The sequence below is a fragment of the Pseudoalteromonas sp. Ld20 genome, assembly GCF_045064175.1.
In the GTDB taxonomy this organism is placed as follows: domain Bacteria; phylum Pseudomonadota; class Gammaproteobacteria; order Enterobacterales; family Alteromonadaceae; genus Pseudoalteromonas; species Pseudoalteromonas neustonica.
In genome coordinates this window covers 57,672-288,357 of sequence record NZ_JBISHB010000034.1, presented here as the reverse complement: position 1 = coordinate 288,357, position 230,686 = coordinate 57,672, and the positions used below count along the sequence as shown (strand labels likewise).

General features: G+C 39.7%; 197 protein-coding genes, 18 tRNA genes, 1 rRNA gene, 2 pseudogenes and 1 riboswitch (2 of these 219 only partly in view). Of the genes and pseudogenes, 74 read left to right on the top strand and 144 right to left on the bottom strand.

The window, feature by feature from the left end; all coding sequences use genetic code 11:
• The 7 genes from ACJJVX_RS11140 to ACJJVX_RS11110 form a co-directional block, all read left to right on the top strand.
• A protein-coding gene (locus ACJJVX_RS11140; protein ID WP_405631474.1) for a poly-gamma-glutamate synthase PgsB crosses the window boundary here: on the top strand, positions 1 to 3,257 show its 3' portion. The gene continues 856 nt to the left of window position 1, outside the view; the window shows 3,257 of its 4,113 coding nt (coding positions 857–4,113); its start codon lies beyond the left edge, outside the window; it ends in the stop codon at positions 3,255 to 3,257.
• 318 nt (positions 3,258 to 3,575) lie between these two features.
• Positions 3,576 to 4,790 (top strand): hemolysin-type calcium-binding protein, encoded by a 1,215-nt coding sequence (locus ACJJVX_RS11135; RefSeq protein WP_405631471.1) that lies wholly within the window; start codon positions 3,576 to 3,578, stop codon positions 4,788 to 4,790.
• A 331-nt stretch (positions 4,791 to 5,121) separates the two neighbouring features.
• Positions 5,122 to 6,552, top strand: coding sequence for a peptide MFS transporter (locus ACJJVX_RS11130; RefSeq protein WP_054453295.1), 1,431 nt, complete (start codon positions 5,122 to 5,124; stop codon positions 6,550 to 6,552).
• Between the two features lie 439 nt (positions 6,553 to 6,991).
• Complete coding sequence (gene hppD, locus ACJJVX_RS11125) at positions 6,992 to 8,038, top strand: 4-hydroxyphenylpyruvate dioxygenase (protein WP_054205112.1); 1,047 nt, start codon at positions 6,992 to 6,994, stop codon at positions 8,036 to 8,038.
• 152 nt (positions 8,039 to 8,190) lie between these two features.
• Positions 8,191 to 9,504 (top strand): fumarylacetoacetase, encoded by a 1,314-nt coding sequence (fahA, locus tag ACJJVX_RS11120; protein WP_169328009.1) that lies wholly within the window; start codon positions 8,191 to 8,193, stop codon positions 9,502 to 9,504.
• Between the two features lie 153 nt (positions 9,505 to 9,657).
• On the top strand, positions 9,658 to 10,815 hold the full coding sequence (locus ACJJVX_RS11115) for a M23 family metallopeptidase (RefSeq protein WP_405631467.1): 1,158 nt from the start codon (positions 9,658 to 9,660) through the stop codon (positions 10,813 to 10,815).
• Positions 10,805 to 11,296 (top strand): polymer-forming cytoskeletal protein, encoded by a 492-nt coding sequence (locus tag ACJJVX_RS11110; RefSeq protein WP_054205109.1) that lies wholly within the window; start codon positions 10,805 to 10,807, stop codon positions 11,294 to 11,296. The genes ACJJVX_RS11115 and ACJJVX_RS11110 overlap by 11 nt, the downstream gene beginning before the upstream one ends.
• Positions 11,297 to 11,313: 17 nt before the next feature.
• On the opposite strand, the gene ACJJVX_RS11105 is transcribed toward ACJJVX_RS11110, so the two are convergent.
• Positions 11,314 to 11,784 (bottom strand): hotdog fold domain-containing protein, encoded by a 471-nt coding sequence (locus ACJJVX_RS11105; RefSeq protein WP_054205108.1) that lies wholly within the window; start codon positions 11,782 to 11,784, stop codon positions 11,314 to 11,316.
• A 183-nt stretch (positions 11,785 to 11,967) separates the two neighbouring features.
• On the opposite strand from ACJJVX_RS11105, the gene ACJJVX_RS11100 reads away from it, so the two are divergent.
• The 3 genes from ACJJVX_RS11100 to ACJJVX_RS11090 are packed head-to-tail and all read left to right on the top strand — an operon-like array spanning position 11,968 to position 14,287.
• Positions 11,968 to 13,170: a multidrug effflux MFS transporter gene (locus ACJJVX_RS11100; RefSeq protein ID WP_054205107.1), complete on the top strand. Its 1,203-nt coding sequence runs from the start codon at positions 11,968 to 11,970 to the stop codon at positions 13,168 to 13,170.
• Between the two features lie 2 nt (positions 13,171 to 13,172).
• Complete coding sequence (locus tag ACJJVX_RS11095) at positions 13,173 to 13,805, top strand: LysE family translocator (protein ID WP_054205201.1); 633 nt, start codon at positions 13,173 to 13,175, stop codon at positions 13,803 to 13,805.
• A gap of 17 nt (positions 13,806 to 13,822) precedes the next feature.
• Positions 13,823 to 14,287 carry a methylglyoxal synthase gene (locus ACJJVX_RS11090; RefSeq protein ID WP_054205106.1) on the top strand — a complete coding sequence of 155 codons (465 nt, stop codon included), beginning with the start codon at positions 13,823 to 13,825 and terminating at the stop codon, positions 14,285 to 14,287.
• Between the two features lie 286 nt (positions 14,288 to 14,573).
• Here the strand turns inward: ACJJVX_RS11090 and yegD are convergent, their stop codons facing one another.
• The 7 genes from yegD to ACJJVX_RS11055 all read right to left on the bottom strand — a co-directional run bounded on the left by yegD (position 14,574) and on the right by ACJJVX_RS11055 (position 23,896).
• Positions 14,574 to 15,941 (bottom strand): molecular chaperone, encoded by a 1,368-nt coding sequence (yegD, locus tag ACJJVX_RS11085; RefSeq protein ID WP_054205105.1) that lies wholly within the window; start codon positions 15,939 to 15,941, stop codon positions 14,574 to 14,576.
• 64 nt (positions 15,942 to 16,005) lie between these two features.
• Complete coding sequence (locus ACJJVX_RS11080; protein ID WP_082355607.1) at positions 16,006 to 16,893, bottom strand: DNA ligase; 888 nt, start codon at positions 16,891 to 16,893, stop codon at positions 16,006 to 16,008.
• A 30-nt stretch (positions 16,894 to 16,923) separates the two neighbouring features.
• Positions 16,924 to 17,580, bottom strand: coding sequence for an HAD family phosphatase (locus tag ACJJVX_RS11075; protein ID WP_054205104.1), 657 nt, complete (start codon positions 17,578 to 17,580; stop codon positions 16,924 to 16,926).
• Between the two features lie 60 nt (positions 17,581 to 17,640).
• Positions 17,641 to 17,940 (bottom strand): hypothetical protein, encoded by a 300-nt coding sequence (locus ACJJVX_RS11070; protein ID WP_054205103.1) that lies wholly within the window; start codon positions 17,938 to 17,940, stop codon positions 17,641 to 17,643.
• A gap of 112 nt (positions 17,941 to 18,052) precedes the next feature.
• Entirely contained in the window at positions 18,053 to 20,344 is a 2,292-nt protein-coding gene (locus tag ACJJVX_RS11065) for a TonB-dependent receptor (RefSeq protein WP_405631461.1), read from the bottom strand.
• Between the two features lie 816 nt (positions 20,345 to 21,160).
• Entirely contained in the window at positions 21,161 to 22,795 is a 1,635-nt protein-coding gene (locus tag ACJJVX_RS11060; protein WP_342883355.1) for a methyl-accepting chemotaxis protein, read from the bottom strand.
• Positions 22,796 to 23,026: 231 nt separating this feature from the next.
• Entirely contained in the window at positions 23,027 to 23,896 is an 870-nt protein-coding gene (locus tag ACJJVX_RS11055) for a mechanosensitive ion channel family protein (protein ID WP_054205100.1), read from the bottom strand.
• Between the two features lie 921 nt (positions 23,897 to 24,817).
• Between ACJJVX_RS11055 and ACJJVX_RS11050 the strand changes: the two genes are divergently transcribed.
• The 4 genes from ACJJVX_RS11050 to ACJJVX_RS11035 all read left to right on the top strand — a co-directional run bounded on the left by ACJJVX_RS11050 (position 24,818) and on the right by ACJJVX_RS11035 (position 30,219).
• The gene (locus tag ACJJVX_RS11050; protein ID WP_054453287.1) at positions 24,818 to 26,950 is read left to right on the top strand and encodes a M3 family metallopeptidase; all 2,133 of its coding nucleotides are present in this window, start codon (positions 24,818 to 24,820) and stop codon (positions 26,948 to 26,950) included.
• An 85-nt stretch (positions 26,951 to 27,035) separates the two neighbouring features.
• Complete coding sequence (locus ACJJVX_RS11045) at positions 27,036 to 27,899, top strand: carboxylate/amino acid/amine transporter (RefSeq protein WP_054205097.1); 864 nt, start codon at positions 27,036 to 27,038, stop codon at positions 27,897 to 27,899.
• Positions 27,900 to 27,979: 80 nt separating this feature from the next.
• The gene (locus tag ACJJVX_RS11040; RefSeq protein ID WP_054205096.1) at positions 27,980 to 29,323 is read left to right on the top strand and encodes a glycerophosphodiester phosphodiesterase family protein; all 1,344 of its coding nucleotides are present in this window, start codon (positions 27,980 to 27,982) and stop codon (positions 29,321 to 29,323) included.
• A gap of 161 nt (positions 29,324 to 29,484) precedes the next feature.
• Positions 29,485 to 30,219: a dienelactone hydrolase family protein gene (locus ACJJVX_RS11035; protein WP_054205199.1), complete on the top strand. Its 735-nt coding sequence runs from the start codon at positions 29,485 to 29,487 to the stop codon at positions 30,217 to 30,219.
• 13 nt (positions 30,220 to 30,232) lie between these two features.
• Here ACJJVX_RS11035 and ACJJVX_RS11030 read toward each other — a convergent pair whose 3' ends face one another.
• A complete protein-coding gene (locus tag ACJJVX_RS11030) occupies positions 30,233 to 31,150 on the bottom strand; it encodes a LysR family transcriptional regulator (protein ID WP_054205095.1) in 918 nt (305 codons plus the stop codon).
• Positions 31,151 to 31,294: 144 nt separating this feature from the next.
• Between ACJJVX_RS11030 and ACJJVX_RS11025 the strand changes: the two genes are divergently transcribed.
• Positions 31,295 to 31,978: a type 1 glutamine amidotransferase domain-containing protein gene (locus ACJJVX_RS11025; protein WP_054205094.1), complete on the top strand. Its 684-nt coding sequence runs from the start codon at positions 31,295 to 31,297 to the stop codon at positions 31,976 to 31,978.
• Between the two features lie 105 nt (positions 31,979 to 32,083).
• Entirely contained in the window at positions 32,084 to 32,680 is a 597-nt protein-coding gene (locus ACJJVX_RS11020) for a rhomboid family intramembrane serine protease (RefSeq protein ID WP_054205093.1), read from the top strand.
• A 19-nt stretch (positions 32,681 to 32,699) separates the two neighbouring features.
• Here the strand turns inward: ACJJVX_RS11020 and ACJJVX_RS11015 are convergent, their stop codons facing one another.
• A complete protein-coding gene (locus ACJJVX_RS11015; RefSeq protein ID WP_054453350.1) occupies positions 32,700 to 33,737 on the bottom strand; it encodes an endonuclease/exonuclease/phosphatase family protein in 1,038 nt (345 codons plus the stop codon).
• A gap of 410 nt (positions 33,738 to 34,147) precedes the next feature.
• Between ACJJVX_RS11015 and ACJJVX_RS11010 the strand changes: the two genes are divergently transcribed.
• Positions 34,148 to 34,288: a hypothetical protein gene (locus ACJJVX_RS11010; RefSeq protein ID WP_157601493.1), complete on the top strand. Its 141-nt coding sequence runs from the start codon at positions 34,148 to 34,150 to the stop codon at positions 34,286 to 34,288.
• Between the two features lie 129 nt (positions 34,289 to 34,417).
• Here ACJJVX_RS11010 and ACJJVX_RS11005 read toward each other — a convergent pair whose 3' ends face one another.
• The 5 genes from ACJJVX_RS11005 to ACJJVX_RS10985 form a co-directional block, all read right to left on the bottom strand.
• Positions 34,418 to 34,948 (bottom strand): hypothetical protein, encoded by a 531-nt coding sequence (locus ACJJVX_RS11005; RefSeq protein WP_082355606.1) that lies wholly within the window; start codon positions 34,946 to 34,948, stop codon positions 34,418 to 34,420.
• Between the two features lie 87 nt (positions 34,949 to 35,035).
• Positions 35,036 to 35,416, bottom strand: coding sequence for a hypothetical protein (locus ACJJVX_RS11000; protein WP_405631456.1), 381 nt, complete (start codon positions 35,414 to 35,416; stop codon positions 35,036 to 35,038).
• A gap of 10 nt (positions 35,417 to 35,426) precedes the next feature.
• Complete coding sequence (locus ACJJVX_RS10995; RefSeq protein ID WP_054205090.1) at positions 35,427 to 35,894, bottom strand: hypothetical protein; 468 nt, start codon at positions 35,892 to 35,894, stop codon at positions 35,427 to 35,429.
• A gap of 457 nt (positions 35,895 to 36,351) precedes the next feature.
• Positions 36,352 to 38,022, bottom strand: coding sequence for a sensor histidine kinase (locus tag ACJJVX_RS10990; protein ID WP_405631454.1), 1,671 nt, complete (start codon positions 38,020 to 38,022; stop codon positions 36,352 to 36,354).
• Between the two features lie 109 nt (positions 38,023 to 38,131).
• Positions 38,132 to 38,833, bottom strand: coding sequence for a response regulator transcription factor (locus ACJJVX_RS10985; RefSeq protein WP_170173987.1), 702 nt, complete (start codon positions 38,831 to 38,833; stop codon positions 38,132 to 38,134).
• A gap of 172 nt (positions 38,834 to 39,005) precedes the next feature.
• Here ACJJVX_RS10985 and ACJJVX_RS10980 point away from each other — a divergent pair, with 172 nt between their 5' ends.
• Positions 39,006 to 41,150, top strand: a complete 2,145-nt coding sequence (locus tag ACJJVX_RS10980) for a TonB-dependent receptor plug domain-containing protein (protein ID WP_405631452.1) — start codon at positions 39,006 to 39,008, stop codon at positions 41,148 to 41,150.
• A gap of 578 nt (positions 41,151 to 41,728) precedes the next feature.
• Here the strand turns inward: ACJJVX_RS10980 and ACJJVX_RS10975 are convergent.
• A complete protein-coding gene (locus ACJJVX_RS10975) occupies positions 41,729 to 41,989 on the bottom strand; it encodes a hypothetical protein (RefSeq protein ID WP_152960585.1) in 261 nt (86 codons plus the stop codon).
• 277 nt (positions 41,990 to 42,266) lie between these two features.
• The gene (locus ACJJVX_RS10970; protein ID WP_054453271.1) at positions 42,267 to 42,794 is read right to left on the bottom strand and encodes a GNAT family N-acetyltransferase; all 528 of its coding nucleotides are present in this window, start codon (positions 42,792 to 42,794) and stop codon (positions 42,267 to 42,269) included.
• A gap of 653 nt (positions 42,795 to 43,447) precedes the next feature.
• On the opposite strand from ACJJVX_RS10970, the gene yghU reads away from it, so the two are divergent.
• Together yghU and ACJJVX_RS10960 are read left to right on the top strand one after the other, a co-directional pair.
• Positions 43,448 to 44,287, top strand: a complete 840-nt coding sequence (yghU, locus tag ACJJVX_RS10965) for a glutathione-dependent disulfide-bond oxidoreductase (protein ID WP_054205084.1) — start codon at positions 43,448 to 43,450, stop codon at positions 44,285 to 44,287.
• Between the two features lie 643 nt (positions 44,288 to 44,930).
• Positions 44,931 to 46,313, top strand: coding sequence for an FG-GAP repeat domain-containing protein (locus tag ACJJVX_RS10960; protein ID WP_405631448.1), 1,383 nt, complete (start codon positions 44,931 to 44,933; stop codon positions 46,311 to 46,313).
• 350 nt (positions 46,314 to 46,663) lie between these two features.
• On the opposite strand, the gene ACJJVX_RS10955 is transcribed toward ACJJVX_RS10960, so the two are convergent.
• From ACJJVX_RS10955 to ACJJVX_RS10915, 9 genes and pseudogenes are all read right to left on the bottom strand, one after another.
• Positions 46,664 to 49,297, bottom strand: coding sequence for a TonB-dependent receptor plug domain-containing protein (locus ACJJVX_RS10955; RefSeq protein ID WP_405631446.1), 2,634 nt, complete (start codon positions 49,295 to 49,297; stop codon positions 46,664 to 46,666).
• A gap of 143 nt (positions 49,298 to 49,440) precedes the next feature.
• On the bottom strand, positions 49,441 to 49,896 hold the full coding sequence (locus ACJJVX_RS10950; protein ID WP_054453265.1) for a hypothetical protein: 456 nt from the start codon (positions 49,894 to 49,896) through the stop codon (positions 49,441 to 49,443).
• A 2-nt stretch (positions 49,897 to 49,898) separates the two neighbouring features.
• Entirely contained in the window at positions 49,899 to 50,189 is a 291-nt protein-coding gene (locus tag ACJJVX_RS10945) for an EF-hand domain-containing protein (RefSeq protein ID WP_054453263.1), read from the bottom strand.
• Between the two features lie 110 nt (positions 50,190 to 50,299).
• Positions 50,300 to 50,971, bottom strand: a complete 672-nt coding sequence (locus ACJJVX_RS10940; protein ID WP_405631444.1) for a response regulator — start codon at positions 50,969 to 50,971, stop codon at positions 50,300 to 50,302.
• A 16-nt stretch (positions 50,972 to 50,987) separates the two neighbouring features.
• Positions 50,988 to 52,463: an ATP-binding protein gene (locus tag ACJJVX_RS10935; protein ID WP_405631442.1), complete on the bottom strand. Its 1,476-nt coding sequence runs from the start codon at positions 52,461 to 52,463 to the stop codon at positions 50,988 to 50,990.
• 243 nt (positions 52,464 to 52,706) lie between these two features.
• Positions 52,707 to 52,937: pseudogene (locus tag ACJJVX_RS10930) on the bottom strand (YHYH protein); the annotation flags it as partial.
• Positions 52,938 to 52,997: 60 nt separating this feature from the next.
• Positions 52,998 to 53,210 (bottom strand): annotated as a pseudogene (locus ACJJVX_RS10925) (DUF6891 domain-containing protein); the annotation flags it as partial.
• A gap of 41 nt (positions 53,211 to 53,251) precedes the next feature.
• On the bottom strand, positions 53,252 to 53,452 hold the full coding sequence (locus ACJJVX_RS10920; protein ID WP_054453255.1) for a hypothetical protein: 201 nt from the start codon (positions 53,450 to 53,452) through the stop codon (positions 53,252 to 53,254).
• A 138-nt stretch (positions 53,453 to 53,590) separates the two neighbouring features.
• Positions 53,591 to 54,202 (bottom strand): flavin reductase family protein, encoded by a 612-nt coding sequence (locus ACJJVX_RS10915; RefSeq protein WP_054205197.1) that lies wholly within the window; start codon positions 54,200 to 54,202, stop codon positions 53,591 to 53,593.
• 106 nt (positions 54,203 to 54,308) lie between these two features.
• Here ACJJVX_RS10915 and ACJJVX_RS10910 point away from each other — a divergent pair, with 106 nt between their 5' ends.
• The 3 genes from ACJJVX_RS10910 to ACJJVX_RS10900 are packed head-to-tail and all read left to right on the top strand — an operon-like array spanning position 54,309 to position 57,290.
• A complete protein-coding gene (locus ACJJVX_RS10910) occupies positions 54,309 to 55,628 on the top strand; it encodes a DASH family cryptochrome (RefSeq protein ID WP_405631439.1) in 1,320 nt (439 codons plus the stop codon).
• Between the two features lie 2 nt (positions 55,629 to 55,630).
• A complete protein-coding gene (locus ACJJVX_RS10905; RefSeq protein ID WP_170173994.1) occupies positions 55,631 to 57,157 on the top strand; it encodes a cryptochrome/deoxyribodipyrimidine photo-lyase family protein in 1,527 nt (508 codons plus the stop codon).
• Positions 57,147 to 57,290: a DUF2256 domain-containing protein gene (locus ACJJVX_RS10900; RefSeq protein ID WP_082355605.1), complete on the top strand. Its 144-nt coding sequence runs from the start codon at positions 57,147 to 57,149 to the stop codon at positions 57,288 to 57,290. The genes ACJJVX_RS10905 and ACJJVX_RS10900 overlap by 11 nt, the downstream gene beginning before the upstream one ends.
• Positions 57,291 to 57,300: 10 nt before the next feature.
• Here ACJJVX_RS10900 and ACJJVX_RS10895 read toward each other — a convergent pair whose 3' ends face one another.
• A complete protein-coding gene (locus ACJJVX_RS10895; RefSeq protein ID WP_064435694.1) occupies positions 57,301 to 57,861 on the bottom strand; it encodes a TetR/AcrR family transcriptional regulator in 561 nt (186 codons plus the stop codon).
• A 100-nt stretch (positions 57,862 to 57,961) separates the two neighbouring features.
• Here ACJJVX_RS10895 and ACJJVX_RS10890 point away from each other — a divergent pair, with 100 nt between their 5' ends.
• The 3 genes from ACJJVX_RS10890 (at position 57,962) to ACJJVX_RS10880 (ending at position 60,433) form a co-directional block, all read left to right on the top strand.
• On the top strand, positions 57,962 to 59,029 hold the full coding sequence (locus ACJJVX_RS10890) for a DUF418 domain-containing protein (protein ID WP_249365873.1): 1,068 nt from the start codon (positions 57,962 to 57,964) through the stop codon (positions 59,027 to 59,029).
• Between the two features lie 96 nt (positions 59,030 to 59,125).
• A complete protein-coding gene (locus tag ACJJVX_RS10885) occupies positions 59,126 to 60,121 on the top strand; it encodes a YHYH protein (RefSeq protein ID WP_405631435.1) in 996 nt (331 codons plus the stop codon).
• 9 nt (positions 60,122 to 60,130) lie between these two features.
• On the top strand, positions 60,131 to 60,433 hold the full coding sequence (locus ACJJVX_RS10880) for a hypothetical protein (RefSeq protein ID WP_212760690.1): 303 nt from the start codon (positions 60,131 to 60,133) through the stop codon (positions 60,431 to 60,433).
• Between the two features lie 20 nt (positions 60,434 to 60,453).
• Here ACJJVX_RS10880 and ACJJVX_RS10875 read toward each other — a convergent pair whose 3' ends face one another.
• Complete coding sequence (locus ACJJVX_RS10875) at positions 60,454 to 60,768, bottom strand: helix-turn-helix domain-containing protein (protein ID WP_405631432.1); 315 nt, start codon at positions 60,766 to 60,768, stop codon at positions 60,454 to 60,456.
• 979 nt (positions 60,769 to 61,747) lie between these two features.
• Here ACJJVX_RS10875 and ACJJVX_RS10870 point away from each other — a divergent pair.
• Together ACJJVX_RS10870 and ACJJVX_RS10865 are read left to right on the top strand one after the other, a co-directional pair.
• Entirely contained in the window at positions 61,748 to 62,440 is a 693-nt protein-coding gene (locus tag ACJJVX_RS10870) for a hypothetical protein (RefSeq protein WP_235575710.1), read from the top strand.
• A 229-nt stretch (positions 62,441 to 62,669) separates the two neighbouring features.
• Positions 62,670 to 64,949 carry a TonB-dependent siderophore receptor gene (locus ACJJVX_RS10865; RefSeq protein ID WP_405631430.1) on the top strand — a complete coding sequence of 760 codons (2,280 nt, stop codon included), beginning with the start codon at positions 62,670 to 62,672 and terminating at the stop codon, positions 64,947 to 64,949.
• A 167-nt stretch (positions 64,950 to 65,116) separates the two neighbouring features.
• Here ACJJVX_RS10865 and ACJJVX_RS10860 read toward each other — a convergent pair whose 3' ends face one another.
• The 10 genes from ACJJVX_RS10860 to ACJJVX_RS10815 all read right to left on the bottom strand — a co-directional run bounded on the left by ACJJVX_RS10860 (position 65,117) and on the right by ACJJVX_RS10815 (position 80,164).
• Positions 65,117 to 65,614 carry a lipocalin-like domain-containing protein gene (locus tag ACJJVX_RS10860; protein WP_054206759.1) on the bottom strand — a complete coding sequence of 166 codons (498 nt, stop codon included), beginning with the start codon at positions 65,612 to 65,614 and terminating at the stop codon, positions 65,117 to 65,119.
• A gap of 305 nt (positions 65,615 to 65,919) precedes the next feature.
• Positions 65,920 to 66,339, bottom strand: coding sequence for a hypothetical protein (locus ACJJVX_RS10855; protein WP_405631426.1), 420 nt, complete (start codon positions 66,337 to 66,339; stop codon positions 65,920 to 65,922).
• A gap of 428 nt (positions 66,340 to 66,767) precedes the next feature.
• Entirely contained in the window at positions 66,768 to 67,067 is a 300-nt protein-coding gene (locus tag ACJJVX_RS10850; protein WP_169327979.1) for a type II toxin-antitoxin system RelE/ParE family toxin, read from the bottom strand.
• Entirely contained in the window at positions 67,055 to 67,312 is a 258-nt protein-coding gene (locus ACJJVX_RS10845; protein ID WP_054206756.1) for a type II toxin-antitoxin system Phd/YefM family antitoxin, read from the bottom strand. Before ACJJVX_RS10845 ends, ACJJVX_RS10850 begins: the two co-directional genes overlap by 13 nt.
• Positions 67,313 to 67,923: 611 nt before the next feature.
• Positions 67,924 to 68,982: an SH3 domain-containing protein gene (locus ACJJVX_RS10840; protein WP_054206754.1), complete on the bottom strand. Its 1,059-nt coding sequence runs from the start codon at positions 68,980 to 68,982 to the stop codon at positions 67,924 to 67,926.
• Between the two features lie 942 nt (positions 68,983 to 69,924).
• Positions 69,925 to 70,308, bottom strand: a complete 384-nt coding sequence (locus ACJJVX_RS10835; RefSeq protein ID WP_054453238.1) for a hypothetical protein — start codon at positions 70,306 to 70,308, stop codon at positions 69,925 to 69,927.
• 232 nt (positions 70,309 to 70,540) lie between these two features.
• On the bottom strand, positions 70,541 to 70,894 hold the full coding sequence (locus ACJJVX_RS10830; RefSeq protein WP_054206752.1) for a biotin/lipoyl-containing protein: 354 nt from the start codon (positions 70,892 to 70,894) through the stop codon (positions 70,541 to 70,543).
• Positions 70,895 to 70,965: 71 nt separating this feature from the next.
• On the bottom strand, positions 70,966 to 77,304 hold the full coding sequence (locus tag ACJJVX_RS10825; RefSeq protein WP_405631422.1) for a DNA repair ATPase: 6,339 nt from the start codon (positions 77,302 to 77,304) through the stop codon (positions 70,966 to 70,968).
• Between the two features lie 82 nt (positions 77,305 to 77,386).
• Entirely contained in the window at positions 77,387 to 79,489 is a 2,103-nt protein-coding gene (locus ACJJVX_RS10820; protein ID WP_054453234.1) for an SPFH domain-containing protein, read from the bottom strand.
• A 60-nt stretch (positions 79,490 to 79,549) separates the two neighbouring features.
• On the bottom strand, positions 79,550 to 80,164 hold the full coding sequence (locus ACJJVX_RS10815) for an OB-fold-containig protein (protein ID WP_054206750.1): 615 nt from the start codon (positions 80,162 to 80,164) through the stop codon (positions 79,550 to 79,552).
• Between the two features lie 508 nt (positions 80,165 to 80,672).
• On the opposite strand from ACJJVX_RS10815, the gene ACJJVX_RS10810 reads away from it, so the two are divergent.
• Positions 80,673 to 81,458, top strand: a complete 786-nt coding sequence (locus ACJJVX_RS10810) for a putative porin (RefSeq protein ID WP_405631419.1) — start codon at positions 80,673 to 80,675, stop codon at positions 81,456 to 81,458.
• 61 nt (positions 81,459 to 81,519) lie between these two features.
• Here the strand turns inward: ACJJVX_RS10810 and ACJJVX_RS10805 are convergent, their stop codons facing one another.
• The gene (locus tag ACJJVX_RS10805; RefSeq protein WP_054453231.1) at positions 81,520 to 83,010 is read right to left on the bottom strand and encodes a dipeptidase; all 1,491 of its coding nucleotides are present in this window, start codon (positions 83,008 to 83,010) and stop codon (positions 81,520 to 81,522) included.
• A gap of 231 nt (positions 83,011 to 83,241) precedes the next feature.
• On the opposite strand from ACJJVX_RS10805, the gene ACJJVX_RS10800 reads away from it, so the two are divergent.
• On the top strand, positions 83,242 to 83,409 hold the full coding sequence (locus tag ACJJVX_RS10800) for a DUF2986 domain-containing protein (RefSeq protein WP_064485885.1): 168 nt from the start codon (positions 83,242 to 83,244) through the stop codon (positions 83,407 to 83,409).
• Between the two features lie 210 nt (positions 83,410 to 83,619).
• On the opposite strand, the gene ACJJVX_RS10795 is transcribed toward ACJJVX_RS10800, so the two are convergent.
• Both ACJJVX_RS10795 and ACJJVX_RS10790 read right to left on the bottom strand, forming a co-directional pair.
• A complete protein-coding gene (locus ACJJVX_RS10795; protein WP_405631417.1) occupies positions 83,620 to 84,279 on the bottom strand; it encodes a hypothetical protein in 660 nt (219 codons plus the stop codon).
• Between the two features lie 318 nt (positions 84,280 to 84,597).
• Positions 84,598 to 86,760 (bottom strand): TonB-dependent receptor, encoded by a 2,163-nt coding sequence (locus ACJJVX_RS10790; RefSeq protein WP_405631416.1) that lies wholly within the window; start codon positions 86,758 to 86,760, stop codon positions 84,598 to 84,600.
• Positions 86,761 to 87,189: 429 nt separating this feature from the next.
• Here ACJJVX_RS10790 and ACJJVX_RS10785 point away from each other — a divergent pair, with 429 nt between their 5' ends.
• A complete protein-coding gene (locus tag ACJJVX_RS10785) occupies positions 87,190 to 88,728 on the top strand; it encodes an FAD-dependent oxidoreductase (protein ID WP_405631414.1) in 1,539 nt (512 codons plus the stop codon).
• Positions 88,729 to 89,107: 379 nt separating this feature from the next.
• Here ACJJVX_RS10785 and ACJJVX_RS10780 read toward each other — a convergent pair whose 3' ends face one another.
• Entirely contained in the window at positions 89,108 to 89,824 is a 717-nt protein-coding gene (locus ACJJVX_RS10780) for a DUF1499 domain-containing protein (RefSeq protein WP_054206744.1), read from the bottom strand.
• A 118-nt stretch (positions 89,825 to 89,942) separates the two neighbouring features.
• The gene (locus tag ACJJVX_RS10775) at positions 89,943 to 90,809 is read right to left on the bottom strand and encodes an MBL fold metallo-hydrolase (RefSeq protein WP_405631412.1); all 867 of its coding nucleotides are present in this window, start codon (positions 90,807 to 90,809) and stop codon (positions 89,943 to 89,945) included.
• Positions 90,810 to 90,911: 102 nt separating this feature from the next.
• Between ACJJVX_RS10775 and ACJJVX_RS10770 the strand changes: the two genes are divergently transcribed.
• Entirely contained in the window at positions 90,912 to 91,799 is an 888-nt protein-coding gene (locus tag ACJJVX_RS10770) for a LysR family transcriptional regulator (RefSeq protein WP_405631409.1), read from the top strand.
• Between the two features lie 6 nt (positions 91,800 to 91,805).
• Here ACJJVX_RS10770 and ACJJVX_RS10765 read toward each other — a convergent pair whose 3' ends face one another.
• The 21 genes from ACJJVX_RS10765 to ACJJVX_RS10665 all read right to left on the bottom strand — a co-directional run bounded on the left by ACJJVX_RS10765 (position 91,806) and on the right by ACJJVX_RS10665 (position 103,832).
• A complete protein-coding gene (locus ACJJVX_RS10765) occupies positions 91,806 to 92,003 on the bottom strand; it encodes a helix-turn-helix transcriptional regulator (RefSeq protein ID WP_054206741.1) in 198 nt (65 codons plus the stop codon).
• The gene (locus ACJJVX_RS10760) at positions 92,000 to 92,434 is read right to left on the bottom strand and encodes a hypothetical protein (protein WP_054206740.1); all 435 of its coding nucleotides are present in this window, start codon (positions 92,432 to 92,434) and stop codon (positions 92,000 to 92,002) included. Before ACJJVX_RS10760 ends, ACJJVX_RS10765 begins: the two co-directional genes overlap by 4 nt.
• A 191-nt stretch (positions 92,435 to 92,625) precedes the next feature.
• Positions 92,626 to 93,513, bottom strand: a complete 888-nt coding sequence (locus ACJJVX_RS10755; protein WP_054206739.1) for a tetratricopeptide repeat protein — start codon at positions 93,511 to 93,513, stop codon at positions 92,626 to 92,628.
• A 324-nt stretch (positions 93,514 to 93,837) separates the two neighbouring features.
• The gene (locus ACJJVX_RS10750; RefSeq protein ID WP_167349699.1) at positions 93,838 to 93,975 is read right to left on the bottom strand and encodes a hypothetical protein; all 138 of its coding nucleotides are present in this window, start codon (positions 93,973 to 93,975) and stop codon (positions 93,838 to 93,840) included.
• A gap of 173 nt (positions 93,976 to 94,148) precedes the next feature.
• Positions 94,149 to 95,501 (bottom strand): magnesium transporter, encoded by a 1,353-nt coding sequence (locus ACJJVX_RS10745; protein WP_405631404.1) that lies wholly within the window; start codon positions 95,499 to 95,501, stop codon positions 94,149 to 94,151.
• Positions 95,502 to 95,619: 118 nt separating this feature from the next.
• On the bottom strand, positions 95,620 to 98,703 hold the full coding sequence (locus tag ACJJVX_RS10740; protein WP_054206737.1) for an efflux RND transporter permease subunit: 3,084 nt from the start codon (positions 98,701 to 98,703) through the stop codon (positions 95,620 to 95,622).
• Positions 98,700 to 100,001, bottom strand: coding sequence for an efflux RND transporter periplasmic adaptor subunit (locus ACJJVX_RS10735; protein ID WP_170174006.1), 1,302 nt, complete (start codon positions 99,999 to 100,001; stop codon positions 98,700 to 98,702). Before ACJJVX_RS10735 ends, ACJJVX_RS10740 begins: the two co-directional genes overlap by 4 nt.
• Positions 100,002 to 100,003: 2 nt before the next feature.
• On the bottom strand, positions 100,004 to 101,404 hold the full coding sequence (locus ACJJVX_RS10730) for a TolC family protein (protein ID WP_054453218.1): 1,401 nt from the start codon (positions 101,402 to 101,404) through the stop codon (positions 100,004 to 100,006).
• A 461-nt stretch (positions 101,405 to 101,865) separates the two neighbouring features.
• Positions 101,866 to 101,941, bottom strand: a tRNA-Phe gene (locus ACJJVX_RS10725).
• A gap of 130 nt (positions 101,942 to 102,071) precedes the next feature.
• Positions 102,072 to 102,147 (bottom strand) — tRNA-Thr (locus tag ACJJVX_RS10720).
• A gap of 59 nt (positions 102,148 to 102,206) precedes the next feature.
• A tRNA-Phe gene (locus ACJJVX_RS10715) sits at positions 102,207 to 102,282 on the bottom strand.
• A 130-nt stretch (positions 102,283 to 102,412) separates the two neighbouring features.
• A tRNA-Thr gene (locus ACJJVX_RS10710) sits at positions 102,413 to 102,488 on the bottom strand.
• Positions 102,489 to 102,547: 59 nt separating this feature from the next.
• Positions 102,548 to 102,623, bottom strand: a tRNA-Phe gene (locus ACJJVX_RS10705).
• Between the two features lie 47 nt (positions 102,624 to 102,670).
• A tRNA-Thr gene (locus tag ACJJVX_RS10700) sits at positions 102,671 to 102,746 on the bottom strand.
• A gap of 59 nt (positions 102,747 to 102,805) precedes the next feature.
• Positions 102,806 to 102,881: transfer RNA gene (locus tag ACJJVX_RS10695), tRNA-Phe, on the bottom strand.
• Positions 102,882 to 102,928: 47 nt separating this feature from the next.
• A tRNA-Thr gene (locus ACJJVX_RS10690) sits at positions 102,929 to 103,004 on the bottom strand.
• Positions 103,005 to 103,063: 59 nt separating this feature from the next.
• Positions 103,064 to 103,139: transfer RNA gene (locus ACJJVX_RS10685), tRNA-Phe, on the bottom strand.
• A 130-nt stretch (positions 103,140 to 103,269) separates the two neighbouring features.
• Positions 103,270 to 103,345, bottom strand: a tRNA-Thr gene (locus ACJJVX_RS10680).
• 59 nt (positions 103,346 to 103,404) lie between these two features.
• Positions 103,405 to 103,480, bottom strand: a tRNA-Phe gene (locus ACJJVX_RS10675).
• Positions 103,481 to 103,610: 130 nt separating this feature from the next.
• A tRNA-Thr gene (locus tag ACJJVX_RS10670) sits at positions 103,611 to 103,686 on the bottom strand.
• A 70-nt stretch (positions 103,687 to 103,756) separates the two neighbouring features.
• Positions 103,757 to 103,832, bottom strand: a tRNA-Phe gene (locus tag ACJJVX_RS10665).
• 357 nt (positions 103,833 to 104,189) lie between these two features.
• Between ACJJVX_RS10665 and ACJJVX_RS10660 the strand changes: the two genes are divergently transcribed.
• On the top strand, positions 104,190 to 106,967 hold the full coding sequence (locus ACJJVX_RS10660; RefSeq protein WP_054205431.1) for a hybrid sensor histidine kinase/response regulator: 2,778 nt from the start codon (positions 104,190 to 104,192) through the stop codon (positions 106,965 to 106,967).
• 55 nt (positions 106,968 to 107,022) lie between these two features.
• On the opposite strand, the gene ACJJVX_RS10655 is transcribed toward ACJJVX_RS10660, so the two are convergent.
• Both ACJJVX_RS10655 and mutY read right to left on the bottom strand, forming a co-directional pair.
• A complete protein-coding gene (locus tag ACJJVX_RS10655) occupies positions 107,023 to 107,295 on the bottom strand; it encodes an oxidative damage protection protein (RefSeq protein ID WP_054205430.1) in 273 nt (90 codons plus the stop codon).
• Positions 107,296 to 107,326: 31 nt separating this feature from the next.
• A complete protein-coding gene (mutY, locus tag ACJJVX_RS10650) occupies positions 107,327 to 108,394 on the bottom strand; it encodes an A/G-specific adenine glycosylase (protein ID WP_211842147.1) in 1,068 nt (355 codons plus the stop codon).
• A gap of 167 nt (positions 108,395 to 108,561) precedes the next feature.
• Here mutY and trmB point away from each other — a divergent pair, with 167 nt between their 5' ends.
• From trmB to arcA, 5 genes are all read left to right on the top strand, one after another.
• Entirely contained in the window at positions 108,562 to 109,287 is a 726-nt protein-coding gene (gene trmB, locus ACJJVX_RS10645; protein WP_054205428.1) for a tRNA (guanosine(46)-N7)-methyltransferase TrmB, read from the top strand.
• Positions 109,288 to 109,315: 28 nt separating this feature from the next.
• Complete coding sequence (rsmC, locus tag ACJJVX_RS10640) at positions 109,316 to 110,341, top strand: 16S rRNA (guanine(1207)-N(2))-methyltransferase RsmC (RefSeq protein WP_342883331.1); 1,026 nt, start codon at positions 109,316 to 109,318, stop codon at positions 110,339 to 110,341.
• A gap of 164 nt (positions 110,342 to 110,505) precedes the next feature.
• Positions 110,506 to 112,131, top strand: coding sequence for an ATP-binding protein (locus ACJJVX_RS10635; protein WP_054205426.1), 1,626 nt, complete (start codon positions 110,506 to 110,508; stop codon positions 112,129 to 112,131).
• Positions 112,128 to 112,652 (top strand): YfiR family protein, encoded by a 525-nt coding sequence (locus ACJJVX_RS10630; RefSeq protein WP_054205425.1) that lies wholly within the window; start codon positions 112,128 to 112,130, stop codon positions 112,650 to 112,652. Before ACJJVX_RS10635 ends, ACJJVX_RS10630 begins: the two co-directional genes overlap by 4 nt.
• 107 nt (positions 112,653 to 112,759) lie before the next feature.
• On the top strand, positions 112,760 to 113,476 hold the full coding sequence (arcA, locus tag ACJJVX_RS10625; RefSeq protein ID WP_054205424.1) for a two-component system response regulator ArcA: 717 nt from the start codon (positions 112,760 to 112,762) through the stop codon (positions 113,474 to 113,476).
• A 26-nt stretch (positions 113,477 to 113,502) separates the two neighbouring features.
• On the opposite strand, the gene arcB is transcribed toward arcA, so the two are convergent.
• Entirely contained in the window at positions 113,503 to 115,827 is a 2,325-nt protein-coding gene (arcB, locus tag ACJJVX_RS10620; protein ID WP_054453212.1) for an aerobic respiration two-component sensor histidine kinase ArcB, read from the bottom strand.
• 206 nt (positions 115,828 to 116,033) lie between these two features.
• Between arcB and folE2 the strand changes: the two genes are divergently transcribed.
• The 4 genes from folE2 (at position 116,034) to ACJJVX_RS10600 (ending at position 119,418) form a co-directional block, all read left to right on the top strand.
• Positions 116,034 to 116,954, top strand: coding sequence for a GTP cyclohydrolase FolE2 (folE2, locus tag ACJJVX_RS10615; protein ID WP_054205422.1), 921 nt, complete (start codon positions 116,034 to 116,036; stop codon positions 116,952 to 116,954).
• 103 nt (positions 116,955 to 117,057) lie between these two features.
• The gene (locus ACJJVX_RS10610) at positions 117,058 to 117,651 is read left to right on the top strand and encodes a DUF2726 domain-containing protein (RefSeq protein WP_170174230.1); all 594 of its coding nucleotides are present in this window, start codon (positions 117,058 to 117,060) and stop codon (positions 117,649 to 117,651) included.
• Positions 117,652 to 117,761: 110 nt separating this feature from the next.
• A complete protein-coding gene (gene mtnN / locus ACJJVX_RS10605) occupies positions 117,762 to 118,469 on the top strand; it encodes a 5'-methylthioadenosine/S-adenosylhomocysteine nucleosidase (protein ID WP_054453209.1) in 708 nt (235 codons plus the stop codon).
• Between the two features lies 1 nt (position 118,470).
• Positions 118,471 to 119,418: a cobalamin biosynthesis protein gene (locus tag ACJJVX_RS10600; RefSeq protein WP_405631394.1), complete on the top strand. Its 948-nt coding sequence runs from the start codon at positions 118,471 to 118,473 to the stop codon at positions 119,416 to 119,418.
• A 49-nt stretch (positions 119,419 to 119,467) separates the two neighbouring features.
• Here the strand turns inward: ACJJVX_RS10600 and tyrS are convergent, their stop codons facing one another.
• Positions 119,468 to 120,667: a tyrosine--tRNA ligase gene (gene tyrS, locus ACJJVX_RS10595; RefSeq protein ID WP_169327878.1), complete on the bottom strand. Its 1,200-nt coding sequence runs from the start codon at positions 120,665 to 120,667 to the stop codon at positions 119,468 to 119,470.
• 150 nt (positions 120,668 to 120,817) lie between these two features.
• Between tyrS and ACJJVX_RS10590 the strand changes: the two genes are divergently transcribed.
• Positions 120,818 to 122,131 (top strand): peptidoglycan DD-metalloendopeptidase family protein, encoded by a 1,314-nt coding sequence (locus ACJJVX_RS10590; RefSeq protein WP_054205417.1) that lies wholly within the window; start codon positions 120,818 to 120,820, stop codon positions 122,129 to 122,131.
• A 514-nt stretch (positions 122,132 to 122,645) separates the two neighbouring features.
• Here ACJJVX_RS10590 and ACJJVX_RS10585 read toward each other — a convergent pair.
• The 4 genes from ACJJVX_RS10585 to ACJJVX_RS10570 form a co-directional block, all read right to left on the bottom strand.
• The gene (locus ACJJVX_RS10585; RefSeq protein WP_167349700.1) at positions 122,646 to 122,822 is read right to left on the bottom strand and encodes a hypothetical protein; all 177 of its coding nucleotides are present in this window, start codon (positions 122,820 to 122,822) and stop codon (positions 122,646 to 122,648) included.
• Positions 122,823 to 123,239: 417 nt separating this feature from the next.
• Positions 123,240 to 124,370 carry a sodium ion-translocating decarboxylase subunit beta gene (locus tag ACJJVX_RS10580; RefSeq protein WP_054205416.1) on the bottom strand — a complete coding sequence of 377 codons (1,131 nt, stop codon included), beginning with the start codon at positions 124,368 to 124,370 and terminating at the stop codon, positions 123,240 to 123,242.
• Between the two features lie 12 nt (positions 124,371 to 124,382).
• Positions 124,383 to 126,158 carry a sodium-extruding oxaloacetate decarboxylase subunit alpha gene (gene oadA / locus ACJJVX_RS10575; RefSeq protein WP_054205415.1) on the bottom strand — a complete coding sequence of 592 codons (1,776 nt, stop codon included), beginning with the start codon at positions 126,156 to 126,158 and terminating at the stop codon, positions 124,383 to 124,385.
• 10 nt (positions 126,159 to 126,168) lie between these two features.
• Positions 126,169 to 126,414, bottom strand: a complete 246-nt coding sequence (locus tag ACJJVX_RS10570; RefSeq protein WP_054453205.1) for an OadG family protein — start codon at positions 126,412 to 126,414, stop codon at positions 126,169 to 126,171.
• 524 nt (positions 126,415 to 126,938) lie between these two features.
• On the opposite strand from ACJJVX_RS10570, the gene ACJJVX_RS10565 reads away from it, so the two are divergent.
• A complete protein-coding gene (locus tag ACJJVX_RS10565) occupies positions 126,939 to 127,112 on the top strand; it encodes a DUF1328 domain-containing protein (RefSeq protein ID WP_064485886.1) in 174 nt (57 codons plus the stop codon).
• A gap of 57 nt (positions 127,113 to 127,169) precedes the next feature.
• Positions 127,170 to 127,361, top strand: a complete 192-nt coding sequence (locus tag ACJJVX_RS10560) for a hypothetical protein (RefSeq protein WP_054205413.1) — start codon at positions 127,170 to 127,172, stop codon at positions 127,359 to 127,361.
• 62 nt (positions 127,362 to 127,423) lie between these two features.
• On the opposite strand, the gene pdxJ is transcribed toward ACJJVX_RS10560, so the two are convergent.
• From pdxJ to rpoE, 10 genes are all read right to left on the bottom strand, one after another.
• Positions 127,424 to 128,155: a pyridoxine 5'-phosphate synthase gene (pdxJ, locus tag ACJJVX_RS10555; protein WP_054205412.1), complete on the bottom strand. Its 732-nt coding sequence runs from the start codon at positions 128,153 to 128,155 to the stop codon at positions 127,424 to 127,426.
• Between the two features lie 37 nt (positions 128,156 to 128,192).
• On the bottom strand, positions 128,193 to 128,885 hold the full coding sequence (gene recO / locus ACJJVX_RS10550; protein WP_054205411.1) for a DNA repair protein RecO: 693 nt from the start codon (positions 128,883 to 128,885) through the stop codon (positions 128,193 to 128,195).
• Between the two features lie 17 nt (positions 128,886 to 128,902).
• Entirely contained in the window at positions 128,903 to 129,835 is a 933-nt protein-coding gene (gene era / locus ACJJVX_RS10545; protein ID WP_054205410.1) for a GTPase Era, read from the bottom strand.
• Positions 129,825 to 130,502, bottom strand: a complete 678-nt coding sequence (gene rnc, locus ACJJVX_RS10540) for a ribonuclease III (protein ID WP_054205409.1) — start codon at positions 130,500 to 130,502, stop codon at positions 129,825 to 129,827. Before rnc ends, era begins: the two co-directional genes overlap by 11 nt.
• Positions 130,503 to 130,504: 2 nt before the next feature.
• Positions 130,505 to 131,440, bottom strand: a complete 936-nt coding sequence (lepB, locus tag ACJJVX_RS10535) for a signal peptidase I (protein ID WP_054205408.1) — start codon at positions 131,438 to 131,440, stop codon at positions 130,505 to 130,507.
• A gap of 40 nt (positions 131,441 to 131,480) precedes the next feature.
• Positions 131,481 to 133,268 carry a translation elongation factor 4 gene (lepA, locus tag ACJJVX_RS10530; RefSeq protein WP_054205407.1) on the bottom strand — a complete coding sequence of 596 codons (1,788 nt, stop codon included), beginning with the start codon at positions 133,266 to 133,268 and terminating at the stop codon, positions 131,481 to 131,483.
• A 69-nt stretch (positions 133,269 to 133,337) separates the two neighbouring features.
• Positions 133,338 to 133,787 carry a SoxR reducing system RseC family protein gene (locus ACJJVX_RS10525; protein WP_054205406.1) on the bottom strand — a complete coding sequence of 150 codons (450 nt, stop codon included), beginning with the start codon at positions 133,785 to 133,787 and terminating at the stop codon, positions 133,338 to 133,340.
• 14 nt (positions 133,788 to 133,801) lie between these two features.
• A complete protein-coding gene (locus ACJJVX_RS10520) occupies positions 133,802 to 134,758 on the bottom strand; it encodes a MucB/RseB C-terminal domain-containing protein (protein ID WP_054453201.1) in 957 nt (318 codons plus the stop codon).
• A 4-nt stretch (positions 134,759 to 134,762) separates the two neighbouring features.
• Positions 134,763 to 135,374 (bottom strand): sigma-E factor negative regulatory protein, encoded by a 612-nt coding sequence (locus tag ACJJVX_RS10515; RefSeq protein WP_405631385.1) that lies wholly within the window; start codon positions 135,372 to 135,374, stop codon positions 134,763 to 134,765.
• A 1-nt stretch (position 135,375) separates the two neighbouring features.
• Positions 135,376 to 135,957, bottom strand: a complete 582-nt coding sequence (rpoE, locus tag ACJJVX_RS10510; RefSeq protein WP_054205403.1) for an RNA polymerase sigma factor RpoE — start codon at positions 135,955 to 135,957, stop codon at positions 135,376 to 135,378.
• A gap of 264 nt (positions 135,958 to 136,221) precedes the next feature.
• Between rpoE and nadB the strand changes: the two genes are divergently transcribed.
• A complete protein-coding gene (nadB, locus tag ACJJVX_RS10505) occupies positions 136,222 to 137,847 on the top strand; it encodes an L-aspartate oxidase (protein ID WP_405631384.1) in 1,626 nt (541 codons plus the stop codon).
• Between the two features lie 371 nt (positions 137,848 to 138,218).
• Here the strand turns inward: nadB and ACJJVX_RS10500 are convergent, their stop codons facing one another.
• On the bottom strand, positions 138,219 to 138,470 hold the full coding sequence (locus tag ACJJVX_RS10500; protein WP_054205400.1) for a succinate dehydrogenase assembly factor 2: 252 nt from the start codon (positions 138,468 to 138,470) through the stop codon (positions 138,219 to 138,221).
• Between the two features lie 130 nt (positions 138,471 to 138,600).
• On the opposite strand from ACJJVX_RS10500, the gene ACJJVX_RS10495 reads away from it, so the two are divergent.
• Both ACJJVX_RS10495 and ACJJVX_RS10490 read left to right on the top strand, forming a co-directional pair.
• Positions 138,601 to 139,512, top strand: a complete 912-nt coding sequence (locus ACJJVX_RS10495; protein ID WP_054205399.1) for a folate-binding protein YgfZ — start codon at positions 138,601 to 138,603, stop codon at positions 139,510 to 139,512.
• 12 nt (positions 139,513 to 139,524) lie between these two features.
• The gene (locus ACJJVX_RS10490) at positions 139,525 to 140,010 is read left to right on the top strand and encodes a peptidylprolyl isomerase (RefSeq protein ID WP_054205398.1); all 486 of its coding nucleotides are present in this window, start codon (positions 139,525 to 139,527) and stop codon (positions 140,008 to 140,010) included.
• Between the two features lie 67 nt (positions 140,011 to 140,077).
• Here ACJJVX_RS10490 and ACJJVX_RS10485 read toward each other — a convergent pair whose 3' ends face one another.
• The 5 genes from ACJJVX_RS10485 to ACJJVX_RS10465 form a co-directional block, all read right to left on the bottom strand.
• Positions 140,078 to 140,512: a hypothetical protein gene (locus ACJJVX_RS10485; protein WP_054205397.1), complete on the bottom strand. Its 435-nt coding sequence runs from the start codon at positions 140,510 to 140,512 to the stop codon at positions 140,078 to 140,080.
• An 18-nt stretch (positions 140,513 to 140,530) separates the two neighbouring features.
• Positions 140,531 to 141,304, bottom strand: a complete 774-nt coding sequence (locus tag ACJJVX_RS10480; protein ID WP_405631550.1) for a DUF481 domain-containing protein — start codon at positions 141,302 to 141,304, stop codon at positions 140,531 to 140,533.
• Positions 141,305 to 141,395: 91 nt separating this feature from the next.
• On the bottom strand, positions 141,396 to 141,716 hold the full coding sequence (locus ACJJVX_RS10475) for an HI1450 family dsDNA-mimic protein (RefSeq protein ID WP_054205395.1): 321 nt from the start codon (positions 141,714 to 141,716) through the stop codon (positions 141,396 to 141,398).
• Positions 141,717 to 141,823: 107 nt separating this feature from the next.
• Positions 141,824 to 144,940 carry an efflux RND transporter permease subunit gene (locus ACJJVX_RS10470; RefSeq protein WP_054453194.1) on the bottom strand — a complete coding sequence of 1,039 codons (3,117 nt, stop codon included), beginning with the start codon at positions 144,938 to 144,940 and terminating at the stop codon, positions 141,824 to 141,826.
• A gap of 11 nt (positions 144,941 to 144,951) precedes the next feature.
• Positions 144,952 to 146,157: an efflux RND transporter periplasmic adaptor subunit gene (locus ACJJVX_RS10465; protein WP_405631382.1), complete on the bottom strand. Its 1,206-nt coding sequence runs from the start codon at positions 146,155 to 146,157 to the stop codon at positions 144,952 to 144,954.
• A 259-nt stretch (positions 146,158 to 146,416) separates the two neighbouring features.
• Between ACJJVX_RS10465 and ACJJVX_RS10460 the strand changes: the two genes are divergently transcribed.
• From ACJJVX_RS10460 to ACJJVX_RS10440, 5 genes are all read left to right on the top strand, one after another.
• Positions 146,417 to 147,208: a crotonase/enoyl-CoA hydratase family protein gene (locus ACJJVX_RS10460; protein WP_054205392.1), complete on the top strand. Its 792-nt coding sequence runs from the start codon at positions 146,417 to 146,419 to the stop codon at positions 147,206 to 147,208.
• A gap of 69 nt (positions 147,209 to 147,277) precedes the next feature.
• Complete coding sequence (locus ACJJVX_RS10455; RefSeq protein ID WP_064435701.1) at positions 147,278 to 147,667, top strand: CidA/LrgA family protein; 390 nt, start codon at positions 147,278 to 147,280, stop codon at positions 147,665 to 147,667.
• Positions 147,660 to 148,367 (top strand): LrgB family protein, encoded by a 708-nt coding sequence (locus ACJJVX_RS10450; RefSeq protein WP_054453190.1) that lies wholly within the window; start codon positions 147,660 to 147,662, stop codon positions 148,365 to 148,367. The genes ACJJVX_RS10455 and ACJJVX_RS10450 overlap by 8 nt, the downstream gene beginning before the upstream one ends.
• A 39-nt stretch (positions 148,368 to 148,406) precedes the next feature.
• Complete coding sequence (locus tag ACJJVX_RS10445) at positions 148,407 to 149,243, top strand: mechanosensitive ion channel family protein (RefSeq protein ID WP_054453188.1); 837 nt, start codon at positions 148,407 to 148,409, stop codon at positions 149,241 to 149,243.
• Between the two features lie 28 nt (positions 149,244 to 149,271).
• Positions 149,272 to 150,405 (top strand): hypothetical protein, encoded by a 1,134-nt coding sequence (locus tag ACJJVX_RS10440; protein WP_405631377.1) that lies wholly within the window; start codon positions 149,272 to 149,274, stop codon positions 150,403 to 150,405.
• Between the two features lie 388 nt (positions 150,406 to 150,793).
• On the opposite strand, the gene ACJJVX_RS10435 is transcribed toward ACJJVX_RS10440, so the two are convergent.
• On the bottom strand, positions 150,794 to 151,378 hold the full coding sequence (locus ACJJVX_RS10435; RefSeq protein ID WP_054205387.1) for a YqaA family protein: 585 nt from the start codon (positions 151,376 to 151,378) through the stop codon (positions 150,794 to 150,796).
• Between the two features lie 300 nt (positions 151,379 to 151,678).
• Positions 151,679 to 152,539, bottom strand: coding sequence for a GGDEF domain-containing protein (locus ACJJVX_RS10430; protein WP_405631374.1), 861 nt, complete (start codon positions 152,537 to 152,539; stop codon positions 151,679 to 151,681).
• Between the two features lie 200 nt (positions 152,540 to 152,739).
• Between ACJJVX_RS10430 and ACJJVX_RS10425 the strand changes: the two genes are divergently transcribed.
• Positions 152,740 to 153,972 carry a TMEM143 family protein gene (locus ACJJVX_RS10425; RefSeq protein ID WP_405631373.1) on the top strand — a complete coding sequence of 411 codons (1,233 nt, stop codon included), beginning with the start codon at positions 152,740 to 152,742 and terminating at the stop codon, positions 153,970 to 153,972.
• Between the two features lie 15 nt (positions 153,973 to 153,987).
• Here ACJJVX_RS10425 and ACJJVX_RS10420 read toward each other — a convergent pair whose 3' ends face one another.
• Positions 153,988 to 154,320, bottom strand: a complete 333-nt coding sequence (locus tag ACJJVX_RS10420; RefSeq protein WP_405631371.1) for a PBPRA1643 family SWIM/SEC-C metal-binding motif protein — start codon at positions 154,318 to 154,320, stop codon at positions 153,988 to 153,990.
• 127 nt (positions 154,321 to 154,447) lie between these two features.
• A complete protein-coding gene (locus ACJJVX_RS10415; protein WP_054205383.1) occupies positions 154,448 to 155,311 on the bottom strand; it encodes a PA4780 family RIO1-like protein kinase in 864 nt (287 codons plus the stop codon).
• 213 nt (positions 155,312 to 155,524) lie between these two features.
• Between ACJJVX_RS10415 and ACJJVX_RS10410 the strand changes: the two genes are divergently transcribed.
• The 4 genes from ACJJVX_RS10410 to ACJJVX_RS10395 all read left to right on the top strand — a co-directional run bounded on the left by ACJJVX_RS10410 (position 155,525) and on the right by ACJJVX_RS10395 (position 157,477).
• Positions 155,525 to 155,743 (top strand): hypothetical protein, encoded by a 219-nt coding sequence (locus tag ACJJVX_RS10410; protein WP_054205435.1) that lies wholly within the window; start codon positions 155,525 to 155,527, stop codon positions 155,741 to 155,743.
• Positions 155,744 to 155,873: 130 nt separating this feature from the next.
• Positions 155,874 to 156,665 (top strand): substrate-binding periplasmic protein, encoded by a 792-nt coding sequence (locus ACJJVX_RS10405; RefSeq protein WP_405631369.1) that lies wholly within the window; start codon positions 155,874 to 155,876, stop codon positions 156,663 to 156,665.
• A gap of 72 nt (positions 156,666 to 156,737) precedes the next feature.
• A complete protein-coding gene (locus ACJJVX_RS10400; RefSeq protein WP_170174240.1) occupies positions 156,738 to 157,106 on the top strand; it encodes a hypothetical protein in 369 nt (122 codons plus the stop codon).
• A complete protein-coding gene (locus tag ACJJVX_RS10395) occupies positions 157,103 to 157,477 on the top strand; it encodes a hypothetical protein (RefSeq protein WP_054205381.1) in 375 nt (124 codons plus the stop codon). Before ACJJVX_RS10400 ends, ACJJVX_RS10395 begins: the two co-directional genes overlap by 4 nt.
• Positions 157,478 to 157,679: 202 nt before the next feature.
• Here the strand turns inward: ACJJVX_RS10395 and ACJJVX_RS10390 are convergent, their stop codons facing one another.
• Both ACJJVX_RS10390 and ACJJVX_RS10385 read right to left on the bottom strand, forming a co-directional pair.
• Complete coding sequence (locus ACJJVX_RS10390) at positions 157,680 to 161,342, bottom strand: Ig-like domain-containing protein (RefSeq protein ID WP_405631367.1); 3,663 nt, start codon at positions 161,340 to 161,342, stop codon at positions 157,680 to 157,682.
• A 2-nt stretch (positions 161,343 to 161,344) separates the two neighbouring features.
• On the bottom strand, positions 161,345 to 161,932 hold the full coding sequence (locus tag ACJJVX_RS10385; protein WP_054205379.1) for a hypothetical protein: 588 nt from the start codon (positions 161,930 to 161,932) through the stop codon (positions 161,345 to 161,347).
• A gap of 325 nt (positions 161,933 to 162,257) precedes the next feature.
• On the opposite strand from ACJJVX_RS10385, the gene ACJJVX_RS10380 reads away from it, so the two are divergent.
• From ACJJVX_RS10380 to gbpA, 4 genes are all read left to right on the top strand, one after another.
• Positions 162,258 to 163,112, top strand: a complete 855-nt coding sequence (locus ACJJVX_RS10380; RefSeq protein ID WP_405631364.1) for an alpha/beta hydrolase — start codon at positions 162,258 to 162,260, stop codon at positions 163,110 to 163,112.
• A gap of 2 nt (positions 163,113 to 163,114) precedes the next feature.
• Positions 163,115 to 163,672 (top strand): DUF2975 domain-containing protein, encoded by a 558-nt coding sequence (locus ACJJVX_RS10375; protein ID WP_405631362.1) that lies wholly within the window; start codon positions 163,115 to 163,117, stop codon positions 163,670 to 163,672.
• On the top strand, positions 163,672 to 163,893 hold the full coding sequence (locus ACJJVX_RS10370; protein WP_054205376.1) for a helix-turn-helix transcriptional regulator: 222 nt from the start codon (positions 163,672 to 163,674) through the stop codon (positions 163,891 to 163,893). Before ACJJVX_RS10375 ends, ACJJVX_RS10370 begins: the two co-directional genes overlap by 1 nt.
• Before the next feature lie 228 nt (positions 163,894 to 164,121).
• Positions 164,122 to 165,591, top strand: coding sequence for an N-acetylglucosamine-binding protein GbpA (gene gbpA, locus ACJJVX_RS10365; RefSeq protein WP_405631359.1), 1,470 nt, complete (start codon positions 164,122 to 164,124; stop codon positions 165,589 to 165,591).
• A gap of 73 nt (positions 165,592 to 165,664) precedes the next feature.
• On the opposite strand, the gene ACJJVX_RS10360 is transcribed toward gbpA, so the two are convergent.
• From ACJJVX_RS10360 to ACJJVX_RS10350, 3 genes are all read right to left on the bottom strand, one after another.
• Positions 165,665 to 165,880: a TIGR02450 family Trp-rich protein gene (locus tag ACJJVX_RS10360; protein ID WP_054453179.1), complete on the bottom strand. Its 216-nt coding sequence runs from the start codon at positions 165,878 to 165,880 to the stop codon at positions 165,665 to 165,667.
• Between the two features lie 261 nt (positions 165,881 to 166,141).
• Positions 166,142 to 166,654: a hypothetical protein gene (locus ACJJVX_RS10355; protein ID WP_405631356.1), complete on the bottom strand. Its 513-nt coding sequence runs from the start codon at positions 166,652 to 166,654 to the stop codon at positions 166,142 to 166,144.
• 99 nt (positions 166,655 to 166,753) lie between these two features.
• On the bottom strand, positions 166,754 to 167,260 hold the full coding sequence (locus tag ACJJVX_RS10350; protein WP_342884268.1) for a DUF3087 domain-containing protein: 507 nt from the start codon (positions 167,258 to 167,260) through the stop codon (positions 166,754 to 166,756).
• 166 nt (positions 167,261 to 167,426) lie between these two features.
• On the opposite strand from ACJJVX_RS10350, the gene ACJJVX_RS10345 reads away from it, so the two are divergent.
• The 5 genes from ACJJVX_RS10345 to ACJJVX_RS10325 all read left to right on the top strand — a co-directional run bounded on the left by ACJJVX_RS10345 (position 167,427) and on the right by ACJJVX_RS10325 (position 172,816).
• Positions 167,427 to 168,065 (top strand): energy transducer TonB, encoded by a 639-nt coding sequence (locus ACJJVX_RS10345; protein ID WP_054205371.1) that lies wholly within the window; start codon positions 167,427 to 167,429, stop codon positions 168,063 to 168,065.
• Positions 168,066 to 168,101: 36 nt separating this feature from the next.
• Positions 168,102 to 168,653: an RNA polymerase sigma factor gene (locus ACJJVX_RS10340; RefSeq protein ID WP_405631353.1), complete on the top strand. Its 552-nt coding sequence runs from the start codon at positions 168,102 to 168,104 to the stop codon at positions 168,651 to 168,653.
• Positions 168,640 to 169,239, top strand: coding sequence for a hypothetical protein (locus ACJJVX_RS10335; RefSeq protein ID WP_405631351.1), 600 nt, complete (start codon positions 168,640 to 168,642; stop codon positions 169,237 to 169,239). The genes ACJJVX_RS10340 and ACJJVX_RS10335 overlap by 14 nt, the downstream gene beginning before the upstream one ends.
• A 340-nt stretch (positions 169,240 to 169,579) precedes the next feature.
• Positions 169,580 to 170,338 (top strand): hypothetical protein, encoded by a 759-nt coding sequence (locus ACJJVX_RS10330; RefSeq protein ID WP_405631349.1) that lies wholly within the window; start codon positions 169,580 to 169,582, stop codon positions 170,336 to 170,338.
• A 1,344-nt stretch (positions 170,339 to 171,682) separates the two neighbouring features.
• A complete protein-coding gene (locus ACJJVX_RS10325) occupies positions 171,683 to 172,816 on the top strand; it encodes a PQQ-dependent sugar dehydrogenase (RefSeq protein ID WP_405631347.1) in 1,134 nt (377 codons plus the stop codon).
• Between the two features lie 164 nt (positions 172,817 to 172,980).
• Here the strand turns inward: ACJJVX_RS10325 and ACJJVX_RS10320 are convergent, their stop codons facing one another.
• The 12 genes from ACJJVX_RS10320 to ACJJVX_RS10265 form a co-directional block, all read right to left on the bottom strand.
• The gene (locus ACJJVX_RS10320; protein ID WP_054205364.1) at positions 172,981 to 173,814 is read right to left on the bottom strand and encodes a glycoside hydrolase family 18 protein; all 834 of its coding nucleotides are present in this window, start codon (positions 173,812 to 173,814) and stop codon (positions 172,981 to 172,983) included.
• 961 nt (positions 173,815 to 174,775) lie between these two features.
• The gene (locus ACJJVX_RS10315) at positions 174,776 to 176,152 is read right to left on the bottom strand and encodes a Na+/H+ antiporter NhaC family protein (protein WP_054205363.1); all 1,377 of its coding nucleotides are present in this window, start codon (positions 176,150 to 176,152) and stop codon (positions 174,776 to 174,778) included.
• A 136-nt stretch (positions 176,153 to 176,288) separates the two neighbouring features.
• The gene (gene pbp4b / locus ACJJVX_RS10310) at positions 176,289 to 178,745 is read right to left on the bottom strand and encodes a penicillin binding protein PBP4B (protein ID WP_054453159.1); all 2,457 of its coding nucleotides are present in this window, start codon (positions 178,743 to 178,745) and stop codon (positions 176,289 to 176,291) included.
• 12 nt (positions 178,746 to 178,757) lie between these two features.
• Positions 178,758 to 180,260: a tryptophan halogenase family protein gene (locus tag ACJJVX_RS10305; RefSeq protein ID WP_054453157.1), complete on the bottom strand. Its 1,503-nt coding sequence runs from the start codon at positions 180,258 to 180,260 to the stop codon at positions 178,758 to 178,760.
• 80 nt (positions 180,261 to 180,340) lie between these two features.
• Positions 180,341 to 183,208, bottom strand: coding sequence for a TonB-dependent receptor domain-containing protein (locus ACJJVX_RS10300; protein ID WP_054453343.1), 2,868 nt, complete (start codon positions 183,206 to 183,208; stop codon positions 180,341 to 180,343).
• Between the two features lie 651 nt (positions 183,209 to 183,859).
• Positions 183,860 to 184,273: a biopolymer transporter ExbD gene (locus tag ACJJVX_RS10295; RefSeq protein WP_054453155.1), complete on the bottom strand. Its 414-nt coding sequence runs from the start codon at positions 184,271 to 184,273 to the stop codon at positions 183,860 to 183,862.
• Between the two features lie 3 nt (positions 184,274 to 184,276).
• Positions 184,277 to 184,954, bottom strand: coding sequence for a MotA/TolQ/ExbB proton channel family protein (locus tag ACJJVX_RS10290; RefSeq protein ID WP_405631341.1), 678 nt, complete (start codon positions 184,952 to 184,954; stop codon positions 184,277 to 184,279).
• Positions 184,955 to 185,039: 85 nt separating this feature from the next.
• Positions 185,040 to 187,973 (bottom strand): TonB-dependent receptor domain-containing protein, encoded by a 2,934-nt coding sequence (locus ACJJVX_RS10285; protein ID WP_405631339.1) that lies wholly within the window; start codon positions 187,971 to 187,973, stop codon positions 185,040 to 185,042.
• 157 nt (positions 187,974 to 188,130) lie between these two features.
• Positions 188,131 to 189,072 (bottom strand): FecR domain-containing protein, encoded by a 942-nt coding sequence (locus tag ACJJVX_RS10280; RefSeq protein ID WP_082379039.1) that lies wholly within the window; start codon positions 189,070 to 189,072, stop codon positions 188,131 to 188,133.
• Positions 189,069 to 189,557, bottom strand: a complete 489-nt coding sequence (locus ACJJVX_RS10275) for a sigma-70 family RNA polymerase sigma factor (protein ID WP_054205356.1) — start codon at positions 189,555 to 189,557, stop codon at positions 189,069 to 189,071. The genes ACJJVX_RS10280 and ACJJVX_RS10275 overlap by 4 nt, the downstream gene beginning before the upstream one ends.
• A 70-nt stretch (positions 189,558 to 189,627) precedes the next feature.
• Positions 189,628 to 190,695, bottom strand: a complete 1,068-nt coding sequence (locus ACJJVX_RS10270) for a TonB family protein (RefSeq protein WP_231659047.1) — start codon at positions 190,693 to 190,695, stop codon at positions 189,628 to 189,630.
• Positions 190,696 to 190,809: 114 nt separating this feature from the next.
• Entirely contained in the window at positions 190,810 to 191,397 is a 588-nt protein-coding gene (locus tag ACJJVX_RS10265) for a biliverdin-producing heme oxygenase (RefSeq protein WP_405631336.1), read from the bottom strand.
• A 1,085-nt stretch (positions 191,398 to 192,482) separates the two neighbouring features.
• Here ACJJVX_RS10265 and ACJJVX_RS10260 point away from each other — a divergent pair.
• Positions 192,483 to 193,328 (top strand): MurR/RpiR family transcriptional regulator, encoded by an 846-nt coding sequence (locus tag ACJJVX_RS10260; protein WP_054205354.1) that lies wholly within the window; start codon positions 192,483 to 192,485, stop codon positions 193,326 to 193,328.
• Positions 193,329 to 193,421: 93 nt separating this feature from the next.
• Here the strand turns inward: ACJJVX_RS10260 and ACJJVX_RS10255 are convergent, their stop codons facing one another.
• The 18 genes from ACJJVX_RS10255 to xerD all read right to left on the bottom strand — a co-directional run bounded on the left by ACJJVX_RS10255 (position 193,422) and on the right by xerD (position 210,119).
• Positions 193,422 to 194,633: an exo-beta-N-acetylmuramidase NamZ domain-containing protein gene (locus ACJJVX_RS10255; protein ID WP_405631334.1), complete on the bottom strand. Its 1,212-nt coding sequence runs from the start codon at positions 194,631 to 194,633 to the stop codon at positions 193,422 to 193,424.
• Positions 194,634 to 195,569 carry an N-acetylmuramic acid 6-phosphate etherase gene (gene murQ, locus ACJJVX_RS10250; protein WP_169327845.1) on the bottom strand — a complete coding sequence of 312 codons (936 nt, stop codon included), beginning with the start codon at positions 195,567 to 195,569 and terminating at the stop codon, positions 194,634 to 194,636. It abuts the gene before it with no gap.
• Positions 195,566 to 196,471, bottom strand: a complete 906-nt coding sequence (locus tag ACJJVX_RS10245) for a BadF/BadG/BcrA/BcrD ATPase family protein (protein ID WP_054205351.1) — start codon at positions 196,469 to 196,471, stop codon at positions 195,566 to 195,568. Before ACJJVX_RS10245 ends, murQ begins: the two co-directional genes overlap by 4 nt.
• Positions 196,468 to 198,036: a sodium:solute symporter gene (locus ACJJVX_RS10240; RefSeq protein ID WP_405631331.1), complete on the bottom strand. Its 1,569-nt coding sequence runs from the start codon at positions 198,034 to 198,036 to the stop codon at positions 196,468 to 196,470. Before ACJJVX_RS10240 ends, ACJJVX_RS10245 begins: the two co-directional genes overlap by 4 nt.
• Positions 198,037 to 198,105: 69 nt before the next feature.
• Positions 198,106 to 198,879, bottom strand: a complete 774-nt coding sequence (locus ACJJVX_RS10235) for a L,D-transpeptidase (protein WP_405631328.1) — start codon at positions 198,877 to 198,879, stop codon at positions 198,106 to 198,108.
• Positions 198,876 to 199,988, bottom strand: coding sequence for a dipeptide epimerase (locus ACJJVX_RS10230; protein ID WP_405631325.1), 1,113 nt, complete (start codon positions 199,986 to 199,988; stop codon positions 198,876 to 198,878). Before ACJJVX_RS10230 ends, ACJJVX_RS10235 begins: the two co-directional genes overlap by 4 nt.
• Before the next feature lie 8 nt (positions 199,989 to 199,996).
• On the bottom strand, positions 199,997 to 201,388 hold the full coding sequence (locus ACJJVX_RS10225; protein WP_405631323.1) for an SH3 domain-containing protein: 1,392 nt from the start codon (positions 201,386 to 201,388) through the stop codon (positions 199,997 to 199,999).
• Positions 201,389 to 202,590: 1,202 nt separating this feature from the next.
• A tRNA-Arg gene (locus tag ACJJVX_RS10220) sits at positions 202,591 to 202,667 on the bottom strand.
• Positions 202,668 to 202,750: 83 nt separating this feature from the next.
• Positions 202,751 to 202,827 (bottom strand) — tRNA-Arg (locus tag ACJJVX_RS10215).
• A gap of 68 nt (positions 202,828 to 202,895) precedes the next feature.
• A tRNA-Arg gene (locus tag ACJJVX_RS10210) sits at positions 202,896 to 202,972 on the bottom strand.
• 46 nt (positions 202,973 to 203,018) lie between these two features.
• Positions 203,019 to 203,095: transfer RNA gene (locus tag ACJJVX_RS10205), tRNA-Arg, on the bottom strand.
• A gap of 36 nt (positions 203,096 to 203,131) precedes the next feature.
• Positions 203,132 to 203,224 (bottom strand) — tRNA-Ser (locus ACJJVX_RS10200).
• Between the two features lie 129 nt (positions 203,225 to 203,353).
• Positions 203,354 to 203,536 (bottom strand): hypothetical protein, encoded by a 183-nt coding sequence (locus ACJJVX_RS10195; RefSeq protein ID WP_054205346.1) that lies wholly within the window; start codon positions 203,534 to 203,536, stop codon positions 203,354 to 203,356.
• Between the two features lie 291 nt (positions 203,537 to 203,827).
• The gene (gene lysS / locus ACJJVX_RS10190) at positions 203,828 to 205,363 is read right to left on the bottom strand and encodes a lysine--tRNA ligase (protein ID WP_054205345.1); all 1,536 of its coding nucleotides are present in this window, start codon (positions 205,361 to 205,363) and stop codon (positions 203,828 to 203,830) included.
• 26 nt (positions 205,364 to 205,389) lie between these two features.
• A protein-coding gene (prfB, locus tag ACJJVX_RS10185) for a peptide chain release factor 2 (protein WP_099459009.1) occupies positions 205,390 to 206,488 on the bottom strand; the annotation gives its coding sequence in 2 pieces (ribosomal slippage) (positions 205,390 to 206,412 and positions 206,414 to 206,488; 1,098 coding nt in all).
• 154 nt (positions 206,489 to 206,642) lie between these two features.
• Positions 206,643 to 208,364, bottom strand: a complete 1,722-nt coding sequence (gene recJ / locus ACJJVX_RS10180; protein ID WP_054205343.1) for a single-stranded-DNA-specific exonuclease RecJ — start codon at positions 208,362 to 208,364, stop codon at positions 206,643 to 206,645.
• Positions 208,365 to 208,441: 77 nt separating this feature from the next.
• Positions 208,442 to 209,170 (bottom strand): bifunctional protein-disulfide isomerase/oxidoreductase DsbC, encoded by a 729-nt coding sequence (gene dsbC, locus ACJJVX_RS10175; protein ID WP_054453131.1) that lies wholly within the window; start codon positions 209,168 to 209,170, stop codon positions 208,442 to 208,444.
• A gap of 64 nt (positions 209,171 to 209,234) precedes the next feature.
• Positions 209,235 to 210,119, bottom strand: a complete 885-nt coding sequence (gene xerD, locus ACJJVX_RS10170) for a site-specific tyrosine recombinase XerD (RefSeq protein WP_099459010.1) — start codon at positions 210,117 to 210,119, stop codon at positions 209,235 to 209,237.
• Positions 210,120 to 210,268: 149 nt separating this feature from the next.
• Between xerD and fldB the strand changes: the two genes are divergently transcribed.
• Positions 210,269 to 210,790 carry a flavodoxin FldB gene (gene fldB / locus ACJJVX_RS10165; RefSeq protein ID WP_054205340.1) on the top strand — a complete coding sequence of 174 codons (522 nt, stop codon included), beginning with the start codon at positions 210,269 to 210,271 and terminating at the stop codon, positions 210,788 to 210,790.
• Positions 210,791 to 210,952: 162 nt separating this feature from the next.
• On the top strand, positions 210,953 to 211,606 hold the full coding sequence (locus tag ACJJVX_RS10160; RefSeq protein WP_405631318.1) for a hypothetical protein: 654 nt from the start codon (positions 210,953 to 210,955) through the stop codon (positions 211,604 to 211,606).
• A 93-nt stretch (positions 211,607 to 211,699) separates the two neighbouring features.
• Here the strand turns inward: ACJJVX_RS10160 and ACJJVX_RS10155 are convergent, their stop codons facing one another.
• Positions 211,700 to 212,398, bottom strand: a complete 699-nt coding sequence (locus ACJJVX_RS10155) for a tRNA1(Val) (adenine(37)-N6)-methyltransferase (protein ID WP_405631315.1) — start codon at positions 212,396 to 212,398, stop codon at positions 211,700 to 211,702.
• A 76-nt stretch (positions 212,399 to 212,474) separates the two neighbouring features.
• Between ACJJVX_RS10155 and srmB the strand changes: the two genes are divergently transcribed.
• Positions 212,475 to 213,707 carry an ATP-dependent RNA helicase SrmB gene (srmB, locus tag ACJJVX_RS10150; protein ID WP_405631313.1) on the top strand — a complete coding sequence of 411 codons (1,233 nt, stop codon included), beginning with the start codon at positions 212,475 to 212,477 and terminating at the stop codon, positions 213,705 to 213,707.
• A 184-nt stretch (positions 213,708 to 213,891) separates the two neighbouring features.
• On the opposite strand, the gene ACJJVX_RS10145 is transcribed toward srmB, so the two are convergent.
• Entirely contained in the window at positions 213,892 to 215,985 is a 2,094-nt protein-coding gene (locus ACJJVX_RS10145) for a S8 family serine peptidase (RefSeq protein WP_054205336.1), read from the bottom strand.
• A gap of 466 nt (positions 215,986 to 216,451) precedes the next feature.
• Here ACJJVX_RS10145 and ACJJVX_RS10140 point away from each other — a divergent pair, with 466 nt between their 5' ends.
• On the top strand, positions 216,452 to 216,781 hold the full coding sequence (locus ACJJVX_RS10140) for a hypothetical protein (RefSeq protein ID WP_054205335.1): 330 nt from the start codon (positions 216,452 to 216,454) through the stop codon (positions 216,779 to 216,781).
• A gap of 539 nt (positions 216,782 to 217,320) precedes the next feature.
• Here the strand turns inward: ACJJVX_RS10140 and ACJJVX_RS10135 are convergent.
• The 3 genes from ACJJVX_RS10135 to yaaA all read right to left on the bottom strand — a co-directional run bounded on the left by ACJJVX_RS10135 (position 217,321) and on the right by yaaA (position 219,567).
• Entirely contained in the window at positions 217,321 to 217,515 is a 195-nt protein-coding gene (locus ACJJVX_RS10135) for a DUF1289 domain-containing protein (RefSeq protein WP_082355600.1), read from the bottom strand.
• A gap of 228 nt (positions 217,516 to 217,743) precedes the next feature.
• Positions 217,744 to 218,679, bottom strand: a complete 936-nt coding sequence (locus tag ACJJVX_RS10130; RefSeq protein ID WP_054205334.1) for a mechanosensitive ion channel family protein — start codon at positions 218,677 to 218,679, stop codon at positions 217,744 to 217,746.
• Between the two features lie 108 nt (positions 218,680 to 218,787).
• Positions 218,788 to 219,567, bottom strand: a complete 780-nt coding sequence (gene yaaA, locus ACJJVX_RS10125) for a peroxide stress protein YaaA (RefSeq protein ID WP_054205333.1) — start codon at positions 219,565 to 219,567, stop codon at positions 218,788 to 218,790.
• Between the two features lie 251 nt (positions 219,568 to 219,818).
• On the opposite strand from yaaA, the gene tal reads away from it, so the two are divergent.
• A complete protein-coding gene (gene tal / locus ACJJVX_RS10120) occupies positions 219,819 to 220,769 on the top strand; it encodes a transaldolase (protein ID WP_054205332.1) in 951 nt (316 codons plus the stop codon).
• Positions 220,770 to 220,959: 190 nt separating this feature from the next.
• On the top strand, positions 220,960 to 221,148 hold the full coding sequence (locus tag ACJJVX_RS10115) for a DUF3545 family protein (protein WP_054205331.1): 189 nt from the start codon (positions 220,960 to 220,962) through the stop codon (positions 221,146 to 221,148).
• 80 nt (positions 221,149 to 221,228) lie between these two features.
• Here the strand turns inward: ACJJVX_RS10115 and ung are convergent, their stop codons facing one another.
• From ung to ACJJVX_RS10055, 12 genes are all read right to left on the bottom strand, one after another.
• Positions 221,229 to 221,891: a uracil-DNA glycosylase gene (ung, locus tag ACJJVX_RS10110; protein WP_169328479.1), complete on the bottom strand. Its 663-nt coding sequence runs from the start codon at positions 221,889 to 221,891 to the stop codon at positions 221,229 to 221,231.
• The gene (locus ACJJVX_RS10105; protein ID WP_405631307.1) at positions 221,888 to 222,739 is read right to left on the bottom strand and encodes a cobalamin-binding protein; all 852 of its coding nucleotides are present in this window, start codon (positions 222,737 to 222,739) and stop codon (positions 221,888 to 221,890) included. Before ACJJVX_RS10105 ends, ung begins: the two co-directional genes overlap by 4 nt.
• Positions 222,739 to 223,338, bottom strand: a complete 600-nt coding sequence (cobO, locus tag ACJJVX_RS10100; protein ID WP_054453123.1) for a cob(I)yrinic acid a,c-diamide adenosyltransferase — start codon at positions 223,336 to 223,338, stop codon at positions 222,739 to 222,741. Before cobO ends, ACJJVX_RS10105 begins: the two co-directional genes overlap by 1 nt.
• Positions 223,322 to 224,824 (bottom strand): cobyric acid synthase, encoded by a 1,503-nt coding sequence (locus ACJJVX_RS10095; RefSeq protein WP_405631547.1) that lies wholly within the window; start codon positions 224,822 to 224,824, stop codon positions 223,322 to 223,324. Before ACJJVX_RS10095 ends, cobO begins: the two co-directional genes overlap by 17 nt.
• Positions 224,824 to 225,351, bottom strand: coding sequence for a bifunctional adenosylcobinamide kinase/adenosylcobinamide-phosphate guanylyltransferase (gene cobU / locus ACJJVX_RS10090; RefSeq protein WP_054205327.1), 528 nt, complete (start codon positions 225,349 to 225,351; stop codon positions 224,824 to 224,826). The genes ACJJVX_RS10095 and cobU overlap by 1 nt, the downstream gene beginning before the upstream one ends.
• A complete protein-coding gene (locus ACJJVX_RS10085; RefSeq protein ID WP_405631304.1) occupies positions 225,348 to 226,148 on the bottom strand; it encodes an adenosylcobinamide-GDP ribazoletransferase in 801 nt (266 codons plus the stop codon). The genes cobU and ACJJVX_RS10085 overlap by 4 nt, the downstream gene beginning before the upstream one ends.
• On the bottom strand, positions 226,148 to 227,212 hold the full coding sequence (cobT, locus tag ACJJVX_RS10080; protein WP_405631301.1) for a nicotinate-nucleotide--dimethylbenzimidazole phosphoribosyltransferase: 1,065 nt from the start codon (positions 227,210 to 227,212) through the stop codon (positions 226,148 to 226,150). The genes ACJJVX_RS10085 and cobT overlap by 1 nt, the downstream gene beginning before the upstream one ends.
• Before the next feature lie 3 nt (positions 227,213 to 227,215).
• Positions 227,216 to 228,211, bottom strand: a complete 996-nt coding sequence (locus tag ACJJVX_RS10075) for an iron ABC transporter permease (RefSeq protein WP_169328475.1) — start codon at positions 228,209 to 228,211, stop codon at positions 227,216 to 227,218.
• Entirely contained in the window at positions 228,198 to 229,034 is an 837-nt protein-coding gene (locus ACJJVX_RS10070; protein ID WP_405631298.1) for an ABC transporter ATP-binding protein, read from the bottom strand. The genes ACJJVX_RS10075 and ACJJVX_RS10070 overlap by 14 nt, the downstream gene beginning before the upstream one ends.
• A 78-nt stretch (positions 229,035 to 229,112) precedes the next feature.
• Positions 229,113 to 229,256: riboswitch (cobalamin riboswitch) on the bottom strand.
• Between the two features lie 30 nt (positions 229,257 to 229,286).
• Positions 229,287 to 229,901, bottom strand: coding sequence for a histidine phosphatase family protein (locus ACJJVX_RS10065; RefSeq protein WP_405631297.1), 615 nt, complete (start codon positions 229,899 to 229,901; stop codon positions 229,287 to 229,289).
• A gap of 390 nt (positions 229,902 to 230,291) precedes the next feature.
• Positions 230,292 to 230,406, bottom strand: a 5S ribosomal RNA gene (gene rrf, locus ACJJVX_RS10060).
• On the bottom strand, positions 230,399 to 230,686 hold the final stretch of the coding sequence (locus ACJJVX_RS10055; protein ID WP_405631295.1) for a FimV/HubP family polar landmark protein. It continues 2,448 nt past the right edge of the window; the window shows 288 of its 2,736 coding nt (coding positions 2,449–2,736); the start codon falls outside the window, past its right edge — the gene reads right to left on this strand; the stop codon is at positions 230,399 to 230,401. Before ACJJVX_RS10055 ends, rrf begins: the two co-directional genes overlap by 8 nt.

Sequence of the window (230,686 nt, the reverse complement as noted above, 5' to 3'; positions counted from 1 at the left end):
CCTTAGCTGCATTTGCCAAAATATTAACAAGCCAAATCAAATTAACACCAACATGTGAAAGTTTGCTTTTACAACTAGCTGAACATGAGTACCCTCGTGTACGGCAAAGTGTTATTGAGCAGTCATCTAGCTACGAATTATCATTTCAAGAAGAGTTATTAACTGCTCGATTAAAAGCTGAAAGCCTTGATTCAGTTCGCTTTACATTAGTAAAACAGCTTAGCCACCCTCGCTTATGCAATGATAATTTTGCATTTAATTTATGGAAGCAGTTATTAAATGCCAAAGAAAGTATAGCGATAAAACGTCTAACACTTGAATTAACTGCACGTATTATGCTTAACCAACAACTTGAAACGGCTGAACCTGATGCGGTATTCACTGTATTCATCGAATGTTTAAACGCGCAATTAACCGCAGAACCCAATATTGCTATTCGCCGTTATATTACGCGGACCAGAGAGCAACTTGTTGCCTTTCAACATCAAAATATTATGGCTGAATTAGATCAAACGTTACCGCTATCTGCAGTCTCAACACTCAAACATGAAGATATTGATGAAGAATTATTAGGGCGTTTATTAAGTCGTAAAGCCCAACAGAATGAAGCCTTTAACGTTAGTAGCCGTGGTCACTCATGGCACATTAATAATGGTTATAAATATGCGTTTCGTTTGTGGCGTTTTATGCACGAGTGGCGCAACCCAAGCTCAGATAAGCGCCAAAGCTTTAACCACAGTAAAGCACGTAAGCCATCTGCATTTATGCACATTCCAAGCTGTACCGTTGCTGAGATCAGTGCCACCGATGTACCAGGAGAACCATTATTTGATGCTGTAGAACACTCAGCTCGCCCTCACCTGCCACTTCCTGATTTTTTACTTTCGGTATTAAGCCAAGATAATTTAAAACAAGCAGCCAAAACATATACTCCAGATGGAATTTTGTGTGTCCAGCCGCCAAAGTCTTTATTTAAACGCATTAAAACTTATTTATGGTTATCTACACACTTTGATAGCTTAGATGCTCAGCGTAAAGGTAATGACATAGAGCAAGATAATTACTTAAGAGCTTTAGAAAAGCATGGCTTTGTTTTTGAATTTAAAGCATATGGTCAGCAGTTAGGCTGTCAATTTCAGGTTGAAGAAAACATAAGTAAACTCTATAAAAAGCTCAGTATATCGCCACTGCTTGTAAACATATGGCTAAACTTTAAAGAATACCTTTACTCAATTTATCAAAACAGTATTGGCCAACTCATATTCTTTGTTATCGGTTTTATGGTTTACTTTTGGGGCCGTCATATTCATGTAAGTCAGCGTATTCGATCTGATCGTAAAGCAATCCCGGTTAGTATTGGTGGCTGGGGAACCCGTGGTAAATCAGGAACTGAGCGCTTAAAAGCAGCACTTTTTAGTAGTTTAGCACTTAAAGTAATTACCAAAACAACCGGTTGTGAGGCTACATTAATTTACGCTCGTTCAAATGGAGAGCAATTTGAGGTGCCTTTATTTCGTCCATTTGATAAAGCGAGCATTTGGGAGCAAAGTGACGTCTTACATTTCGCAAAAAATGTCAAAGCTGACGTTTTTTTATGGGAATGCATGGGCTTAACACCACGCTATGTAAAAATTTTACGTCAATGGATGCAAGATAACTTTTCAACAATAACGAATGCATACCCTGATCACGAAGACATATTAGGGCCAACAGGCATTGATGTTGCAAAAGAGATGGCCAACTTTATAGCACCAAAAAGTCAGGTTTTCACAAGTGAACAAACAATGATGCCTGTATTAGAAAAAGACGCGATAAGTAAGCAAGCCAGTCTGATCCAAGTACATTGGGGTGATGGCTACCAGATAACCCCGGATATACGTGCTTTATATCCGTATGAAGAACACCCTGATAATATTGCTTTAGTATGTAAGATGGCCGAGCACATAGGTTTAGATAAAAACTTTGTGTTTAAAGAAACTGCGCAACGTATCATTCCTGATATTGGAGTTTTACAACATTTTTGCCCAGCTCCGTTTGAAAATTTTACAATGTCTTTTATCAATAGCATGTCTGCAAATGAACGCTTGGCAACATTAGAAAACTGGCGTCGCTTAGATTTATTTAGCTTAAGCCATGATCCAAGCAAACAAACCATAGCGCTAATAAATAATCGCAATGACCGTGTAGCTCGTTCAAAAGTTTTTGCACATATTCTCGCTGAAGATCTACCATTTGATAAAATGGTCGTTATAGGCACAAATGTTGATGGTTTTTATAGTTATTACCTACAAGCATTTGAAGAACGGATAATTAGAATCATCAACAATGATGATTTACAAGAATTTGAATCGTTATGTTCACAACTTCATTGTATTAAAGATGCAGAATCATTGGCGTTAGTTTTAAGCCACGCACTTAATTTTGATTGTTCGGCTTCAATGTTTATAAATATGAAACAGTTGCAGCAATTTGATGACTGGTTAACAGTTCAAGCACTAACGCTCAGCCCACAGCAGCGGTTGAATATACACGATGTATTCAATCACTATTTAAGCTATCAAAATATTTCGCCTTTATTAACCGACTTAAAAGCGAATCAAGCTGAATTACAAAAAATACTGATTACCCTTGTCAAAACTAAGTGTGTACTTGTAGATAACCCGCAAGTTACGCCTGATGAGCTAACGTTTAAACTTTCATCTTTAGCTAGGCCATATTGTCACCAAGTTGTTATTGGCATGCAAAATATCAAAGGAGCTGGTTTAGGCTACGTATATAGCTGGCAACAGTGGCAACGCATTCACGATAGTATAACGACCTTGCTAAACCCTGATAGCACAGCAGAGCAATTTAAAAAGACGCTGACTCGTTTATCTTTAATCACAAAGTTTAGCCAGTTAGAGCATGCTTATCTACACGATTCATTGAGCCGTATAAAGCAAATGCATCATGCACAAAATGAATACAGCCAAGCTGAGCTACTTCATATTAGTGAACGTTTAGAAAACTACTCGCATCGAGAATATGAAAATACGGAGTCTGTGCAAAAAAACCGGATTACTCGCTTTGCAACTCAAGTCGCAGAGTCATTCCTTGATGCTGGAGCCGCCGTGAAGCGTAAAAAAATTGCCAATCAGGTTTATAAAGATATTGCATCAAAACGTATTACGCTTGAAAAAGCGATTGAGGTACTTGGTAAGCTCAACCGCAATCAAAAGCCTGGATGGCTGTCATTTTCTAATAGCAGTAAAAAATAACCGCTATTTCATCACCTCTACTCATGTACAAACCTTTTAGTACTAGGGTTTGTATATGCTATTAAACTTACTTACTAGCAATGTAACTTGCTAAAAATAAAGAATAAAAAAATATTATTTTTTTATTCTTTATTTTATTTTTCTAACTCACTGTTTCAAAATGATTGTTGTACTGTTGCCTGTTTTTAATCTCCATAAACGCAATAATATTCATGCTCAGCATTTGACCAATGCCATAAAATATAGCACAATAGTATCATATTAAGTTAAACATCCTGTTAACATAATCAGATGTAATGATCTGGTAGGAGAAGAATTATGAAAAACTCAGTCTTTAAGCTTGCAGCTTTACCTTTATTACTTGCATCTAGTTTCACAATGGCTAGCACTAACTTAGTTGCTAATGGTTCATTTGAAGACACTGCTGCATTTTCTGGTTCATGGAGCCTATTAAATGAATTACCAGGATGGCAACGTTCGGCTAATGCAAATTTTGAAATTCAAACGTCTGCACTAAATATCGTAACAGCTCAAGACGGCTCTAAATACATCGAGCTTGATTCAACAGCTAACTACAGTGCATTTCAAACTCTTGCTACCGAAGAAGATCATAACTATGAAGTGAGCTTTTATTACTCAGCCCGTGTAAATGGTAATGAAACAACAAATAAAGCCGAAGTATATTGGGACGGTGAGTTACTAGATACGCTTAATGCTACAACCAAAGGCTGGACAAAATTTACTTACACTGTAAAAGCGAGTTCTACAGCAACTGAGTTAAAATTTGTTGGCGCAGGTGCATCCGATTCTGTTGGTGGATTTATTGATGATGTACAAGTAACAACATCATGTGCTTCTGGTTTATATGGCATCAATAACTTTGGCTCTAACGAAGATGGGTTTGTTTATCACTTTGATACACAAAATAATACCTACTCTACTGTTGCCGGTTTATCAAATACAGCATCAAACATTGCATCTCACAATGGCGTGTTGTACTTCATGGAACAGTTAGATAAGTCGACTAAAGAGTCTCAGGTTTTATCACTCAATCTTGCTGATAATACTCAAGCTTTAGTTACTGCAACTAATTCATACCCAATCTATCGTTCTGCAATGAATGCTGATGGCTTATCATTGCGTGCAACAAGTAAGACATACATGTACGATTTCGATATAGCGACGGGTGATAAAACAGTACTAGGCAAATTATCTTTCCCTGGTGACTCGTTTGCTGATGGTGATATTGCTTACTCTGCTGATAACAACATTCTATACGTACTAACAGGTAAAGCACTTTATACTGTTGACCAAGGTTCGTTAGCGTTATCTTTAGTCGGTGAACATGGTGTTGACCAAGCGTCAGGTATCGCAATCGCCGCTGATGGTAGTATTTATGTATCTGGTCGTGTTAAAGGTGAAAATGCTAAAATCTTTATGCTGAACCAAAATACAGCTGTAGCGACATTTGTAATGGATGGCCCTTCACACGTTAATGATTTGACATTTGTTGATAGCAACTACTGCAACTAATCGCTGAATCTACTTTAAAAGCCAGTCAATGACTGGCTTTTTTGTTTCTATAAAAATACAAGTAAATACTTGTCTATACAATTTAACTTTATACGCATGTTCTTCAACGTGTAACACTTCCCCTAGTAAACCATGGTATGTATACTGATCCGCGATTGCAGCTAGGATAAGGGTGTGACTCTTACCTCTGAGTAATAACTCAGTTAGCAAACCATTACCTTAGCTGCATTACAATAATATTCACGGCCACCCGTTCAAACAGTGCCTTAAGCACGGAACGATCAAAGCAAAAATAAGGCCGTTATAACAAACATTAAGTTAGGAATTAAATATGAGTTCATTACCTAAGGCAGGTGATTTTTTAGGGCATCCTAAGGGGTTATTCCTGTTGTTCGGCACAGAAATGTGGGAACGTTTTGGTTATTATGGCATGCGTGCCATTTTGGTTCTGTATCTAGTAGCAATTGTACAAGATGGTGGCTTTGGTTGGAGTAATGCAGACGCCTTAAGCCTATACGGTACATTTACAATGGCTGTTTATATTACGCCACTGTTTGGTGGTTGGTTAGCCGATAACGTGCTTGGACAACGTAAAGCTATCGTAATTGGTGGTTTATTGATGGCTGCAGGTCATTTTACCATGGGTATTCCTCATGATATGTTGGCAGGACAAGAAGAGAATATTTTCTATCTTGGCCTTGCCTTATTATGTTTGGGTAATGGTTTATTCAAACCAAATATCTCAACTATGGTTGGTGATTTATATCAAGAAGGCGATCAACGTCGTGATGGCGCGTTCACTATCTTCTATATGGGTATTAATATTGGTGGTGCACTTGGTCCATTAGTTGCGGGTTATGCGGCAGCGTCAATGGGTTGGCAATATGGCTTCATCGTAGCTGGTATTGGTATGCTTATCTCTGTAGCAATGCAAGTTATGCTAAGCAATAAATACTTAGGCAATATCGGTGTCGAGCCGGCAGTAAAAATTGCGCAAGCACAGTCAAACTCAAACACCAAAGAGCCTCTAACTAAAGTTGAAACTGACCGTATTAAAGTTATTTTCACTATGAGTGTATTTAGTATCATTTTCTGGATGGGTTTTGAGCAAGCCGGCGGCTTAATGAACTTATTTGCAAATGATTATACTGATCGTATGCTTTTTGATTTTGAAATTCCTGCATCATGGTTCCAATCATTAAACTCTATTTTCATTATCGTTTTTGCACCTATGGTTGCCATTATTTGGTTGAAACTTGATAAGCGTGAACCTGACTCGCCAATCAAATTCGCCATTGCTTTAATTTTCTTAGCACTTGGTTTTGTGACTATGATTTTAGCTTTATTAAGCCAAGGTGAAGGTGAACCATTACAAATCAGTATGATGTGGTTAGTGTTATTCTACTTATTCCATACGTTGGGTGAGTTATGTTTATCGCCAATTGGCTTATCAATGGTAAGTAAACTGGCACCACTGCGTTTAGCATCAATGCTAATGGGTATTTGGTTCTTATGTACCGCTGTTGCCAATAAGATTGCAGGCTTTGTTGGTTCATTCTTAGGTGAAGGCGAAGAAGCTCTCGATAATGCACTAGGTATTTTCATTGGTCTTGGCGCTACAGCGGTTATTTCAGCTGTGATCATGTACTTACTAAGCGATAAGTTAGTTAAGTGGATGCACGGTGCTGAAGGTCAACATGAACCGCATACACAAGAGCATATCTTAGCTGAAGAACTTGAAGTTGTAGCTGATAAGCAGTAATCGATACGTTATAAATTTAAAAACGGCACTTACATAAGTGCCGTTTTTACTTAAGGGCAATAAAATATGAATGATGTAAATAAATAAGTACACAACCGCATCGTTATTGCCATCCCAAATAGTGTTATATCTTAAATCCACCCTGCGCGTTCATTCTCTGTGAATCATTAATAAAACCATGTAAAATAACAACTTTAATAAATAACATGGCTTTTTTATAAGCTCAAAAACAAGGATTTATTACTTTTATAGATTATTGTGCTCTATACAGAATGCGTTTTAACCTACATTAACCTCCCCCGAAAAGGAACTGTATCTTTTATTTTACAATTGCTCGCAAAGCTAAATAAATAGCGGCTCTTCCCCTAATCGCATTTATGGTTAATCATCTGCTGTATTAAATACAACAAGACGCAGTGCTTATTGCGGGAGAATTAAAATGAGTGAAGTAAATAACCCTTTAGGTTTAGTTGGTATCGAGTTTACTGAATACGCAACACCTGATGCAGATTACATGGATAAAGTATTTACCGATTTTGGTTTTTCAAAATTAAAGACCTTTAAAGGTAAAGATATTGTTTATTACAACCAAAACGATATTAACTTTTTACTAAATAATGAGCGCGATGGTTTCTCAGCTGAGTTCGCTAAAAGCCATGGTCCAGCAATTTGCTCAATGGGTTGGCGTGTTGAGAATGCACAAAAAGCATTTGAAACAGCAGTAGAGCGCGGTGCAAAACCAGCGACTGATTCAACGCATAAAGATTTACCATACCCTGCTATTTACGGCATTGGCGACAGCTTAATTTACTTCATTGAACAATTTGGCGATAAAGGCTCTATTTATGAGCAAGACTTTGAAGATCTAAGTGAACAAAACATTGTTGATGACAAAGGCTTTATCCGCATCGACCATTTAACTAATAATGTTTACAAAGGCACTATGGAAACATGGGCTAACTTCTACAAAAACGTATTTGGTTTTACAGAAGTTCGCTACTTTGACATTAAAGGTCAAAAAACAGCCTTGATCTCGTATGCACTTAAATCACCATGTGGCACCTTCTCTATCCCTATTAATGAAGGTAAAGGCAGTGATAACAACCAAATTGATGAATACCTTGGTGAATACAACGGCCCAGGCGTTCAGCATTTAGCGTTTCTAACTGATGACTTAGTAAGCTCGCTTGATAAACTTGATAAATCAACAATCGCGACTTTAGATATTATCCCTGAGTACTACGACACTATTTTTGACCGTGTACCGTGGGTTGCTGAAGATAAAGAAAAAATTCGCCAGCACCAAATCCTTGTTGATAGCCAAAGTGAAAATTGTTATTTACTACAAATTTTCTCTAAGAACTTATTTGGCCCAATCTTCATTGAAATGATCCAACGTGTTGATGACGGTGGCTTTGGTGAAGGTAACTTCCAAGCGTTGTTTGAATCAATCGAGCGTGACCAAGAGCGTCGCGGCGTTTTATAAACACCGTTTTTAAAATTTAAAAAGCAGCGTATTTCGCTGCTTTTTGTCGTTTCATCTGTTTTATAAATGACAATCTGATTTTCACTGTTTAAATCGCGCTATTTGTCACCATATCCCTGTAAAGCGTGACTGACTAAACCAAAGGAAATGTAATGAGTTTAATTAACGAAACCCATGATATAAATTTAACTAGCTGGGTAGCCTCAGCAAATGTTGCAAACTGTGACTTCCCTATTCAAAACTTACCGTTTGCAGAAGTACGCCGTAAAAATTCAAGCGAAGCATTTCGTGGTGCGGTTGCCATTGGCGACCAAGTTATCGACCTTGCAAAAGTAAACCAGCTAGCAATATTCAGCGGTGACGCGCAAATAGCCGTTGCAGCAGCAAGTAATGCAACGTTAAATGAATTTATGGGTTTAGGTCAGCAATACTGGTCAGCACTTCGTTTAGCACTGTCTAAAGCGCTACGTGAAGGCTCAGCAGAACAAGCTACATTAAGTGAAGCACTGATCGCACAAGCTGATATAGAATTCGCATTACCATGTCGCATTGGTGATTACACAGATTTTTATACTTCAATTTACCATGCAACTGCGGTTGGTAGCTTGTTCCGCCCTGATAACCCATTATTACCGAACTACAAATGGGTACCAATTGGTTACCATGGTCGTTCATCGTCAATCGATGTTTCAGGTCAAACTTTTCATCGCCCTAACGGCCAAACTAAAGCGCCTGATGCTGAAGTACCGTCGTTTGGCCCATGTAAACGTCTTGATTACGAGCTAGAGCTAGGTATTTACCTAGGTAAAGGCAATGACTTAGGTGATGCTATCGCGATTGAAAATGCAGAAAACCACGTATTTGGCTTCTGCGTATTTAATGATTGGTCAGCACGTGATTTACAAGCATGGGAATACCAGCCTCTTGGGCCGTTTCTTGCTAAAAACTTCGCATCAACGGTATCTCCATGGATTGTGACAACGGAAGCACTGGCGCCTTACAGAACATCATGGACACGCGATGAGAACGATCCACAGCCACTTGATTACTTAGAATCAACCCATAACCGTGAGCTTGGTGCTTTTGATATTAAAATGGATGTATTGATTGAAACGCAAAAAATGCGTGATGAAGGCCATACTCCTGCTCAAGTATCAAAATCAAGCTTTAAACACTCATACTGGACTGTGGCGCAAATGGTCACTCATCACACAGTAAATGGTTGTAACTTTATGCCTGGCGATATGCTTGGATCAGGTACACAGTCTGGTCCTACCCATGAAGAAGCTGGTTCACTGCTTGAGTTATCTCGTGGCGGCAAAGAAAAAATAACACTCAGTAATGGCGAGCAACGCAGCTTTTTAGAAGATGGCGACAATGTTGTTATGCGTGGTTGGTGTGAAGCTGATGGCTTTGCACGCATTGGTTTTGGCTCAGTAGAAGGGACTATCCTTCCTGCTAAGTAATTAAATAGCCAATATTTTTAATATCAGGTTAATAAAAAAAACGCTCATTTGAGCGTTTTTTTACATTTTAATTATTATAAATTACAATTTTTTTCTGGCTTTTTCAGCTCAAATTGCTATCTTAAATCGGTTAATAGCCAGTATTTATAAGCCATGTCAGTATTTATTAAGTCTTTTTATCATCGAGTTTTCCCAGCGCGACAGCTGTTGATCCGCCAAAATGGTGAGGTCAAACATGTCATATTGGCTCCTTGGTTACAAATTTGTGTCGCCCTGTCTATTTTAATTGCTTTAACTTGGCTTGCTGCATCTACACTTCAAGTTTACTCACAAACAAATAAAATTTCTGATATCGAGCAAAATCAATTATCAAAGCAACAACAATGGCAGCAGCAGCAAAGCGCTCAACAAATACAACACACCAAACAATTAGAGCAGCTGCGTATTCTTGAGCAAAAACATGCTTTGCTGCAAAGCATGATTGAGTCACTCCCAGAATCCATCAGTAAGCAAAACGATAATGTCAGTGACTCACCAATAAGAAATAGTGAACAACAAAGTGATTTCCATGCACCTCTTATTGACGAAAGTGACGAAAAAAACACGTCAGTAAATAATTTAAACTCGTTGACTGTAGATCAACGTTTTGTAGCATTGACGAACAGCTATGAACGCAGTTTTTTGCAATTAGAGGTGCAAATAGAGCAACGGCAACAGCACATTCTTACAATGCTCAAAGGTGCAGGCTTAGATACCGCATTAGCCAAGCGCTTAAGTTATGCAACGCCTAAAGCAGCTCAAGGGGGGCCGTTGGATTTATTTGATGAGTCGAAAATTCCTATGCAGTTTTTAGCCATCGCAGATAAGTTACTTTCTCTCAATGCACTTGAGAATTTTTTAAACGAATTACCCCACGCCCTTCCCGCAGCCGACTATTATATCTCTAGTAGTTATGGGTTGCGTAAAGATCCTATGAATGGCCGACGTGCTTTTCACAAGGGTGTTGATTTAGCGGGTTGGCATAAAACTGAAATTTTCGCCCCTGCTGATGGTATTGTTTTACGTGCCGGGCGAAATGGTGGCTATGGCAATTTTATTGAGTTACAGCATAAAAATGGCTTTGTTACTCGTTTTGGTCACTTGCATAAAATTAAAGTAAAAAAAGGCCAAAGCATTACTAAAAATGATGTTATTGGTTTAATGGGTAGCACCGGTAGAAGTACGAGCACTCATTTACACTATGAAGTATTACTTAATGGCAAACATGTCAATCCTGTAAAAATCACAAAGGCGCTCTCTCGTGTTCGGTAAAAAAAAATCTCCTGTGGGTAATTCATCAAGCTCACATTTAAAAAGAACTAATAATACGCCGTCGATTATCTCTGAAGATGTACGGTTAACTGGTAGCTTAGTGAGCCAAGGTGAGGTCCAACTTGATGGTCGCATTGATGGTGATGTTCGTGTTAATCATCTTGTGATCGGTACTACGGGTACGGTTGAAGGAACTGTCACCGCTGAAAGCGTTATAGTCAAAGGTAAAATCTTTGGCTCACTTAACGCAAGTAAAGTCGTTATTGAAAGCTCTGCACAAGTTCATGGTGATGTCTACCAAGATACATTGAGCATTGATGCTGGTGCTATTATTGAAGGTAATTTAAAACAACGTCATGAAGCTGAAACGGTCGCATTAATTAATAATGATACTGAGTCAAAATCAGAACTGACCTCAGTTCTTAGCGAAGGCGATAACGACTTGTCGTTTTTTAATAAACAAGCCGCAGAAAAAGAATAAAACACGCTGTCTTTAAGTTATTTTTTCTCAGTTATGTACATTGTTATATCTGCGGTGAACACCAGTTCATTGCGGGTATTATAAAGCTTTACAGGTACTACTAAATCTTCTTTATCGTGCCATTGTCTTGGCATCGGTATTTCAGCAATCGCAGTCACATCGGTATCTACTTTCGCCAAGTATTTTACCGTCATGCCCTTTGGGATCCAACGATGTGTTTTGCTTGGGACGGTAGCATCAACCATAACACCAGCACACAATTCAGCCAAGTTACACTGCGCAATAGCGTGAATAGTCCCTATATGATTAAACACCTTACGACGTTTTTTAACAACCGCACTGCAATGCCCATCGCGTAATTCAAGTATGTAAGGTTTTATAGAACCAAAATACGGCGCTTTAAAACATACCGCTTTACTAAAAAGCCAGTTTCCGTATGGTAACTTTGTTACTCTTCGCCAGATTTTTAACACAGAACCACCACTCATAGCTCAATCTCTACCACTGTAAATAAAATCAAAACTAACACATCAGACCAGTTATTCAAGGTTTAATAAACTGTCATTCATTCGTTAGCAAAAAAATTATCTTTCACTGACTACGTATGTACCTATATCTCCGCTTTCTTTTTTTCAATTAAGTTCTTAGAATAGCAGCCATAAGGAGCATTCATGCCAACAACAGATCCGCGTCGCCATCTTCGTGTTATTTTAATACTCGCTTTACTGGTTGTATTTTGCCCATTAGCGATTGATATATACCTACCAGCCTTTCCAGACATTGCGCATGCACTGAGCATTGATGAGCAAAAAGTACAGTTAACTGTCGCGATTTTTATGTTAACGGTTGGTTTAGGCCAACTTATTGCAGGCCCACTTGCAGATAAATTTGGGCGTAAACCTATCGCACTCGCTGGCATTATTTTGTATGGTTTGTCATCTTTATTGGCGTATATGTCACCGAACTTTACTGTATTAATGTGTGCTCGTGCATTGCAAGGGTTTGGCGCATGTGCCACTTTTGTTGTAGCATTTGCGATTGTGCGTGACACGTATGGCAGTGCTAAAAGCGGTCAAATGATCACTTACCTCAACGGAATTGTGTGCTTTATCCCTGCCCTTGCTCCTATTTTAGGTGCTTGGTTAACCGTGCAGTTTGGTTGGCGGATGAACTTTTTATTTTTAGCCGGCTTTGCGTGCGTAGGTCTTCTATTGACGTTGCTATTTTTCAAAGAGACTCGCCCAAGTGATAGTCATTACCAGGGGCACATATTAGACATACGCCGATTTGTGCCAATTATTACCACACCTGTATTTTTCTTTAATAGCTTACTGTGCATGGTAGCAATGTCAGCTATTTTAGCATTTGTAACACTAGCGCCTGGCTGGATCATGACCGAACTTGGTGGCACAGTCGGTGATTTCACTTTTTGGTTTACGCTCAATGCGATTGTCAGTATTGTCGCCAGCTTTATTGCGCCGCTCTATATCAAGCGTCACAGCCAAAAAGCATTAAAGTTAGGGGTTAGCTTGCTAATTCTATCAGGCGTGCTGGTATTAGTGATGAGCGAGCTCAGAACGGCCTTTACTTTTATGTTACCAATTTTAATAGCTGCATTAGGCTTTGCGCTAAGTTTAGGGTCTGCTGCGGGTATGGCATTGTCACATTTTCCTAAGCAAGCAGGCACTGCATCAGCATTAATTGGTCTAATGCAAATGAGTGGCGCTGGGTTACTAGTGATGCTTACGCAAGTACTGCCATTTAATGCCCCTGAGTTTATTGCTTTTCATCTACTGTTGTTACTGCCATTGTGGGTAGTATTGCTCAGTAAAAAAGCACATATTTACCACCCTACTCAAACGGCGCAACCATAATGCTGGTTAACTATGAATTTTTGTTATCTTTCTTGGCAGCAAGTTTTTTAATCGCAGTAGCGCCAGGGCCATCAAATGCATTTTTAATGGCACAAACATTCGCAAATGGCCGCGCTGCAGGCTTGCAAAGTGCATTTGGGTTTGCCTTAGGTGGTGTTGCTCATACTCTATTTGCTGTTGCAGGGTTAACTGCCATTTTAAAAGCCTCTGAAACCGCATATGCAACGGTACAATATGCTGGTGCCGCCTACCTTTGCTACCTTGGTATTATGATGCTTAAAAGCACCTTCAGTAATGCAACTGAAAACAGTGATGATAAGCCCAAAGTCAGTAATAAGGCGCAAAACGTTATGTTTCAAGCTATGATGACCGAAGTGCTAAACCCTAAAGTGGCGCTCTTTTTTATTGCGTTTATACCTCAGTTTGTTGATACGAGTTTATCAACGTCGACTACTTTTCAATTAGCATTTTTTGGTTTGCTTTACCCTCTTTTTGCTTTTCCAATCGACTGCACATATATTTATTTTGGCGATAAGATAGCAAACTACTTTCGCGATCATCCGCAAAGTCAAATTTGGATTGACCGCATAACAGGCGTCGTATTTATTGCACTGGCAATTAATCTATTAATGTAATAAAAATAAGAGTCAACATGGAACAAAAACAACAAACACTCCCAGCTCGTAAAAATATTGCGCTCGTTGCCCACGATGGAAAAAAAGCAGCGCTGCAAGCATGGTGCAGCAAACACAAGGATGACTTAAGTAGGCATACTTTGTATGGTACTGGCACCACTGGTCACTTAATTGAGCGTAATACAGGGCTTGAGGTTATCAAGCTATTAAGTGGCCCGATGGGGGGCGATCAACAGCTTGGCGCTAAAATAGCTGAACATGAAATTCATATGTTGATTTTCTTTTGGGATCCGTTGGCCTCTCAGCCCCATGATCCAGATGTTAAAGCCTTGCTACGTCTAGCTGCGGTATGGAATATTCCGGTGGCGTGTAATGAAGTCAGTGCTGATATGATATTAAGCTCGTCGTTAATGCACAGCGAGCTTGAGCGTACCTTGCCAGATTACGAAAAATACCTCGCAACCCGACAAGTTAATTTATAAGTTAAACTATATACCCAAGCCACCTCAAGATACGAGTTTCAGTTGGAATTAAAAGCGATTTAGGCAAGGCATTGATTGCAAATAATGGCTGTTCCCTTGTTAAAATCAATAACGCAGTATAAATCGCTTTTAAACCAACCCGCAGGGCGTTTCACAGGCACTTACTCTCATCGTTGTTACTTCTTAAAAGGGACTGCCATTGTTGCAAAGTAACGCCTTGATATTAAACCCCTGTGAAACGCTGAATTCTGCATCTTGAGGTGGCTTGGGTATAAGCTAAGTCTGCCTACTTATAAATTATATTAGCCCACTTGGTTAAACCAGCGGTGACACTACCAAAGTGATCACCGTTCACCATTTTTATATCGCCTAAGTGTTGTTGCAAGGCCGCTTTAATTAAGGGTGATTGTGCGCTACCACCAGTCAAATAAATAACATCTGGTGGTACACCCGCATCGCTAATTGCTTGCTTTGCTAAGGTCACTATTTGGCTGATTGAATCATCAACCGCCAGCGCTAGCTCATTGGTGCTTATTAATTTAATTAACTGCGGCGATAAAAAGCCCAAATCACACTCAAATGTAGCTTGCGAAGACAATGCAATTTTAGCAGCCTCCCCTTGCTGAACAAGTTGGTGACCTTGCTTGTTCTGCTGTAGCGTAATTAAACGTTTGAATAAGTCAGGTTCACTTACATCACGCAGCTGCGTTAATAACTCGCGGGTATGTGATTGCGCATAAAACTGACTTTGCAAGTTCACATCATTAATTTTACACGCTTGCCAAAATGCCTGATTCGGTAAAGGTAAGCCTGACTTAAACGTAGTACCTAAACCTAGTAATGGCATAAGTGCGTGGTAGCTCAGTGCAATGTCTAAATCATTACCACCAACACGTTTACCTGTATGCGCTAAAAAGTCACTATCACGATCATTATTATTACGAAAGCTTGGGCCCATTTGCACAAACGAGCAATCACTGGTCCCCCCGCCAATATCAATAACCAAAACTTTTTGGTCTTCGGTTAGGTCACTTTCATAATCAATCCCAGCTGCCAGTGGTTCGTATAAAAAAGCCACGTCTTGAAAGCCTGCTCGTTTAGCTGCGCGCTCTAAAATACCAATGGCTTGCTTATTTGACTCTTCCCCGCCCACTGCTTGAAAGTTCACAGGGCGACCTATAACGGTGTGTGTTAGTTGTTTTTGTAACGACGCTTCAGCACGCTGTTTTATTTTTAAAATCATCGCAGTCGCAATGTCTTCAAAAAAGTTAATTTGCCCTTGCTTTAAACCTGTAGCCCCAAAAAATGATTTAGGAGATTTAACAAAATAACCTTCTTCTGGAAATTGTACATATTCACTAATGGCTTCACGACCGATAAATAAACTTTCATCGCCAGGGACAAGATCTAAATCTGATTTAATGCGAGGCATCGTGTTAAGCAGCGCTTGGCGCTGAATTCTAAAGTCGCTTTCGTAAGCGGTGCCAGTTAAATGTTGTGCAACAAAATCAACGACTAATGCACTATGGTGCGTATATAAGGTTGAGGGTAGGTAAAACTTACCTTGCTCTAAGGGTACTAACTCAACTGTATTTTGAGCATTCATTACACCCATTGCGCAATTAGAACTACCATAATCAAAACCAACTACCATTATTTCACCGTTACTCACATCAAAAGGCCGCGCAATTTAGCACATTTAGTGATTTTTTGAAACGTTATTCAGGTGTGCGTACTCTTAAAAAACTCGCAAAACGAGGGAGCCCGTGCTTGGTAAAACCGTGATAACGGTAAGTAATTGTTACGCCTAATGCTGGTGGTATTCGTCTTTGTGCATCGCTAAATCCAGTGCCTATTGTAAACTCTAATCCATCACTATTTTTAACCCGCAAAGCGCCTAACATGCCCTGATACTTACCCTTACCTGGTAAGTGAGCAATAACCATGGCCTCATTATCAAAATACGGTTTGAGTTTTAATAACGAAGACGAACGACCATCACGGTGTTTTGCACTGGCTAAATGAAGCATAACGCCTTCAGCACCTTGCTGTACGGTGCGCTCAAAATACGCAGTAAGGGTTTCATTTGATGTAAACTGATGTTGTTTTACTGCAACAATGTGGGGCTGATTTATATTACTGACTAGTCGCTGATAATTTTGATAACGGACATTGAAAGGATTTACTTTATCTGGCATATCAAAGACACGATAACTAACCTTTCGCCAGTCATCATCATTTGGTTTTATAGTGCGTACAATGCCACTGAGTGAGGCAAAGTCTTGGTGTTTAGTCCAAAGTTCGCCATCTAACCACACGTTTGGTAATACATCCACAAACCAATGTGGCGCATTAATAGTGTTACCATTACGCGTTACAAATTGATTACCAGTCCAAATGGCTCTAACACCATCAAACTTTTCACTTACTAAATAGCGCGATACAGCAATATCATTATTTGCATCATATACATTAGCAAGCTGCACGTGAGGAGTGGTCGTTGATAACAACGTTTTAATCGCGTTTTTATCGTCATTTGCAGCTACGTTAACTTGACTGAAAACAAGTACACATAACAATAACGCGTTATAAATCCTTTTATTCATCACGGTATCCTTACAGGGTTGATACCTACACTATAGTTTAATCTGTACCCATTGCCATAGTTGCTGAAGATTTTCAAACCGTGCAGTTGCTTTGCTCAAGTCATGGTTAAGCGTATGCTTATTGGGTATAGCCATAACACGAACTTGCGCATTATATGCAGCAGTAACCCCCGTGTGAGTATCTTCAATTGCAATGGCATTTTGCGCCGTAATATTAAGTGTGTTTAAAGCAAGTAAATAAGGATCAGCAGCAGGCTTAGGGTTAACAACATCATCTTTAGTCACCACACAATCAAATAATGTATAAAAGCCGTACCCTTTAAGAATAGGTAATGCCTCAGCGCGGGCACTGCCTGTTACGAGTGCCATTTTTAAACCACTTTGCTTTACAGCCAGTAAAACTTCTTTTGCATAGGGCATTAAAGGCGGTAAATGGTTTGATACAAATTCACTAAAGTAATCATATTTAGCTTTCGCCAGCGCTTTAGGAGTTATATCCAACTGATAATGCGCCACCACTTCTTTTGCGGCCTCTAATGTTGCCTTACCAGAAAAACGTTGACAAAATTCGTCTTCTTCGTAGCAAATACCATACTTGGCTAATACATCATTCCAACAATTAAAATGCACGCTTTCTGAATCAACTAGCGTGCCATCCATGTCAAATAAAACAGCCTTTAAAGTCATCCTCATTCCTTTATTTTTAATTATAAAAAAAGGCGCACATAGCACCTTTTATAATATATATTATTGCGTTAAACCCGCTGGTGGCTCTGCAAACGCTTCTGCGCCAGTCTCAACATCAACCAGCTCATAACCTCGCTCTTTTCTGATAACTTTTAATACCGGCTTTTCAAACGCTGTTTTAAGACGCGTTGCATCATCTTGCAATGCCTCTAACGTGTTACCAAATGGCGCTGCACCCGTTTCAGACCAGTTTGTTACTTTACCGTTTAGGTTGTATTCCACTTCGTGTATTTGATATTGCGCAGCATCGTCTTTTGTTGCTTCACAAAAAATAACTCGGTAATTCCAAAATCCAGCCATCACTATTCTCTTTAATTAAAAAACCTATACACATTACTTTAGCAGCAAAGCTTTTCAATATAAACGAAAAAACCCGCTAAGAAGCGGGCTTTATAATCAGATTACTAAAAGCTTAGAAAAACTTAACTTTAAATTCAGCGCCAATGTAACGCTCTTCATTAACCATACCTGTGTTGTTATTGAAGTCGACAGCACCGATTGCTTGTTGCTCATTAAACATATTACGCACGAATCCTGAAACTTCGTATTCATAATCGCCTTCTGACCAGTTATAACCAGCGCGTAGGCCCGTTTCTAACAATGCTTTACCTTCAAACTCAACTGACTCATATAAGAAAAAGTCAATTTTGCTACGGTACGAAACGTCGGCATATGCAAAGAAGTCACCATCAGCAAGTTCTTTCGTATAACGTAACGTTATGTTAGAAATCCACTCTGGTGCATGCGGTAAGTTATTGCCATCTAAAATTGCACGGTCCTCAGGACCAAATGGGCCTGGTACTTGGAAAGTAGGATCTGTAACAGTGCATTGCCCACACACAGCAACAGCTAAATCGTTATCATCAAGTTCAGTTTTATTGTAACTTAAATTGAATGTAGCATTTAACTCATCTGTTAATACCCACTCTGTATCCAGCTCAAAACCGTAACCAGTCGTTTTATCAGCATTAATCAAGCGATTAAAGTTTGCACCACCACCAACAGCAGTTAATTGTTGATCATCCATTTGGAAATAGAAGATAGTTGCGTTAACACGACCACGGCCATCTAGCACATCAGACTTAATACCTGTTTCATAAGATGTCACAGTTTCTGATTTAGCAACAGTCACTTCATTACCAAATAAGATACGACCTTGTACGCTTGGTGCACGAAAACTGTTAGCAATACGCGTATACCAGTTAACATCATCATTCACTTTATAGCTTGTTGAAATATCCCAGCTGATATGATCATCATTTAAATCTTCAGTTAAAGATAACGCACCGCCACCAATTGGGCTTAAAGTACGATTTGCAGAGAATTGTTTATCGTCATCTGAATAACGAAGGCCAGCAGTAACTTTTAAGTCATCTGAGATAGTGTAGTCAACAGAACCAAACACAGCCCATGCTTTAGTGTCTTGTTGTTGTAATACATAGCCATTTAACTTGCCATTTGCAGACGTGTCAAAGCTGTAGTTTTCAATAGTCAGTGCTTCATCAAAATAGAACACACCTACTTGGTAATTTACATCACCTGAAAAGTTACTCGATAAGCGAAGTTCTTGAGTATATTGATCATGTTCAGGAATACCATCAGCACTTTCTGAGCTAAAAGGTATAAAACCAGGGCCCATTGGCGCGTCTTGACCATCAACTTTATAGCCACCGTAACCGCCATCGATGTCTGCACGAGAGAAAATCTCTGCACTTTCCCATGCTGAGATAGACGTAATAGTATGATTAGCAAGATCCCACTCAAGCTTTAAGCTTGCACCTTGAGATTCTACATGCTGAACAGCACGTGATACTGCATCTTGATAAATCACATCATGTTCGTAATTATCAACAAGCTCATTTGAGCCTTTTTCAATAACATTGGCGCGAAAAGCAATTGGTGAACCAATCATGTCGCGTACATGGTAGTTAAATAAACCAGTAAAGTCGTCGCCTTCATATAAAAACTGAATACGCGCTGCTTTATCAGTGTAACCGCCAAGGACATCTTTTTGTTCAAAACCAGGTGCACGATTATCGATATAATCGTCTTTATTTTGCCAAAGTACTGAAACTCGTGTTGATAAGCGATCTGTTAATGACCCACCTACTGCACCTTCAAAATCAACAGCACCTAGACTACCGTAAGAAACTGAGCCATAGCCATCAAATTCTTGACCTGGTTTTACTGTGTCGAACTTAACAAGGCCTGCCGGTGTATTACGACCAAACAAAGTACCTTGAGGACCACGTAAAACTTCTACGCGCGCCACATCAAAAACAGGAAAGCCTTTTAAAATAGCATTTTCTTGCACAACTTCATCAACAACTAACGAAACAGGTTGTGAAGCATTTAAATCAAAATCGGTATTACCTAAGCCACGAACATAAAAGCGTGGGAATGAACGACCAAATGAAGACTCAATTGATAAGCTTGGAATTTTCGCATTCATAAAACGAATGTCCATACCTGCAGAGCTGTAGGCATCTAAGCTGTCACCTTGTAACGCAGAAACAGCAACAGGGACTTCCTGTGCATTTTCTACACGCTTACGCGCGGTGATTTGAATAACTTCTAATTGGTTGTTTTTCTCAGCAGCTGGCGTTTGCTCAGCAGCAAGAGTTGAAAATGAAGTACCTGCTACAGCAGAGAACAACGTTGCATTAATTAGGGTTGCTAACGTAGATCTTTTCATTGCTTTCATGTCGGGGTTTAACCTTTTGTATGCACTCTTGTTCAACGGTTGGGGTGTTGCGCCAAATTCACTCGGCGGGCTCGGCCAATTTTTCGCGCCTTGCAGTAAGCTGCGCGGACCTCTTTGTCGAGAGTGCAAAACGAAGTAAAGAGGCTGAACGAACGCTGAAGATTATAACACTGTATGACAGTTTTGCTGCATAAATATGTACAATAAAATAAAGTTTTTACAACAAATACCGACAAGTTAAGCGAACTTAGGACACTTTATGCAATTATTTTTATTTTATGCGGACATATGTCCTATCAACTATCGAGTTAAAAATTGTAGGGAATCCCGCAGATCTATTTAATAACTATTTGCATTGTAAATTTAGGTACGCATTATTTACGCTGAATACGATTTGATTTATCCTTACTTCCTCTATACCAATAATTGAAGTGTGCATATTTTAAGTTATAGATTAATGAGGACTTTAGTTTCGATATACCCAAGCCTCATCAAGATACGAGCGTCGTTGGAATTAAAAGCGATTTAGGCAAGGAATTGATTGCAAATAATGGCTGTTCCCTTTTAAAATCAATCCCTTATAAAAGTAACGCAGTATAAATCCCTTTTAACCCAACCCGCTGGGCGTTTCACAGGCACTTACTCTCATCGTTGTTACTTCTTAAAAGGGGCTGCCATTGTTGCAAAGTAACGCCTTGATATTAAGCCCCTGTGAAACGCTGAATTATGCATCTTGAGGTGGCTTGGGTATAAAATGCGATAAAAACACTTTTCAGGTTGGCTGAATTAATGCCAACCTGAAAAGGGATATATTATTTATAATTTAAACTCGCCAACTAACCCGTTGAGTTTTTGCGACATCTCACTTAACTGCTCACTTGATTGATGTGTATGCTTTGCACCTAATTCAGTTTGCTCTGCAATCGCTGATATCTCTGTAATATTGCTACCTATGCTGGTCATTGCTTTTTGTTGATCATTCGTTGCTAATGCAATGTCTTCGCTTATTGTAAATAAAACATGCACAGCTTCGTCTATTTGCTGTAATGTTTGTGTACACTCGTGACTCACAGATAACCCATATTGAGTTGCAGAATGGGCTTGTTGCATTTGCTCAACGGTTAACCCCACTCTTGCTTGAAGTTGCTCAATCATTAGTTGAATACTCCCTGTCGACTCTTGAGTACGTTTAGCGAGCGTTCTTACTTCATCAGCAACAACCGCAAAACCACGACCTTGATCACCCGCTCTCGCGGCTTCAATTGCTGCATTTAATGCTAATAAGTTAGTTTGTTCTGCCACCTGTCTAATGACATTTAAAATATCACCAATTTGCTCTGATGCTGTTTGCAACTCTAATACAGCCAATTGTGCTTGCTCAACATTGCCTGCAACTTGTGTAATGGAGTTAAAATTATCCTCAACATGTTTCAAGCCCTGTTTGCTGAGCAACTCAACATCTTTTGTCGTTTGTAAACTCAACGCTGTTTGTTGGGTGATTGAATGAGCTTGTGTGCTTAGTGATGCTATGTTATTTGCAACCTGAACGGTTTGTTCTTTTTGTTCAGCAATACCCACTTGTATTTGACTCGTCACACATGCTAATTCTTCAGCCTGTGAGGCAAGTGTACTGGTGTTGCCATTAATCACACTTAACACATCTTTGAAGTCATTATTCATATTGTTAAAGGCGCACGCCATGATTGAGAGCTCATCTTTACCATCGCTTTTTAAACTAATTGTGAGATCTTTATTTGCAGCAATTTCACTCATTGAATAAGTTAGCTTAGCAAGCGGTTTAGTAATATTTCGGGCTATGTATAAACCTAATAAAACCAGAACCACTATAGAGCCAAATGTACTTATTAAACTTATTTTGAGCTGTTCATTAAACTCCTCTTCAATATCATCTAAGTAAATACCTGTAGCAATAGCCCATTGCCCACTACCTAAACGTTTTACAAATGAAGTTTTTTGTTCAAGTTCTACAGATCCTGGTTTTGGCCATTGATAATAGACAAAGCCCTGGTTATACAGGCGAGCCATTTTTACAAATTGCGTAAATGCAGACGCGATAAAAGGCTTTTCATGTGTAGTCATCGATAAATCATTTAATTGTGGTTTTATGGGATGCATAACCATCTTACCGCTAAGATCAAACAAGAAAAAATAACCACTTTGCCCGTAACTTGCTTGTTTAACTAAACGCTTAATTTCATCATTACGTGCTTGTTCAGTAAGCTCAAAATTACTCTCAAGAGCTTTAAATTGACTTTCTATACTATCAACTAATAATTGAGCACTATTCTTACGCTCAATGAGCATACGGTCTTTTAAATCATAGGCATTGTGTATTTGTAAAATCAAAATAATTAAGCTGGCAAAAATAATTATGAGACGAAGTTTAGCGGATACTTTTAAGTTATTTAAACAGTTGGTTAGCAGTTTCATGGGTATTCCGGATTAATGACGACACAGAGTAAAAACTCTCATTAAGCACGCAATTGTACCCTTTTATAGAACATTTAATATAGACGCATAGCCTTTTAGCAACCTTAAAATATAAACAGTGGCTTAACGTATTGATAATAATTATCTTTTACAGTGGCGTTAATTGTAAAGAAATGTAACTGCAAGAGGAACATTGCGAATTCCTCTTTTTGTTAATAAGATGAATTAGGTTTATAAAGAGCGCTTACGCATTAGTGCGATTTCCCCATCAATATGAATATCACGTTGTGGAAATGAAATGGTTACTTCATGCTCTGCAAATATTTTATAAATACTAAAACGAATATCACTTCGGACTTGACGCAGCATACTCTCAGATTCAGCACAAACCCAAAAAATAGCATTAAAAACAAGTGAACTATCAGCAAAGTCATCAAGTAAAACTGATGAACTTGGGGCAGGTAATATCGCTGAATGTTCTTTTAAAACTTGTTTTATTAGCCGTTCAACGAGTAATACATCCGAACCGTACGCAACACCAACACTGACTGAAGAGCGCGCGTTGCGATCAATTAACGTCCAATTGGTTACCGTATTTTCCAAAAGCTGGCTGTTAGGGATCAGCATATGCACACCATCGTTACGGCGAATTCGCGTAGAGCGCGTATTTATGGTTTCAACAACGCCTTTTGCATCTCCGACTTCTAAAAAATCACCTATACGAATTGGGCGTTCCCACATTAATATCCAGCCGCTAATAAAGTTATTAATAATGTTTTGTGCACCAAAACCCACACCAATGGCAATGGCACCAGAGACAAAAGCAAATGCGGTAAGCGGGATATTGAGAACCTCGAGCGAGGTAAAAATTAAAATCGCGATACTTAGCACTAAATAAATACGCGTAAATAAAAGCACCGCATCGGGGCTCATTTTTCGCGCTAACAAGGTTTTTTTAATAAGTCGTCCGATGCGTGTTACCAAAAACCACATTGCAAAAATAATCAGTGGCACTTGAATAACTTTCGCCACTGTAATATTGACCTCTCCGTAGCTAAAAAGCACAAAAGATAAGTAATGATAAATTTGTTCTAAGGTCATACGGCTTCCGCAAAAAATAATAAATGTGTTCAGTGTTCGCTAAGTTTAGCACGTCATAATGAGTTTTAAGGAGAAGTTAAATGCGCACAACGCACTTTATGAACAAATTATTAACATTCACTCACAGTCAGTGCTATATAAATAATAATAGCTTTAATGAGTATCAGGAGAGATTAATGTCACAATTAGGGCGTGTTGACCTTTGTGGATTGAAATTTGTTCAATCTAGGGGTGATTTAATCGCGGCGCGAGGTTTGTAACCTAGTGGGCTAAGTAAAAATCGAGCAACAAAAGAGTCAATCGCCCCTAGAAAGAACCCTTTGGGCAGCGCATGTTTGGCATTTATACTGCGTTATCGCCTATTTATGAGGAACAACCACACTGCATAGGCACTGCCTTGCCTAAATACCAAACATACTGCTGCAAAATCAATAACAAAAGGTCAACACGCCCTAACCTTAAATCAAAAATTAGCCACTTTGCAGCCACTCGTTGATATGAACTTATTTGAATCGAGCCTTGAGTACCGCAATAAAATTTTATGTTTATTGGCCGAACAAGAAAATACGCTAAATTTAATTAATAAAGAATTTGGCCACGAACAACCACCCAGCTTTAGTAGCGAAAAAAGTTTGTATTAGGTTACAACTAATTTTGCCACACACAGTGTCTTTTCCATCCAGTCCAACCTAATTGCCGCTTTATTGTTACATCGATAATAAAGTGGTTCTTTTATTTTGACTTTTTTATCTACAAAACGTGCTTTTTGCGCTCAATCCCCCCGTTAAATCGATAAACTTGATTGTATATACATGAAAATTTGTTAACTTATGGAAGTTAAATACCCAAGTCACCTTAAAATTCAGAATTTAGGTGATTTTGGTATACCCACGCTATCTATTTTCATTTAACGGAGTTCTCATGCGTAAGACCTTAATAGCAACAACGATTGCTAGTGCAGTACTATTATCTGCTTGTGGTTCACAAGAAACAAAACAAACCACAGAACAAGCGAGCGAAGTGCAAACCGTCGCCGTTGATAACGTATTGATGAAGCCAAGCCCATTACAATATATGGCGCCAGAATTTGATAAATTTGGCACTAAAGATTACGAACCCGTTTTTGACGCGGGTATTGCGCAACAAACAGCACAAATTGCGACAATTGCAAATAATCCAGAACCTGCAACCTTTGCTAATACACTTGTTGAGTTAGAGCTATCAGGTGAACTACTTGATCGTGTATCAACTGCTTTTTATAACTTATCAGGTTTGATCTCTGATGATGAGTACCAACGCATTGCAGCAAAAATGGCACCTGTGCTATCTGCACATTCTGATGATATTTATTTAAATAAAGCATTATTTGCACGTGTTGAAAAAATCAATAACAACAAAGCTAGTTTAAACGCAGAAGATCAACGTCTTGTTGAATTTTACTACACTAAATTTGTTAATGCTGGTGCAAAATTAGATGAAGCGCAAAAAACTAAAATGCGTGAGATCAATGCTGAGCTTGCAAAACTATCAACTGCTTTTTCACAAAACGTATTAAAATCGTTTAAAGAAGACGTTGTACTTGTTACTGATAAAAGTGAATTAGCGGGCCTTTCTGATGGTCACATCGAAAGCTTAGCGGCTGCGGCTAAAAAAGCAGGTAAAGAGGGTTACATGATCACCCTTGTAAATACCACGCAACAACCTATTTTGAGCAGCCTAGAAAACCGTAAACTACGTGAACGCGTATTTAAAGCGTCATCTACACGTGCACAAGATACAAATGGCCCTATCATCATCAAAGAAACCAACTTACGCGCACAAAAAGCGGCGCTGCTTGGTTACAAAGATTGGGCATCTTATGTAATGACTACGCGTATGGCTAAAACCACTGAGAACGTGTACGGCATTTTAGATGACTTAGCACCAAAAGCTGTAGACAAAGCAAAGGCTGAAGCAGCTGAAATTCAAAAAGTGATCAAAGCATCAGGCGAAAAATTTGAGCTACAACCGTGGGATTGGGCTTACTACTCTGAAAAAGTTCGCCAAGCGAAATACGACCTAGATCCAGCGCTTGTTAAACCTTACTTTGAAATGCAATCAGTGATCCATAACGGTATGTTCTTCGCAATGGAAAAACTATACGGTATCACTTTCAAAGAACGTAATGATTTACCGGTATATCATGAAGATGTAATGGTATTTGAAGTATTTAACGAAGATGGCAGTGCAATTGGTTTATTCTACATGGACCCATATGCACGTGAAGGTAAACGTGGCGGTGCTTGGATGAGCGCATACGTTGGTCAAAGTGGCTTAAAAGGCACTAAACCTGTTATTTATAACGCGCAAAACATACCAAAACCTGCAGAAGGTCAACCAACATTAATGACGTTCTCTGAAGTAACCACTATGTTTCATGAGTTTGGTCATGCGGCGCACGGTTTATTCTCAGACGTTAAGTACCCAAGCCTAGCGGGTACTGCAACAGCACGTGACTTTGTTGAGTTTCCTTCACAAGCACATGAAGATTGGAATATTGAACCAACAGTACTTGCTAACTACGCTAAGCATTACAAAACGGGTGAGCCAATTCCAAAAGAATTATTGGATAAAGTACTTGAGTCACAAAACTTCAACCAAGGTTTTGGTACAACTGAGTATTTAGCGGCGGCATTACTTGATATGGAATGGCATTCATTCGGTGCTGATAAAGTTGTAACTGACGTACAAAAGTTTGAGCATGATGCACTTGAAAAGCATGGTATTGCTTACTACCCGGTACCGCCACGCTATAAGTCTTGCTACTTTAGCCACACATTTGCTGGTGGTTACTCTGCAGGTTACTACGCTTACCTTTGGACTGAAGTATTTGCAGCTGATGCATTTGCACACATGACAGAGCAAGGTGGTCTAACCCGTAAAAACGGCGATAACTTCCGTAAAGAGATCCTTTCAAAAGGTAACAGCCGCGATTTAATGCAAAGTTACATTGAATTCCGTGGTCAAAAACCAACAACTGACGCGTTATTAAAGCGCCGTGGTTTAGTTGAGTAATAAAGCACACGTAAACCAAAAGCCCGCATACTGATGCGGGCTTTTTTGTTATAGTGGCTTTTTTCCACAATACCTAAAAATCATAATGATCTACCTTTTTGCAGTCACCCTACTTTGGGCCTTTTCGTTTAGTTTAATTGGTGTGTACCTTGCCGGCCAAGTTGATGCCTGGTTTAGCGTATTAATGCGTGTAGCCTTAGCAACAGTTGTATTTTTACCCTTTTTAAAGTTTAAACAAATTCCCAGCCAGTTGATCGTAAAGCTAATGCTCATTGGCGCTGTGCAGCTTGGAGTTATGTACAGCTTTTATTATCATTCATTTTTATACTTAAGCGTGCCAGAAGTATTACTATTTACAGTAATGACCCCGCTTTACATCACCTTATTAAATGACGCGATTGAGCGGCATTTTAATCCACAATTTTTTGCTGTCGCACTGCTTGCAATTGCAGGTGCTATTGCCATTCGTTATCAAGGTATCGATGAAGACTTTATACTTGGCCTATTGTTAGTCCAAGGCGCAAATCTATGCTTTGCCACCGGGCAAGTGACCTATAAACGCTTAATGCGCGATAGTAACATTGCACACCAAACCGTATTTGGCTGGTTCTTTATAGGCGCGCTTATTGTCGCTAGTATCTGCTTTGCCTTATTTGGTAACACTGAAAAACTTCCCACCACTACAACTCAATGGGGTGTATTAATTTATCTGGGTATTGTTGCTTCTGGGGTAGGTTATTTTGCATGGAATAAAGGCGCAACACTTGTCAATGTTGGGGCGCTTGCCGTAATGAATAACGTACTTATTCCCGCTGGTATTTTAGTTAATGTTGTAATTTGGAATCGCGACGCCGATATTATAAAACTCAGCCTAGGTGGTGCGATCATTTTATTGGCACTCGTGCTTAATCAGTATCTAGATAAAAAATCGGCAACACCTAAGTACTGACCTAAAACTGTCACTAAAAGTAATTACTCTAGGTAGATATCGACACCCCAATCGTTTTTAATTAATTAGTGGAATAAAAAATGAAGCATGCAGCCCCTTTTATTGGCTTGGCATTATTTAGCGCGGTATTAATTGCATTGTCAGGTTGTGATGATGATATTAAAATCGTCGACAAAGAAATCGTTGTCGAAAACACCCAGCTTAAGATTGTTGAAGTCCCTACGCCTATTATTGTCAAAGTACCTGAAGGTGCAGCGCCAGATATTCAACTGGGCACACGCCCTTATTTTCTTATTAATGATATGCAACAAAGTCCGCTAAAAGAACAACTGGCCAGTTGCAGCGAAGGGCCTTTTTACCGCACTGATTTTTCAATAGGTCACCGCGGTGCACCAATGCAATACCCTGAGCACACCAAAGAATCTTATATTGCAGCTGCTCGTATGGGAGCTGGTATTGTGGAGTGTGATGTTACATTCACCAACGATAAAGAACTGGTTTGTCGTCATTCTCAATGTGATTTACACACCACCACAAACATTTTAGCTATTCCTGAACTTGCCGCTAAGTGCAATGTGCCTTTCACACCTGCCGATCCTGTAAACGATATCGCAGCCTCTGCAAAGTGTTGTACCAGTGATATTTCATTAGCTGAGTTTTTAACCCTTGAAGGTAAAATGGATGGCGCGAATAGCAAGGCCACAACAGTTGCACAATATCTGCAAGGCACACCGAGTTGGCGCACGGATTTATACAGCGCACACGGTACATTATTAACGCATAAACAAAGTATTGAACTGTTTAAAGAGTTAGGCGTTAAAATGACACCAGAACTTAAAGCCCCTCAGGTAAGTATGCCATTTAATGGTTTTACCCAAATGCAATACGCGCAAAAAATGCTGGATGAATACACGCAACTTAATGTTGAACCTAGCCGTGTTTACCCGCAGTCATTCAACCTTGAAGATGTTAAATATTGGATTAATACAAACCCTGAATTTGCAGACAGAAGTGTTTACCTCGATGGACGAGATAGCAATGCGGGCTTTGACCCTAATAATGCAGATACTTGGCAACCTAGCATGGCTGAGCTTGTGAATCAGGGCGTTAAAATTATTGCACCGCCAATATGGATGCTACTGAGCATTAATAGTGACCAAAAAATCGTTCCCTCCAAATATGCAGTTAATGCCAAAGCAGCGGGGTTAAATATAATTACTTGGAGTTTGGAGCGCTCGGGGCCACTTGAAAATGGCGGTGGTTATTATTATCAATCCATTACGGATGTGATCAATAACGATGGCGATATGATGAATGTTGTTGACGTGCTTGCACAAGATGTAGGTGTTATTGGTATATTTTCAGATTGGCCAGCAACAGTCAGCTACTACGCAAGCTGTAAAAAAATGCCTGCGAGTATTTAACTTTAGCCCAAGTTAAGGTTATTCAAATTATCACCGAGTCCAACATTATGTTGGGCTCGCATATTTTTCAAGGCCACACACTCGTCCACTGACTCACTGTGCGTTATTATAAGCAAAATTTAAGTTTACCAATTGTATTAAATTGGCATAAAAGGCACATTATGATCATTCAACATCACAGCCATGATATCGCAACAGACACAGGTATTATGCGCACCAGCGTGTACCGTCCACAGGCCGGTGGCCAGTTTCCCGCCATTATTTTTTACTCTGAAATATTTCAACAAACCGCACCAATTGCACGCAGTGCCGCACTTTTAGCAGGTCATGGTTTTGTTGTGTTAGTGCCTGAGGTATTCCATGAGTTGAATCCGCTTGGTACTGTGCTTGCTTATGACGATGCAGGTAAAGATAAAGGGAACGCTGATAAATGGGCTAAGCCATTAGAGTCACACGACAGCGATACTCACGCGATGATAAACTTTGTACAAACTCAAAATTACTGCACCGGTGCTGTCGGCGCGATGGGTGTATGCATTGGTGGCCATTTAGCCTACAGAGCTGCGCTTAATCCTGCCATTAAAGCCGCTTTTTGCTTATACGCTACTGACATTCATAGCGACACATTACCTGCAAAAGCAGGCAATAACTCGTTTGAACGCATGAAGGATATCCAAGGTGAGATTCACTTTATTTGGGGCAAGCAAGACCCACATGTGCCAAAAGAAGGACGTGCTAAAATTTATCAACACGCTGTAACTAGCGGTATTAATTACCAGTGGCAAGAAGTAAACGCCCAGCATGCCTTTATGCGTGATGAAGGCGAGCGTTATGACCCAGCCCTTGCTATTGCCATGTATCAGCAAGCTGTTGCGTTATTTAGCCGCACTTTGTAAGGTTAAAACACTTTTAAAATTGCATACCCAATGCGGTATGCTTTTTTACAAAGTAATCTTTTAAATAATCGATAAACAATCGTAGCTTTTTAGAACCCGCGCCGCCTGGCGGAAACACACCATAAAGCTCAATGTCTTTACTTTTATATTCATCCAGTACAATTTCTAATAGCCCAGCTTGTACTTTAGGCCATGCATCATAAAGTGGGATCCGCCCAATGCCGTGGCCGGCTTCAACAAAGGCAGTACGCGCAGCGGCATTATTTGTACTTAAACCGCCTTGCATTGTGAGACTGTGTTTTTTACCGTCTTTTTTAAGGGTTAAGGTTTTACTGCCAAGCTGATACACCACCCATTGATGCTCGCTTAATTGCTCTGGCGTTTTAGGCTTACCAAAGTGGGCAAAATAATCTGGCGAACCACAAATACATGTACTCATTGTCGTGAGCTTAGTTGCCTGTAAATTTGAGTCGCTCAGCGACACACCTCTTACAGCAAAATCAAAACCATTTTTAATAATATCAATCACATCATCTGTTAGCTGTAGATCTATATTGATTTTAGGGTATTGACGTTTAAAGGCATTAATTGCTGGCACAATAAGTTGCATGCCAACATTTACTGGACAGCTTATTTTTAATAACCCTTGAGGTTCATTTTTAATGTTTTCAATTTGTAGATTTGCCGCATTGGCTTGCTCGGTGATGATTCGACAACGTTCATAATAAGCAATGCCAGCCTCGGTTAATGCCATCGTGCGTGTTGAGCGATTTAATAAGGTTACTTCAAGCTGAGTTTCTAATTTTTTTAAGTGATAACTAGCCACAGTACGGGTTAACCCTAATTGCTTTGCAGCTGCGGTTAAGCTGCCCTGCTCCACTATTTGTGCAAATACCACCATACTTTTTAACTGCTCAAACGATACCTTCATAACATCTCCTAAATTCAACCTTACAATTGTATCAATTATTAAATCAATAAAGTTAAATTTACCATCGTTGTTTAAATATATCTCAGGGCATATAGTTATCTACAAGCTAAGTTAATAATTCAATTCATCAGAAGGAATATCGTTATGGCTAAAAAAATACTTATGGTACTTACCTCACACGCAGAGCTAGGTAATACAGGCGAAAAAACAGGGTTTTGGGTAGAAGAATTTGCAGCCCCTTATTACGCATTTATTGATGCTGGCGCAAAAGTGACCTTAGCATCACCACAAGGCGGTCAGCCACCGATAGACCCAACAAGCACGTTATCTGACTTTCAAACTGATGCAACTAAACGTTACGACAACGACAGTGCAGCACAAACGTTAATGGCAAACACACATGTCCTTAGCGAAGTAAATGCCAGCGATTATGACGCCGTATTTTACCCGGGTGGCCACGGCCCATTATGGGATTTAGTGGATAACACTGATTCGATTACGTTAATTGAAGATTTTATTAAAGCACAAAAGCCTGTTGCTGCAGTATGCCACGCCAGCGCTGCATTTCTAAATATTAAAGGTGCTGATGGTAATGCATTGGTTGCGGGTAAAAAAGTGACAGGCTTTAGTAATACCGAAGAAGCAGCAGTCCAACTGACTGATATAGTGCCTTTTTTAGTCGAGGATGAGTTAATCAAAAAAGGCGGCGATTATCAAAAAACAGATGATTGGGGCGTATTAGCATTAGAAGACGGCCTTGTTATCACGGGTCAAAATCCTGCCAGCTCTGAACTTGCAGCTAAAAAGTTATTAACTAAGTTAGGTTAAACTCAATTTAGCTTACATCAAAGCCTTGCCCACTGGGTAGGGCTTTTCATTTAGGCATCAAGATGGGTATACTCTGGCAAATCCATTTTCAATTTAAGCTTATGTATGCCAACTAAAAAAAGCTCTTTGAGCATTCCTCCTTTAGCCAGTAAACGTTTTGCCATTGTAGGCATTATTTTATTATGCACGTTGCTGCAAATCGCCAATAGCGTACCCGGTATTAACTTAAATGGTTTAGGGATCTATCCTCGTAATTTAACTGGGCTAACAGGCATATTTTTTGCCCCCTTTCTACATGGTGGTTGGGTGCATCTATTAAGTAATATGGTCCCTTTTGCGGTGTTAGGTTGGCTAGTATGCCAGTACAGTGTAAAGCGCTTTTGGGCTGTATTTGTTTTTACTGCACTTACTGGTGGTTTACTGGTTTGGCTATTTGGTCGAGCAAATATACACGTAGGTTTAAGCGGGGTACTTTACGGTTTATGGGGCTTTTTAATTAGCTACGGCATTATGCACCGTTCATTTAAAGCCATTTTGATTAGTGTATGCGTTGTGTTTTTATATAGTGGTTTTATTTGGGGTGTATTGCCACAAAGACCGCATATATCGTTTGAAAGCCACCTATTTGGCGCCATTGCCGGAATATTTATTGGCTATTATTTTGCAAAACAAGATAAAAAAAGTAACAGCCGTAAGCTGTGAATAGGCAGGCTATGCTAAATCAAGCACGCAACGTTAGTGTAGCCATCACTACAGCGTGATCGGTGCTTTGGTCATCACGCTCAAAGTCAGGGTTTATCAAGTGACGGTCATAGGTGTGGTAATTACTTACTTCATAAAAACTGTCATGGAAACTCGCATCAAACTCACAAGACAGTAAAATATAATCAAGTACTGAGCTGCTGGCCCCATAGTAATGTGTTGGCACACGATGTGGCTTTTTTGGGGGGTGAGGTTCAGGTTCTATGTTGTCACTCACCTCTTTTGCAACCCCCGTATTTACAAGTGACCTTACATACAAATCCCATGCATCACTTAAACAATATTTTGCAAGGTAGGCACGACAATCAAACGCAGGGGCAAATCGTAATGAGTCAGTAAGCAAATGACTTAATACACCATCGGCTAGGTTATTGTTAAAGTCGCCCATTAATAGCATCGGGTTTTGCGTGGCCTCACGCCGCGCTATCATTTCAACCATCAGTAATGTAGCTTCTGTTCCGCGTTGTATTGTTGAGCCCCAGCCACCAGCAAGTGTTGCTTTTAAATGCTCTATAATATTTTGCTCAGGCGCTAATTGGTTTGGTTCTTCAACCTCAATCATCGAACGTTTAGATTTAAAGTGCACCACATAACAATCAGTGTTACCAATGTGCGGTAAATCAACCGTGGCTCTGAGTACTTTGCGACTAAACGAAAAGTCAGCTGCTAAACCAAGCGTTTGCGCAAGTTCATTGTCATGTCGAACAACACCGACCTCTGTAATTGGAAAGCGCGAGGCTATAGCGACCACTGGCCGTTTATAAATAAAATCATCAATTACTTCTGGCTCATCTATCACTGCAAAATATGCATAACCTTGCTTATGCATAAGCGCTTTTAACGGATCAATACTAAACACTTCTTGAAAGCCTATAACATCAGGTTGCTGCTGATTTAAATAATCACTAATCCAGCGCTGTTTTTTAGCCCACTGCTGTGCGGTATAAATGCGTTCAAATTCATAAAACGCATTAGGCGGCTCAAGGTAATTAAACAGGTTAAACGTCGCAACTTTCAACTCTGTATTATTTAGCACCACCGTATCTTTGCTAGCTAAAAGTACTGAGTTATTACTTGTTTGTAATTCACTGTTGTTGATAACGTTCACCCGCCTAAAAGTTAGAAAACAATTATATACTCAAACCACCTCAAGATGCATACTTCAGCGTTTCACAGGGGCTTAATATCGAGGCGTTACTTTGCAATAATGGCAATCCCTTTTAAGAAGTAACAACGATGAAAGTAAGCGCCTGTGAAACGCCCAACGGGTTGGTTTAAAAGCGATTTATACTGCGTTATTAATTTTAACAAGGGAGCAACCATTATTTGCAATCAATGCCTTGCCTGAATCACTTTTAATTCCAACTGAAACTGTATCTTGAGATGGCTTGGGTATAACATAAACACATGCTTGAGCTGGAAATACAAGATAATGATGAAGGTATTACCCAAGAGCAAGAAAGCAAAATTTTTGAGTTATCCTATCGTGGCGGTAACAAATTAACCCGCACCACGCAAGGCACTGGCATTGCGTTGGATTCGCGCTAGTAAGCGAGCTCATTGTTGCACAACATGGTCAAATTAAAGCAACCAGAAGAAAACCCAGTCTTGCCATGCGGCTTTCATTTCAGTCTAAATGTTGAATGATTGGAGTTTACTCAGAAAAGCTTTCTACTGTTATTTAAATCTGTCAAAAATACGAAAAAATGCATCATCAGCTTTTTTAGACATAATCTCAAATGGTGATCTTTTTTTGTATTTTATACACCTAAACATCACCAAGTATAAGACCAAAGCTATGGCAATGTTCGGCCATGCGTTAAGTTCCCACTGATACTTCCAAGATAAAGTTACAACCTCTGAAAAAGGTGATAAGTAAGAAAGTGGCCATTGATATCCATCAGGACCTTTAGATCCGATTAAGTCGCAAACTAGATGTAAATGAAATAACAAAAATGCCATACAAGCTACTTTAAACTTATTGATGCTAGCAGTTATATACGCAATGCACGTAACGAATAAGCAAAATCCTAAATTATGTAGCGAATGATGCCATTCACCCCACAAATTTGAGCTGTGCCCAGCCATCCTCAAAATTGGATCAATCAACAACCCAACACCGTCTATATCTGGAGCTATACCAGAAATCGTAATTATACGTCGCTCTCTCACCCTTCCCTTTATCAGGTTTGATGAAAGCCAACTCATTATAAAGTGACTGCTAGGGCTGATATCTATACTCCATTAATTTAGCGTACTAATAAAAAATCATTCGAATTTAATTACTTACCTAGCTCATTTATTAATATACATGGTGTAAGTAAATGTCACTTTATTATCCTTTGTATTATATGCAGATTCAGACACTTCAGCCTTAAGCAACGCTTTTTTCATACATCGAGCATGCATGCTTTTTTCTTCAAAATTCAGGAATTTAAGGCCATCTATCACTCCGTCTTTTGTAACATTAAACTCTAGTTCAGCGAATGTGTTAGTAACGCTGCATGCAGCAGGCATAGGGCAACGTAAATGTAAGAAATCGTGATTAAAAATAGCCGTTTTACTATTAACATAAATCACTTCAACTAAAGGAGCATTAAGCTTTACAATTGTGTCATCACTACATGATTTAATAACACCGTAATGAATAGGCAAAGCTAAAAAAAGACTCAACATGAAAACACCTTTATTCACCAAGCCAATTATATTTGGCATCTTTCACTATTTTATTAAATTCGGACAGGGTTATTTTCCCACTGGCTAAATCGTCCTCAGCAGGCCATACAATTTTTATGTATTTAGTTTCTATATCAGCAAGAATATAGCCTAATTTCCTTTCTGTTATTTTGTCATTATGAAAGTGCTGCATTGCTAATTTTTTATTCCACCGTTGACCTTCAGGCGGATCTGGTAATGTAAAATCGAGGGTGAGCAATCTTTTATCCGAGATTATATATCCTTTTGCAACAGCATCTTCTGCACATTCATACAAAACATAATCAATCGAATCGTGTAGGCCATAAAAATGCCAATCAAAACCTGCTGTACATCCGCCGACTATATTGCCTTTATCGTCATTTATATCGATAGTTCTTTGCGCACATCCCGAAATAAACAATAAACTAACGATGATCGTGAACAAGCTTTTGTACATATATACCCAAACCACCTCAAGATGCAGAATTCAGCGTTTCACAGGGGCTTAATATCAAGGCGTTACTTTGAAACAATGGCAATCCCTTTTAAGAAGGAACAACGATGAGAGTAAGTCCCTGTGAAACGCCCAACGGGTTGGTTTAAAAGCGATTTATACTGCGTTATTGATTTTAACAATAGAACCACTATTATTTGCAATCAATGCCTTGCCTAAATCGTTTTTAATTCCAACTGAAACTCGCATCTTGAGGTGGTTTGGGTATAAGCCTCTTACAAGAAAATATTAACAGTCAATAATTTCAATAGATTAACAGCCAATAATTTCAATAGATTAACAGCCAATAATTTGCATCTCAACTGCATTTCATATTTTGTGTTTTAAACTCAAAAAAAGCCAAAGGGGTAAGGCGCTGTTTCACTCAGGTATTTATTTTTGCTTTTATACACTTAAAAAATCACTGCCTCTTACTTTTAAACCGTATTTTTATTGATAGGCCTGGCGACATGCGTTGTGCCTCAATGGTGCCTTGCTGCGCTAGAACGAGTTCATTAACCAGTGCGAGCCCGATCCCAGTTCCTTGTGTTGAGCGTGTTAGTTCTGAACCTCCTCGATAAAATAATTCAAAAATTTTACGTTCTTGTTCAGCACTAACCCCATCACCATAATCACGAAATTCTATCACGATGAAATCTTTATTTTTAGGATCCGGTTTAAAATGAATATCTATTTTCTTACGTGTGTAATCTTGTATTTTATCGCTATCAAAGAACTTAATGGCATTATCGGTTATGTTAATAACCACTTGCGAAAATGCATCTAGATCAACTAAGAGTAATGCTCTTTCAGGTTGTTCAAACTCACTCGAAATGTTTATTTTAAAGTCGCTTTTAATTAATAAAGACGACACTTTTGATTCAATCATGTCGATTAAAATACTGAGTTTGGTGTAGTGCGCTTCAACACTATGTTGTGGTTGATTAAGCTTTGAAAGTTGCAATATATTATCGATTAAACGAGAGAGCCGTTCACTCTCGCTGTGTATAAAGTCGTAATAATCTAACTTATACTGTTCTGATGGCACCATGCCTGACTTTAGCATTTCTGAATACATGCGGATTGATGTTAAAGGTGTCTTAAGCTCATGACTCACTGAGGAAACAAAGTTTAGCTGCTGCTCTGCAAGCTTTAGTTGTTTGACCCCTAAACGGTAAAAGCCATAACAGCCAATGACAATACCAAGCATCAGCAGCATCATTAAACCCAGATTATAAGTGGCAGCTGTGGGTAAAATAAATTTTGAGGTTGAATAAGTAAGCTGATGGTCTTTAAAAGGCCACCTTAATTCATGGCTGTTTATGGCCCGTTGACTATACACAGGTGATAATTGCATTGGCTGGGTTATAGTTCCCGGAGTTATAGCTGCCTGAGTGATAGTTGCTTGGCTTTGCGCGTTTCCCTGATAAATAAAGTAGCCTTTATCTGAGCCCGTTAACGTAGACTTTAATGTAATGGCTATCGTGTTGTTAAACTGCACTGTCGTTAGCATTCTTTTAACTTGATTGTTTAAGTATGCGCTTACATCGATGACATAACCTTGTAACTTTTGAATGTTATTTACATGAACAACGCGATAAAAAACAAGGTGTCCGGGTACATCCGATAATAAAAGAAACTTCTCATTATTTACAGATAGTTTATTGTTAATGAGTGCTTTTAGTTCATTAGACTTGGCGGTTATTGTATATAATTTTGACACGAGGCTTTTACGTTTTATCGTCTCATCATCATCTTGAGCGGTTATTAAACTTTGGGTATCGCGTATAAAATCAGGCCAGACAGGGCTGTTAAAATTGCCATCTTGGTCAACTTGAAAATAACCTAAAAGTCCGTCATATCGAGTATTGTATTCTAGGCTTGAAAGAGGCGATTTTTCTTTGGTTACGTGTTTATTGTTCGGGTTATAAATATGTTGGTAGTAATCAAACGCGAGTGTGCTTAACGCGTTATCAAAAACCACTCGCTTAAATAACCGCAAGTTTAGCTGCGAGGTTATTTCTTCGGTTTTATCTTGATACTCGGTTAAAAGGTCTTTTTCAAATTGATAGTAACCTTTAATGAACACCATGCTAATTGGCGCTAATAAGAGAAACAAACAAACGAAGGTAAAACAACGCAGACGGTTAACACGCTGTTTGTAGCTTAATAATCGCTTATTTAAGAGCTGTGGCTTCATATTACGATTGTCGACTAAAAAGCTGATACCCTTCGCCTCTTAGGGTGACTAGATATTCAGGTGTTTTTGGGTCGCGTTCAATTTTTTTTCTTATTTTAGCGATGTGAATATCCACAGTACGGGTGTCTAGGCAGTCGGTTGATTTATATCCCCACACTTCTCTTAATAGTTCATCGCGTGATACGGGGGCTTTTTGCTGGTTTAAGTACGTTAAAATATTCACTTCTCGACGTGTATAGCGCACGGCTTGTTTATGAGATGTTCCCGTTAATTTTTGCATGCAAATACTCACATGCTTGCCAATATTGAGTTTGTTGTTATTGTTAGATAAGCCTGAGCGCCTGATTAAAGCCGTGACTCTTAATACTAATTCAGACGTTGAAAACGGTTTTGCCAAATAATCGTCAGCGCCTAAGGTAAGGCCATTAATAATATCTGCCTCTGTATTTTTTGCAGTCAGCATTAAAATAGGCTGAATTTGGGATTGTACTCTAATGGCATTGCATATCTCAAAGCCATTCATTGATGGCAGCATCACATCTAAAAGAATACAACTGTGTTGCTTTTCTAACGCGCGGCTTAATCCTTTTTTTCCATCCATTTCACTTTCAACATCAAAGCCATGAAATACAAATAGATCAGTTAAGCCACGTAATATACTCGGTTCATCTTCGATGATGAGCAGTGTTGGTTTAATATTCATATTATTGTTTTTTAAATCCTTCACTTATGCAATCTGGACTATATCACCCTTTTTAAACGTTATAATGCAAAGTTTTGTAAAACTTTTACTGCGTTAATTTTACCTTTTGTGCCTATTTGAAGGTGCTGAGACTGATTAAGATAACCCTGAATTAAATAACAGGGATCTAACAATGACAAACCGCGATACTCACCCAAATTTATTGTATAAGCGCTGTGCGTTATATCAGGCTATTTTATCCACCGTTTTGATTGGTGGCTCAAGTATGTTACTTGGGTTTTCAACCAGCAGTGCTGCAAGTGAACCCGTCGCCAATACGCAGCGGTATGAAGCGAGTTCCTTTATGGCGTTAGATCCTCAAACGTTATACGACATTTTAGAAAATACCCCCGGTGCAAATACCCTATTAAGTAAAATGAACAGCGCATCAGAAAGTCGCGGTTTTGGTTCGTCCGGCGATCAAATTTTGATAAACGGTAAACGTATGTCGGGTAAAGAAAATAATATTACGAAAGAGCTCAATAATATTCAGGCAAAGGATGTTGAGTACATTGAATTGATCCGCGGGACTCGCTCTGATTTAGATGTTCAAAGTAATGGATTAGTGATTAATGTGGTACTTAAACAAGATATAGATACATCTATTCTTTGGACACTGGGCACGGTTAAAACAGCTGATATAAAGCCATATACCACAGGTTCTTTGACTTACAGTGCAAGCAAAGGCAATTTAAAATATAGAGTTGGCTTAAACCACTACGTCAATACAACTGAAATAAGCTCAGAAGAAGTGTTTACTTCCCCAAAGCTAGTTGACACACAAACGAACGCCCGTGTCCGCGAGAATATATACAAAGCAAGCCAGCTATCAGCAAAACTAGAATATGTATATTCAGATAAAACCGCTATGCAACTCACAGCCATTTACGAAAAAATTAAAGTCGATGCACTCACTGCCAATGACAGTGAATTTTTAACCTCAGACACATTTGAAAGCAAAGTATTACAGTACGATTGGGGTAGAGATAAGTGGGAGGTAAGTGGCGATATTACCCATGATTATAATGACGCCCATCAGCTAAAACTGTTATTTATTAGTAATCAGGCGGATTCTGATGATAAAATTTGGCACCGTATTTTGCAAGATGGTGATGTATTTAAACCAAATTATAAGTTACCACGTATTTATACCTCAAAAGAAAATGTTCTACGTACCAATTGGCGTTTTAACCTTAATAAAAGCCATACTTTTGACTCTGGCTTTGAGGTGGCGATAAATCAGCTTAATGAAAATTTACAATTTATTCGTCAAACAGGCGCGGCTTATCACTCGACTGAATTAAATGATATTAAAGAAACACGTTATGAAGCGTTTAGTAATTATAACTTTGCCATTTCTCCTCAGTTAAACCTACAGTCGTCTTTGGTTTATGAACGCTCGACTATTAATGTAGCGACAGATTTATCCGTGATAGAGGAGACATTACAAAACGCAAAAAGTAACACAGCTCGCACATTTAACTACCTTAAACCACGCTTAAACCTGCGCTATGATTTTAATGATATTTACCAGATGCGTTTTAATTACCAACGAACAGTCAGTCAACTTGATCTTAAAGATTTTGTGCCAAGGTTTGATAGTTACGAGTCTCGCCTTGAAGAAACCAACCCTGATTTAAAACCCCAAGTGCGTGACGAGCTATCAATCGCGTTTGAAAAGCAGTGGCAATCGACCGATGGTAGTTTTATTGTGACGCCTTACTACCATAAAATAAGCGATTTAATAAATGAAGTGTTATTGGCTAAGCGCTCAGGTGACGGTAATATCGAAAACGCTAAAGAGTATGGTATTGAGTTTGATACATACTTTGGATTAGACGCGTTTGAACTAAATAACACCTTGATCAGTGCTAATTATACCTGGCGAGATAGTGAGGTGATCCATCCTTTTACCGCTGAAAAAGCCCCTATCGAGCGAGTCAGTAAAAACACTTGGCAGGTAAAGCTAAACCAAAACGAAATTTTACCTGGGCTATCGATGAGTTTAACACTCGAAGATAAAAGCCGTTATATGTTTTACTATTATAACTATCAGGGCAATGTTGATACTAAAATCACTGCAAATGCCTTTATTGATTATCAAATATCGCAAAATTTAAAGTTGCGCTTCAAAGGTGATAACTTACTCAATGATAGGTACACCGTTAATAAAGCGCGCTATACAGGATTATTTACGCAAAGTCAGTATTTAAGGCAAGAGCAACGTGCAAATGAACGCGCACCTCGATTTTCATTAACCTTAACCGGCCAGTTCTAGGTTGGGTGTTTAGCACACTAATTATTTAGTCGTTAAAATGACAAAAATAGCATTGCTGCATTTGTCATTTTTTACTGTTTAACTAGCATACTCATTGAAGTTAGTTGAATGTAACCTACCAATTACGTGCGCCAGCACTGAACTTTTTTATAAAAATACCGGCTTCTGTGCAGCGAAGCGCTTCTGAGTTTTCGGTGGTGCAATTCACTTTAACCTTGGTGTAACACCATTCGCGGCTAAAGCCTATTCCTACGACCTGACTCCTACGAAAAAACTAATGGGGTCAAAATTGGAACTCAGTTATGATTGAGCCATCCATAAAAATAAATTCACAACGAGTATTCTACAAGCTCGTTAGAAGATAACCAATAAATAGGGGGGGATTACGCGAAACTGCAACTTAACCCTATTATTTAAGGTAGAAAGTACTCTGTTCTTGGCTTCATAATTACTGAGCAACCGCTCATAACTCAAAAACGATAGTCTATTTTCATCAACGTATTTTTCTAAGAAGTATAATTAATTTGTTACATCTCTATTATTAAAATGAACATATAGATAATCAACACATAAAACGATCATTTACCTGCTTTTTTAAATTCTAATGGGCCTTTTTTCCCTCCTGATGTGTAATGCCCTGTGAGCATTGTACCGTCTTCAGAAATCGTTAACGTATGCATACCTTCGGTAGTCCAACCTGGTATTTTCTGAGTTACTTTTACTTTATATTCAATCGTATTACCTGTACGAGTGCCTATACCGTATTCAACTAAAGGCAACCCTTTAAACTCAACGTAATGCGTTACGTATATTAATTCAGCGTCTTGGGATATGATCATGTGACCATTACTAAAATTGCTGTTATTTACATCCTCCCAGAGCCCATTGACGTTTAGAGAATGCAATTTTTGAGCTTGAATTGGCAAGCTTATAGTGGTGATGAGAATACAAAATACAATAAATGACGTAAATTTTACCAACGTTAATTCCCTTTAAGTTGAACTCTAATTCATTGTTAACAATCTATCTTTTGCAGGTATTCAATGCAATTAAAAATCCCTATACAATCACATTATTGCAAGCAAAACCTAGCAATATAAGAATACTAATCGATTGTTATAAATCAGATTTACATAATCCGTAAATATAGTCATCAACATATTCCCCCTTGATTATAACGTTTTGTTTTAAACAACCTTCGCGAATAAAACCATTTTTTTCTAATAGCTTGTACGAATTAGAATTACCAACTGAACAGGTAGCCACTAATTTATTGAGGCCTAGCTCGAGTAAAGCAAAGTGTTTAATTAAGTTTAATGCCTCGCTAGCAAACCCCCTTCCCTGAGCACTTGGTTTGATCATAAAACCGACCTCTGCAATACGTGCTTCATGACTCGTAATTTTAAGGCCAATATTACCAAGCTTTTCACCCGTGGTTACTTCGGTGATACCAAGCGATAACCAGCCATCACTGTCCATAGTCCAAGGGCGTGATTTGGCAATAAATGCATCGTTAGCTTGTTCAAAAGTACATGGGTCATACACATGTTCCATCATCGCTGATGACATTGATATTTCAATAAATAAATCTAAATCAGACTCATCCAACGGTGATAGTTTTATTCTTGCCCCAGCTATGTGCATGCAGCGTCCTTCGGCTTTACTTTTATTGGTACCAAACCATAGCCGAGTTCCTATTATGGTTCAATTGTTTAGTGTAAGTCATGGGTGCCTCTGATTTCATGTTTTTATAGGTGAATGTTTTATAGGGGGATGTTTTTATAAAAGCACATAGAGTGAGTTTTGCTATCTTTTTAAAAGTAAAATACTAGGGCGTGTTGACCTTTGTGGATTGAAATTTGTTCGTTCTAGGGGCGATTTAATCGCGGCGCGAGGTTTGTAACCTAGCGGGCTAAGTAAAAACCGAGCAACAAAGAGTTAATCGCCCCTAGGAAGAACCCTTTGGGCAGCGCATGTTTGGCATTTATACTGCGTTATCGCCTATTTATGGGGAACAACCACACACCATAGGCGCTGCCTTGCCTAAATACCAAATAGACTGCTGCAAAATCAATCACGAAAGGTCAACACGCCCTAGCAACAAAATAACTTAAACTCGGAACTTTAATTGGCATCTATACCCACACTAAGCGCATAACCGTGCTTATTAAATATACTGTTATTTTTGAGTGTTGAAATTCAATCTTACTTCCTTTGTTGGTTATGATCATCTACAGTGGGTTGTTCGTAATGTTCTTTATACCCTAATTTGTACAACCCATGTTTAAGGAGTTTTTATGAGTAACAGCGAAGACTATACACCACCCACAGTATGGCAATGGGATGCTGACAATGGCGGCGAGTGGGCTAAAACCAATCGCCCTATTGCTGGAGCAACCCACCAACAAGAGTTACCCGTAGGTGAGCACCCTCTACAGCTGTATTCTCTAGCAACCCCTAATGGTCAAAAAGTTACCATTATGCTCGAAGAGTTATTAGAGCTTGGTTTAACTGATGCAGAGTACGATGCGTTTTTAATTAAAATTGGCGAAGGTGACCAGTTTGGTTCTGGGTTTGTAAGTGTGAACCCTAATTCAAAAATTCCTGCTCTTATGGATCACACCACAACTCCTAGCACACGCGTGTTTGAGTCTGGGGCTATTTTGCAGTATTTGGCTGAAAAGTTTGATGCACTCGTGCCGAGCGATCACACCAGTAAAGCTGAATGTCGTAATTGGCTATTTTGGCAAATGGGATCTGCGCCCTACTTAGGCGGTGGTTTTGGCCACTTTTACGCGTACGCACCGCATAAAATGCAATACCCTATTGACCGTTTTACTATGGAAGTTAAGCGCCAGTTAGATGTGTTAAATCGCCATTTAAGCGATCACGATTATATGGCTGGTAGCGAGTATTCTATTGCCGATATTGCGATTTGGCCTTGGTATGGCTCTTTGGTATTGGGCAATTTATATGACGCTGCTGAATTTTTAGATGTTGAGTCATACACACATGTAATGCGCTGGGCTAAACAAATTGAACGCCGCCCAGCAGTTAAACGTGGCCGCCGAGTTAACCGTGTATGGGGGCCCGATGAGGAGCAACTCGCACAGCGCCATAGTAAAGATGACTTTTAGTAGAGTGTAGCTAATACCCATACAATGCGCTTGAGCTCAATAAGCCACGCGCATTTACGCTATATACCCAAACCACCTCAAGATGCACTTTCAGTTGGAGTTAAAAGCAATTTAGGCAAGGCATTGATTGCAAATAATGGTTGTTCCCTTGTTAAAATCATTCCCTTATAAAAGTAACGCAGTATAAATCGCTTTTAAACCAACCCCTTGGGCGTTTCACAGGCGCTTACTCTCATCGTTGTTACTTTTTAAAAGGGACTGCCATTCTTACAAAGTAACGCCTTGATATTAAGCCCCTTTGAAACGCTGAAGTCTGCATATTGAGGTGGCTTGGGTATACTCTAAACAGTGTGCGCATCAATTGATGCGTTTTTTACTTGTATCATCAGTATTACCCGCCCTAAAAACACACAGCTAAATAACCCATAAAGCGCACTAATTGTAGCCATAAACGCCATGCTATTGGTGATCGGTACACCATGAGGTTAATGCACTTTGAGTTACTAACATTTATAAGCAAAGATAAATTAACATCTTCAAACAATTACTTACAAAATATTTGTTGTACCAAACCGTGCTTTTGTTAGCATTTAAGGCCAAAGCTTAAACACAATAATTACAATACGTTTACAAGGAATTGAAAATGCTTAAAACAACGGCTGCTTTAACACTACTCGCCTTTAGCCCATTATTACTTGCAAGCCAGCAGCTTGTGATTAAAACCACAGAACAATTAATAACGACTGACTCTTCAGTGCTTTTTGCCTACAACTCGGAACAGAATCAATTAGCCAAAATTGATATTGAAAACACTGAAAACTATGTGCTAACAGTACCCGATAACGCGCTTGGTTTTGACGTTGCAAAACTTGCGAATACACCGCACCCGCAAGCACTTATTTTAACTGCCGATGGCGTATATATTAGCCAAAAAGAACACAGCACATTGTTATTCAAATATACCTCAGTTTTAAATCGATTAACCAGTGATAAGCTTAATAAGGTTAGCTTTGTTGTTGATGTAAATCTTGATGGCCTGAGTGATATTTTACTGCCCGATATTGAAACCAGTACGGTTTACATTCAAGATCAGCTTGGTAAATTTACCCCTCATACCTTTAAAAAAGAGTCCTTGTTTAATGGTCAGTTTAACGACAACCATTTAACTCTTGATATTGATATAAGCACCGCCCCTACAACGATTGATATAAACCGCGATGGCTATGTTGATTTAGTGTTTAAAAACGCACAAAGTGCCCGTGTTTTATTTGCCACAGAGCAAGGCTTTGCAAGTAAGGTTACGCCACTGACATTACCAGTAAGCATTGGTAAAATGGATGACGGCAGCAAAGTAACAATCAATCATTTTGCTGATATAAATCACGACAGCTATTTAGACTTTATTATTGCCCAAATGCCTAAAACGAAAGGCATGGATGCGCTTGATGCGACAGTCACTCGTAGCCTTTATTTAGGCCAAGCGGATGGTAGCTTTAGCAACCCTATAAGCTTACCGAACACCAGCGCCATGGGTGAGTTAATATTTGAACATGATTTAGATAACGATGGTTTAATTGACTTACAGCGGTTAGACGTTGATTTTGGCTTTGGGACCATTGCCTCGATGGCGATGGGCGGCGGTGATACCGACGTAGATATTGAGTTTTCATTTTTTAAACAGTTAAATACAGGTAACTTTTCAGAGAAACCAAACGCAGACTTCGAAGTTGAAGCCCCGCTTTCTATGTCAAATTCAGGCCCTGTAGAGCCTCTTAAATTAGCCGATATAAACGGCGACGGGTACATTGATGCGGTTTATAGATACAATAAAAAAACCTTAGGCATTTATTACGGTGAGCAAAACAACTTGTTTGCTTCAAAACGTAAAAAAATCAAACACGCGTTACCAACACACCCAAGAGATATTTTATTGGTTGATTTAAATAACGACTCTAAACACGATTTTGTATTTAAATTTACTGAAGAAGATGGCACCAGTAAAATAACCACTCTGATAAGTAAGTAGCTTATATACCCAAATCACCTCAAGATACAGAATTCAGCGTTTCAAAGGGGCTTAATATCAAGGCGTTACTTTGTAAGAATGGCCGTCCCTTTTAAGAAGTAACAACGCAGAGAGTAAGTACCTGTGAAATGCCCTGCGGGTTGGTTTAAAAGCGATTTATACTGCGTTACTTTTATAAGCAGATTGATTTATAACAAGGGAATAACCATTCTCTGCAATGCCTTGCCTAAATCGCTTTTAACGCCAACTGAAACTGCATCTTGAGGTGGCTTGGGTATAGATATACAGCAAAGTGCATAAACGCACTTTGCTGTAACGTGAACTTAAATTACACGCATCACTAAATTGCTTTAAAAGTTAATATTTAACTTAATGTAGCCTCTTCTACCAAGTAAATCATACGTCATCACATCTGTATTAGCGTCGTTCCATGAGGTTAAAAAGGGAGCTTTTTTATCAAAGATGTTGTCTATCCCCATGCTGATAGATGTATCTTGAGTTATAAAGTAACGCCCTTGAACATCACTGTAGGTAACACTTTCAACCGCGCGGCCAATTGGACCACCGCCATTTACATCACGCGCACCACCAATGTAACGCATAGCATAATGTGCTGACCACGCATCCGCTTTTACAGTGATCCCTAAATTAGCGCGCCATTTTGTATAACTGCCTTGGTCCTCAGTAATGTAGCCTAACAGGCTTTGCGTTGCTTGCCCTGCAAAAGGCGTGTTTTCATGCTTGAGTAACCGCGTGGCATCTAACTCAAACTGGCTGCTTAAACCAAAAATATTGGCGGTGTAACGTGTATTAAAATCAACCCCACTAACCGTTTCAAACGCAGCATTGACTGGGCGCTGACTCAATGAATTTATTTGCCCCGTTACGGCGTGGCGTGTAAAAGTATTACAGTAAGCGCTGTAAAGCGCTGGGTTGGTGTAACACAACTTCAAGGTGTCAGAGCCATTAACCGAGGTAATAGCGTCTTTTACGTCTATATCAAAGTAATCGAGTGTAGTCGATAACCCGTCAATAAAGTGCGGCTGCCAAACTAGACCTAGTGTAAGTGTGTCTGCCGATTCAGGTTTTACATCTGGGTTTCCACCGACTGAAGTTCGTACCGTTGTGCCATCTTGTGCAAAATCAGCAGGGAGCCCGGCGGCTAAACAATTAACCGCAATTGCGCCAGTTGCGTTTTCACAGGGATCGATAGTGCGAAGGTTCTCCGCATTTGTGCCACCAAATAACTCGGTTATCACCGGCGTTCTAAATGCTGTTGATTTAACACCACGAAGCATTAAGTCATCCGCAACTTGCCATGTAAGCCCGAGCTTATAAGTCAGTTTATTGCCAAAGGTACTGTAGTCTGAGTAGCGTGTTGCTAAGTTTGCTTCAAGGCTTTCAAACAATGGGATGGCAAGCTCAATAAAAGCTTCATTTACATCATAGTCACCATTAATACTGTCTTCTCCACCATTGGCAAGAACCGTTGAATCAGGATTTCGCCAGCCGCTTTCTTCACGCCTTTCAAGCCCAGCGGCAAAGGCCAATGTACCTGCGGGTAACTCAGTGATGTCACCCGATAAGTTAAATGCCAATGATTTTAATTGGTTGCCACCATTGCCTTCACGGCGATACTTTACGTAATCAATCACTTCATTACTTAATTCACCAACACCAAACCAGTCGCCACACGGAATGGCAGCACCAGGAGTATAACTGCATACTGTATCATCTAGCGTTTGTGCGACCTTGGCTTTATCTTGATCAAACGTCCAGCCGTCAGTGCCAGTGTTACGCCCATAGTTATAAGCAACTTCCCACTGCCAATCATTTGCTAATGTGCCATCAAACCCAATAACAATACGCGCTGTGTTTGTTTCTTGAAAAAAATACGGCGCACCAAGCTCTACATTACGCCTACGAGTTAGCTCTAAGTCTTGCCCTGTTGGGTTATAAGCAAACTCTTTAGAGACCTTAATACCGCTAATACTGCGTGGTGTCACTATTTGCTCTGATTGGCGATTACTATATTGCGCTTCTGTAAAAAAGTTTATGTTACTTGTCAGTTGGTAATTGAGGTTAGTCGATAGGTTAATACGTTGGCTTGGGTTTACTGCATTTAAATAAGGGATCCACGTAAAACCGTGTTTTGCTATATCATACGCTTCAAAACTATTACCATCACCTTGCGGATCTTGATTAAATTGCACACTGCTGCCATCAGCCAATAGTGCTCGCCCACCAGCGGTTGTTGCACTGCCAAAACAATTTAATTGGCTACTGCCATCTGCATTTACTTTCTCATTTTTAGCGCAGTCTATACGGTCTGACTGCCTTACTGCCTCGGTATTTATATAGCTCGCACTAAAAACAAAATGGCCGCGATCAAACTCACCGCCTACATTAAAGCTAATTTCTTGGCTTTGCCCGTCACCTTCATCCCCAGCGCCTAACTTTGCAGTAAATTCAGCACCATCTAATTGTGTTTTAGTGATGATATTAACCACACCGGCAACAGCGTCAGCGCCATAAATGGCAGATGCGCCATCTTTTAGTACTTCTACGCGTTCAATAATTGAGGTTGGGATCATATTTAAATCAACCGCACTATTGGCTCCCGTGCCACCGTTTACAATTCGTCGCCCATTTAATAATACTAGCGTGCGTTTAATCCCCATACCGCGCAAGTTTATCTGTGCCGATCCATATCCTCCACTTGTCCAATAGGCATTGGTCGCATTACCCGCAACGCCCGCTGAAAACGACATGCGTTGCAATAAATCTTCAACATTTACAATGCCTGTTTGAGCAATTTGTGTTGCGTCAATCACGGTTACAGGACTGGCTGTTTCAAAATCAGTGCGTTTGATGTGTGAGCCGGTCACATTAATGCGCTCAATATTATCGGTCATTTCATTTGCTAAAGTATGCGATGTGGCTAATGCGGTAGCGATGGCACAAAAGGCCATAGGGTTATTCATGTGTACTGCCTATTAAAAATTTTATTATTAAAAATAGGAGCTTATGATATAGACTTTGCTGTTTTTGAAAATGCGACAAATTGTCGCACTATAGGAACAAGCAACCCGTTATTTGCCCGTAATTAACTGGTTACTAATTGGTATTATACTTTTACACTCAGCAATGAATCACTTTGGCTTAAACCGAACTTTTCTTGCACGGACGCTAAAATTGATTCTTTATCGTCATCATTAAGTTGATCTGAATAATTTGCGAGCAATTCATCTAAATAACTAACCACTTCGTCAGTGTTAACTTGTTCAAAGCCTCCTTGTGGCGCAGGCCCCGGTGGTCGCCCTCCTTCTGGGCGACCCATTTCACCAACTAGAGCCGCATCAAAACCGGCTTCGGCCATCAACGACTCCATTTCTTTGCCTGGCTGAATACCTGCATCCTTAAACGTCGCAACTATCGTCTGTGCATCTTCAGCGGTTAACTTTTCAGGATCAAATCCAGATAAAGTGTCATTCACCAATTGAGTTTGCTCACTCGAAAGTGATTGAGCCTTTGGACGTTGCATAGGCTCAAAATTAGTACTTGAAGAAATATTACTGATCATAATTAATCTCCTTTACGCTGACGCTGAGGGGGTTTATGATTTTTAAATTCTTGTTTTGAAATTTCACCATTTTTATCAGCGTCAATTTCATCAAAAATCATTTGAATATCATCCGCACCCGGAGGGCGTTTTTGAGCACTAAACTCATTAAAGTCAACACCACCACTGCCATCACTATCAATGGTTGAGAAATCAGGACGAGGTGGTGGCTTGCCCTCTTTTTTAGCGGCAACTTGCGCTGTAAAAGTGACACATAGAACAGTGAGTAATGCGATTGCACTTAACGATTTCATAATTCAACCTCTTGCATAGTAGGGTCAGTGAGTCTCTTTATAAGAACTCAAGTTAACTACATACAAGCGTATTATTAAAAAACGCAAACAATGTGCAACAAATAAGGAAGTTAGGGTTTTACAAAACGATAACCCACGCCGTAAACAGATTGAATAACACTATCATGCTTGCATACTTCATCGAGTTTTTTTCGTAACTTTTTAATATGGCTGTCAATGGTACGAAAACTCACAATACGCTGATCGGCATACATATTATTCATTAAACTTTCACGATTAAAAATACGGTTAGGTTTATCAAATAACGGTTTAAATAACTGAAACTCAACACTGGTCAGCGTTACTGTTCGCCCTTTGTATTGCACACTAAAAGTGTTTTCATCTAAAAGCATGTCGGTGATTTGCTGTGGCTTTACAAGCTCACTGCGCCTCAATAACGCTTTAACCCGCGCAACTACTTCCGCATAACTAAAGGGTTTGCATACATAATCATCCGCTCCCAGCTCTAAACCCAATAGACGGTCTATTTCTTCCACTTTGGCTGACACCATCATTATGGGCACTGACGAGCACTGTCTAATTGCTTTACATAATTCAATACCACTGATGCCTGGTAGCATCACATCAAGCAAAATAACACTGGGGTAGTTGTCTTTAAGCCAAGGAAGAACATCATTACCATGATGAATTTGATGAGTCTCAAAATGTTGACTAAGTAAAAAATCACTCATTAAATTAGCGAGCTTCACTTCGTCTTCTACAATTAATATTTTGGGGGGCATTGGGACGGTCACTAATTTATGTCTCCACGGGTAAGCTAATAATAATACCTAAACCGCCTAACGGCGAATTGATAGCTGTGATCTCACCTTGATGAGACTGCACAATGTGCTGACATAGCGATAAACCTAAACCAGAACCTCCTTGTTGACGGTTGCGAGCATCATCTACGCGGTATAAGTATTCAAATAAATGGCTAAGATGCTGATCGTCAACACCAACCCCATTGTCTGTTATTTTTATCTCAACGTAATCTTGATTTAAGCGCTGCGTCATTTGCACTGTTAGCTGAATAGCTGAGCACTGTGCGTAGTGTACTGCATTCATTAAAATATTATCAAAAAGCTGCATTAAGCGTGTTTTGTCTGCCAATAATGTTATTTTATGGCTATGAATTTTTATTACAAATTCGATATTATGTTGATTAAAAATAACAACGTACTTTTGCTCAACTGAACGAAATAGTTCATCCATTAATAATGGCTGCATATTAAAATGCATACCACCGAGCTCTGCACTATTGAGCATATGCAAATCATCTATTAATCTTTTTAGGTGCAATGCTTCATCGTTGGCTGAACTAATATTCTTTACGGTTAGCGGCCTCACTCCTAATAGCATTGCTTCAAGTTCACCCATTAAAATGGTGATTGGCGTACGTAATTCATGTGAAGTGTTTGCCAGCCAACGTTTACGGGCTTCTTCGTTGCGTGCCAAAGTAAGCGCTAACGTATTGTAATCTTCACTTAACTGGCCTAATTCATCATGGCGATCTAGCTCTAATTTATACTGATAGTCCCCCTGACTAAGGTGATGCATTCCTTGTGCAATTTGCTTTACTGGGCCTACTAAATGACGTGCTAATAAAAAGGTAATTAATAGCGTAAATAATAGTGCTGCCAATGCGATTAGCCATAGGTAAGTAGTTTGCTGCTCTAAAAAGTCGAGTTCGTAGCCATCTATCAGTCCTTTTCGCTTAGAAACAGCAATGAAACCAACCACTGTATCAGCGTCGTAGATTAAAATATTTCGATACGTTAAATCTGCTTTATATAACCCTGCAATGACCTGTTTATTATTATCCAGTAACGCATAGTGCGCTTCATGACCGGGTGGTAATCGTAGTTCACCGGCAAAAGAAGGATCCATAGGTGGGCGATGCTCCCCACGAGGTTTTGGCATAAACCCAGGCCGCTGAGAGGCTTTATTGATCTGATCTGATGTTCTTGAAGGCAAAAACTGACTTTCTTTTAATTGCTTTCTGATCAAGTGAAAAAAGCGGTGATTTTCCCCTTCAAAGTTTTTCCATGATGATGTTTTTTGGTATTCACGCGCTAGTTGACTAGCCAATGGCTGCAATGCTTTAACTTCTTTAGCGTTGACATAATCAACCATGCCTTGGCCAATACTCCACTGCATAACTAAAACTAATCCGGTAATTAAAATAAAGCTAAAACTAAATAAAATTAAAAATAACTTATTATGTATTTTCATCAATATCGCTTATTAAAAAGAAAGGTGTCCGTACCTTTTAGGAAATAAAATGCTTACTGACTTGGCGTTAATACGCTATGAATAGGAAAAATTTCAAATTTGTAAGTCACTAACTCTTTAGTTTGGTCATTAATATACAAGGTGGCCAGAATTTTTTTATCTTGCACAGCCCAATATACCCATGATTATTTAGTGTCACTGAAATAGCATTGACCCCTGCATACACCACGTAACTGGGCACTTTGAATGTACTGAGCCATCATGATTTAACATATCGGCTAAACAACTGGTATAAAAGTGATGATGGTATTCGCCATTTTCAACACGCCCGCCACATATTATCAACATCGTATTGCTCTGCGATAGGTGTAAGCGTATACCATACATTTTGGCCATAACTCATGCATCGCCACAGTTAAAAATACTGGTGCCATTGACCATTAAACCAACTGCGCCTAAACCTGTTTCGCACACGCTTTCATTGGTAGTACCATCCCACTCAAAAATAAACTCTGCTCTTTGTAACTCTTGCTGAATAGTTTGCGCTACTTTAATTTTTTCAGGTACATCGCCATCAACGTGATCATAAGCGAGCATTAAACCACCGCCAGAAACAGCTTTTTCTAGATCTTGACCATGATAGAAGCAATAGCCAAAGAATGCCCCCTTCGGGTAAGCCATCAATTCTTCCATTGAATCGTCATGTCCATCAGAGGTCGTATAGCCCGCATTATGTAAGCAGTGAATACTATTACGATTAAGTGCTTGAAAAACACTTTCTAACCGATCTACATCTGTAACTTGAGGTCATTGTTTTTCAGCTTCAAACTTTTTTTAAATTCAATACTTACGAATTCACGAAGCACCCTTTCATCAGCATCCTCTTCAAATAAATCAGAAATAATCCCTTGAATTTCATCTGGCGTATCAAAACCGCCCCAAACATGAGTCTTAATAGTATCTAATATATATTGATTCACTTCATTCATGTTATTTCCCTTTAACAAAATAAATACAGGCGTAGTTATTGATAATTTGTTAGAACGCTAATCTTTATACTTGAATTCAAGAACTAATAACGTCTTCTCAAAGCTCACTTTCAACTTTTTAAGATGATAGATTACACTTTATATACTCGGCCGATTTAATTCAAATATACTCTGCGTTGTGGCAAAATAATCTCCGCCTAATTTACCAACGGCATTCAAAGCTATGGGGTTGATATAACCGTCAGTTAATACACGCTCATCAATGTAAATTCCCACAATGTCTAATAACATCATTTGTCCGCCGCTGGGCTCTTTTGAAATAGAGATTACTTCACGTAGCGTACACTCATAACGTACTTTGGCAGCTTTTACACTTAATGGCTGCACATATTTACTAGTCTCTGAGGTAATACCAGCCGCTTCAAACTCACTCACATTTGTTGGGTAATTTGCGCAACTTTGATTCATTTTTTCAACAAGTTTATGGCTAACAATATTCACCACACATTGCTTAGTGGCTAATAGATTACTTAGGGTGTCTTTATTACTTTTATCACTGGGGTTTACTTGTGTCACACTTAACACTGGAGGGTTAACACTGGCGACGGTAAAAAATGAATATGGTGCAATATTGTCAACTCCAGTTTCACTTACCGTACTTATCCACGCAATCGGCCGTGGCGTGATCCCGCCAACCAGCTTACTGTAAACACTTTTTTGCTCTAATGGATCAGTTAAATCAAAATACACCATCACCTCTTTAAAAATTAAATTTAACGTACTAATAAACGTGTTTTTACTTTGTTACGTATTGAACTCAAAGTAAATAAAAATGACTGTATTGGCACATTATTTTATGACACATTCTTTATATTGGTTTACCCATGATTTGCGGCTCAACGACAATCAGCTATTAAAATTAGCCTGCGAGCAAAAGACACCATTGAGTTTTGTGTACTGCGTTGACCCTAAATGGTTCAAAACCACCCGCTTTTCCAGCCAAACTATGGGCAAATACAGGTGGCAATTTTTAGTGAGCGCTTTGCGTGATTTAGACGCCCAACTTAAAAGCTATGGGCAGCATTTAGTGGTTTATCATCAACCGGCTTATGAGGTTATTAGTCATTACTACCATCATCACAATGTGCGAACGCTTTATTGTAGTGAGCAAATTGGTTTTAATGAACGACAGTCACTATCTGCTATTGGTAACACATTTGATAACCTAAAAATAAACCAAGCAAATACTTTTACTTTATATGATGAACATCAACTGCCATTTTCAGGTAATGACCTCCCCGCAACATTTAGCAAATTTCGTAAAATAATAGAACATCACGAACCACAAATTCTTGCGCCAATTAATACCCCAACGTATTTGCCGCCGCCACTCATTGCCCCAATGCCATGGCCTAAGACATTACCAGAGATAAAAAAGTGGGCTGTATCTTCACAATTTATTGGCGGTGAGCAAGCTGCTATGGAGCACTTAAACCACTATTTTACTGGGGATGCTGCATCGAATTACAAGCAAACCCGTAATGCACTTGATGGGGTAGAAAATTCGACTAAATTTTCGCTATGGTTAGCTAATGGCAATCTATCTGTACGCCTAATTATTGCTGCGTTACACGATTACGAACAAAAACATGGCGCCAACGACTCCACCTATTGGATTTTCTTTGAGCTACTTTGGCGTGAATATTTTCAGCTTTACAGCGTGTGCTACGGTAAAAAACTATTTTCATTTAAAGGCATTGGCAGCAAAAAACCGTTAACTAGCTTTTATTCACAACGGTTTAAACAATGGTGTCTAGGCACCACGCCCTACCCTATTGTCAATGCGTGCATGAAACAGCTTAACCAAACGGGTTATATGTCTAACCGAGGTCGCCAGTTGGTAGCAAGTTGCCTTGTGCATGAGCTTAATCTAGATTGGCGTTTTGGGGCCGCTTACTTTGAACAGCAACTAATTGATTATGATGTAGCGGCAAATTGGGGCAACTGGCAGTACTTAGCTGGGGTTGGCGCAGACCCACGTGCTGGGCGTCATTTTAATTTAGCTAAACAAACGCAAATGTACGACCCTCACAATACCTTTATTAATCATTGGCGAGGAAATAATGTACAAAGCTTAGATTCTTCAGATGCCGCCGACTGGCCACTAAGTAGTTAACAATGCAAAATAAAATTAATATTGTGTGGTTTAAGCGTGACTTGCGTTTATCTGATCATCAGCCATTAAAAAGTGCCTTTGAAAGCTCGCTGCCTACATTATTGATCTATAACTTTGAACCATTATTACTTAATGACAGTCATTATAACGAGCGTCATTGGCGGTTTGTATATCAGTCAATTGCTGATATGAACCAGCAGCTAAAACGCTTCAATACCACTATTTACACCTTTAGCTGCGCAATGGAAAACTTACTTAACTCTTTAAATCAAGAGTTTGAAATTGTTAACCTATTTAGTCATCAAGAGATTGGCTTAAATAATACTTTTGAGCGCGATAAAGCAATAAAAGCATGGTGCAAGGATCACACTGTTCAATGGCTTGAAACCCCAACAGGCGCAGTAATTAGAGGGGCAACAAACCGCAACCAATGGAACGAGCAATGGCAGCAAACAATGCAAAGCACTATTGCAATCCCAAATTGGAAACGCGTTAACAGTGTAACCTTAAGTGGTTATGCCCCACCTTGTTTACCTAAAAACTACACTCACTCTGATGATAACTTTCAACTTGGCGGGGCGATGCAAGCACGCCAGGTTATGCAGAGCTTTTTTGAAGTCCGTGGTAAAGGCTATCAAAAAGGCATTTCAAGCCCGAGTTTAAGCCAAACTCATTGCTCGCGGCTCTCTCCTTACTTGGCATGGGGCAATATAAGCCTTAGGCAAGTATATCAAACGGCAATCGACACTTATCATTCTAAGCACCCAGACAAAAAAGGCTGGAAGCGTCCATTAGCTGCGTTTGTTTCGCGCTTACATTGGCACTGCCATTTCATGCAAAAGTTTGAAAGTGAATGCAGTATGGAGTTTGTAGCCCTTAACCCCGGTTATCATGTATTCCCTTATCGCGATGACAAACACGTAACAACCGACTTAGCGCGCTGGGCACAAGGGCAAACAGGTATTCCCATTATTGATGCTTGCATGCGCTGTTTAAAACACACAGGCTATATTAACTTTAGAATGCGAGCGATGCTGGTCAGTTTTGTTACACACCACTTAAACATTAGCTGGCAACAGGCAAGCTTGCCTTTAGCGAATTACTTTTTAGACTTTGAGCCCGGTATTCACTACCCGCAAATTCAAATGCAAGCCTCTGTGACAGGTATAAATACCATTCGCCATTACAATCCAATCAAGCAATCTGAAGATCAAGATCCAACCGGTGCGTTTATTAAAAAGTGGTGTCCAGAACTTGAAAAACTCCCCATTGAGTACTTGCATGAACCTTGGATGCAAACGCCTATGGAAGCCTTATTTAACGATTTTAAAGTAGGTAAAGATTACCCAGAGCCCATGATAGATTTAACTAAGGCGTCTAAAGAAGCCCGTCTAAGGCTCTGGCAATACCGCGAACGAATTGACGTAAAACGCGCCATTCCCGGTATTTTAAAAAAGCACGTTAGTATCGCCCCAAAGATAAAAAGCACAACCAAAAACAAAGATAAAAAAAATAGCAATGGCGCATAAAAAACTACATTTACCACAAAAAACTTGCCCTATTTGCAAACGTGATTTTACTTGGCGTAAAAAATGGCTGCGCGATTGGGATAACGTAACTTACTGCTCACAGCGATGTAAGCGCCATTTAGCTAAGTCTTAAATCTAAGCAATTAGCTACTTGCCCCTACTCCATTTAAGAACGTAGCATAAGCTAGGTTTGAAGCCGATTCAGGGCTGTGCTCACCGCTATGTATTGCTTGATAACCCACCCAAAGTAAGCCTTCAAATAAATGAAAAACCCATGACACTGAAAAATTATCACTAATTTTTTTGTGTTTAATCACTAAACTAATTAATTCACGCATTTCATCATTTTGCTGCTTAGAGCGGGCTTGAAAATCAGCATCATCTATCAACACTTGTTCCATTTTTGAAAGAAACGAAAACTCAGCAAATAAAGGCATTGTATTTTTTAGTATTAACCTAAGCGCATCAAGATGATCTTTCGCTTGGCGGTCAACATCTTTATTAACACTATCGAATCGCTCTAAACAATAAAATGCGATTGCCTTTTGGAGTATTTCTTTACTCTCAAAATGACGGTATACAGTTGCTCTACCAACGTTAGCGTGTTTAGCGATATCAACCAATGTGGCGTCAGCGTTTTGTAAAAACAACTTAAGCCCAGCTTGAATAATGAGCTGCTTTGAACGAGAAATACGCACATCCATTTTTGAGACACCATTGTATCATATATATTGTTACTGCTATGATACACAAGTGTATTAAAACTTAGCCTCAACTTCAATCAGGAGAACACTATTGAACCGCATGATCGCTATCGATATTGCTCGCGCACTTGCTATATTTGGCATGGTTATTGTGAATTTTAAAATTGCTATGAATGTACAGCCAGGCAATTCTCCCTTGTACCTTTTTGCTAGTTTATTTGAAGGTCGAGCATCTGCATTGTTTGTTATTTTAGCAGGCATAGGCATCACCTTTATGACACTCAAGGCGCGTCAATCTGGTTTATCTTCAGAAGTAACCAAATCAAAGTGGTCACTGATCAAGCGTGCTGTGTTACTCATGTTGATTGGCTTAGCCTATGTGCCCATTTGGGAAGCCGATATTCTCCATTTTTACGGTGTCTATTTTATTATTGCTGCCTGTATATTCACTCTAAGTAATAGAGTGCTATTATTGATAAGTGGCTTTTTTGTGTTAGCCTTTCCGCTGTTATTAATATGTTTTGATTACAGTTATGGCTGGGATTGGAATACGTTAACCTATCATGGTTTTTGGACTGTAGATGGTATGTTAAGGCATGTATTTTTTAATGGCTTTCATCCTGTTTTTCCATGGTGCGGTTTTTTGGTTTTTGGCATGTGGTTAGGTAGACAAGATTTACTTGATTCTCAATTTAGAAAGCAATTATTAATAGGCTCAATCGCTGTACTACTTATCACTGAGTTGCTTTTTTACGGCCTAAGGTTATTAACTAAAACACACGCTGAATTAGGAATAGATTTAGAACTGAGCAGCTTTTTATTAAGTACGTCTATCATACCGCCTTTACCTCAATATATGCTCAGCGCGACAAGCTCATCGGTTATCGTGTTAGTAGGTTGTTTTTATTTTGCTGATACATTTCAAACAAACAAATTAAGCCATTGGTTAAAACAAACCGGGCAAATATCGTTAACACTCTATGTGGCGCACGTACTTGTTGGCATGGGGGTTTTAGAATCATTGGGACTATTAAATAATCAAACAATTGGTATGGCGTTATTCTCAGCCCTATTGTTTTGCCTGTTTAGCATCATTTTTAGTGTTTGCTGGTTAAATAAATTTAAAGCCGGACCGCTTGAGTGGGTATTTAAAAAACTCATCAGGTAAGCGTAATTCTCAACTATAAAAAAACTAATTAATTTACACACTCTTTGCACATTCTCTTTATATGCTAATTTAAACCCTTAGCTTAGAGATACTACAATGAGTAAAAAATTATTTAAAACAAAGTCTGCAATTACAATACTTTTAACTTTACTCGTCACTGGTTGCGGTAGTTCAGAAGATAGTACAACCGCAACGACAGACTCCGGCTCAGACACAACAACGAATACTAATTCAGACATTGTTATAGAAGTTAATCCACTAAACTTTACAAGCGGGGCACTAGATTCAGAAGTAGCAACCCAAACATGTACCCTGACCAATAACGAAGAAGCACAGTGCTATGAAATTCAAATAGCTGGCGCGCCTGCTAGCCATGAAATTGGTATTTTTTGCCCTAGATATACGACTTCAAATGCAGATGAAGCTGGTATTTGGTTTGACGGCGATGGGCAAGTTTATGATTTAACTGGTGAGTTTATTACCAATCTAGATACTCATTACAACGACAGTAACTGGAAGTTGTATAACGAAAGCACCGGTAAAGTTAACGTCACCACGACAGAAGCCTCGTGCGCAGGAGCTGCAAGGCCTGATGTTGAAGAGCAATATCAAAATCACTGTGTGGAGTGTGCTATTGACTATGTTGATGGTGGAATTAGTCAAACCGTACTCATCCCGATTACACCTGTAAAGGCAAGCAGCCCTATTTCAATTGGCCGTGATAATATAGGTATTTCATTAAATGGAGTTGCACTTGCACCACCTGCACCTGTAGATGCCATTTTAGGCGCTTACACAATCGCTGCGTTTGATGACTGTGCAGGCCATATCAACTTAGTCGAAGGCTATCATTATCATGGTGCTGCTGGTTGCAGTGAAACACTAGAACAATCAAACGGTCATGCTGGCATGTTAGGTTATGCGTTAGACGGATATGGTATTTTTGGTATGGTTGATAGCCAAGGAAATGAAGACAATGACCTTGATTCATGTCGTGGCCACTACGATGAAACTAGGGGCTATCATTATCATTCAGCAAGCATTGCTGAAAACATGTTTATTGGTTGTTACAGCGGCGAAATAGCAAGGTAATAGGAGTTTATGATGAAAACACATTTAAAATTAGTCACGGTATTATTTTCCTCAACCATTGCTCTTTTTTATACTGCAAGCAGCCTTGCTCATGCTGCTCACGGTACGAATCAGCCATGGCATGCCTGTGAGGAAAAAAAACTTAATCAAAGTTGCCAATATGAGTTAGTAAATAAACTCTATATTGGCAGCTGCCAAGCAGCAAATAAAGTATTAATGTGTGTGCGAAACCAACCCATTATTGATATAAAAAACCAGCACAAAACTCAACAAAGCGCAGGCACTAATGAGCATGCTAAAAAGAAAGAGTAAAAGTAAAACTGAGTTAGACTCTATTTACGCCATAGATTTTTAGACCTGTAGGCTGTAGGCGTTACGCTCATGTGCGCCTTAAACACTTTATTAAAATAACAAGCACTTTTAAAGCCTGATAAACTAGATACACAATCAATACTTAATCGTGTAGTCGCTAATAAGTGCCGTGACTTCTCTAACCTTAGTAAATTAACCTGAGCACTAAAACTGCTACCCAAATATGTTTTAAATAAGCGCTTTAAAGTTGCATTACTGACGTTAGCCTGTTTTGCTGTTTTTGTTAAGTTCGGTACGTTTTCAATATTTTCAGATATATACCCAAGCCACCTCAAGATGCAGGATTCAGCGTTTCACAGGGGCTTAATATCAAGGCGTTACTTTGCAAGAATGGCCATCCCTTTTAAGAAGTAACAACGATGAGAGTAAGTGCCTGTGAAACGCCCAAGGGGTTGGTTTAAAAGCGATTTATACTGCGTTATTGATTTTAACAATAGAACCACTATTACTTGCAATCAATGCCTTGCCTAAATCGCTTTTAATTCCAACTGAAACTCGCATCTTGAGGTGGTTTGGGTATATAACTCAGCGCATGTGTCAGCCTAGGATCTAACTGATGTCCATTTTTGTAACCACTTTCTGTACTAGGTAAGTTTTGCAAACCTTTCAGTAGGGTTATTAATTTTGCTAACTTATCGAGTGGATGTTTCGCAGCTGCTAGCAAAAACAAAGCGTTGATCATTGGATGGTTTTTTTCAACAAAAAATGTATGGCTTTCATTGATAATAAAGAGAGTATATTCAGTTAGAATAACATACCCTGTTAGCGAGTTTGAAAAATCTCGCACTTAGCTTAAGTAGCAAGTAACTCTTATATTGAGCCTCGTCACAGGGGCTTTATAGTAAACTTTGCAAGTCAAATCAATACCCACATTTTACATCTGTTATTTTACTAATGTAATTGATTCACTCAGCACTCTTTATTTTAGTGATAACAAATAAGGTTAATAACATGCTCGCTGTGAAAATCAGCCCTTAAAATCAGTAAATCTTTGTTATCAATTCTAAAAATACGTTAATATTAGAAAAACTCACTCTGGCTGTTGCCAAAATTAAACCTGTTGTTTACTCATTAATGAGATCAAAACAAAACTAACTCTAAATAATCAGGTTAGAAATTTTTAAGGGATACTATGAATTGTACTAGTAGGTATACCCAAGCCACCTAAAAATCCAGATCCAGTTGGAATTATACGCAACTTAGGCAAGGCATTGATTGCAGATAATAGTGGTTCTATTGTTAAAATCAATAACGATGTATAAGTTGCGTATAAACCAATCCTTTGGACGTTCCTCAGGAACTTACTCTCTACGTTGCTCCTTTTTAAAAGGGAATGCCATTACTGCAAAGGCACGCCTTGACATTAAGCCCCTGAGAAACGCTGGACCCTGTATTTTTAGGTGGCTTGGGTATAAGGGCTTACTAAAGCCAAGTTTTATTGAAGGTCAGTTTCGCTCGCACACATGCACGCATTGTAATGGCCACTGGATCTTAATCGAAGATTTTGCGGCTTGGAAAGAGCGTAACCCAACCTTTGAATTTGCTGATAACATCTCATTTGAAGCAGAAACATCAGACACAAAAAAAGCCCTAATTTGCCCTGTGTCGGGTGTGATCATGCGTAAATTTCGTATTTCATCATCAAGCGACCACCGGATAGATTACAGCGCACCTGTTGGCGGTATCTGGTTAGATGCCGGTGAGTGGGAGTTACTAAAAGAAGAAGGCCTAGCCGGCACATTAAATGCCGTAGTCACGCAGCAATGGCAAAACCAAATTCGCGAGCAAAGTACCAAGCAAAATTTTAGTGATATATACGCTGATAAATTTGGCACTGACACTTACGCAAAAGTAAAAGACCTAAGAGAGTGGCTTAATGCACAACCACAAAAAGCAGATTTAAGAGCCTACCTAATGGCCGAAGATCCATATTCTGCTGAAAAATAACCTCCTACATTAAAAAATTTTCTACGGCTAAATTTGATTTATTAGAAAAACTAAATTTAGCCGTTAGTATCAATATCATTTGTGATCAACTATTACGACTAGGAAAAAGTACAACCTCGCTATTGCCCCACATCTGCAGATTTAGTAAACCTCAATTGGGTACTTGAAAAACCCCACAACTTTAGTGATAATGATTTTCATTAACAACAATCACAATTAAGGACGAATTGTGCACGCTCATAAAACATACCATTTAACTCGTAAATTTAAACTTTCTACTTGTGCGCTAATGATTTGCGCATCATTCCATTCGATTTCAAAACAAAATACTGATACTAATCAATACATTAATGACTCCGCTGAAGCCACAGATACTAAACGTGTTCAAGAACTTGAACATATATATGTTACTGGCACTAGTATTAACGATTACTCAGAATCAGCTAATAAAGCCGCCTTAAAAATGATTCTTTCACAGCGAGAAACGCCACAAGCCGTTACAGTTATCACTAATCAGATGATGCAAGATTGGCAAACCATCAATATAGACGAAATTTTAGAGCATGCGACGGGGTTTTATGCGCGACGCTCATCTAGTTTAGATAGACCTCGCTTTTCTGTGCGTGGTGGTAACGTTAACTTGATCCAAGTTGACGGTGTTCAGCAGTTCCCTGGTGGCCGCAGACCCAACGTAAATGGCGATTCTGCTGCATATGAACGCGTTGAAATTGTACGTGGTGCAAATGGCTTGTTAACCGGAGCGGGTGATCCTACTGCGACTGTTAACCTTGTTCGTAAGCGAGCCACTAATACAGACTTTCAAGCAAGTGTTGGTCTTTCAGCTGGCAGCTGGGATAATTACCGTGGTGAGATTGATATTTCAGGTTCATTAGTCGAGGACGGTACTATTCGTGCTCGGTTTGTGGCTGCACATTATGATAAAAACTCTTACATTGAACGCTATGGGCAACAAAAAACCTCAATTTACACTACTTTAGAAGCCGATCTAACAGATTACACCCTACTTCGCTTAGGCGTAGAATATACTGATACCGCATCAAAAGGAGCTATAAACTCACACTCCCAACCCTACCTTTTCGCTGATGGCAGCCGCTATAATGGTAAACGTTCAGATACAGGCATGACCGCAAAATGGAGTGGCTGGCCGCTTGAAGAGCACACCTATTTTATTGGCCTTGATCACGCTTTTGAGAATGATTGGCAATTAAATGCTATTGCGACTTACAACACCATAGAGATGCAAGGCGGCAAACTATTTTTCGTTTACCCTGAAGGTTATATAAATCCAGATGGTAGTAGTGACTTAGGCTTTGGTTACAGCGCAGTGATAAGTAGCTCTGAAGATAAACAAACAACATTTGATGTTTCATTACAAGGCCCCGTAGAGTTATTTAATCGCACACACGAAATGATTTTTAGCTATAACCAATTTAGCCGCGACCGGACCTCTTTTGGCAAGCAGGCTGATCAAACCTCAATTTCCCTTGAAGGGCTCAATTTTCATGATTGGACTGGCGATGTACCGCATTACCCTTTTAAAGATTTAGCCAAACAAAGTGTTAATATCACCAAATCCAACGGTGGTTTTGCTGCCATACGTATAAATCCTCATGACCGTGTGAAAGTGATTTTGGGTGCGCGAATAAGTAACTGGGATTATCGCAATGATCGTTTTAACCCCTCAACTGGGGAGTTCCAAGGTATACGCTATCAAGAGAATGTAACGGATGAACTAACGCCCTATGCAGGGTTAATTATTGATATAAGCCAGCAGTACAGCATATACACTAGTTACACCGAAGCGTTTAGACCACAGGCCTACTTTGACGCTAATGACAAAATGCTTGACCCTAGCACTGGAGAAAGTTATGAAATTGGTATTAAAGGAGAGTTACTCAAAGATACCCTTAACGTTAGCGCAGCCATTTATGAAAATATCGAGAATGGTCTGGCAGAGCTTGATCCTAATTATTCCGAGAAATATCTTACTCCAAATGGAAATCGCCCTTATATACAAAGGGGAGAAGGTGATACGACCAAAGGGTTTGAAGTAGAATTTAGCGGCTCACTAAGCCAAGATTGGAATTTAAGTGCAGGTTACTCCCAACATAAAACTAAATCCAAAGAAGGTAAACAGCTTAAAACAGATGAGCCAAATAAATTACTAAATATTTATACCACATATGACTTTGATCGTTACCTAACTGGATTTACTGCTGGTTTTGGGGTTAATTGGCAAAATAGTTTTTATGCCACGCCACAAAGGCCATTAGCTAATGGCCAAAGTGAAGCATATAAAATTGAACAATCACCAGTGACACTTCTCAACTTTATGGCACGTTATGAGATTAATGATAAAACCAGTGTTTCCCTAAATATTAATAATTTATTAGACGAACACTATTTTAATAGTATTTCATCTTGGGATGGTTATGTTTTACACGGTGAGCCCGTGAGTTGGCAACTGAGCTTACGTCACGCTTGGTAACATACTTCTAAAAAAACGCCAATGCCCTATTCAATATAACTTGATGCGCCTAAAGGAGGCGCATTTAGCTGTATATTTATCATCACCAATAAAACACAAAACACCAAAATTACATAGCCTGAAAAAGCCAAGGTCACAGAAGGAGTACTCTCTTAGTTTTTTAATGCCTATTCAATGCGTTTGAATGTTGAACGCAAGTAACCGTCCTGATCCCCTAAACCGAGTTCAATTAATGGATAAAGTCCTTCTTGGATCATAGTATTATCAATAATAGTGATCTTGAAAGGAATAGATACTCCCTCATAGTTTGGAAAGCTAGAATATTCAATATACTCAATTAATGTATCATTTTCGTAGGTATAGCGGCCCAACGAACCACCATAATTGTCAAATGCTACAACTTTTTGATCTGCCGTTAGTTGATATGAATTAAACCTTGGTCGATTTGTGCCAATACTTGAAAACGCAAAATGACTGTCTGTAAATATTTTAATCATTTTACGGTTTTTACCATCAAAGGTAGTGTATTCCTGTTCTCCAATAGCCAATGTTTCTAATTCTAATTGCCACTCACCTTCTAGCGCATTTGGTTGAGGGTTATCGCCTAATGTTTTACAGCCAGTTAAAAGCGCTACCACTAAGATAAAAATAAATAAGATTCGCATAATCTTACATCCTTATAATTAATTAAGATAAAACCCATCTTAGTTACTTTTCGGGGACAAAACAAAAAATGCAAAAAAGACAAGTGGGCCTGTGACTACTCAGCAGGCTCACATAGGATGAGTGTCTTCTTAGTGTTTATTTTACTGTAGGTAATCAGTGTTTAGCTTCACAAGATTTAGTGCCATTGAAAGTGTTTGGGTAGATATTTATCACGGGAGATGAACCGTCCATAGCACTTCCTGTTAATAAAAAGCGCATGATGGGTAATGTGGGGGCCGGCGGTTAGAGACCTCCGGTTACCCGATTACGTGATGTCACTAAGCTCAAAGCAAATTTCCAGTTCACCTTGTGTATTCGGAAACCAAACCTCACCTCTTTCTGAGCTAGCGTTTAAAAAACCCAAAGAATACTTTTTTGCGAGACTAAACATTTTTTCGAAAGCAGGTTCACTTTGCGACCAAGCAAAGCCAACGTATACAACTACCTTCCCAACACAAATATCAGCTAAGGTATCATCTGCGAGCTCTTTTGCGAAAGGGCCGTTCATTGGGGGAAAATCATTTATGAGCTCCATAAAAAAAAGCCGGAGTTTATCAGTCGTTACTGAAGGGTCGTCATAGTCATGCTCTTCTGCCCATTCAGACTGGTCATCATACCAATCTGAGAAGATTTCTAATTCTCTAGGTGCTTGTTCTGCATCAAATACCATTAAATCATAACTCATGGGGCTATCCTTGAAATCACCTAACGAGCCTGTAGAATAACTCGTTTTTAATTTATTTTTATTGATGGTTCAACCATAGCTGAGATCCTATTTGGGTTCAATCGGTTACTTCGATTTTACGTAAAATATAAAAAGAGGACTTGGTGTTGTTTTAATGGGCTTTTTTAAGGTATTGCAGATGTTTGAGTGGCTTTTTGAGGTGATAAGGGCTTAGCCCTATTAATGCATCGTGTTTCTCAGCTTTTCTAGGTTATGAACAAGCCAATACAACTGCCGCACAATGAAGTGAAGGCAGGCTCGATACAGGCAAGTCGTTTACCATTGTTTTAAAAACGTGTTGCCCTGTTTTTATTGGCGCTTTTCTAAGTAATAGGAAGGTGTAGCCTTTGTTTTCTTTTATTAACCTCAGGGCGTGTTGTTAGGCGTATTTAGCTCTGTAGAAGAAATCTACGAAGATCTCGCTCTTGACGCATGACATGTAAAATATAAACTTTGTCGCTATCCACTTTATAGAAAATACGGCAAGGATTAACATGAACTTCACGGTAATTTAAGTTACTTAATTCATGTGGCCTTTTACCTGATTCAGGCTGTTCTTCTAGCCTAGATATTTTATCAAATACTTTTTGAGTCAATTTCTTAGCCGCATCAATATTACTTAAAGAAATATACTCAGCAATATCGTTTAAATCATTAAGAGCTGGAGAGGTCCAAATTATTTCAGCCATTTGCTCATTTTTTCTTTTGCTTCTTGATTCGAGAATGTATTACCGTTTTTGATTGCTTGCTCACCACGTGCAACCCCCTCAAGAATTGCCATTCGTTGTTGCATAAATTCATAATCTTCAACATCAACTAAATAAGCGGATGGTTGACCATGCTCAGTAATTAACACTGGTTCTTTAGATATATGAAGATCAGCTAAAATTTTGGTAGCTTGGCGCTTAAGTGTCGTAACAAGTTCAACTTTCATAATAAATTCTATTTAGAACTCAAATAATGTATCACTATAGTATCACAAGGGTTCGGATTTACAATTATACGGCTAACATTTTAGTATTTAGCGACAGGCGGTTTGTGTTGTATAATTGCTTGCTGAACGAAGCCGCTGCGCGGCAGAATTAATACGCACCTTTCGTGATAATATTAAATACTTGCTAGATGCCATCTATTTTGGCGGTCTATCTAGGAGCCTAAAAAAGGACAGCGTAAAAAAGGACAGGCATATATTTTGCCGGATAATAATGTGCTACTGGCGGCAGTGGCGCTCTTTATCAGGTATAGCACGCACAAAAGTACGCGAAATTGGGTGTTAGCGAACAACTCGCCATAGCCTGTGGTATCACCAGTACCAAAAGTAGGCGCTTGGAAGCGAAGGCCCTTGTAGAAGCTCAAAAACAAAAGGAATTAACATTGCATTTGGCAATGATTACTTAGCGTCCCAAGGTTTAGTGTCATTAAGAGATATTTGGAGCAATATTCATTACGGGAGATGAACCGCCCATTGCACTTCCTGCTAATAAAAAGCGCATGATGGGTGGTGTGGGGGCTGGAGGTTAGAGACCTCCGGCTACCCGATTAGCTTTACTGATTGACAAAACGTGAAGAATATCTGGTGAATACCCAACCATGCATTTCAGTCCCATTTTCATATTTATACGATATTTCAATCCAGTTTTTATTTTTGGAATGTACAGTGACAACTTGCCCAAAAATCATTTCGTCGAGTATTTCAGAGTTTGTTGACGCATCGGCTCTTAAGCGAACATTATTTCCAGTTATAAAACGAAGACCTGATGTATCAATACCTTCAATTTTTCGCGGTAGTACAGAAATATCTTTGACCTTTTCTCTATCTGCTCGGTCACTCTCCAATAAGTAACTTTCTACTGTTGGTGTTATTAAGTTTGCAGAAATACTATTAATTTGTGGCAAAAAGACATGTAAAAAGAATGTAGCTAGAACAAGCTGAATAAAAGGAGGTAAATTATTGAAAATCTCAAAAAAGCTTTTTGAATCTTCTGAATCAGTAAGCATTTCGGTAGCAGATTGAAATTCACTTTCGAGTGTTTCTTCATCCAGCATCGACGTATTAATTGAGCTTGATTCTTGAATAGAATGTGTAACTTGATTAAGGAATGTTGAATTAATTTCTCGTAATACTTTTGAATTTTGCAATTGACTTAAAGAAGAATAGATAGAGGATGAATTAGCCATTGCTGCCATAGCTCGATCAGTAATCCCCTGCTGAGATTCAAATGACCTCATTGCTTTTTCTATTGCTGATGTGGCATGTGAAAACCCTAAAGCTTTTTCCATTATAGGGTTCTGTGATTCGAAGGTTTTCATGGCTTGTTCTACAGCGGAATTAGTTTTTGAAAAACCTAACAAATTTTTCATCAAAGCCTGTTGTGAATCAAATGATTTAATCGCTTGTTCAATAGCTGATGATCCTTCAGAAAGGCTTAACACTCTTTCAATTATGGAATTTTGTGATTCAAAAGATTTCATTGCCTGCTCTATAACAGAGATTCCTTTCGTATATCCTAAGGCCTTTTCCATTAAAGACTGCTGTGAGTTAATCGACCTCATTGCTTTCTCAATAGCTGTAGAGCCATGTATCATTTCTAGAGTACTTTCCATTTAATAGAGTCCTTGATTAATCACTGTAATTGAGAGTAAAGCTAACGAGGCTGTAGAATAACTCTAACAGCCAAATTCAATTAAAAAACGAGCTCCTATAATTAACTCTAAGCGTTTTTAAAGCACTAGGCAATGCATTTAGGACCCACAAAATTGGCTGTTTTTCTTAAAAAAGAGTAATTCTACAGCCACAACGCTCTAATAATGGGCAAAAAATTGTTGGCTAAAATGCTGAGGAGCGAAAACAGCCAACTGTTATTTGTCCTGATTTGTTTGCCTTGTTATGTTTCAAATGCACAACACTAAAAAGTTAATTTGTCATGTGATGATGTACAAAGAGAACAGCCCATAACAATATTGCACTACCGATAAAGATCAATAAACCTTTTAGACTAAAGCTACTAATTCTATGTTTGCAAACGGGGCAAACAAAGTATGATTTGTTCATTGCCACCTTAACCTCTAGGGGAACAATATCCGCCTTGCATTTTTTACACTGAGCCATTTAAATTTGCACACTCTGATTGAAACATAACGAGCCTGTAGAATAACTCGTTTTTAATTTATTTTTATTGATGTATTAACCATAGCCGAGTTCCTATTTTGATTCAATCGACAACTGACTTTCACGTAAATATAAAAAGAGGATTTGGTGTTGTTTTAATGGGCGTTTTGGAAGGTATGACAGGTGTTTAAGTGGCTTATTTAAGGTAATAAGGGGTTACCCTTATTAATGTATCGTGTTTCTCAGCTTTTCTAGATTATGAACAAGGCAATACAGAGTTGTCGCACAATGAAGTGAGGCATTCACTTCATTGTGCCTGCAAGGTTAATTTGTTTATTCCTTTATTGACTGTACCTTTATTGACTGTAATATTGCGACTTTTCAGATCTATGTCTTCTTAATAATATTTCCAACTACCCGATTATATTTGAAATACTCTACTTTCCAAAGACTGGTGGACTTAGATTCAGCTGTAACTTTATTTTTTCTCTAAATTCAATTGGAAAATCAATTGTAATATCATGCGATGTAGCCTTCCCCGAAGAAAAGTGTCGCTTTGATGAATATAGAGCTTCTTCAATTGGCTGTAAAGGTAGGGAAGAAGGCGTCAAATCCAAATTTTCAATTTTAACAACTTTCCCCTTTTTGTTAAAAAATATCTTAGCAGTTACCTTTCCAGTCTTCGCGTTAATGATCATTCCTTCTTCAAAAACTGGATTAGATACTTCCACAACTACTTCTGCTATATCGATATTCACCGAAGGCATGCAAGCATGGCTTGAGAAGCTAAAAGCTAATAACGCAATAGAGAGATACTTCATAATTACCTTTCAAATATAGCAATTTAATTAAAGAGTACTTTCCCTATTTTTTGACTTGGGAGGAAAACACAAGAAACTATAAATACACACAGCTCTAATTATACCTGTGGATCAAATTTTGGCTTGATAAATCATACTAATATACACTCTGCTTATGGTTGTCTAGCAGGTGACGATTAAACATTATCGCCAATACGTTGAACGGGCATGCATAGTACTTGCCCAAGAGCCACTAACCCGCAGCTGTTAATTGTTGCTCTTTTAGCTGTTGTTTAAGTCGTGCGTTTTCAGCTTTTAAAAAAGCGACCTCTTCTTCAAGGGGTAATTTTTTATCCGCTGTTTGCTCACCGGGTAATTTTTCTCGCAAAAGCATAATTACCTGCTCAGAGTGAATAACATCGCCAACTTTGGCTTTAAAGTCATACACAATCCCTGCACTGGGTGCGATAACTTCAAGTACCGCTTTTTCAAGTTCAACGTCAAATAATGCTTGGTTAGCTGTAACAGCCTGTCCATCGTTGACATAAACTGCGGCAATTTTTGCCTCGCCCATTGAATCAAATAACTCTGGTGCTTGAATATCCATATTTATCATTTCCTTATAGTTAATATACGCACTCTCACTATTGAAGGTGCGTTTAATTAGATTGTCACCTGTTACAAAAGAGTTTGCCTAGGCATTGCGTCATCTTTTGTGTCAGTTTCAACGACTTTAGTTATTACCTGTGCAGGCTGATTTTTCATTGCTGTTAACAGCGCATCTAACGCCTGTTTGTGTTCATCGCTTTGTATGACTTGTCGCTCAGCATTTTTAACATTTTGTTGGGCCATTAACTCCAATATATCACGATTATTGTTGTGTTCTAGTTCATCTAATAACTGATTAACTAAATCTGGCGCTAACTGCGCCATATTATTATCTGCTAACGCAGTGAGTATTTGAGCCAGTTGCTCACTGTGATCAAGCGATTTAAGCGCTACTAATAATTGCTCGCTCAACAACTGCATTTGCGCTTGGCTACCCGCTAATAATGCGTGCTTTAAATCATTAAGCGCGGCATCTGGCGTGCTATTGGCAATTGCACTGGCTAGCGTGTTTAACTCAGTTTTAGTATTTAATTGCTCTGTTTGCATATTAAGTGCTGTTATTAATTGCTCAAAGCTTTGTTGGTTATTATTGTCACTTGTAACCTGCTTAAGCTGATCTAATGTTTCACCAAGTTGCGTTAGCTGCTGATGATTGTTATTGCTATTAATTGCTTGCGTTAACTTTTCGCCTAGGTTGTCAATTTGAGCATGGCTACAGTTGCTAGCAACCGCTTTTATCAGCTCATTTAACTGGGCTTTATTATCAAGTGGCGCTATATATTCACTTAATTGTTGACCCAGCATGCTCAAGGTTTGGTTACTATTATTGGCCGCAACCACTTTAGCTAACTCGCTCAATTGTGCGTGATTGTTATTACTTGCAACGGCATTACTCATCTGCTCTAGTTGCTGGCTAAGCATGTTCAATGTTTGATTATTATTATTCGCTGCAACGAGTGTAGCTAATTCATTCAATTGCGCATGATTATTATTACCTGCTACCGCATTGGTCAGCTCACTGAGAGCGTCTTGATTGCGAAGTTGCGCTAAATGTTCACCTAGTTGTTGCCCCAATACATTAATGGATTGATTGCTATTGTTTGCAGTGAGCACTTTGCTCAATTCATTGAGCTGTGAATGATTGTTGTTATTTGATACCGCAGCAACCAGCTCAGTAATAGCCGCTTTATTATCAAGTGGTGCTAAATGCTTGCCTAAAGCTTGTTCTAAGTTATTAAACGCTTGGTTGGTATTGTTTTCACTGGTCGCTTTGGTGAGGGCGTTAAGTTGGCTGTGGTTGTTATTACTGGCAATTGCAGCACTTAATTGCTCAAGTCCACTCTCATAAGGCGTTTGCTTAAAGCCGTTATCAAGCGATTGCGCAAGTGCGGCCAATGCGTGCTTATTATCTAGCCCTTGAATATTAACGCCTACACTTTGCAGTAAATCACTGTAATCGTGGCTTAGGTTATTTTTACTGAGCTTACTGGCAATGCCCTCAAGTGATTCATGTAAATACCCCATTTGCTCAACAGCCATCATGACTGGGCTGCCTGCTCCATCGAGTTTATTTAAGCGCACAAAGTCTTCTTTAATTTGGCTGTAACGAGCGTGATCTTCTTGCGTTAATGTACCACGCAGTTCACCCAGTTTGAGTAAGTTCTCTTCAGAGCCTTTACTGAGTGTTTGCGCTTCGCCGCGATAATGATCGCGTATAAGGTTTTCAAGCTCTTCGTCATTCATGGCAGCTACGACCTTCTCCGCCATTTTGTTCATGTTACGGTAACTACCTTGGAGCTTAAATGGGGGCTCGGTACGGTAATTATTATCTTGTGCGGCGGAGGCTATATACTGGGCGTTAACTTTAAGCACGGTATTACGAATGGTCATTAGTCGCGTGAGTACGGCTTTAATTTCGTTAGCTTCGGCCTGTGAGTACCCATGTTCCATTTCATTTAATGAAATGTCTTCGCCTTGGCAAATACGCACTAATTTATATAAATCGTCCATATTGCGATTAGCCAGTGGCGCTAATACTGAATTGGAGGTCAGTGCATTTTCAATAAAGCTCATGGCAAATTCTTGCTCACAGCCTGCCAAAGTATCACCTAAGTTATAAATATCGGCGCGGTTAGCTAGCATGTCAGGAATTTTAAAGCTCTCGCCAGATTCCGTATAGGGGTTACCGGCCATCACTACAGCAAACTTTTTGCCCCGTAAATCATAGGTTTTACTTTTGCCATTCCACACGCCATCAATTCGGCGTGAGCCATCACACAATGAAATAAATTTTTGTAAAAACTCTGGGTTGGTATGCTGAATATCATCCAAGTAGAGCATTACGTTATTGCCCATTTCAAAGCTTTGGTTAATTTTTGCAATTTCTTTTTCAGCGGTGGCATTAATTGCCTGTGCTGGGTCTAAAGAAACCTGATCATGCCCTATCGATGGGCAATTTACTTTAACAAAGGTTAGCCCTAAACGGTTTGCAACGTATTCAACCAAGGTTGTTTTACCGTAACCTGGCGGCGAAATAAGTAATAACATGCCCATTAAATCGGTGCGTTTATTTTTACCCGCTGAGCCAATTTGTTTTGCTAAGTTATCGCCAATAATTGGAAAGTACACTTTGTTGATCAGCTGATTACGTACAAACGAGCTAAGCGGGCGTGCTTTAAATTCGTCAAGCTGCAGACGCTCTTTTTGCTCAGCCAAAATATCGCTGCGTAATGTGTGATATTGCTCAAATGCAGGTACTTGCTCGGTGATGTATTTACGCGTGCGAGCATAAAACTCAGCGTAATCTACATTCAGTATTTGCTCTTGCACTCGCTTATGTTGGCCCATAAGGCGTTCAACCTGCGTTATAGGGGTAACATCAAGTACATGATAATGCAGTTTTGTTGTTGCACTTAAATGCGCATAGTTTGCAGCTTCAGCCTGCACGACGGTATTTACTTTATCACTTTGCATGCAATAGGCGTTTACCCAACTTAAAAATAATAATGCACGTTCATCAGTTTGCGTTACATTTTCGCATGCATGATTAAGCTCGTTAATATAGCCTTTTGCTTTGGCGTCACTACTAAACTGCTCAGCTAAGTTTTTGGCCTGCTGAGAAATAATAAACTGTTGTTGTTCTGCTGTTTTTTGTTGCGCTAACTGCTGCACTAAGTAAGCGGCGGCTAAGTCACTTGATAAATCAGTAAAGCGCGCGCGCAGTTTACCTATTTGTGGTAAATACTCTGCAATTTGCTGACTTAATTGCTCATTCAAGGAGCTGATAAAACTGGTTGCACCAAAATGTTTATCCATCAAAATGGCATTGATCGCTTGATGGTAAAATGTATTCAGTTGTGCGGTTGATAATTGTGCGCTAAATAACTGCGCCACAATCCGACAACTTGCAGGGTAAATAAGCAAATCTAAGCTATTTTTTTGAGTCAATAAGGTGTCAATAATTGCGCATGCATCGTGATCGTGAATACCTTTTTCGTAACCCTCTTGGTAGCGCGGCTCAGCAAACTTTTGCACTAACGAAAGTAAGGTATCTTCTTTTTGTGCCTGTTGTAACTGTACAAAAGTAAGCGAGTGCTCACTGTTTTCACACGCAAGCAATATTTGCGCAGCTAAATACTCACCACGATAAACCTCGTCATTCTCAGAGACCAAGGTTTGTTGCCACAAATGGCGACTTTGCTGTAGCGTATTAAGACTTTGCTCATCTGTTATTGGTTCAAAATAATCAGTTCCCGTTAAGTGCAGCATTAGCTGCTCATCGCGCGGCAATAACGTTAAATCAAGCAGCTGCTTATTTACGCTAAATGCGTGTTTACCAATACTGACTGAATTACCGCCATCAGTAAAAATGTCTTGTTTGTCACGCAGTGAGCGAATGCCCTGATCTTTACTCGCTTTGAGTTTTGATTGAATATCATCGGCACGTATTTCATCGCCTAACTCTTTGAGCTCAGTAGTCAATGCGCGTAATTTGCTGATCATAGGATCGGCAGCAAAATAGGTATTGAGCGCATCAAGCTCAGTAAAGCTTTGCGCGCGGCGGTTTACGCCCTGTAAAATACGCTCTGCAGCGTTAGCTAAGTTAAGTGCACGGCGCTGGCGAGTATCAATTAAGCTTTGTTTGTGCGCTTCAAAGCTTTCGTATACGTCATCGCGCTTTGCAATAATCTCACTGAGGTATTCGTCAAAGTCACTAAATTGCGATTCAAGCTCTTCGAGCTGAATCAGTAATCGAGATAATTGATCGTCACACGCTTCTGGTGTTTTGGCGTTATTTAGCGCGTTAGTAATACTTTGCGAAAACAGCTTAAAGCGTGCGGCAAATTCGGCTTTTGCTTCAACACTACCCAGACTTTTTTGACGAATTTCAATACTGGCTTTAGCGCGATTAACCAGCGCATAAACAGCACTGATGTCTTCTAATATTTGCGTGCGTACGCGGCTGTCATCAATGTCTAAATCAAGCATGGTGTGGTTGAGTAAATCAAGCTCCACGCTTTGCGTATCAAGTTGCGCTATATACGTTTTTAGCTCGCTGACACTTTCGCTTTTACTGCTGAGTTCTTCCAGCTCTTTTAGTTTTTCGTGGTACGGTGCTAATGCGCTATCTTGTTGTAAAAATGCAGCTGTTGCTTGGCTTACTTCGCCAAGCCTTTCATCAATTTGGTTTTGTAGTGCGTTAAGTGCATCTGTATCTATATACTTAATGTCTTCAAGGCTGATCACTTGCCCTTTTAAGATTTTTAACGCATCAATACCCTGCACAAACTGTGGCGCAGCTTTAAAGCTATCTGGGCGTATGTCACGAGTTACATCAGTATATTGTTTATTAATATCCACCAAGGCTTGCTTGGCTTTGTTTTGAATTTCAGTAACTTTTTCAAATTCATCCAGCACTTGCTCAGCAGTTTCATTAATGCTGTGCAGGTTTTGAGCAATTTCAGTAAACTCACCTTCATTAAGCCAATGATAACGGTCGAAAATATTACGACTTAACGCAATCATGTCTTCGTAATGAAATAGACTTGGGCTTTGTTCATTTATTGCTTTACAAACACTGTACAAGTCAGAAATACCGCGTACTAAATCAGGGTTACCTATTTTGCCAAAAAAGCTGGTCAGCGGCGGCGCATTCGCAGCAAATTCAGCTGATACAAATGGGCTTTGCCAAATTTGAATCGGGTGTACGCGTTCAGGTTCGTCTTTATCAGCTTTAAAGGTAAGCGTTAAACCATCGTTGTATATGCCGTAGCCGTGACAATAGATAGGGTTTTGCAGGTTTTTATCAATAATATTGTATGCAAACAGTGCATAACGACCTTCGCTTGGCTCATAAAATACGTATAAAACATCTTCGCCGTTAGGTGACTTTATCTGCCTGTGGAATTCAAGATCTTCTATTTGCTCTTCAAACGATCGCGCTTGCCCTGATTGTAAATAATAACCACCGGGAAAAATAACACCGTGATCTTCAGGTAAAGTAACGCAGGCACTGCCAATGGCATCTTGGCGAGCAACCTGCTGAGTACGCGTATTAAAAATAAAGTAACGCCATGTTTTTTCGCGATACGGGAGTATTTTTATTAGTACTAAATCGCCCACCAGCGCGTATTCCACATCACTATCAGCAAGAGATTGGTTTTTATCATCAACCGGCTCTTGGTAAATACCTTCACCGGTATCTGTGCTGTTTTCAATTTTAATCGTGAGTGAACCACCTATGGTCTCCACAAAAACTTGGTCAGCAATATTAATATGGGCATGGCGCCCTTCTACGTGATCACTGCGGTCAGTTTTGAGCCATTCAAAATCGTAGTCATGGGCGTGTTGAATATCACGTTCGCCGCGGTTATCTATATAATTGATGGTATTGTCTGGGTGAATTTCCCAGCGAAAAACCCGCACATCCGATAACTTGTCGCCAATTTGGAATAACGCAAACAGCTTGCCATTTTGTTGGTATAAGTGCTGTAAACTGGTTTGTTTGTAGTAAGTATAAAGCTCTTCAAAGTCTCGAATAAAGCGCGTATCAGTTAAAAAGCGGGTTTGCTCTGGGTAAGCTTCCACTTCAAAGTGATCGTCTTGCTCTACTAATTTTTGTACGCTAAACACGTCGTTAATTGAGGTTTCTTTTTTTAACCCAAGTAATACGTTATAAGCAAAAATAACTTTATCGCCTACAATTACAATGTCACGCGGTGTACAATTTTGCTCCGTACGAACTCGCACTCGCCCTTTAACTTGTAATTCTGTACTGCCAAACTCCGTTATACGCTGCTGATTAACTTCATCAATTTGCGTTTTTAAAGTCCCGCCAAAATTACTTAAGCGGCGTTTAATTAAGTCGTATGAGCCTTGCTCTAGCGCTTGTTGTGTTGCGTCCGTCATGAAAAACTATCCTGAAATTTAATTAAAGTTAGCCGTAATAAGTAATCTATTACGGCTAAAGGGATGAAACTTAGAAACCAGACTAGTCTTTTGTATCTAGCTTAATTTTATCCTCTAAACCACCACCTAAATTGCCACCTAACATACTCAACAATTGGCTTTTTTCAGCCGCTGTTGTATTACTTAACTGCTTAAGTAACTTGCTCATATTAAAGTTTTTAAGTGTTTCAGCTGAGCCATTGGCCCCTGCTAGCACACCTTTTAGGTCTTCAATTAAATTACGATCACCGTTTAAGTGATCTTTAAACACTGTTTGCACAGTTTTACTTTCATCAACTAGGCCATCAATTGATTTACCTAAACTGATTGCACTCATAAATTGATTAAAGAACTGGCCATCACCACCCATAATATTGATATCGGCATCACCCAATGCTTTAGCCATTATGTGAGCTTGATGCTCTGCAATGTCTTTGCTTGCTGAAATTTTTGCCAGTACCAACTCTTTTTGTTGATTAAGCTGTAGCGTGAAACTCTCATAATCGCGGGCATCTTGATCCATAGAGTTAAGGGCTTGTAGTTTCTCTTCAAGGCCTTTTGCTTCTGCACGCATTTTACGTTCAAGGTTAATCGCTTCAACTTCACCTTGTTTCTCGTTTGCATCGGCCATCGCGGTTTGAACTTGCGCTTGAGATAAACCAATTTCACGATTACCTTGTGCTTCAGCCTCAAGTTTTTGACGCATTATTTTCGCATCTGTCTCGCCTTGAATTGCATTTGCTTCTGCCTTAGCTTTAATAACATCAGCTTCAGCAAGACCTTGTGCCGCGGTTTCAACTTGATGTGCCTGAGCAAGGATCTTTTTAGATTCAGCTTGCTGATTAGCAATTCTCAGCTCTGCATTGGCCATTGTTTCAAGTTCACGGGCTTTGTATTCTGCCGCTTGCTCTTGCGCTTTTGCCGCCTCAATGTCTTTAACTAATAACTCTTCTGCTTGTGCTTTAGCACGGATGATCATTGCGTCTTTTTCACGTTCAGCACCAGCGAGTACTTTCACGTCTTTAATACGCTCTTCTTCTTCAGCTACTGATTTTTCAACAATAACGCGATCACGTACTACGTCAGCGATTTCTTTACGCTCAACTTCCAGCGCTTTTTCTTTGTTGATACGTAGAATTTCAGTTTCTCTTTCGCGTTCTATTACTTCAATTTCACGTGAGCGCGCTACTTTCTCTTCCTCAATACCTAAAACGCGTAGTCTATTTTGTTCAGCTATATCCAGCTCACGCTGTTTATTTTGCTCGCTGATACCAATAGCTTCTTCAGACTGAATACGTGCTTGTTCTGATTTAAGGCGCTCTTCTTGACGTACTTTTTCAGCTTCGGCAAATTCGCGCGCTTTAACGGTTTCTATTTCTCGTACTTGGCGCGACATGGCATCTTGCTTTTGACGCTCAATTTCGAGTGATTTTTCGGTGGCTTCTTGATTTTGGATCTCAATTTTAGCGCGTTCGTCACACTTTAATTGGTTGGTCGATACGTTTTGTACAGCGGTCATTTCGGTGATGCGGCGAATACCTTCAGCATCAAGAATGTTTTGCGGATCAAGTTTATCAATCGACGTTTGTTCAAGGTAATCGATTGCTACATCTTCAAGCGTATAGCCTGATAAGTCTTGGCCAATCACTTCTTTTATATTGTCGCGAAATTCATTTCGATGAGTAAATAACTCAACAAAATCCATGCGCTTACCCACTGTTTTAAGCGCTTCTGAAAATTTGGCTTCAAACAGTTCTTGCAAAGTGTCGTGCTCAGAGGCGCGAGCACACCCTACATGCTTAGCAACACGTAAAATATCTTCTTTATTTTCGTTTACACGAATATAAAATGTAATAGCAATGTCGGCACGAATATTGTCCTTACAGATCAAACCACCTTTATCTTTACGCTCAAGTACCATACGTTTAGTGGAAATATCCATTACTTCCATTTTATGGATTACAGGATAAACAATACCGCCTGTAGTGGTGACATCGGGCTCATTTTTCATTTTATTAATGATCAGCGCTTGGCCTTGCTCTACTTTACGATAAAACTTGCCAATAATAAGCAAAATAGCAAAAATGACCGCTATTGCTATACCTACAAAGGTTAATATAGGTATGAGGTTATCTAAAAATTCCATGTTATGTCCTAACGTGATTATTGATTTGTTATATGTTACTTATTCCTAAAACGCAGGAAATTACCAAGGCTTTGCGGCAATAATGTAACAATGTTGCTCTTTGAGGTGATCAAGCAACACAGCAGTGTCGCCTGAAGTAAAGGGTTCGTTATTTTCTGCTCTGACTTCGATTAATTGCTCAGTACCTTGAAATTGAACGCGTGCTTGACCAAATGTATTGGTTACTTTACCTGTAACAACAATACACTCTAAACCAAGTAAATCAGAACTTTGGGAGGTTTCTGCGCTAGTAAAAAAGCGCTGAAGTGGGCGTGAAATAATAGCCGCAACGGGAATGGCAACCACCAAACAGGTTACTAGCATCACCACACCTAAAATATAAAATAAAGTGCCATCACCAAGTAAATAAGCAAAAAACTTATGTGCGTAAATACTGATTAACCAACTAATCATCACAACAAGACTAACTGACACCGTGATAGGTATGCCACCAAAGCCCATATTCAGCCATGAACTGATGCCTGAGCTTTGCGATGCATCAGCGTCAATATCAGATTCAAACATATCAATATCAGCAAAGCCGATTAAAGTTATTGCCCAAAACAACACGACAACCAATAACAGCGCTGAAAAAATAACAGTGGGAAAGGTAAGAGCTAAGTTTAAAAATTCCATATAACTGCAGTCCATTTTTTAATTACAATACTTGCATATAACTTTTTATCATCTAGCGATGTATTTGTTAAGTTATTTATACCTATTATGGGTTTGAAATATAAACAATGTAAATAACTTTTGGCTACGAATACGCTAAATTAACTAACGCTGCCTAGGGCGTGTTGACCTTTCGTGATTGATTTTGCAGCAGTATGTTTGGTATTTAGGCAAGGCAGAGCCTATGTGGTGTGGTTGCTCCCCATAAATAGGCGATAACGCAGTATAAATGCCAAACATGCGCTGCCCAAAGGGTTCTTCCTAGGGGCGATTAACTCTTTGTTGCTCGATTTTTACTTAGCCCACTAGGTTACAAATCTCGCGCCGCGATTAAATCGCCCCTAGATTGAACAAATTTCAATCCACAAAGGTCAACACGCCCTAGTATTTCACTTCTATAATTAGCAAAAAATACATTACTTAACTTAGAATGCTGAAATACAAACTTCGCTATTCTAAAAGGATATTTATGCGCTACTTAATCCCACTGTCACTTTTTGCTTTATCATGCTCCCTGCCTGTTATTGCATCGGAGCCTAAAACCCATCAATGGTTTAATACCGCAATATATAACACCTTAAAAAATATAACTAACGATAATGACTCTGTCGCGCTTTCTAGCCATTACTATTTTGCACCGCAACAACATTCTGGCGTATGGGATGATTTTGGTTACTTAGACACTGATACTAACATTAAACTTGATTACTTTAATGATGATGACGCAGACAACTTTGGGCTGTTTGCTGAGGGCTTTTATAATAAATGGTTTGCAAGTGTTGAGCTTGCTGATTTAGGTGAAACCGACGACTATTCATTAGGCTTAGGGTATGTATTTGCACAGTCGCTCAAAGTGTCAGTTCGTTTAGCTGAGTTTAAAGCCGCCGATACGATTTATTGGTTTAAAGCTCAATACAATCATCAACTAAATGACACAGATTACCTTGGTTTTACGATTGAAACTGACGATGATATTGATACTTGGAATGCCTCTACGCGTTATTTTCACCACCTTAGTCATGAGCGCTATTTAAGTGTTGATTTAGCTTATGAAGACAATGGTGTTGATTCTGTATTCTCTGGTATGGCTAATTATTATTTTAATCGCAATGTGGCTATTGCCGCGGGTGTTGCTGATTCACATCTGCAACTTGAAGCTAAATATTTTATAAATAGCCAATATTATTTTACGGCTCACTTTAGCGATATTGAGGAAGGTGAACAATACGCAGCTAAATTTGTCGCACAGTTTTAATTAACGAACCTGAACGTGGTTAATTGCCGCTAATCAGCGGCAATTTATGGTATTTAAAGTATTACATATTTCCCAGTTCAATCATCATCGCGGTGTACATTTTTAAGTTTAACTTAAGCTGCTCTACAGTAATAAACTCATGCTCTGAATGGCCTGTGTAACGCTTTCCTGGCATTGATGGACCGAACGATACGGCATTATCAAATAGTTTTGCGTTTGTGCCACCACCAATCGATACAAAGCCCGCGTCTTTATCGCCAGTAAAGTGTTTAAATATATCAAGTAAAGCCTGAGCGTGTGGTGCGCTGTCGAGCAGCATTGGTTTACCAATCACGATATCAATATTACTCAACTTGGCTTTATTTACAGATTGCCAATTTGCCAAAGCGCTGTTTATTTGTGCGCGTAATACAGCTTCATCTTTACCAACTGGGCGACGCAAGTTCACTGCAAGTGTGAGTGCATTACCATCACGCTCAATCAGTGTTGGTGCCACCGTCATTGGTCCCATAAAGTTATGCTCATATGCTATATCACCAAAATCTTTACCGTGTATATCAAGGCCTATCAGCTGGTTAATAAAATGAATTGTTTGTGCATCGCTATTACTTTCAAGCTTAATGCCTTTAAAAAGTTCAGCTAAGTAGGCAATGGCATTCACACCCGACTCCGGCTCTGAAGAATGAGCTGACATACCTTTAACGCTAATTAATATTCCACTTTCTTGTTCGCTAAAGTTAAACTCTACAGCGTTTAGTGCACTCGCTGCATGTTTAAGCTTGCTAACTAATACTGTATCGGCATTATGTAATATAACACTGGCATCTTCCGGAATTTGGCTTTTAAATGCGCCACCTTTAAGTTCGCTTACATACGCGCTAGTTTGTGCCGATGTTGCATTAAAAGTAGGTTCAACCAAACTCCAGCCTTTTTCTGCCACAACTACAGGGTATGAGGCATCAATCGTCACCGCATACTTTGGTTGTGGGTAGGTCCTCATAAACTCTTCAAGGGGTCCCCAATCAGACTCTTCAGCTAAATAAATCATTAGCTCAATGCGATTATTAAGGTCAATGCCCTGATCTTTTATTGCTTTCATTGCATAAAGCGCTGTGGCAATAGCGCCTTTGTCATCCTCTGTACCGCGAGCAATCAATTTGCCTGGCTCTGAAGTACTGTCGATTTCAAACGGGCTTTTTTTCCATTTGCTGGCGTTAGCGGGTTGCACATCACCATGGGTGACTATCGTTACTTTTTCTGTTTGCTTGCCCATGCCAATTAAAACGGTGTAACCCAAATCTTGATAATCAAATCCCAGCGCTGCTGCTTTCATTTTTAATAGCGCTTTAAAACCAATAAAGTCTGGGTTGTCTGGTGTATTAATTCCGTTTTTATTGACTGTTGGAAAAGAAACCATATTTGCTAAAGTGTGAATTTGTGCATCTTGGTATGTGTTAACTGCGTACTGCGCAACCGCATCACTACGACTATCTATATTGGCGTGAGCAGTTGCAGCTAATAACGCCAAGCTTGCTAAAAAAAATTGTTTCAAAGCGAGATCCTATTAAATTGATAGACCAAATTAGGTGACATCCAAGCCCAAGTGCAACTTTGAACTCTGCATCTTGAGGTGGTTTGGGTGATAAGTGTAACGCCGTTGATGATTTCGATGCTAGCTTTGTACCTATCGCAACAGATATTTTCTAATCGCATAATAATTCGATAGCTAATAGCGTTCATTGCGCTGTATAATATGCCACCATTTTTAAGGCGTGAGTGAGTTATGAATCGCAGAAAGAAGATAGTTACTAAATTTAATAGCAGGGACAAGCGCGCCAATGCAAAATTACATAAAAGTAATAAGCCCGCTTATGTCTCTAAAGCAGAACGTGAAAGATTAGCTTTACTTGCTGAAGAACAAGCAGACACTGTAGTAAGTGATGAAGCATAAAAATAAACACGCTTCATTCGTAAGTCTATAAAGGTCAATTCTCTGCCAGTTATCGTCTTTGAGTATAGAGATGTAGGGGCGATATTACATAAACAAGCGCAGGGAATTGACTGTAAGCAATTCCTGCACAATCATTACCGCCTCATTATCTTGTTTACTCGTGATTATTTAAATACGTCTCGTACACCAATAACAACCTCAGCGCATTAATCACTTTTTTTCTAACCATTTGTTCATTGCCTTATCGTAGGCGTCGGTTATTTTTGTTGTTGCGCAAGTGATACTCATAAAGTAACTATCTGGTAGATCATTTTTTGGCATTACACCGGCTCCAATCGATACTTTTTTAAAGCACTTATCACCAAAGCGATAGGTGGTGAATTGCATGCTTTGCTTCTCAATTTTTAATGGGTCTATGTTGGCTATTTGATGCTCTTTTGGGACTGTGAGACGCTGTGGTTGTGCTGAGTTTTGTGACTGTTGAAATGTTGATGGAAACGTATTTTGCTGTTTTTTTAGAATACTTTTCAAACCTAGTTTGAGGTCTATTTTTTTGTAGCTATTAGTGTCCTCTAGTGCCTTTGGCGCTGCAGGTTTTAATGGCTTTACTTGTTTTTTAATTTTTATAATCGTGTTTTCAGCAGGAATAATAGGGTTTTCAATCTTTTTCGGTAGTGTAGCTTCTTCTCGCTGAATGCTGGGCGTTTCTATTACAGGCAATGGATTAGGTGGCGGCATACTAACTATGTATGCTTTGATGGGTGGCGTTTCTACAGCAACTAGCACTGGTGTTTTTACGGTCATTATAATTGAAAAAACAATGCCGTGGAGCAGTAATGAAATAATAAGAGGCCGGCGCCATGTTGTCACAATGTTTGTTCCCTAAACGATAATGCAATCTGACCATACAAGCTCTACAAAGTTCCTAATCATTTACACCTTGTTGTTATTTCCTAGATTCAATATTACGCTGATATTTTTGATTCAACTCAAGTTGCAGGACTTAAAGCCAAAATTGCTGTTAAGGTTACAATTATAAAACGAGAGTCGTACTTTTAGCTGTATTAAGTTTAGTGATGAGTTAAGTTTAGTGATGAGTTAAGTTTAGTGATGAGTTAAGTTTAGTGATGAGCTGATGTAAAAAGGCCAAATAGTTTGGCCTTTAAAGCTTAGTTACCTTTTTATTTACTAAAACGCATAACTCATCCCTAAATTAACTGAGCGCCCTTGCCCTGCTAGTTGATTAAAGCCCACGGTCATGTCTTTTTTGTATTGAGCAATACTCACCCCACCCAGTGGCAGCTGATAGTATTCATCAAGTAAATTAGTGACTGCCAACTTAACCGTCAGCTTGTCCCATGTTGCTTTGGTTTCTATGTTAAGTAAGCTATAGCTATCGGTTTTATTTTCAAAGCGGCGCGCGTCAACCCGTGTTTTACTATCAACCCATTCCCAACTTAAAGCACTTTGCCATTTACCTACTTGTTGCTCAATAGCTATTTTGCTATGCAATGGCATTATTTGATATAACGACTCATCGCTGTCATCACGTTCACCATGTGTTGCTGTAACTCCTGCTTTTAACAACCATAACCCTGCGTGTTTACTTTCAAAAATACGCAGCGCCGCATCAACCTTTACGCCGTACAATGTCGCGTCAATGTTTGAAAACTTTAAAATATTACGCTTAGTTGAGGCCATATCTGTACGGTTAAAGCTATCAACCACTGTGCCGTCAATATAATCATCTACTTTGCTGCGCCAAGCATTCGTTGTTATTTTCCATGATTCATCGGCTGCTGATTTAGTATAACTTGCACTTAATGTGTAGGCAGTTTCGGCTTCTAAGTCAGGGTTGCCTATATAGCCATTGCCGTCACCAAACCAGCCGATCATACTGGTTGACATTGTACTAACCCCCCAACTGTAACGCTCATATAAATTAGGCGCACGGTTTTTACGTGCTAGGCCAAGTTGTAATTCATCGTTTGCACCAACTTGGTAACGCAGCAATAAGCTGGCATCAACTAATGTATCAGTACGTTTGCGATCAAGGGCATTAAATTCTGCCGCGGCTGTCTCATTACTTTTTCCCATTGCATGCATCCCCTCCATGGATGGCATATTCTCCATATTTTCATGCATACCACCGCCCATCTTTGTCTCAGTGTAACCTTGTACTTCTCCTGCGTTTGTTGTTACATGCTCAATACGCGCACCAGCTGATACCCACCACTTTTTATTTAGCTGTTTTTGTAACTCAGCAAAGCCAGTAATACGATCGCGCTTACCGTCGTTTATATTCACATAGTCATTTGGTCCCATCATCATTGAGCCTTGTACTGCTGGCCACCAATCATCAATGCGATACCCATAGTATTCTTGACCTAGCAACAACTGAGTATCTGCATCAAAGTCCAAACGCCAGTTAAGTTGATAGCTAATATCTTGCGCGTCCGTATTCATTGGCATCATGCCGGTTTTTTCTGGGGTAAAAAATCCCATTTTATGTTTCACATCATTAAAATTAACCTGAGCCTGAAACTCACCACGGTCAATTATGCGACTATATTGCGAGATAAAACCGTAACTGGTGTTATCGGTCATATCCATATATTGATTTGCAAAGCCCTGAAACGGTATTTTTTGATGCGTTAGTTTAATTACAAACTGCTGTTTTTCATCACGAATCGCGCCTGTTAATGCATGATTTTGAACGCGATATAGCGTATCAAGTACTAAGTCGCCACGACCATCGTCATAACTATCAGCATCCTCAAATGCGCCTTGATAACTTAATGTAAAGCTATCGCTGGCCAAGCGTGCGCCTACACCCACGGCTTTTGCATGATTAATACTACGATACTGGGCTGATACATACCCTGAGTGCCAATCAAGCTCTGCTACTTCGCTGTACTGTGGTGCAATTGAATTCACTTTAATCACACCCGCTATATTATCGCCACCAGCACTTACCGGTGAGATCCCTGCAATAACACTATACGACGATACTTGATTCGCTGATATGTAAGACAAAGGCGGATTCATTTGATTGCCGCAAGCTGCTGTAATATCAGCGCCATCTACAATGACTTTTACGCGATCACCCATCATGCCATTTAAAATTGGTAGGCTAGATACGCCTCCAGCCGCAGAAAAATTAACACCGAGTTCACTTAACAACTGCTCAGCTGAACCTAGCATTTCGTGCTTATTGGGGTTTTGCCCGTGCACCTCAATAACTTCGATTGATTCATCGGCGATGGCAAAAGGCGAAAGTAACATTACGATGCTCAATGCAACAGGTGAAAGTACACATTGCGAGTTAGAAAGTGAAAAGTGACTGTTCATTTTATTCTTTAATTACAACAGGTTTAAGATGCCTAAAGTATATACTCTGGTGAATACACTGAACACGCGACAAATTGTCGCACCTCTATACCCAAACCACCTCAAGATGTGAGTTTCAGTTGGAATTAAAAGCGATTTAGGCAATCAATTCCTTATAAAAGTAACGCAGTATAAATCGCTTTTAAACCAACCCTTTGGGCGTTTCACAGGCACTTACTCTCATCGTTGTTACTTCTTAAAAGGGATGGCCATTGTTGCAAAGTAACGCCTTGATATTAAGCCCCTGTGAAACGCTGAATTCTGCATTTTGAGATGACTTGGGTATATTAACATTCGATATCTAACGTGAGTATTTTTCATCGTCCTGCAAGGTGATTTTTTTACATTTGAGGTACAGTTAATACACTAAAAAATAATAATAGGTTTCACATGGATCGTCGTCAGTTTATGGAGTTTTCAGCCGCCTCTTTTTTCTTAACCGCCTGTGGTGGTTCGTCAAACTCAAAGCAAGCACCTGTTATTGGTATTCAACCCGTTACGCCTCCTGTTGAGAGCGTACTGACAAAAAGCCAATGGGAGGAGTTAAAAAGCAGCCTTGATGGACAGTTAATTTTGCCCACAGATAACAGCACATACCCAACCGCACGATTGGTGTTTAATACTCGCTACGATCATATTTACCCACAAGCTATTGCCCACTGTGCTAATGAACAGGATGTGATCACCGCTTTGTCATTTACCAAGCAACACTCTATGCATGTTACCCCTCGCTGCGGGAGCCATAGCTACATAGGTAACTCAACAACCCAAGGGTTAGTGATTGATGTAACCCCTATGGACTCCATTTCTATAACTGCAAACACTGCAACAATTGGTGCTGGCGCTCGACTTGCAGATGTTTACGATAAACTCACCGAGAATAATGTTGCCGTTGCACTTGGCAGCTGTTTAAGTGTAGGTATCGCAGGCCTTACGCTTGGTGGTGGATTTGGCGTTGTTGGTCGTGCTTATGGGTTAACATGCGATAGTTTAATTGCCGTTGATATTATTAGTGCGCAAGGTGAAAAGTTAACCTGTGATAAAAACCAGCATAGCGATTTATTTTGGGCACTGCGCGGAGGTGGCGGCGGGAATTTTGGTGTCGTGACTTCATTTACGTTTAAAACCCACGCAACCAGTGACATTACCGTTTTTGAAGCAAACTTTTCATTCGCTGATTTTGAGAAAGTGATGGCAAGTTGGCAGGCATTACCTGATCTTTGGCCTGATGAAATGTGGGGGCAATGCTTACCTGATTGGAGTAATGGCACCTCCAGAGTCAATGTTCGTGCATTTTGCGTAAATTCTGCCACAGACGCAACACCATATTGGCAAGACTTTATGCACAGCATTAATGCAACGCCAAGCTCTGACACTGTAACCACCGCACCCTATCGAGACGTCATGTTAGGTACTTGTAGCGCGTCAGCGACCGCTTGCCACTTAGCGACACAGTTTGAGGGCGGTAGAATGTCACGCAGTGCTTTTGCAGCCAGTTCTGATTTTTTTGATAAAGAAATACCACCCGCAGGCATTAATACGCTTAAAGAATATATTGAGAAAAGCATCCTTGAAGGTAACCGAGGGATGATTATCTTTAACCTTATGGGAGGTAAAATAAGCCAGTTTGAGCCAAATGAAACCGCATTTGTCCATCGTAATGCCCGCGTAAGTGCTGAGTATTATACCGCTCTGCCACTTTCAGCGTCAGACAATACAATTGATGCAGCTCAAAAATGGGAGAATAGTTTTCGCCAAATTATGTCGCCGTGGAGCTCTGGCGGCGCATACGTTAATTACTTAGACCCTCTCATAAATGATCCGCAGTCAGCCTATTTTGGTGAGAACTTACTTAAATTAAAGCAAGTAAAGCTGCAATATGATCCAAATTGGTTATTTAAATCATCGCAAGGCATAGCACCAGCTTAAGTAGCCTAAACTCTGGTTAGGATGTGTTGACCTTTCGTGATTCATTTTGCAGCAGTCTATTTGGTATTTAGGCAAGGCAGCGCCTATGCTATGGTCTGTGGTTGATCCCCATAAATAGGCGATAACGCAGTATAAATTACAAACATGCGCTGCCCGAAGGGTTTTTCCTAGGGGTGATTAACTCTTTGTTACCTACACGGATCTAAATAAGGGGCATGAGCAGGACGCGGAAGTTTTGCTCAATTTTTATTGAATCACAACATACAAACCTCGCGCCGCGATTAAATCGCCCCTAGATTGAACAAATTTCAATCCACAAAGGTCAACACGCCCTAATTAACAAAGCCCCTTTAGGGGCATTGTTAAATTCTAAAAGCGATTAAATAGCGCTTAAACTTTGATTAATTTGCTTTATAAAATCGTTTATTCGTTGCGCATTTTTACCTAAATCACTTTTACCTACTCGTGATTTACTACGAATATCAACAAGTGTTACTGTTTCTAATGACTTAATTCGAATAACCACATCATCTTTAAAACCAAACCAAGCAGTAGTGTCAGTCGCTTCAATAATACCTTGCGACGCATCCGCATTAACTAGCTCCCAACCTAACTGATTAACCACTTCTTTTGCGGCAATGAAAACATCATTTTTACTATTAGCGTACTTAAGCGTTACTAATTCAGGGTATGCTTTTAACTGTGCGGCGGCTGTTTCTGCCCCGCTGTATTCTATCGGATTTGGTGCATCAGCACGTAACTCAGCAATTTTAACAAATGGAGGCGGGGCTACTACATCTGTTGAAATGTCATGAATGGGTGGCACACTTTTCGCTTTGTTCATCAAGCTTAAAGGCAGCGCTATAGCTATCACAGCAAAAATAGCGCTAATACCAGCCATTGGCCAATGTGTATTTTTACGCATAAAAATGAGTTGAACAATCAATAAAATTAAGGCTGCAGCTCCTGCATATACCCCAAAGCGGATGCCTGTAAATGCAGTGCCAAGCTCAACAATCCCCCACTTATATAATGGCCCCGGTAAAACCACTAATAAAATGGCTAACAGGGATACTATTCCCACTAACTTTTTCATCTATTCAACTCCGTCTTATTGTTTTTGATAATGGTCTTTATACCATTATTCGATATTTTTGCACAAAGAGCACAATACCCTCCTTTGCACATAAAAGATCACTTTAACAAGACTCAAATTACCAAGGCATTTCGCCCATATGTACTTTCGCACCTAACTCTAAACTTGAAGTATCTTTAAAGTGTGGATAAAGCGCCGCCATTTTTGCGATCAACTCACTGCTATTTGTACTTTGTGCTTTGGCTTTGATGAACGCTTTAATGTAATCAATTGTAAAATCAATTGCACTGTCATCTAATGCTGTGCCGGCTTCCATATGACCAGGTATAACCATTAGTGGTTGCAGTGCCTTCATTTGATTAAGTTGCTCTAGCCATGCATTTACACTACCTGGTGTTTGCGTGTCTGCCATCCAAACATGGTGTCCCGCAGAAATCGCGACATTACCTAAAATTGTTTTAGTTTCGGGGATCCAAAGGTAAGGCCGATGGGCAAGTACCCCATCGTGTATTTTTATTTCAATGATATGCTGATCCACACTAATTTTAGTGCCTTTAAATGTCGCTGGTATAATTGGTTTTACTGGCGCATTCAAGCCCATTTTTGGCCCCCAAAACGCAACTTTTTTATCTCGTTTCTCCGCGATTACCTCTCCAACTGCCGGTGTTGTAATAATTTGCGCATTTGGGAATAACTCATGCAATACTTCCGCCCCAAAATAATAATCTGGATCAGCTTGGCTTATAAAAATGGTCGTTAATTGCTTACCTGAATCATATACTTTTGCTGCAATTCTTAGTGCATCTGCTTTTGTAAACCCCGTATCTACAACAACCGCTTCTGTGTCTGAATAAAGCACAGTTGCGTTTACAGTAAAGCTATTACTATCAGCGTTATAAACATCCAGTTTTAATGACGATTCCTGTGCCGCATTCGTGTGGTAACTTGTAAATAACAACGATGCGATTAAAAGTATTTTTTTCATTTCAATTCCAATAATTATTTCGATGTGAGAATAATAAAGGATTGATTAACTCAGATATACGTACAATACTAAGCATCATTATTTCAAAAATAGAGCTAATTGATGGATAGGTTAATCGCTGCAAAAGTATTTATAGATGTTGCCCACTCAGGTAGTTTTTCAGCTACAGCTGATCGCTTGAATATGTCGCGCGCGATGGTAAGCCGTTATATAGAAACGATGGAAAATTGGCTCAAAACACGCTTATTACACCGTACAACTCGCAAGGTTTCATTAACGACTGCGGGAGAAGCCTATTTAATAAACATCCAACAGTGGCTTGAACAAGGTGAGCATCTTAGTACGATTGCACTGCCTAAAGCTGCATTGTCAGGCACTATTCGCGTTGCAACCAGCGTATCTTTTAGCCAATCACAGCTTATACCTGCAATAAAACCTTTTATACAACAAAACCCACTGATCAACATTGAACTTGACTTGAGTGACGTCGCTGCGAACCTCACTGAAAAACAAATTGATTTAGCAATTAGAATTGCCGCAAACCCCGATCCATCATTAATAGGTAAGCCCATTGGTGTTTGCAAGTCAGCGATTGTCGCCTCAGTTGATTACATTCATAATAACGCTGATATCAATCAACCTAACGACTTAGTCAATCATGATTATTTAGCGCACAAACACTTTGCAAACCATATCTTACATTTACGTAAAAAAGAAATGTTTGAGTCAATTAGTTTAAACAGTCGTCTTTGTGCTAATGAAGCAACCTCATTACTAAGTGCGGTATTAAATGGATTTGGAGTAACGGTTTTACCAACCTATTTAGTAAATAGTTATATTGCGCGTGGCGAATTAATACATATATTGCCAAATTGGCAACCTGATGAACTTAATATTTATGCCCTGTATAGCTCTCGTAAGCATTTATCACCGGCTATCAGGGCACTTATTGATCACTTAGATAATTACTTTAAAACAACTCCTTGGTGATCGTTTTTAGTATTCCTCATCTTCAAAAATATCCTCAATTTTTAAATTGAATAATCGAGCAGCCTTAAATGCTAAAGGTAAGCTAGGATCAAATTTGCCTTTTTCAATTGCATTAATAGTTTGCCTTGAAACATCGAGTAATTCAGCTAATTTGGCTTGTGTGTAGTTACGCTCGGCCCGCAGTACTTTCAGACGATTTTTCATTCACCTTCCTCGCCACAGCCTAACTGTTTATGCATAAAAAGTGTTGTGAAAAAATACGTAAGGCCCATAAAAATCACTAAATGAGATATATCAGCTGTGAAAGGAATTAAAGCGCTATTATCAAGTGATGAATACGCTAAGCCAACGATTAAAGTAGCGCCGAGTGTAATTGCCATCGCATTGAGTTGCAGTCGTTGCTGCATTTCATCTAACCCTTGTAAATGACGCTTATTAGCTAAAATCATCATCAAACCAACGGCTAAATTAATAACCACAGCAATAACACTTAAAATTATATTTCCTTCCCAGAGTAAGTTTGGCCCAAATGATACAAATGCTAATGAAAGCATCCAAAATAATGTCCATTTAGCTAAAGATGCCGTGTTCATTTTATTACGCTGATTGAGCGTAAGGTGTGTTTGTTTAGACATATGAACCTCTATCAAGTTAAAGTAAAGTTTACTTTACTATACTTGTGTAAAAACAACACAAAGTCAAGCTTGCTTTACAAAAAGATTGGTTTTGATGACTTTAAAATTTTAATTTAGACACGACTTTGCTCTATACCATATTGGTAAATTCAAACGGAGGAAAATGGTATTTGAGAGGTAAGTATTTACTGCTATTTAATTTTAACGTTTGATAATGCGCTATCTAACTTAGTGTAAAGTGCCAAATGGCCTGCTTTTAGACCTTGTTTGTTTACTTGTTTTAAATTCTTAGCGGCTAGAGCTAAACTGCCCATTTGCATATGAGTCTCGGCTAACCGTAATAAATATATTGGATAATGAACATTACTTTCTTTACCGTCCATATAAGATAATGACGCGAGGTAATAATTTATTGCAAGTTCATATTTACCTGCAAGCTGATAAGTCCGCGCGAGGTTTCCTTGCGCAATAATTATTTTAGTTTGGTGGTCGCTATTACTTATCCAATCTAACGCTAGCTTTCTAAATTTGGCTGCTTTGTTAAAATCTCCCCATGCATGTAAAACATTTGCCTTATTTGAATTTAGCTCAAAATTAAAAATAGCATCACGACTTTTGCTGTAACGATTACCCACACTAAGTAATATTTGATAAGCGAGCTCTTTATTACCAAATACATAGTGCAAATTTGCCAGCTCAACTAACCGTAAGGGATTTTCGAATGCTTGATACATGTCTTCTAGTTTAGCTATCGCTTTATCTGCATAAACTTGCGCTAATTCATTATTATCAGAGCCATTGAGCGCTTTTGCATAGTAAAAGTAGAGTTGTGATTTAAATACCGATGGTAAGCTTTCGTCATCAATAAGCGGCTCGATTTGCTTAATTATTTGATTGTAATTTAACGTATCGTAGAAATAATCTAACTGATAAGATTTTAATTTATACCAATTTGTAGACTTTGGTTGTGCTTGTAATAAGTTGTTTGATATTAACTCTAAACAATTTTCAGCTGCTTGGTTTAGGCAGTATTGCTCGTGATCGCTAAAGTGCTCAGATGAATAGGCTGGCTTGGGCATAATACACATAAAAAAAGCAACAGTAATGCAAGTCTTTATCATTGGTTCTAAAAAAGTACTTAATACAGAAAAAGTGATACATCAATTAAAGCATATTTGCATAAAATTATTAACAAATATTACTGAATAATTAATCTACTAAAACTAATTATCAGCGGTAAAATTTTAACTTACACTGTTGTGGTGAGTTTTATATTGGAAGGTGACAAACGTAAAAGGCTGGCAATTACGGCGATTAAACCGCAACTGCCCAAGCATCTAAAGTATATTGATTTATATACCCTCACTAATGCTAGGTTAGCATCAGTATTGCTTGCATGGTAATTAAGCTACTTTTTTAAGTGCTTTTTTTAGCTTACCAATTTTAGATTTTTGCTTTGCTACTTTTTCTTTACGCGCATTGATTTCTTTTTTAATTGATTTAACTTCTTTATTTACTGCTTTAGCTTCTTTCTTAGACATGAATGTCTCCTTTTTAATTATATAACTCGTCATTGCGAGAGAGGCACTTTATGATAAAAAAGAACTAGATGATACACGCCAACCAGTTCTTCACGAAAGATTCACACAACAGAAATAAAAATGAAATCAATTAGCTGCAAGTAAATAACTAAAACATTTCGCATTCAAAAGTACTAAAGTAACAATAAACTACCTAAGCCTAAGAAAGTCACAAAACCGACAATATCAGTCACTGTTGTTAAAATAACCGAACCAGATAAAGCGGGATCGATTTTCATCTTATCCAGAATCGACGGGATCACAACGCCAGACACAGAAGCTGCTATTAAGTTAAGCAAAATAGCCACGGTAATGGTAATGCTAAGCATCACGTCTGCAAACCATAAATAAGTAAGCAAGCCAATAACCACAGCCCAAACACAACCATTTACAGCACCAACTCTAAGCTCTTTTTTAAGCAGTGCTTTTCGGTTTGAATCTGTCACCTGCCCCAGCGCTAGGCCCCGCACGATTACGGTTAAAGTTTGGCTACCGGCAATTCCGCCCATGGAGGCGACAACTGGCATCAATACAGCTAACGCTACAACTTGCTCTATTGTCGCGCCAAATAAACCAATAAACCATGATGCTAAAAATGCAGTAGCTAAATTTATACCTAACCAAATGCCACGGTTTTTAGCACTTTTACGAACACTGGCAAACAGGTCTTCGTCTTCGCGTAAACCACCAGCTTTTGCAGCGGCTTCATCGGTTACTTCTTGGCGTAACCCATACGCTGAGGTAACTTTTAATCGCCCCAGCAATTTATTATCGACATTTACAACCGGCATCGCCATTTTTTCGCTGTGGATCACCACTTCTGCCGCTTCATATAAGTCATCGTCTGCATGCAGCGAAGTGACATCATGATTGGCAAAGCTCAATAACGAATCGGAATCCTGTGCTTTGAGTAGCGCATTTACTGACACCTCGCCAATCAATGTACCTTTACGACTTACTAAATAAATAACCTCTGTATATTGAGGCAGGCCCTTTTGCAGAATTTTTTTCGCCCCGCCTACGGTTAATTTTTCCGATACTTTTAAGGAATCAAAATCAAGCCAATGGCCCAATTGTTCTGGTGAATATTGTTGCGCTAATTCATACTGTCTTGTTTGTACTTCATCTAATTGGCGACGAGCATATTCAACAAAACGCTCAGGGATCACTTCCTCAAGCTCAAGCAGCTCTTCAACACTTACTTCATCAAGTAACTTAAAACCGTCTGTTTCATCAAGGCTCTGTAACAACCAACGACAACTATCTGCACCTAAGTTTATAAATATTTCGTGCTGAGTGTCTTCATCAAGTAATTGCCAAATATCAAGACGCTGCTCTTTTGGTAACGCCTCAAATAATAATGATAAATGTTCGGTTGAGAGAATTTCTTTAGCATCAGCTAAGAGCTTGTTTTTACGCTCTGTGGTATCACACTGTAAAAGCTCATCAATAAGCTGGGGAAGTTGATCTACTGGATACTCAATCATTATGAGACCTTGAAATTAAATGCTTTGTATCCAGTTTACCTTAGCTGAAAAAAATAGTTGAAAAAAATGCCTGCAGATCTTAAAAATCTGCAAGCATTTAAAGTTATCAACTTAACAACTACTTAAACCAGCCTTGCACTCGTTCCATCAATAGGTAATTAACAGGCACTAATAACAAAGTGATAAAGGTTGCAAAAATTATCCCAAAGCCAAGGCTGACTGCCATTGGGATTAAAAACTGCGCTTGGGTGGCTTTTTCAAACAATAGCGGCATTAAACCGATAAAGGTCGTTAAACTCGTTAACATAACAGGACGAAAACGCGATGCACCCGCCATTTTTACAGCTTCCAGTAATTCGCCGCCTTCACTGCGCTTTTTATTAATAAAATCAACTAATACCAGCGAGTCATTGACCACAACTCCGATCAAAGCCAGCATCCCTAGCAAACTCATAATAGTTAGATCCATGCCCATGATCCAATGCCCTACAACAGCGCCTATCATGCCAAATGGGATCACACTCATTACTATAAGAGGCTGTAAGTAAGATTTGAATGGAATCGCTAATAATCCATAAATAATAAAGAATACAAAAACCAGCGCCCATGCAAGCGAGCCAAAGGATTCTCGCTGCTCTTTTGCTTCTCCTTCGAGAGAGTGACTAACACCTGGGTATTGTTGTACTAATTCATCCAGAAACACTTTTAAGTCAGCTTGAAGCACCGTCATATTAGTGTTGTTTTTTTCGATATCAGCAGTCACGTTCAATGTACGGTAACGGTCGATACGGTTAATCGTCGATGGACTTTGCCCCGGAACTAACGTTGCCACATGTGATAACGGTACTGTGCCACCGGTTGGCGTATTAATAAGAATATCTTTTAAATCAGCCACTGAGCGACGCTCATCAATGGGTAAGCGCACCATAACTCGTACATCATCACGACCACGCTGAATACGCTGTGCCTGCGCACCAAAAAATGAATTACGCACTTGCTGTGATACATCAACACGATTTAAACCCAGCGCTAAGCCCTGCTCTGTTAGCTCAATTTGTAGCTCTTCTTTACCATCGGACATGCTATCAGCAATATCAAACACCGTTGGGTAAGTCGCTAAACGCGTTTTAACATGCTCGGCCACTTCTTGTAGCGTTGATAGTGAAGTTGCTGTGAGCTGAACATCAATTGGATCAGAACTACGGCCGATTTCAGCCCTAAAGGTTAAGCTCTCAGCACCTGGGATCACACCAATTAGTTCACGCCATTCGCTGGCAAGCTCTCGCGAGCCAATATCTGAATCGCGCTTTTCAGCAGGGGTTATTTCAAAACGTACACTGCCTGAGTTAGAAGCTCCGCCACGTCCACCAGTCGTTGCTAAAATATTTAAAATAACGCTTTCGCCACTATCTTTATCACGATACTTGTCTTGTAATTGACGAGCCTTATCAGACATATCAATCACGTACTTATTAGTTACTTCAAATGGAGTGCCTGTAGGCAATGTTAAATTAACGCGTACCGTTTCACTTGGTATGCGTGGGAAAAAGATAAACTTAGTCCAACCACTGGTGATCATGGTTAAAATAATCAAAAAAATCCCAACAAATAAACTTACCGTGGCAAGTTTATGGCGTAGAGCCAGATTTAATAACGGTTGATAATACTTTAAAATTGCAAGCTCAAACCCGTCAGCAAAACGCTGTTGGAATTTATCAAATTTAGAGGGCTCGCCTTTTTCATGGCGCAGTTTTATATATTTTAAATGGGCGGGTAGTACAAATTTAGACTCAATCAGTGAGAATAATAATACCGGGATCACCACCACAGGAATTTGAGCAAACAGTGCGCCTCGGCCACCTTCAATAAACGCCAGCGGTAAAAATGCAGCAACGGTGGTTAATACACCGAACGTGACTGGGGTTGCTACTTCTTGAGTACCAAGAATAGCGGCCTGCTCTCCTGATTCTGCGGTTTTCAGGTGAGTATAGACATTCTCACCGGTAACAATGGCATCATCAACAACGATCCCTAACACCAAGATAAAGCCAAATAAGCTCATAATATTGAGCGTTACACCAAATAATGGCATGGCTAAAAATGCGCCCATAAATGACACGGGTATGCCAATGAATACCCAAAAAGCGATAGCAGGTCGTAAAAATAGCGTCAATAATGCCAGTACCAAAATACCGCCTTGCAACGCATTGGTGGTTAGTGTGGCAATACGGCTTTTAACCAGCTCGGAGTCATCATCCCAGTAACTTAAATCAAACCCTTGTGGTAATTTATTTTGCTGACCTTCGATATATTCTTTTACTTCATCGGCAACCGTAATAGCGCTTTGTGGGCCAATGCGATAGACATCGATAAAAGCCGCTTGCTTACCGTTAAAACGTGTACGTACAGGAGTTTCTTCAAAATCATCGCTGATAGTTGCAATGTCACCTAAGCGAATAATTGTGCCATCTTTTTGATTTTTAACAGCAATACGAGCAAACTCATCTTTACGATATGCCTGCCCTTTAGAGCGAATAAGCACATCGCCCCCTTCTGTTTTTAAATTTCCTGCAGAGATGTCAGTACTTGAATTTGATATCGCCCGTGAAATATCACTGAGACTCAAACTATACTGGCGCAGTGTATCTTGGCTTACTTCAATGGCCAGCTCATAATCGCGTACGCCACTGAGTTCAACTTGAGTCACACTGGGTAGACGCAGTAATTGATCGCGAACCTGCTCAGCGTATTCTCGCGTTTCTTTTTCACCGTAATCACTGGAAACAGTAACGGCAATAACTTCTCGCTTACGCTGAGCTAAAGCGACGACTGGTTTTTCAGCGTCAGCAGGAAAGGTATTAATTGCATCAACTCGGCTTTTTATATCAGCCAATAGCTCTCGAGGATCGTAGCCACTATCAACTTCAATGCTCACTGAAGCTGAACCTTCAGACGAACGACTTGAGATTTGTTTAATGCCCTCTAAGTCTTGTACTGATTCCTCAATACGGATTGTTACCCCTTGTTCAACGTCTTCTGGGGTTGAGCCTCGTAAAGAGACACTAACGCTAATACGGTCCGTTTCAAATGATGGAAAAACCTCTAATGGTATTTGTGTGGTAAGGCTAAATAAACCTGCAAAAACAATGCTAATGAGCAATAAGTTTGCTGCAACATGGTTTTTAGTAAACCAAGCTATCATGCCTTATCTCCTTGCAGACGTGCTGCTTTGCGCTTTTGTATAAGTTCTTCTACGGTGATCCCTTGTTTTTTGGCCATCGCTTCTAGCTGCTCACGCGAGGGTCTTTTACGGGCAGGTTTCTCGCTTTCTTTTTCAGCTTCACCAATGACTTTAACGCCAGTGCCTGAGCTAACTTGCCCAAGTGGTGTAAGCACCAACTTATCACCACTTTTTAAACCCTCGGCAATAATTGCTTGCGTAGCATTTTGCCACGCTAAACGAATATTTTTACGCTGTAGTACACCTTGCTCAACAATATAAACATACGTGCCTTGATAAATGGCACTGTTTGGAATAACTAATACATCAGCAACTAATTTGCCACTGATTTGCGCTTTAATATATTGACCAATTTTAATAGGGTATTGATTTTGAGCCGTTGCTTTATAAGGATCGTTAATTTGCGCAACAACATAAAGTTGCTGTGCATTTTCGTCAATTGCGCCCTCAGTCCTGGCAACTTGTCCTTGCCATTTTTGTACGCCAACTAAGTTAGAGCTAAATTCAACGACTGAGCCACTAGCGTTGTTCATGCCATCTCTAAATTGCTCTGGTAAATCAATAAAAGGTAAGTCTTTATTTTTAATTGGTAGACGTATCTCAACACTGTCGATGGCATAGATAGTCGCTAATTGTGTGTTGTTACTCACGACCTGACCAAGATCCACATTGCGGCTTAACACACGCCCTGCATAAGGGGCTGTTATTTTAGTGCGCTCTAAATTTAAGTTCGCTTTTTCAAGTTGTGCTTGCGCTGAAAGTACTTGTGCTTTAGCTGCTGCTAGTTGTGGTTCGCGTAGCACTAAATTACTTGCTTGTTTGCCATTACCTAAACGCTGCCAGTCAACGATAGCTTGACGACTGCGTGCTTGCTCTTCTTGAAAGCCTTGCTGTGCTGTTAGCAAGTTGGCTTGGGCTGATTTTACTTCTGCTCGGTGATCTCTATCATCAAGTTGTAAAAGTACATCGCCTTTTTCAAAAAAACCACCTTCCCTAAATTGTTCGCTACTATCGATGATTTGCCCTGATGCTTGCGCCACTAAAATACTTTGTGTACGCGGTTTTACAGTCCCAAAGCTATCGATCATCACTTGATACTGCTGAGGCTGTAACGCTTGCACTGTGACGCTAATTTTAGCTTTAGGTGGTGAACCAAAGCGCTTTGCCTCTGGTGGATTTGAGCCAATAAACATCACTAACAAGGCCGTAGCTGCGATTATGGCCGCAGGGATAATAATTTTGGTTTTTTTGATATTCATAATTATTGCTCAGTTGATTCGTTGGTTGGCTGTGAAAAATCGCCACCAAGGGCAATATGGAGATTAATTCGGTTTATGATTAGTTGATTCTTAATTTCAATCACGGAGCTTTGCGCGTCAAAAGAACGGTCTTGCGCATCAAGCACTGTGGTATAAGTTACTAAACCATTTTGATATTGTTCAAAAGAAAGTTGCTCAGCTGCAATCGCATTTTCTTGCGCTTTAAGCGTAGCTAAGTAACGTATTTGCAAAGATTGCTCTTGCGAAATAGCCGTTTCAACCTCGTTAAATGCATCATATAAGCTCGCTAGGTATACTTGCTCTTGGCGTAACATAGATAAACGCGCCGCTTCTTCATTAGCACTGAGCCTACCTGCATCAAAAAGCGGCATAGAAATACTGCCTACTAATGACCATGCTAAACTTGATGGCGAAAACAAATCACTCACCCGCGCAGTGCTATCCCCTAAAGTAGCGCTAAGGTCTAAACTTGGAAAACGCTGTTTATGGGCATAGGCTAAACTGGCGTCTGTACTTAATAACTGATACCAGCTAGCCATCAAGCTCGGCTTACGCGTTATCAGCTCTGAAGGTAAACCTAAAGGGATAGATTTATTTAATAAAGGTAAATCAGCCTCAACACTTAATGCACCGCTTGGGTAATTCCCTGTTAGGCGCTCTAAGGTGCGAATTGCTTGACTGAGTGTTGCTTGTTGACCGGCAATACGAGAACGTTCCGTATTGAGTTCGTTACGCGTTAAATAAACATCAAGTGCATCATTTAAACCTTGACGATAACCCGACTCAATAATCGCTAGATTTTGCTCAGCGTTTTTTTCTCGTTGTTGATACAACGCCAATAATTTTTGTGCCGCTATAACATTAAACCAACTACTGACAACATCGCCGACTAAACGCTGCTTAGTTTGTTCAAAACTTGCTTGCTGCGCTAAAAAGTCCAGATTTGCCTGACGCTGTGCATCTGAAAGTTTGCCCCATAAATCAACTTCATAACTAAGCGTTAAGTTTGCCGAACTCGCATTGTTATAGCTAACAGGGCGATTATCTTTACTTCGACTGGTACGCATAGATAAATCTAAGCTCGGCCACAAAGCCGCGCCCGATGCAATTAATTGCTGTTGTTTAATTGCAACGTCATACCCTGATTGCAAAATTTGCTGGTTATTTACAAGCGCTTGCTCAACTAATGCAAATACGTGCGGATGTTCTAGTTGCTGAAGCCAATTATCTTCAACCTTTAATGCTGAAGCCTTGGCTTGTTGCCATTGCTCAGGGGTATTTGCTATATCCTGCTCTCGCTCAGTAGGGTTAAACTGATTGCTGCATGCACTGAGTAGCAAAACACTAACCGCCACTAAACTCGGCTTAAATTGCCAAATCATATAAAAACCTGAATTACTTCTATTTATGAGTGTAATTCAAGCACTGCCAGTGAGATAGCTCAACTGACTTTACATAACATTACACAAATAAAACAAAGGTCACGATAAATCGCAGGTTTTGGGGGTTGAACTGGGGGTAAAAGAAATAGAGTTTATCTAAGGCCCATAAAAAGCCTTTGTTGCTTGTAGTAATACCAATCAGCGTAGATATGGGGTCTATTTAATGACAAGAAGATTGCGCTATAACTAGGCAAAAATTTTTAACGACATTATACCGTGATTTAATTCGTTAAATTGTTCAAATATTTATGAAGATTGGTATAAGCATAGACTTATGAGGAACTTTCAGAGGTTAAAAATTCACACCGCTGAGACGTTAAAATTGATGGTATTTCCTTGCCAACCACTTGTTTAGCATATTCCAAAAAAAAAGCCCCGCAAATGCAGGGCTTTAATATAAATGGTGCCTCGACGCGGAATCGAACCACGGACACGAGGATTTTCAATCCTCTGCTCTACCGACTGAGCTATCGAGGCACTTAAACAGTGCTAATTAAATGTTTAAAACACTTAATTTAAATAAATGGTGCCGACTAACCGAGTCGACGGGTAACTTAAACAGACTACTGATTACAAGTCAGCATCTTTTTCAAACTACCTTTATAAATGGTGCCGACTAACCGAGTCGAACGGTTGACCTACTGATTACAAGTCAGTTGCTCTACCAGCTGAGCTAAGTCGGCACACTAAACTGTGTGCTAAGGCACTTTATCAATTTTAAAGATTGATAACTTTTAATAAATGGTGCCTCGACGCGGAATCGAACCACGGACACGAGGATTTTCAATCCTCTGCTCTACCGACTGAGCTATCGAGGCACTTAAACAGTGCTAATTAAATGTTTAAAACACTTAATTTAAATAAATGGTGCCGACTAACCGAGTCGACGGGTAACTTAAACAGACTACTGATTACAAGTCAGCATCTTTTTCAAACTACCTTTATAAATGGTGCCGACTAACCGAGTCGAACGGTTGACCTACTGATTACAAGTCAGTTGCTCTACCAGCTGAGCTAAGTCGGCACACTAAACTGTGTGCTAAGGCACTTTATCAATTTTAAAGATTGATAACTTTTAATAAATGGTGCCTCGACGCGGAATCGAACCACGGACACGAGGATTTTCAATCCTCTGCTCTACCGACTGAGCTATCGAGGCACTTAAACAGTGCTAATTAAATGTATAAAACACTTAATTTAAATAAATGGTGCCGACTAACCGAGTCGAACGGTTGACCTACTGATTACAAGTCAGTTGCTCTACCAGCTGAGCTAAGTCGGCACACTAAACTGTGTGCTAAGGCACTTTATCAATTTTAAAGATTGATAACTTTTAATAAATGGTGCCTCGACGCGGAATCGAACCACGGACACGAGGATTTTCAATCCTCTGCTCTACCGACTGAGCTATCGAGGCACTTAAACAGTGCTAATTAAATGTATAAAACACTTAATTTAAATAAATGGTGCCGACTAACCGAGTCGAACGGTTGACCTACTGATTACAAGTCAGTTGCTCTACCAGCTGAGCTAAGTCGGCACACTAAACTGTGTGCTAAGGCACTTTATCAATTTTAAAGATTGATAACTTTTAATAAATGGTGCCTCGACGCGGAATCGAACCACGGACACGAGGATTTTCAATCCTCTGCTCTACCGACTGAGCTATCGAGGCACTTAAACAGTGCTAATTAAATGTTTAAAACACTTAATTTAAATAAATGGTGCCGACTAACCGAGTCGACGGGTAACTTAAACAGACTACTGATTACAAGTCAGCATCTTTTTCAAACTACCTTTATAAATGGTGCCGACTAACCGAGTCGAACGGTTGACCTACTGATTACAAGTCAGTTGCTCTACCAGCTGAGCTAAGTCGGCACACTAAACTGTGTGCTAAGGCACTTTATCAATTTTAAAGATTGATAACTTTTAATAAATGGTGCCTCGACGCGGAATCGAACCACGGACACGAGGATTTTCAATCCTCTGCTCTACCGACTGAGCTATCGAGGCACTTAAACAGTGCTAATTAAATGTTTAAAACACTTAATTTAAATAAATGGTGCCGACTAACCGAGTCGACGGGTAACTTAAACAGACTACTGATTACAAGTCAGCATCTTTTTCAAACTACCTTTATAAATGGTGCCGACTAACCGAGTCGAACGGTTGACCTACTGATTACAAGTCAGTTGCTCTACCAGCTGAGCTAAGTCGGCACACAAAACTGTGTGCTAAGGCACGCATAATAATGTTTAATCAATTGATTTAAACACTATTACTAAATAATGGTGCCCAGACGCGGAATCGAACCACGGACACGAGGATTTTCAATCCTCTGCTCTACCGACTGAGCTATCTGGGCAATTTCAGTTTTAATAGAAAACCATAAAGGATTTTCAATACATTCCCACTTAACTCTACTGACTGAGCTATCTGGGCGTGCGGCGTATTAAACTGGTTTTGCCCTTTTAAGTCAACTTTTTTTTTATTCTTTATAGTTGCTTGCACGGTTTTTCAACAAACTGTTTAATAAATGCAATAAACGCTGCTTTTTAAGACAACCAATTTAGCATTTCACTCAAGCTCTATAGTAATTTAATCTCTTTATGTATAACAAGACTAAAAACGTAGTGAATTATTCCGAGTAAATGATAGGATTGATTTAAGTACACAAGCAGCTGTTTAGATTGCGGTTGATAATAGACAAGTTGGATAATAAATGCAGAGTAAATTTTCTTCTCCTGTGAAAGGCTTATTGCCTCTTTTTTTAATAATAAACCTAGCGGTAACAGCACTCGCGGTTGTTGCTTATTCATTTTACCCAAGCCAGCAATTCGATATTAAAGCAACTAAAGATACGCCAAGCTTAATTGTATTGGCCGAGCAATTGAATGCACCTTTAGTTGATGCCCTGACCAGACCCGGGCAAGATAATGTAAAGCAGTTACTTGATTTAAGCTCTATCCTTAATAACGAGTTTGATTATTACCTCTATCGATATTCACCAACTCAACCACTGCAGCTAGTCTTTGCTAGTAATAAGGACAAGATTGAACCAATCAAGCTTCAACAGCATAAAGTTCAACAAGGGATCCTTCATCACCTGCTAAGCTTAAATGATCAGCCTGTTGGAGAATTAATTATAAGACAAAAAATCAGTTCGCCCTCTCTTTTACCACAACACTCAATTGAGTTGGCTATAGCTTTAGCCATAGCTGCTTTTATTTGTCTATTTTTGTTAGCTTTATTTTTCAATGTGTATATCAATACACGGATCCGTAAAAGCAGTGATTTACTTGCTAATGAGTTAGAGGGCATTACCAAATCAGGTAACTATAAAAGTAGTGTAAATGAGCAGCTTGATCTGGGCCTTAATATTGTGGCTAAAAATATCAACCACCTACTTGAGCAAGTACAAAACGCAATAAATAATAATGACGTCGCACAGCAAGATTTACATAAGCTACAAAGTAGCCTAGAAACTGAGGTTCATAACCGTACTTTAGCCCTTGAAAAAGCGAGTCAAAGAGCTGAACAAGCCAGTGAAGCAAAAACCACGTTTTTAGCGACTATGAGCCACGAAATACGCACACCAATGAATGGTGTTATTGGTACAATTGATTTACTACGCCAAACAGAGCTCGATGGCGCACAACATCGTCTAAGTACAATAATACGTGAATCTGCATTTTCTTTATTAGGTATTCTTGATGACATCCTCGACTTCTCAAAAATTGAAGCCGGAAAATTAAATATCGACCCAATCCCATTTTCAGTATCCGATACTATTGAAGAAGTGGCTCGTGTTTTATCATCAATTGCCAAAAAACGTCAATTAGAGCTAGAGCTCGCTATTGCCCCTGATATTCCAATTAACCTAATTGGTGACACAGTGCGTGTTCGCCAAGTACTTTATAATTTATGTAGTAATGCAATTAAGTTTACCAGTACCGATGATAAACGCTTAGGACATGTGCGTATTGCCGTAGAGGTAGCACAAAATACAGCTGACCACTTTACTCTACGCTTTAGTGTTAGCGACAATGGTAAAGGCATGAATCAAGCGCAACTGCGTGAAATATTTAATCCCTTCATTCAAGCTGAGGGGTCTATTACTCGCGAATATGGCGGCACGGGTTTAGGCTTATCTATCTGTAAAAGTTTAACTGAATTAATGTTGGGATCTATTGAGGTTACCAGTGATATAGGTATCGGTAGTGATTTTGTTGTTGAGCTACCATTTAGCACTGAGAACACCATAAAGTATGCCCACAAAAACACACTAAAAGACCACCGCGTAGTACTTGTTACTGACCACCCGACTCGACAGCAAACACTTAATCGTTACCTATCCTTTATGGGCGCTAAAACAATCGTCACACAAAGTCCACAACAGATAGAGGAACATCAAGATAGTCACGGGGTGATTTGGGTACTTGATGGTATAGACTCAATGGACGATATAAATTACCTGTTACGCCGATTACTTTATACGCTAGAGGATAATAACCAACAAGTGGTTGTGCTAAGCAAGTTAGACGAAGCTGCAATAAACCATAAAAACATTTTTTACCTAAATGCTGCGCCTTTATGTAAATCAAACTTTATGATGTCTCTGCTAGTTGCTGCTGGTTTACACACGCCTAGACAAGTAAAGCCAGTTAAAACACTAAATAATTACTTGAATGTTGAACAAGCCAGAGAAGAAAATAAACTCGTATTGCTTGTTGAAGACAATATTTTAAATCAACAGGTATTAACCGATCAGTTGCATTTACTTGGTTATGGGGTTGAAGTCGCTGATAATGGTGAGCAAGGTTTAAAAATGTGGCAAACAGGTCGTTACCCACTTATTTTAACTGATTTGCATATGCCAAAAATGTCTGGTTACGACATGGTAGAAAAAATACGTGATGAAGCCGCTCTTTTAGAAGATATAAACGCTCAGCCTTATGTTATTGCGGTAACTGCAAATGCATTAAAAGGCGAGAAAGAGCGCTGTTTAAATGCCGGTATTAATGATTTTATAACAAAACCCATTGAGCTCAATACCCTTGAAGCAACACTTGAGCAATGGAGTGTAAAAAGCAAACAAGGGCCATTGCCAGACGCTATAAGCAAACCTGTTACACCGATTAATATGGATGTACTTGCTAAATATATTAATAACGATGAGGCAAAACAAATTCGTTTTTTCAAAATGTATTTAGAGCAAAGCCATATATTAACAAAAGATATCAATACGGCCATTATGACAAATGACTTTGAAAGCATTGTTGAGGCATGCCATCAGCTAAAGTCTATATCTAAAACTATTGGCGCTGAAAAAATTGCAGAGTTAGCTGAAGAGTTTGAAAGCCATGCTAAAGAACAAGATTTAACTAGTGATCAACTAATTGAGCAACGCGATAACCTAGAAATTGAATACTCGAAAGTGGCAATGTTTCTAAAAGAACAAGTGCGAAATGCCGAAAAACAAGATGAACTCAACGAATGAGTTAATTGAGTTAAATAAAAAGGGCTAAATTAGCCCTTTTTATTTGCTTTGAAAACTATTTTTCTGGTGGACGGTAACCTTCAATTTCCACATCTTTATCTTCAAATAAAAAACCAACCATTTGCTCTTCTAAAAAAGTACGATGCTCAGGATCCATCATATTTAAATGTTTTTCGTTAATCAGCATTGTTTGCTTATGTTGCCATTGTGCAAATGCTTCTTTTGAAATGTTATTAAAAATCTTTTCACCAAGCTCACCTGGGTAAAGCTGAAAACCAAGCCCTTCGGCTTCTTTTTGTAATTTTTGACAAAATACAGTGCGTGCCATGATTGCTCTCTTGTGCTCTGTTAAAACGATATTAGCTAGTGTAAACCATTGCGCTGATTTGTTTAACTAGCTTTTTAGTTGGAGCCGCTAAACCGACCTCGATTGACTCATCAAGTGGGTACCATACTAATTGCCGTTCATTTACCACATCGGGTACTTTATGCAAAATAAGTACATGCGGGTTAATGGTTAATTCAAAGTGCGAAAATACATGAGTAAACGGCTCAACGGCCTCGGTTACCACATCAAGCCCTTGCTGCGCTAAAAAAGTATCTAACTGAGATTTTTGCTCGAATTCAAAAAAACTAAATAAACCGCCCCAAATTCCGGAACTAGGTCTTTTTTCCATTAAGACTTTATCATCACATTGAATAATTAATTGATGACATGCTTTCTTAGGCACTGCCTTTTTTGGTTTAGAATGCGGAAATTGTTTCACCTGCTCCGTTTTATATGCTCCACAACGCGATCGCAACGGGCAAGGCTCGCAATCAAACTTACTACGAGAGCAAAGGCTAGCGCCTAAGTCCATCATTGCTTGGTTGAACTGCGTTACTTGCTTTTCCGGGGTTAACTGCTCTGATAGTTGCCAGAGTTGATTTTCAACTTTCTTTACCCCGTACCAACCTTCAATCATAAAAAACCGAGCAAGCACACGCTTAACATTACCATCTAAAATTGGGTGATGCTGACCAAGTGACAGCGATAAAACCGCCCCAGCGGTCGAGCGCCCTATTCCGGGCAAGGCAACAACTTCATCTAACGTTGTTGGGAACTCACCATTGTATTGATCTCGTACTATTTTTGCCGTTTTATGCAAGTTACGCGCTCGGGCGTAATAGCCCAATCCCGTCCAGTGATGCAGTACTTGGTCTTCATCTGCATTTGCTAAAGCAATAATATCAGGAAAACTTTGCATAAACTTTTCAAAATAAGGAATAACAGTAACGACTTGGGTTTGTTGTAGCATCACCTCAGACACCCAGACTTTATAAGGTGTTTTATTTAATTGCCAAGGCAAGGTTTTACGCCCATAAAGATGATACCAATCGACTACTTGCTGTGAAAACCAGCTTGTTTCACTGTTGTTTAACTTCAAAATAACTACTTTTTTAAACCCGCCCCTTAATGGCGCTCAGTCTATTGCAGTGAGTTAAAATATCAAGTTATAAACATGCGCAAAAGATAAGGCCTTGTGATCAACGCCGTGGTCAGGGATAATATGCCACCATTTTAAGACATGTTGTTTTCATCAGGCCAAAATATATGAGTGATTCAAGTAACGATAACCTTGAGCAAGCGAAGCAAGAAGGTAGATATATTCGTACAATTCGCAGCTTTGTTAAACGCGAAGGTCGTTTGACTAAAGGACAAGCTGCGGCAATTGAAAAATGCTGGCCAACTATGGGGCTTGAGCATCAACAGGGTATGCTTGATTTAGCCCAAGTATTTGGCAATGACAACGATGTTGTTTTAGAAATCGGTTTTGGTATGGGTAAGTCATTGGTCGAAATGGCCAAAAGCGCACCGCACCTTAATTTTATCGGTATTGAAGTACACCGCCCAGGTGTTGGTGCATGTTTGATGGATGCTGATGAAGCAGGCATCACTAATTTACGTATTTTTGAACATGACGCTGTTGAAGTATTTGCTGATTGTATTGCACAAGGCAGCATTACCACAGTGCAATTATTCTTTCCGGATCCATGGCATAAAAAACGCCATCACAAACGCCGTATCGTACAACCAGCATTTGTTGAAAGCCTGCGCAGTAAATTAAAAATTGGCGGTGTTTTTCACATGGCAACTGACTGGGAAAACTACGCTGAGCACATGCTCGAAGTAATGCAAACTGCTGAACACTTTAAAAACCAGTCAGAAACTAACGATTACGTACCACGACCTGATTTACGTCCTTTGACGAAATTTGAGCAACGCGGTCATCGTTTAGGCCATGGCGTTTGGGATTTAATGTTCGAACGCATTAGTTAAATCAATTAATTTTAAGGCAAAGCCATTTATGAGCGCATTAACCAACCCAAGTTCACTTTTACTACGCAATAGCGCAAACCTAACGGCGGACTCTATTTTAGTGGTTAATTTTGTACAAGATGGCTTTTTGTCACAGCTACAGCAGTTAAATCCAAACAGCAAGATTACAGCCTTTAGCTACAATCATGCTAATGGTGAGTTTGCTAAAAACATCAATGATATTGATGTGTGTGTTAGCCATGAAATAGTAAGTAAACATTTTGACTTAGTTATCTATTACTACCCAAAAGCAAAACCAGAAGCCTTGATGACACTTGATAATATACGCGCTGTTATTAACCCTGATGCCGAATTATTGGTTGTTGGCGAGAATAAAAGCGGCGTAAAATCGATTGAAAAGCAATTTAGTTGCCACTGCGAGTATAGTAATAAAATTGATAGCGCTCGTCATTGTGCCTTGTATTTATTTTCAGACATAAAAACGTTAGCTGAATTTGCAATAACTCGTTATCACAAACAGTTTAGTGTTGATGTTGCGGGGATTAGTTTCAATGCAATCAGTATTCCAGGCGTATTTAATCACGGTGAGCTTGATGGTGGTACAAAAATACTGTTAGAGAATGCACCGGCTATTAAATCTGGTAATGTACTCGACTTTGGTTGTGGTGCAGGCCTTATTGCTACCTTTTTAGGTCTAAAAAACCCAGCATTGAATTTTACCTGTACAGATGTAAGCGCCCTTGCCGCTTATGCAACTACACAAACGTTGGCATTAAATGCGGTAAACGGCAAAGCTTTACTTAGTGATGGTTTAGCTAATGTGACTGGGAAGTTTGAGCTTATTATTTCAAACCCACCATTTCATACCGGTATCGCGACTGACTATACTGTAGCCGAACAATTTTTAAGTGGGGCTAAGCAACACTTAACTAAACAAGGTAAACTAACGATTGTTGCTAACTGCTTTTTGAAATACCCGCCTATTCTAGAAACTCAATTCGGCACTTATCAAACCGTGCATAAAACGAATAAATTTTCAGTTTATAGCAGTTAATTACCAGGCTTTCCCACATTCAGGTCAGGCTTCAATGAAGCTGCTAAATAATAAAAAATGGCAGCTTTTTAACAATTTTTTTATATTTTTAGTCTCTTTGCTAGGTTTTTGCTAAACTTACGGCTACTTAAACAAAAAAACAATATTCAGGCTTCATTCCGACAATGCCTAAACCGATACCACAAACAAGTATACGTAAAGCTCTGATCAGCGCAGTAATGTTTGTTACAGCTTTGTGCTTATCCCTATCGATTTCAATTTCGACTTACCTTGATGTCAAAGAGCAAAAGCTATTAATTATCAATAAACTGAATATTCTTGCTGAAATCACAGCATTTAACGCTCAAGTAACGGTATTATTTGAAGATAGGAAAACCGAAGAACAACGACTTAAGTCATTTGAAAGCATTCCATTAGTTAAAAACATCCACATTTATGCTATTGATGAGATATCTAATAAAGCCGTTTTTTTCACCAGTTTCAATGCTAAAAAAACCCCTCCAGTACCAATACGCGTTGATAACATTGAAGAGTTAAAAGAACCAAAAATAACTGAAAACTATATAGAATTAATAAAACCAATCATGTACGAAAATGAAGTTAAAGGATACGTTTATATACGTGGTGGTTTAGAGCGTCTTAATGCCTACATAAATAAAAAGATCATTGTTGATCTCATTCTGACCTTATTCGTTTTAGTGCTGGTTTACTTTGTCGCCAAGCGGATACAAAAACGAATTGTTGATCCAATCGATCAAGTAACCCTTTTACTACAAGATGTGTCAAAAAATCATAACTATAGTGCTCGTGCACCAAAGACTAACATTACCGAGATAAATATTTTATCGAGTAGTTTGAATATTATGCTGACCCGTACACAAAACCAAATTGAAAGGCACAAGAACGATAAACAAGAAATAAAGCAGCTAAACCAAAGCTTAGAAGAAAAAGTTAATCAACGTACCATTGCACTGCGTGAAGCAAATCAAGAGCTATTAGATACCCTTGAGAGAATGCATCAATATCAAAATCAAATTGTCGAAAGCGAGAAAATGGCGTCTCTTGGTCAAATGGTTGCGGGGGTTGCTCACGAAGTAAATACACCAATTGGTTTAGGGATCACGGGTTCAACTTTGTTACGCGATAAATTAGCTGAGATCAGTGCCGGATTTGATCAGAAAAAACTTACGTCAAATCAACTCAAGCGTTTTATTGACGATGGTTTAGAAAACCTAGATTTAATTTATAGAAACCTCAATAGAGCTGCGGAGCTTATTTCAAGCTTTAAAAAAGTTGCCGTTAGTCAAGATGGGGAATTAAATGCTTTAGTTAATATCAGTGAGTTAATTTCTGATGTATTACTCTCTATGCGTACTGACTTAAAGTCAAAAGACCCTAAAATAACAACTCATTGCCCATCCACCTTAGTAATGGAAACTAAAGCTGGGCCATTGCAGCAAGTGATACAGCAGCTATTGAGTAATTCATTAATTCATGGCTTTAAAGATAGCATCGATAATGAAATTGAGCTCACTGTCGAGCGCAACGAAAGTAGTTTAATCATTCATTATACCGATAATGGTATTGGCGTAGATAAATCAATTAAGAAACGTATTTTTGACCCATTTGTGACCACTAAACGCGGAGAAGGTGGCAGCGGTCTAGGTATGCATTTAGTTTACAACTTAGTAACGCAAGCCTTAGGTGGGAGTGTTTATTTTGATGAACAAAACCAAGATGGCACCCGTTTCATCATCACCTTGCCATTAAAAGAGGCAACTAAAAGATGATTGCTCGGGTTGTTTTGTTAACTATTTTGGCGTTTACTCCCTTTTTATTGCAAGCAAAATCACCAGAGCAAGTAAAGTCTGCTTTCCTATATCAGCTAACAAAGTTTATAGAATTCCCTCGAAACGATGAAAATAGACAAATAACTTTTTGTTTTTATGATATTGAGCAAGGCATAGGCGCGATATTAAAGGGTAATTCGACACTGAAAATTAAAGATGTCCCCATTGCCGTCGTCTTAATTAATAAAAACCAACATATTTCTGAACTTTCTCGCTTTTGCGATATCACATACATTGATGAAACATTAGAAGATGATATAATCCCTCTTTGGATCGATGCTACTTCCTTAGACACCTTAACAGTTGGTGAAAGCATCAATTTTTTAGATAAAGGTGGTGTTGCCTCCTTGGTCCAAGAAGGGAATAAAATCCGACTGTATATCAATAAGCAACAGCTATTGCGTAGTAATTTTAAAGTGCAATCTCGAATATTAGCTGTTTCTAAATTTCATCCAAATTGATTTTACTTGTTAACAAATGGATATACTCCTATAATCTCTGTATTCGGTTTTATAATACAATACCGAATTAATTGTAAATAAAATATTCCGAAAAAGGTTAATTAATAATGCAAACGCCAGTCATTCTGATTGTAGAGGATGAAGACGTAACTCGACTAAACCTCGTTAGTTTATTTGAAGCTGAAGGTTACAAAGTTATTGAAGCCATTGATGGCGATGACATGCATGACAAGCTTACAAATAATGATGATGTTAATCTTGTAGTTATGGACATCAACCTGCCAGGCAAAAACGGGCTGATTTTAGCACGTGAATTACGTCAAAAGCGTAACGTAGGTCTTATTTTCCTAACCGGTCGTGATAATGATGTTGACCGTATTTTAGGCCTTGAAATTGGTGCAGACGACTATATAACTAAGCCGTTTAATCCTCGTGAGTTAACTATTCGTGCTCGTAATTTGATTTCTCGTACTGCACTTGGTGGTGAAGAATCAAACCTTGAAACAAATGGTGTAATCACGTTCAATGGTTGGGAACTTGATGAGAACAGCCGTTGTTTAACATCCCCTGACGGTGATGCTAAACGTTTACCTAAAGGTGAATACAGAGCACTACGCTTAATGCTAGATTCTCCAGGTCGTATATTTAGCCGTGAACAGCTAATAAAACATATGACTGGTCGTGAATTACGTGCAAATGACCGTACTGTTGATGTGACAATTCGTCGCATTAGAAAACACTTTGAAAGCGACAACAGCACATCTGAACTAATCAGCACCATTCATGGTGAAGGTTATCGCTTCATTGGTAAGATTGATAGTTAATATCAATCTTACCAAAACCCACAGCATTAACGTTCCAATTGCTGTAAGAATGAATGAAGGGCAATTTGTCCTTCATTTATTTTATCTGCTAAAACAGTTAGCCAGATATGTAAAACGTCTTCATCTTCCTCTATAGCGCCATGTTCCATTACTTTCGCATGTAACTGTACGTCATTTAAACCAACTGAGCCTGCGGCCCCTTTAAGCTTATGCGCAACAGACTTATACTCTTCACGATCACCATTAGCTAAAGAGGTCGCAAGTTCTTGTTGATATTGCGGGTTAAGCTTTTCAAATAAACTGCTACTACGCTTAAAAACTACTATGCCCATAGAGTTAACAAAGTCTTCTATTGTTTCAACATCGAGTAAATCAGTATTGATATGTGCTCCTGCCTCTTTACTTACTGTTAAGCGGGTTTCGTCGCACTGCTGGATTTGCTTTATATCAAACAATTCAGCCAACATTTTATCAAGCTTAGTGGTATTAATCGGCTTAGCTAAAGCACCTTGAATTGATATACCTTCAAGTTCTTCTTCAGCACTACGTACATTGGCCGTAAGAACAACAATCGGTAACTTATCAAAATAGTCATCTTCACGGATCTGTCTTGCAACCTCATCACCGTTAATGTCTGGTAGTTGCATATCAAGCAGTACTAAATCTAAATCATCTTCTGTCGCTACAAATGATAAAGCATCTTCCCCAGTTTCAGCCCAAATAACCTCATGACCACGTTGTTCAAGCAAATTGGTCGCAATTTCGGCATTCAATGGGACATCTTCAACGAGTAAGATATTCAAACTGCGACCCGCATAACTTTGTTCTGTGGGCGCGATGCACAATGACAGCGGTATCTCAACTACAAAGCAACTTCCCTCATCTTCAGTACTGCTAACATGGATCTCGCCTTGCATTGCACTGACTAAAGCTTTTGTTACCGCTAAGCCAATGCCTGAACCAATAGCATTAGTCCCTTTTAAATCCGGTGCTTTATAGTACATATCAAAAATTCGATGCAACTGCTCTTGTGGTATTCCCTGCCCTGTATCTGTAATACTCATAACCAACCATGGGCCGCATGCTCTATTTTCTCTACGACATTCAAGCTGTACTTGACCTTGCTTAGTAAACTTAACGGCGTTATTTATAAGGTTCCATACCACTTGACGTAAACGTGTGGGGTCAAGCTTTGCATATACATCCAACATACCTTTTCGTTGAATTTCAAACTCCAAACCTTTTTGTTCAGCTATTAATCCTGCAAAATTTACCACATCATTAATAAAGTCAGATACATTAATTGAGTCGGTAACAATATCAAGTTGTTCACGGTCAATTTTATCTAGATCAATAATGTCATTAAAAATATTGCCGAGTGTTTCTGCACTAGAAAATACCGTGTTACACCAGCTGCGCTGCTGTTTATCAAGCTCAGTATCAAGCAGCATTCGTGTTAAACCAACAATACCATTGAGTGGGGTTCGCAATTCATGGCTCAAAGTGGCAATAAATTTCCCTTTGTCTTTATAGGCAGTTTCAAGTGCTTGCGCTGCCTCTTTACGGCTAGTGATATCACGTCCAAATGCCAATAGCCCAATATATTCACCATCATCATTGATAAACGGTAATTTACGCATTTCAAACCAACGCTTTTCACTCCCTACCGGATATTCCACATCAAGCGTTAAGGCGGTATGAGTTTCTTCGACTTTATTATCGGTGATTAATACTTCAGGTAAAAAATGGGTTGGGTAAATTTCTTCTGCGGTTTTACCAATTAGTTCAAGACTTGATTTACCCATTACTTGTTCAAACATTTTATTACACCCAGCAAAAACGCCATTATTATCTCGGTAATAAAACAAATCAGGAGAGGAGTCGACAATAGATCGTAATAACATACCTTGTTGCGCGAGCTCTTGTTGTGTCTTTTTACGCTCTGCAATTTCGTGTCTGAGCTCTTCGATTGCACGATGCTTGGCATGAAAAGCCATTTTCCGCTCATCTATCTCAATATTCAAGCGACTAATATTGTCTTTTAGTGTTTGATTTAAAAGCTTTTCTTGTTTAGTTGCCGTGTCTAAATAAGCATAGGATGCATCTAGCTGGCGTATAGAGTTAATCAGCACGCTTATAATAATAGGAGAAACCACCGCAGTAAAAAAAACCACGGCAAATATATCAACTAACATTACCTCGCCAACAGCGACATAATAAAACATGCAAGATAAAATCAACGACACCACTATTAATAACGCATAGCAAATTGCTGCGGTTTTAAGTTCACCGAATCGGGTAATGGAACTGGAAAGTATTCGAGCCCAGGGACTCAAAGAAGAATCGATCATATATAAATCTGTCTCTTGGCTATGCGTTTAAACTTGGCAAACTTCGTAGCTATCAAAAATAACTAACCTCTACGCATATTTTAGCATTTTTACATTAGCAATTTTCATGTTCCGCGACGAAAACAGAAAATTTTCATCTACCACGTATTTTTAAATTATTTCGTGTAAAATACTGCGCTTTACAATTGCCAACAACGAGACTTGCAATGCAAACCAACATGCCCGATATAGCAGATACGGCTCCCGCCTTACAAACTGGTAAATTAGACTGGGTTGGTATGGCCGATATTGAACTGCCGTTTATTTTTGAATCTCGGGGTCTTGCGCCTGTAAACGTTAATGCAAAAGCTCGCGCCTTTGTTAATCTTCACAAAGAAGATGCAAAAGGCATTCATATGTCGCGATTGTTTTTAGCATTAGATACCTTATCTACCGAACAACATGTTAACCCTAGTACCCTATCACAAGCTTTGGATACTTTTATTTCAAGCCATGAAGGGCTGAGTGATCAAGCAAAAATTGAATTTAAATTTGAGCTTCCACTGCGCAGAAAGTCACTTTTAAGCGGTAAAGCTGGCTGGAAAAGCTACCCTATCACTCTAGAGGCAAAAATTGACCGCGGGCAACTAAGCTTTGAACTAAGCCTTGATGTAACTTATTCGTCAACATGCCCATGCTCAGCGGCACTAGCGCGCCAACTTATTCAAAATGCCTTTGTGGAAAAATTTAACCAACAACCACTTAATCACGAAGAAGTAATTAATTGGCTTGGTAGTACAGATGGCATAATCGCAACGCCGCACTCACAACGCTCTATTGCTAACGTCAAAATTAAGTTAGATCGTAATATTACTGAATTTGATATTTTAAGCCTGGTAGATACACTCGAAAATGAGCTTAAAACCCCTGTTCAGGCTGCGGTTAAACGTGAAGATGAGCAAGAGTTTGCTCGCTTAAACGGTCAAAACCTGATGTTTTGCGAAGATGCGGCACGGAAAATAAAAGCCGTACTAGAAAGTGAACAATACGCTGATTACTGGTTACAAATAAATCATTACGAGTCACTGCATGCCCATGATGCTGTTGCAATTGCAGTTAAAGGCGTTGCCAATGGTTATCAACCTTAATATAAACCATACCCGTTTAATATAAATACGTAACACCACAACACTTAGGCACACAAATTGCTTTGTAATTTACAGTGTCAATTTGTTGTTGTGGAGTTACCGTATGGAATTCGCTTTATTATCAATTTTAGTTTTAGTCGTAGGGGCATCTGTTGTTGCGTCAAAGTTTACCGATGATGGCGGAAACCCTTACCCTTTCACCCGTAAAGATAGTGTATTTACGCAAGTTGAAAGTGCCTTTTTAAATCTTTTAGAACGTGCTGTTGGCGATCAATACAAGATTGTTAGCCGCGTTAAATTAATTGATATCATTGATTGCAAACATGGCTTATCGCCTAAAGCAAAACGTGCAGCTATTGCTAAAGCAAAGAACAAACAACTGGATTACGTATTAATCGATAAAGAAAAAATGACTATCGTTGCCGCTGTTGATTTAGTTAACAATGCAAATAAAGATGGCCACAAAGCGCAGCGCGATTGGTTTGTAAATGGTGCATTAGAGGCCGCTGGTATCCCGCATATTCGTATGAAAGTAAAATCGGGTTATCGCCCAAGCGAAGTACGAGACGCCATTATGTTTAAATTAGGCAAACCTGCTGCACCGAGTATTCGCCCAAGCCGAAATAGAGTGACCAAACCAGCAGTGTTATCTCCTTCGCAAGCAAAAGCCCATTCGACTGCACTAGCTGAAATATAGCAGCATCTGTAAAAACAAAATGCGAGTTTAGGCTCGCATTTTTTGTTTGTTTTACCCTACTCCCATTTTTGCAGTATAATCTAGCCATCTAATTCGAGGAATTTTAAATTATGAATGTTGGTATTATTGGCGCAATGGAGCCAGAAGTTAAAATTTTGCGTGAAGCGATGCAAAATCCACAAACTCTAACTAAAGCAGGTTTTACTTTTTATACTGGTGAGCTAGCAGGTAACACTGTTACTCTAGTCCAATCAGGTATTGGTAAAGTAGCGTCAAGTATTGCAACAACACTGTTAATTGATAACTTTAAACCTGATTGCGTGATCAATACGGGTTCTGCCGGTGGTTTTGATCCGTCATTAAGCGTGGGTGATGTTGTTATTTCTTCTGAAGTTCGTCATCACGATGTTGATGTAACCGCATTTGGTTACGAAATTGGCCAAGTGCCACAAATGCCAGCGGGTTTTGCCGCGCATCCTAAGCTAATTGACGCTGCGCAACAAAGTATTGAAAGCATTAGTGATGTTAAAACGTTGATTGGCTTAATTTGCACAGGCGATTCATTTATGTGTGACCCTGTACGTATTGATAAAGCCCGCGCTGACTTTCCTACAATGCTTGCCGTAGAAATGGAAGGCGCAGCTATTGCACAGGCCTGCTTTACACTTGAAACACCATTTGTTGTGATCCGCTCAATGTCTGACATTGCAGGCAAAGAGTCACCACAATCATTTGAAGAATATCTAGAAACCGCTTCAATTAACTCATCAAAAATGGTGCTCGCGTTACTAGAGAAGTTAACTGCGGTAACTCTATAACGTGTTACCCAATTTAGTTCAGCAACATTTGGACTTTATTGTATTTATATTAGCGCTCCTGAGTGAGCGCTTTTTACCTCTGGTCAGTTGGTATCACCCCAATACATTTTTAACGGCCGTTTTTACTGCGCTTGGTAAACGTGTTTATCGTGAACGTGAACCAAAAAGCTACCTATATTTATCATCTTCCCTGTGTTTTATATTAACGCTTTTAGTGATCATGACATTGGTCGTTCTACTCATTGAATTTGCTTATTATCCTGAACTACTAGCCGGTTTAATACTTTACTTAAGTTTAGAATGGCGAAGTATAGAAACTAAAGCATTGCGTATCGCACGTTTAGTTAAGCAAAACCAAAAAGCAACTGCCCGAGAGTTATTAAAACCACTACTTGCCCGTCAAGTAAATGCGTTATCAAGCACTGGTATTTGTAAAGCTGCCATGGAGATGTTGATATTAAGAGTCGCGCGTCATTATTTTAGCGTTATCTTTATTTACCTGCTATTTGGACCAATGGCTGCATTGTCTTATCGTTTACTCACTTTGATGCACCAAGCTTGGCGTAAAAACACTTTGCCAAACAGCCCTTTTTTAAAGCCACTCGCTTGGCTTTTGTATATTATTGAGTGGCTGCCCACCCGATTATTGGCTTTGACAATTGCAGCCAGTAAAGCCAGCAAGCTGAGCATTCATTATATAAAACATTATGGTAGACACTTCTATCAAACTAATAGTGGTTGGTTATTAAGCTGTTGTTCTGCATCGGTCGGCGTGCAATTAGGCGGGCCTGCGATTTATCAAGGCACTCGTTTTGATAAAATGCGCATAGGCACCGAGCGCTTACCTCAAGCAGCCGATATTCCGATACTTTTGAGCCGGCTCAATCAAGCTCGAGTTTTTTGGTTATTGCTTATTTTTGGCATTGAGATAATTAAAACAATTATATAAAAAAACCAGCCGAAGCTGGTTTTAAAACTGAATTCTCATTCTTTACCTGTTAAGCACAGGTAATATTTGCAAACTTACGTTTACCTACTTGATAAATAGCCGTACTGCCTTTTTTAATTTCAAGCTTAGTATCAGTGACTTTTTCTTCGCCATTGATTTTAACCGCGCCTTGTTTAATCATACGCATCGCTTCAGAAGTACTCGCAACTAGCCCAGCTTCTTTAAGTAAGTTAGTAATAAATACTGTATCTTCGTCAATTGTTACTGTCATATCTGGGATATCGTCTGGTAACGCATTTTTCTGAAAACGTTTAATGAAGTCATCATGAGCGCCTGTAGCCGCTTCATCGCTATGAAAACGCGCAATCATTTCTTTTGCTAAATCAATTTTAATATCGCGCGGGTTAGTACCTTGTGCAACTTTATCTTTAAGGTCAGCAATTTCATCAATTGACAAGCTACTTAGCAAATCATAATAACGCCACATTAATTCATCGCTAATTGACATGATTTTGCCAAACATGTCGTTAGGCGCATCAGTGATACCAATATAATTGCCTAATGACTTAGACATTTTTTGCACACCGTCAGTGCCTTCTAACAACGGCATCATCAATACAGTTTGTGGTTTTTGGCCTTCGTCTTTTTGTAATTCACGACCCATTAGCAAGTTAAAACGTTGATCGGTACCGCCAAGCTCAACATCAGCTTCAAGAGCCACAGAATCCCAACCTTGCACCAACGGATACAAAAACTCATGAATCGCTATTGATTGACCGCCAGCATAACGCTTTTTAAAGTCATCACGCTCAAGCATACGAGCAACCGTTTGACGAGCAGCTAATTTTATCATGCCTGCAGCGCCTAAATTTTCCATCCAGCTAGAGTTAAAAGCAACGGTGGTTTTAGCTGGATCAAGAATTTTAAATACTTGCTCTTTATATGTTTCAGCATTTGCTAATACATCTTCACGGGTAAGTGGTTTACGGGTAATATTTTTCCCCGTTGGATCACCAATCATACCGGTAAAGTCACCAATTAAGAAAATCACTTCGTGACCTAAGTCTTGGAATGTTTTCATTTTATTAATTAACACGGTATGACCTAAGTGTAAATCAGGGGCTGTTGGATCAAAACCCGCCTTGATCTTAAGCTTTTTACCCGATTTTAGCTTTTCAACTAATTCGTCTTCAATTAATATTTCTTCTGCACCGCGTTTTATCTCTGCAAGAGCGGTTTGTAAATCCACTGTGTATTACTCCAAAAAATTCAGTCTATGCGTTGATTCTAGCGTAAATCTGCCCCAGTTTAAATCTACAAAACACTGGTATTAACGCTTTATTAAGTATATCCTGCAATATTAGTGATTAATTATCTTGACAGCAGAAAAAGGCACCTTATGGTTCACGTTGTGCACAAAATCCCAAAAAAACACAAGTTGCTTATTTTAGGTTTAGTTTCTGCTATTGCTGCCCTAACACTTATTCCTTCAGAGAAAGCCACCGCTTCTAAAGACAATAACGCAGATGCACTTGAAATCGGAAAGCGTTATGAGTTACAAGTTAAAGTTGATGACATTGAGCAATTAACTGAATTAAATTCGCAAGAAGACGCAGCAAAGCTACCCGAATATGACCTAATCGATTTTAAAGTAAAGAACGGTGACAATTTAGCACTGATTTTTAAACGCGCAGGTTTTAACGCACAAACCGTTCATAAACTTCTGAACACCAATGCTGAAACCCGTAAGCTAACTAAAATTCATCCTGGCGAAATACTCAGTTTCGCCACAGCTGAAGATGGCTCGTTAGCGCAGTTACGTTACGTAATTTCAAAAACAGACACTCTATTCGTTACCTTAAATGACGAGGGTAACTACGATACATCTATTGATAGTAAAGAAATAGAGACTTTAACCGCTTCAACGGGCGGTGAAATCACCAATAGCTTTTGGACTTCAGGTATTGCTGCAGGCTTAAGCGAACGCCAAATTATGAACTTTGCTGATATTTTTGGTTGGGACGTGGATTTTGCCAATGATATCCGTAAAGGCGATCAGTTCGGCTTAATTTACGAATCTCATTATGTTGATGGTGAATTTATTGGTACGGGTAAAATTATTGCCGCTGAGTTTATTAACCAAGGCCAACGTTATGCGGCTATTCGCCACAGCGATGATACTTTTTATACACCTGAAGGGCGTAGTATGAAAAAAGCCTTTTTGCGTGCACCGGTTAACTTTAAATACATAAGCTCAAGCTTTAACCCACGCCGTTTGCACCCAGTCACTAAAACTGTGAAACCACATAATGGTATTGATTATGCAGCACGTACTGGCACGCCAGTTGTATCATCTGGCAATGGTAAGGTAATTAAGTCAGGTTACAGTAAGTATAATGGTAACTATGTATTTATTAGCCACGGCACACAGTACGTAACTAAGTACTTACACTTAAATAAACGTGCTGTTAAAACTGGTCAAAAAGTTAAACAGGGCCAAAAAATTGGTACTGTAGGCGCAACTGGCCGCGTAACAGGCGCTCACTTACACTATGAGTTTTTAGTTAACGGCGTTCACCGTAACCCTAAAACAGTTAAGCTACCAAAGTCTGAACCACTGCCACGCGCGGAACTTGCTAAGTTCAAGCCAATCGCAGATAACTTTTTAGCGCAGTTAGAGCGCAACAGAGAGCTACAAGTAGCGCTTAAGTAAAAGCTAGCTGTAAGCTGTAAGCTGTAAGCTGTAAGCTGTAAGCTGTAAGCTGTAAGCAATTCTAAAAACCGTTGTTATGTAAGTAGCAACGGTTTTTTTGTTGAACTGTTTGATGTGATGCGATCCCTAATCCCCCTGCACACCTCTCATCATGCGCTTTTTATTAATAGGAAACGCAATTGGCGTTCACCTTCCGTGATGAATATGTATCCAAATTCCCATCAGTGACGTTAAACCTTGTGAGGTTAAATCGTTATTGTCTAAAAAGCTGAAAGCTTGACTTCCCACATAATGGTTCATGAATAGCTCATTATCGCTTTTAGACATCCGATAATGCAGTGCCTTGATGCAGACTGACAGGATATTGTTCGTTGGGTTTCGCGGTGTTCAACCACAATCTATGTAGCCAATTTTAACGCCGAGCAGCTTAAAACTTACAACTTACCGCTCCTAGCAGCCCTGAACCTCACGGCTGACGGCTGACGGCTGACGGCTGACGGCTGACGGCTACGCTCTACCTCACCAACATATAAATCAATTGCACTAACAATGAAATCATCACCAGTGGCCAAATATATTTTGCATATTTAGTGGCGCCATCGAGGCCCATTTTCGACTGATACTTTTCAAGTAATGGCACTAGAATCATGAGTGCGACAAACAGTGAAATTAAAATCACGAAGATATTCATAGCATTCCTTATTTATTCAATATCTATCGAGTATACCTAGGGTCTGTTTATCTTTCGAGGTTAAATTTGCAGCTGCGCGTTTGGTTTTTAGACAAGGCAGAGCCTATGTAGTGTGGTTATTCCCCATAAATAGGCGATAACGCGGCATAAATGCCAAACATGCGCTGCCCGAAGGGTTCTGCCTAGGGGCGATTAACTCTTTGTTGCCTACACGGATGTAGGTAAAGGGCGTGAGCAGGACGCGGAAGCTTTGCTCGATTTTTACTTAGCCCACTAGGTTACAAATCTCGCGCCGCGATTAAATCGCCCCTAGTTTGAACAAATTTTAACCCTAAAAGGTCAACAGACCCTAAGGGCAAAAAAAAGCGCAGTCTACACTGCGCCAGTCGGTTGGAAGTAAATCTTATTTAGTTATTGTTAGCCTACCAATGCTAACAAAATACCGGCAGCGACTGCACTGCCCAATACACCCGCTACATTGGGGCCCATAGCATGCATTAACAAGAAGTTATGTGGGTTATTTTCAAGGCCAACCTTATTTACAACCCGCGCAGCCATAGGGACTGCTGATACTCCTGCGGCGCCTATAAGTGGATTAATTGGCGATTTAGAAAACTTGTTCATTCCTTTTGCCATAAATACACCCGATGCAGTACCGATAGAGAATGCTAAGGCACCTAAAACTAAAATACCTATTGTTTCTATGGTTAAAAATTTATCGGCCGCTAACTTAGAGCCAACAGCTAAACCGAGGAAAATCGTTGTAATATTAATAATCTCGTTTTGAGCACTGTTACTTAAACGATCTACCACACCTGATTCACGCATTAAGTTACCTAAGCAGAACATACCAACTAATGGTGTTGCCGCTGGTAAAAATAAGATGGTTAAGCTTAATACCATTAGAGGGAAAATAATTTTTTCCTTTTTCGATACTGTACGAAGCTGTGGCATCTTAATTTGACGCTCTTCTGGTGTTGTTAGTGCGCGCATGATTGGTGGCTGAATAATTGGCACCAACGCCATATATGAATAAGCCGCGACCGCGATTGCACCAAGTAAATCAGGAGCAAGCTTTGAGGCTAAGAAAATTGCCGTAGGGCCATCTGCGCCACCTATAATTGCGATTGCCGATGCATCCTGCAAAGTAAATTCGAATCCTGGTACATAGTTTAATAAGATAGCACCGAATAATGTCGCGAAAATACCAAACTGAGCCGCCGCACCAAGCAATAACATACGTGGGTTAGCAATCAAGGCGCTAAAGTCCGTGAGCGCACCAACGCCCATGAATATTAATAACGGAAATACACCTGTATCAATACCAATGTGATAAACGTAATATAATAATCCGCCGGGGTCTGATAAACCCGCTAAAGGAATATTTGTTAATATTGCGCCAAAGCCAATAGGTAATAATAGTAATGGTTCAAAATTACGTGCAATTGCGAGATACAATAACAAGCACCCCACCGCAATCATAATCAATGCCGGAAATGTAAAGTTCGCAATACCTGTGGCATGCCAGAGATTCAATAATGCTTCCATCCTACTTTACTCCTAGGCTAATGAAATCATGGCATCACCCGTGACAACCGAGTCACCTTCAGAAACTAGGATCTGAGCAATTGTACCTGCATGTGTAGCGCGGATCTCTGTTTCCATTTTCATGGCTTCCATGATCATTACTACATCACCTTCGTTAACCGTTTGCCCTGCTTTAACTTTAATTTTAAAGATATTACCGGCAAGAGGTGCATTCAATGTCTCCCCTGATGCGACTGAGGCAGACTGGGGAATTAACTCACTGTCTTTTAAAGTAACTTCTTTTAGTTCACCGCCTTGAGCAACAACTACATCATAAACTTTACCATCAACTTTTACGCTGTACTGCTCAGCAGTGACTGTTTTATTATTCGTTTTAGTTGGTTTTTCTGATTGAGCCGTTGGGGCCGCAGGTATTGCTTCGAATGCATCAGGGTTGTTACGGTTTTTAATGAATTTCAAACCAATTTGTGGAAATAATGCATACGTTAGCACGTCGTCTATTTGCTCATCAGCAAGTATTAAACCTTGCTCTTGTGCTTCTTTTAATAACTCAGCTTGCAGCGTCTCAAGTTCTGGTTTTAATAAATCAGCAGGACGACAAGTAATAACGTCTGCACCATCAAGCACGCGCTCTTGCAGCTCTTTATTCATTGGCGCTGGTGTTGCTCCGTACTCACCTTTTAATACACCTGCAGTTTCTTTAGTGATTGTTTTATAACGCTCACCTGTCAGTACATTTAAAACAGCTTGTGTGCCTACAATTTGCGAGGTAGGTGTCACTAAAGGCAAGAAACCTAAATCTTCACGAACGCGTGGTATTTCAAGCAACACTTGATCAAGTTTATCTGCTGCGCCTTGTTCTTTAAGTTGATTTTCCATGTTAGTTAACATGCCGCCAGGCACTTGCGCTAATAATATACGACCATCAACACCTTTTAAACTGCCTTCAAATGCAGCATACTTTTTACGTACATCACGGAAGTAAGCGGCAATCTCTTCGAGCTGATTCAAATCAAGTTCAGTATCGCGCTCAGTTCCTTCAACTATAGAAACAATGGTCTCTGTTGCACTGTGTCCATAAGTCATACTCATTGAGGAAATAGCGGTATCAAGCATATCGATGCCAGCATCAATCGCTTTTTGATAGGTTGCTGTACTTAAACCTGTTGTTGCATGACATTGCATTGCAATTGGTATAGAAACCGTTTCTTTTAAACCTTTAATCAACTTTTCAGCATCATATGGTTTAAGTAAGCCTGCCATATCTTTGATACAAATTGAATGACAACCAAGATCTTCAAGCTGTTTTGCAAGTGTTAGCCACATCTCCAGTGTATGGACTGGGCTTACTGTGTATGAAATTGTACCTTGTGCATGGGCACCAACTTTGATTGCGGCTTTGATTGCCGTTTCTAAATTACGCACGTCATTCATTGCATCAAAAATACGAAAGACATCTACACCATTTTTATGTGCACGCTCAACAAATTTTTCTACCACATCATCAGCATAATGACGGTAACCTAAAAGATTTTGACCACGTAACAGCATTTGTTGCTTTGTATTCGGCATTGCTTTTTTAAGGGCGCGAATACGCTCCCATGGATCTTCTCCTAAATAGCGAATACACGAATCAAATGTTGCACCGCCCCATGATTCGATCGACCAATAACCTGCATCATCAAGTTTTTCAGCAATAGGTAACATGTCATCTAAACGCATACGCGTTGCTAATAATGATTGATGAGCATCACGAAGTACCAGTTCTGTTAGTTTTAATTTAGCCATAAGTCACCCCTTATAATTTTTGTTTATTTTTGTACTGAGCGATGGCAGCACTAATTGCGGCAATGTGTGCATCTGGCACACCTTGCGCTTTGATTGATGGCGCACGAGCTGGTACATCTATAGGTTGCTCAAAACGACTCGCCACCTTAGACATTAATACAATTGCTGAAATCAACAATGAAAGAAAAACAAAAACGCCCACCATGCCTGTTGCCATCAAATTTGCTGCTGTCGCTAGTAACTCACCTATATTCATACTCTGCCCCTTTATATATTCAATACCTGATAGTTAACAAAGCAACAAAAGCAGGTAAAAAACCACTTTATATAAATAACTATGCAACAATCATATCAAAGTAATTAACCATTTCCAACACTTTGTAAATTGGTAAAACCAATTAATATAAAGCTAACATACCCACATTAAATTTAACACCCGACAAATCGCTATTATTTTTCAAGATATAGATGATAAAAATAGCGAATATAGCCAAAACTTATAAGCTATAGAATGCAAAGCTCCATCCCTATTTATGCAGTCTCTATATTTGATAATATTTCTTTTCTAAAAACCACTTAAATTAATTGGTCTTACCAATAGTGTGGTGATTTTACATTCCTTTTTTACTTAAGAACAAGTTACACATAAAGCGTGTAAATATTTCCTATGAAACTGATCCCTATAACGAATGAAAAAGTAAACGGCTGATTTTAAAGGACTTTAATATTGGCATGTAAATGGCATTATCTAATATGTACAAATTAACCAAGGAGAAAACAATGTTACGCTGGACAATTACATTTTTAGTTATTGCACTTATTGCTGCAGTGTTAGGTTTTGGTGGCATCGCAGGTGCCGCAGCAGGAATTGCTAAGATTATATTTTTTATCTTTTTAGTATTGTTAGTTATCTCTCTTGTATCAGGCGCACTACGTGGCAACGTGCCCAAGTAGCTGAGACAAAGTAACGCAACAGTATTACCACTATATTTATTTACAAGGAATTACATTATGAAATCTACAACAGTAAAAACAGCCGTTATCGCCCTTTTCGCTAGTTTTTTTATTATGGGTTGTGAAGACAATCACGCAGAAGAAGCAGGTGAGCGCATAGATGAAGCTGTAACCGATGTACAAAACAAAGTTGAAGACGCCTGTGAAAAAGTAAAAGAAGGCGTAAATGCTGAAGAAACAAACTGCTAATAAAGTAAGTTTAAAAAAACGACTCTTTTGAGTCGTTTTTTTTATTAGACTGAACTCAAACTTTAAGCCCGTGCTTCAAGCATTAGTCGCTTCATGTCACGTACTGCTTTATCTAAACCATCAATGGCTGCACGCGCAACAATTGCGTGGCCAATATTTAACTCGTAAATCTCTTCCATCGCGGCAATCGGCTTCACGTTGTGATAATGAAGGCCATGCCCTGCATTGACGATTAACCCTAAACCTGCCGCATATTTCACACCTTGTCGAATATGTTCAAGCTCTTTGCTCATCTCTGCGTCAGTTTGCGCATCTGCATAAGCGCCAGTATGTATTTCAACGTAAGGAGCATTACATGCTTTAGCGGCATCTAATTGCGCTTTATCTGCGTCAATAAATAATGAAACTTTAATTCCTGCATCACTCAGCTTTGCAGTTGCGGCTTTAATTTTATCTAAGTTACCCACAACATCTAAGCCACCTTCGGTAGTTAACTCTTCCCGTTTCTCTGGTACTAAGCAAACGTAAGCCGGTTTTACATCCAACGCAATATCAATCATTTCATCAGTAACAGCTATTTCAAGGTTCATACGCGTTTGAATTGTTTTAGCCATCACATATACGTCACGATCTTGAATATGACGGCGATCTTCACGCAAATGAATGGTGATCCCATCAGCACCAGCATGCTCCGCAACACTTGCCGCATGAGCTGGATCCGGGTAACTAGTACCGCGGGCTTGGCGTAAAGTAGCAATATGATCAACGTTTATACCCAAAAGAATATCTTTCATTTTTTTACCTGTAAAAATAACGGTTAAAAATACCGTACTAAGATTGCGGTTTAAAAAGCTCTCTACTTTTTAATGGTTTTTTACCCAGTAAGGGTTTCATTAAATGACGACTTAATTGTTTTGCCATATATAACACATCCGGCGCACTAAAGTCATGAGCAGCAATCGCATTTAATTGCGCCCCTAAAAAGCCACTGCCATGATTTTCCTGTGCAACAAAGCCATATTCAGCAAAATAACTATACGTTTGTTTTGAGGTGATTGGATCGCCTGCGGCATCAAAACTAAAATCAACGCCATAACCCAAAAGCTCTAGTAACTGAAATTCATAAGAGCGTAATACGGCTTGCAAATTAGGGTGCTTATTTAGCTGCTGTAAGTGTGTTCGATAAAGCTCATAGGCATGATCAATGGGCTCATTGATTGGCACAATCCGATTTGTTAACTCATTTAAGTAGAAGCCGCAGTAAAGCTGATCGCCTACTAAAGGGGATTGCGTACCATGCAATTCGAAACGTTGAATGTATTTAAGATCATTTTTACCCGTATAGTTTACGAGTAATGCTTGGAAAGGTTGCAGCTGCGCTTTATGTTTGGTTGACTGGCGACCACTTATGCGAGCAAGCATTCGTAGTTGTCCAACGCCTTCTACCAGCATATCAAGCATTACTTGCGAGTCACTAAAAGGACGCCGATGTAATAAATATGCTGTGTAGAAGTCGCTATCCATAACGGTAACTTAAGTGATTAATCTTCACCGTAACCTAAGCTGCGAAGTGCACGCTCATCGTCAGCCCAACCTGATTTAACTTTAACCCAAAGCTCTAAAAATACTTTGTTATCGAGCATTTCTTCAAGATCTTTACGTGCTTCACGGCCAATAACTTTCAGCTTTTCGCCTTTGTTACCAATTACCATGCGTTTTTGAGTTTCACGCTCAACCAAGATTAAGCCATTGATATGCCAAATGCCGTTTTCTTGCCATTTAAACTGCTCAATTTCGACAGTTACTGAATAAGGTAATTCCTCACCCATAAAACGCATTAACTTTTCACGGATCACTTCAGCCGCCATAAAGCGCATTGAGCGATCGGTTACATAATCTTCAGGAAAGTAAAACTCACACGGTGGTAAACGTTTTGTTACTTCATCTTTGATTAGGTTAATATTTTTACCCTGCGTTGCAGATACGGGCATAATACCAACAAAATCAAACTTGTCACCTAACCACTTCATATGTGGCAGTACAAGATCACGGTCCTTTACTTGGTCTATTTTATTAATAACCAATAATACTGGTTTACCGCTTTGTGATACTTTATTTAGCACCATGTCATCGTCAGCATTCCAATGAGTGCCTTCAACAACAAATATAATAAGTTCTACATCACCGATTGAGCTAGATGCTGCGCGATTCATTAAACGGTTAATGGCACGCTTTTCTTCAACGTGCAGCCCCGGTGTATCGACGTAAACAGCCTGATGCTTACCTTCGGTATGAATACCCATGATACGGTGGCGTGTTGTTTGCGGTTTGCGTGAGGTTATACTCACTTTTTGTTCAATAATTTCGTTTAGCAACGTAGATTTACCTACGTTTGGTCGACCAACAATGGCGACCATGCCGCAAAACGTATCAACTTCACCTGTATGAGGCTGGATCAGTGTATCAAGGTTCATTTTTAAGTATCTTAAGTGCTTTTTCAGCGGCTTTTTGTTCAGCCTTACGACGTGAACTACCTACTGAGATGATGCTATCCATACCTTCAACTATACATTCTACCGTGAATGTTTGATTGTGCGCCTGACCTTTAGTATCAACTACGGTGTAGCCTGGCAAAGGTAGTTTTCGAGCTTGTAAATACTCTTGTAATAGCGTTTTAGGGTCTTTTTGGTTTAAGCCTGGTGAAATAGCATCAAGGCGAGGTTCGTACCAAGCCAAAATTAAATCACCACAAACATCTATACCTGCATCTAAAAATACAGCACCGATTATGGCTTCAACCGCATCAGCTAAAGTTGACTCACGTCGAAAGCCGCCACTTTTAAGCTCACCTGGACCTAAACGCAGGTAATCACCTAAACCAAACTCCAAGCCAAATTCGGCTAACGTTTGACCACGAACAAGCGTTGAGCGCATACGGCTCAAGTCACCTTCTCGGGCTTTAGGGAATTTGCCATATAATGCATTTGCAATGACAAAACTTAAAATTGAATCACCTAAAAACTCTAGGCGCTCGTTATGTTGTCCTTTATGGCTGCGATGGGTCATCGCCTGCTCAAGCAATGCTTGATCAATAAAGGTATACCCTATTTTGCTATATAGCTCTGTTACATTTTTTTTCATTGTTACTGAATATTACCTAGGCGTTCAAAACGAACACCAGTTGGAACCCAGCCTGGTACAATGTCATCTGGGCCATTATCAAATTCAAAACTCATCCATATAAAGACAGCTTTACCCACCAAGTTTTCTTTTGGCACAAAGCCCCATACGCGACTATCTTGGCTGTTATCGCGGTTGTCACCCATCATAAAATAATGATCAGCCGGTACTACCCATTCATCAGAACGTGTACCCGGCTGTTGATAGTAACGCCCTTTCATTTCCAGCGCTTCTGGGTTTATTAAAATATCATGTTTTAGCGTCGTTAAATTTTCATTTAAACGCACTAAATCCATAGAGCCTTGCTTAAATTCATCACGATTGATGATTTCCATATCAATCTTATTATACTCATTACACAATAAATCGCCCTGCTGAGTTTCACCCTCTGCGCAATTTGGTTGAATATATAAACGCTTGTTACGGTAAACAATTTTATCACCAGGCAAACCAATAGCTCGTTTAATATAATCTATACGTTCATCTAATGGATATTTAAATACCACTATATCACCGCGTTCAGGTTCAGCAACATCGACTAACTGAGTACGCCATACAGGGTCTTTCACCCCATAAGAATACTTTTGCACTAAAATAAAGTCACCCACTAACAAGGTAGGCATCATTGAACCTGACGGAATTTGAAACGGTTCAAATAAAAACGACCTAAAAATAGTAATTGCTGCGATCATCGGGAAAATCGACTTAGCAGTCTCTGTCAATGTCGGCTCAGGCGCAATTAATGCGGCAGTTTCTTCATCTAGCTCGCCGCCAGCAGAACTTTGTGCAAGAGCTAAGCGTTGCTGTCTTTTTGGCGCAAACATTAGATGGTCAATTAACCAAATTAAGCCTGAGCCTAATGTTAATAGCACTAAAAATATTGAAAAATAACCTGCCATACATTAAATCCTTTCTCTTACGAAACTGGGTTACGAAGCCTTACTTACCAACTTTAAGAATTGCTAAAAACGCTTCTTGTGGCACTTCAACATTACCAACTTGCTTCATACGTTTTTTACCATCTTTTTGCTTTTTAAGCAGTTTTTTCTTACGACTTACGTCACCACCGTAACACTTGGCGATTACATTTTTACGTAACTGCTTAACGGTTGTACGTGCAATAACATGCGCGCCAATTGCCGCCTGAATTGCAATATCAAACATTTGACGTGGAATAAGCTCTTTAAGTGCATCAGCTAACTGACGACCACGAGATTGTGCACTGTCTCTGTGTACAATAATCGCAAGTGCATCAACACGCTCTGCATTTATTAAAATATCAACACGTACCATGTCTGACGTTTGAAAACGCTTAAAGTTGTAATCAAGCGATGCAAAACCACGGCTGGTTGACTTTAATTTATCAAAAAAGTCCATTACTACTTCAGCCATTGGTAGCTCATACGTTACGGCTACTTGTTTACCGTGGTAACTCATTTTAGTTTGCATACCTCGTTTCTCTATACATAGGGTAATAACATTACCTAAGTACTCTTGAGGAACAAGGATATTTGCTTCTACAATTGGCTCTCGAATTTCTTGAATATCATTTACTGCCGGAAGGTCAGACGGATTATCAATCTGAAAAGTACCTTCTTTTGTTACTATTTCATAGATTACAGTAGGCGCAGTGGTAATTAGATCAATATCGTATTCACGTTCTAAACGCTCTTGAATAATTTCCATGTGCAGCATGCCTAAAAAGCCACAACGAAAACCAAAACCAAGTGCGGTAGAATTCTCTGGTTCAAAGAATAACGACGCATCGTTAAGACTTAGTTTATTCAGGGCATCACGGAACGATTCATATTCATCTGACGCAATAGGGAACATACCCGCATACACTTGTGGTTTAATTTTTTGAAAACCAGGTAAGCGAGCAGGCGCTGCATTTTTTTGATGGGTAATCGTATCGCCAACTGGCGCGCCATGTATTTCCTTAATACCAGCAATAACAAAGCCTACTTCGCCAGTTCTTAAAATACCGGTGTTTGTTTGCTTTGGTGTAAATACACCAACTTGATCTGCAGTATGAATATGCTCATTCGACATGATTTTAATTTTGTCGCCGATGCGTAGTTCACCGTGTTTAATACGAACAAGTGATACAACACCTTGATACGGGTCAAACCAAGAGTCGATAATTAATGCTTGTAATGGCGCGTCTTTATCACCTTCTGGCGATGGTACATCTCTGACAATCATTTCAAGAACTTCAGCAATACCAACACCTGTTTTAGCGCTACATTGCACAGCATCAAGCGCATCAATACCAATAATATCTTCAATTTCTTCAGCAACGCGAAGTGGATCTGCTTGTGGTAAATCGATTTTATTTAGTACTGGTATAACTTCTAAATTCATTTCTATGGCGGTATAACAATTTGCTAATGTTTGCGCCTCAACACCTTGGCCTGCATCTACTACAAGTAATGCGCCTTCACAGGCAGCCAATGAACGTGATACTTCATAAGTAAAATCAACGTGTCCTGGTGTATCGATAAAGTTTAGCTGGTAAGTTTCACCATCATTTGCTTTATAATTTAAGGTTACACTTTGCGCTTTAATCGTGATGCCACGTTCGCGCTCTATATCCATTGAATCCAATACTTGTTTTTGCATTTCACGGTCAGTTAAACCGCCACAAACTTGGATCAAACGATCAGAAAGGGTCGATTTACCGTGGTCAATATGGGCGATGATCGAAAAATTACGGATATGCTTCATAAACTGGATTCTAAACTTCTATTTTAATTGATTGAGTGTATAAAGCCGCAATTTTACATTTAATTGGCTTCAATCACCATCTATTTGAGTTAAAGGGAGGCTAATTGGATGAATTTTTATTACTTTGATGTCATGTTTGAGACTTTTCACTCGACTTTTAGCTACAGCAAAGCCAGTAAAACCACCACTTATAGCGGCAATTATTTGTAACCATTCTGGCGCAGAAAAAAACTCAGCAGCGATCAGAGAAAACACTAGCCCCAAGACTAAAGGCAGCATATATACTGCAAAGGCATGTTTTACCATGTGACTATCGTCTAGCGCAAGTGTCACTTTTTGCCCGACAGCAACAACAGTTTCAAATTGGTAAGGAAAGGTTTTTTTAGCGGTGCCAAATAGTTTGCCAAACACTTGAGAGCCACAGCGACCATTACAGCCTTCGCAAGCTTTTTTTTGTTGAGCTTCTAAATGCGCAGTGGCGCCATCAATTGACACCACTGTAAGGGTTTGTTCTATCATTATCTGCTTTTAATTTACAATGGTCTTGCAACCGACTCAGCAATTGCCTTGGCGGTCATTGCTGGTATATTTCCTACCACCGACACATCAAAGCTTCCAGCATTATGAACATAAACAGTTGTAGCTCCTGATGATAAAGAACCACTCGGTCTGCGCCCTGGTAAAGGTCGTTGAACAAACACCGACACTTCAACAAAACCATCTGAATATAGATAATAATCAGTCAGTTCATTGTTTAAATCTAATTTATGGCGATCTGATTTAAGTAAACTAAACCCATCAGGTAACCAACCGATTTGCCAATTATTACCCGCTGTTTTTGACTCTTTATTAGAAACTTCAACAGCCGGTAATGACGTTGGAAATTGGCGATTAAGCATTTCCAATAACAGTGGCGCAGGCTCTTCGGTCACACTAATATGTGTTAATTGAAGCTGCTCTAGCATTTCACCGGCGTGATTAACATACGCAGATTTAAGCAACAAGGATGATTCTGCATCTAGCCAGAGCCAATAATTATACTTATATTCATCTTTTGATTCAATACGAACTAATTGAGCAGCACGTCCAGCAATACGTCCTTTACCCCCTAAAACAAAATCATAGTGCAAACTTAATCGTTCAATATTTTTGAATAGAACTTCTGGAATCGGACCTGCAATAGAGTCTGTAGCAATTGAATAAGGCGCAGATTGAGGCTCAAAATAAGTTACTTGGTTATTAATTCTAACCATTTCTAGGCCAGCACCATTAAGTAAGCTTAAATGCTCAAGTTCGGTGTCACCTTGTTTTGCATGTAACCAACGATAGGGTTCCATCGCTTTACCTTTGACGACAACAAAAGAGGCATCAAAGTTGCGGTTGTGGACGGCATCAGCCATCTGGAGCAGTAGCTCTTTAGCGGGGTTTTCGTCGTCAGCAAAGGCTGGAGCCATTAATACCAACGACAAAATAAAAGTAATAACTTTCATTAAATTAGTTTTTTTCCTCTTCGGCTTGCGCCTTAGTGTGGGCTTTTTCTAATGAATATGCAACTCGTGCTTGGCGTTGATGCTCAAGAACTAAAGCGCCTATGCGCTGCTGCTGTAACTCACGTAAACCTTGCTCTGCATTTTCAAGCGCTGGTTCTGATGAATAACTCACTGGAGACGCAACACCCGTTAAAGGTGTTGTTTGTAGCATTGGAATTTCATTCGCCGATGAATTTTCACCTTGTGGCAAAGTCTGAACACCAACAATCGCAAACATTGCCACACTGGCTGCAATAGCCAACTGTGAAATTGGTTTACGCCAGTTAAATGCCACTACATTATCGGTGCCGTTTGCCACTAGAGGTGTAGGCTGTGTCTGTTTTTGACTAAAGTCAGCATACACAGGTTCACTTTCTAGTGCTTTTGCAACGCTATCACTGATATCTATAACGAAGGCATTATCTGACTCAGCACGCATAGCATCACCAATCAATGCGTAACGACCAAAAGTAGCAGCATCATCAGATGCTAACACTTGATTCTCTAGTGGTTGTTCGCCGTCAAGTAATGCGGATAGATGTTGATTATCCAACTTGTTAACGTCTGCTTTTGTCATATTAAGACTCGCCTATTAATGGGTTTAATTTGTTATCAATTGCTTCACGGGCACGGAAAATACGCGAACGCACCGTCCCGACTGGGCAATCCATCACCACTGCTATTTCTTCATAGCTCATCCCTTCGATTTCTCGTAGGGTGATTGCGGTTTTAAGATCTTCAGGCAAACTATCAATGGTGCTAAAAATAACTGCGCGAACTTCTTCGCTTAATAACAAGTTTTCAGGGGATGCATTTGAACGCATTGCATCTGCGCCATCGTAAAATTCGGCATCGTCAGCATCTATATCATTTGCTGGCGGTTTGCGACCCTGAGCCACTAAGTAATTTTTAGCACAATTAACGGCGATACGGTATAACCAAGTATAAAAGGCACTGTCCCCTCTAAAGTTAGGAAGAGCACGATACGCTTTAATAAACGCCTCTTGTGCTACATCAGCAATATCACCTTGATTTGATACGTAACGTGAAATCAAACCAGCGATTTTATTCTGATACTTCTTTACTAAAAGATTGAAGGCATTTTTATCGCCTTGCTGGACCCTTTTTACTAGCGCTAAATCCAAATCCTGCTCGCTCATTCGAGCCGGTACTCCTATATCTAATTATTGCTTGTTATTCATATCTTAGCCATTGTTCACAAATACTCTGACTACGCTATGAACAAAAAGTTCTGTTTAATATTATTATTTTATAAAATAGCCGTAAATAAGTTGGCAAAAGCTGAAAATCACTAATAGTGTCGCGCCAAATATGATACATATACGCCTATCATAATAATATTGATTGCTCGTACCAATTGCATAAATTAGTATCTGAGCATTGTAACCGCAAAGACCACGGACATGAACCAAAATAAACACCACATTACGGATGTCGCGATTATAGGCAGTGGCGCAGCTGGCCTCTCATTAGCTCTGTCTTTAGCCAACCACTGTAAAGTCACCGTAATTAGTAAAGGTGAACTAACCGAAGGTTCCACACTCTATGCCCAAGGCGGAATTGCTGCTGTTTTTGATAAAAAAAATGACAGTATAGAATCGCATGTGCAAGACACTTTAGATGCCGGTGGTGGTTTATGCGACAGAGAAGCTGTTCATTACACTGCAAGCAATGCCCCTAATTGCTTACAATGGCTTATTGAGCAAGGCGTCCCCTTTGATATGGAATTTGACAGCAAAGGCAAAGAACGTTTTCACTTAACGCGTGAAGGCGGCCACAGTCACCGGCGTATTCTTCATGCTGCAGACGCAACTGGTCGCGCTGTACAAACGACCCTGATAAGCCAAGTGCAAGCACACCCTAGAATAACATTGCTTGAACAATATAATGCAATTGATTTGATTGGTGATAAAAAACTAGGCCAAACCGGCCAACATATTCACGGCGTGTATATGTGGAACCGCGCGGCAAAAAAAGTCGAAACGATTTCAGCTAAATTCGTGGCTTTAGCTACCGGTGGAGCCAGTAAAGTCTACCTCTATACATCAAACCCTGACGTATCTAGCGGTGACGGTATTGCAATGGCATGGCGTGCGGGGTGTCGCGTTGCCAATATGGAATTTAACCAATTCCACCCAACTAGCCTATATCACCCAGAGTTACAGAATTTTCTTATAACAGAAGCCATGCGTGGTGAAGGCGCTTACTTAAAACGCCCTGATGGCACCCGATTTATGAAAGATTTTGATACTCGTGAAGAATTAGCACCAAGAGATATTGTTGCTCGCGCTATCGATTTCGAAATGAAGCGCTTAGGTGCAAATTGCGTATATTTGGATATCAGCCACAAAGATAAAGACTTTATTATTGAGCACTTTCCTACTATTTACGCAAAGTGCTTGAGTGTGGGTCTTGATATTACTAAAGACCCGATCCCAGTAGTACCGGCAGCTCATTACACTTGTGGTGGCGTAATGACTGATTTTAACGGTAAAACCGATCTAGATAATCTTTACGCAATTGGCGAAGTCGCTTACACAGGCCTACATGGCGCTAACCGTATGGCGAGTAATTCATTGTTAGAATGCATTGTGTTTGCCCATGCCGCAGCAAAAGACATTTTAGCTAAAATACAGCACAGCCCGGCATTAAAAACCTTACCTGTATGGGATGAAAGTCGTGTTACTAATTCAGATGAAGAAGTGGTGATCACGCATAATTGGCATGAGTTACGTCTATTTATGTGGGATTATGTTGGCATAGTACGTTCAACTAAGCGCTTGGAACGCGCTTTACACCGTGTTGAACTACTACAACAAGAAATTCGTGATTATTATGCAAACTTCCGCGTTACTAATAACTTATTAGAGCTACGTAACCTAGTCCAAGTTGCTGAGCTTATTATTCGAAGTGCTATGGAGCGAAAAGAAAGCAGAGGCCTTCATTACACCATTGACTACCCACAGTTAAATGATAACCCAACCCCAACTATTTTAACCCCGCCGACTCAGTTCGAGCAGCCAAAATAGCACGTTTAAGGCGAATGAAGTTTTGCGGCTCAACACTCCTGGCATTAACAATTAACCAGCGAGATTGAGCCAATGATTCTATATGTAACCACACACTCTTTGGATACACTCGGCTTTTACAACTGAGATTACCGTTGATTTTTACTGTTTTACTTTCAAAGCAGATATTTGACGATGATAAAATCACAACCCCCTCATCACTATGCACAGCTTTAAATTGCAGCCAACACCAACGGCCACTAATAAAAGCCATAGCCAAAGTAAGTAGTTGAACTGTAAGGGTGGTTAAAAAAAGACTAAAACAACAGGCGAACAAACCAAATAAGACCACAAAGGGTTTGTGGTCTGCTTTATTTCTTGCAACCGTGAATCTATACACGAACCCGGTCTAAAATAAGTTGTACCATTTGCTTCAGTTCTGGGTCTTTACATTCTTGATGGCCCATAAACCACGCAAATAAATCGGGATCATCAGCTTCTAATAAACGCTGTAGTACAGCTTGCTGCTGCACAGATAATGAATCAAATGCCTCATCGACAAACGGCATAAACAACACATCGAGTTCTAACATGCCGCGGCGACAAGCCCAACGGATACGCGCTTTATTGTGAATTTCAGTCATTTTTTACCTCGTACTTAGTTACCTTGCAGTTTAACAAATTGCACCTGAATAAACAGCAATTTATGCATCTATACCCTCAGCGCTAACTACGGTATTATGAGCCTCTATATTTTTTGTAACGCAGGTTTTTATGTCAACAGTATATGCATGCCCTTTGTCACATCAGCTGATCCGCATTAGTGGTGTTGATAAACTCGCCTACCTTCATGGTCAAATTACTCAAGATATCAACAAGCTAAGCCAAAATAACTATTTATGGACTGGGCATTGTAATGCCAAAGGTAAACTATGGAGCGTCGCGAAATTATTTGCCTACCAAGATAGCTACTATTTAGCGGCCTCTGAAGTTGAAATCACCCAATCACTAGCTGAATTGAAAAAATATGCGGTATTTTCAAACGTTGAGCTCCTAGCAGCAACAGAAAAATTAATCGGTTTAATTGGTGAAGACGTAACCGCAGCCCTAAAAAGCCTCGATATCCATTTTAATGGGCAGGATAACGCGTGTGATTTTAGTTATGGTAAAGCCATAAAACTAGCAGACAACCGTATCTTATTAATGGTTAATGCTGACTTTTCTCTTCCTGATGACGTTATCGCGCTTGAAAACGATGCTTTGTGGCAACAACACGCTATTTTAGCTGGTGAACCTGAACTCAATGAGTTGGCCCTTGGTGAATATGTCCCGCAAATGGTTAACCTACAAGCTATTGGCGGAATTAGCTTTCGTAAAGGGTGTTATACCGGCCAAGAAACTGTAGCGCGAATGAAATACCTTGGTAAGAATAAACGCGCAATGTATATAGTGTCAGGACATAGTGACGGAGAATTGGCAGAGCCGGAACTAGAAACTCAAATGGGTGAAAACTGGCGCCGCGCGGGTAAATTAATAAGCCAAGCTTACAACCCGCAAAGTAAAACCTTATTTGGCCTTGTAGTGTTGCCAAACGACAGTGAACCTAGTCAGTTACTGCGTGCAAAACATGCCCCGGCGGTAGAGCTATCAATTCTTCCTCTACCCTACTCTCTTGACGACGAATAAATAGGAGTAACTATGATCGTTGCAACAAATAAAGTGGTAAAAATGCATTATTCTGTTATGGATAATGACAAAAACTCTATCGATAACTCATTTGATGGTGAGCCACTCATTTTTATCGTTGGTACAGGTTACTTAATTCAAGGCCTAGAAGACGCACTTATAGGTAAAGAAGCTGGTGACACTTTGAGTGTTACTGTTGAACCTGAAAACGGTTACGGTGAACGCCATGATGAACTCATGCAAGCAGTACCTAAATCAATGTTTGAAGATATGGAAATTGAAGTAGGTATGCAATTTCGTGCTTCTACCGATGATGGTGATCAATCAGTCATGATCATTGATATTCAAGAAGACGAAGTTATTGTTGATGGTAACAACCCTCTTGCAGGGATCACATTAAACTTTGATGTAGAAATTCTTGAAGTGCGTGATGCCACGGCCGACGAACTAGCCCATGGTCATGTACATGTTGAAGGTGGTTGTGGTCACGACCATTAATCAATTACCCCTAATAAATAAAAAGCGCTAATGCGCTTTTTATTTATTAATTTTACGATATTTAGGGCTACTCAGGCTTACTAATTTTATCGGCTAAAGCAGCAAGTAAACCATCTTGATCATTAGTTCCTAACCGATACTGACTACCATCTTTTAAAACTAGCTGTACTGCACTAAACCCTGACACAGTATACACCCAACCATCATGCGTAATACGTAAACCAATACCGTGTCTATATGAGTTTTCTACCGCTTTAGCTTCGACTATATCTGTCAATTGTAACTTATCGCCAAATACACCAGGGCCAAAACCCCAACTGATTTGAGTGTCATCAACTTTAATAGTTAAACCATGAAAGAAAAATGCCACCAGCACTAAAATTGCTGCAAATACCATTAACGGCATATCCGCACCAATTAAATACCACGCTAAACCTACAAAACTGGCAATCCAGCTCAATATAACAAAAATGAACAGTGCAAATTGTTTATGTTGATACATAACACTCTCTAATAAATATTAAAAACTATAAACGAATGTCGCACTTAGCTCCGAATCAAACTTTAGTTTGTCATTTTCCGGTTTGGAGTTATAACGATATAAATAAGCAAACTTTAACGACACCGCCCCCATAACTTGGCTGATCAATGAAGTTTCTGATTTCAATCGCGAATTCAGCCCCGAAAGCGATTGTTCAATACTAACATCTTGATTAAAGCGCGTACGCTTTGAAACAGTACGCTCCCATTGCAGCGCCAAACGCAACAAATAGCCCGTTTTAGTACTATCATCATCCGCTTCACCTACTGCAACAGAGCGATATAAGCCAGGGCCGATATCAAAATCAACTTGATTTTTAACCCCTTCATATAGCCTATTTCCATAACCTGTGGCTAACGTACTTTTAAAGTCCAAGCCACTAAATTTATCTTCTTCGTAATCCCCATATATAAAGAAAGAAGCGTTTTTCACACCAACTTTATAGTTTCCTTGCGCTGATATGAACACTCTGTTGGCCGAGACTTCGTCATCGCCGGTAGCCTCATTTTTGTCTCGCTTATATAACGTATCTATTTTAAATTGATTACGCCAACTATCAAAATCTTGATATAAGTTGCCCTTGAACTTAAAGCTCGTCGAATTAGTATTGCCCCGACTAACAATAAAGCCAAATTCAATATCACCGTAGAGTAACTCACCTTGATGAATTTTATGGATCTCTTCATCTGAAAGTTGCCCATATTCATGAAAGTCTTCAAATGGGTCAACCGCCCAGATTTTAAAGCTCAATATCAAGCTCAATAGCAGAAATAGCCTAATCACTGACAAATCTTTGTATGATTGCTTAACATAAGTACTTTATAACGGAGATATGGCATCTAAATTATTCGCTTTCTTTCCATAAAATATGGCAAAACGGTGCATCTTTATCGCGACTTATCAAAATTTTAGCAAATAAAATATCTTGATTATCAAACTCAAGACCGACGAGTACTTGAACAAATAATTCTGGTTCAATTTCAAGTGCCACAAAATCATGCCATTGGTCATCTGGCTCACCTTCTTCAATAAAGCCAAGCTCTTCGCGATGTTGATTAAAATCTTCAACATCCTGCTCCGTAAGGTTATCTGGTGCTAATTCTAAAAAGATATCATAAGCTTGGTGCGTTACTTCTTCTTCACTGTATAAACGGGGCCCTGTCATCGCCATAAACCTTTCAAGATGCAATTACCAAGTATAGTATCAAACCTCAGCAAATTTTTGACAAAAAAAAGTCAGGTTTCCCTGACTTTTTTTACACGACCCTTACTTCACTCTTGAGTCGATACAGTACCTTTTATTTTTTCACGCATTGATTGCACCAAACTATAAAATAATGGAACTAGCAAAGTGCCAAAAATAGTTGCGGCTAGCATACCTGCCAATACAGTAACACCCAATGAGACTCGGCTTCCAGCCCCTGCACCTGTTGCAAAGACTAAAGGTAACACGCCTAAGACAAACGAAAGAGCTGTCATTAATACTGCTCGAAAACGCATGCTTGCCGCGCTCAATGCAGCGTCAAATATACTCTTACCAGCAGCACGCTCCTCCATCGCAAATTCAACAATTAAAATTGCGGTTTTGGTCGACATCCCTATTAACAACACTAAACCAACCTGCGCGTAAATGTTATTTTCCATACCTAATACATACAATGCCAACATAGCACCAAACATTGCCAATGGGATCGCTGCAATGACTGAAAATGGAATTGTCCAACTTTCATATTGCGCAACTAAAAATAGGTAAACAAATATAACCGCTAGACCAAATAGGATAGGTGCCATATTACCCGCTTCAATCTCTTGCTTAGACTGCCCCGCCCATTCAAACACATAGCCATTAGGTAACTGCGACGCCAACTCTTGCATAGCTGCAATTGCATCACCACTTGAAAACCCTGCCGCGGCTTGGCCACTAATATTAGCACTACGGTATAGGTTAAAGTGGTTTAAAGTCGTAGGCCCAAGGATCGGCTCTAATTTAGCGAGTGTAGTCAGTGGAACCATATCCCCTTTATCGTTACGAACAAAGTAATGTTGTAAGTCAGTGGGATTTTTACGGAACTCACTCTCAGCCTGCATAATCACTTTATAAGTACGGCTAAACTGATTAAAGTCATTGATATATAACGAGCCCAGTTGCGCTTGTAGCGTTAAGAATATATCACTCAAAGCAACACCTTGAGCTTTGGCTTTGTTACGATCAACCTCTAAAAAGTACTGCGGAACATTTGCTCTGAAGGTACTGTAAACATTGCTGAGGTTAGGATGCTGATTTGCCTCATACACTAAGCCGTTAAGAACTTGGGCCAGCTGCGTTGGATCACGCCCCTCACTATCTTGTAAGCGAAACTCAAAACCAGAGCTGCTTCCCAAACCGGGAATAGGAGGCGGATTAAAGACCATCACTTGCGCATCTGGCATTGCCCACATTTGCCCCATCAAACGACCTATAACAGACTTTAAGCCTAATTCAGGGCTGGTACGTTCTTCCCAATCTTTTAAAATCACAATACCTAACGCATTATTTGAACCTGCACCACCAATTAATGAAAACCCTGATACGGCTATAAAATCAGTCGCTGCGGGCTCATTTTTAACTATTTCGGCTATTTTATGCATCACTTTTTCTGTGCGTCCACTTGCAGCTGCATCAGGTAATTGCACATCAACAAATACAAAGCCTTGATCTTCTGCTGGAATAAACCCTGTCGGGACACTTTTGGCCAACCATCCAGCGGCCACAAAAATAACCAATGCAAAAATAGCCATTCGTGCCGAACGTTTCAAAATAAAGTGTATGATTTTAGAATAGACGGTAGTAGATTTAGTAATACTTCTATCAACGGGCGCTAACCATTTTATCGGCGTCATTACTTTTTCATTTAGTAATAACGCACATAATGCAGGGCTTAAAGTAAGCGCATTGACAGATGATATAAGCACTGCAAACGAAATAGTAACAGAGAATTGTTTATAAAGTTCCCCAGTAATACCTGGCATAAAACCTACAGGCACAAATACCGCAAGTAACACTAAGGTGGTAGCTATAATCGGCCCTGTCACTTGTTCCATGGCTTTCGTTACGGCTTCTTTAATGGGTAGTTTTTCTTCTTTGAGGATACGCTCAACGTTTTCAATAACAATAATCGCATCATCAACCACAATACCTATAGCAAGCACTAAACCAAACAAGGTAATTAAGTTAATTGAATACCCCATTGCCATCATAAAAGCAAAGGTTCCCACTAAAGAAACAGGAATAGCGATAGTAGGAATAAGTGTAGCTCGCCAATTTTGTAAAAATAAAAACACCACTAACACGACTAAACCAACGGCTTGAAATAATGTAACAACAACTTCATCAATCGATCGGTTAATAAACTCAGTTGTATCATACGGTATAGAATATTCAACACCGTCAGGGAGTTGCTTTGCAAGTTCTGCCATTTTAGCTTTTACATCGCTTGCTACCTGCGTTGCGTTAGCATCTGTTAATTGGTAAATAACAATGAAAGCCGTATCTTGCTGGTTTAACTTAGCTATTACGCTGTAATCAGCAGAGCCCAGTTCAATACGTGCAATATCACTAAGACGGACGAAATTGCCATCTTGGTTTGAGCGAAGAATAGTTTGGCCAAACTCTTCGGGGGTTTTTAAGCGCCCTCGAGCTTGAATCGAATATTCAAATTGCTGGCTTGGTAAGCTTGGCGCTGCGCCTAATTTACCGGCTGCTACAATGGTATTTTGCTCTTGTAAAGCAGCCTGTACCTCAGCGATTGTTAGCCCAAGTGCAGCCATTTTATCTGGGCGCAACCACAAGCGCATCGAATAGGTCCTTTCGCCCATAACTTCTGCTGACGCAACACCAGGTATACGCCCAAGTGATTCGGTTAAATAATTGGTTGCATAGTTACTCAAAAATATATCATCAATATTATCTTTGCTAGAGAAGAGGTTAATCCCCAGTAGCATTGCACTTGATTTTTTCTTAACTGATACCCCCTGACGCTTTACCTCTGCAGGTAAGCCAGGCTCAGCAAGCGCCACCCTATTTTGCACGTTGACCTGTGCAATATCAGTGTCTGTACCAACTTTAAAATATACGGTTATGCTGCCAATGCCATTATTCGTTGAGCTCGATTCAATGTACATCATATCTTCAACACCATTGATTTGTTCTTCAATGGGTCTGATCACAGATTCCTCGACTATCTGTGCACTTGCACCAGGGTAGACCGCGGTAATTTGTACTTGCGGCGGGGTTATCTCCGGGTACATATTCACCGGTAGTAATCCCATTGAAATCAAACCTGCAAGGGTGATAACAATCGAAATCACTAAGGCAAATTTAGGCCGCGCGATAAACGTTTTACTGATCATGAACGCTCCTTTTAGCCCACGGCATTAGTTAAATTAGAAATAGTACCCGTGGTGTGATCAACCTTTTTCTCGACTGGCTTAACTTCCACCCCTTGGCGCACTTTTTGCAAACCTTCGACAATCACTTGCTCGCCTTGCTCAAGGCCAGACTCAACAACCCACATTGCATTAATACGACGACCTAATTGCACAATACGAGTGGCTACTTTTTTATCATCCCCAACGACGAGTACAAATTTGCCTTGTTGGTTTTCTTGAACTGCAGCCTGCGGTATTAATGCCTGCTTTTGCTTATCTTTACTTTCTAAAATCAAGGTTACAAATAAACCCGGCATAACTATATTATTAGGATTAGCAAACGTTGCTCGTAGTTCTACCGTCCCCGTACTGCGATCAACTTTAGTATCAGCGAAATCAAGTTGCCCTTTTGATGCTAGGTTTGAGTTATTAGGTAAACGCAGAGATAAATCAATTGGTACATTTTGTGGGTTGCCTTCACTACCTTGGTGCTTTTGGCGGTAACTTATATAGTCAGACTCTTCTACCTGAAAATTAACGTAAATAGGGTCAACATCAGTAAGCTGAGCCAACTCGTTTGATGTTGGTCCAACTAAGTTACCTACATCATAGTTTACTTTACCAATACGCCCTGCAAATGGCGCTTTAATTTGTGTGTAACTTAAATTCAATTTAGCTTTTTCAAGATTGGCTTGTGCCGATTTAACCGCTGCAGCTGCTTGATCGTACTTTGTTGTTAACTTATCTAAATCAGATTGCGAAATAAACCCTTGAGAGGCGACTTCTTTGCCTCGAGTTAGGTCTCGCTTTGCACCATCTGCGCCAGCAATTTTGCTTTTTAAATCAGCCTCAATTCCTGCTACTGAAGATTGATACTCACTTGGATCAATCTTCAGTAATAACTGCCCTTTTTCTACATAGGATCCTTCATCAAAGTGGCGTTCAATCAGCTCACCTTCAACCCTCGCACGTATTTTAACTTCCTGATGCGCCTCAGTCCTCGCAACAAACTCTCGATAATTTCCAACATCTTGCGTTATAACCTTAAATACCGAAACGGCCGGAGGCGGAGCAACTTGTTTAGTAGCCGAGTCATCAGAGCAGCCTGCTATTGACGCAAATAATGCACCACCAATCATACATTTAATGGTTAATGACAGGTAAGTACCTAAAATATTAGGCGTAAACCGTTTCAGCATAGCTTTCTCCTTGGCAGGTAATGAAATGCATTACCATTTGGTTATTATCTAATTGTGCAAAACGCAACGTACGTTTAGGGCAAGTATTGACGATAGGTTTTGTGGTAAGTTCAAATAAAATATACACCACTTTGTAATTTTTTGTACATTGGTTTTACATTTGTGTCGCTGCTGTAAATTTTTGTTCAATTAAAGAGTGACGCTTTACATGTAATCGATTAACTCGTAAGCTAAAAATCAACAGGTCAGAGGAGTTGGCATGATTACATTAGAAATAAAAAACACAGTTGCGTACGTCACACTATTTCGAGCAGAGAAACAAAATGCGCTTAATTTCATCATGTTCAAACAACTGGCTAAAGTCATAAAGCAGCTTAAAAAAAACAAGTCGATTCGCGCTGTTATTATTCAAGGCAGTGGTGAACACTTTTGTTCAGGGCTTGATGTAGCAAGTGTAATGAAATCCCCAATAGATATGTTTAAATTGCTCTTTAAATGGCTGCCTGGTAACTGTAACTTAGCTCAACAAGTTGTGCTTGGATGGCAGTCTCTAAGTGTCCCTGTATTTGCAGTTATACAAGGAAACTGCTTTGGAGGGGGATTACAAATAGCGTTAGGCGCTGATTATAGAATTGCTCATCCGGATACACAGTTAGCAATAATGGAAGCACGCTGGGGACTTTGCCCCGATATGGGTGCTAATGTCATTTTACCTAGTTTATTAAAGCGTGATGACGCGCAATGGCTAGCAAGTCATGCCGAACCAATAAGTGCATACAAAGCACACGAGATTGGCTTGGTCACTCTACTCAGTGACAACCCACATGATGCCTGCCAAAGTATGATTACAACTTTACTCGAGCGCTCCCCCGATGCCCTTGCAGCTATAAAGCGAGTCACACAACAAAGTTATCACACGCCAAAACGTCGCATTTTAGCAAAAGAAACCTTTAGCCAAATCAGGTTAATTATCAATCCAAATACCAAAAAAGCGATTGCCAAAGCAAAAGGTAACGACACGATAAAATATCAAAACCCTAAACACTGGTAGTCTATAAGTCGCATAGTTTTTTTAGGCTAAACATGTTCAAGTTTACTCATTAATTAAATAAAATAAGCAATGATGAAAACGACCCAAGTATTATCTTACCCTGTACTACGCTATTTGATTAGTAGCGCATTGATCATTGGTAGTTTAGCTGCGGCAAAAACAATAATGCACTTGATTGGAGGGGGTTTTCCTGCGCCATTACTTGGGATGCTTATATTACTGTCGCTGCTACTATGTGGCTTAGTGAAAGAGCAACAATTACTTCCCTGCGCTTCACCTCTTTTAAATTTTATGCCCCTGTTTTTCATCCCCGCCGGTGTCGGATTTATTGAACACTTAGGCTTAATTAGACAGCATTGGCAGTTTTTAACAGCCACACTGATTTTTGTTCCCCTGAGTAGCTTAATTCTGATCAGTTATGTGATTGCCCTATTCAAAGGACGGGATCATAATGAGTAATATGTGGTGGTTGAGCATTCCAATTATAATTACGCTCTTTATATTACTGAGAAAGTTGAATTCTCGAATTCAATCACCTTTATTAAAGGCAATAAGTAACCCCGTATTTTTAGCCATTACTATTTTCGCGGTTATCCTTGTTGCAGCAGATTTATCTTACACGCGCTTTTATCAGCACAGTCAATTACTCAGCTGGCTATTAGAGCCGGCCATTGTTGCACTAGCACTGCCTCTTTATCAGCAATTTATCCATATCAGAAAAAACGCTTTATTAATTTTACTTAGCTGTACTTTTGGCGTTATTAATGCAACCGTTGTAGCGACATTATTGAGCGCTTTATTTGATGTTCCTGTGCACCTAGCTGCGTCTGTAGCAGCACTGTCTGTAACAACGCCTATTACTTTGCTTATTACCGATTCGCTCGGCGGCATTGCATCCCTAGCCGCAGCGATGGTTATTTTTATTGGCCTGCTGGGAGCGCTATTTGGCTTTATGCTTTTTCGCATTTTGGGGATTTATAACCACCAAGCACAAGGTGTTGCTATAGGTACTGCATGCCATGCTATTGGCACCGCCGCAGCATTAAATGAAAATACGAGCATTGGTGCTTTTGCATCAGTTGCCATGGCATTAAGCGCGCTGGTAACTGCGTTAATCGTTCCTCTACTTTATCCTTTTTTAAGCCAAGCTCTGCTATGATAAGCAACAATAGAGCGTTTAATTTTTAATGAGCACGTAATGATCAGTACAGAAATACAACAAGTCGAAAAATATTACACCATGATCAGCGAGTACCTCGTTAAGTACAGCATGCAGCTAGTCGGCGCAGTATTGATCTTAATTTTTGGTTTATGGGTTGCGCAAAAAATATCTAAAATGGTTGCCGCACTCATGGCGCGCAATAATATGGATATCACGCTTACTAACTTTGTCAGTAATGTCGTAAAAGTACTGCTGGTCATCATGTTTATTATTATCGCATTGGGCAAAATAGGCATAAGCGTTACACCATTTGTAGCTGCTATTGGTGCCGCGTCCCTTGGTGCAGGCTTAGCACTACAAGGGATGTTGTCTAACTATGGCGCAGGTTTGGCGATTATTGCCACTCGTCCGTTTATAGTAGGCGATACCATTGAAGTTAAAAACGTCAGTGGCCAAGTTAAAACGATTGAGCTGGGACATACTGTTCTTATCAACGAAGAGAAAGTCGAAATTACCATTCCAAATAAGCATATCGTCGGTGAAATCCTGCATAACTCGTTTAATTACTCTCTTGTTAAGGGCGAAATAGACATCGCTTATAACGCCAGTGCTGAACAAGCAATTGAACTCATTGAAGGGGTATTAAAAAATCATGAATTAGTTGCTGATGACCCTCATTCACAGGTCGGCATTGAGCGCTTTGCAGACAGCGGCGTTACTATTAGTTATCGCTATTGGGTACCAACAACTAAAATTATTGAAACCAAATTGGCTGTCAATGGAGGCGTATATAAAGTAATTCAAAACGCAGATATTGAAATTCCATTCCCGCAACGGGTTATTACTATCAACAAAAATGATCTGGATAGTTAATTTAAATCTCAACTTAAAAGGATAACAAATGCAAAGTAACTCAGTGAACGCAGCTAAATACCTTGCTCTTGTTATCCTCGTTATTCTTTGTTGGTTACCCCATTTTAACGATTATATTATGACGTTTATTGACCAAGCCCTACTACAGTCATCTATCGTGTATGCATCAGCACGTAGCGTAAACGCCATTATCTCGTTATTACAATCTGCTGAGGTTGGGATCGGTATCGCAAGTATTCAACCCGCGCAACTACTTGATCCTGTAAATGATTTAGCCGAATACATTGCTGATGCAATGCGTATGGCTATTGGCTCACTCTTTATTCAACGCATACTGTTCACTATGTCATCGGGTGTGTTTTTTAGTGGCTTATTTACACTAAGCGCCGTTGCGTATGTCATTTGTGACTATGGTGGTTATTTAAAGCAACTAAAAGGACGGTTACTGGCAAGCTTGGTGTTAATCAGGTTTTTAATTCCCTTGGTTGTACTGAGCACTGGGCTAATGAGTCATGCATTTTTAGATGAAGAGATTGATAATAAAAATCAATATATCGAAGGAAAAGTAGACACTTTAAATACCCAAGCAAATGCAACATCACAGCTATCATCGCAAGTGACGGCTAAAATAAACAGCCAAAAACAAACTATTTTTGATGAAATAGAAATAATTAACACCCAAGAATTACAGTTAAATACCGTTATAATAAACAATCAACAACGCCTAGATAAACTAACTCAACAGATAAATATAATCCAAGGTGCACGCTCACTCACAGAAAAAATAACCCTTACAGAGCTTGAATCTGCCAAACCATTAATTGCAAAACAACAAGCCCTTAAACAAAAGCAGGCTGCTATCAACAATCAATTAGCCGCGCTGTACTTACAAAAAAGCCAACTTAAAAAACAACTTATTGGGCTTAACGACCAACTAACGGGAAATACTGGTAATATAGTGAGTCGCGTTGTAAATACGGTTAGTAACGGCATTACTAATATGGTGGCATCAATGGAAAGTTTATTTACAGATATTTTAAACCTGCTTTCACTCTTGATATTAAAATTACTACTGATACCGCTATTATTTCTATATTTATTCAGTAAAGTATTTAAAGCGATTTGGCAACGCAGCGTCACCCTATGGCGTGTTGACCTTTGAGGATTGAAATTTGTTCAACCTAGGGGCGATTTAATCGCGGCGCGAGGTTTGGAATCGAGTGGGCTCGATAACTGCTCCTGCGTTATTCTACTGGCTCACATCCATGTGAGAATAAGTAAAAATCGAGCAAAGCTTACACGTCCTGCTCACGCCCCTTACCTACATCCGTGTAGGCAAAAAAGAGTTAATCGCCCCTAGGAAGAACCCTTTGGGCAGCGCATGTTTGGCATTTATACTGCGTTATCGCCTACTTATGGGGAACAACCACACTGCATAGGCGCTACCTTGCCTAAATACCAAATAGACTGCTGCAAAATCAATCACGAAAGGTCAACACGCCCTAACACTACGCCAAATAAAAGATGAAGTTATCAGTGCAACCAAATGATTAAAATAACGTACTCATCCACCACGCTAACAGTACTATAATTGAAGTTGCAACTAACGCTTTAGCTTTGTGTTTTTTGATAATTCGCTCAGCCTGATCGCCTGCAAAATATACCACCAGCGCGAGACCAAAATAACGAATAGAGCGCGCAATAGTGGTCGCAATTAAAAACAGCAGCAAAGAGTATTTAGTAGCGCCCGCTGCCAACATAGCAATCTGAAATGGAATTGGCACAATACCCAAAGTCATTACAAACCAAAAACCTTGCGCTTGCATTTTTTGCTTAACCTGTTCAAATTGCTCGGGGCTTGAAAAGCTATTTATAACCCAATCCCCTACCATATCAAACAAATAATAGCCTAGGGCATAACCTACTAAGGCCCCAAAAATACAGCCAATAGTAGCCATTAGGGCAATTAGCCAAAGCTTTTCACGCCTAGCTTGCATTAAAGGAACCATTACCGCTTCTAATGGGATAGGCACGATAGTTGATTCTAAAAATGACGCAACCGTGATCCCGCTGAGCATATGCTTAGAATCAATAAATTGACGAGTTTTTTGTTTTATACTTTTCCCAACAGACATCCTAACTCCTTGTGCACCCAAAAATAGATAATTTAATTCTATGTAAAAGCGAGTAAATACATGGTGCAATATGTGAAATATCCTCTTCGATAATACCCTTACTAAATCCACTCTTATGCACTACAGCTTTACTCTTTGCAATCTAAGTGCCAAACAAAAAATAAAGCTTAACCTGCTAAATATAAAAGGGTTTTAGTATAAGTGAATTATTAAAAAACGAGGAGTGAGGCCATCAAATGTAAAATTGGCCTTTAACTCTGTACATATTGGAAGGTATTTTTATTACTAAAACAACAGGTGTTATGTTATTTCAAAACGTCCTCGGCCACTATTTTTAGCTTTATATAACGCTTGATCTGCACGCTTCATAACCTCTATCAACGAATCATCAGCTTGCTTTATTGAGCCGCCAATACTAACACTTAACTTACGAGTTGCAGCAACATCAACAGTACTTGCAAGAGTTAGCAAGTGCTGTGTGATTGCTGTGATATCTGCCATACACGTACTTGGGTAATAAATGGCAAATTCTTCGCCACCGATACGAGCAAAAATAGCATCGTCCTTAAACTCACTCGCAAATAGAACAGCCAATTCTTTTAAAACATGATCACCGATATCATGCCCAAACTCATCGTTAATTGATTTAAAATGATCAATATCAACAATAAAAATACTGTAAGGCTTACTCTCATTGTTTTTCACATACTGGTAAAAGTAACGCCTATTAGCTACTTTAGTTAAATCATCCGTAATTAGTTCTTTAGAAAGCTGTTGATGAGCTTGCGCCAAATTCTGCATAGCTAAGAATAAGCCGTAACCTGTCACTAACATGCCAGATGTACGAAACATATCTTCAACATAAATACCAATCCATTTAGGTTGAAAGAGTACTTCATCTAATAAATCAAAAAGCAATCCTGTAGTCCATAACCACAAACCTAAGCTTAAGAAAAAATACGTTTTTATCACCAAGTGAGATAACTGAACCAGCCAAAATATACAAATAACAATTAATAAATTTATTGCATCAGTCGCAACACCATTAAAGTATATATCTTGCTCAAGCACATGATATTCTGATAAATAACCAACTATTACTACGGCAATCATCACAACAAACAACACAGTAAAAAGCTGCTTTAAGGGTTTAATATACATAAAGAGGAGTCGCACGCCATTTAAGATTAATTACAAATATGCACTATTACATTAAATAGCCATGCCAACAATAAAACATTAAAAAATCTCAATGTGCTTTATTTAACATGCAATCATAAGTTAAGTCTCAGATTTATGTCGCATTTATAAGTTTTATTTTTTACTATCTATGAATTAATAAGTATGTAAAAGCGCACCGTATGTCAAGCGATCGATTTATTCCCTTCACAAAGCACGATATTGTCGATCTCTGTGCCCAAGAGCTTACCGAACAAGATACTGAGTCCTTCAAGCAATTTAGCCATTTACTCGCAAGCTTGATACATAATCAATACCATCACCAACTTGAGTCACTTAAACATAACTATGCCCCTTTTGACCCAAACAGAGACACTCGCTTACTCGGACTAATTTCTGATGAACAAAAAGCCCTTCATCAGGCTGAATTTGCTAAAGAGTTTGCAAGCATTCTCAATGCAGCAAACTACGAAAAGATCACTTCTGACGATTTACAAGATGCCCTGCGTGAAGAGTCACTCTTTAAAGTACGTTTAGCCGTTGAGTTTGATGATTTTGCTGAAGTCGTGTTTTATCGCAGAGGTGAATCCCAAAAAACTGAGCAACTTCGCTCATGGTGGGGATTAAAAACACACACTCTACAATTTACAAATTATGAACGCGTTGCGGTGTTTATTCGCTTTAAAGGGGCAGATTACTTTACTGCAAAAAACAAAAAAACACTGGGTTATGAGCCTAATTCGACCATCATAAAATTATTTCAAAACGTCCCTAAAGCAGACCTAGAAATGTTGTTTCCAAACAGCGAAGTTAAAATGCGCCCGATTGATAAAGTGGTCATTGCCACATCAGCACTCATTGGCGGCGCGATAGTATTAGTGACGAAACTTGGCGCGTCTATTTTATTGTTAATCGCTTTATTAGCCTTTTGGGGAGGTTGGCGTAATGAAGAAGTACATATGAGCCAACAGCACTTTATTACTTTTGCTATTGGAATGGGCGTGTTTGGTAGCTTTATTTTTAAAGAATGGAGTAAATTTAAAAACCGTAAAATTCGTTTTATGAAAGCACTCACTGATAACTTGTACTTTAAAAATTTAGACAACAATGCAGGCGTATTTCATACATTGATTGACTCTGCCGAAGAAGAAGACGTTAAAGAAGCACTGCTTGCCTACACCTTCTTATTAAAGTCACCGCAAGGTTTAACCGCGCAAGCGCTTGATGAAAAGATTGAAGACTGGTTTAAAAATAGCTACCAATGTGAACTTGATTTTGAAATTACTGATGCACTGAACAAGCTAACAAAAATGAAACTGGTTACTGTTATTGAACAGCATTACTTTAGTGTTGAGTTAAGCCAAGCGAAAGCTCAGCTCGATAGCCATTGGGATGGTTTATTCAACCACAGCTAAACTTATTTAATCGAGTTAAGCACAGCACTTTTTATATTTTTTACCACTTCCACACGAACATGGATCGTTACGTTGTGGTGTTTTCTCAAAAACTTGCGTAACGGGTTTGTTGAGTACGATATCCAAAGGAGCAATGTCTTCAGCTAACGTACTATCAACTTTAATATCAGCAAATAAATCATTGGCTACCAAAATAGCATTTATTTCACGTTCGCGCTCAGTGCTTTGCACCTGTAAAACCAGCGGATTTTCTTCGCTACCAGGTTTTACATTTGGCTTAGGCTTATAAGTACCTTGGTTATTTTTACCCATAATATCGGGTTTACCGCGATAGAAAAATTTTGACACCGGCGTTCCTAACTGTCGTTTTAAAGCAACTCACCGCGAGTCGCCAAAGGCTGCGCAGTCTAACAGAATTTAAGGCTGTTAGCGCGCATCTTTAACATTGACCATAAGCGTATAACACGCGATATCTTTACTCTTCGTCAGGTGCTTGTGCAGCCTTTATCCGTTCTTGGTTTTCTTGCATTTGCTCAAATGCAGCTTTGATCTCATCAAGAACCGAATCAACATCAGCAGCAGCATGATCATCGACTAAATTACCGTAAAGAACCGTTTCAGCGGTTAACTCACCCGCTTGATACAATGCCCACATTTCTTCACCAAAACGTGTGTCGAGTATTTCTGGTGCGTACTGCCCATAATACAAGCGCATATTACGTACATCGCGTAAAAACATTTCTTGCGCATTGTTATTTGCCGCCGCATTCACCGCTTGCGGTAAATCTATAACTACGGGGCCATAACTATCAACTAACACATTAAATTCAGACAAATCACCATGCACAATACCTGCACACAGCATTAAACGAATGTAATGCACCATAGTAGCGTGATCTTCAATTGCTTGCTCAGCAGTTAAATTTACATCATTTAAGCGCGGCGCAACATCACCATCATTATCGGTGACTAAATCCATGATCAGTACACCATCATAACAACCATGCGGCTGTGGAACTTTTACACCAACGCGTGAGAGTGTAAATAGCGCATCCACTTCAGCATTTTGCCACACATTTTCTTGTTCTTTACGGCCAAATTTAGAGCCTTTTTCCATCGCACGGCCACGACGGCTGTTACGTACTTTGCGTCCTTCTTGGTATTTTACTGCTTGTTTAAAACTGCGGTGTTGTACATCTTTGTATACTTTCGCACAGCGAATATGTTCACCGCAGCGAACTACATACACTGAGGCTTCTTTACCACTCATTAATTGGCTGATGACTTCATCAACTATACCGTCCTCTATTAACGGTAAAATCTGTTTTGGCGTTTTCATAGCACACTTATACCGTACTTAGTCATACCTTTTAATCTACTCACATCTATATTTTATTTTCAGACCCTTACGTTAAAGCAAAAGTAACTGAAAACCAATGCTAATAATCGCAACTTTATGCTTTATTGCAGATCTATAAGCGTAAAAAACTTGACTAAACCTGCCAAATCCACAAACTACGAGATAAATAGCTTTAAATTACACTTATTAAATATGAAATCAGAAATTCGCTATCGTTTCCAGTCAGGTCAAGTAGCTAACCGTTTTTTAAATGAATTAAAACACTGGCCTATTGCAGATGTAAAAACCACACTTTTAAATGGTGGTTTTGATGTTAAGGTTAGCTATTACTTTGACAGTGCAGAATTTGACTACACATGCGCAGAGCTCGATGATTTAGCAGCCAGGCATGAAGGCAAAGAAGTTACCTAAAAGAGTATATAAAAATTCATTACTTGTGGTTAAAATACGAATAAAGAATAAAGTATTTTAATAATTTCTATACCTTTAGGCTAACTTTCACTAAACTGCACTCTGCTTGTTTAAAAAGAGAGCATTTATATTGCGCAACCTGCTACTAACCTTCACTTTACTACTGTACAGCCCATTTGGTTTAGCAACATCGTTAACATTCGTAGCTGAAGACTTACCTCCTTATCACTTCAAAAATAGTGAAGGTGAAGTGGTTGGTGCTTTAGTGGATATTTCAAAAGCCGTTTTAAAAAAAGCAAAATTAACGGGTAAATTTGAAATAATGCCAATGGCACGCGCTTTTCATGAATTTGAAACACACCCAAATATCATCATGATGTCGTTATTAAAAAATCCAACTCGTGAAAGTCAGTTTCAATGGCTCGGTCAAGTCTATTTTGCAGATGCATATTTAGTAAGCCTAAAGGATTTTAAATACTCGACCCCCTCACTTCAAGCCGCAAGAGCTTACAGGGTCAGTACGATTAGGGGTTACTCAAGCGAGCATTATCTTAGAAATGCTGGTTTTGATGAGAGTAATAACTTAGTACTCGTAAGTAATTACTCTCAATTGTGGAATATGCTTTATAAAGGCCGAGTTGACTTTGTTTTAACTAACACACTCACATTACAAAATGAATTAAAACTTATTGGTTTAGACCCTAACCAAGTAAAAAAGCATGTTCATTTAACTGATTACCCTTCCACACTCTACTTTGCTGCAAACAAAAATCTAGATGAGCAAGCGGCATCAGCAATTAAGCTAGCGATCGAACAAGTAAAAGAGAGTGGCCAATATCAAGCAATTTTAAAAAAATGGCAGTTACCTGAACCTGAAAAACAAATAGCAACCGAACAACCATATTTAAACATCGTAAAATAAAATGAATGATCCTAACAATAAAATGCTTTACTGTTTAAAACTACAAGTAAGCCCTATTTTTAACACTGCGCTATGACCAAATTTTTCATCCTAAAATACATTGCTTTTTTTATGGGCTCTATTGCGTGTTACACCTTGCATACACAGTTTATGGTACCTGTGGTTATTGCATCTTGCCTTACAGGGCTTATTGGTAGCTTTATTCCTTTTCCAAAAAGCTCTGGTAATCACCCATATGCGGCTATTTATGCTGGGAGCTTTGCTGGTATGTGTTCACAGGGTTTAATAAGTAGCTACTGGGAGCTTGCCATTATTTCATTGATTGGCGCAATTTTGTATGTATTAACAACAAAGCTATTTACAGGCTTTGGTGGTAGATTGGGAAGTATTGCATTTGTCAGTGTAGCTCTATTTGTATTAGCTAAGGGGATTGTTTTATGAGCCTTATATCTGCACTACTTGCGTTACTTGGCGCATTCTTAACTTTTTACCTAGCACAACACAATCGTCTTGATGCCATTCGTGCATCAGCAATCTTATCAATTAGCGCTTATCTGCTATTGAGCTTGAGTGACGTTGATGCACAGCTTTACAGTGCAATTTTTTTTGGCGGTACCTTCATCGGCATGAGTGCGCCTAAACGCTTTGGTATTTACACTTTATTTTCAGCCAGTTTGATTTTTTCAGTACTGTTTGAACATTTAATACCGAGATTTAATAACTTTGGGGGGGCATTGGGTGTCAGCGCATTTTTATCGGTATGCATTTGCCAAACGGCTATTGTACTAGGAGCTCCGCGCAGTAAAAAATAGTGATGCCAATTGCATTGAATTAGCGCTCCGTTACAGCGATAAGGGAGTAGCTCAATAACAAGGCAGCGCTTATGGCTATCATGTATAAGTAATTTTTAATGCCGCGAATGAGTTATTTAATTAGCAATAATGCTCATCCATTCAGTTTAACTCACAAAAAAAGCAAGCTTAATGAAGCTTGCTTCTGTTATTTTAAATTATATTATTTTTTACGTCGTCTAAGCGCCGCAAATGGCATTAATAACAATGTAAACCAATATAAACTACCACTCGATTTACGCGAAGTTGGCTCTGTATTATCTACCGGCACAGCAGGTTTAGTACCTTCGCCTGTAATAGTCATCACAACGTTTGTTGTTACTTGCTGTTCACCATCAGAAACCGTGTATGTAAATGTTTCTGTCGTAGATTCTCCACTGTATAAGCTGTCAAATTTACCTGCAGGATCATATGTTAGCGTACCATTACCATTATCTGTAACTGCACCTTTGATATTATCAGCATTAAACGATGAAACAGTTAATACATCACCATCCTCATCAGTATCATTCGCTAAAACATCAACCTGTACAGTTTCAGACTTAGTTGTTGTTGCTGTATCTTCGACACTTACTGGCAATGTATTTACACCTACAATCGTTATAGTCACTTGCGCTGAGCTTTGCGCGCCCAATTCATCGGCAATCGTATAAGTGAAGCTCTCTGTTGCTGTTTCACCTTTTTTAAGGTTATCAAATTGCCCATTTGGAGAGTAATTCCAAGTATCGTCATTATTATCTGTTAACTGCCCATTAAGTGCTGCGTCGTAACTTAATAACGTAATTGTATGACCATCTATATCGCTATCATTACTCAAGGCAGAAATAGTAACTGATGCATTTTCTTTCACTTCAACCGTATCAACAGCGGCCTCAGGTGAACTGTTGATATTAACAGCTACGGTAACAGTACCTTCAACAAATGCACCGTTATTATCTGTGGCTATATATTTAAACGTATCGGTTACTATGGTCCCTTGTGTTTCGTCAGCAAATGCTACCGATGCATCATAGGTGACTTTATCTCCTGAAAGGGTAACCGTTGCAAGTGTATTAGTGGTATCAATGCTGTCAATCGTTAACGTATCACCGTCAATGTCGGTATCATTATTTAAAGGCGATAACATTTTTGTTTGACCTGACCAGACGCTAACATTATCTGCATTGATCGCTGGTGCATTATTAGGCGCAACGTCGGTATTTAATGCCTCACCAGCACTAATTTGATACCCACCCGCTACAGCACTTACATCTTCATGTTTAACCGCAGCATAAATATTTGACTCTAGATCAGCTTTATCTATTGTATAATATAGATACCCTGTTTTAGATGGATTAGTATCCAAAGTAATGCTTTCTTTTATTGCTGTTGTACCATCTGATTTATATAAATTTAGGCTCGGCTTCATACCTAAACTTAAATCAGCTACACGAACGACTAAATCCTTACTAGTATCAACACCACTAATATCATAAAAGTCTATATCACCTGCATTATCAACAACACCTGTAACACCTGCATTCGTTGTAGCTAAATCATCACTACCTGTATAGGTATCGTTACCATCACTATCACGTGGTACATCGGTAATAACTAAAGATGTTTTAGTGATACGTACAAAATTTTCAGTAATCGCTGGTAACGCTTCAATTGTAGGAACTGATCCATCTAAAGTCGCCGTTAATAAGCCCGTAGTCGTATACATAGCAGCGCTATCATTATTATTTACGTGAACTTCTACTTGGTAAATCCCGTTACTTTTATAAGGAGCAATAACAGAGTAGATACCATCACCTGCCACCGCATCTCCCTCAAGGCCATTATCAAACATATCCAACGTCGTGGTAAGGTCCGACGGTGATGTAATAGTCGCAACTACATTAGCCCCAGTGATCAACTTATCCTTCGTAATCGCAGTGGTGATAATCATCGGTTCAGGGTAAGTTACTGCATTACCTGTAAAGCCTTCTACGCTGACCGTATAACTACCTGAAAGACTTGGCTCCGCACTAATATTAACAGCAGTTTTTAACTCACTATTTACGCTCACATTACTGATCTGCAGCTGCCACTGCCCAAGACCATGTGCCGCAATATCAGCTTGAGTAATGTTTGTATTGCAAGACTGTGTGCCCGCGGCTTCAACACACTCAAAAACAACTCCGGTGACCTCAACACCAGTAGCATCTAATAATTTAAGCTCAACATCCGTTGCCGCTAAATTATGATTCACAAAAACATTAATATTATCTAAACCTGAATCAACTTCTATTGCTTGCGTGGCACTTTCAGCACTATTTATTGTGAGCAATGATGACGCTAAATTTTGGTTATCCGTTGCGATTGCATTTGCTTGTAAAAATGCATCCACAATTTGTGCAAGTGATGTAGGAGATGAAAAATATTTTCCCCCGGTTTCATTTGCTAACGTTAATAAAGGGCCTGTTGGTGATGCAAAGCCATAACCAAAGCTAAAAATAGGAATATTTGAATTTTGATAATTTGCAATAACCTCACTTTGCGACCTTGTTGAGCTATTATCATCGCCATCAGCTAATACAAATACCACTCCTGGTGCACCGCTCCCCTCATTTTGTTGATAGGTAACTAAATTATCTAGCGCTAACTGTGACCCATCGTATAAAGCCGTTGAGCCTGAAGAACGAATAGCATCAATTGAGGCCTTCAAACTTACTTTTACACCTGTATCAGGGTTTTCGATTTTTTGTATTGGAAAGTCCTGTACAACACTGCGGTTGCTAGAAAAACTCACTAGCCCCAAGGAAGTACTGCCTTCAGCTGTCGCATCCACTAATATTTTGGCAGCTTGTTTTGCGTTATCAATTGCTGAGCCAGACATGCTGCCTGAGCGATCTATAACAACTTGCATATCAATATCACCTTCAACCCAAACAACTTCAAGTTGATCGCGACATGATGCCTGGGCCGTTGGTAGCTCAATTTTTACTGGTGTAGTACTATCAGGTGCATTATCTGCCAATGTGACAAAACGTGTACGATTAGGCTGCGCTGTTTTACGCCCTAACTTAGGGTCATCTTTAGCATCTTGCAGTAATACCTCCCAAGCACTTTTACCGTAAACCCGCCCTTGTGCTGTACGGTTTACGTCACCTATAGAATCTGCCGTAGAATGATTGAGCCATATCATATCACCTTGCGTTGCTCGCCATTGGTTACTCATTATAGATGTTGCAGCAACATCTGTATTTAACGGTGTGCTCGCTTCCCCTGAATCGGCTGTACCCTGGTATTCATCAAATACGCCATATGCATAATGCCCCCACTCATGTGCTAATGTATAACCTGCACCTAATGGATCGTTAAGCATGTCATGATCAACACCTGGCGATGCACCATTAGGGAAAACATCACCAAACCAAATGTGCATGCCATTGGCACCAAAACCAGAAGCATTGGCACGTGGCCACTCTCTTTCACCCCAAATAATGTCAGATTTAGAGCGATGCTTATTTTCTCTAAATACACTTACTTTTCCTAGCTTATGCGCACCATTAGTTTGTTCACAGATACCATCGGCAAAATTTGCAAAAATTTCTTCATAAACTACTTGCTCAACCCCTTCAGGGTTATTATGCAAAGAGACTGTAATATCAAATATCGCTTTAGAAGAATCAGTGGAGCTTACATTGACTGATTGGATATTTTGAGCTGAAAAGGTTTGCTTATTTTGGTTTTCATCTATTGTATTAACGCGTGATAACCAGCTACTTGCAGCAAAAACAGAGGTTGAAGCCAACGCCATGCCTACACATAAAGCGCTTTTTGTAAGTTTATTGTTTTGCATTTTTAATTCCTTTTTACCACTAAATATAATTGGAAGGTATGCTTTCCTTGCCCGACAATCAGTCTACGATTACGTTTAAGTAACTTAGTAATCTCAGGATAAGCTTGATGAAACTCAGTTAAAGGCATTAATTTAAATGCGCGTTCAACGAGTAAGTTTCCGTGTAAAAGGAGATCCGGCTTGATTCTATTGGGTACATGCAAAACAATGATATTTTGATTTGAAACCGCCTCTAACAAAGTGCTTTCACTGATAGAAAAAAAATCTGTTGATGCAGTCGCACACGACTGAAATACATTTCCATCATTCCAGTATTTATAAGCATTTCCATACTTATTACTTTGCTCTACAGGTACATCAATTATACATTGAATACTTACCGCGTTATGCTCAAAATATTGATGGGATAACAAATCCAAATTTGAATCAAAATAAATCAATTCAAACTTATTATCTGATAACTCATTAACTATTTTTGTAGTGAAATAACGCTGGATATTTAGAGGGGACTTATTCACATAAGTGATATGCGCGAACGCATAGCTACATACAACAGATTGCCAAAGGCAAAAGGCAGTAATAGTCTTCATCATCATCCCTGAAAAAACCAATCATCCATAATACAACCGCAACCCTAGCAAATAAATACGAAAAATAAAACCTTTTACCTACTAAATTGAATGATAATCAAGCTAAATAAATTGCTCAGTCGAATTAGCAATTTATATTATCTGCTATCAAGCACCTTTCTCTTTACTGATTAAATCAGCCATTTTTTGGTTAATTTCATCATCACATTTATAACTACAGTGGTGGAACATTGAAGTTTAAAACAATAAAATTACCGCTAAACGATAACTTTTGATTGATTAAAAGTAACAACCCTGACATATTAAATTTTTTAAAGGAGCTACCATGTTAAAAATAATTATCAAAATATCACTTACTCTACTGCTATTTAGCCAAGCAGCCTGTACTACCATAAGCCTTAAAGAGTCTCACTTTATTAAGCCAGATAAACGGATACAACTCTCTGATCTGAAAGCTATTAATCGCTCAGCAAAAACACAACTTATAACGATTGCTAGCCAAGATGGTATTCAATTAAGAGGAACGTTAATAACCATAGATAATGCTAAAGCAACTATTCTATATTTTGGTGGCAATCAATTTAGAGTAAATATAGCCGGGGGCGAGCCTGCAACGGCACTTTTGCCCTTACACACGAATATATTAATGATCGATCACAGAGGCTATGGGCTTAGTGACGGGAAACCCACTATTGATAATTTAAAGCAGGATGCGTTAACCGTTTTTGATTTTGCAAAGCAACACAGTGAACTTGTTAATGCGCCTATTATTGTTCACGGTCACTCATTAGGAAGCATGATAGCAAGTTATGTTGCCAGCCAACGAAGTGTCGCAGCCCTAGTACTTGAAGGCAGTGTAACCAATGTAGAGCAAATGACACAATCTCGTATCCCTTGGTACGCAAAGCCTTTTATTGAGCTGAACTACTCACCTGAGTTACGCAAGATTGATAACCTTAAAGTCATGGAGCAATACACTGCACCTTTACTTATTATTACAGGCGAAAAAGACACACAAACGCCAAGCTCTCTTGCTAAAGATCTTTACGCGCATTCAGCATCAAAACATAAACAATTATATATCGCACAGGGAAAACATCACGGTGATGCACTAGATGGTGCTGAACTTAAAAAGCATTATGAGGTATTATTAGCCCAATTAACGCCAAATAGTCTATAACAATGAAAAAAATAATTTGGATGAGCAATATCATTTTAACGCTGCTATTGCTCAGTTTACTCACGATGCTCATTACCACTGTAATTGTGCTGATCAGCGATACCCCACTATTAAATTTTAGCCAAGAAAACGGCACTAACATGTGGATTGGGCTTGAGGTAAGCGGATCATGGGCATCAGCCGCTAAACAACTAACACAAAGTAACTTCAATGCTGTAATTTGGTTAGGTTTACTGCAACTACTGCCTTTTATTTTAATTAATATTATTTTGATTCGGTTATTTTACCTTTATCGCCAAGGACTCTTTTTTAACCAAAAAAATATTAGCTGCTTTACTTGGCTTGGTACTGTTTTACTTGCTCAATTTATTATTGTTGCCATTTACCCCGCACTACTTTTTACACTACTTAATTATGTAACCGGCAGTGGACTTGGTAGAATGGTGTCAATTAATGACACAGACATTATTGGTTTGTTAGCTGGATTAATTATTTACGTCATCGCGTGGGTAATGAAACAAGCACACCAATTACAACAAGAACAAGAGTTAGTAATTTAATGGCAATTATTATCGATTTAGACGTAATGCTCGCGAAGAGAAAAATGAAATCTAGCGAGCTTGCAAATGCAATTGGCATTACCCCACAAAATTTATCAGTATTAAAAGCTGGCCGCGCAAAAGCGATTCGTTTTAGTACTTTAGACGCTATTTGCCAACACCTTGATTGCCAACCAGGCGACCTATTACGTTACGACACACAAGATCACAACGAGCTCTAATTTAATGTTTTAGAGAAAAATACAACACTAAATAACTACCCACCACAAAAAAACCAAGCCATTACAACTAAAAAACACACCTAACCTCTACTTTTCAAACTTAAAGCTTATTGTGTAAAGCACACCTCAAAGTTACCATAAAAGGTACGAGCAGAATAAACTTAAGGTACATTTTTGTGCTTATTCTGCGCGTCAAATTAAATTACATTTAGCTTTTTTAGGATCACAATGAACATACTACATAAAACATTGCTCGCAATATCACCGTTGGCATTAGCAATGTTACTTCCTGTTTCAAATACCGCATCAGCCCATGGTTATATTTCTAAACCAGAATCTCGTGGCTACTTATGCCGCCTACGCGAAAACGCCAATTGCGGCAATGTTGTTTATGAACCACAAAGCCTAGAAGGGCTAGATCGTTTCCCTGAATCAGGCCCTGTTGATGGTCATATTGCCAGTGCAGGCCTTCGCGGATTTGGTCAACTTGACAGTCAATCAATCAATCGCTGGACAAAACGCCATATTAAAGCGGGTCCAAATGAGTTTAGCTGGACACTAACAGCCGCTCATTCATCTCGTGACTGGCGTTATTTTATTACTAAAAAATCGTGGAACCCTAATAGCCCATTAACTCGCGACCAATTTGAAGCGGTTCCTTTTTGCGAATACCAAAGCTACAACAAACAGCCACCGCGTCAATTAACACATCTGTGTAACGTACCGTCAGATCGTAGCGGTTACCACATTGTACTAGGCGTATGGGATGTAGCAGATACTCCAATGAGCTTTTATAATGTTGTTGATGTGATGATCGATAACGGTGATACCAGCAATGTGTCGTGGCAAGATGTAGGCGATATTGGCACTGGTCGTGATTTAAAAGTAGGCGATAAAGTAAAAACTCGCGTATTTGGTGACTCTAAAGAATTACCCTCTTTACAAACCGTGTTAGAAATAACAACCACAGAGCAAGGTCTTAGTGAAAATTGGACCCTTGCTTTAGCGAAAAAAATTAACGAGTCGCAGTCATGGCTACAAGCAGGTCAACTAAATGAAGATAAAAATATTGAGCCAATCTCTGGTCGCAATGAAATCTTCGCACAAAGTAACTCTGGCATAAGCTCAGTTGAGCTTGCTTTTGAAATGGCGCCACTGCCTAAACCAAACTTTACTGTGAGTGGTTTAGCCCATAACTACGTCATCAAAAATGGCGCTATTAGTTTTGATTTTGCTATTAATATCAGCACTAAAGCCGTTATTTCTGCAACATTAAACAAGTCATATAACAGTGTGCAAAGTAAAACGTATCAAGTGGATGCGGGGCAATCACAACTCACGTTAGATTACCCTCATGCCCAAGCTGGTCACTACAATTTAGTAATTAGCTATGTTGCACACAATGGCACTACCGACAAAAAATCGTTTCACTTAAATATTGCAGAACAAAGCACTGGTACGCCGGGAGAACCCGTTCCACCAGTGACGCCACCAAACACCGATGCTGACTTTATTTTCCCTGAAAATTTAAGCAGCTACAAAGCTAATACAATCGTGCTACAACCTAAAAATGGTAAGGTTTATCAGTGTAAGCCATGGCCATACAATGGTTATTGCGTACAGTGGTCTGAAGGTTCAAATCAGTATGAGCCTGGTGTAGGTCTTTACTGGAACATGGCGTGGATTGAATTAAAATAGTAATCGCTATTTTATCTAGATGCTCAAACCACCAGTGATAACGCTGGTGGTTTTTCAATTTTAATCCAATGTATTACTGCCAACCTTGTAACCAATTAGCGGTGTCTTTTAAATCGCGCCAATCGATTTCAACAGCTCGTTTTGACATAACCGCCTCAATAACACAAGCCACTACAGCGCCCTCTTCATCAAACTCCATATCAACAATAATAAAGTGTTTTTCTTTATTAATTGGCTTAACAGCCGTCCACTTACTATTTCGTAATTTTTTTGGATTTATTTTATTCACAGCAACTTCCTAAACAATGCAGCAGTTTTATTTGCTTCAATACGTAAAGCCAGGCCATTTCGTTTTATTTAACCAGCATTTTTTAACAACCGATTATAATGCACAAACGGACTTATTATTAATTTAAAAAACTGAAACAGAAGAACGAACTTAGGTGTTATATAACAAAAAGGAAGGTTAAACAGTAGAAGGCTGTTAATAGTGTTTGAGTAGGCTGAAATTTATTATTAAAGCCTACTCAATTATTACTTGAAACTAATATTAAAACTCGTAACTAATACTCACACCGCCATCTGCGCGACTTTCGTTACTGTTAGTGCCTTCGCCATAACCTAACTCCAAACGAACACGCCAACCGCTTTCATTTAAACCACTAAAAAGGTAACTATAACTCACGCCTACACCATTGGTGGTCTCTCTATCAAATATCCCAGATGCCGCGCAGCCAAAAATATTACCAAATGCATCGCCAATACTGTCATCTTCAGATTCTAAAGGGCATTGATGACCATCATCCTGCACACCTAATGCACCAACAACAATACCTACGGCATGTTTTTTATCGCTCGTTAAGGCATGTTCAAAACCAGCCGAAAAGCCATCATCTAAACCAATTTTATAATTAGCATACCAACGCTGTGCTCCCTCATTTGTCGCTAAAGAAATCTCAGGCACTGCGACGTAAGGGTAACCACCGCCAATCGAAAAACTAACATCGTTTGCATGGCTTGCGCCTGATAAAAAAAGCAATGTTGTTGCAAAAATTAATTTCATTTAAATAAATCATTTATAATTGTATGTTTTTTGATAATAACCTAATTAAATTCACTAAAACAAGTAAGATTGTTTCAATTTTTTTCATGGGTATATTACTTAAAACTGCTTTAAAATTGCAGGATCGTAGTTATTAGCGTCTAAGCTCACATTAAATTTAGCCGCCACACTATCTAGCTCTGCTTGTTTAATAGCAAGCTCATCCATAGTGATGGTGTTATCGTCAAGCTGCCATAACAAACGCGAGCCCGCATAACTATAATGAATAGCTAATAGCGCATCAGGATTACCTTCTCGCCCTGCGGCTTTTAATTTTGCCAATTTACGGGTTATTTTATTAAGCGCTTGTTTTAATTCCCACACATAAACAACTTCAGTCATATAATCGTGAGTACGGTATTTATTAAGTGCCCAGCCAATTGTTAAGCTCGTAATAACCACGCCAATTAAATTCCAATGAAAATGGCTGCCGCTTTCATCAGGAAACAAAGCAATAAGAGTTTGTGAAATAGCCAAACTGCCAACGGCCAAAGCAAGGCCACAGCCAATAATAACGCGATTTAAATGCTTACGATAACGAGCTTTATCAATTTGAATAAGTTGCATAACAGCCTAATAAGATTAAAAACAAAAAGGATTCAGCCGCCATTGTAGCCAATCACTACACGCAATGACGAAACTTTTTAAAAATATTTCACCCCTTTTTGATTTAACAACCGTTTTACCTGTGAAACGCCCAGATGCTTGGGTATAACAAACACAGGAAATGCTTATGCACACACTTACAACCCCCCAACAGCCCGTAGCGTTAAAAACATCAGCCGCGATTATTGGCGGTGGCTTAATGACCTTTGCCGCATTTGCATTTATGCAGTATTTAATAAGCGGCGAACAGCGCGCCCCAAGAAATAACGGCGACATAATCATTGTAGAAATGTTTCAAGCTCCAGAAGATACAAAAGTACAACAAAAGCAAACATTACCGCCACCACCTAAAATGCAAACGCCGCCAAAAACACCGCAGCGTAATCCGCCAAGCATAGACACTAATATTATTACTGGCACATTTACGCCAGACTTAAACATTGGCAAAGTAGGCGGCGATATTAAAGCCACCTTACAACGCCCAACTGGCGATGCCACTCCCATTGTACGTATAAATCCCAAATACCCACCCGTAGCCGCGCGTGAAGGGATTGAAGGTTGGGTACAATTAAGCTTTAATGTATCTGCAACGGGTGAAGTAATTGACGCACAAGTAACGAATGCCGAACCTAAACGTATTTTTGACCGCGAAGCACTACGCGCAATAAAGCGCTGGAAATACCGCCCAAAAGTGATTGATGGCGTAGCACAAGTGCAAACAAACCAAAGTGTACAGCTTGATTTTAAATTAGATCAAACTCAATAAAAAAGCACACTCAATAATAAACAAAGTAAGGTGCCTATGATCGCGAGCTTAAAATCATGGTTTATTAGTCAGCCAAATAAAGATCATTTGGCTGACTACGCAAAAAGTGGCGACAATCGCCACTTAACTAAGCTCGTCGCCCTGTTTGGCAATGATCTTTATCACTATTTAGTGACCCAAAGTAACGAGCAACTCGCTTTTGATATTAGCCAACAAACATGGCTCAAAGTGATGGAAAAACGTAAGTATTATCAACCGCAAGATAACCCAAAAGCGTGGCTTTTTCGCCTAGCACGTAATGCATTAATTGACGAGTTTCGTAAGCAGCAGCGCTTTGTTGAATTCGAGGACAACACAGTCATCGTCGCTCCAAATAGCGAACAGACCTTTGACTATGCCGCCTTTAATAGTGCACTCATGCAATTGAGCTTTGTACAACGCGAAGCGCTTAGCTTACAGCAAGAAGGCTTCTCGCTTGAAGACATACAACAGATCACCCAAAGCAATCATGAAACCGTTAAAACACGGCTACGTTATGCAAAACAAAACTTAAAAATAATAATAGGAGCTGACAATGAACAAGCATAACGAGCAATTTGACCAACAGCTTAAACAGCATTTTAGCGAGCGTAAAAAAGCACACACGTTAACGCCAGAGCAGCATGCACTACTAACTAAAGCACCAATTAAAAAGCCCGCCCGCTTTTTATTACCCCTGCAAATGACCGGCCTCGCCTGCGCATTAGTGGTATTGGGTTTTACCATATTTAACACCCCTGTTCATGACGAATCGCGCAACACCTTTGCCATGCAACACAGCAGCTATCATTTTATTGAAGTTCACCAAGTAGATAATGCGGGCAGTTATTCAAGTAAAATAACTAGCCAAAAACAACAGCTCGACGATAAACTCGCCGCCGACCTGCGCCTACACCAACAGCGCTATATTGAATACGGGCAATTAGTTAAAGTAGACAACGACTGGTACATCGCCAGCTGCCACAGCGAAGTACTCATTCAAATAAAAGACTCGTTATTGAATAGCTTAAAAACCAAACACGCTGTTGAAAGTGATATAAATATCGGCGACATGCTCGCCATGGCCCACAATGGCCAAGGGCATATAATCGCCCTTAAGCATGCTGGGAGTGAAGTGAAGGTGTGTAAGGGGTGATCTCTTGCTTCATCGTACTTTGTAAAAGTTCTATATAAAAATTGCGGTAGTGCTCAAGCTAATTAATATTATGCAGCAAATAATTTGACTCTTTACCTTATTTGCATAGTGTTTATTAAATAGCAAAGCTGTGTCGGAGAAATATAAGTGCTTACTATTTAATTTTGTGGTCTTGTTTTTTCAAGCGAAAGTCAAAAAACAGTCCCTATTTATTTCTCATCACTTATAAATTAATAGTCAAAGGAATATTAGGCATTATTATGCATAGCATTGCTTCATAAGGAATTAAAACTGTATGAACTGTATAAACTTTATCGACGTATCACTCATTGGACTAATCATGTTTATTGTTGTAGCTATCGTTCAAGCTCTAGCGACTAGCTACTTAAAGAAGGGCTACTTGCCTGAAAAAGGGAAGTTAAAAGCATTAGCCGAAAGCTACCATGATATACAAAGGCAACTTTCCGCCAACACAAGCATAGTTGAAGGTATTAAAGACGATCTAGCAAAGAAAACATGGGCAAGCCAACAAGTATGGGAAGTGAAGAAAGATGCTTACGACAAGATCTGGATAAACTTATTAGAAATGACAGATTATGTATCAGAGCGTCTAGCTGTAGACCAGCAATATTACGAAATATTCATAAATAATTGTAGTTACAGGGGGATTGATGAAGATATTTACCCTGAAGAAATAGTTAAAAAGTACTACAAAGATGCTGAAGATGACATCGCTATTGACAAAGAGAAATTCAATAGAAAGTACAATACCGAGCAGTATATATCTGAGCAGAAAAACATAAAAATGCAGTATATTGAAAATCTCAAATCTTCGATAAAAAACATTGAGAGAAATTCAATTTATCTGTCACCAGATATAGAGAAAATAAGCCAATTTTTAAAAAGTTTAGTGAATGAGCAATTCAAAGATAACTCATATACGTGGGAAATATCAGAACAAGAAGGGATGTTAGAGTGGGAATGGTACCAACACATTATCTTTGAGTATGAAAAGTTATTAGAAGCCTTACAAAAAGAAATGAAAAACGTGAAAACCCTTGCTAGTGTGGAACTTAACCTTGATGGTCATAAAATATAATCAAGTATTGAAGTCACTCATTAGAATTTGCATAGAGCTTGCACCTTGCCCAGAGCAAATACCAATCTCACGTTTAACACCCTTCCCCGTCATTATGCCCTGAAAATAAGTAGTTGATGAGTAATATCGCGCATGGCTGCGCGATGAGGCGAAAGTTGGCCTATCTTCGTCGTTTACGCTCACATCAATTGCGGTTTGAAGGATTAAGCGTGATGCTTGGGTGGGGAAATTCGTGGCTAAAGCCTACTCCTACGACCAATATTTAACTTCTGTGCAGCGAAGCGCCTCTGTGCCCTCAGTGGTGAGATTCACTTTTTCGCCCCAAAGGGCGACTTACAATTTAAACCAAGCCCGTTGGGGTTCATTGCACTCTGCCCAACCTACCAATCACATTTGCCAGCAAGCTCAGCGCCTACGGTGGCTAATCTATCATTGGTGTTAACAATTTCGTAGCTAAAGCCCCATCACCTACAACGGATCCTGAAGCAGTGGCATCCTGATTTAGCTGTTGTTAAAAGCTGCCGTCACCAGCATGAAAAACCTTGAATAAGGTTATTAATGTAGGTCGCGGATTTATCCCGACAAGTGATGCTAAGGTGAAAATTCGTGCCTAAAGCCATCTCCTACAACGAATATTTAACCTCTGTGCAGCGAAGCGCCTCTTTGCTCTCTGTGGTGACATTCACTTTTTCGCCCTAAAGGGCGACTTACAATTTAAACCAAGCCCGTTGGGGTTCATTGCACTCTGCCCAACCTACCAATCACATGCGTCAGTAAGCTCAACACCTACGGTGGCTAATCTATCATTAGTGTTAACAATTTCGTAGCTAAAGCCCCATCTCCTACAACGGATCCTGAAGCAGTGGCATCCTGATTTAGCTGTTGTTAAAAGCTGCCGTCGCCAGCATGAAAAACCTTGAATAAGGTTATTAATGTAGGTCGCGGATTTATCCCGACAAGTGATGCTTAAGTGAAAAATTCGTGGCTAAAGCCTACTCCTACAACCAATATGTAGCCTCGGTGCAGCGAAGCGCCTTTGTTCCCTCTGTGGTGAAATGCACTTTTTCGCCCTAAAGGGCGACCTACAATTTAAAAAACATTGGGTTTCATTGCACTCTGCCCAACCTACCAATCACATGCGTCTGTAAGCTCAGCGCCTACGGTGGTTAATCTATCATTGGTGTTAAACCTTTCGGATAAAGCCATCACCTAAAACACCAGTGCGACAACCCTGTCATTTACCTTGCATTTTATGAAACTAATCGCACTTTAATGAAAGTTAATAACAATTTTGCTTGTATCACGCTAATCTAGTGTCATTGTTGTTCACAAATTGGAACTGTCATGAAAAAGTGTATTTACACCAGTTTAGTTGCCTCTATTATAAGCTTTACCTCGTTACATACCTTCGCTCAGCCAGAGCAGCCTATTCCCGTTGCCGCAAGTGCCGATAAGTATGAACTTGAATTAGTTGCCAAAGGCGTGCAAATTCCTTGGGGCATGGTGTGGCTTAACGAACAAGACTTGTTAGTCACAAACAGAGCGGGTGATCTTAGGCTTATTCGTGATGGAAAACTGCTAGAGAAAGCCATTAAAGGGGTACCTAAAGTACATGCTGAGCGTCAAGGAGGACTACTTGATGTGGAGCTTGATCCTAACTTTAAAGACAATGGCTGGATATACTTTTCTTACTCTGGCTATGAAGGAGATGACGAAGGCTATAATACCTCTATTATGCGCGCACGCTTAAAAGACATGACGTTAATTGATCAGCAACTACTGTTTGATGGCAGCCCTAACACCACAAAAACGTTCCATTATGGCTCTCGCCTTGAATTTGATAAAGACGGTTACTTGTATTTCTCTATTGGCGATCGTGGCAACCGCGATGTTCATCCACAAAACTTAGAGCACGATGCAGGGAAAATACACCGCATTAATGCTGATGGTACAATCCCTAAATCAAATCCGTTTTATAATGACGAAAACGCGCGCAAAAGTATTTATTCGTATGGTCATCGGAATCCGCAAGGCATGGCGATGCACCCAAAAACGGGTGTGATTTGGAGCCACGAACATGGCCCGCAAGGCGGCGATGAAGTCAATATTATCAAACCAGGATCTAATTACGGTTGGCCCGTAGTTACTTTCGGTATCAACTATAATGGCAGTAAAATTACCGATGAGACCACCCGCGAAGGGATGCAAAAACCTGACTGGGTGTGGGTGCCGTCTATCGCGCCTTCGGGTATGGCATTTATTAGTAGCGATAAATACCCCCAGTGGAAAGGCAATATCGTGGTTGGTTCAATGAAATTTGCACACTTAGTCATGCTTGAACTCGATGGCAACAATATTATCGGTCATAGCAAGTTGTTTGAAGGCGCTGGTAGAGTGCGCAGTATTGCAACTCACCCCAACGGCGATTTATACCTAGGAATTGACGGCATGGGTATATACCGCGTAGTGCCAAAATAGAGCGCGTAATACTTGAATTCAAGTGTTTAAAAATCAGTGGGAATTCGAAAAACCCCGTCACCAAAATGCAACTTAATAAAAATAGCGCACCTAACTTGTATCGGGTGCGCTAATTGATAAAACCAAAGCTCTTTGATTTTTTATTCCACTACAGCAAGCTACCTTTAAGAGGCTGTATTTAGAGTAGCCGCAATTGTTCGGCCCCATAATCCATCGATATCGCTATCAATTTTCCATCCCATTACCCCACCAAAAGCAATGTTTTCACTTTGCGCCTGACGAATAATGACGACGAGTTGATCTAGTGGGATAAAACCACTAGAGCTTAGATCATTTTCAGTAATAGGTTTACCAAGTACAATTTTTTCTGGCGGAACACCTTGAGATGCAATGCTTTCAATTGAAGTCGGATTGCTTATATTCTGATATTTTAATGGAAATAACATTTCAAATGACTCATATGCTTGATACTCCCACGCTCCCTGATTGTAATATTGGATATTATAAAAATCGATGTAGCCATGTGTTAACTCTTCTAACTTGCTGTATTCAGGAAAGTATGGGCCTTGTGGTGCGTGAGAAATAATTAACTTTTCTCCTTGCTCACTCGAATATTCTGCAGCTGTCACTGTAGCCTCACTCAGCCAATTTAAAGCTTCTGAGGCTGTAATATTCTCGATATCAAAATCAACGCCATCGTAGCCGTATTCTAATGCATATTTTGCAAGTGCCAAGCCGTACTCTCTTGCCTGTGCTGAATCAGTCACATTTGGGTTATAAGTTTCACCACCTGCTGCAAGTATGCACTTTTTCCCTAGTGATTTAACATATTGTATAAGCTCTGGATCATTTGCGGCAGCTTCAGCTGCACCTAAAACCCCATCTTCAGGTGATATCCAAAATGAAAAAATAACGTGAGTATAACCTTCTATCTGCGACTTTAAACTTTCTTGAGTGATCCAGTTACTACAATAGCCAACAACTTTTTGCGTTTTCATAACTTATTCCTTTATTTTCGTGATATTAAAACTAAGGTTTGTCATTTTATTCGTCACTAAATATAAACAAGATTCAAAAAAGCGGTTATTACATGATATTACAGTTAATTATTTAAGCTAAGAGTCGCTTCTGATTTTAAGCCTGAAAACGTTACGTGCCAGAATTATTCGAAGCTACAACCTGTATTTACTTTTTATCAAAAAAGTAACATGTGCCCTTAATATAGGCAGGGATTTATCCCTAATTAGATTATGCAAAACATTAGCGGCTGAATAATATGATAATTTTTCGGACTAAAGCCAGCCCCTACGGCGGATCCTGAAGCGGCAGCCCGATTTAGCTGTTGTTAAAAGCTGCCGTCGCCAGCATGAAAAACCTTGAATAAGGTTATTAATGTAGGTCGCGGATTTATCCCGACAAGTGATGCTTAAGTAAAAAATTCGTGGCTAAAGCCATCTCCTACATCCACTATTTAACCTCGGTACAGCGCGAAGCGCCTCTTTGCCCTCTGTGATGACATTCACTTTTTCGCCCTAAAGGACGACCTACAATTTAAACCAAGCCCGTTGGGTTTCGTTGCACTCTACCCAATCTACCAATCACATGCGCCAGCATGAAAAACCTTGAATAAGGTTATTAATGTAGGTCGCGGATTTATCCCGACAAGTGATGCTTAAGTGAAAAATTCGTGGCTAAAGCCAACACCTACGACCAATATTTAATCTCTGTGCAGCGAAGCGCCTCTGTGCCCTCTGTGGTGACATTCACTTTTTCGCCCTAAAGGACGACCTACAATTTAAACCAAGCCCGTTGGGTTTCTCGTTGCACTCAATGACTGGTATTAAACCCTTAGTGATTGAAGCCATCTCCTACAACAAACTCTGAAGCAGCAGCGCCTGCGCAACAAAAAAGCCTGCAAATTTGCAGGCTTTTGTTCTCACTAATTTAATTATTGTAAATTTACAGCACAATAATGCTCGTAACTAAGTACGCTATAAACGTGAGTGCGCCGCCAAAAAGTGCGTAAGGCATTTGCGTTTTAACGTGGGTGAGTAAATCACAACCGGAGGCAATGGCCGATACCGCGCTGGTGTCAGATATGGGCGAGCAATGATCCCCAAATACACCGCCACCTAAGATTGCCGCAATCACTAATGAAGGCGGTAAACCTAACGCTTGAATGAGCGGTACGCCAATTGGAATTAAAATTGCGAACGTGCCCCACGATGTTCCAGTCGTGAATGAGATCACCGCGCCAGTTAAAAACAGCACCGGAACAACTAAGTATATAGGTAAGTAATCGCCCACCAGTCCCGCTACAAATACGCCGGTGCCTAAATCTTTTAAGCTTGCGCCAAGTGTAAGCGATAACAACACGATAGCCACCAACGGGAGTAATTCACCCATGCCTTTAAAGCCGATATCCACCAGCTTATGATGAGTAAATTGACGTGAACTGATCATTAAAAAGTACGCGACAACACACGCTAAAATAGTTGCATACAGTACAGATTTAGAGCCACTGCCGCTGGCAATATCGCCATTACCGGTCCAGTACATAAAGCCGACCATGCTGCCAATCAGTGTAATAAGTGGCACTAGCATATAGCGTGCTTTGGTGCCTTTTACCTCTTCTTGTACATCTGCTTTTTGGTGCTCTAATTGCTCTTCTGCTTTTTTTAATGGGCCATGCACTTTATCAAAGGTGATGGTATAAAAAACTAATAATAAAGTAATAATAGCGTAAAAGTTATAGCCAATACTGCCCCATAACACCGACACCGCCGACTCTGGTAATTCATAATTACCTAACAAGCCAAGTACATAAGCGCCCCAACCATTAAGCAAAATTAAAATACACACCGGTGCACTGGTACTGTCGATAATGTAAGCAAGACGTGCTCGGCTCATTTTAAACTTATCAAATAAGCCACGAGATAAAATACCCGAGGTTAATACACTTAAGTTAGATTCTATAAACACGGCTACGCCTGAGAACATCGTTAAGTAACCAACTTGGCGTTTACTTTTTGCGACGCCTTTGTTCATCAATACATTAACGGTTGCTGCCACACCACCAGATTCACGAATGTATGCAAGCAATGCGCCTATTAAAATACTAAAAATCAAAATACGGCTATTCCCCGGTGAACTAGCCACCGCCACAATACGCTCTATGGTATTTATAAATGTGTTAAAAAGCGTATTTCCATCGCCTTGTAGGGCGAGTAAAAACTCTGAAGAAGCAACAGCAACTAACAGTGCCATAATCACTTCTTTGCGCCAAAACACGATCAAAATCGCTATCAACGGCGGTAAAATTGAATACCAAGACATACAATAACCTTTTTAGTAGCGACTGCGCCGCTGTTATAATTATTTATAAACAAGCCCACTAGCTTAATCAGTTGCACAATAAACTCAACTTAATTCGACTAGTGATTTAAGTTAGTGGCTTTAATGAGTGATTACATTAATGATTAAGCAAAGCCTCATAAACCAGTGAGATTACTGAGCCATATTTTCCGGTCTCAAACTTTTTACCAACAAATTCATAATGGGTGTCATTGCCCTTGATAGGCGAATGACGTGCATTAGTGAGTAAAATAATGGCTAAGTCATACGCAGGATCAATAACGGTTACTGTGCCTGTCCAGCCAGTATGGCCGTACGCTTGTGGACTTGCGTAAGGACCAAAATGCCACTTTTGGGCGTGTTCACCAGCTCTTCGCCAGCCTAGCCCATAAGTTTCATTACTCGCTTGCGGCGCTATAAACTGATCGAGCACTTGCGGGGTAAATATTTGTTTATCGCCATAACCGCCGCGATTTAATAGCAACTGCGAAAGCACACCAAGATCTTCTACGGTACTAAATAAGCCTGCATGCCCTGCTACGCCACCAAGTGCATAGAATGCTTTTTCGTCGTGTACTTGCCCTTGCAGTACGTCGGTGCGTATATTATCAAAACTAATTCGGCCACCACGGCTGTTTCCTGCAAGCTCCGTTGCAGCAATAGTGTGTTTACTAACCCCTTTTTGTAACGGGTTAAACAATGTGTGTTGCAAGCCTAGCGGCTGGTAGATTTGCCCCTCAACATAATGATCCAGCGCTTGTTGCGTAATGCGTTCAATCAGCACGCCTAACAGCATGTAGTCTATATCTGAGTACAAGTGCTTAACATTGCGCCCTGCTATAAACGGCACGCCTGTTAACAGTAAATTTTTAGTCCGCAAGCTATTTTGCGAGAAAAATCGCTCACCAAATTTATTGTCTTTTCGATGAAAGTCCACCACCGCAGGATACCCCGCACTGTGGGTGAGTAAATCTTTTACTAAGCGTTGCTCTCGCCCGCGCCCTCTAAACTCTGGTAAGTAGTAAAAAAGCGGCTTATTTACATCAAGCTTGCCTTCACTTACAAGTTTCATAAGCGCAAAGTTAGTAGCAAACATTTTTGAGTTTGACGCAATATCAAATAAGGTGTCTGTTTGCATTTTTTGCGGCGATTTCATTGCAGTACCATTACGTTGGTATTTTTTTGCATCTCCATAACTACTTAGTTTTATTAATTTTCCATCTTTTATTACGCCTAACACTGCCCCTGGAAATCCCGCTGCAATATCATCATTAATAAGTTTATCTACAGCACTAAAATTGTATGTATTATTGGCGCTTTTTTTCAGCTGTGGGTAGGCAAAGCGTAAGGTTAAACTTGCGCCTTCGGGCAATACATTGCCCACTTTATACGTGTTAATGCCGTTACGCGTGCGTTTACTTAAACTGTATGCGTATTGTTTATTTGCTTGAAGCGGGCTGGCTATATTGATTTTTTCGCCATTGATATAAATATCGGCACTGGTGGCGGTGTTGTTTTCAATCACTAGCTGGCCACGGCCTTTGTAGGCTTTAAACGTACCACGATTATTGACTAATAAACGTGTGCTTGGGTCTCGTTCGGGAATTAACGCAACCACTTGTGCATTGGCTAATTGTTTTGGCTGCGGCTCAACTGTGGTTTGCTCTTGATTATACTGCGCCATTAATTTGGTTGCTTTTTTAGGAAAGTATTTTTCCATTAATGCAAACAGTACTGCGCCACTGCGTGCATCGGCGTTACCACTAACGTGCCATGGTAAAAAATGCATTTGAAAAGCACTTAAAGTATCGAGTGTTTGCGGATCAAGTTGATTCGTCGCTTGCACATCATAACCGTAGCCACGTAAAGCGCTTTGCATTAAACCTATAGAGGGTTTAACGACACTAAATTGCTGCCAATATTTATCTACCGTGTGGTTGTCATACCAAGCGCCAACCCCTGCTTGATAGAGTTGATACCACGGAAAACGTGGACCAGGATCATTTTTACGACTGGGCGCTATATCTGAATGCCCAACAACTTGCGTTGGTCCAATATCAGGGTGGCGCGCTAAAATCCCCTGACTTAACTCGATTAATAACGCCATTTGTTTAGCATCATAATCTGGGTAAATACACAGCTTTGAGGCATCATTTTGCAATTGTGTATCTAATTCATGCTCTTCTAGTTCTGGGGAATGACACGTTGGTATGTTAACTATTTCAATACCAATCGATTGGTCGTTTAAGTCCTCTCTGCCTTGCCAGTAACTACGCCCTGCATGCCATGCTCTGTCATGCTCATCGACTAACTGCGTAATTTTAAGTTCGTCATCTGGGTAGCTCGGATCGTTTGACTCAGGCACTAAATAATGTGCACTCAATCCGCCATCTTCGACAAGTACCTGCATTGATTTTTCATAATTGATAGCGGTGTAATGCATCACTAAAAATTTAACGCGATGGCTATAATTAGCTGACTGAGTAAATTCATAAGGCGTTGAAGCACAGCTAACTAAAAAGGCTGCACTGGCAAAAATCCCCAGTTTTTTTAAATAAAATAAAAACGTCATCATGCTTTTTAAACCCTAACTTTTAGAATACCGGCAATGGCGAGCAACATACTCACTGTGCATAGGAAGTGAGCGCGCGGTTTGCCCGATCATGGTTTTTATTTGTTGCATATATTGCTCACAAGCTGCATCGCTCAAACTATTCACCAGCGGATGATAACCTTGTGGCTCAATACCTTGACCATGTAATACTGAAAACCAGCTAAGCTCATTAAATAGCTCATTGTTTTCTCTGAAAAGTCGGCCATTTTGTGCAAACAAAGCAAGTCGCTCACTTACCGTATTCGGTACATCCATGTGTTGGCAATAACGCCAAAATTCACTGTCGCTGCGCTTTGTTACCTTGTAATGGCAGATAATAAAGTCACGAACAGCGGTAATTTCTTGTTCAGTGTATCTATTGTAGGTATCCGCATCCACCTTCGCCATTGCACAACTAGGAAATAAACTGATCAGCCGTAAAATGGCCGACTGAATAAACTGTAGCCCTGTTGACTCTAGCGGCTCCAAAAAGCCAGCAGATAGCCCTATGGCCACACAGTTCTTTTGCCATGCTTTTAAACGACGACCATTTTGCCAATTTAATTGGCGTGGCTCAGTCACCGCCTTGGAAGGTAACTGCGCGGCTAACTGCGCGATTTGTTGTTCTGCACTAGTAAATCCGCTTGCAAATACACGCCCATTACCAACACGATGCTGTAACGGTATTTGCCATTGCCACCCTGCTTTATGAGCGGTGGCTTGGGTGTAAGGCTTTAACTCTGGGAGTGATTCGCTGGCAATCGCAATCGCGCTATCACATGGTAACCAATGCTGCCATGACTCAAAACCAACATGCAAAGCTTGGTTGATCAAGCGCCCTTTAAAACCGGTGCAATCAATAAATAATTCGCCACTGATCACCTGACCATCATCAAGAATAAGATCTTTAATATGGCCGTTACTTGGCTCAATGGTTACCTGTGAAATAGTGCCTTGGATATGTTTAACGCCTTGTTTAATAGCCAGCGTTGATAAAAACTCGGCATATTTAACAGCGTCAAAATGAAATGCATAGTTAAGGGTGCTATGCCCTTTGGTTGTTTGCCCTACGATACGGTCAAAGCGGTTTAATTTAGCGGCATGCCCTTCGAGGCAATAATCTAATATTGGGGCTGGGTTGGTGTTTTTTACACTTTTTAACCAGTAATGATGAAATGCAATGCCATTTAAGTTAACCCCATATGGCCCAAATGGGTGCATGTATTGCTGCCCTATTTGTCCCCAATCAATAAATTCGATTCCTAGCTTAAAGGTACCTGAAGTGGCACTTAAAAATTCATTTTCATCAATACCAATTAGTTGATTAAACTGACGAATTTGCGGGATCGTGGCCTCCCCGACCGAAACAGTGCCTATTTGCGCTGATTCTACCAAGGTTATATTTACATGCTCGCCAAGTAGTTTACTCAGCGCTGCTGCGGTCATCCATCCCGCAGATCCGCCACCAGCAATAACCACTTGCTTAATATTGTGCATTTAATACTCCTACAAAATGACTGACTCAGCCAACGCTAAGCCAGTCTCCCTAATTACACTTTGGCCTTATATACACTCAATTAAAAGCGATATTCTGCATTAAGCGTATATGCTCGACCACGCGCGCTCGCTACACGAGGATCAAACGCAGCACCTGGTGAGTAATCGTTTTGATGAGCTGTAAACGGTGGATCACGGTCAAACAGGTTTTTAATACCAAACGTAATACCTACATTATCAAACCCGGTATACGCTACGCTGTAGTTATAAATTAAATAACTTGATACCGTTGGGTTATAGTTTTCGATTTCACCGATACTAATTGCACCCGATTGCACGCCTGCTGGCACTTCATCTGCATAACTATCACGGTAAATTTGTGTCACATTATGACGCCAATCACCCTGCGTATAGTTAAAGGCGATGGTATGCTTCCAACGAAGTGGAATATTTCCACGAGAATGAGTGCCAACTAAGTTATCGCCAAATGCAATGCTATCAAGAAGTTTTTTCTTATCTTCAATTAAATAACTACCATTGAAGTTAATATCCCATAAGCCTGCACCTAACTGACCATTGACCTGCATACCCACTTCAACACCACTGGTATTACGCTCACCGGCATTAATATAGCGCATATCAATACCTGTTAAGTTACCTTGTGCATCGCGTAAGAAGTTACCGCTAAATGTCTCGTAATTTTCGAGTAAATCACGAAAGTTTGGCGTTTGTATTGTGCCCTCTGTGATTATTTCCCACCAATCAAGGTTAAAGCTAAATTCGCTGCTTGGTGCCCATACGAAACCAAAGCTCGATTGTTTTGACTCTTCAGGCCCTAAGTCTTCTTTGCCGCCATAAACTAACGCAGGGGTGATAGGTTGGCAACTAGGGTTTGACACATCAACGATGCCATTTGCGCACGAAGCAGGATCAGCTAAATCGGAGCCTGTGTACGGCTGCTCTGATACGCCATTAAATAGCTGATTAAACGAAGGCGCTCTAAACCCTGTGCTGTATGCACCACGAAATAACAACTCTTCCATGGGTTGATACTTAACACCAATTTTAGGGTTAGTTGTGCCGCCAAAGCCTGAGTAATGGTCATAACGTGCAGCTAAGTTAATCTCTAAACTATCAACTACAGGAATAAGCGCTTCAACAAATACCGCTTTTATATCACGGTGAACATCATCAAGTTCGTTACCATTATCAAATGGCGCCCCATAAATGGCAGGTCTATTTTCTGATTCACGACGATCCCCATTAAACTTATAGCCCTCACGGCGTAAATCAATACCTGTTGCCACCATAATCGTGTCGCCGCCAAGACCAAGTTCAAAACCTGTATCACCTGAGATCGACGCATCAATTTGTGTAAGGGTTGTTTCGCCGCCATATAAGGTTACGCCACGCGCTGATGCTGCTTCAATTGCATCCATACCCGCTTGAGTTTGTGTTTCTCCCGCTAACAAAAAGGGGTTAACAGCACCGCTACCAATTGCCTGCGCAAGTAGCTCAGTATAGTGATAGCCACCACCGAGCTCTGATTCAGCCTCGTTTGATGAACGTGAAATACCGGCTTTGTAATCCCAGTCGCCAATAATGCCTTCCATGCCCAACTGTACTTTATAAGACGTGGTCGTTGTTTCGATTTCACGGTTACCACAATCCATACAGCGCCAGCGATAGGCAATAGGTGCACCAATATTTAACTGATCCGCGCCATAATAGTCAGATAATGCATCAACTATATAATTATACGATGAACCTGTGCTTGGGTAATACCCTGCTGAACCAATTGACCACGGCGTAATTTGGTTAGGTTCAAAAATCTTTTTAGAAGTCACTTCTGAGCCAATAACTTCGGCAAATAGCTCGGTGTCTTCATCTAATTTAAACGTAGCACGCGATACAAAATCAATGCTGTCAACTGGTTGTTGTAAAACCGCAGCTCTTGGGTAATCCCATGCGCAACTGTGTGTTTCATTTTCGCGATTCCACAGTGCGCCAGTATCAACGCCCATGCCTTCAATTGATTCACACCCAGGCTGCCCAGGAAGTGCTAATACATTAAGCACATTATTAGCGTATGGATTACCTTGTGCATCAAGGTTATTGGGGTCAATAAGCCCTGTACCAATTAAGTTATAATTTCCATTGGTTGGATCATCGCCGTTACCACGGTTATTGATTGACGCAAAAGGACCACCACGCGTATCTGGCGATAAACCTCGATTTGGTTGGAAAGTGTTTGTAAAATCACGGTCAGAGCCGCGTAATATATCGACTTTTTTATACGATACTGAACCCATGACATTGTAGCCATCGCTGTTTAAATCGCCAGTACCGGCAAGTATACTAAAGCGATTAATATTACCGCCACCTGCTTGTGTAATGTCAGTAAATGCGTTTAATTGCACGCCTTGGTAATCTTTTTTCAAGATAAAGTTAATGACCCCACCAACAGCATCAGTACCATACACCGCAGATGCCCCATCACGCAGCACTTCAACACGTTCAATTGCAGCAAACGGGATTGAGTTTAAATCAACAGATGCCCCCTTTAAACCATGACTTGCAATTCGGCGACCATTTAATAATACCAGCGTTGAACCCGCACCTTGCTGTCGAAGGTTAGCACTTGATGCGCCATTATTACCGCGTTCTTCACCGCTCACAATCCCTGTATTACTCCCTAAACCATCATTTGAATTAGAACCAATATTTAGCTGCAACATGAGTTGTTCTGCCGAGCTAATACCTGCAGCATCAATATCACTGCGGCTAATGATTGTAATTGGTAGATCACCTTCAAGGGATGTGCGCTTGATACTTGAGCCTGTGACTTCAATACGCTCAATTTTCTTTTCGTCTTGCTCATCTTGTGCTGCATTTGCTGAAGCACAACCTGCTATTGCAAGGCATATTGCTATTTTATTAAGTTTCACTGTTGTTTCTCCCACTGAGCCTGCTATTTATTATTTAGTAATATGTGGTACGTCCTTTATAAAGCGCCACAGCAGAAACTAGCTGTACCCCTAACGCTTATCTATTTGAACGTTTTTCCCTTTAAACAGTAACACAGCTCAAACCATAGTAAAATAAAATATTCCATATAAAATAAACAATAGCAATAACATATACTTTTAGTGTTAATACTCTTTTTAACAACAAAGGCATGGCTGCGTACAAATTCAAGTTGAGTAGAGAGCCGCCACTAAAAACACTCGCCGGCCCTTTAATGAATTAGCTTCTGGGGTGCAATATCAAAAAGGTAGATATTAAGAGCAGTAAAACGGTAAGCAAACAGCCTGTAAAAAGACGAGGTAAAAACATGACCACAGTAAGGTGCAGAATTTAGCATTTTCCAGGTTGTTATATCTAGGCGTTATTTTGCAACAATGACAGGCGCGCTTAATAAGTAACAACAGTGAGAGTCAACGCCTGTGAAACGCCCAAAGAGTTAGTTTAAAAGCGATTTATTTTAATAAGAAAATACTTATAGGCGCGAAAATCCACGCCGTATTTTTATTACAAGATTAGTGACTCACAATTGAAAGTTAAGAAGATAACCCAGAGTGTAATTCGAGGTTTTAGGGTTAAGGTTTTTTTTCTTCAGTAATAAAAGCCATGCTGTTAATACCAGCTTGCTGCACCTGTTCCATTAAAAATACTACATTCTTATATTGAGTCGTTTTATCCCCTCGGATATGCACAATAGGTTGCATTGTTTCTTGGGCAGCAATGAGTAAACGTTCAACAAGCTCTTTTTTACTTATCGCTTGTTCAGCCCAAAAATAATCGCCTTCACTGTTAACAGATAACACAATAGCCTTTGGCTTAACTTCCAGCTTTTCGCTTTTTGCAACAGGTAAATCAAGCTCTATCGATTGGTTAATCACCGGTACTGTAATAATAAAAATAATTAACAGAACGAGCATAACATCCACCAATGGCGTCATATTAATTTCATTCATAACGTCTTCATCATCACTATCAACATTAAATGACATTTTCTAGCCTACCTTCGATTGTACTGAACCTGTTAAATAATAAGCATGTAGCTGCGAAGCAAAACGATTCATTTGTATTATTATAGCCTTATTTGCACGGCTAATTGCGTTATATCCAAGTACAGCAGGGATCGCAACAGCTAGGCCAAACGCCGTCATAACTAACGCCTCACCGACCGGCCCTGCGACTTTGTCTATACTGGCCGAACCTGATAAACCGATTCCAATTAAAGCATGATAAATTCCCCACACAGTACCAAACAAGCCGATAAAGGGTGAAGTCGAGCCTACAGATGCTAATATTGCCAACCCACCCGATAGTGACTCTCGTGTATCATCAATATTATTTTTAAGCGCTGTTGTTAGCCAATCAGAAAGAGGGACTTGACCTTGCAACTGTGCTTGATGGTTTTGATGGTGAGCTTTGGCCTGTAGACCTTGCGATACTAATTTTTGGAATGGTGGCTGTGGAGCCAATAAATCGATTCCCTTATTTATATCTTGTTGCTGCCAAAACTCTGCGATTAAATATTTAGCCTTTCTTAATTTTAGTAAGCTAATTAAGCGCATAAAAATAACCGCCCAAGACGCTAAGGACATAGCCAACAATGCAAAGCCAACAAACTTAATAACCGCATCACTTTGCTGCCATAACGACGCGATCCCATATGGATTTTCCATTACACTTCCTAAGTTAATTTTTAACTACTACATATAAAATCACTCAGCTTTCACTCGCCTGAGTGATTTTATTGATTACTTTGATTTAAAAACGTGCCGTAAAGGTTAATTGTGATGTTCGCCCTGGCCCAGCTATTAAGCTTAATGCTAAAGCATCGAGGTAAAACTCATTTGTTAAGTTAGCAATATTAAAGTTAACGTCCATATTATCTGTGATTTTATAATTGATATAAGCATCAATTAAAGTGTAAGCCACGGTTGGTACATGCGGCGCTGAACCATGATAATTTTGCCAACTTAACTTACTGTCATAATCAGTATCAGGCTTACCCGTATAAGTAATACGCGTACCTATATCTAAGCTATCATCAAGAAACTTTACGCCCAAAATTGCTGCAACTGATTTTTGTGGTGGTATATGGTTGGCAACATACATGCCTGAAAAACCCGTTTTTGAACAATCCGGGATGTCTCCTTGTCTATTCGCATATGGATTATCACGAAATGTTTGTGCGACTTCCGCGTCACATAATTCCGCCTCAGTATAATATGTAGCGCTTAGATCAGCATAAAATCCACCCACTTCAAAACGGCTTTGGAACTCAAACCCTTTTGTATTAAAGCTATCAGTGTTTCCCATTGCTAAACCAATATCAGTTGCGCTTAGGTTATTATCTGAAATTGTGTGGCGAGTGATGTAGTCTTCAATTTTATTATCAAAATAAGCCACCTTGGCTCGCATTGTTAAGCCTGTGAATAAATCATCGCTAATGAAAGAAAAACCGATCTCTTTATTTTTTGCATGTTCAGGTCTTATGTCAAGAATATTCCTTGATACTGACCAGCCTCTCGTTGATTCCATTATACTTGGCATTCTTAACGCTTCGCTATAACGTGCGTACGCCAACCAACTTTCACTTAGTTGCATATTTACCGCGAAATTTGGCGCAAAGCCATTCTGCTTTCGTGATGCTCCAGGGTATACAGTGTACGTGCCTAAGCCTTCTTGCGTCTCAAAACCAAGAAAAGCAAGATTGTAATCAACTTCAGAGATATCAACACTGCCTAGCTCACCTAGATTAACAGTGCCTACTCCAGTTACACGCGGATCATTGGCATCAGTATAATCACCATTTTCATCAGGAAGCCAACGAACATGTCCAATTCGTTCAAGGGTCTCATCCGATTGTTTCAGTAGAAATATTTCTTTAAATCTGCGTACATCTTCTTCTCTATAATCATTATTTTCTTGTACTCTAAACCAGCTATAGCGACCACCAGCTTCAAAACTTAACCAATCAACAGGCGACCATTTAGTTTGCAAAAACACGCTGCTCTCATATCTATCACCATCACGATGAAAGCGATTTGTATCGATATCTTCTTGAGAGTATTGAACATCAGATCCTGGTCCTATTGATTCTTTTTGAAAGCTATAGCCGTAGTCAAAACTAATTACGCCATAATCTGTACCTTGAAGTATGCTTTGATTACTAATATCAAACCCTGTTCTGAGCGATTCCGTTTTTGCTAAATACAATACATCAACACATGATTCACAATCATGTGTTGGTGGCCTTTCATTTCCCTCTCTTGGGTTGCTAAAGACTGATCCGTTATACGCTTTAGAATCAGTACTTGTATGCCAAAGATTCACTTTTAAATTTTTAAGCAATGGATTATCTGGAGAAGTATATTTATAACGAGCGCTATATGTATCTATATCTTGCTCAGAAGATTTCCACTGTTTTAACGTGTCACCTGTATTACGAAAAATTTGTGAGGCCATAATTTCACCATAAACAGCTTTGTATTTTCGGTAACTGAGCTCCAGTGATGAGTCGTCATTAATATGAAAAGTTGGTTTAACTAAAACTGAGGTGTTCTTATTCGAAGTATTGAGAACTTCTTCCCCTGATTTATAAAAGCGAGCGATCCCCTCATTTATAACAATGCGCTTTTTTTCAACCCATTCACCATCGATTTGCTTCCAATCACTCACCTCTTCATCGTAGAAGTATCGTTCCCGGCCGTCATTACCTGCAAAATAATTACCAATATCACGGTGTGAGGCTGCGACAACTAAATCAAATCCCTCTTGTGCAGTAGCATAAGCAATATTAATGAACTCACCATCACTAGTTACCAAATCAGGAGCATCATTACGGGGGGTCGCATCAAAGTCGCTTTGTGCATCAATGCTATTACTTTGCATACCTCCTTTGATACGAACGCCATGCTGCTGTCCATTTCGTAATATATCATCGCTCTTCAATGTCTCCATCACGACAACACCACCCACTGCCCCCATACCTTGAGCACTATTTGTTGGGCCTTTATCTATCGAAACAGTACTAATTAGATCTGGATCTATATATGAACGATCAGCTATCCCAGCATAACCACGATAAACTGTGGTACTTTGAATACTGCCATCAACAACCACGGGCACACGATTTTGACCTTGCACACCACGTATATTGACATCTATCGCTCCCCCATTGCGTGCTTCACCAACTTCGACACCGGGAATACCTTTAAGCATATCTCCTGCGGATGTACCGCGAAACTGCTCTATATAGCCACTATTGAGCTGCACATTTGAACTTGTTTTTAAGTAAGGTAAATCCTGCGATTCCACACTTGCTTCATCAAACATGCCTGGTGCGATATAACTACCCACAACAGATAAAGCTGATAACTCTGTCGCTGATTGCGAGTTACTTAGCTTTTTTAAAATGATTGTATTACCGTCAATTGTCGCTTCAATACCTGTATTATTTAAAACTTGCATTAAAACATCACGAACCGTGGCAGGACCTTGCAACTGAGGGGCTGTCAATGAGTCAACTAATTTAGGATCAAATACTAAGGTCATATTTGCCTGTGTGGCAATCAGATTCAAAGTGGTTTCTAGTGGCTGAGGTTTAATATCAAGCATTAATATGTCACTACTGGCATAAGCTTCAACACCAACGGTGCTTAAGCCTATTGCGAGCGCGAGAGAAGATAACTGCATTTTTTTCATTTTATAAACTCATGTTAATGACTACTACTTTATAAAACGAATGAGAATAATTATCTCTCACCTCTAAACTCTTATTTTTTTACCTTTAAAAACAAACTGAGGCCTTCGCTATCAAAAAATGTATAAAATATCCCTAAGTATTCATTTTTCACCTTTGCTGAATCAGCCAAAAATAACCATTATCAATAACATCTACAGGAAGCACTTTAGGGAGTAGCTTTGCGGTATTGTCTATATCATTTAATTGGTATGTCCCACTAAGAGAGAGCTGATTTAGACTTGTTTGTTTGAGTTTAAATGGCTTATCTTGATAACGATTAAGCTGCTCAACAGCAAAGTTCAAAGGGGTATTCGAAAATTGAATGCGCCCCTGTTGCCATATAGCAAACTGAGTTTCAGTGAGGTTAAACTGCCTATCATTGATGCTGTTATACCCTTGATTAGCTGTCAAAAACACATCACCAACAGTTGGATCTGTTACTTTTACTTTACCTTTTTTTACAGCAACAACGACTTGATCTTTAAGGCGATTAACATTAAATTGTGTACCAAGTACTTTGATATCAATTTCTTCGACAACAACAATAAAAGGACGCTGTTTTTCAGGAGTAACATCAAAGATTACCTGCCCTTTAAGTAACTCTATACGGCGAGTATTATCGCTATATTCTACATTTAATTCGGTATCACTATCTAACAGAATCTGGCTACCATCACTTAAAATAAAAGAAGCTGTTTCGCCTATTTGTGTTAAATATATCGTCGGTCTACTCGCGTTAAAGTGGAAAAAGCTAACCGCAATAACTGCAAGTGAAGCAGCCAATGCGACTAAAGGTCTAATAAAGCTAACTTTTTTGATATTACTTTTTGGTAATAATGCAAGTAATCGCTCCATACTTTGCTGCGATAAATTTCCCAACTTTGCGTCCAACAATACACTTTCTTCAAATGCCTCTGCGTTTTGTGGGCAAATTTTCAGCCACTTTTGCCAATTATGTATTTGCTGTTCACTTGGTTCGTCTTTAAGCCTTAACAACCACAACGTTGCTTGCTCAAATACTTGCTGATTTTTATTAGAATTATTCATCATTCTTTTAATAATATCTCTCTACAACGGCTCATGGCTTTAAGTAAATGCTTTTCGACCATACTTTGCGATATCTGCATATGTTCAGCGATTTGTGTTTGACTCAAGCACTTAAACTTATACAAGATAAATGCTTCACGGCACTTTTCAGGTAAGCTGGCTATACACTTTTCTAATTGTGCAAGTTCTTGCTGAGCAATTAAAGTCGTTTCAGGATCTAAATGAGGTAACTCATAGATAGAGCTTTCTTCGTCCGGCAAAGGCGTGAATTGGCAGATCTTTTCACGACGATATAAATCAACAAATAAATTATTAGCTGTTTTCAATATCAGCGCTCTATTAACCTGTTTTTCGGGATTACTAGATTGCCTTTTTCCTTGTTTCAGTAAACGAGCGATCGCTTCTTGGATCAAGCTTTGAGCTTTATCTCGACAACCGGTACGCCGTGACATTATCTTCACGACTTGGCTATAATCTGTAAAAGGCATGGTATCGACTACATTGTAAAGTGACTGATATTGTACCTAAATAAAAATCGAATACAAACAGTAATTATTATCATTTATTGCGTAAATAAAACTCAACAGGCAATAATAATTCATGAGGTGCTTCTAATTCGTCAGGCACTTTTGGAAATGGCTCTGCGCCACGGATTGTTTCAATTGCTGCAATATCGAGCCGATTAATCCCCGATCCCTTTACTATGTCTAGCTGCATTAATCCCCCATCTCGCGCTAATAACACCTTTAAATACACGACCCCTTCTTGTTTTTTCATAATAGCTGACGTTGGGTACTTCCTATAAGCCATTAAATGGCCAAGTAAACTAGCTCTCCAGCTTTTCTTTCCTGTTGCAACCTGTTGCTGAGATAAGCTGTATTGCTGCTCAACCATCGCGGCAACTGCTGAATCTTGTGATATTTCTTCAAATTTTGTATTTTTTGGATCTGAGTCTAGTTTAGTTTTAGTAACGTGTTCTTTTGTAGGAGGCTTCACCACAGGCTCTATAATAACATCTTGTTTATCAGGTTGTTTTTTTGCTAGAACTTGTAGTTGCTCTTTCGCCTTTGGGGGAGGCAACTTTTTCTTAACAGCCTCTTGCGCTTGAGTAGCCTGTTTAGCAACCTTTTTACTTTCAACTAATTCAGGCTTTGGTGCTGCCGCTTCTACAAATGTAATATCTATCACTTTAGGGGTTTGCTTATGTTGCACTGGCTCAATATTTGTACTTGTGTTAAAAAATATAATCCAAGCAAATATAAAGTGAAATAATACGGCTAATAACACTCCTTGAAGTATTTTATATTTTTTATTTTGACGTAACTCATAGAGCTCGCTCGGTTTAGAGAAAAGGTAATTAATAACAAGTGCAAAAATCAAAAAGCAAAATACAGGAAGCCAAACAGACTGACTTGTGAGTGTAATAATAAAAAAACTAATTAGTATGCTAATAAGCGCAAAGTACTTAGCTTTTTTAGGTACAACTCGGCTCACCTGCCAATTACTTAAAACGTTTCCAAATTTCGGATGTGTAAGCAACCAGTTGGCTAATTTTTTATTTGAGCGAGTAAAACAAGCAAGCGCAATAATTAAAAAAACTGTCGTAGGCATTACTGGCAACAACATACCAATTACAGCCAAGGCGACACTAATGCAGCCAGCTATAAAATATATAATTTTTTTAATTGGCAACGCTTGCCTTAACACTGAATTTAACACTGAATTTAACACTTATATACGTTACTGATAAACAACATCAAGTAACTGATGTGCGGTAGCAAAAGCTTGCTTTGCACCTTGATAAAGCTGCTGCTCTTCATCATTTGTTAAATTAAGAGCTTCTACAGCTTGCATAAACCCTCGCCACTGGCTTCCACGCCCATTCCCAGGACCTGCTAAGAAACGCGCACCAAATTCAGCATTTAGATCTAACTGTGTTACCTCTTTAGCTAACATTGCGGCTCCGAGCTTTGAGCCTTCAATCACATAGAGCCAACCGACAGCCTGCGCTATCGTCAAACTATTAATATCTATTTGCTGTTCTAAATTGTGTGTTTTCATACCTATATCATGTAAATCAAGTACAATATCAGTACAGCGATTTCGCTGTGCTAAATCACTAAAAAATACAATTAACTGTTCACTTTGATAAATTGGCTCTACATGTTTTAACAACAAATATTGAAAGCGTAAAAAATCGCCATAATTTTCTTTTGACGTAAAAGGTGATTGAGCCATAATTTTATTATCTAAATTATCGTGTACCTCTGCTGTGGTACGTTTAAGCTCAGACATACGTGGGTAGTTTACTTGAGTAATACTCGACATAATTAAATTCTAATTGATCCATCCTACTGATAAAAACGAACGCGTCAGCAAAACCCACACCTATACTTAAAGATATTTATAACCAAACAACCTAAAGCATTTAACTCAACACCTTATTGGAGAGCAATTTTAAGGCGTTACTTTACAATTAATACCTACCTAAATCGCTGTTAACTCCAACTGAAATGCATACCTGATGCGACTTATACCAATCCGCTTAGATATGAGGTTTATTTAATGACAGAAAATTGCGCTATAAACTAGGGCGTGTTGACCTTTGTGGATTGAAATTTGTTCAATCTAGGGGCGATTTAATCGCGGCGCGAGATTTGTAGCCTAGTGGGCTAAGTAAAAACCGAGCAACAAAGAGTCAATCGCCCCTAGGAAGAACCCTTTGGGCAGCGAGCCCTAGGCAATAATTTTTATATCTAGTTGTTCTAAATGAAAAAATTTTAACGACGTTATAGAGTGATTTAATTCATTAAATTGTTCAAATATTTATGAAGATTGGTATTAGGTACATGCTGCTAGAAAAATATGTAACAAAACGCCTCCCCAAAGTGCTTTTAAAAGTCGCTTTTTTGACTGGCTACTAACTACTAATTTATTAACCTGATGCTTAAGTAGAAATGGATCTAAATGAATGTCATTAAGGCAAATAACTTAACCTTAATTTTGGTTGAGTTATTTGCTAATATACAAGCTTGAAATGAGTCGCTGATCAACTATTTAATCTGGGTCTTGGGGTTACTAGTCGGGTACGTTGCAGCAAGAGTTTTTTATTCGCATTAGGCACCAAACCAAAATTACCAATAATTTTTATTACATAAATATGTGCTGTTATTAAATATCTGAAAGTAGTTGTATTCGTGAATGCCAGCGACAATACTGTTTTATTATTGCAAACAACCCAGCGTGAACTAGAATATTCCAACGATATAACAATCAAGTGCAAAATAAATAATTTAAACAATACCAAATAGAGCAATAATAAAATTTAAATAGTTACATTTGAACCCAAAATAAGTACAAAGTTATTTCGATTAATGCTATAAATACGCCAAATACATAAATAAGCGAGTAACATGTCTACATTTGTTAAAATTAAAGCCTTACGTCAGTCTCTATCGAGCAGCGAAGCCAAACTAGCAGACTTCACATTAAACTCTGCTAACGCCATTAGAAATCTATCTTCGGTAGAACTTGCAAAGGTAGTCGGAGTAAGTCAGTCAAGTGTAGTGAAGTTTTCACAAAAACTCGGTTATAAAGGGTTTCCTGCATTTAAACTTGCTGTAATCGATGCACTCAATGACGAAGTAACAGAGCCAAAACTACACGGCAAAATTACGTTAAGTGATTCGTTAGAACAAATAGCTGAAAAACTACTCAGTAGTAAATTAGCGGTTTTAACGGAAACTAAAAACCTAAACGAAGCACAGCCTATTGAACAAGCTGTTAGCTTATTAAAATCAGCTAAGCGTATTCTTATATGTGGTTTAGGTGGTTCAGCACTTGTTGCTAAAGATTTCTCTTATAAGCTGCAAAAGCTAGGTATGCCTGCAATAGCTGAACCAGATGGCCACGCACAGCTAGCCTACGTATCTACATTTGGTAAAGGTGATTTAGTCATCGCGATAAGTGAATCTGGCGTAACCAGAGAGATTGCCGAAGTAGTGAAGCAAGCTAAGAAAAACGACAGTTATGTGATCTCGGTTACTAAGTTTGGTAGTAACCCGGTTGCCGATCAAGCGAATGTGAGGTTGTACTCTGTTGCTGAAGAAGAGTCAGTACGGTTGTCGTCGATTCTTGCACGTACGGCACAAGATTTTGTTATCGATATTCTCTTTATTGCTTTGACTCAATCAAGCCGTCAAGGTAGAAAGTTACTTGAACACTCTAATGATGTAGTGGGTGAATTTAGAAATAAATAACTAAATTAACCTATATTCAAGTTAAGCACTAAAAAGGCCACACAAGTGGCCTTTTTAGTGCTTAACTGTTTACTAATCTAACCGTTCTCATCGCTAATAAAGCGAGTTGTATTTATACAGTAAATACGGTTCACGTTTTTGCATAAAAGTAGTAAGCCCTGCCTGCCAGCTTTGCTTTATTTGCTGCTCTGACTTACCTGCTTTTATAGCTAAACGCAGCTTATCTGTGCCAGCGAGTTTATCCATAAAATCTGGTCGTTCAAAAAACACCTGATTCGCTTGAGTTAATTGTGTATACGCATTAATAAATATATTTAAATCCAAACCTGTTATGGCACTTGCACGTAAGTCTTGCCCCAATACGGTAACATCTTTAAATTTTGGGTTCATAGACGCGCCTTTAATTGCCCGCGGGGTAAAACTAAATTCCCCTAGTCCCACTGGCGAATAACCAATAACCTGAAAGGCAAAGTCAGTGCCACGACCAATTGATATCGGGGTTGCTTCAAAAAAGCACAATGATGGATACAAGTTAATAGCTTGCGCATTAGGTAAGTTAGGACTCGGTTTTATTGGCACTTTATATTCTGTGTTGCGGGTATAATTAGCAACAGGAATAATACGCAGCTTAAGCTGCTCTGCCTTATCAATCCAGCGCTCGCCTTTGATCATTTTAGCTAATTCCCCCACAGTCATACCGTGTAAAACAGGGATCGGGTGCATGCCTACAAAGGAACGAAACTGAGGCTCTAAAATTGGTCCATCTACGTAAGCGATATTCGGGTTTGGCCGATCTAACACTATAAATTCAAGATTATGTAATGCCGCCGCTTGCATCATGTAATGCATTGAACTGATATACGTATAAAAGCGCACACCTACATCTTGAATATCAAAAATTATGACGTCTAACTCGCTCAATACAGCTGGATCCGGTTTTTTATTACTGCCATAAATTGATACTACATCAATACCCGTTTTAGTATCTGTGGTATTTTTAACATGTGCGCCAGCATCATAATCCCCCCGAAAACCATGCTCAGGGGCGAATATTTTAACTACATCCACGCCTTTATCTCTGAGCAAATCAACTAAGTGAGTTCCGTCAACCTGCGAGGTTTGATTAACAACCAGCCCAACTCTCTTGTCTTTTAAAGCCCCGAGATAGGCCTCATATTGTGCAGCACCAACCAAGATAGGCTGACTTTTAATAGCCGTTGCTTTTGCATTACTTTGAGCTTGGTTACTATCCGTGCACGCAATTAATAATAAGCACTGTAGTAAAATAATTACCCTTAGCAACATTTAAAGTTCCACCGCTTTACGTAAAAAACCATCAGCTTGCATGAGCATGTGTTGCGCTTGGGCGGCGTCTTTGCCTGTTAGTAAAATTAAAATAGCTAATTTAGCACTTTGCTTTGCCTGCTTAAGCGCATCAACCGCTTGTTGATGCGTGCAATCAGTTGCCTGCATCACGATACGAATAGCGCGTGCATGTAGTTTTTCATTACTGGCATTAACATCAACCATTAAGTTTTTATACACTTTACCGGTACGGATCATACTGGCGGTACTTAACATATTGAGCACTAGCTTTTGCGCTGTGCCCGACTTCATTCGTGTAGAACCGGTGACTGCCTCAGCGCCTACTACTGGGCAAATACCAATATCTGGTAATTGCATAACTAACGAGTTAGGGTTGCAGGTTACACCTACTGTTTTGCACCCTACTGATTTTGCATATTCAATCGCGGCACGTACATAAGGTGTACGACCACTGGCGGCAATACCGACAACGACATCTTTGGCTTGTAAATTAATCGCTTTTAAATCATCAACACTGAGCGTTAAACTGTCTTCTGCGCCTTCTACCGCTTTTTTAAATGCAGTTTCCCCACCCGCAATAATACCTATCACTTGCTGATCGCTTACGCTATAAGTGGGCGCGCATTCAACTGCATCTAAAATACCTAATCGTCCACTTGTACCTGCACCAATATAAATTAAACGCCCACCTTGCTTAAACGCTGTGACAATATGATCAACCGCTTTTGCAATTTCAGGAATTACGCACTTTACTGCATCAGCGACTTTTTGATCTTCGGTGTTTATTTTGGTCAAGATCTGTATGCTATCCAGTAAATCAATATCGAGTGTGGCAGGGTTTTGCCCTTCAGAAACAATACCATTTAGTTCTTCAAGAAGAGTACGTTGTTGTTCAAATGCGTGTTCAGAACTCATTGGTTTGTCCTATCTAAAAATATATGCAAATTTTGTTGCGCTAAAATAAGGGCACCGCTTAATGAATCGCCCTGTTTAGGTATTATTAATTGCTGTATGGCTGCACTTAACAAGGGTAATGTTATGGCCGCTAATCCGCCGGTCAGCATTACAGGTAGCTGGCTTTGAGCTCGCGTTTTATTAATTAAACGCTCCACCTGCTTTGCGTGCTTTTGTAATAGTAGTTCAGCAATTTTACAGTCGTTTTGTAATTCAAATACTAAATAAGTAAAACGCGCATAATCAACCGCTCTCGCTTCGTACAACCAAGCATTTAATTGCTCTCTGGTTGCGCCTATTTGTTCACTTAGTTTACGTGTAAGTAGGCTTTGTGGCTGGCTAAATTGATCAATTTCATCAAGTAAACACTGCACAGCACTTAGCCCTAAACGTGCACCAGAGCCAAAATCATCAACTAAAAACCCCCAGCCTCCTACTAACTGTGTATCGCCGTGATTATTAAGTCGTGCACCTACAGCCCCAGTTCCAAGTGCTACAATAGCAACAGGCTGCCCATTATTAGCCCCATATAATGAAGTAATAGCATCGCTGTAGACATGCAGCTTGGCAAATTTAATACCACAGCCAAGTTCTAGCGCTGTTAATAGCCTTTTTGATAGTACTGAAGACCCACCGCCAGCAAGCCCCATTACGGCGAGTACTTCACCGCTTTTAGCCTTACTTTGCAAATAGAGATCGTTGATCACCTGTTCAATATTCGACAATGCAGTTTGAAAATCATTATGCAATGAAGCCTGCCCTCCTGCGGCGCTATATTTTATGCCGCTGGCAAGCTCAATTATCTGCGCCGTTATTTTAGTTCCACCACCATCAACTGCTAATAGATATTTTATTTTATTCATTGCGCGACACTATTCTCAGTAGGCTTGCCTAAACAGCACACTAAGGTTGAAAGTGCTGTACCTATACATAATTGCCATGTGAAACCGAGATAAAAGCGCTCTGTTTGCGGTAACAGCCAATCAATCATGTAAGGCTGCATTAGCAAGGTAATAACAAAACCAACTAATAAAGCAGCCAGCACAGAGCCCTCACTGCCTCGCTTAGTAAATAAGGTTGTAAAATATACGCCCAATAAACCACTGTATGAGAACACCATTACGCTTAATGCAAACTTCAAAAGTGGCATATCACTGTATTGTTGCCAAAAATAACAAGCAATCGCCATAGCAGCGAGTGCTCCACTGACTACAGTCATCCCTACACGGCCCGCTTTAACAAAGTGGCCGTCAGCGACTTGTTTATTTTTAGCAGCTAAATAAGGACGATATAAATCTTGTACTATTACTGACGACATTGAGCTCAAACCTGAGTTTAGCGTTGATATTGCCGCCGCAATAATACCGACACTAACAAGCCCCTTAACGCCTGCAGGAGCTTCGTTCAATACGTAATACATAAAGATGGTAATTTTTTCACCATTAAACTCTTGTACGACTTGCTCGCCTGCGCTGTTCATTAGTGCTGGTTGTTGATAAACGATATAAAGTAATAAACCGATAGAGATAAACACTAACATGACGGGGATCACCATCACGATAGATAACACCAAGGCTTTACTGCCCTCTTTGGCATTTTTACACGTGAGTAGGCGCTGGGTCATGTCTTGATCAAGGCCAAATGCTGCAATGTTTAATAATACAAAACCTGTTAATACCGATGCCATATTAAAAACGCCACTGGGGCCAAAACCTAAGTCAAACTTAAACAATGCCAGTTTAGAATCAGCGCCTGCAGAGGGTTCATTTAGCGTTGCTACAATAGTAGAAAAATCGGCAGGAATGATAGCCAATAAGCACCAAATAACCGCTATGGCTGCACTCACATACACCACGGTTTGTAATACATCAGAATAAATAACACTGCGAATACCACCAAATACGGTGTAGAGCAAGCCAACAAGTGCGAGTAATAGTGTGGCAACAATCACGCTTTGCGCTTCAATATTGCCATATAAAATCATAGCTACAGCAATCGCAGCCATATATAAACGCGCCCCACTGGCAAACACACGACCAAATAAATACATTAAGCCGCTACGACGCTTGGCTTTGGGGCCTATGCGCTTTTCTAATAGCTCGTATACGGTATAAACTTGCTGCTGATAAAATTTAGGGATAAGAAAAATGCACACAATAAACGCAGCAATAAATGCGCCTATGTTTGTGGCTAAATAAGATAAATCCCCTTGATAACCTTGATCTGGCCCGCCAATAAACGTGGCTGCGGATTGCGATGTAGCTAATACCGAAATTGCCACCATCCACGTTGGCATGCTATTGCCACCTAAAAAGAAGTCTTGACTAGAATTAGCCCGCTTACGGTTAAACCACCAACCACTGAGTAATAAAATGGCTCCGTAGCTTGCAAACACGAGCCAATCTAGCAAGGTGTATTGTGCACTCATTTATTATCCCAATTAAAAACCAATCAATGGAATATATTATTCCATTGATTTAGCAAAAAGAAAACAACTTTATTTTAATGTTTTTATTAATGGTAGCTGCCAAAGCGCCTGTTTTTGTTGATACTGCGCTTTGGGTAAACTAATTAATAGTGGGGCCGATTTACTGTCTAACCACGCTAAAAGTGCATCCATATTCTGCTCTGTCATTGCGGTGCACCCTGCTGTGGGCTTATCTTGTGCTCGCCATAAGTGCATAAAAATACAGCTGCCCGCACCATCAATGTTATTACTGTTGTGCTTAACCACGATGCCTTTTTTATACAGGTCATCTTGACTATAAATATCACGGCGCATCCACTCTGATGAACCTTTAACAGCAGCCTCTCCAACAACTGACTTATTAACTAGCTGGTTATAAAATGGCGACCCTTTCACATCAATACAGTAATCATTCGCTGTCATACCTTGATAAGCCATATTAGTTTGCAGTGAATCTAAATAGCCAAATGCAGTGCCCAGCTCAAAAATTCCGGCAGGCGCTTTACCGTCCCCCTCTTGCTTTTGTATACCGGCTTGTTCAGGATGTAAACCAACCCCCCATGCAAGGCCTGTACGCCCTAGCACCACCGAATAGTCGTCATCTATTTGTTGCCAATTATTGCCTTTTCGTTCAAACCGATACAATTGTGCTTGGGGTGTTTGCCAATCACCGGCAATTACCACAACCAGTTGTTTTGTCTGCAATGAAATAACCGTATTGCTGCTCGTTATTTGTTGCTGAGCACACCCCAATAAGCTTGTTAAAACCACCCCTGCACTTGTCATTTTTATTATATTTTTCATGCTGGCCAAACTCCGTTATCTATATGTTGCAAACCATCTATCTGCGTTATCCCAAGCCCTGGCGCAGAACTTAGAGTTATTGACGGCCCCTTAAACTCAACGCCGCCTTGAACAGGATCAAATTGACCTAGCGCTGGGCCATCTAAATCTATTTTTGTTATTTGTTGCGCCTTTGCAGAAGCTAAATGAGCAGCTCCCGCAACCACGATACTGCCTTCAAGCATACACCCTATCATGCACTGTGCTTGATATTGTGCGGTGATATCTGCAATCGCTATAGCGCGGCTCAGACCACCGGTTTTCATTACTTTAATATTAATGATATCAACGGCATTTTGTTCCAATAATTGAATAACCTGTTTAGGCGAAAATGCACTCTCATCCGCCATGATCGGTGTATTAACTCGCTCAGTAATATACTTCAACCCTTTAAAGTCATCACTTTTCACAGGCTGTTCAACGAGCTCTAATTCAATATTCTCGCTCTCTAATTTTTGTAACGCGAACACCGCTTGTTTAGCATTCCAGCCTTGATTGACATCAAGGCGAATTTTCGCGTATTTAGAAAAGCCACTATAAATTGCCTTCACTCGTTCAATATCTTGCTGTAGATCGTTTCCTATCTTTACTTTTAAAACATCGAAACCTTGTTTAACAGCGGTATCGCAATCGGCCAACATTTTATCAATACCATCAACACTAATTGTTATATCTGTACGCAGTGTGCTACTACCACCACCGAGTAACTTATAAAGAGGCGCTTGGTAAAGTTTGCCCCATAAATCATACACAGCTAACTCTAACGCCGCTTTTGCGCTGCTATTAGCCACCACAGTAGATTGAATAACATGGCAAATATGATTAAGGTTTTCAATTTCTAAACCGATTAATTTGGGGGCTAAAAAATACTTAATAATACTGATCATTCCCTGATGGGTATCACCAGTAATAATAGGGGTTGATGCTGCTGCGCCGTAACCTACTTGGCCTTTATCTGTGTCAATTAACACCACTAAGTCTTCTATAAAACTAACTTCCCGTAGCGCTGTTTTGAACGGAGTTACTAATGGCACTTTTAATTTAGCAAACCGTATAGCGGTAATTTTCATAGTGGCTCCTAGCGAATTCGCTTAATATTATAGGTGCGATCTAAATAACTTTTTTGCGGTGATAAACGCAGTGGCAATAATGGCGTGACCGATACACCATTTAATGCGCTAGAATAAAAGCGACCATCAGCTTTGTTATAGCCTAGCCCTTTTACATCATGGATCACATAAGGTTGACCATCTTGCTCACCGAGATACATCATTACATGGCCTGGTATATAAATAAGATCCCCCACTTGCATCTTTTTAACCGCATCTAACTTTACTTGCTCTGCATCAGCGCCATCAAAACGCTGATTAATACCATACTCGCCTCGCCCTTGCTGCCCTGAATTGCGTGGCATTAATAAACCAAAACTTTTATAAATCTCACCTACAAATCCCGTACAATCTCGGCCATTATAATCATGCCCCCACCCATAACGCTCGCCTAAGAATTTAAACCCTTGTTTTATCAAGTTCTGCTGGGTGTAGGGTAAGTAACCTATATTAACGTCACTACTGCGGCTAATTAGTGCAGGTTGTATAACTAACTCACCTTGCGCGCCTCTTGTTGGCAGTTGTACTACATAATTGGCGTAAGTATTTTGCCCATGCAATAAATTTGGTACTTGCTTTGCCTCAACTAATGGCAGGCGTACACCCATATCGAGTTGCAGCTCAGAGATATCAGCATTATCTGGTACGTAGGCAGTATTAACTTTTGCCCCCGTAATAAGTAAAAAATCATCCTGATTTTTAAATCTATGTAAGGTCGCTTTACTTGCAGTGGCAATATCAGCCGTAGGCACCCAAGCCAAATAATTATAAGCGCGCACCAGTAGCCATTGCTTATCAGCACTTTGATGTAAAATAGCCACCGTATCACCTGGAAATAACCCACTTTCTTGAAAACGATCAAGATCATTATCTAAGCCGCTATTTAATACCCTATCCCATGTTGGAAAAGTACGTAGTACAGAGCGCTTTACTACAACCCCAAAACCAACTTGGTTGTTATTTTCAATCGCTTCTAAATTCATATTGGCATGATAATCAGCAAAATCTTTGTCTGTTAATGCGACGCCATTGGAATAAAAACGAGGACTTTTTGGTACCGCGCTAATGCTATAGATGTGGTTAGTTAATTGCTGCTTTGTAAGCTGTGTAGCAAAATCGAGAGGATCGACAATATGCTCATTTTCAGCGACCAGTTGTTTATTGAACGCCATAATTTGTGATGCACTCATTAATGGCTGAGCCGTTACTTTAACTTTAGTTTTAGCTAACCAATGCTGTGGAGTTAGTTGGGGCTGACTAACTCCTATAACGTCCGTTTGCCAGGTATTAGCGACAGCGATGGGCGTTATCGAAGCAATACTGGCCAATGTAATACTCAGAGCAATTAGTGATTGTCGCATTTTAGGATCCTCTATTATTATATTAACCACACGGTTTTAACTACTTACCAAAGAACATATCTGATGTAGTTGAAATTAGCTCTCACCTTCACCCATAATTAAAATTCCTACTTAAAAAACATTTTGGAATATTTTATTAAAAATAACACACTTCACAGCGCAAGCAAATATTTGTAATCATTTCACAGCTTAATCTATGGGTTAATTTTATGGTTTAAGTTTAAGCATTCTCAGCACTTGATAATTGAACAAACCCTGCTGGTAACTAAAAATAGCCTTTAGCGAACTCTTGTAAATCGCTTAAATATTGCTGATAAAACTCATTACTTTGGTTTTTTATCTGCTCAAGGACGAAGTTATCTGCCGCATTGCTAGCTCTTTTTTCTTTCGTTCATCCAAAAGATCGCTTTGAGCAATCTCTTTAAATTTAGCCGACTTTCGTCGGCTTATTTCTATTAGCTTAAGTAGTAATAGAAAGTGGTGGGCGCAGGGCGTATCTTGCAAGAGTGAACCTCTGAGCGCTCTAAATTTCTGTATCACTACAACTACTGCAAATACATTTCAAGGCTAAAGCCTGTTCCTACAATAACGTGAATTTCAGGCATAAAAAAACCGACTTTCGTCGGCTTATTTCTATTAGCTTAAGTAGTAATAGAAAGTGGTGGGCGCAGGGCGTATCTTGCAAGAGTGAACCTCTGAGCGCTCTAAATTTCTGTATCACTACAACTACTGCAAATACATTTCACGGCTAAAGCCTGTTCCTATAATAACGTGAATTTCAGGCATAAAAAAACCGACTTTCGTCGGCTTATTTCTATTAGCTTAAGTAGTAATAGAAAGTGGTGGGCACAGGACGTATCTTGCAAGAGTGAACCTCTGAGCGCTCTAAATTTCTGAATCACTACAACTACTGCAAATACATTTCATGGCTAAAGCCTGTTCCTATAATAACGTGAATTTCAGGCATAAAAAAACCGACTTTCGTCGGCTTATTTCTATTAGCTTAAGTAGTAATAGAAAGTGGTGGGCACAGGGCGTATCTTGCAAGAGTGAACCTCTGAGCGCTCTAAATTTCTGTATCACTACAACTACTGCAAATACATTTCATGGCTAAAGCCTGTTCCTACAATAACGTGAATTTCAGGCATAAAAAAACCGACTTTCGTCGGCTTATTTCTATTAGCTTAATTAGTAATAGAAAGTGGTGGGCGCAGGAGGATTCGAACCTCCGACCGCTCGGTTCGTAGCCGAGTACTCTATCCAGCTGAGCTATGCACCCACATTCTATTGTAATTTTATAGTCTGATTTGACTGTCCCAGCAACTAATGAATTTCAAAAGTTGTTATTCTTTAAATAGAAAGTGGTGGGCGCAGGAGGATTCGAACCTCCGACCGCTCGGTTCGTAGCCGAGTACTCTATCCAGCTGAGCTATGCACCCACATTCTATTTCGATTTTAATGTCTTATCTGACATATTAATTAGCTTGCAATAACTAAGTATCAAAAGTGGTGGGCGCAGGAGGATTCGAACCTCCGACCGCTCGGTTCGTAGCCGAGTACTCTATCCAGCTGAGCTATGCACCCACTTTTGATATTTCCTATTTATACTCTAAGAAGAGTTTGTAAAGAGTGGTGGGCGCAGGAGGATTCGAACCTCCGACCGCTCGGTTCGTAGCCGAGTACTCTATCCAGCTGAGCTATGCACCCAATCTTTACTGTACAAGAAACCATTTATAAAATAAATGGCGGAGAAGGAGGGATTCGAACCCTCGATAGAGCTACAAACCCTATACTCCCTTAGCAGGGGAGCGCCTTCGGCCACTCGGCCACCTCTCCGTCTTGTGGGGCGTATAATAAAGATTTCAGAAAATATGTCAAACACTTTTCTTGTTTAAAGTGACTGTATGGTTAGAGAATACCCATAACAGCTAAAAAACCATCATTTGTGTTTGAAGATTGAGCAATCTATAGTTTATTTGGGTCTTTTGAAACCCCTAATAAATGCACTAATTCATCATTTAATTGTTCGAGATATTGATCTTGATAACCTAGCTGCTGAAATTCAGCAATACAGGCACGATAATAAATCTGCCTTTGCTCTTCAGTACTAAATTGTTCCTGTGCATCTACTGATTTTTTATCTTTCATTATAGTAAGTCCATTTACCTATGCGGTATTTTAGTGTTAATAATATTAAAACACACACTTTCCGCCTTATTTACTGTATTTAGTTTAGTTAAACTTTAAAACATTGCCTGCTCTATTTTAGGTGTTTTTAAGAATATTTTTTAATCATTAAAAATCAAGTAATTAAACTTAAACACCTATTAAGCACTGACGCTAAAAATACGTTATAGCTTATTTAATGGATCAAATATATCGCACACAAAAACGCCGCTTTAAAGCGGCGTTTTAAATACTATTTACTAAAAAATAGAATTAGTCAGCTTGTGGACGCATATGCGGGAACAAGATCACATCTTTGATTGTTGATGAGTCAGTAAACAACATCACTAAGCGATCAATACCAATACCCTCACCTGCTGTTGGTGGTAAACCGTATTCAAGCGCACGGATGTAATCTTCATCGTAATGCATTGCTTCATCATCACCCGCGTCTTTTTCTTCAACTTGGCGAGTAAAACGCTCAGCTTGGTCTTGTGCATCGTTAAGCTCAGAGAAGCCATTAGCAAGCTCACGACCACCAACAAAAAACTCAAAGCGATCAGTAACAAATGCGTTCTCATCATTACGACGTGCAAGTGGTGATACTTCCCAAGGGTAACCTGTGATAAAAGTAGGCTGAATAAGCATGTGCTCAGCTGTTTCTTCAAATATCTCACATAAGAACTTACCTGGACCCCATACGCAGTTTTCAGGGATCTTAACGTGTACTTGTTTAGCGTATGCTTTTAATTCGTCAAAATGATTTTCTGGGTCATTAAATACGGCCGCATCAAACTCAGGGTTGTACTTAAGAATTGCATCACTCATGCTTAAACGTGTAAACGGTTGGCCAAAGTCATATTCAACTGAATCAATAACGTCGCCGTTTTCGTCTTTGGTTGTATTAATAACAATTGCGCTACCCAGTACATTTTCAGCAACCGTGCGTAACATGTCTTCGGTGATGTTCATCAGGTCGATGTAATCGGCGTAAGCTTGGTAGAATTCAATCATCGTGAATTCTGGGTTATGGCGCGTTGATAACCCTTCATTACGGAAGTTACGGTTAATTTCAAATACGCGATCAAAACCGCCAACCACTAAACGCTTTAAGTAAAGCTCTGGCGCAATACGTAAGTACATGTCGATATCAAGCGCGTTGTGGTGCGTTACAAATGGGCGTGCCGATGCGCCACCAGGAATAACCTGTAGCATTGGTGTTTCCACTTCCATGAAGTCACGATCGGCTAAGAAACGACGAATACCTTCAACGACTTGTGAACGAATACGGAATGTTTCACGCGTTGCTTCATTAGTGATCAAATCGACATAGCGTTGACGATATTTAGTTTCTTGGTCAGATAAACCATGGAACTTTTCAGGTAATGGACGAAGTGACTTAGTAAGTAGTTGATACTCTGTCATTTCTACATATAAATCGCCTTTACCTGATTTATTAAGCGCACCTTTAACACCAATAATATCGCCCGTGTCTAGTTGGCCATATTTTTCTTTAAGATCTTTTTGCACGTCTTTTGACGCATACGCCTGTACACGGCCTTTCATGTCTTGAATCACGAAGAATGGTCCGCGTTTGGCTAAAATACGCCCTGCGATAGACACAACATGCTGCGATTCAACTAATTCTTCTTTACTCTTATCACCAAACTGGGCTTGCAAATCTGCCGTGTAATGCTCACGACGGAATTGGTTTGGATGACCATTGGCTGGGCAATTTGCGCGAATAGCGTCTAATTTGCCACGACGCTCAGCGATTAACTTATTTTCGTCTTGGATTTGATCAGTCATTTTTTAGCTCTTTTTTAGCTTGGTGGTTATAGGCCAGATTTTAAGCTGGCTTCAATAAATTTATCTAAGTTACCGTCAAGTACCGATTGGGTATTACGGTTTTCAACACCGGTTCGTAAATCTTTAATACGGGCATCATCAAGTACATATGAACGAATTTGGCTTCCCCAGCCGATGTCAGATTTTGCATCTTCTTGGGTTTGCTTTTCAGCATTTTGCTGTTGCAGTTCAAGCTCAAATAATTTTGCTTTTAACTGCTTCATCGCTTGCGCTTTATTTTTATGTTGCGAACGCTCGTTCTGACATTGCACGACTGTATTAGTCGGTACATGCGTGATACGTACTGCTGACTCCGTGGTATTTACGTGCTGACCACCCGCGCCTGATGCACGGTATACGTCGATACGTAAATCAGACGGGTTAATATCAATTTCAATATTATCGTCAATTTCAGGGTAAACAAACGCAGAAGCAAATGACGTGTGACGACGACCACTTGAATCAAATGGACTTTTACGAACTAAGCGATGTACGCCCGTCTCTGTGCGTAACCAGCCATAAGCATATTCGCCTACAAAGCGTACGGTTGCACCTTTAATACCAGCAACATCACCACCGGTTGCTTCTACAAGTTCAACCTTAAAGCCTTTAGCTTCACCCCAACGCAAGTACATACGCAGCAGCATATTACACCAATCTTGCGCTTCAGTACCGCCAGAACCTGACTGTAAATCGAGGTATGCATCATTCGCATCATGCGGCCCTGAGAACATGCGACGGAACTCTAAGCCTTCAAGCTGCTCGTTTAGATCCGCTAACTCACTTTGCGCTTCAGCGAATGTTTCTTCGTCTTCGGCTTCTATTGCAAGCTCTAAGAGACCTTCAACATCATCGGCACCAGCCACTAAGTTGTCGATTGTTTCAACAACGGCTTCAAGTGCAGACTTTTCACGACCAAGCGCTTGCGCGCGCTCTGGTTCATTCCATACGGCTGAATCTTCAAGTTCGGCGTTAACTTCTTCTAAACGTTCTTGTTTAAGAGCGTAGTCAAAGGTACCCCCGAAGCAGTTCAGTACGTTCGCGAATTTCCTTGATTTGATTAATCACAGGATTCACTTCAAACATGTACGTTACTCCAAAATAGCTGGTTTACACGGCAAATCACCACGTAATATTAGGCAAATTATTATTTAAATGACGCTTTAAATAATAAAGCGCCCGATTTTAACAAAAAATCGTGCGCTTTATTAGTATTTTATGCATCGAAAATAGATATTTTTTATGATACTTTTTGTAGCTCTCGTACGATTAACTGCAATGAAAATTTGCCTCTAAACTCGTTGATATCGAGCTGATAGGCAAGTTTTACAAAACGTGCTTCGGTATCTGGCCATGCTTTTACATCAACACCAAAGGCTATCGCATCAACTAAGCGCCCTGAGTGATGCTTTAAAACCAATTTTAAATGCTTTTCACCCACAATACGCTGTTGTACAAGTTCAAATGTATGCTCAAACACCGGCTCTGGAAATTGCTGCCCCCACGGCCCCGCTTGTTTAATTTGCTGGGCGAATTCCATATTAAAACAATCGCTGGGTAACTCACCATCCGTTAAAATAATACATTTTTTATGCTCATCGCTTAATTTAGCACTCACCGCCTGCTCAAAAGCGTGTTTAAATTCGCTAAAATGCTGTTCGTTGATACTTAATCCTGCAGCCATCGCATGGCCACCAAACTTGCTAATTAAATGCGGGTGCAAGGTATTCAAGCGCTCGAGTAAATCACGCATATGCAGCCCTTCTATCGAACGGCATGATCCCTTGATTTCACCGTTATCGCCACCAGCAAAAATAACTGTTGGGCGGTGGTATTTTTCTTTTAAGCGCCCTGCTAGTATACCTATAACTCCTTGGTGCCAGTCCTCTTGGTATAAACAAATGGCATCAGGTGTTTGCTCATCGCTAAAGGCGAGCCTATCTAACACGGCCTGCGCCTCAACTTGCATGCCCTGCTCTATCTCTCGGCGCTCGTGATTTAAGCTATCAAGTTCACCTGCAATCTGACGCGCTTGATTAATATCTGTAGCAAGTAAACACGCTATACCTAAACTCATATCATCTAAACGCCCAGCCGCATTTAACCGTGGCGCAAGTGAAAAGCCAAAATCACTGGCACTCAAGCGCGCTGCATTTCGGTTTGCCACTTCAATCAGCGCGCTAATGCCAGGGCGTGTTTTACCACTGCGGATCCGTGCTAATCCCTGGTGCACCAAGGTGCGGTTATTAGCATCCAGTGCCACTACATCTGCTACAGTGCCCAATGCAACTATATCTAGTAAGTCAGCTAAATTAGGCGGTGATTGCTGCTCAAAGTAACCAGCGTCACGCAATGCGCTTCTTAGTGCTATTAATAAGTAAAATGCGACCCCAACGCCTGCAATTGATTTTGATGGGAAATCACAGTCATGGCGGTTTGGATTTACGATTGCGTCAGCATTTGGCAGTTGCTCGCCTTGCAAGTGATGATCTGTAACCAGTACCTTAATACCCGCACCTTTAACAATATCAATACCCGCAATACAGGATATGCCATTATCAACGGTGATCACTAAATCAGGGGCCATTGTGACTATTTGCTCTGCTAATGCAGGACTTAATCCATATCCTAGGCTAAACCTATCTGGTATTAAATAATCTAAGTGAGCAAAACCAAACATTGCCAGCCCTTGCATTAATGTGGCTGTACTGGTCGCACCATCGGCATCAAAATCCCCCACAATAAGCACTTTACTTTGTGCTTGTAGGGCTCTTTGTAGCAAATCGGTCGCTTTATCTATGTCTTTAAATAACTTGAAGTCGTGTAAGGTAGCGGCACTGTTATTAAGCTCATCTGCATGAACGACTTGGCGAGTGGCATAAATTTGCTTAATAACCGGATGTATATGGCTCGGTAAATGAGCATCATCAACGTATTCGCGTGCTTGTATCAATTTTTTCATGCAGGATATTTAACTTTTTTGGCTAAAAATTTCTGACAAAAAAAGGCCCTTTAGGCCTTCTTTCTATGAGTTAACACTTAAGAAGATTTATTTGCTTCTAGTGCCGCTGCTAATGCTGCTGCTGGCTGATAACCTGGTATTAATGTACCATCTTCTAAAATAATAGCTGGCGTACCACTGATACCAAAGCTTTGACCAAGTTGATAATGTTCAGCAACAGGTGCTGCACAGTTTTTAGTTACCTTAGTGTCTGCGCCTGCTTTAGCTTCTGTCATGGCTTCTTGCTGATCTTTAGAGCACCATACATTCATTAAATCTGCGTAACCTGACCCTTGTAAGCCGCCTCGTGGGAAGGCTAAATACTTAACAGTAATACCTGCTTCGAGTAAATCATCAAGCTCACGATGTAATTTACGGCAATAACCACAGCTAATATCTGTGAATACAGTAATGCTGTGTTTTTCATTTTTAGCTTTATATACAATCATTGAATCTTCATATTCAACTAACCCACCTTTACGAACGCCGTTAAGTGCTTGCTCAGTTAAGTTATTACGATTGTTCAAATCAATCAGCGTGCCTTGCATTAAAAATTGGCCGTCTGGGCTTGCATATAACACGCCTTTATCGGTAATTAGCTCTTTTAAACCCGCAACAGGGCTTGGGTTAATGTGTTTAACAGTAACACCCAATGCAGCAAATTTAGTTACTATAGGGTCATTAGCATCAGGAACGGCTAAAACGCCATTAGCAAACGCACTTAAACTGGTGCCTAGCATTGCACCGGCTAATATTAACTTTTTCATAATGTTCTCTTATATCCTGATAATTAGTATCTACTCAGACCGCTCAAGCTAGAAAAAATTCTCATTAAGCGCGAGGATGATGTTGCTGATGTACCGATTTTAGTCGTTCATTCGCTACATGAGTATAAATTTGTGTAGTCGATAAGTCGCTATGCCCTAGCATCATCTGTACCACTCTTAGATCAGCACCATGATTCAATAAGTGTGTTGCAAACGCATGACGAAGTGTATGAGGCGATAAAGGCGATTCAACTGCAGCCAAAATAGCATAGTGTTTAATACGATGCCAAAAAGTTTGTCGGGTCATACCAACTCCTCGCTTTGACGGGAACACAAAGTCAGTCGCGTGTTTAATCATTTGCGCGCGGCCAACCTTTAAAAATTGCTCTAACCAGTACATCGCTTCTTCACCAAGTGGCACTAAACGTTCTTTATTTCCCTTACCTTTAACTAACACCACCGCTTGGCGTAAATTAATTTGTTCTATACGTAAGCCAACTAATTCACTAACTCGTAAACCTGTTGCATATAACAACTCCAACATGGCTTTATCACGCAAGCCCATTGGCTCTTCTGTATTTGGAGCTGCAAGCAATGCCTCAACCTCACTCTCTGATAACGTTTTAGGTAGCGATAACCCTGCCTTAGGCTGAGCAATATTTACCATTGGCGAATCAGAAATGTGCTTTTCACGCACAAAATACTGATAAAACCGTTTTAATGCGCTAATGCTACGTGCCGTACTGCGTGGTTTTAAACCTAAATCAACACGGTGTGCTAAATAGCTTTCAATATCTTGCCCTGTTACGGTTAACAGATCTTGTCCTTCCAAAAACAGGCAAAACTTATCTAAATCACTGCGATATGCAGATAAAGTGTTATCGCTTACGTGCTGTTCTAGATAAAGATTATCTAAAAAAGATTCTAGATAATCGCTATTGTTAAGCAGTTCGTCGTGATCTGTAAGGGCTGAATCTAATGACTCATGATCAGGTAACGTTGTCACAGTTATTCTCATAGTTATCAAGGTATCAATTAATAATACCTTACGGTAAACTTCAGCCTATCATATCAGGCAAATACACAGTGATAAATACGATGCAAATTGGTTTATTTTATGGTTCTACCACGTGCTATACAGAAATAGCAGCAGAAAAAATTCGCGATATTATCGGCCAAGACATTGTAAGCCTACATAATATCAAAGATGAACCACTAAAAAATGCGCAGCAGTACGACTTTATCATCCTTGGTATCTCAACATGGGATTTTGGTGAGTTACAAGAAGATTGGGAATCAATTTGGGATGACATTAAAGATGTTGATCTCAATGGCAAAACCATCGCTTTATTTGGCATGGGTGACCAACAAGGTTACGGTCAGTGGTTTCAAGATGCGCTAGGCATGCTGCACGATGAAATAAGCAGCCAACAATTTACATTATTAGGTTTATGGCCAAACGACAGTAGCTATGAATTTGAAGCGTCTAAAGCGCTTACTGCTGACGGTAAGCATTTTGTTGGCTTAGCCCTTGATGAAGACAGCCAGTATGAACACAGCGATGAACGTATTGCCAATTGGGTAGAGCAAATAATGACTGAATACAGCGAAACCTTGTAACCCCCCTTAATTAGATGCTGCGACGGATCACAACTCATACACCTGAGTAAAAAGCGGCATCTAGTTGATACAGTTTTTAACAAAACATTACACTTTAAAAAGGACATAATCGTCACTTTAATCATAAAATAGCATGCATACCCTACATAAAAGGATTTAATCATGCTAACTCGATCTCTATGTATACTTACTTTATCTAGTTTTATTGTTGCCTGTAATTCTGAAGACATTGAAACCGCCAATTTTGGCTCTTCGTATTATAAAAATGACTACACACTCATCAATACCACAAATCAAGAAATTGATTTTCATATGGCAAATACTGAACTTGATGGCGATGAACGTGACGTGAAACGCAATAAGTATTATGTCGATACGCTAGCCAGTGGTGCTGACCCAATAAAAACCAGACATGAGCATAATGGTAAATACAAAATATCCTTCTATGTGCAAGATCACAGTCAAAATACGCGTAATTACAAAAAACTCTACAAAGTAAATAATGATCAAGATTACCACTTTATAGCTTGGCAAGACAAAGAGCTTGTACGTCTGAGTTTGGTTAAAAATCAACAAGACAATAAAGATAACTTTTTTGCGGTTAGGTTTTTAGCCACAGAAACCGTAACGCTTACAGTAAACGAAAAGCCTTTAACCCTTACCCAAGGTGATGTTAGCCACTGGCGACATGTTGATGACTGTAATGCAGACATTAAAGTTGATGATAAAATACTGTCAATTTGTCACGCATCTTACAGTAATTCATACACACTCGTAGTAGACAAAAACGGCATCAAAGCCACAATAACCGAATAAATAAACAACCACCGCTCGTTAACCTTATTAACGCGCGGTGGTGCTAAATATCATGGGTTACTTTAAACTCCATATTACCAACTTTCGCAACCCTTACATTTTCAAATAAAAATCCTTACACAGCGCAACATAGTCATCACTGTATTTTCCATCTTCATTATGAATCGTTAATATGCTTGGTTCACACTTTCGAGGCTGGTAGCCAAAACTCATTAAACTTCGCGTAGCAGATTTATTTTTAGTTGTGCGCACTAAACAGTGGCGTTGTAAATAAAGCCCTTGAGCAGCGGCTTGACCAATAAATTGCTGCGCCTCATTACAAGGTAAAATAACATTAAATATAGAACCTTGATGGCTTAGGCGATCAAAAGCGACAAGCAACTCTGCAAAGCTTAAACTATCAGTATGCCTTGCGGTATTACGTGCATGATCCCCTCCTTTTAAACAGTCATTAAAATACGGTGGATTACAAACAACAACATCAAATAACACCTCTGACGTAAAAGATTGAATGTCTGAATTATAAATAACAATATCAGGCCACGGACTTTGGCTAATGTTCTGTGATGCTTGGGCATAAGCAGTGGCGTCTATTTCCACTGTATTTACTAACAAATGAGGCGCACGCTGTTTACACATCAACGCTAACAAGCCAGTGCCAGCGCCTATATCCAGTAAGCTATCACCGCTCGTTAAATCGGCCCAAGCGCCCAGTAAAATGCCATCGGTTGAGACCTTCATTGCGCATTGCTCATGGCTGACCGAAAATTGTTTAAACACAAAGCCTGACATTTTTTCACCTTTTCATTCACCAAGCGCTCGATAGCGCGTATAATTAACGCCAATTGTCCTCTATTTTTGACACTCTATGCAATTTTCTGATTTTGATATTGATAACAAGCTACTGCAAGCCATTGCTAAAATGGGTTATGAAACCCCAACAAGCATTCAACAACAAGCTATTCCTGAAGCGCTACAAGGGCGTGACATTTTAGCGTCAGCGCCAACAGGCACAGGTAAGACTGCGGCATTTTTAATTCCGGCAATTCAGTATTTACTTGATTTTCCACGTCGTGAGCCTGGCTTTGCTCGCGTACTCGTTATGACTCCTACACGCGAACTTGCTTATCAAATTCATGAACAATGTGAACTACTTGCTAAAGGTACAAACCTTAAAATAGGTGTTGTTACTGGCGGTATAAACTATGGTACGCATAAAGAGATTTTTGAAAAAAACAACGACATTTTGATCGCCACACCAGGGCGCTTAATGGAGTATTTAGAAACTGAAAACTTCCATGCCGAAAACGTAGAATTACTTATTCTTGATGAAGCCGATCGCATGCTCGATATGGGCTTTCGTAAAGAAATGATGCGTATTTGTGAAGAAGCAAAAAATCGCCGTCAGTGCTTTTTATTCTCAGCCACCTTAGAAGGTGACAGTGTTGAGCGCTTTGCAGAGCAAATATTAAATGATCCAGCACTTCTTGAAGCTGAATCATCACGTAAAGAAAAAGCTAAAATCCATCAATGGGTACATTTAGCCGATGATTATCATCATAAATTAGAGCTATTGGTTAATACACTAAAAAATCCAGATCTAACCAAAGCAATTGTGTTTGTTAAAACCCGCGAGCGACTTGAAACACTAATTGGTGAATTAACCACTAATGAAGTTAAAGCCGCGTGGTTACGTGGTGAAATGCCACAAGACAAACGCATGAAAGCAATGGAAAACTTTCATAGTGGTCGTACAAGAATACTCGTTGCAACCGATGTTGCCGCTCGTGGTATTGATGTTGCTGACATTAGCCATGTAATAAACTTTGACATGCCTCGTACTGCCGACGTTTACGTTCACCGTATTGGTCGTACAGGACGCGCAGGTAAAAAAGGTATCGCTATTTCATTAGTGGAAGCCCACGACATCTTAGTCCTTGCTAAAGTTGAGCGCTATATTGAACAAAAGCTAAAACGCAGAGTGATCAAAGGTATTGAGCCACAGCATAAAGAAGCAAAGATGCCGATTAAAAAGCTAAAAGATCCAGCAAAAATTAAAGCCCGTAAAAAGGCAAAATCAAAAGTGAAGAAAAAGAAGTAAGAGCAATTGCATTAAGGTATAACATACCTTCATTAAAAAAGCCGAGTCTCGTAAGAGCCTCGGCTTTTTAATTTAAAACACTCCCCAACAAGGGGAGTGTTTTATACCAATCTAGGTAGATATAAGGTCTATTTAATTCGTTAAATTGTTCAAATATTTATGCCGATTGGTATTAATTAATCATTTATTGACATTTACCAAGGTCTTTCCATACAGCCCATGATGATGAGTTATCTGCAGGGTTAGCACCACGCGTCCACCATTTTGCGCTATAACGATTACCGCTATGGGCAACTTCTTTTCCAGCTGTGTAAACTGCTGTTGAGCTCCACGTTGCAAGACCACTACAACCTGCGGGTGGTGTTCCACCGTCTGTTACTGTCACAGTCTTAACCAAAGTATGGTTTAAGCCTTGTGCATCACTTACGGTTAATTTGACTTCATATGAACCTGGCGCTTGGTAAGTATGGCTCGGTGTTTTTGTATTGGCTGCATTACCGTCGCCAAACGTCCAGTTATAAGCCGTAACCGCAACATCATCTGTTGATGCGTTAGTAAAGCTAACCGCTAAACCTGATACGCTAAAATCAAAGTTTGCTTTAGGCGCTTGATTTACAGTACCGCCACCATCGCCAGTTTTACAATTACCTTGGCGAGACCACACATTTGAATAAACAGCTGGGCTTGCACCTGTTGACCACCACGTCGCTTTGTATTTAACTTGGTTAAACTCTACTAAGTCACCAACACGGTAAGATTTGCTCGCATTCCATGATGCAATACCTTCACATTCACCACCAACAGCGGTTGAAATTTTCACTGTTTGACTGCGCTGATTTACTTGCCCTGCGGTATCAGTAACTTCTAAAGTAACTGAATAGCTGCCATCAGCTGCGTATGTATGAGTCGGGTTTTCAGCCGTTGATGAATTACCATCACCAAAACTCCAGCTATAACTGCTAATGCCTTTGTCATCTGTTGACGCATTACTGAATGTTACTTGCTTAGCATTTACCGATGCGCTAAAACGCGCCACAGGTGCATTATCAACACCACTACCGCCGCCACATTCTGATTGTGCTAAATAATCATAAGCATCTTTGGCCTTAACAATACCAAAGCCATATGACGTATCACGCCCTGCTGCGCCTTTATCTTGTGCTGTTGCATTTAACGCATCGCGAATCTGTTGGTTTGAACACTGTGGGAAATGACTCCATACTAATGCAGCAACACCCGATACATGCGGCGTAGCCATTGATGTACCGCTAATGCTTTTATAACCCCCGTTATTCCATGTCGAATTAGTGCCTACGCCCGGCGCAGCAATTTCAACTTGTGAGTTATATTGTGAGAATGATGCTTTTCTACCACTGCGGTCAACCGCTGCAACAGACACAACAGAATCATATGATGCAGGATAGCTTAATGAGCTATTCGCATCATTACCCGCTGCAGCAATATGTAACATGCCCTGTGCATAGCTATTTGCAAATGCTTGACGCTCAGCATTAGATGATTGCGGACCACCTAAACTCATACTTGTTACACTTGCACCTGCAGATTGACATTGACCTATTGCCGCCACTAAATCAGAACCATACGCCCAGCGGCCCTGATCGTTAAACACTTTAACAATGTGTAAGCCTAATTGACCTGATGAATTAACCCCAATAACACCTTCGCCATTTCCGCCAAGCGCCGCTATCGTACCTGCAACATGTGTACCGTGGCCATTACCATCGTTGTACCAATTGCCTGTATTATTAGCACCGTAGCCATCGCTACCCGTGATCCCTGTACTTGGTAAATCAGGGTGGTTAAGTGTATAACCAGTATCCATAATACATACTTTTTGATTACCAGTAAGATTATCTGATAGCTGTTGAGCTTGTACCATAGTGATACCATAAGGCGTGCTCTCAGCCATTAAGTAACGCTTTGGATCCACTTCAATGCTTGCTACTTCTGAACTTTGTAATAAGCGCGCTTTTTGATCAGCCGTTAAAACCACCGCCATTGCATTGATATCGGGTAGAGTTTGAATTACTTCAACGTTAGCCTGTAATGCAACATCGCTCATCAAGCCTCTTTTAATATTATCAGCCTGTGCTTGGCTACGGGCAAAAGCAGTGTGTACTGCAGTCGTTTGCTCAGTTAAATGAACGATAAAACGCTCTGACTCAACTTCTTGTGCAATAGCTGATCCTGCTGTTGATAATAAAATCGCCGTAGCGACTGCCGTTATCTTAAATGTTGGGGTTTTTGACGCTCTCATTTTAATTCCTTGGATTTAAATTCTATGCCCAGTGAATTTACAATTAATTCACAACCCTTTAATAGAAACACAGGCCTGACAGCGCTGTCAAGCGGGTTGATACAAAATTATAACAAATTTAACTAGAGTAAATAATCAGTTGGTATTAAAGGAGTATTTATAAAATATAAGAAAATCCTTAGATTTCAAAGATGCTTAATCTATTTATCAGTCAAAATAACGCAACAAATAAAATGTAAAATAATTGTTATTTTTTAAAGGTATTTCTTAGTCCAAATAAATATATATAAAGAATAACACGATCAGCATCACCGTATTTTTTACCGAATAAAATGTAAAAATCTCCTATTCACATAATTACAAATAAAAAATATGATTATATTCAGCAAGTTAAGTGTGGAATGGTTATTGTAATACAGTGTGTAATTCATAAAAATTACTAACCAAGCTAAATGTGAGGGAAATCATGAACCGCTTTAAACAAACTGTGTTACTTATATCGCTTTGCTGTATTTTTTTATTAGCCTGTGCAACACAAGTCAGCGCAGCCACCAGCACGATAATGGTCAGCAGTGCATCAACTCAGCCAACACTTCAGCAGTTCGCTGTTAATAAGCTTCGCACTAACCCGAACTTAAAAATTTCGCAGCTACAAGTACATGTTAAGGGCAACAAAATAGCACTTTATGGTATAGCCGAAACAGGGTTTGAACGAGCATTGGCACAAAAGTTTTTAGAGAACACGCAAGGCATCGCCATCATAGAAAATAAAATGCAGGTGAGAGTAAGGGATTAGAGGGACAGAGCTAAAGATACTAGGTGAAAGATTTCACCTTGGTTAGTGGTTAGTGAATACTGAGACACTTTAAAATTCTTAGCCTTTTTAAAATTTTCAGAATCGAGTCACACGTCCACAAGCTCCAACAGCGCTACCATTTAATTTTTTATACTTCCAATTAATCTCTAGATTCAGGGTCTTGCAAAGGCCAAAAAATATTAATATTGTATTGAACAATGAATATTTAGTAAGCACAAGGTTTAGGTTTTTTGAACACTACCTACCTATAACAGGAAATGAATTCCCTACTGAACTCTCATTCTAATAAGAGACGTATAATAGGTGTCGTGAAGCTTCTGTTACCTGATTGCATATTTTTTAGGTTACTCTTTACCACCAAATAAACCTTTGAGGTGTAACAGCTTTATCAGCGGACATTTCATATGAAACATCCCTACCGTATGGACTTCTATCAATACCAAAAAGTGTAAGTTATTACCAATTGTAAATATTACCCTTAGATGGCTAAGTTTACATTGGCAAAGACGCAAGCACATTCATTTATAGTGGGCATTTTTGCGTTTTTGGCATGCGTTAAGTATTTGCTGTTTTTGTTCTGGTCTGGCGCTGTGCCACGCTAGAATCTCATCTAAGGTTCTAAAGCAGCCTATACATGTATCATTACCATCCAAACAGCAGTGACGAATACATGGATTATTGGGTTGCTGGCTATTGAGCTTCTTGGTGTTCATTTATTTAAACCTCACTTAACTAACTAAAAGCTAGTTACTGATTGAATAAAAGTCTACTGAAAGCTTGAGGAATGAATTAAAAAATAAAGTATGGAAATGCTCGCTGATATTAGACTTTACCTACTATAAGTTATGTAAATATGGGCAGCTATTGCGTAAATAATACATAGTTAAGCGCGAGTACAACTCGCGCTTATAAGTCATTAAATAACATTAACAGTGCTTAAACTAATTAGCTTCGCGCTGCTCCATGCTATTTTTTTCCGTTCTTTTTTCACTGATCATCGCATCGAGTTTTTCGCCGCCTTTAATACCAAAATCAAGCGTACGTATTGGGAATGGAATGCTAATATCAGCGTCACTGAGCGCTTGTTTAACAGCAACAATTGCTTTGTGGCGTACCGTCATAAAATCAGCTTCGCCAGGGTATTTTATCCAAAACCAAACCAGTAAATTTACACTGCTATCGCCAAAGCCCTCGGCGTATACCGCCGTCTCTTCTTGTTTAATTACAAAATCAAACTCATTGATTTTTTTAACAATAACTTCAGCTGCCAGCTCAGGATCATCACCATATGAAATACCCACTGGCACTTCAATACGACGTACACCTAACGTACTGTAATTACGTAATACGTTACGAAAAAGGATTTTGTTAGGCACTAAATTAAGCTGACCATAGAAATTTTCGATTAATGTGTTGCGTAGATTAATTGATTTAACCGTACCAAAAACATCATCAGTTTTAATAACATCCCCAGTTTTAAAGGGTTTGCGGACCCCCATAGCGATACCGGCAATGAGGTTTTCGGTCATATCTTGAAAAGCAAAACCAATGGCGAGGCCAACAATACCCGCCCCCGCAAGCAAAGAGGTAACTGTGCCTTTAAGGCCTATAAAATCAAGTGCAACAAATAAACCTACACACAACACAATCATTTTAAAAATAGATGCCATTAAATCCGCAATTTGTTTTGAGTCAAGTGTACGGCGTAATAGTTTGCGCACCATTGAACCTAAAAAGCGTGCGAGAATAGAAAAGATTATTGCAATGAGTACCGCAACTATAAAGTTAGGAATGTGGCTGATGACAATATCAAACCAGCCTCCGAGTTTTTCCTCTATAAGTTTTTCGGCATCGCTGATAGACGGTATTTTTAACATTGTTTAACCTTAAGTATTCTAAAATATACTCAGGTATTGCAAAATAAGCGCCAAAACGTAAAAGCCATACGATGCATGGCTTTTTGTATTGAGAGTGGTGTTTAAAAATTAATTTTGTTCGTCACGCATAAATACCGGCTCAAGTGCTTTTTGAGTTGCTTCTTCGCTGTAGTAATAACCATCAACTGTAAACTGTTTAAGATCGCTTAGCTGTGTGATTTTATTTTCAATGATGTAGCGTGCCATTAAGCCACGGGCTTTTTTAGCATAAAAGCTGATAATTTTATATTGACCGTTTTTACAGTCTTTAAAATGCGGGGTAATAATTTGCGCATTTAAGGTTTTTTTATCAACGGCTTTAAAATACTCGTTTGATGCTAAGTTTACTAAATACTGACTATCTTGCTCAGCAAGAACAGTATTTAATTTATCAGCAATAACACTGCCCCAAAACTCATATAAGTTTTTGCCGCGACTATTATCAAGCTTAGTGCCCATTTCAAGACGATACGCTTGCATTAAGTCCAATGGTTTTAATAGCCCATAAAGGCCTGACAAAATACGTAAATGGCTTTGTGCGTAATCAAGTTGATCTGCGGTTAAGGTGTTTGCATCTAAACCGCCGTAAACATCACCATTAAAGGCCATTACTGCTTGTTTGGCGTTGTCGGTAGTAAATGGTTGAGACCACTCGCTAAAGCGCGCAGCGTTTAGGCCTGATAACTTATCGCTAATTTTCATTAAACTACCAATTTGTGCTGGCGTTAACTCACGACACACCGTCATTAACTCTTCGCTGTGCTCAAGTAACTCAGGTTGCGTGAATTTATCAGTGCTTGCTTTACTCTCGAAATCTAAATTTTTTGCAGGTGAAATAACAGTGATCATAGTTAGCTATTGACTTGGAAATTATTTAATGTCAATTTCAACATTAAATGAAACGAAAAGCACGTTTTGTTTATATCAATTAGTGAGAATTGATTGGTATGATACCTACCTTATTGGCATAGCCTATTGCGCTTTGCATCTTCGTTCTTCACTGATACGGACATAAGACCTATCAAGCACTGTCACAGTGCTGCAGTATAAGGTAGTTACAGTAGATTTTTCTTTTAACTTGCTTGGAATGAGGAAAGCAAATGACTTCAGCTCTACAAAGGCTCAAACAACATTCATCTATCGTGGCAGACACAGGCGATATTGAAGCGATCAAAAAACATCAACCGGAAGATGCAACGACTAATCCGTCTTTACTTCTTAAAGCCAGCGAGATTGAAGCGTACAAGCCGTATTTAGATAAAGCATTTAGCTATGCAAAAGAAACCGAGCAAGATGCAGACAAGCAATTAGAATTAGCGTGTGATTACTTTGCAGTATTGCTTGGTAAAGAGATCAGTGAAATTGTACCTGGTTATATCTCTACTGAAGTTGATGCGCGTTTATCATTTGATACTCAAGCAACGATTGCTAAAGCACATACCTTACTTAGTCTGTATGAAAAAGAAGGCGTGAGCAAAGATAAAATCTTAATCAAAGTTGCATCAACGTGGGAAGGTATTAAAGCTGCTGAGCAATTAGAAAAAGAAGGTACTAAGTGTAACCTAACCTTATTGTTTAGTGATGCGCAAGCGCGTGCATGTGCCGACGCTAACGTATTTTTAATATCACCATTTGTTGGCCGTATTTTAGATTGGCACGTAGCCAATGGAATGGAAAAACCAACAGATCCACTACAAGATCCTGGTGTGCAATCTGTACGCAGCATTTTTGAATTTTACAAACGCCATGATTATAAAACCGTGGTTATGGGCGCAAGTTTCCGTAACACAGGCGAAATCATCGCGTTAACGGGTTGTGACAAGCTTACAATCAGCCCTAATCTTTTAGAAGAGTTAGGTAACCTTGAGGGCGCACAAGAATATTTACTGGAAAGTGATATTGCTAAAGAGCCAAAGCCAGCACCATTAACTGAATCGCAGTTCCGTTGGTTACATAATCAAGACGCCATGGCGACTGAAAAACTAGCTGAAGGTATTCGCTCATTTGCTGATGCTCAAGAGCAACTAGAGGCACGCTTTAAAGCGATGTAATCTCTTTTTAAGTGTTATTTTTAGTTAAATATTAAACGTCGCTATAGCGGCGTTTTTTTATACCTAAAATAATCAACATTCATTAACTCGTCACTTTTTCGTAACATAAACGTCACTTTTTTATTCTATTTTAGTTTGGCCTGTGGTATAGGTATTTTCGAGGTTCAAAAAAATTCAATAGGAGAAGTTAATGGATAGCCTAGACGATATTTTAGAAATATTAGAAGGTCCTGATACAACCAGAAAGACCTCTCAGAAAAATAAAAAGCGAAAATGGCGCGAAATCGAAGCGTTAAAAGATAAGCAACGATTACGTAAAGAACTACAGGAACTAGATTTTTTTGCAGACAATATTGCGATTGATGAATTAGATTTTTAATTCAGCAACGCAGTAGCAACTAACCAGCTAAAAGGCCCTTACTGATAAAGTAAGGGCCTTTTGTTTTTTATATTCGATTTTTATACTTGCCAATTAATAGCTTTTTTACCTTGTTGTATCAATAGCTGATTGGTAGTGGAAAAGTGCTTACAACCAAAAAAACCACGATGCGCAGACAACGGTGATGGGTGCGGGCCATTTAAGACATAATGACGGTCGCTATCAATGCCCTTACCTTTTTTTTGCGCATGAGCGCCCCATAAAATAAACACCACACCTTTACAATGTTGATTAATGTGAGCAATCACCTGATCGGTAAACAGCTCCCAGCCTAAGTGTTTGTGCGAATGTGCTTGGCCTTTCTCTACCGTGAGTACGGTATTAAGTAAAAACACACCCTGCTCTGCCCAGCGTTGTAGATAGCCATGTGTTGGTATGGTAAAACCATCAATGTCTGTTGCCAGTTCTTTATAAATATTTTTTAAAGAAGGCGGAAGTTTACTGACTTCAGGCAAAACAGAAAAACATAAACCATGCGCTTGTCCTTCGCCGTGATATGGGTCTTGACCGAGTATGACCACTTTTATATCACTCAGCGGTGTTGCATCAAATGCGCTAAATATCTGCGACTGTGGCGGGTACACAGCTATGTCTTCGCTGCGCTTTTTCGCTACGACTGCAAGTGTTTCTTGCATATAAGGTTTTGCACACTCAGTTTTTAAAAAGCGTTGCCAATCACTCATAAAGCCTCCTTAATTACAACACGAGAATCATCAATTTTAGTACACATATCCGTTAGACCATCAAGCATGCGGGTTGTAAAGCGGTGCAATAAATCAGCATTAACTTTAATAAACAGATTATGATTTACTGCGGGGACTTCAGGCCATTGAGACCAGTCAATCACGGCTTGTTGCTGCTGTGATTTTTCGTCAGGTAATATAATTACCTCGGGTTTAGCTACAACCACATTTTCAATACTGATCTGCGGGTAATCGGTTCGGCTATTTGCAAACACGTTACGACCTTGGCAAATTTCAATTAACTGATTGATCCAGGTATTTTTACCCACCGTCATCATCGGCTCAGGCCATAACTGATAAAATACCGCCACCTTACTTTTACCTTGATGCTGTACTTTGATAGCAGCAATTTTATGTTCAAATTCAATTGCGGCTTGCTCGGCCACGTGTTCTCGCCCGGTAAGTGCACCTAAGCGACGCAGTTCATTAGGCACTTTATCCACTTCGCTGGCATCACTGTACGAAACCTCAATGCCAAAGCTTTTAATACGCGCTAAATCTTCGGCTTTGCTGCCTGTTTTCCACGCGAGCACTAAATCAGGTCTCAGTGCTAAAAGCTTTTCTAGCTGAATACCTTGATGGCCGCCAATACGGGGAATATCATTGGCTGCTGCTGGAAAGTCTGCATATTCTACAGTGCCTACAATTTGCTCCCCTGCGCCTATCTCATATAGGTTTTCAACGATATGTGGTGCAAGGGCGACGATTCTAAGCTGCTGCTTATTAGTTTGGGCTATCGCCTTAAAACAATTTAAAGCCACAAATAAAATAAGTACTAACCTAACCATTAGTAATCAAAACCTATTTGCGCTTTTACACCGGCATCAAATGCGTGTTTAACGTTACGTACTTCACTGACGGTATCAGCTAAGTCTGTTAATTTACGGTGTGCACCGCGCCCTGTAATGATTAAAGATTGCATTGGCGGACGATTAGCAATCACTTCTAACGCTTCATCTAAATCAATGTAGCCATAAGTGAGCATATAAGTAATTTCATCAAGTAATACTAAGTTAATTGATTCATCAGCCAACATACGTTTAGCTTCTTGCCAGGTTGCTTGCGCCGCTGCAGTGTCTGATTCTTTATTTTGCGTCTCCCACGTAAAACCGGTGTTCATAATGGCAAACTCAACCCCTGCACCTTGCAATATATTGCGCTCCCCGCATGGCCAAGTGCCTTTAATAAATTGGCACACTGCGGCTTTCATGCCATGGCCAACACAGCGTGTTACCGTACCAAAACCTGAGGTTGACTTACCCTTACCGTTACCAGTAATAACCTGAAAAACGCCTTTTTCTGTTTGCGCGGCAGCAATGCGCTCATCCACTTTATCTTTTACTTTTTGTTGGCGCTGTTGGTGTTTATCGTTATTTGTATCGCTCATTATTAACTCCTTCCCAGTTTTGGTAAATTTGTGTGATTTTATCTAAATCTAAATGTTCTTTACACATATCAGCTAAGCGCGTTAATTGCAGCTCGCGATGTGTGTCTATGTCTATTAACTGCGTAATGCCACTATTTGGTAAGACCCAATCGAGTATTAATTGCGTGGCTTCGCTACTATCGAACAAGCCATGTAAGTAAGTACCCGCTATACAATCATCTTTTGATATAAAGCCGTCTTGTGCAACATTATTAGGGTGTTGAGTAAATTTTAAAAAAGGCCGCTCGAGTGCTTGGCCTTGACTACTACCAGCATGAATTTCATAACCAGCCACTTTAGCCTGTTGCCCTTGCAGATTGATAATACCTGCAGCTTGCGTTAGCACCTTTTGTTGCCCTAACTCAGTAATAAACTCAGCAAGCTCTAACCCTTTGCAATGTGCTTGGCTTGATTCAACGCCTTTAGGGTCATAAATATCGCTACCCAACATTTGTAAACCGCCACAAATACCGAGTAACTTGCCACCGTAACGTAAGTGGCGTTTAATTTGTTCCCCCCACCCTTCATTTTTTAAAAAGGCCAAATCACTGATCACATTTTTACTACCGGGAATGATAATTAGATCAACATCAGGGATCATTTGAGTATGACGAATGTAATTAATATCAATTTGGGTGTTTAAGCGCAGTGCATCAAAATCAGTATGATTACTAATATGCGGCAATAGCAAAACGGCTATTCTAATTTTTGCTTGGCTAACTTGGTTATCAATCGCGACCGCATCTTCAGCATCAAGGGCTAAGTCGTGCAAATACGGTAATACACCTAATACAGGTTTACTCGTATACTCTTCAAGCCAATCAAGGCCGCTTTGCAGTAATGCGATATCACCACGAAAACGGTTGATAACAAAACCCTTTACTCTTGCTTGCTCTGACTCACTTAACAGTGCCAAAGTACCTACTAAGTGTGCAAACACGCCGCCCTTGTCAATATCTGCAATTATTATTACAGGGCAATCAACCGCTTCTGCATAACCCATATTAGCTATATCACCAGCACGTAAGTTAATTTCAGCAGGGCTACCCGCGCCTTCAACAACTAATAACTCAAACTCTTCGCTTAAGCGTTGTTGCGAGGTAAGTACCGCATCCATAGCGACTTTTTTATAATCGTGGTACGCCTGTGCTTCCATGTTACTAATCGCTTTACCGTGAATAATCACTTGTGCGCCAGTATCACTGTTTGGTTTGAGTAAAATAGGGTTAAAATCAACGCGTGGCGGCACTTTAGCGGCAATTGCCTGTAGTGCCTGGGCACGCCCAATTTCGCCACCATCTTCAGTTACGGCGCTATTTAACGCCATATTTTGCGGCTTGAATGGAGCAACTTTAATACCTTGATCTACAAATACTCGACACAGTGCCGCGACTAAGGTACTTTTACCTGCATCAGAGGTTGTCCCTTGTATCATTAATGTTTTCATCATGACTGCCCTTTAAGTGTTAAGGCAAGACCTGCCATTATAAATTCAACACGCGCAGCTTTTACTGCAATCGCTTGATGCAACCAGCCAGACTCATCAACAAACTGACGACTAAGTTCGCCAAGCGGTACAATCCCATGACCAACTTCGTTACTCACAAAAATGACTTGCCCGGGTAAATTATCAAAAATATTTAGAAATGCCGTTTTTTGTTCATCCCAACAATCACTTCGACCGCTGCATAAACAGTTACTCAGCCACAAAGTTAAGCAATCAACTAAGATGCAATTATTTTTGCTACTGTGTGTTTGAAGTGTTGCAGCCAGCGTAATTGGCTCTTCAATTAATTGCCAATCTGTAGGGCGTTGTTGCTGGTGATGCTTAATACGAGTTTGCATTTCAACGTCATGTGCTTGACCTGTAGCAAGGTAAATTACAGGCTTATTACTTTGCTGTGCAAGCTGCTCTGCAAAACGGCTCTTACCGCTGCGAGCCCCACCTAAAATAAGCGTATGATTAGCGTTCATAGTACACTCACCAACGTTAAGTAAATCGCAATTTCACTTAGTTGCTGCGCTGCACCTAAACAATCACCGGTATATCCACCTAACTGGCGTTTAAACCAGCGGATTAAAATCACTCTTAAGATCAATAATACCGCAATGAGTATTAACGCGGTTTGCCATAACACAAGACTTGCAGCGATTAAACTCACCAGCAAAACTGCTGCGGTTAACAGTAAAATAGTTAAACTAGAGTTGGATAAGTGCATCGCCAGCGGTTTTACTTTCGAAGTGGCATCTTCACTAACGTAATCCATGCTTATAATTAAACTCGTTGCCACCATACGGCTTAAACATTGCCCGAGTAAAATTGCACTTAATACACCCAATAATGAGTTACTAAGCAAGAGTAGGCTCTGAAATTTAATCAGCAGTATTATAAACAATGCTGCTGCGCCATAAGTGCCAAGACGGCTATCTTTCATGATGGTAAGTTTTTGTTCTACCTGCCAACCGCCACCAAAACCATCCCACACATCAGCCCAACCATCCTCGTGAAAAGCGCCCGTTAACAGCAACCCTATTGCCATCATTAACAGGATGCTAATTGATAGCGGGAACAGCAACTGAAAAACGCAGTAACTAAGCGCTAATAATCCACCGAGTAACAAACCAACCAAAGCAAAATAACGACTTGCTTGGTTTAAGTGCACAGTACTCACATCAAAGCGCAATTCAACAGGTATTCGAGTTAAAAAACTGATTGCTAATAACAGTAACTGCCATTGCGTTACTTTGTTTTCATCTAGATTAGAGTGCATTAACTAACAACCTGCTCCACGCCAGCATCAGCAAAGCTAGCCATTTTATTATAAAAACCCAGTGACGCTTGCAGTAACGGTAAACTTAACGCAGCGCCTGAGCCTTCACCTAAACGCAAATCAAGTTGCAGCAGTGGTTTAACGTTAAGTGTATCTAACATTAATCGGTGACCTTGCTCGTTTGAACAATGAGCGAATATTAAATACTCTTTAACTGTGGGGTTTATATTTATTGCAATCATAGCCGCAGCGCTACAAATAAAGCCATCAACCACCACTGCCATACCCTGCTCAGCAGCTGCTAACATTGCACCTGTTATATGCACAATTTCAAACCCACCTAATGCCGCAAGCAAGGTAATTGGATCTGCAAATTGTGACTTATGTAATATAAGTGCTTGCTTTACAACTGCAATTTTTCGCTCAACAATATCATCACTTACACCTGTGCCCTTACCTACACATTGTTGTGCGGGTAATTTAAGCATCGCAGCCATAATAGCCGCGGCACTGGTTGTATTACCTATGCCCATCTCTCCAAACGCAACGGTATTACAGCCTTTAAGGCTAAGCTGTTTTACAAGTTGTTTGGCATTATCAAAACCTCGATATACCTGCTCAATTGACATCGCCATATTTGTATTAAGCGGCTGTGTAATGCTGCCTAAACGGCAATTATGCACACTTGGTGAAGCTACTGGGTGTAAAATACCGCAATCAACCACTTCTAACAGCCAGCCTAACTGTTGGCAAAATACGTTAATTGCTGCACCACCACTGACAAAATTAGTGACCATTTGTGAAGTAACATCACTGGGTGCTATTGATACACCTTGCGCTGCAACGCCATGATCGCCTGCAAAAACAAGCAAAGTAGGTTTATTAAGAACAGGGGTAAATGCTTTAAAGGCAGCTTCACTTGATACTTTTTGACTAAATATAGTAACCAATTGCGTGGCACATTGCTCTAGCTGTCCAAGTGCGCTAAGTGGTTTAGTTTTTTGATTTATTTTATCAGCGATTATGTGGCTAAATTGGTTAGCTATTCTCGGTATATTGAACATTGGTTAGCTTTCTCGCTTGCGAAAATAAAGTAATGATAAAAAGAAAATACTGCCGATCGCAGACGTGATCACCCCAATAGGTAACTCTTGATTCGTAAGTAAAATGCGCGACAACACATCAACCCAAACCATGAATATGCCGCCAGCTAAAGCTGTCATCATTAAGCCACTGGGCGTACCTTGGGAAACAAAAAAACGCACAATATGCGGGATCATCAAACCGACAAAACCAATTCCACCACACATGGCAACAAGCACAGCAGTGATCAATGAGCTCAGTATTAACATTAATAAGCGAAACCGTTGTACCGGTATACCTAATGTCACGGCACTTTCATCACCCAATAACATAGCATTGAGCTGACGACGAAAACCCATCATTATCGCTGTACAGCTTAAAATAACTAAAGCAGGTAACCAGAGCGTGGCCCACTGAGCACGAGCAAAACTACCTAGCGTCCAAAATAAAATAGCGGTTATCGCCTGAGGATCACTAAAATAAAGTAGTAAACTGGTAAATGCGCTGAATAAAAACGATAAGGCAACGCCTGCTAACAACATGGTTTCAACCTGTCCACGACTAGCCCGCCCAGCAATAAACACCAGTAATAACATCGTAAATAAACTGCCAACAAACGCAGCTGCAGACATGGAAATACCAGCGCTGATACCAGTAATTGTCATAAAACACACCACACCAAACGATGCCCCTGATGAAATACCAAATAAATATGGATCAGCCAATGGGTTACGTGTAACCGTCTGCAAAATTAACCCAGCAATCGCTAAGCCAGACCCTGCTAAAAAAGCCAATAAGGTACGTGGTATCCGTAGTTGCCAGATAATTCTTTCAATAAAGGGGTCATGCCCTTGCCCTATAAGGCTATGGTACACATCAATGAACTTACTTGGCGCAGCACCAAAGCTAAGTGCAATAAAAATGCTCGTAAAACCAAAAAATAAAGTAACGATCACAGCAGCATAATTATTTTTTTGCATTAGCACTACCCCCTTGATAGCCATAAAAGTAGGTGATTCGCGGAATTACTTTTTTTAATTGTTCACTCTGTGGATGTGCTGATACTTCAGCACAGACACCAAATACGTCACTCAGCATTTTTTCCGTGATCACTTGCTCTGGAGTACCTGTTGCAACTAATTTACCTTGTTTAATCACCAGCAACTCATCACACATGCTGGCAGCTAAATTAAGATCATGAAACGACGCTAAAACGGTCACATTAAGAGACTTTGCCAATTCCATTAGTTGAATTTGATATTTAATATCTAAATGACTAGTAGGCTCATCCATAATGAGTAGTTTGGGTCCCTGCACAATAGAACGAGCGATCAATGCTCGTTGTTTTTCGCCACCAGAAAGAGAGTCAAACGATTGTTTACAATGATGACTCAAGCCAACTTGTTCGATCGCCTGTAATATTATTTGCTTATCCGCTTTGGTTGTAGAACTAAATAAGCTTTTGTGGGGTGTAAGCCCAAGACTTACAACATCATAAAGGGATAAGTTAAATTGCGAAGGTGTTTCTTGCAGTACCACTGAAACTTGCTTTGCATATTCATCTGCACCTAATTGCCAGATGTTCTGTCCGGCAAAGGTAACCTCGCCACTGCCTGGTCTGCTATAACGATATAAACAACGCAGCAGGCTCGATTTACCCGCACCATTAGGACCCAGTAAACCAACAAATTGACCTGGTTTGATAGCAAAAGCTATATTTTGCAAAATAGTGGTATTACCCACTGACCAGCATAATTCTGTGACTTTAAGTAATGGTGGCTGAGTTACTACAGGTGATTGCAATGTATTTTTCTCTCTGGCGATAGTAAACCCAATACACTACTTACCAATAGGATGATAATAGAAGAGTTAACCCGCTCATTTAGTTCAAATTAACGTATTTTGTATCTGACTTATCACTGACGTGACTTACAGTTGCGGGTACAGTTGAGGACTCTCACCTCATTCCAAAATACATAAGACTCTATTATGGGCAGGTGAGTAAATATTTCAATTAATATCTATCTAGGCAATTAAAAACTACTAAATAGCATTCTAAAACACAATTTTTGGCCACGCTTTACCCATATTATCAATATAAATCTCAACACAAACAAATTTACCGTAGCCTACAGCAAACATATTCTGCTGATTAGATTCTTTTGGTAGCTCACATATAATGCCTAATAATTGCTTAATCACCCCCGCATGCGTAATTACTAATTGCTTATGCGTATGATTATTTACAATATTCATCAATAACCTTTGCCACCAAAGAAATACTCGCTGATAAAAGTCAGCCATATTTTCACCACAAGGCGGTGTGACTAACCAAGGGCTTTGCCAAAAATCACCAATACTAGGAGAATGCGTCAGCTCCCACAATTCATCATACTTACGGCCATCCCAATCTCCAAAATTAAACTCCCGGATATCATCAGTAAGTAAAAGAGGAATTTGATGGTTGTGAGAAAATTGTGTGGCAAATTCACTACAACGTTTTAATGTTGAACTTTGCACCAATTCAACATCAGTTAAGTATTTGCATGCTTGACTCAACTGTGAAAAACCAACATCACTTAATAAAAGATCAGTCCCTCCAGCTAATACATCTTGCTCAACAATTTCACCATGGCGTAACAAATAAATGCGACTAGTGAAAGGCCTCATAGAAATCCCAAAAATCACGAACTATCATTCCCATAATTTTATCAGATATCATCATGCTTAATTGGACAATTTTCTACACTGATAGAAACATCGATCTTTAAATTCACTTCTCACAAACTGTAGCTCGTGATCTATCATGAATCGTGGATATGTATAGCTCTGGGGAATATGCTACTTGCCTTCAGGCTAAAGCATGACCTACAATAAAAGACCCGCACGCTGATTGCAAAACAGTAGGTCGTGATTTATCGCGACAACCGATATATGGGGGTGTATTGCTTTCAGATGAACGCCTGAGCGACATTGACCACCTTGCACCTTGCTCGCTTTTTTACTTTCCTGCAGACGTAAAAAAGCCCGACTCTGTGAGTCGGGCTTTCTTTATTTGGAGCCTGGCGATGACCTACTTTCACATAACAAATGCTACACTATCATCGGCGCTGTTTCGTTTCACTACTGAGTTCGGCATGGGATCAGGTGGGTCCAAAACGCTATTGTCACCAAGCAAATCTCTCTGGTTCAACCTCAAGCTCTGGTTCAACTTCAGGCTCTGGTTCAACTTCAAGCTCTGGTTCAACTTCAAGCTCTGGTTCAACTTCAAGCTCTGGTTCAACTTCAAGCTCTGGTTCAACTTCAAGCTCTGGTTCAACTTCAGGCTCTGGTTCAACTTCAGGCTCTGGTTCTTCTTCTGGCTCTGGTTCAACTTCGGGCTCTGGTTCAACTTCGGGCTCTGGTTCAACTTCTGGCTCTGGTTCAACTTCGGGCTCTGGTTCAACTTCTGGCTC

What these genes read in the sequence shown, in the direction of transcription:
- ACJJVX_RS10985 (WP_170173987.1), bottom strand. Translation starts at nt 38,833, where the DNA reads ATGAATATTAAACCAACACTGCTCATCATCGAAGATGAACCGAGTATA.
- ACJJVX_RS10400 (WP_170174240.1), top strand. Translation starts at nt 156,738, where the DNA reads ATGACCAAATTTTTCATCCTAAAATACATTGCTTTTTTTATGGGCTCT.
- ACJJVX_RS10355 (WP_405631356.1), bottom strand. Translation starts at nt 166,654, where the DNA reads ATGAAATTAATTTTTGCAACAACATTGCTTTTTTTATCAGGCGCAAGC.
- ACJJVX_RS10160 (WP_405631318.1), top strand. Translation starts at nt 210,953, where the DNA reads ATGCTAACTCGATCTCTATGTATACTTACTTTATCTAGTTTTATTGTT.
- ACJJVX_RS11090 (WP_054205106.1), top strand. Translation starts at nt 13,823, where the DNA reads ATGGAACAAAAACAACAAACACTCCCAGCTCGTAAAAATATTGCGCTC.
- ACJJVX_RS10970 (WP_054453271.1), bottom strand. Translation starts at nt 42,794, where the DNA reads ATGCACATAGCTGGGGCAAGAATAAAACTATCACCGTTGGATGAGTCT.
- ACJJVX_RS10840 (WP_054206754.1), bottom strand. Translation starts at nt 68,982, where the DNA reads ATGGAAAGTACTCTAGAAATGATACATGGCTCTACAGCTATTGAGAAA.
- ACJJVX_RS10275 (WP_054205356.1), bottom strand. Translation starts at nt 189,557, where the DNA reads ATGCCTTTTACAGATTATAGCCAAGTCGTGAAGATAATGTCACGGCGT.
- ACJJVX_RS10880 (WP_212760690.1), top strand. Translation starts at nt 60,131, where the DNA reads ATGATGAAAACACATTTAAAATTAGTCACGGTATTATTTTCCTCAACC.
- ACJJVX_RS11115 (WP_405631467.1), top strand. Translation starts at nt 9,658, where the DNA reads ATGTCAGTATTTATTAAGTCTTTTTATCATCGAGTTTTCCCAGCGCGA.
- ACJJVX_RS10745 (WP_405631404.1), bottom strand. Translation starts at nt 95,501, where the DNA reads ATGATTGAGTATCCAGTAGATCAACTTCCCCAGCTTATTGATGAGCTT.
- cobT (WP_405631301.1), bottom strand. Translation starts at nt 227,212, where the DNA reads ATGTTCAATATACCGAGAATAGCTAACCAATTTAGCCACATAATCGCT.
- ACJJVX_RS10920 (WP_054453255.1), bottom strand. Translation starts at nt 53,452, where the DNA reads ATGAATGAAGTGAATCAATATATATTAGATACTATTAAGACTCATGTT.
- ACJJVX_RS10330 (WP_405631349.1), top strand. Translation starts at nt 169,580, where the DNA reads ATGTTTATTGTTGTAGCTATCGTTCAAGCTCTAGCGACTAGCTACTTA.
- ACJJVX_RS10485 (WP_054205397.1), bottom strand. Translation starts at nt 140,512, where the DNA reads ATGTATCAACATAAACAATTTGCACTGTTCATTTTTGTTATATTGAGC.
- ACJJVX_RS10415 (WP_054205383.1), bottom strand. Translation starts at nt 155,311, where the DNA reads ATGAAAACGCCAAAACAGATTTTACCGTTAATAGAGGACGGTATAGTT.
- ACJJVX_RS11105 (WP_054205108.1), bottom strand. Translation starts at nt 11,784, where the DNA reads ATGAGTGGTGGTTCTGTGTTAAAAATCTGGCGAAGAGTAACAAAGTTA.
- ACJJVX_RS10800 (WP_064485885.1), top strand. Translation starts at nt 83,242, where the DNA reads ATGAATCGCAGAAAGAAGATAGTTACTAAATTTAATAGCAGGGACAAG.
- ACJJVX_RS11065 (WP_405631461.1), bottom strand. Translation starts at nt 20,344, where the DNA reads ATGAAAGCAATGAAAAGATCTACGTTAGCAACCCTAATTAATGCAACG.
- ACJJVX_RS10900 (WP_082355605.1), top strand. Translation starts at nt 57,147, where the DNA reads ATGGCGCATAAAAAACTACATTTACCACAAAAAACTTGCCCTATTTGC.
- ACJJVX_RS10115 (WP_054205331.1), top strand. Translation starts at nt 220,960, where the DNA reads ATGGATAGCCTAGACGATATTTTAGAAATATTAGAAGGTCCTGATACA.
- gbpA (WP_405631359.1), top strand. Translation starts at nt 164,122, where the DNA reads ATGAACATACTACATAAAACATTGCTCGCAATATCACCGTTGGCATTA.
- ACJJVX_RS10950 (WP_054453265.1), bottom strand. Translation starts at nt 49,896, where the DNA reads ATGATCAGTAATATTTCTTCAAGTACTAATTTTGAGCCTATGCAACGT.
- recJ (WP_054205343.1), bottom strand. Translation starts at nt 208,364, where the DNA reads ATGAAAAAATTGATACAAGCACGCGAATACGTTGATGATGCTCATTTA.
- rpoE (WP_054205403.1), bottom strand. Translation starts at nt 135,957, where the DNA reads ATGAGCGAGCAGGATTTGGATTTAGCGCTAGTAAAAAGGGTCCAGCAA.
- cobO (WP_054453123.1), bottom strand. Translation starts at nt 223,338, where the DNA reads ATGAGCGATACAAATAACGATAAACACCAACAGCGCCAACAAAAAGTA.
- ACJJVX_RS10475 (WP_054205395.1), bottom strand. Translation starts at nt 141,716, where the DNA reads ATGACAGGGCCCCGTTTATACAGTGAAGAAGAAGTAACGCACCAAGCT.
- ACJJVX_RS10135 (WP_082355600.1), bottom strand. Translation starts at nt 217,515, where the DNA reads ATGAACACCAAGAAGCTCAATAGCCAGCAACCCAATAATCCATGTATT.
- ACJJVX_RS10395 (WP_054205381.1), top strand. Translation starts at nt 157,103, where the DNA reads ATGAGCCTTATATCTGCACTACTTGCGTTACTTGGCGCATTCTTAACT.
- srmB (WP_405631313.1), top strand. Translation starts at nt 212,475, where the DNA reads ATGCAATTTTCTGATTTTGATATTGATAACAAGCTACTGCAAGCCATT.
- ACJJVX_RS11080 (WP_082355607.1), bottom strand. Translation starts at nt 16,893, where the DNA reads ATGAATAAAAGGATTTATAACGCGTTATTGTTATGTGTACTTGTTTTC.
- ACJJVX_RS10755 (WP_054206739.1), bottom strand. Translation starts at nt 93,513, where the DNA reads ATGCCCAAGCCAGCCTATTCATCTGAGCACTTTAGCGATCACGAGCAA.
- ACJJVX_RS10785 (WP_405631414.1), top strand. Translation starts at nt 87,190, where the DNA reads ATGGATCGTCGTCAGTTTATGGAGTTTTCAGCCGCCTCTTTTTTCTTA.
- ACJJVX_RS10455 (WP_064435701.1), top strand. Translation starts at nt 147,278, where the DNA reads ATGATGAAAACGACCCAAGTATTATCTTACCCTGTACTACGCTATTTG.
- ACJJVX_RS10450 (WP_054453190.1), top strand. Translation starts at nt 147,660, where the DNA reads ATGAGTAATATGTGGTGGTTGAGCATTCCAATTATAATTACGCTCTTT.
- ung (WP_169328479.1), bottom strand. Translation starts at nt 221,891, where the DNA reads ATGAGTGATTGGCAACGCTTTTTAAAAACTGAGTGTGCAAAACCTTAT.
- era (WP_054205410.1), bottom strand. Translation starts at nt 129,835, where the DNA reads ATGAACCTTGATACACTGATCCAGCCTCATACAGGTGAAGTTGATACG.
- ACJJVX_RS11070 (WP_054205103.1), bottom strand. Translation starts at nt 17,940, where the DNA reads ATGGCTGGATTTTGGAATTACCGAGTTATTTTTTGTGAAGCAACAAAA.
- ACJJVX_RS10230 (WP_405631325.1), bottom strand. Translation starts at nt 199,988, where the DNA reads ATGAAAATTACCGCTATACGGTTTGCTAAATTAAAAGTGCCATTAGTA.
- ACJJVX_RS10890 (WP_249365873.1), top strand. Translation starts at nt 57,962, where the DNA reads ATGATCGCTATCGATATTGCTCGCGCACTTGCTATATTTGGCATGGTT.
- ACJJVX_RS10425 (WP_405631373.1), top strand. Translation starts at nt 152,740, where the DNA reads ATGTCAAGCGATCGATTTATTCCCTTCACAAAGCACGATATTGTCGAT.
- ACJJVX_RS10335 (WP_405631351.1), top strand. Translation starts at nt 168,640, where the DNA reads ATGAACAAGCATAACGAGCAATTTGACCAACAGCTTAAACAGCATTTT.
- ACJJVX_RS10770 (WP_405631409.1), top strand. Translation starts at nt 90,912, where the DNA reads ATGGATAGGTTAATCGCTGCAAAAGTATTTATAGATGTTGCCCACTCA.
- ACJJVX_RS10815 (WP_054206750.1), bottom strand. Translation starts at nt 80,164, where the DNA reads ATGGAATTTTTAAACTTAGCTCTTACCTTTCCCACTGTTATTTTTTCA.
- ACJJVX_RS10515 (WP_405631385.1), bottom strand. Translation starts at nt 135,374, where the DNA reads ATGACAAAAGCAGACGTTAACAAGTTGGATAATCAACATCTATCCGCA.
- ACJJVX_RS10980 (WP_405631452.1), top strand. Translation starts at nt 39,006, where the DNA reads ATGACAAACCGCGATACTCACCCAAATTTATTGTATAAGCGCTGTGCG.
- ACJJVX_RS11030 (WP_054205095.1), bottom strand. Translation starts at nt 31,150, where the DNA reads ATGAAGGTATCGTTTGAGCAGTTAAAAAGTATGGTGGTATTTGCACAA.
- ACJJVX_RS10945 (WP_054453263.1), bottom strand. Translation starts at nt 50,189, where the DNA reads ATGAAATCGTTAAGTGCAATCGCATTACTCACTGTTCTATGTGTCACT.
- ACJJVX_RS10525 (WP_054205406.1), bottom strand. Translation starts at nt 133,787, where the DNA reads ATGATAGAACAAACCCTTACAGTGGTGTCAATTGATGGCGCCACTGCG.
- ACJJVX_RS10430 (WP_405631374.1), bottom strand. Translation starts at nt 152,539, where the DNA reads ATGTATATTAAACCCTTAAAGCAGCTTTTTACTGTGTTGTTTGTTGTG.
- ACJJVX_RS10810 (WP_405631419.1), top strand. Translation starts at nt 80,673, where the DNA reads ATGCGCTACTTAATCCCACTGTCACTTTTTGCTTTATCATGCTCCCTG.
- ACJJVX_RS10775 (WP_405631412.1), bottom strand. Translation starts at nt 90,809, where the DNA reads ATGAAAAAAATACTTTTAATCGCATCGTTGTTATTTACAAGTTACCAC.
- ACJJVX_RS10130 (WP_054205334.1), bottom strand. Translation starts at nt 218,679, where the DNA reads ATGTTAAAAATACCGTCTATCAGCGATGCCGAAAAACTTATAGAGGAA.
- ACJJVX_RS10085 (WP_405631304.1), bottom strand. Translation starts at nt 226,148, where the DNA reads ATGCACTCTAATCTAGATGAAAACAAAGTAACGCAATGGCAGTTACTG.
- ACJJVX_RS11055 (WP_054205100.1), bottom strand. Translation starts at nt 23,896, where the DNA reads ATGACCTTAGAACAAATTTATCATTACTTATCTTTTGTGCTTTTTAGC.
- ACJJVX_RS10870 (WP_235575710.1), top strand. Translation starts at nt 61,748, where the DNA reads ATGTATAAGTTGCGTATAAACCAATCCTTTGGACGTTCCTCAGGAACT.
- ACJJVX_RS10910 (WP_405631439.1), top strand. Translation starts at nt 54,309, where the DNA reads ATGACACATTCTTTATATTGGTTTACCCATGATTTGCGGCTCAACGAC.
- ACJJVX_RS10385 (WP_054205379.1), bottom strand. Translation starts at nt 161,932, where the DNA reads ATGAAGACTATTACTGCCTTTTGCCTTTGGCAATCTGTTGTATGTAGC.
- ACJJVX_RS10580 (WP_054205416.1), bottom strand. Translation starts at nt 124,370, where the DNA reads ATGGAAGCATTATTGAATCTCTGGCATGCCACAGGTATTGCGAACTTT.
- ACJJVX_RS11025 (WP_054205094.1), top strand. Translation starts at nt 31,295, where the DNA reads ATGGCTAAAAAAATACTTATGGTACTTACCTCACACGCAGAGCTAGGT.
- ACJJVX_RS10835 (WP_054453238.1), bottom strand. Translation starts at nt 70,308, where the DNA reads ATGAAGTATCTCTCTATTGCGTTATTAGCTTTTAGCTTCTCAAGCCAT.
- ACJJVX_RS10790 (WP_405631416.1), bottom strand. Translation starts at nt 86,760, where the DNA reads ATGAACAGTCACTTTTCACTTTCTAACTCGCAATGTGTACTTTCACCT.
- ACJJVX_RS10140 (WP_054205335.1), top strand. Translation starts at nt 216,452, where the DNA reads ATGAACCGCTTTAAACAAACTGTGTTACTTATATCGCTTTGCTGTATT.
- ACJJVX_RS10145 (WP_054205336.1), bottom strand. Translation starts at nt 215,985, where the DNA reads ATGAGAGCGTCAAAAACCCCAACATTTAAGATAACGGCAGTCGCTACG.
- ACJJVX_RS10445 (WP_054453188.1), top strand. Translation starts at nt 148,407, where the DNA reads ATGATCAGTACAGAAATACAACAAGTCGAAAAATATTACACCATGATC.
- ACJJVX_RS10440 (WP_405631377.1), top strand. Translation starts at nt 149,272, where the DNA reads ATGCAAAGTAACTCAGTGAACGCAGCTAAATACCTTGCTCTTGTTATC.
- yghU (WP_054205084.1), top strand. Translation starts at nt 43,448, where the DNA reads ATGAGTAACAGCGAAGACTATACACCACCCACAGTATGGCAATGGGAT.
- ACJJVX_RS10065 (WP_405631297.1), bottom strand. Translation starts at nt 229,901, where the DNA reads ATGAGGCCTTTCACTAGTCGCATTTATTTGTTACGCCATGGTGAAATT.
- ACJJVX_RS10635 (WP_054205426.1), top strand. Translation starts at nt 110,506, where the DNA reads ATGCCTAAACCGATACCACAAACAAGTATACGTAAAGCTCTGATCAGC.
- ACJJVX_RS10730 (WP_054453218.1), bottom strand. Translation starts at nt 101,404, where the DNA reads ATGATTTGGCAATTTAAGCCGAGTTTAGTGGCGGTTAGTGTTTTGCTA.
- ACJJVX_RS10990 (WP_405631454.1), bottom strand. Translation starts at nt 38,022, where the DNA reads ATGGTGTTCATTAAAGGTTACTATCAATTTGAAAAAGACCTTTTAACC.
- ACJJVX_RS11020 (WP_054205093.1), top strand. Translation starts at nt 32,084, where the DNA reads ATGCCAACTAAAAAAAGCTCTTTGAGCATTCCTCCTTTAGCCAGTAAA.
- tal (WP_054205332.1), top strand. Translation starts at nt 219,819, where the DNA reads ATGACTTCAGCTCTACAAAGGCTCAAACAACATTCATCTATCGTGGCA.
- ACJJVX_RS10255 (WP_405631334.1), bottom strand. Translation starts at nt 194,633, where the DNA reads ATGTTGCTAAGGGTAATTATTTTACTACAGTGCTTATTATTAATTGCG.
- ACJJVX_RS10765 (WP_054206741.1), bottom strand. Translation starts at nt 92,003, where the DNA reads ATGAAAAATCGTCTGAAAGTACTGCGGGCCGAGCGTAACTACACACAA.
- ACJJVX_RS10195 (WP_054205346.1), bottom strand. Translation starts at nt 203,536, where the DNA reads ATGAAAGATAAAAAATCAGTAGATGCACAGGAACAATTTAGTACTGAA.
- rnc (WP_054205409.1), bottom strand. Translation starts at nt 130,502, where the DNA reads ATGAAAAAAAATGTAACAGAGCTATATAGCAAAATAGGGTATACCTTT.
- ACJJVX_RS10325 (WP_405631347.1), top strand. Translation starts at nt 171,683, where the DNA reads ATGAAAAAGTGTATTTACACCAGTTTAGTTGCCTCTATTATAAGCTTT.
- ACJJVX_RS11135 (WP_405631471.1), top strand. Translation starts at nt 3,576, where the DNA reads ATGAAAAACTCAGTCTTTAAGCTTGCAGCTTTACCTTTATTACTTGCA.
- ACJJVX_RS10240 (WP_405631331.1), bottom strand. Translation starts at nt 198,036, where the DNA reads ATGAGTGCACAATACACCTTGCTAGATTGGCTCGTGTTTGCAAGCTAC.
- fahA (WP_169328009.1), top strand. Translation starts at nt 8,191, where the DNA reads ATGAGTTTAATTAACGAAACCCATGATATAAATTTAACTAGCTGGGTA.
- oadA (WP_054205415.1), bottom strand. Translation starts at nt 126,158, where the DNA reads ATGGCTAAATTAAAACTAACAGAACTGGTACTTCGTGATGCTCATCAA.
- ACJJVX_RS10285 (WP_405631339.1), bottom strand. Translation starts at nt 187,973, where the DNA reads ATGCAGTTATCTTCTCTCGCGCTCGCAATAGGCTTAAGCACCGTTGGT.
- ACJJVX_RS11130 (WP_054453295.1), top strand. Translation starts at nt 5,122, where the DNA reads ATGAGTTCATTACCTAAGGCAGGTGATTTTTTAGGGCATCCTAAGGGG.
- dsbC (WP_054453131.1), bottom strand. Translation starts at nt 209,170, where the DNA reads ATGAAAAAGTTAATATTAGCCGGTGCAATGCTAGGCACCAGTTTAAGT.
- murQ (WP_169327845.1), bottom strand. Translation starts at nt 195,569, where the DNA reads ATGAGTTCTGAACACGCATTTGAACAACAACGTACTCTTCTTGAAGAA.
- ACJJVX_RS10295 (WP_054453155.1), bottom strand. Translation starts at nt 184,273, where the DNA reads ATGTCATTTAATGTTGATAGTGATGATGAAGACGTTATGAATGAAATT.
- ACJJVX_RS10315 (WP_054205363.1), bottom strand. Translation starts at nt 176,152, where the DNA reads ATGTCTTGGTATTCAATTTTACCGCCGTTGATAGCGATTTTGATCGTG.
- ACJJVX_RS10960 (WP_405631448.1), top strand. Translation starts at nt 44,931, where the DNA reads ATGCTTAAAACAACGGCTGCTTTAACACTACTCGCCTTTAGCCCATTA.
- ACJJVX_RS10340 (WP_405631353.1), top strand. Translation starts at nt 168,102, where the DNA reads ATGATCGCGAGCTTAAAATCATGGTTTATTAGTCAGCCAAATAAAGAT.
- ACJJVX_RS10845 (WP_054206756.1), bottom strand. Translation starts at nt 67,312, where the DNA reads ATGAAAGTTGAACTTGTTACGACACTTAAGCGCCAAGCTACCAAAATT.
- ACJJVX_RS10225 (WP_405631323.1), bottom strand. Translation starts at nt 201,388, where the DNA reads ATGCGACAATCACTAATTGCTCTGAGTATTACATTGGCCAGTATTGCT.
- ACJJVX_RS10935 (WP_405631442.1), bottom strand. Translation starts at nt 52,463, where the DNA reads ATGAAAATACATAATAAGTTATTTTTAATTTTATTTAGTTTTAGCTTT.
- ACJJVX_RS10265 (WP_405631336.1), bottom strand. Translation starts at nt 191,397, where the DNA reads ATGTCGAGTATTACTCAAGTAAACTACCCACGTATGTCTGAGCTTAAA.
- ACJJVX_RS10370 (WP_054205376.1), top strand. Translation starts at nt 163,672, where the DNA reads ATGGCAATTATTATCGATTTAGACGTAATGCTCGCGAAGAGAAAAATG.
- ACJJVX_RS10290 (WP_405631341.1), bottom strand. Translation starts at nt 184,954, where the DNA reads ATGGAAAATCCATATGGGATCGCGTCGTTATGGCAGCAAAGTGATGCG.
- ACJJVX_RS10975 (WP_152960585.1), bottom strand. Translation starts at nt 41,989, where the DNA reads ATGATCATATCCCAAGACGCTGAATTAATATACGTAACGCATTACGTT.
- ACJJVX_RS10235 (WP_405631328.1), bottom strand. Translation starts at nt 198,879, where the DNA reads ATGAAAAATATAATAAAAATGACAAGTGCAGGGGTGGTTTTAACAAGC.
- ACJJVX_RS10660 (WP_054205431.1), top strand. Translation starts at nt 104,190, where the DNA reads ATGCAGAGTAAATTTTCTTCTCCTGTGAAAGGCTTATTGCCTCTTTTT.
- ACJJVX_RS10955 (WP_405631446.1), bottom strand. Translation starts at nt 49,297, where the DNA reads ATGAATAACCCTATGGCCTTTTGTGCCATCGCTACCGCATTAGCCACA.
- arcA (WP_054205424.1), top strand. Translation starts at nt 112,760, where the DNA reads ATGCAAACGCCAGTCATTCTGATTGTAGAGGATGAAGACGTAACTCGA.
- ACJJVX_RS10655 (WP_054205430.1), bottom strand. Translation starts at nt 107,295, where the DNA reads ATGGCACGCACTGTATTTTGTCAAAAATTACAAAAAGAAGCCGAAGGG.
- ACJJVX_RS10560 (WP_054205413.1), top strand. Translation starts at nt 127,170, where the DNA reads ATGAAATCTACAACAGTAAAAACAGCCGTTATCGCCCTTTTCGCTAGT.
- ACJJVX_RS10760 (WP_054206740.1), bottom strand. Translation starts at nt 92,434, where the DNA reads ATGTCTAAACAAACACACCTTACGCTCAATCAGCGTAATAAAATGAAC.
- ACJJVX_RS10460 (WP_054205392.1), top strand. Translation starts at nt 146,417, where the DNA reads ATGATTACATTAGAAATAAAAAACACAGTTGCGTACGTCACACTATTT.
- rsmC (WP_342883331.1), top strand. Translation starts at nt 109,316, where the DNA reads ATGAGCGCATTAACCAACCCAAGTTCACTTTTACTACGCAATAGCGCA.
- ACJJVX_RS10470 (WP_054453194.1), bottom strand. Translation starts at nt 144,940, where the DNA reads ATGATCAGTAAAACGTTTATCGCGCGGCCTAAATTTGCCTTAGTGATT.
- ACJJVX_RS10490 (WP_054205398.1), top strand. Translation starts at nt 139,525, where the DNA reads ATGATCGTTGCAACAAATAAAGTGGTAAAAATGCATTATTCTGTTATG.
- ACJJVX_RS10245 (WP_054205351.1), bottom strand. Translation starts at nt 196,471, where the DNA reads ATGAATAAAATAAAATATCTATTAGCAGTTGATGGTGGTGGAACTAAA.
- pdxJ (WP_054205412.1), bottom strand. Translation starts at nt 128,155, where the DNA reads ATGAAAGATATTCTTTTGGGTATAAACGTTGATCATATTGCTACTTTA.
- folE2 (WP_054205422.1), top strand. Translation starts at nt 116,034, where the DNA reads ATGCAAACCAACATGCCCGATATAGCAGATACGGCTCCCGCCTTACAA.
- ACJJVX_RS10095 (WP_405631547.1), bottom strand. Translation starts at nt 224,824, where the DNA reads ATGAAAACATTAATGATACAAGGGACAACCTCTGATGCAGGTAAAAGT.
- ACJJVX_RS11000 (WP_405631456.1), bottom strand. Translation starts at nt 35,416, where the DNA reads ATGTTGAGTCTTTTTTTAGCTTTGCCTATTCATTACGGTGTTATTAAA.
- ACJJVX_RS10570 (WP_054453205.1), bottom strand. Translation starts at nt 126,414, where the DNA reads ATGAATATAGGTGAGTTACTAGCGACAGCAGCAAATTTGATGGCAACA.
- trmB (WP_054205428.1), top strand. Translation starts at nt 108,562, where the DNA reads ATGAGTGATTCAAGTAACGATAACCTTGAGCAAGCGAAGCAAGAAGGT.
- fldB (WP_054205340.1), top strand. Translation starts at nt 210,269, where the DNA reads ATGCAAATTGGTTTATTTTATGGTTCTACCACGTGCTATACAGAAATA.
- ACJJVX_RS10630 (WP_054205425.1), top strand. Translation starts at nt 112,128, where the DNA reads ATGATTGCTCGGGTTGTTTTGTTAACTATTTTGGCGTTTACTCCCTTT.
- ACJJVX_RS11005 (WP_082355606.1), bottom strand. Translation starts at nt 34,948, where the DNA reads ATGAGTTGGCTTTCATCAAACCTGATAAAGGGAAGGGTGAGAGAGCGA.
- ACJJVX_RS10565 (WP_064485886.1), top strand. Translation starts at nt 126,939, where the DNA reads ATGTTACGCTGGACAATTACATTTTTAGTTATTGCACTTATTGCTGCA.
- ACJJVX_RS10905 (WP_170173994.1), top strand. Translation starts at nt 55,631, where the DNA reads ATGCAAAATAAAATTAATATTGTGTGGTTTAAGCGTGACTTGCGTTTA.
- ACJJVX_RS10155 (WP_405631315.1), bottom strand. Translation starts at nt 212,398, where the DNA reads ATGTCAGGCTTTGTGTTTAAACAATTTTCGGTCAGCCATGAGCAATGC.
- ACJJVX_RS11040 (WP_054205096.1), top strand. Translation starts at nt 27,980, where the DNA reads ATGAAGCATGCAGCCCCTTTTATTGGCTTGGCATTATTTAGCGCGGTA.
- mtnN (WP_054453209.1), top strand. Translation starts at nt 117,762, where the DNA reads ATGAATGTTGGTATTATTGGCGCAATGGAGCCAGAAGTTAAAATTTTG.
- yegD (WP_054205105.1), bottom strand. Translation starts at nt 15,941, where the DNA reads ATGGTAGTTGGTTTTGATTATGGTAGTTCTAATTGCGCAATGGGTGTA.
- ACJJVX_RS10075 (WP_169328475.1), bottom strand. Translation starts at nt 228,211, where the DNA reads ATGCAAAAAAATAATTATGCTGCTGTGATCGTTACTTTATTTTTTGGT.
- ACJJVX_RS10500 (WP_054205400.1), bottom strand. Translation starts at nt 138,470, where the DNA reads ATGACTGAAATTCACAATAAAGCGCGTATCCGTTGGGCTTGTCGCCGC.
- ACJJVX_RS10830 (WP_054206752.1), bottom strand. Translation starts at nt 70,894, where the DNA reads ATGGATATTCAAGCACCAGAGTTATTTGATTCAATGGGCGAGGCAAAA.
- ACJJVX_RS10885 (WP_405631435.1), top strand. Translation starts at nt 59,126, where the DNA reads ATGAGTAAAAAATTATTTAAAACAAAGTCTGCAATTACAATACTTTTA.
- ACJJVX_RS10995 (WP_054205090.1), bottom strand. Translation starts at nt 35,894, where the DNA reads ATGTACAAAAGCTTGTTCACGATCATCGTTAGTTTATTGTTTATTTCG.
- ACJJVX_RS10740 (WP_054206737.1), bottom strand. Translation starts at nt 98,703, where the DNA reads ATGATAGCTTGGTTTACTAAAAACCATGTTGCAGCAAACTTATTGCTC.
- ACJJVX_RS10280 (WP_082379039.1), bottom strand. Translation starts at nt 189,072, where the DNA reads ATGATGAATAATTCTAATAAAAATCAGCAAGTATTTGAGCAAGCAACG.
- lepB (WP_054205408.1), bottom strand. Translation starts at nt 131,440, where the DNA reads ATGGCAGGTTATTTTTCAATATTTTTAGTGCTATTAACATTAGGCTCA.
- ACJJVX_RS10380 (WP_405631364.1), top strand. Translation starts at nt 162,258, where the DNA reads ATGTTAAAAATAATTATCAAAATATCACTTACTCTACTGCTATTTAGC.
- ACJJVX_RS11050 (WP_054453287.1), top strand. Translation starts at nt 24,818, where the DNA reads ATGCGTAAGACCTTAATAGCAACAACGATTGCTAGTGCAGTACTATTA.
- hppD (WP_054205112.1), top strand. Translation starts at nt 6,992, where the DNA reads ATGAGTGAAGTAAATAACCCTTTAGGTTTAGTTGGTATCGAGTTTACT.
- ACJJVX_RS10305 (WP_054453157.1), bottom strand. Translation starts at nt 180,260, where the DNA reads ATGCACAATATTAAGCAAGTGGTTATTGCTGGTGGCGGATCTGCGGGA.
- ACJJVX_RS11100 (WP_054205107.1), top strand. Translation starts at nt 11,968, where the DNA reads ATGCCAACAACAGATCCGCGTCGCCATCTTCGTGTTATTTTAATACTC.
- ACJJVX_RS10735 (WP_170174006.1), bottom strand. Translation starts at nt 100,001, where the DNA reads ATGAATATCAAAAAAACCAAAATTATTATCCCTGCGGCCATAATCGCA.
- ACJJVX_RS10780 (WP_054206744.1), bottom strand. Translation starts at nt 89,824, where the DNA reads ATGAAAAAGTTAGTGGGAATAGTATCCCTGTTAGCCATTTTATTAGTG.
- ACJJVX_RS11010 (WP_157601493.1), top strand. Translation starts at nt 34,148, where the DNA reads ATGCTTGAGCTGGAAATACAAGATAATGATGAAGGTATTACCCAAGAG.
- ACJJVX_RS10435 (WP_054205387.1), bottom strand. Translation starts at nt 151,378, where the DNA reads ATGTCTGTTGGGAAAAGTATAAAACAAAAAACTCGTCAATTTATTGAT.
- ACJJVX_RS10375 (WP_405631362.1), top strand. Translation starts at nt 163,115, where the DNA reads ATGAAAAAAATAATTTGGATGAGCAATATCATTTTAACGCTGCTATTG.
- ACJJVX_RS11075 (WP_054205104.1), bottom strand. Translation starts at nt 17,580, where the DNA reads ATGACTTTAAAGGCTGTTTTATTTGACATGGATGGCACGCTAGTTGAT.
- ACJJVX_RS10820 (WP_054453234.1), bottom strand. Translation starts at nt 79,489, where the DNA reads ATGGAATTTTTAGATAACCTCATACCTATATTAACCTTTGTAGGTATA.
- ACJJVX_RS10585 (WP_167349700.1), bottom strand. Translation starts at nt 122,822, where the DNA reads ATGAATATCTTCGTGATTTTAATTTCACTGTTTGTCGCACTCATGATT.
- ACJJVX_RS10260 (WP_054205354.1), top strand. Translation starts at nt 192,483, where the DNA reads ATGTCTACATTTGTTAAAATTAAAGCCTTACGTCAGTCTCTATCGAGC.
- lepA (WP_054205407.1), bottom strand. Translation starts at nt 133,268, where the DNA reads ATGAAGCATATCCGTAATTTTTCGATCATCGCCCATATTGACCACGGT.
- ACJJVX_RS10105 (WP_405631307.1), bottom strand. Translation starts at nt 222,739, where the DNA reads ATGGTTAGGTTAGTACTTATTTTATTTGTGGCTTTAAATTGTTTTAAG.
- ACJJVX_RS10410 (WP_054205435.1), top strand. Translation starts at nt 155,525, where the DNA reads ATGAAATCAGAAATTCGCTATCGTTTCCAGTCAGGTCAAGTAGCTAAC.
- ACJJVX_RS11045 (WP_054205097.1), top strand. Translation starts at nt 27,036, where the DNA reads ATGATCTACCTTTTTGCAGTCACCCTACTTTGGGCCTTTTCGTTTAGT.
- cobU (WP_054205327.1), bottom strand. Translation starts at nt 225,351, where the DNA reads ATGAACGCTAATCATACGCTTATTTTAGGTGGGGCTCGCAGCGGTAAG.
- ACJJVX_RS10860 (WP_054206759.1), bottom strand. Translation starts at nt 65,614, where the DNA reads ATGCGAATCTTATTTATTTTTATCTTAGTGGTAGCGCTTTTAACTGGC.
- ACJJVX_RS10895 (WP_064435694.1), bottom strand. Translation starts at nt 57,861, where the DNA reads ATGGATGTGCGTATTTCTCGTTCAAAGCAGCTCATTATTCAAGCTGGG.
- ACJJVX_RS10750 (WP_167349699.1), bottom strand. Translation starts at nt 93,975, where the DNA reads ATGTCTAAGAAAGAAGCTAAAGCAGTAAATAAAGAAGTTAAATCAATT.
- ACJJVX_RS10345 (WP_054205371.1), top strand. Translation starts at nt 167,427, where the DNA reads ATGCACACACTTACAACCCCCCAACAGCCCGTAGCGTTAAAAACATCA.
- ACJJVX_RS10350 (WP_342884268.1), bottom strand. Translation starts at nt 167,260, where the DNA reads ATGCAACTTATTCAAATTGATAAAGCTCGTTATCGTAAGCATTTAAAT.
- ACJJVX_RS10495 (WP_054205399.1), top strand. Translation starts at nt 138,601, where the DNA reads ATGTCAACAGTATATGCATGCCCTTTGTCACATCAGCTGATCCGCATT.
- recO (WP_054205411.1), bottom strand. Translation starts at nt 128,885, where the DNA reads ATGGATAGCGACTTCTACACAGCATATTTATTACATCGGCGTCCTTTT.
- ACJJVX_RS10855 (WP_405631426.1), bottom strand. Translation starts at nt 66,339, where the DNA reads ATGAGTTATGATTTAATGGTATTTGATGCAGAACAAGCACCTAGAGAA.
- yaaA (WP_054205333.1), bottom strand. Translation starts at nt 219,567, where the DNA reads ATGATCACTGTTATTTCACCTGCAAAAAATTTAGATTTCGAGAGTAAA.
- ACJJVX_RS10590 (WP_054205417.1), top strand. Translation starts at nt 120,818, where the DNA reads ATGGTTCACGTTGTGCACAAAATCCCAAAAAAACACAAGTTGCTTATT.
- lysS (WP_054205345.1), bottom strand. Translation starts at nt 205,363, where the DNA reads ATGACTGATCAAATCCAAGACGAAAATAAGTTAATCGCTGAGCGTCGT.
- nadB (WP_405631384.1), top strand. Translation starts at nt 136,222, where the DNA reads ATGAACCAAAATAAACACCACATTACGGATGTCGCGATTATAGGCAGT.
- ACJJVX_RS10520 (WP_054453201.1), bottom strand. Translation starts at nt 134,758, where the DNA reads ATGAAAGTTATTACTTTTATTTTGTCGTTGGTATTAATGGCTCCAGCC.
- ACJJVX_RS10610 (WP_170174230.1), top strand. Translation starts at nt 117,058, where the DNA reads ATGGAATTCGCTTTATTATCAATTTTAGTTTTAGTCGTAGGGGCATCT.
- ACJJVX_RS10270 (WP_231659047.1), bottom strand. Translation starts at nt 190,695, where the DNA reads ATGTTGTTGCCAGTAATGCCTACGACAGTTTTTTTAATTATTGCGCTT.
- ACJJVX_RS10825 (WP_405631422.1), bottom strand. Translation starts at nt 77,304, where the DNA reads ATGACGGACGCAACACAACAAGCGCTAGAGCAAGGCTCATACGACTTA.
- pbp4b (WP_054453159.1), bottom strand. Translation starts at nt 178,745, where the DNA reads ATGATGACGTTTTTATTTTATTTAAAAAAACTGGGGATTTTTGCCAGT.
- ACJJVX_RS10465 (WP_405631382.1), bottom strand. Translation starts at nt 146,157, where the DNA reads ATGCTGAAACGGTTTACGCCTAATATTTTAGGTACTTACCTGTCATTA.
- ACJJVX_RS10940 (WP_405631444.1), bottom strand. Translation starts at nt 50,971, where the DNA reads ATGCCCCCCAAAATATTAATTGTAGAAGACGAAGTGAAGCTCGCTAAT.
- arcB (WP_054453212.1), bottom strand. Translation starts at nt 115,827, where the DNA reads ATGATCGATTCTTCTTTGAGTCCCTGGGCTCGAATACTTTCCAGTTCC.
- ACJJVX_RS11035 (WP_054205199.1), top strand. Translation starts at nt 29,485, where the DNA reads ATGATCATTCAACATCACAGCCATGATATCGCAACAGACACAGGTATT.
- ACJJVX_RS10320 (WP_054205364.1), bottom strand. Translation starts at nt 173,814, where the DNA reads ATGAAAACGCAAAAAGTTGTTGGCTATTGTAGTAACTGGATCACTCAA.
- ACJJVX_RS10850 (WP_169327979.1), bottom strand. Translation starts at nt 67,067, where the DNA reads ATGGCTGAAATAATTTGGACCTCTCCAGCTCTTAATGATTTAAACGAT.
- ACJJVX_RS10390 (WP_405631367.1), bottom strand. Translation starts at nt 161,342, where the DNA reads ATGCAAAACAATAAACTTACAAAAAGCGCTTTATGTGTAGGCATGGCG.
- ACJJVX_RS11060 (WP_342883355.1), bottom strand. Translation starts at nt 22,795, where the DNA reads ATGAAACTGCTAACCAACTGTTTAAATAACTTAAAAGTATCCGCTAAA.